The sequence below is a fragment of the Microlunatus phosphovorus NM-1 genome (assembly GCF_000270245.1).
Taxonomy (GTDB): Bacteria; Actinomycetota; Actinomycetes; order Propionibacteriales; family Propionibacteriaceae; genus Microlunatus; species Microlunatus phosphovorus.
Genome location: NC_015635.1, coordinates 4944050 through 5174735, shown reverse-complemented (window position 1 = coordinate 5174735; position 230686 = coordinate 4944050). Strand labels below are relative to the sequence as shown.

Below are 230686 nucleotides of genomic sequence, written 5' to 3'. Positions count from 1 at the left end.
CCGATAGTCGGTAAGTAGGCCGAACTGGTTGTTCTTGGTGTAGCCGCCATTCCAGAGTAGACCAGAGACGTTCACGCCGACCCGAACTGTAGATGCTGGTGGTAGCGGGTAGAGGCTTCGATCAAAGGGGAGTGCAAGCGCCACATCGGTGGCCACCACGACCTCGCGACGGGTTACAGCGGCCGCGGCGTCGCGAGACAACTCATCGCGGGCGAATACTAATGCCGAATTGTTGAGGACATGACGCACCACCGGACGAGTCAATCGACTACGAAACGGCCCGATCGTCTGAGGGGCGATTACCAGCGGTGTTCCCGACAAGAGAACCATCTCTTTATCGGCAAGATTGACCATGAGCCGACGTAAACCATAAATGTCGGAGAAGCTGTCACCTCCGGTGAGATCAATGATCAGGTCACATGACCTCATCGCTTTGTGCAACTTCCAGATGTGACGGTGTCGAATCGTTGCAGCCACAAGTCGCTTGCCATCCAAACTCAGGGTCCGGCCCACTCGATCCAGTGCCGACTGAGTGTCAGGCGAGAACAGGACAAACTCCGCGGCGTCAGGTAGGAGCTGGTGCATGATCCTCAGGACCGAGTATCCGAGCGCGGCGACACCCAAGTTGGGGTTGCCGCACTGGACGCCTAGAAATCCGACCCTCATCGCCACCTCGCTGGAATCTGATGACCGGGCGGGATCTCGGGGGCCGCCTGGCGTTCACTGAACCGTACCGAGCGAAGCCTACCCACAAATGGGAGGCTTCGCCTTGGTGGATTCAGCGTGGTGAGGTCCAGGCCGACCCAGGACGGCTGGATGCAAATGCGCTCTAACAGTATCGCTGTCCCATTCCTGTGCTTGCGCAGGCAGCCGTCCACAGAGCCCGTTCCCCAGGCATGAAGGTCCCGACGGCGCGCTAGGCAATGAAACGATGTCAGGATCGGAGCGCATCTCGGCGGCCAGCCGCTTGTACATCTCCAGCCGCTGAGCTTGGTGTGGGTCGGTTGGGCGAGATCTGCGACCCGCAGTTCCGGCTCCCTCGCCCTCGGTCGACCGTGCGAGAGTGCCTGGAGGGAGGGCCTAGGCTTGTGGGAACGTCACTCCTTGTTGCTGGCAGCTGCGCGGCGAGTGGATTCGTCGCGCCCCCACCCCAACCGAGTTTTGTCTGGTCGACGGGCAAGGAAGGCAGCGACGAGGGAAACCGCGGCATAGGTGACGCCCGCGAACACTAGCCGAGGCTCAGGCAATACCACATCTCGGAGCCACGCCAACCGATCTGGCGCGCGAACCGCGGCGAAGACCTCACCTGTGGCCGCGAGCCGGCGTAGTTGTGCGTTCCCCCGCCGCACTCGAACCAGTCGCCGCAATAGGTCGGCGGTCGCGTAAGGAGCTTCAACCAAAACCTCCACTTCGTCGACCTGCACCTTCTCGTCGTCTGAGAACTGACCGTCGAGGAAGAGATCGTCGGCAATGAGTTCAGGAAAGCGCTCGAACCGAGCGCGGCCAGCTTCAGAGATCATGACCATCCCGCGGCCAAAGAGTCCGGTGCGGAAGGTGGGCAGTCTCTCATGGATGGCGCTGTAACCCCGCACTGGCCATGGCCGGCCCGCGACATTGAGTCTTCTTCGTGGCATGACGGCCGCAGCCTTCGGATCGGACTCGAGTACCTTGAGCATAGCTGCAATTCCGCCCGTCGGCACCACAATGTCTGCATCGAGATAGAGGCGTGGAAAACCAGTTGCCAGTGCCTCGGCAGCATTTAGCGCGCCCGCCTTCCCGGGAGCCTCGCGATTGATCACGCGCACCATCGGGCGGGAGGCGACCGCCACCGTTCGATCGGTACAACCGTTCGCGCTGACGATGATCTCCAATGGCGAATCAACATCTTGAGCAAGCAGTGAATCGAGGGTTGCCCCAATCACGTGCTCTTCATCATGCGCGGCGATGATGACACTGATCTGCCCGTGCGCGGCGGAGCCTGCAGACATTCAACCCCCTTTCGCGATAGCTGGTTTAGAAGATCATGAGATTAAGAGGAGCCCAGCGCGCGGTGCTACTCCACGAGCTTCCCGGTTTGCGCCATCTTATTGTCACGCCACTCTATTTCAGCAGGCATGCTCGAGCGAACTCCGTATCGGGCGTGAGGACCAAATACATTGCCCACAAAAGACCCGCTCTCCACGGCTTTCCCGCCGTTGATCGTATAGTTCCCACCATCCATAAAGTTCTGCTCAACGACCAGGTTGACTAATGGTCCTTTGGCCAGCGAGCCGATCTGGATGGCGGCGTTCATCGGATCATTTGTGCCGGCGACATAAGGTAGCAGGGTATTTCCCCTGATCGTGGTATTCGTGCCCGATCGAATTTGGATCGAGTCGTGATGACCACCTTCACTGCGGCGTAGGTCGTGAACATAGGAGTACTCAATTGTGACGTTATCTGCCTGCACTCGGATGCCGTCGGTGGCGGTGTGGATATTGGCGTGACGGACCGTCCCGGTGCCACCGTTGAAGAAGATTCCGATACCACCACCTGGATCATTGTGCACCTCAACGTGCTCGATCAGCGCGTTTTTGACACCCTTCGCAATGCGGATCGGATAGTGCGTGCCGCCGCCCTCTACGAGAGTGTCGCGAATAGTCACATTGTCAGCTTCGACCACTATACGGCCTTTGACGCGAAGGCCCTCTATCACGGTGCCGGCCTTGTCGACCACGATGGAATCCGAATTGGTCAAGGTGACCCCGGGACGCACGCCCGTTGTATCCTCACTCGGAAACCCTTTCGACGATGGCCGAGCCGGTGTCGACGGATCTGACCTTGGGGTGGTGGTCGACGGGTCTGATGTCGGGGTGACTGACGATCGATCTGACGTCGGAGTTGCGATTGACGGCTCTGGCGTCGGGGTGGCGGCTATTGGCGATGGTTCCACCGCGGGTTGCCTGAGCGATTGCCAACTGAGCCCGATCCCCGCTGTGACCAGCGCTCCGACGAGGGCTGCGCCAACCGCTAGGCTGACGCTGCCCTTGGACACCTTCACCATATGGTCCCTTCACTCGGGTGAGGAGGCTCGGGTTAACCGAGACCGCCATTCTCCCACTTGCATGATGTCATTCTTGCGATTCTGATCAGGAAGCCGGTGCTGGTCGGGAGCCGGTCGAGCTTGTGATCGACGTTGGTAGCTGTCGCCGGTCAGGCCCGTCCGCCACGCTGAGCAGCACGGCCAGCCAACGTACCTACCAAGAACATCCACGACGTCATGCACGTCCTTGAAGATCCCGGCGGGCCGGATCAGACAGTGAATTGTCAACACCTAAACGCGTAGACGTAGTTCGAAGTTCCAGCCCAGCAGCAGACCGGCCTCGGCACACACGATCCAGAAAGGCGTGTGGCCACATTAGCATCTCGGGCCCGCCCACACCCAGGCCAGAACCGGGCGTCCGCCGGGTTTGTGAGCCGTGGGCGACTGGCCGGAGGATGCGGTCTCGGCGGATCGATGGGGGCAGTGCTGGTCGAGCCTTGCGATGGTCGAGTGGACACCGACCTGGACCATGGCGCTTCTGGCGTGTCTGGCGTGGTGCTGGACGAAGGTGTTGCGACCGGACCGATTCAAGGTGCTCCGGCCCATGGACCTGAATCTCTCCCGGCAGGTTCCTTAGTAGGTAGCCGTCTGGCCAGGGATAGATCTCGGATGGCACGGAGGAGTCCTTGGCCGTTGCCATATATACGGGGGCGGCTGGAACGGATCCGCCGAACCGACCATCAGATCGTCGTCGGCGTGGCGGTCCATGTTTGAGTTGAGGTGAGGACTGCGATCGCGGTCCAGATCAGGCGCCCAGACCGGGCGTTGTATGGCAACGTCGAGCAGCTTGGTTTGCGCTGGCCTCGACTCAGGTGCAGGAGGAATGCCGTCGCGAACCGGTAGTTGCATGCCGAACCCGAGAACTCTCTCGAGCGCTTCGATGAAGGGCACCACGACGATACTGAGACGGCTCCTGGGCGCACTCGCCAGCCTCCTCGCGTTTTCCCAAGTCAGAGCACTATTCCGGCCCGATCGATCGACTAGATTGGTCGAATCTCAGCGCCGCGGCTACCCCAGCTAGGACGCCGCGCACAGCACCGTGTCGAGGTCGAGCGCGTGACCATGGTGGGCACTCGAAAGTTGACGAGGACTTCAGCCGTCCCATAGCTTCTCGGAAGGTTCCCCCCGATCTGATCCCCAGAACAAGGACTTTTTATGCCATGCACTCCGCGCCCATCCGACCAGCGCGCCCTGACCCCAGCGCGTCTTGTGCGATGGTCCACCGCGACGATTGTGGCACTGCTGGCAGCAGCAGTCGTCGGGATGCCCGCACAGGCCGACGAGCCAGCTGAGGGACTCTTCAGCAATGCGGTGGTGCCCGAAGTGTCTGCAGTCGGCCACTCTACTTCAGCTGAGGTTGGAGTGAGGATCTATCCGACGACTGACGGCACGGTCAACGCTGTGCAGTTCTATCGTGGAGCGAAGCAGAGGGATAGGGCATTCAGCGGCTCGGTCTGGTCGGCGTCAGGCACCCGACTTGCGCGAGTCACCTTCGCCGCCACCTCTGAAACTGGGTGGCAGGTCGCGACTCTCGCGTCTCCAGTGTCGGTTAAGGCGGGCGAGCCGTTCAGTGTTTCCTACTTCGCAGAGGGAGGGCGCTACCCCGTATCAAGGACGTTCACCAGGGAGTATGGCCAGTCGGGTCTGACGGTGCCTGTCAACGGCGGGATACGGAGATTCACGAACACGTCCCAATGGCCCTCAAGTGGTGTCAACCACGGCATGAACTTCTTGGTAGATGTCTCGTTCATCCCACAGGGTGGCCACGAACCCACGTCGACCGCCACGACGCGCCCCCCGACTACCGTGCCGACTTCGACCACGGGGCCTGTGTCAAGCACGTCGCCAACAGTTGTGCCAGCTCCTTCGTCGGCTTCCCCAGCTCCTTCGTCGGCTTCCCCAGCTCCTTCGTCGACGACTCCAACTCCTTCAGCGACAACCACCCGCGCTCCAGAGCCAACACCAGGACCCGGCAACGTCCCTGGAATTCCTCCGGGTTTCCCGAATGCATCCAACACCGGCGTGCGCTCAGGTGTGACTCTGCGTGATTCCGGTTCGATCACGGTGACCACCCCGGGTGCAGTGATTCAAGGCCTGCGCGTTAACGGCACGATCACCGTGAGCGCTAACGACGTGGTGATTCGGGACACCCTCATCCGAGGTGGCGGCAATGGTTATCCCATTCGGGTTGCCCCGGGTGTGCGTAACGCGTTGATTGAGTACGTTGACATAGACAATCTCAACTCCACCGGGATTGGCATCTTTTTCAACCGCGGTTCAGGGACGGTCCGATACGCCGATATACACTCGGCTGAGGATGGGGTTCGAGTTGGCGCCGACAACGTGACCATCGAACAGTCCTATATTCATGATCTACATCGGATGCCCGGCGGTCATCATGACGTCATTCAAATCCGTTCGGGTAACAACGTCACAATTCGTGGGAATTCCTTGCTTGCTTATGTCAGAAGCACGGACGACCCGATGAACGCCGCGATTCAGATTGGCTCACTGACCAGCAGTCCACTACAGAACCTGCGGGTCATCAATAACTACATGAACGGCGGCAACTACACGATCAACGGTGGCGAGTCTGGGAACATCGCCAGTGGTCAGTTCGCCGGGAACGTATTCGGAAGGGACTACCGCTACGGAGTGCGGACCGGCATCGGTTCCAACGTTTCGTGGTCCGGCAACACCGAGGTCAACCTCGGTTAGGCTCGGGTATTGCCGGTTCGGCCACCAACGGAATCATCGAGGTGTAGACTCGGAGCGCATGAACCGGGATATGAGGTAGGCAGCGTAATGAAGAGACTCGCTCCAATGGTCCGACGGCTGCTGAAGCCTCGACCCTCGGGTCTGCCGCCTGCACAGCGGCTCGACCGTCGCAAGGATCTCAAGCAGTTCGCGATTGGACGTTATGCCTGGGGTCACTTAACAGTGTCGAATCGGACGCCTGGATCGCGACTGGAGGTGGGTCAGTTCTGCTCCTTTGCGTACGGAGTGCACATTCTCCTGGGTGGCGAGCATCGAACTGATTTCGTGTCAACATACCGTTTCCCCGCGTATGAGGAATTTCGAGGTGACGCCGGCCATCTCGCGGCGAGGTCCAGTGTCAGTCGCGGAAGTGTCAAGGTTGGCAACGATGTCTGGATCGGCAACGAGGCGCTCATCCTGTCGGGGGTTACCATCGGGGATGGTGCGGTGATCGGAGCCAGAAGCGTGGTGCGTCAGGACGTTCCTGCCTACGCTATCGTCGCTGGTAACCCTGGCCGCGTGGCCGGCTACCGCTTCTCGCGGGAGCAGATCGAGGCGCTGCTGAGGATCAAGTGGTGGGATTGGCCGGTCGCAAAGATTTCGGATGCGCTCGAACTGATGATGTCGGATGACATCCAAGGGTTTATCGACGCTCACAGTTCGACATCTCAGGACGGAGGATGAGTCTGTCGCAGCGACGCCGACGGCGATCCCCGGCAGTATCTACTGCACTTGGTCAGGTGTGCCGAGGCGTCTGGAGCAACGTCGCACTCACGCCTATCGAAGTGGACGAGTTCGTCGATGCTGCGCGACTACACCGGATTGCGCCACTTGCGCATGTGGTGACCCGCGAGGTGGCGCCGAGCGTTTCGCAGTTGCTGAAGCCGGACCGAGATCGGGCCTTCGCCAAGAATCTCGCCGCATGCGCCCTGCTGGCCGAGCTCACCCGCCTGCTAGGAGATATTCCCTGGGTGACCTTTAAGGGCGCATCCCTGTCGATGGCTTCACACCCAGTCCCAGGGCTGCGCTCCTTCAATGACATTGATGTACTGACTTCACCGGTGCATCTACGCCACGCCTGCGAGCGGCTCGCGGCGGCAGGATGGACGTTGTTGGATCGCGAGGATATGCTCGCCGCTCGTCCGGCTCCAGGTGAGATGCACTGGATAAGCCCGAACGGCTTCTTGGTCGATCTTCACTGGTCTATGATCAACCGCGAGCCGCGCCGAGTCCGCTTCCGCATACCCGACGCAAAGCTCATCGATCGACGAAGAAATCAGACGCTGGGTTTCGTTGACGTGCCAGTGCTGGACCACTGCGATGCGTTGATCCATACCTGCGTACACGCGGCGCTCGACGGAGCCAACCGGTTGCTACAGTTGGTGGACGCTGATGGCTTGGTGCGTGAGACTACCGATTGGGCAACGGTCACCACTCGTGCGCGGGAATGGCGAGCGAGCGCGCAGGTCTGGCTAGTGTTGAGTCGGTGCCGTGGTGTACTTGGGACTCCGTTGCCGTCCAATTTGGCCGAAGCGCTCGGTGTGCCCACCACATTGCAAAGATTCTTGACGGCGGTGGATCGCGTGGCGCCTATCACATCAATCCGATCGGAGCACGGTCTGGCCCGATTGGTGGCACGCGCACTTCGCCCCGCGCTCGGCGCGACAGCTATTGCTCTAGTGCATAATGTTGCACTGGGTGTCCGGGATCGAATCAAGCGTCCGGCCTTGCGGAAGAACCGTGTCCCCGCTTCCGCAGAGACATTACAAGCATTCCTGACAGACGTTGAGATGACAAATGCGAATGTTCGAGTCTAGTGCCGTGAATTCGAAGCCTTCGGGTCTTGATACGATCCGGGATGTTGTAGATGCGCATTTGTGTTGCGGATGCGGAGCCTGCGCATATCTAGAGCCGGACCAATTTCGTATGGACGAGGTCCCTGGTGTGGGCCGACGCCCTCTTCAGATCGTCGGAGTAACCGGGGGCCCAACACCCGAAGCGGTGGCGGCTTGCCCGGGACGGAGGCTCGCCCACCCACCAGAAGTCTTGGTTGATTCCCCCTTCGGAGGCGCATGGGGGCCGGTGTTGGGCGTATATGAATGTTGGGCCACGGATGATGAGTTGCGATATCGAGGATCCTCTGGGGGAGTGATCAGTGCTCTTGCTGTCCACGCACTCGAATCTGGCTCCGCTGTCGGGACGCTGGGCGTGAGGGCTCGCCGAGACGCCCCGCTTCTAAATGAGACAGTTCTGAATCGATCTCGCGAAGATGTCTTGAACTCGGCTGGATCCAGATATGCGCCGGCGAGCCCTTGCCAGCGATTGGATCTTGTGGAGAACGCTGAAGGGCCATGCGTCGTTGTTGGGAAACCGTGCGACATTGCCGCAACCCGATCGGCGGCCACTCTCCGGCCGGCGCTGGGGGACAAGGTCGCGTTGACTATTGGCATCTTCTGCGCGGGGACTCCTTCAACCCAGGCCACCGAACAGGTCATTGCATCCCTAGGACTCGATCCAGCCAGCACCGTGCGCGTGGACTACCGAGGAGAGGGTTGGCCTGGCAGTTTTCGAGTCGAAACGAGCGATGGACGTCGTGGTGAGACTACCTATGCTGAGGCGTGGGGCGGGACGTTGGCGAAGCACCGTCAGTGGCGCTGCCAGATCTGTCCCGACCACACCGGAGAGTTCGCCGACCTATCGGTCGGTGACCCCTGGTACCGCGAGGTCGCCGAGGACGAGCCAGGCCGATCGCTAGTCGTTGTCCGTACCTCTAGGGGCCAAGCGGCGCTTGATCGGGCACTACGTGATGGAGCATTGCAGGGCGGTCCGATCGCCACCCAGTACCTACCAGAAGCTCAGCCCCACCTGCAGATGGCCCGTGGCGCCGTATGGGCGCGTGTCCTCACCATGCGACTGGCCGGGTTACGGACCCCGTTGTACGAGAACCTGCCGTCGGCACGGTTGTGGTGGGCGCTGTCGTTCAAGCGTAAGCGCAGTTCCGTGCTGGGGACGGTGCGGCGAATCGTCAGCAGGGGCTTGCGTCGTCCGGAGCCCGGACGAGGGGACCTTGAACAGCCCTGAGTCGGCGCTAACATTTCTCTTTGCAGGACCGGTGATGTGTTTCTGCGGGTAGAGTGTCGCGTCGGTGGTGGATGCACACTGCCACCACGCTTTTTGGAGGCTCGATGGACGTCTGGGGAATCACGCTTGCGACCCTGAGGCGCTGGTATGTTTGCTTGCCGATCGTGGCAGTGGCGGTCTTGATGGCGCTTCTGGCCGGTCGTACCGCCAGTCCGGAATATGACGCTACTGGCACTGTGATGCTCACGCCCCCCAGGGTGAGTTCGGAGATCGCTAACCCCTTCATCAACGTACAGGGCGCAAGCGAGGCCCTAACGGTGATCTTGAACGGCCCCGAAACCGCAGCTCAACTCGATGAGCGAGGGCTGACCGGCGGTGTGATCGTCACTTCTGGCTCGCGTACTTCTGTCATCGTGATGCGATCGACAGCTGGCGATCAAGCAAATGCTTTGGGTTTGATCGACGCCGCAATCGAGATCGGCGAGCACGAATTGGAGACCCGGCAGGATGAAGCGGGGATCGCAAAAAGCTCCTACATTGGAATGGAGGTGCTAGCGGCACCCTCCATCACGGGAATAGCTAACGATACGGCGGTCCGAGTGCAGGCCGTGATTCTTGGTCTGGGAGCAGTTGTTGGTGTTACGCTGGCCGTGTTGTTTGACGATATCATGGGTTTCATCAGAAGGCGCCGCGGAGAGCGCCAGGGCGGCGTTCCAGGCGGAAAGCGAGGAAAGAAGCGTAAGGGTCTTGAAGACAAGGTAGAGGCTGGAACTGGCGACGGTGAAGAATCGGATTCCAAGCCACCCAATCAGTCGGAAGACTCGATCAATGAAGAGCAATCCCCAACTGGGACTGTGCCAGTTGCCGATTTGGAGTCGTCCAATGAGGCGGGCGTATCGTCCGACTCTCCGGGTGCAAAACAAGTCGATACGGGCCCGGATTCACAGCCCGCTGCGTCCGAGGATGTAGCTGTTGAGGTGGAGCTGCACGAGAATGAGGATTCTGGTACCCAGGGCAGCGGCGCGACTGATGGCCCAGATTCGGTCGATGTAGACGAATCTGAAGCCGCTTCTGCTTCGCTCGAGGTGAACGGACAGGACTCAGCGGCAGACTCCGATTATGTGAGCACGTCGCAGCCCCAACGCGGCCAGTGAGCAAAGTCCGACCCGTGAGAAGTCCGGCTGGGCATGCCGACTGGCGGCCCTTGCTCCTCAGGCGATGGTGGACGCGACGGGACGATGTCACCCCTGTGATCTTGCGGCCGCACCGGATTACGGCGACCGGACTCGCCATAGCCTTCCTTGTGCTGCAATTCATGATTCCCGCTCGGCTTGTGATCGGGGGCATGGGCGCGGTGGGTCGCCCTTCGGTGGCGATGGGCCTACTATTCGCATTCCTGTGGTTCCTCAGCATGCTACAACCTGGTGGCCTTCCGGCCGGTCGGCAACCGGTCCGGTGGCTAATCGGTGGCTTTGTTGGAGTGCAAATGGTCGGATACGCGGTGGGGATGGCTCGACTGCCAGTGGAGGTCGAGGCCAGCGCGGGCGATAGGTACATGATTTTGATAGTTTCGATGGCTGGCGTGGTGCTCCTGCTGGCCGATGGTGTGCGTACTCGCGAACACTTGAATACTATCCTTCGTGTATTGGTCGGTCTCACAGCCGTCATGGCCTTCACGGGGATATTGCAGTATTTCCGGATCGTCGATGTCACGCGATATATCCGGATTCCGGGTTTGACGGCCAATCGCGACCTCTTTGGTGCTGGTGTCCGGGGGGCGACTGATCTGACCAGAGTCGCGGGCACCGCGAACCACTACATCGAGTTCGGTGTCGTGCTTGCCGTGGTTTTGCCGTTAGCGCTGCACTTCGCGCTATTCGCCCCCACCGGCCGCAAGTTGATCGCTTGGTGTCAGGTTGGCCTGATCGGTGCTGCGATCCCGATGTCGATCTCGCGCTCGGCCATTCTGACCACGGTTGTGGCCATAGCACTCTTGTTCATGGTGTGGAAGTGGAGACTTCGATACAACGCTGCAGTGATCGGGCTGGTCGCGCTCACCGCCCTCCACTTCCTGACTCGCGGCCTATTCGGGACAATTATCTCGCTCTTCCGCCACGCGGACGACGATCCAAGCATCCAGAACCGGATATCAGACCAGGCCTTTGTATATGAAATGTGGTCGCAGCGACCCATACTGGGCCGCGGTGCCGGGATGATCCTTCCAGACCGGTACCTACTACTCGACAATCAGATTTTCGTCACGCTTATTGGTGGCGGCATTCTTGGGGTGGTCGCACTGATCAGCCTCTTCATCGTGCCATACATGATGGCCCGCAGCGTTCGGCTGAGGGCAGTAACAGAAGAGGGAAGGCACCTCGGCCAGGCATTGGCCGCGGCTCTTCCGGCCGCGCTAATGGCTTCCTTCACGTTCGATGCGCTGAGTTTTGCCACCTTCACCGGTCTAGTGTTCGTGCTGGTCGGCGTGGTCGGAGCTTTGTGGCGATTGCAAGGGGATCGGGGTGAACGCACTCTGGAATGGTCGCCGGATGACCGCTGTGTGGCGCCGCCAGCGTTCGCTCCTGGTCATCCGCGGTGGAGTACTCGCTTCCTGGCGAAGCGCTCCTCACCAGCCTCTTGATTGATGTCGATCAAGGACTCGGACCCAGTCTTGTTGCCTGGCAGTGGCGTTGGGGCCGGCGCGGCTGTCGTTGGCTACCCGGGATGCGCCGGACGTGGGTCGGCTGGGCCGTCGATGGCGTCGAGAGCCGCCCTGGTCCGTGGCGAACGGCGTGCCTGGTTTCGTGCCTGATCCGGATCCGAACCACGCGGAAGGTAGCAATCTGTACGGTCTGGGCGGTGGCGCCTGCGCACCGGCCCGGCCGCCGGATCGGCCACCGGTATCGACAACTCAGGAGTCTTGCTGCCTGGCAGTGACGTTGGGGCCCGCCCGGGTGGGTTGTAGGGCGACCTTCGTTAGGGTAGGAGTTCTGGTGGAATCGAGTAGCTCATCATTCCCCCGGTGTCATAGTCACGAGTGATCACGCGACCAGGATTGCCACCGACCAACGATCCTGGGGGAACGTCTTTCGACAAGACTGTTCCGGCAGAGATCACCGCTCCATCGCCAACGACTATCGCACCTGTGATGATCGCACCCGGGCCGATCCAGACGTTGTCCCCGATGACGGGCACACCTTGGTCTCCAGCGGCAATGCGTTGCCCGATGGTCACGTTCTGATGGATGAGGCAGTTGCTACCAATCTGAGATGGACCCAACACGATGCCGTGGCGGTGCATGATCAAGAGCCCTGGGCCGATCTTGGCCTTCCTGCTGATATCGACGTGATGGAGATTCGTCACCCACCGGTTCCAGGTCCGGTGGGTGACCACGGCGAGCGTGCCGAGGAATCTATTTCGGGCGCGGAGCGCATCAGCGAACTGACCGTATCGGTAGCACGCCAGGCAATGAAGCTCCGAGTTGAGCAGCAGAAGACCAAGCCGAGCCTGCAGGCTCGGATGATGGGTCTTGAGCTTGACTGTGTAGATCTTGTCAAGATCAACCGCGAAGTTGCCCATTCGGTCACTCGCCTTCCTTGCCCCGCGGAACTTGCCCTGGTGGCCACGCCCGACACCGAACGCGGTAGTAACGCAGGCTACCGCGGGCAGTTACCTGGCTCCGCGCTTGGCGAGTACCGCGGACGCTGTCTTCCAGAGGATGAGGATGTCGAGAGTGAAAGTCCAGTTTTCGACGTACCGGAGATCGAGGCGGACGGCCTCGTCGCCTTCGAGGTCAGACCGCCCGCTGACCTGCCAGAGCCCGGTCAAGCCGGGCGTGACGAGGGCACGTCGTGTCGCCTCGCTTGGCATTTGGGCGATCTCATTTGCGAGATGAGGCCGTGGACCAACCAGAGACATCGAGCCGTTCAAGACGTTGAACAACTGCGGCAGCTCATCCAGCGAGAAGTCCCGAAGGAACTTGCCCAGCGGGGTGATTCGCGGGTCTTCGGTCAGCTTGAAGAGTCCACCCTTGCCTTCGTTGTGGGCCATCAGCGCTGCCTTGCGAGCCTCGGCGTCAATGACCATCGACCGGAACTTGTACATCCAGAACTCTTCGCCGTCCCGGCCGACCCGCTTCTGCCTGAAGAGGATGGGGCCACCGTCCTGCAGCTTGATCAGGAGAGCGATGACGAGTATTACCGGGGAGATCAGGACCAGTCCGAGCGACGTGATCACCAAGTCGCTGCCGCGCTTGATCACCCTTCGCCAACCGCTGAAGTGCGGTTGCTCGATGTGCAGGAGCGGAGCACCCATCAAGGGTCGAATGTGCATTCGAGGACCGGCGACCTCGACCAGGCCGGGGTCAACGAGCATCTCGACTCCGGTGCCTTCAAGGGACCAGGCCAGCTTTCTGAGGTACGTGTCCCGGGTTGAGTCATCGCTGGTGACAGCGACGGCGTCGCAATCGAGTCGGCGGACTATCCGCGCCACGCTGCTCAGGTCGCCCAGGACCGGGATCCCGAAGTCGCTCACGTCTCCGACCTCGTGGCTCGGGAGGCACGCACCAACCACCTTCATCCCGCATTGCTTCTCACGGTTGAGCCGATCTGTCAGTTCTCGTACCGCTCGCGATGAGCCGACCACCACGACATGGCGCACATCGAATCCAGTCCGCTGTCGACGATGAAGTGCTTTACGTGCAAAGTATCGAATCGAAGTACTCAGCAGCACCGCGAATGGCACGCCGACCACGACGAGCGTGAGAAGGGTCTGCTGCCCAAGCAAGCCTGCTGGAAATGCACCGGCAACGACGAGAGCGACCCCGGCACGTGGGACCGCTCGAAGTTCCTCGGAGCCCACGCCAACACGGTTGCGCACATAGCCACGGGCAAGGCTGATGGACGTCGGCCACGCGATTGCCCCGAGAATCGCGAGGACGGCTACCAGCGCGAACTCACCGTCGAGGCTGTTGCTGAAGCGACTTGGTACAACAGCCGCGGCGGCTCCGATGAGTCCATCGGCAAGGACCAAGGTCAGGACGTACCGGCGGCTCCAAGCGATGAAGTTGCGTCGTCGTAGGCTTGCCGACGGCGGAGCCGATGTGTGCCCTACCGGCATCGGTGTGTCGACACCGCTCAGGGTTGGTGCCGTGATGGGGCTGTGCGGGTGACCCACAAGGTGTGGGCTAGACCGCTGAACCTGTGGTGCCGGAATCTCCTCGGCGGTGACTGTCGCAGGAAACCCGCCGTGAACGGTGTGAGCACCTGCCACATCTAGATCGAGTGTCTTGAGTTGCCCTCTGCTTGAGGGCGCGACTAGTCCGCTAGCGCGCTGTGCCATCCCCACGTCTCCCCCGGAATCGAACCTGCCGCCCCCCGGCAGGTCGCATAACTAGCTGAACGGGCCTACAGTGCGAGTCCGTCCTTGAGACCAAGAGCGAACCGTTCCCCGCCTGATACGCAACCCGTTGCAACCAGCTAATCGGAGATTAGCGTGAGGCTCCGATCCTTATTCCATCGTGACCGAATCGTAACCCTTATCACCGACCAGTTCGCTCGAGACCGCGAAGCAAGCCAGCTTGCGATGTGGAGAGCGTCGGTACGTGGAGGGCAGCGGGGGACAAGCGGCGACGAACATCCGCGACCGGTCGAACGAACCTACTCGAGCCGGACGCACCTGAAGGTAGACGGCTCGCGACGACTTCACGCCACGATGGGGACGACTCACGCGGCGAGTGAGGCGGAAGACGTCATCCAGCCGGACGACGCTCCGCTGGCCCAGTTACAGCCTTTCACGTACGACGGTTCTGAGGTGCCACGTCGTTGCTGTTTCAAGCCCTTTCCGATTCCTCGCCACCCTCCCGAGCTCGGAGGGGTTGCGGTGGCGACCGGAGTCGCGGGCAGGCTGGAATGTCGCCGACCACGTGGGGTTGGTGGCTTACAGTGCGAGTCGTGGTTCTGCGCAGCGATCTCGTTCTTCCCAGCTTCGATCAGGCTCGCGTGGTGGTTCCGGCGCCGGACTCGGGTGCCGGCAACTGGGCGGGAGCGGCGAGTGCGGTCTTGCATGAGGGCACCTTCTGGCTGACCTACCGTGTCCGGCGACCGATCATGGCCGGTCGCGGCGTGAGTGTGGTGGTCGCGCGCTCGGCGGACGGAGTGAGCTTCGATACAGTGTGCGAGATCCAACGCGAGGTCTTCAGCGCCGACTCGTTCGAGCGGCCCGTGCTGGTGCCGTTGCCGACGGGTGGTTGGCGGCTCTATCTCAGCTGCGCGACACCGAACTCCAAACACTGGTGGATCGAGGCGATCGAGGCAGCGAGGCCAGATGCTCTCCCCGACGGCCAACGGACAGTCGTGCTGCCGGGTGATGAGACCGTCGCAGTGAAGGATCCGGTCATCACCGTCGACGAGACGCATGGTTGGCGGATGTGGGTGTGCTGCCACCCGCTGGATGTCCGTGGCGCGGAGGACCGGATGTGGACCTCCTACGCAACGAGCTCTGATGGTCTGGCCTGGACCGTGGAGAGCGATGTGCTCCGGCCTTCCAGTTCTTGGGATGCCCGGGGTGCGAGGGTTACCGCGGTCGTAGCTGAGGAGCCGCTGGCGGTGTTCTATGACGGCCGCGCCACCGCGGAGGACAACTGGTTCGAGACGACCGGGATCGCGGTCGATCGTGACGGCGTGCTCGTGCCAATCGGCGACGGGCCGGTTTTGGTTTCCCCAGAAGGTGACGGCGCCTTCCGCTATGTCAGTGCCGTGCCGCTGTCCGACGGACGGACCAGGTTCTATTTCGAGGCGGCTCGGGCAGACGGATCGCACGACCTCATGACGTCGATCGGCTAAGCGGTTCGCTCTCGAAAGGACCCGCGTCCGGTCGTGGATCGCCAGTCGTCGAAGGACTCGTGAAGCACGTCCTCCAGCAGCGCGATGTCGTCGAGACAGTCGGTGACCAGTTCGGCGCGTACCTCGGGTGCGAGCTTCGGTCGCTGTCGCGGGCCGTTGTGCTGCAGGGCCCAGTAGAAGGGCTTCACCGCCTGGCGCCAGATCTCAGGCCGTGCGTAGGCTCCGGCGCGGGCCCCGAGCCGTACCGCTCGACCGAGCGCCGCTGACCGGAGCCCGGGGCGGACGAACGGCCGCAAGTTGTCCGGCGGGACCACGGCGATCTGACCGGTCGAGATGCCGAGGAAGTCCGACACCCGGTCCAAGGTTCGGGTCGCCTCCGACACCAGTTCGCGATAGCGCAGCACCAGGACGCGGTCACGGTCGATGCGGGTGAAGAGATCGGCGAACTGCTCGCCGTAGCGGCCCATGCGTTGGTAGTGCCAAAAGGGCGCCCAGCCGGCGTCGACCCGCGCGTCCTCGGCCCGCCAAGCAGCGGCGAAGTCGGCTTCCGGTTCGAGTCCGTCGACCCAGAGGTGCATCCAATTGGAATAGGCCCGGTCGACCGGATCTCGGACGACCGCCACCAGCTTGGCGTTCGGCAGGTCCTCGGCGATCCGGCGACGGGCGTCGGGGAGATAGAGATAGAAGGGCGTGCTCTCCAGACGCACCGATCCCGCCGGCGCCGCGGCGAACAGCGCGCGGTAGTCCGCACGTCGCCAGATCCACTCCTGTTGCGAGTGGGCGTCGCCCGGACCGCAGTACGCCGGTGGGGGAGCGTCGCCGCACAGGTAGTACTTGGGCTCCTTGACCGGCGAGGCATACACCTCCGGGTGACCGGCCAGTGCCACATGCAGGGCGCTGGTGCCGGCCTTGGGCGCCCCGATGAGCAAGGCGTCAGGGAACAATTCCCGAGTAGACATGTGGGAATAGTAGGTTACTTGGGCCGAGCAGGCTATTTGGCGCCGAACTGGGTCGACTGAGCGACGGACAGTTGTCGATCGAACTCGACACCGCAACGGCGGCAACCAGTGTGCCGAGGGACTTGGTCAGACGGCTTCCAGCGAGATGGCATACCTGTCGTGATCCTCGGGAGGCTGAACTTGAACCGCTTGACCCACGCGCAGCGTGGTGTAGCCCTTGTTGAGGAGCTTCGTTCGGCTCAGGTCGACGCTGATCATGTCACCGTTGACCCCGACCAGGCCCTTGCCAGTCACTGGGTCGAAGGCGAGAACTTTACCGTCGAGGGCCGGTCCCGCACTGCCGGAGGCGCTCTCAGGCGTGGGCTGCTTGCGACGCAAACCCGGATTCCTCGCCGAGGACGGCTTGCGAGCAGCTAGTCGAGCAGCGACTTCGTACGTGACTTCATCGACGTCGAACGTGAGATCATCGTCATGGATCGTCATGATCGCCTCCTCCCGGCACATCTCATGGTACTCCGCCGCGGATCCATGTCGCCTGCATCGCTCGCAGGGCATCGACGAGCCCAGAGCCCTGGAAATCGGGCAGTCGTCCCAGGTCAGACGCCGAGGACATCAAGATCTGCTTCACCCGCTCGGGCTGCCCGATGAGCTCGGGAAATCGGGCCAGCAGTCGTGACGCCACGCCGCTGACATGCGCGGCCGCTTGGCTGGTGCCGCTGGCGATCACCCAGCCACCGCCTGGCGCCGGCCCGACGACCTGCCGTCCAGGCGCCAGCAGGTCCGGCTTGTGCCGACCATCAGCCGTGGGTCCGCGGCTCGACAATCCGATCGGCCCGTGGCGATAGGGCGACGTGGAGTCGGTGGCACCAACCGTGATGGCGCTCTCGGTGTTGCCGGGATCGGTGATGGACACCATCCGGTAGCCGACCCCCGGGCTCGACCGATAGCGAGCGTCCCAACCTGCGTTGCCGGCAGCCGCTACGACCACAACACCCGACTTCACGAGTCGGTCGACCTCCTGACACAGCGGCGTCCAGCCGCACGCGTCCTTGTTCGCGTCGAAGGGCGCCGACAGGGAGAGATTCACTCCATTGATACGTCCACGGGCGCCCGAGATCTGCTGGTAGCGATCACCGTCATTGAGCCAACGGATGAGAGCGAGCGCGACGATGACCGAGAACTCGTCTGTGACACCTCCGTCGCCGAACACCTTGATGTCGACCAGGTTGACGGTGGGGTGCATGCCGCGGATCCGCTCCGGCAGCTGTGCCGTGTTGTCCAGTGGGTCGATCTGGCGGACACCGATTGCATCGGCCCCGATGATCCCGGCGACATGGGTGCCGTGGTCGTCGTGTGGACCCCCTGGCGGGTTCACGGTGCCGAATGACGTCTCTCCATACCGGGGCTGTCCCGGTGACTGCGAGCCCGAGTCCATGGCACTCAGCAGGAAACGGGTCCATGACTCATCTCCCACGAGCCGCTGAAAGGTCTCGGCCGGATCGCCCTGCGCCGTCAGACCTTTCCGAATGTCAATGGTCAGCACGACGCGGCTCGCGTTCGGGTCGTCGCTGGAATGGTTGCGGAACGCCGGGTGGCGACTGTCGATCCCGGTGTCGACGACCGCCCAGGTGATCGGCGCCAGGTCATCCGGAAAGAGTTGGTCAACCGCGTCGATCTTGACGATCGAACGACTCCTGATCATGTGCTGTCCACGCGCCGGTTGAGGGAGACGCCCGCGATCGGTTGCTCGTGATTCGTTGGCACTCGCTGTCGACAGGTCGCCACGAGCTCGTCGAACGTATGCCGTGTCGTGCCCTTCTCGCGGGCACTGGCCACCAGCAGTTCGAGCCAATCCTTACGTCGCTCATCATGCGTGCTCCACGGCACGCGGCGTAGTTCGCTTGTCGTCGCAGACTCCCCGGGATCGCCAACGTCCGTTGAATCGCTCGTTGGCGGAACGCCTGGCACACGGAGGAGGAAGTCACCCCACCTGGTCAGTGGCAGGAGCACGACGAGGGCATCATCGAGACTGACCACGCTAAGAATGAATCGGTCCAGCACGATCGGTACTGTGTCGAGTTCCCCGCTGAGCTCTGCGGCCAGGAACGCGAGGCTCGCTCCTGCCTGTACCTCGATGACCACCTCGGCCTCGCCGAACTCGGCCGTTTCGAGCCAGACAGCCGGATCGATGGGACAGTCCAGCAAGTGGGCCTGCTCCGAGATACGCAGAACGGACATGGGTCAGCTCGCGACCAGCCGACGGGCATCGCCGCTGTGGTCGACCGCTGCCCACATCATCCATCCCACCAGTGCCAGAGCTATCGCGCCGACGATGACGCCGCCGGGGACGCCGACCACCTGTACGCCGATCAGTGCCGGTGCCAGGTAGCGGTAGACCCAGACGCCCCGGTCCGACCAGGTCAGCAGTCGTAGCTTCGTGGATTCGAGTTCTCTGACTCGCGGGATCAGCGAGGCGACGTCGGTGCCTTTGTCGGCCGCTGAGCGCCAGGCCTGCTCCGTTGCAGGGACGCCAGCGGCGGCGGCCACCAACTGTGTCGGCAACTCGTCCAGCCGTCCGTCGATCCACTCCTGGAGGGCCTTACCGACCTTCTCGCCGAAGAGTTCGGTGACCTTCGCCAGGCCCTTCTTGAGGAGTTCGACAGCCTTCTCCTTGATCAGGGTGAATTTCTCCTTCACGGCATCGAGGAGATCACCGAGCGCACCGCTCAAGACGCGGGCCAGCGAATCCACGAGTGCGCCGGCGACAGCCGCAGTCACGGTATCGGTACCGACCTTGACGATTCCGTCTGCGGAACGCTCAACGACTTTGTCCAACGAGTCCGACAGCGACGTCAGCCATTCAGGGTCGGGCTGGCTGCCGGCGCCCTGGCCGCCGCGCAAAACCTGGGCTAGGTCCGCGGCGATGCCGGTCTGCGATCCGACCTCCGGTGATTCACCGGCACTGGCGACCACGGTGCCACCGTCCTCGAACTCCCGGGAGAGTTCGAGCGCGACGTAGGCCGCCTCGATATCGCCCATCGCCAGGGTCGACATCACCCTGGAGCGCTCGTCACGATCGGAGATCTCCCGCGCGGCGGCCTCAGCCACGCTGGACTGCTCGGCGAACCGGTCCAGCACCGGAATCACCGCGTCTGCCACCTCGACCTCGCCTGCGCTCGCGGGACTCAGGCCCGGCGTCGTGGCCCAGCTGTCGAAATCGAGGAGGCCTTCGACCTGCTCGAGAGCGGCCTGCCATGCGTCGACAGCGGTCGACTGCTCAAATGCCATGGCACATCAAAGCGGCGGCCAGCCGGAGGTGTCAATGGGATGCCGAGGTATCAACAACCGGTGGGATGCGTCGTTCCCTCAGAAGTCGTGCGCCTTGGCGCGCTCGAAGCTCGCCCGGACCTCTGTCTCTGCCTCGTCGACTCCGGTCCAGGTGGCGCCCTCGACCGATTTGCCGGGCTCCAGGTCCTTGTAGACGGTGAAGAAGTGCTCGATCTCGAGCCGGAGGTATTTGCGTACGTCGTCGATGTCGCGCAGGTGGCTGCGACGGACATCGTTGGCCGGCACGCAGAGCACCTTGTCGTCGCCGCCGGCCTCGTCGCGCATCCGGAACATGCCGATGGCACGGCAGTTGATCAGGCAGCCCGGGAAGGTCGGCTCGGAGACCAGCACCAGTGCGTCGAGCGGATCGCCGTCCTGCCCGAGGGTGCCCTCGATGAAGCCGTAGTCGGCCGGATAGGCCGTGGAGGTGAACAAGGTGCGGTCGAGCCGGATCCGGCCCGTCTCGTGGTCCACCTCGTACTTGTTCTTGTTGCCCTTGGGAATCTCGACCGTCACGTCGAACGTCAAGCCACTCAGTGGGTGTCGGGTGTCGTCGCTGCTCGGCGAGGTCATCGCGGCTCCTTAGGATGGGCGCAACCCCGGATAGCTCGGTTGCCGACGGTTCGGTCGCCGATGACAGTTGGCCCGGGGTTCGGTGGGTGGGCTCCGGCTGAGCCTAACGTGGGAAGAAGGTGCGGACGTACGTGGGTCTCAAGCGACTGGCGATCGGGATCGCGGCGTTCGTCGTCGTTTCGGCGCTGGCTCTGGGTCTGATCACTGGCACCTTCGGGCGTCTCTTCGGCCACAACTCGGCGGTCGCCGGGGAGAGCGCGGGCGGCTCGTCGCCGGCCGGCCCTGCCAGTTCCTCCGGCCCTTCGGAGGCCGCCGGCGAGTCCGCTCCATCTGGCAGCACCGCAGGGAGCGCGGGCAGCGACGTGCCGACGACTGGGCCGACGGACGGAGCCGGGACGAACGGTGCCACTGCTTCGGCTGAACTCCCCGGCGCTGTGCTGCTGGCTGCCAGACCGGGCGACAAGCCGGACGCGGCCACGGTCGCGGCGCGGATCGAGGCAGTCAGCCGCAAGGGGGTCGGTGGCGTCTATTCCGGGTCGGCCGTCGACGTGGGCACCGGAAAGAAGCTGTTCTCCCATCGCGCTGGCGTGGGTGAGATCCCGGCCTCGGTGACCAAGATCCTCACCTCGTCGGCCGTGTTGTCCGAACTCGGTCCCGAGCACCGTTTCACCACCTCGGTGGTGCGCTCTGGGAAGCAGATCATCCTGGTCGGTGGCGGCGACCCGTACCTGGCCAGCAAGACCACGGCCAAGACCTATCCGGCGCGCGCCTCGGTCGCCGACCTCGCCAAACTGACCGCAGCCGCCTTGAAGAAGTCCAAGGTCACCACTGTCAAGCTCGGCTACGACGCCTCGTTGTTCAGCGGCCCCAGTTGGAATCCGAGCTGGCCGAGCGGATACGGCGACCAGACCACGAGGACCTCCGCCCTGTGGGTCGATGAGGGCCGGCTGGCGGGATATTCACCGGGTCCGCGGACCATTGATCCGGCTGGGCAGGCCGCCCGTACGTTTGCGGCTGCGCTCGAGAAGAAGGGGATCAAGGTCACCGGCGTCGGCCAGGCGAAGGCCAGCAAGAAGTACGCGAAGGTGGCCGCGGTGCGATCGATGCCCCTGGAGCGCATCGTGGAGCGAGTCTTGATGGTCAGCGACAATGACGGCGCCGAGGTGCTGTTCCGTCAGGTCGCGATCGCGGCCGGCCGGCCTGGCTCCATCAAGGAGGCCCAGCGAGCGATGAAGGCCACGCTGACCAGGCTCGGAGCATGGCAGGACGGAACCGTCATCCATGACGGCAGCGGGCTCTCCCGCGACAACCGGATCAGTGGCTCGACGCTGACCCGGCTGCTTCGGCTGGCCGCCCAGGACTCACATCCCGAGCTGCGCGGAGTCATCACCGGTCTGCCCGTCGCCGGGGTGGAGGGCAGCCTGGAGCACCGGTTCGACGGCCAGGACTCCTCTGCGGCACGGGGCATGGTGCGCGGCAAGACGGGCACCTTGCGACAGGTCTATTCACTTGCCGGCTTCGTCCGCACCGCCGACGGGACCCTGGTGGTGTACGCCTTCATCGCCAACGGCGCCACCAGCGAGTACGCCGCCAAGAACTGGCTCGACAACGTTTCTACCGCCGTCGCTACCTGTGGGTGCACCGGCTGAGGCTTGCGGCACTCTTACTTACAACACAGCTGGACAACCTGATCTGTCCACCCTCTCCAGCGCGGCCGGTTTGAATTACCGGACAACGAGGACCTATCTCAACCTGCTTGATGACCTGTGTGTCATCGACCGAGTTCCCGCCTGGAGCAGCAATCGACTCAGCCGACTGGTGAAGCTGGCCTGGTTTGGCGTACGTTTCGCGCCGGCGGGCCAAAGATGCACGCGGGTCGGGCGGGCGGGATGGTCGTCTTGCGCCGCGGGGCCAAGGACGTACGCGGGCCGGGCGGGATGTGGGTACGTTTCGCGCCGCGGGGCCAAAGGCGACCGGGGATCGGGCGGGATGTGGGTACGTTTCGCGCCGCGGGGCCAGGGACGTACGCGGGTCGGGCGGGCGTACGTACGTCTGGGGCCGCGGGCCAAAGACGATCGTGCGGGTGGCGCAGGCAAGCGGGCTCGTCGCGTAGCCAGGGAGCGATCTGGGGGAGCGGGGCAGGGGTAAGGCGCATAAGGTCGAGCCATGTCAACGTCCATGGTCGACTGGACCGTCGCTCTCAGTACGGCCAGCAGACTGGTGAAGCCGGGGCCCGAGATCTCCCGCGAGGGTGCGGCCACTGCCGTCGCCGATCTGCGCAGCTACGCAGTTCGTGCGGAGGAATACGTTCAGCAGGTCACCGGGCTGACCGTTCCTCGCGGTACGGCGCCCGTGCTGGTGGTGGACCGGCCTCGGTGGATCGAAGCGAATATCGAGGGATTCCGGCAGGTTCTGGCGCCGCTCAGCGCCAAGCTGGCCGAAACCAAGACTTCGAATGCCGTCTTGGCGAACCTCGGGGCTCGGGTGACGGGAGTAGAGGTCGGGGCTCTGCTCAGCTATCTGGCCCCCAAGGTGCTGGGCCAGTTCGACCCCTTCTATCCCGAGCTCGCGGTCGGCACGAATAGCACTGGCGCAGCCGACTCCGATGGCAACGCCGGTGCGGCGGAGCTGCCGCCGGGTGGCCGACTGCTGCTGGTGGCGCCCAACATCGTTGCCGTGGAGCGCGAGCTCGAGCTCGTACCGGCCGATTTCCGGCTCTGGGTCTGCCTGCACGAGGAGACCCATCGGGTGCAGTTCACCGCCGTGCCGTGGCTGCGTGGCTATCTGAACTCTCAGATCGCCGAGGTCGTCGCCACCGCCGAGGTCGACGCGAGCGCGTTGGCGTCCATGCTGCGTGAGGCCGTCAAGCGGATCGCCGATGCCGCCCGTGGAGACTCGGAGGTGTCGATCGTCGATCTCGTCCAGACGCCCGAGCAGCGGGAGATCATCGACCGGATCACCGCCGTGATGTCGCTGCTGGAAGGCCACGCGGACGTGGTGATGGACGGGGTCGGACCGGAGGTGATCGGAACGATCGCCGAGATCCGCCGCCGTTTCACCGTGCGCAGCCAGGGACAGGGCTTCGACAAGATCATCCGCCGGCTGCTGGGCTTGGACGCGAAGATGCGGCAGTACCGCGACGGCGCCGCCTTCTGCAAGGCCGTGATCGCCGAGGTGGGGATGGACGGGCTGAACCGGGTCTGGACGTCGCCGGCGACCCTGCCGACGAAGGACGAGATCGCAGACCCGAAGCTGTGGCTGGCGCGGATGGACTCGGACGGCTCCAATGAGGCAATCGAGGGCCGGAGCAACGCCGATGAACCAGGCGTCACGCCCGCCGGACCCGGTGTCGACCCCGGAGGCCCCGACGGATCTGGTGTCTGAGGACGGATTCCGGTGGCACGGCGGGCGCTCGGCCACGCGACGCTGACCCTGGTCCAAGCGGTCGAGACCGCCTTGGCCGACAGCGACCGCTGTCTGCTGGTCGCCTGTTCAGGTGGGCCTGATTCCCTCGCGCTGGCCCAGGCAGTTGTGCATGTCGGCCGGCGTCGACAACTGCCGATTGCCGCCGTCGTCGTCGATCACGGGCTGCAGGCAGGGTCCGCCGAGCAGGCCGCTGCCGCGTCATCGTCCCTGGCCAGGATGGGATTCACCCAGGTTTCCGTACGCCCTGTCGAGGTCATTGACTCGGGAGCCGGGCCCGAGGGCGATGCGCGGACGGCACGTTATCGCGCGCTGGAACTGGAGGCGGGAGAGCGCGGCGGGGCGACCGTGCTGCTCGGGCATACCCGTGACGATCAGGCAGAGACGGTGCTGCTCGGTCTCGCCCGTGGCTCGGGTATCAGGTCGCTCGCCGGCATGGCCGTCCGGAACGGTCCGGATGGCCGCTGGCTGCGGCCCTTGCTGGGCATCGGCCGGAAGGTCACCGAACAGGCGTGCCGGGAGAACGGACTGAAGCCCTGGCAGGACCCGCACAATCTCGACCCGGCCTATGCCCGCGTCCGCGTACGGCGCACGGTCTTGCCCATGCTGGAAGCTGAGCTCGGGCCTGGGGTCGCCGACGCCCTGGCCCGGACCGCGATGCTGGCCAGGGACGACGCCGACCTGTTGGATGCGCTCGCGGCGGAGGCCGATCCAGGGACCGCGGCCCTGGACTGCCTACAGCTGGAGAGCCTGCCGCCGGCGTTGCGGCGTCGGATGCTGGCCCGCTGGCTCCGGCTGGAGCATGGTCTCGGCGACCTTTCGGCGGGACATCTGTTCGCCGTCGATGCATTGCTGACCGACTGGCACGGCCAGTCGGGTGTCGATCTGCCCGGCGGAGTACGCGTTCGCCGCGCCAATGGCGGCCTCCACCTCGGGTAGAGGTAGGGCGGGTCGGGTCAGATGGTCAGGGCAACCAGCCACCCGAGGCTGTGGGAGGCTAGCCACTGTGGATGACGCGCAGATCAGCGGGGACCTCTCTCGGGTGCTGTTCACCAAGGACCAGATCGCCAAGCGGATCGCTGAGCTGGCCGCCGAGATCGATACCGACTACGAAGGCAAGGAGCTGCTCCTGGTGGGGGTGCTCAACGGCGCCGTGATGGTGATGGGCGACCTCTCCCGAGCGCTCAAGAGCCACTGCCAGATGGACTGGATGGCCATCTCCTCCTACGGCTCCGGTACGCAGTCCTCCGGAGTGGTGCGGATCCTGAAGGACCTCAACACCGACATCAGCGGCATGCACGTGTTGGTGGTCGAGGACATCATCGACACCGGCCTCACGTTGTCGTACCTGGTCGGCAACCTGATGTCTCGCAACCCGGCCAGCCTCAAGATCATGACCGCGTTCCGCAAGCCCGATGCGGCCAAGAACGCGGTCGACGTCGCGTACGTGGGCTTTGACATCCCCAATGACTTCGTCGTCGGCTACGGCCTGGACTACAACGGCCGCTACCGAAACCTGACCTCGGTCGCGACCCTGGCGCCCCACGTCTACAGCTGAGACTCCACCTTCTGCTGGGGTCCGCTTCGGCTCTGTCATGGGCGAAAAGTGGGGTCGTTTCGGTTCGGACGATAGCCTTGCCGAATACGGGGTCGCCACGGCCCCTCCGACTAGGTAGGACATGAACGTCAAGCGCATCTTCCGCGGCCCGATCCTGTGGATCGTCCTTGCCGTCATCGCCATCGGACTGCTGATCGATCTCACCGGCAATCTGACCGGCGGCTACACCGAGGAGCCCACGTCCAAGGTCGTCCAGATCATCAACGGTGACGAGCCGCTCAAGGAAGTCATCCTCAAGGATGGCGAGCAGGAGATCCAGGTCACCACCGCCGGCGACAAGCCCGCCAAGTACAAGGCGGTCTGGGTTGGCAACCAGAGCCAAGACCTGGTCAAGCGGCTGAACGAGCGAGTGGCCGCCGGCACCCTGGAGAGTTGGCAGGGCCTGAACCCGACCCCGGGCTTCTTCCAGACGCTGCTGGGCACCCTGATCCCGTTCATCATCATCGGCGTGCTCTTCTTCTTCCTGCTCAACTCTGTGCAGGGCGGTGGCAGCCGGGTGATGCAGTTCGGCAAGTCCAAGGCCAAGGTCGCCAACAAGGACACCCCGAAGACCACCTTCGCCGATGTCGCCGGTTGTGAGGAGGCGATCGAGGAGCTCGAGGAGATCAAGGAGTTCCTGGCCGAGCCCGCGAAGTTCCAGGCCGTCGGTGCGAAGATCCCCAAGGGCGTCTTGTTGTATGGCCCGCCTGGCACCGGCAAGACCTTGCTGGCGCGGGCGGTCGCCGGCGAGGCGGGGGTGCCGTTCTATTCGATCTCCGGCTCCGACTTCGTCGAGATGTTCGTCGGTGTGGGCGCTTCACGCGTACGTGACCTGTTCGAGCAGGCCAAGGAGAACGCCCCGGCCATCGTCTTCATCGACGAGATCGACGCGGTCGGCCGGCACCGTGGCGCCGGCATGGGCGGCGGTCACGACGAGCGTGAGCAGACGCTGAACCAACTGCTGGTCGAGATGGACGGTTTCGACGTACGCGGTGGAGTCATCCTGATCGCCGCCACTAACCGGCCCGACGTGCTGGACCCGGCGCTGCTGCGCCCGGGGCGTTTCGATCGGCAGATCGCCGTCGAGGCCCCGGATCTGAAGGGGCGTTTCCAGATCCTCAAGGTGCATGCCGAGGGCAAGCCGATGGGTCCCGACATCGATCTCGAAGGCGTGGCGCGGCGTACTCCTGGTTTCACCGGCGCCGACCTGGCCAACGTGCTCAACGAGGCCGCACTGCTGACCGCCCGCAAGAACGAGCGGATGATCACCAACGCCGATCTGGACGAAGCGATCGACCGGGTCATCGCCGGGCCGCAGAAGCGCAGCCGGCTGATGAACGAGCACGAGAAGCTGATCACCGCCTATCACGAGGGCGGCCATGCTCTGGTCGCTGCGGCGCTGCCGGGCACCGATCCCGTGCAGAAGGTGACGATCCTGCCGCGTGGCCGGGCGCTCGGCTACACGATGGTGCTGCCGGAACAGGACAAGTACGCCAACACGCGTGCGGAACTGCTCGATCAGCTGGCCTACATGATGGGTGGCCGGGCCGCCGAGGAACTGGTCTTCCACGACCCGACGACCGGTGCCAGCAACGACATCGAAAAGGCCACCAATGTGGCCCGGGCGATGGTGACGCAATACGGCATGACTGAGCGACTGGGCGCCATCAAGCTCGGCTCCAGTGGCTCCGAGCCGTTCCTCGGTCGCGACTTCGGGCATCAGAAGGACTACTCCGAGGACATCGCCGCGGTGGTGGACCAGGAGGTGTCGAAGCTGATCAGCAATGCCCATCAGGAGGCGTTCGACATCCTGACCGAGAACCGGGACGTGCTGGATGACCTGGTCAGGGCGCTGTTCGAGAAGGAGACCCTGGATCGGGCCGAGGTTGCCGCGGTCTTCCAGCCGCTGCGGCTGCGGCCGAAGCGGCCGGCGTGGACGGGCTCGGACACCCGGGTGCCCTCCAGCATTCCGCCGGTGATGCCGCCGCCTCCGGCGATTCCGGTCAACGGTCAAAACGGTCATCACACCAACGGTCACGCTCAGATCGGTGCCGGCGCCCCGGCCGGTGGTGGTCAGGCCGGGCAGAGCGGTCAGGGCGGAACCGGTCATGGTGGGAGCGGGCAGAGCGGCTATGGGCCGGTCGGTGGTCCGTCGGTGCCGCCGAATCAGCCGGGGCCGCAGCAGCCTGGTCCCACTCAAGGTGGTCCCGCTCAAGGTGGTCCCGCTCAAGGTGAGCCCGGTCAGAGTTGGCCGCCGGCGGGGCCGGACTTCCGGTGACTCTGTCGAACCGGACGCAGGTTGACCGTACGGCTTCCGATCGTGCGCACGTGGACGGTCAAGGTGAGAGCGCGGTGGCGGCTGGAACGGCACGGTCGTACGACCATCCGCGGGTTGTCGCAGCCGTCCGCGAGATCCTGGCCGGGATCGGCGAAGACCCGGATCGGGACGGACTTCGGGACACTCCGGAGCGGGTTGCGCGGGCGTACGCAGAGATGTTCGCGGGACTCTCTCAGGAGCCTGAAGACGTCCTCACCACCACCTTCGACCTGGGGCATGACGAATTCGTCCTGGTCAAGGACATGGAGGTCTGGTCGTGCTGTGAGCACCACCTGGTGCCGTTCACCGGAGTCGCGCACGTGGGTTACATTCCCAGCGCGGACGGCCGGATCACCGGGCTGAGCAAGTTGGCCCGGCTGGTCGACGTCTACGCCAAGCGGCCCCAGGTGCAGGAGCGGCTGACCACCCAGGTCGCCGATGCCCTGCAGCGCATCCTGCAACCTCGCGGGGTGATCGTGGTGCTCGAGTGCGAGCACCTCTGCATGACGATGCGGGGCGTCCGCAAGCCCGGATCGCGGACCGTGACGAGCGCCGTCCGTGGCCAGTTGCGCAATGCCGCCACCCGGGCCGAGGCGCTCAGCCTGATCATGGCGCAGCGTTGATAGCGGACCCCAGCTATGACGGCTGAGCTGCGGGTGGACGGGCTGCCCCATCCCGGGCGGACTCTGGTGGTGGGCGTCGTCAATGTCACTCCGGATTCGTTCTCCGATGGGGGCGAGTGGCTGGACCCCGACGACGCGATCGTGCACGGCCTCGAACTTCTCGCCGAGGGGGCCGATCTCGTCGATGTGGGAGGCGAGTCCACGCGACCGGGCGCGGTCAGGCCGACACAGGAGGTCGAGTTGGCGAGGGTCATCCCGGTGATCCAGGCACTGTCTGCGGCCGGTGGCATCGTCAGTGTCGACACGATGCGCTCCGAGGTCGCAGAGCAGGCGGTGGCGGCTGGTGCTCGGGCGATCAATGACGTCTCGGGCGGCCAGGCTGATCCGCGGATGCTGGCGACCGTGGCGCGGCTCGAAGTCCCGTACGTCTGCATGCACTGGCGTGGGCACTCGGCCGACATGCAGAGCCGGGCGGTGTACGCCGACCTGGCCGCCGAGGTGACGGCCGAGCTCAGCAAGCAGATCGAGCAGGTGCTGGCCGCCGGCATCCGACGGGACCGGCTGATCCTGGACCCTGGCTTCGGCTTCGCCAAGACGGGTGAGCACAACTGGGAGCTGTTGAACCATCTGGACGACCTCGACGCCCTCGGCTATCCGATCCTCTACGGGCTGTCCCGCAAGACCTTCCTCGGCACGCTGCTCGCCACACCCGACGGCCGGCCCCGTCCGGCAAGGGAACGGGATGACGCCTCACTGGCCTTGACCACGTTGCTCGCGCAACGGCGGGTCTGGGCGGTCCGCGTCCATCGCGTACGCTCCACCTGTGACGCAATTGCAGTGGTCGAACGAATGCGTCGAGGCTGAATCAGCTCGCGCCCGGGTCGGTGCCTGTCAGCGACGTGATAACACGCTGTGGGTCTGCTGGGAACCTCGTCCAGCCCTCTCAGCGACGGATCTCATCTCTTGGCAAGTCCGATAGGGTCGTAGGCGGAGGTGATGATGACGGCTGACCTGATTGTGCTCACCGGCATCGTCGGACGCGGGCACCACGGCGTGTATGCGTTCGAGCGAGACGAGGGGCAGGATTTCGTCGTCGATGTCGTCGCCACGATGGACCTCAGCGTGGCCGCCGAGAGCGACGACCTCGCCGAGACCATCGACTACTCGGCGTTGGCCACCGCCGTGGTGGCTGACATCGAGCGCGACCCGGTCAACCTGATCGAAAAGTTGGCCGACCGGATAGCCAGGACCTGCCTGCGCGACCCGCGGATCACGACCGTCACGGTCACGGTCCACAAGCCACAGGCGCCCATGCCCGTACGGGTCGGCGATGTCGCCGTCACCCTGACCAGGAGTAACGCCATATGAGCAGTCCCAATCCCTATGCCATTGACGCGGACACCCTGAGCGGAATGAAGCCGCTCCGTAAAGTCGTCTACTCGCTTGGCTCCAATCTCGGCGACCGGCTGAACAACCTGCAGGGCGCGGTCGATGCCATTCGGGACACCCCGGATGTGATCGTGGTCGATGTCTCCTCGGTGTACGAGACCGAGCCGGTGGGCGGTCCGGCGGACAGCCCGTCTTTCCTGAACCTGGTGGTGGTGGCCGAGTCGACCCTGGAACCGCGGACCTTGCTGGAGCGTGCCCAGGCGATCGAGGACGCGTTCGGCCGGGAGCGGGAGGAGAAGTGGGCCCCCCGAACCCTCGATGTGGACCTGATCATGGTCGGCAACTCGACCGCCGAGACCGACGACATGCGCCTGCCGCATCCGCTGGCCGGCGAGCGTGCCTTCGTGCTGCTGCCCTGGTTGGAGGTCGATGCCCGCGGTGAAATCCCCGGTGTCGGTCGGATCTCTGAACTGGCCGCCGCTGTTTCGGGCACCGATGGTGTCGTACGGCGCACCGATCTCGAGATCGAAGTCGACTGACCCGGATCAGATGACTGGTTTGCCCTGGTGACCGGGCCGCTGTGATGACCGAGCGCGGCCCGAGCCGACCGGCTGGAGACCCGAGCAGTGGCTCGGTGAGATCGACCTCGTGGACGACCCTGCTCATCGCTGCCATCTTCGGTGCCCTCGGCGGGTGGTTGATCGTGGTCATCGCCGGCGCCCTCGATGTGGTCCCGCCGTATGTGCCCTGGACCGCGCCGGGTGCGCTGGCGGTGATCGCGGCGCTGGTCGGCGCGCTGGCGTGGTCGACCCATCAGCGGATCCAGGTGCGTCATGAACGCATCGAGCCGGAGCGTGGAGTGGCGTTCCTGGTGCTGGGCAAGGCATCCGCGCTGGCCGGCGCCCTGGTCGCCGGCGGCTATCTGAGCTTTGCGCTGCTCTTCCTCGGCCGCTGGGATGCCGAGGGGCCGAGGGAGCGAGTGATCCGGTCCCTGGTCGCCGTCGCAGTTGCGGCCGGTCTGTGCATCGCCGGCCTGCTGCTGGAACGGGCCTGCAAAGTGCCGGGTGGCGACGATGAGGACGATCTGGAGGACGAGGACCCGTACGAGTCCCACAGCTGACCCCATCGGCGGTTTGTTCCATGGTCCCCGTGAGCGGTGACCATGGAACAAAACCCGCAGTGAGGAAGCGGCGCGCCATCAGAGGTATCATTCAAAGTGAATGGAGGAGGCTGAGATGGTAGCGAGGAAACGGCGTTCTGGACGCGCACTTGCCTCAAGCGCGGTGCCCAGTGGAAGGAGGAACGTCGGCGTCATCGCCCAGTCCGACGCGGCGGCCTTCTTGCCGGTTATCGAGATCGTCGGTCCCGCCGCGTTCGCGGCGGGTATCAAGGGGGGGGCGCCGTCGAAGGACGCCGTCAGGGACGCTGCCAGAGTCCTTCGAGCACAGAGGGAGTTGAATCAACTGGCCGAGCGCCGGCTGATCTACCAGGCTGGTAGGGCGAAGACGTCGCAGTCCGCAATCGCAGCTCTGCTCGGGACCTCGCAACCAACGGTGTCGCGGATTGTGAGGCAGATAGAGCAGGATCCCTCACTGCTGGCACCGAGTCCCAACGAGTTGATCTATCGTCGTGCGGTCGGCCAGATCGACACGGCCACGATGATGAAGGGATTGGTGTCGTACGAATATCGCTCTGGTCAGTACGACCCCTCTGGCGGCGACGCCTACCTCCGTGGGGACTGGCGTCAGATCGAGAACGGACTTGCTGGCGGCCTCATCACTGATGAGGAGTACGAGGAGATAGCACGCGAGGCGCCGAGCGCGAAGTCTGCGAGTGCTGATCACTGATCTTCGGGCGGCGGTCGCAGCTGGGCTGGAGGCACTGTGCGCTCCAGGTGCTCCGCTAAATATGGACGCCGTTGGCGCCACGTGGCGCAGACATGCGGTCGGTGGCACCGACCCACACGTAGGCCGCTACCTGCCGAGCCGGCTGCGGACGCACCGAGAACTGATTGATGCGTTCTTGGACGTCAGCACCCGGATTGCGGTCGACGGTCTTGCAGCGGTCGCTACGGCTGGCCCGCCGGCAGCCGGAAAGTCGACCCAACTCACTGAGCTTGGCTACGACGACACCTGGCGACGGATAGACCCGGATGACTTCAAGGTCTTGCTCATCGAGCACGATCTCCGCAGTGGGAACCTGGCCGTTCCTGACGAGGTTGCCGACTTGGCGCTGGCTGACTGCGAAGGGATCATGCCGATGGAGCTTTCCGGGATCTATCATCGCGAGTCGACTGTCGTTGCCGACAAAGTGCAGCAGATATGCATGGCTGCACGCGAGAATGTGGTTATCGAGGGCACGATGTCTTGGAGTGGGTTGGCGCCGCAACTGGTGGGCGATTTGGCGACCTACGGCTACCAAAGGCTCGAGGTGGTCCTTGTTGAAGTGCCGCTGACGATCGCGCTCGAGCGGTCCATGGCGCGTTGGTGGCCCGATCGTCAGGTCGGAGGTATGGGCGGTCGCTTCACCCCTGCGGCCGCGATTCGCAGCCTGTATCGGACTGAAACGGAAACGGTCTGCGCGGCGCATGCTCGTGACTTGGTCGAGATGGCTACTGCGGCGAGCATCTCCGCCGCACTCAAGGTCTGAGCATCCGGAAGATTCACCACACCGGTGATCACGCCGTTGCCTGATGGCACGGCCCGGGTCGAGTGGTCGACCGACGAGCCTACGAAGGGGTCGGTGAGCGTTGGACGCTCGGCGGGCAAGCTGGTGATCTCAGCTGTCGATTCGGAAGCCACTCGGGCACACAGCCTGGTGGTGGTCGGGCTCGATCCCGATGCCACGTACTGGTTCCGGACGAGCTCGGCCGATCGCGCCGGTAACGCGGTGCTGGGCAAAGCCGTCCGGGTGGCGACACCTGCCGCTGGGGTCGGGGAGCAGTATGCGGCCTCCTTCCGGCGAGGGAAGCTCGCTGGTCAGGCCACGATCGACGCCGCCGACCTGCGTGGAGTCACCCTGGCCGGCGATCGTGCCGAGAAGCGACAGGGAACCTTCACCTCAGGGGTGCTGGACGCCCAGGCGATGGTCGATTGGGATCAGGCGGTGACGCGGATGGTTGTTCCCAAGGGCAGCTCGGCGGTCATCAAGGTGCGTACGGGGAGCACCGTGACGCCAGACGGCAGCTGGACGGCGTGGAAGGCCGTGTCCAAGGCAGGGCGGATCACCGGCAGTTCGCGGCTCATCCAATATCAGGTGACGCTGACCAGCGCAGCCAAGGCGGATGCACCGGCCGTGCTCGCCGTCGGCTTCACCGGCAACGGAGAGCGTCCCGAGCATGAGGGCGAGATCCACTAGGAAGGGCGGTGTCGGTGGGAGCGCCATGTCGTTCGGCATAGGCCGGGGAGTGGTGGCCTTGATGTCGTTCGGCACCGCGCTCCCTGCGAGGGTCTACGCACCCGGTGCGGCGATGCCGGAGGTCAAGGTGCGGGTGAGCAGGCTGGCTGCTTCGTGCCAGGTGCGCGACCCCGAGGCGACCACCAGATGCGCGGCGAACAGGGTGGTCCAGACGACGGTGCCAACCCAGTCTCCGGGCAGATCCTGGGCCAGCGACCCGTCCTGGTAACCCCTGCTGATGGCCGAGCCCAGCGGATCGTCCTCGTCGTCGTACCACGTGTCGGGGTCGACCAGCGCGTTGTCGGCGAACACCAGGCCGAGCACTGATCCGAGCTGGATCAGCTCGGTGCACATCCGCAGCAGCGCTTCCAGGCCGGTGCCTTCGGTCGGTCTCGACTGGGCGACCGCGCTGGCATATCGGGCCCGACACTCCTCGTCGACGGCGGCGATCAGCTGCGCCCGATCGGCGAAATACCGGTTCACCGTGGTCCGCCCAACCCCTGCTCGATCAGCCACGGTGCCGAGTGAGGCGCTGTTGTCGGCTGCCCAGACATCGACGGCGGCGGCGACGATGTCGCGTCGGGTGCGGTCTGCCTTGGTCGATCGGGCCAGGATCACGGCGACAATCATAGCGAACGTCTCTTGCCTATTACGGAACATCAATGCACCATTATGGTTATGGAGGAATCCGCAACGACGTCACAACCTCCTCGGCGCCGTACGTGGTGGCTGGCGCTGAGTCTGCTCGTCCTGTCACCGATCTGTGCCGAGTACCTGTCGGCGTACGACGACTCGACCGGGCATCCGGCCGCGCTGCTCGGGAACTTGCTGATCTTCGTCCCGCTGTATGGGTGCGCGGCCTTGCTGATCCGCGAGATCGCCCGTCGAGCGCGACTGGGATGGGTCGGGATCCTCGCTTTCAGCGCGGCCTTCGGGGTGATCGAGGCCGGTCTGGTCGATCAGTCTCTGTTCAGTCCCGACTATCGAGGCCTCAGCGGCTGGGACGAGATGTTCACCGTCACCTTGATCGGTCCACTGGGTCTCAGTGCCTACAACCTGCTCAGCTTCGTCGGCGGTCATGTGATGCTGAGCATCTGCGGTCCGATCGCGCTGGTGGAGGCGTGGCGGCCGGATCGGACGCACCAGCCGTGGCTGCGGGTGCCGGGTCTGGTGATTGCCGGGCTGGCCTATGCCGTCGCCTCGGTGCTGGTGCTGTACTGGCATCTGCAGACCGAGCACTGGCACGCCGCGCCGGGTCAGCTGATCGGTGCCGGTCTGGTGGTTCTTGCGTTGATCGCCGGCGGAGTGGTGGTCGGGCGGCGACCCCGGCTGGCCACCAGTGTTTCTGGCCCCCAGCTGGGACGCACGGCCGTGGTCTCCCTGGTCCTGGCGACCGCCTACCATCTGCTCCCGCAGTCCTGGCCCGGCGTCGCGGGAGCGGTTGTCCTGCTGGCACTGGCCGGATTCCTGCTGCATCGCGCGTCGCGGGCGCGGTCCTGGAGTCCGACGCATATCGCCGTCGTAGGCGCCGCCCCATTGCTGCTGACGGGTCTTCTCGCCTTCACCTACGACCCGATGATCGGGGAGGTCTCGCAGCAGGCGAAATATGTCCACAACGTCGCGATGCTGGTGATCGTGCTGCTGGCATTGACCATTGCGTTGATGAGGCGGGAGACACGGCGCAGCCTCCTCCAGGAGGAGTCCATCGCTACATAGGGTGGGCGCCGTGACCACTGCCCCGGTGTCGGCCCCTGCCCAACTCGCGCGTACGGGCACGGCCACGCGGAAGCAGACGGCCCCGGCGCGGCAGCGGATCTCCACCGCGGTGCTGGTCGTGGGCACGGTGTTGTCGCTCGGCTCGCTGGCCGGGCCGGATTGGATGCTGCGGGCCGGCGTGGTGATCGCGCTGGCTTCGGCGGTGGCCTCGTGCGCGCTGGCTTGGCGGGAGCTCTATCTGACCAAGCGAAAGCATGCCCAGGAGCTGATCACGGTCGGGCGGCGGCACAGCGCTGACCTGCGGGCGGAGCGCCAGCACAACGCTGATGTCTTGAGCACCGTGAGCGAGCGCGCCAAGCGTTGGCGGAGTGAGGTCGATCGTCAACAGACCCAGATCGCCGGGCTCCGGGTCGAGGTGGCCGCGCTGAGCAGCGATCTCGGCTCGGTACGGCGCCAGCTGGTGCATGCCAACAAGACCGTCAGCGGGCTCCGCGAGGCCGTTCGGGATCGCGATGTCGAGCTCTCCCTGATGCGGTCGGTGCCGCTGTCTTCAGCTGCTCCTGGTGCCGTGGAGACGGCGGCAGGGGTGCATGCGCTGCCGCGGCGCGTACGTGTCGAACGGGCTGACCGGCCTGCTGCGGCCGAAGCTGTCACGCCGTCGGTCGGCGAGGCACGCCTGGTCATCAGCCAGCATCCCGTCGAGCCGGCCATGCCGAACTTCGAAGCAGACCGCCGCCCCGCCTGACGCTGGTTGTCGCTCGGACCTCCCGGTCTGCCGACCTGCCGCGGAAGTCGCTCGGGATTCTGGTTGTCGCTCCATCTGCAGATCGAGCGACAACCAGCAACCCGAGCGACTTCGTGTGAGAGGGGGTGAGAGGGCTCTCATTGCTGGCTCCTGGTCACCTCATCTCGGGTTGGTTGATTTGGTCTCGTCAGTGGGGAGCTGACCCGATGAGATCACCCGAGAGGAATGAGCACGATGCTCGACAAGACCAAGTGGATTCTGGCTGGCGGTGCAGCTGCGGTGGCGCTGACTCCGGTGGCGGCCTTTGCCGCGGGGTATGGACCGTTCGGCTTCAACGCAAGCTCGGAGGTCGTGGCGGAGTCGGTGCAGCAGTCCGACGCAGTGGCGCTGACCGCGGTGGATGACGCGATGAATGTCGTCGATCCGACGCCGGTCACGCCCAACACCGCGATGTCGCCGAAGACTGCGAATACGCCGGCGACACCGGCGACCGCGATCACTCCGAATACCGCGAACACTCCCAACACACCGAAGACGGCGCTGACGCCCAACACACCCAACACTGCAAACACGCCTGTTTCGCCGGCGACCCCGAAGAGCCCGTTGAGCCCGCGGTCTGCGGTGAGCCCGAAGAGCCCCGGATCGCCGAAGAGCCCCGCTTCAGCTTGATTCTGCGCGGTTGCTGCGATATCGGGCCGGCCGACAGGATCAGACATCAACAATCCCTGAACAATCACCCCACATCAGATTGTCGTTTCTGTTTCGTGATCGAGTGACTCTGAGGTAACGTGAAGCACGTCGGTCCCCATTCCTATACCGGAGGCAGAAGTGGCGCAGCGCGTCCAGATTATTTTGGAAGACGATTACGACGGCAGCCAAGCGGACGAGACTGTCTCGTTCGCACTCGATGGCGCAGAGTACGAGATCGATCTCTCGTCTGCGAATGCGGCGGACTTGCGGGGCGCGTTGGCGCCTTGGTTGGCACATGCGCGAAAGGTGGGCGGTCGAAAGCGGACCCGCTCTGCCGGTCGTGCCGCAAGCAGCGAAAGCAGCGGCGGTTCCACCAGTGAAATCCGCGCTTGGGCGGTCGAGAACGGCATGGAGGTGTCCAGCCGGGGTCGGATCTCCGCCGACGTTCGCCAGGCGTACGAGAAGGCACACGCCTGATCTGAACTGAATCTCAGCAGGTTGCAGTTGCGCCCTGGGCGAACATGGTTCGTCCGGGGCGCAGTGCGTTCAGGTGCTTCCGTGGTCGGTCGCAATCTTCGAGGCCGCGCCGTGCACGGTCTGGTGCGCGCCGGCGCGAGGTGCTGGAACTGACGAGATTCCTGGTGTGACGTGCCCTGAGACCCGCTGACGACGTTGCCGTGTGGTTGGCGGTGGCGAAGTGGGAACAGACGGACCGCCTACCGGCGTTGACGAGTAGGCAACCCGTCCGCCTGGGCGTACATCCCTCGATCCCGAGGACCTGCGCCGAACGGTCCGAAGCGGCCGGGGTCGCGGACTAGAGTTGGGTTCCAGCAGGTGCTGCGGGCCCGCAAGGGTTCACTGCGCAGGCACCGTCAACGAGGAGAAGTCATGTTTGAGCGTTTTACCGATCGGGCCCGACGCGTCGTCGTGTTGGCGCAAGAAGAGGCTCGCATGCTGAACCACAACTACATCGGCACCGAGCACATCCTGCTCGGGTTGATCCATGAGGGTGAAGGCGTCGCGGCCAAGGCTTTGGAGTCATTGGGTATTTCGCTTGAGGCTGTTCGGCAGAAGGTCGAGGAGATCATCGGCCACGGTCAGCAGTCACCCAGTGGACATATTCCATTCACACCGCGAGCGAAGAAAGTCTTGGAGCTCTCGCTGCGCGAGGCGTTGCAGATCAACCATTCCTACATCGGCACTGAGCACATCTTGTTGGGGCTCATTCGCGAGGGAGAAGGCGTCGCCGCGCAGGTGCTGGTGAAACTCGGCGCCGATTTGAATCGGGTACGCAGCCAGGTTCTCCAACTGCTCAGCGGATTCCAGGGCAAAGAGGCGGCGACCGCCGGCGCGCCGGAGCAGGGCAACGCGCCATCCTCGTCGATGGTGCTCGACCAGTTCGGCCGCAATCTGACCCAGGCTGCTCGGGAGAACAAGCTCGACCCGGTCATCGGCCGGGAAACCGAGATCGAGCGCGTGATGACGGTGCTCTCCCGACGTACGAAGAACAACCCTGTGCTGATCGGTGAGCCCGGTGTCGGTAAGACCGCGGTGGTGGAGGGGTTGTCGCAGGCGATTGTGCGTGGCGATGTTCCCGAGACGCTGCGGGACAAGCAGATCTACACCCTCGACCTGGGTGCTCTGGTGGCCGGCAGCCGTTACCGCGGTGATTTCGAAGAGCGCCTGAAGAAGGTGCTCAAGGAGATTCGTACGCGCGGTGACGTCGTGCTGTTCATCGACGAGATCCACACCCTGGTCGGTGCCGGTGCGGCCGAGGGCGCGATCGACGCGGCGAGCATCTTGAAGCCGATGCTGGCTCGCGGGGAATTGCAGACCATCGGTGCGACCACGCTCGACGAATACCGCAAGTACGTTGAGAAGGACGCCGCGCTGGAACGCCGGTTCCAGCCGATCCAGGTGGCCGAGCCGTCGATCGCCCATACCATCGACATCCTGCGCGGGCTGCGGGACCGGTACGAGGCGCACCACCGGATCACCATCACCGACGAGGCCTTGGTGGCTGCGGCGCAGATGGCCGATCGCTATATCTCCGACCGGTTCCTGCCGGACAAGGCGATCGACCTGATCGACGAGGCCGGTGCCCGGCTCCGGATCCGCCGGATGACCGCGCCACCGGATCTGCGCGAGTTCGACGAGAAGATCGCCGCCGTACGGCTGGAGAAGGAAGCCGCGATCGACGCTCAGGATTTCGAGCGTGCCGCCAGTCTCCGCGACGACGAGAAGAAGCTGCTCGCCTCACGCTCCGAGCGGGAGGCACAGTGGAAGTCCGGCGATCTGGACGTGGTGGCCGAGGTGGACGAGGAGATCATCGCCGAGGTGCTCTCCACCGCCACCGGCATCCCGGTGTTCAAGCTCACCGAGGAGGAGTCGGCTCGACTGCTCCGGATGGAGGACGAGCTGGGCAAGCGCTACATCGGTCAGCACGACGCGGTGCGGGCGCTGTCGCGGTCGATCCGGCGTACCCGGGCCGGTCTGAAGGACCCGAAGCGGCCCAGCGGCTCGTTCATCTTCGCCGGCCCCTCCGGCGTCGGCAAGACCGAGCTGACCAAGGCGCTGACCGAGTTCCTGTTCGGCGACGAGGACGCGCTGATCCAGCTGGACATGAGCGAGTTCTCCGAGAAGCACACCGCCTCGCGGCTGTTCGGCTCGCCGCCGGGGTATGTGGGCTACGAAGAGGGCGGTCAGCTCACCGAGAAGGTGCGCCGCAAGCCGTTCAGCGTGGTCCTCTTCGACGAGGTCGAGAAGGCACACCCGGACATCTTCAACTCGCTGCTGCAGATCCTGGACGAAGGTCGGCTGACCGATGCGCAGGGCCGGGTGGTCGACTTCAAGAACACCGTCATCGTGATGACCACCAACCTGGGCACCCGGGACATCGCCAAGAGCGTGTCGCTGGGCTTCAGCCAGGCCGGTGACGCCGAGGGCAGCTACGAGAAGATGAAGGCCAAGGTCGCCGACGAGCTCAAGCAGCACTTCCGGCCCGAGTTCCTCAACCGTGTCGACGAGATCGTGGTGTTCCGCCAGCTGACCCAGGCCGACATCGAGCGGATCGTCGACCTGATGGTGGCCCAGATCGAGATCCGGCTGAAGGACAAGGACATGGGCATCGAGCTCACGCCCGCGGCCAAGACCTTGATCGCGAAGCGCGGTTTCGATCCGGTGCTGGGTGCACGGCCGCTGCGTCGGGCACTGCAGCGCGACATCGAGGACATGCTGGCCGAGAAGATCTTGTTCTCCGAGGTGAAGTCGGGTCAGATCGTGGTCGTGGATGTGGCCGATCCTGGGTCGGAAAACGCGTTTACGTTCATGGGTGTCGAACGCTCGACCGCGCCGGACACGCCGCCGGTGGAGTTCGGTGGTGTGATCGAGGGCTTGGCCGAGCCCGGCGAGCATGGTGAGGCGACCAGCGATCGCTGAGTCTGTCTCGTCTGATCTGGACCTGAGGGTCCTGTAGTTCAGCGTTATCGAAGGGTCGTCCCGTGATTCGGGGCGGCCCTTCGCCGTCTCTCCAGTCTCGCGTTCCGAACCCCTTGATTCGACTTTCCCCGGGGGATTTCGGCCTGCTTCGACTTCGCACCAGCTGCTGCTACTTCGCACTACGTGTACCCAGTGCGGAGTCGCATTAGTTGGTGCGAAGTCGAATTGGGGGAAGCGGGAAGTGGTGCGCAGTTGCAGAGAGAGTCGGTGCGAAGTGGAATCAGGGGAAGTGGGAAGTGACTACGGGAGGTCGCGCGGGGACTCGCTGGCCTCGGCGATTGCCTGGGCCTGAGCGGTCTTGCCTTCGGCGATCTTCTCGTCGTCATCGGTGAGGATGCCAGCCAGCTCGGTGAGCTGACCGGTGAACTCGGCCAGCCCATCCGGACTGGCATCGCCGTCATCACTGTCGCCGTCATTACTGTCGCCGTCATTACTGTCGCCGTCATTACTGTCGCCGTGAGCGCCGTTGGCAGCCCGATCGGCCGCCTGCGTCGGGAGTGGGCCCGTGCCGGGATGGCGTACGTGGGCAACCGCCAGCTCGGCGACCGTGTCCGCGTGCGCATGCATGATCGAGTGTGCAGCGTCCTCGATGATCTCGACCCGGCCGCTGGGCAGCAGCTCCATCACCTGGTCGATCCACTCCGGCGGACATAACGTATCCAGCGCGCCGCTGATCACGAGGGTGTTGGAGCGCACTTTCGGCAGTGTCTCCTCCAGCGGATAGTGCATCATCTCCGGCAGCACCCGGGAGAACCATCGGACCCCACACAGCGCGTACGCCTGCATCGCCAGCACCGCCACCCGCGGTGGCTCCTCTCGAGCGGCCGCGAGGAAACGACTGACGGCCCGGGACAGGGTCCGCTCGTCAGGGCTGAGCACCGGGCCGAGCAGGACGATCGAGCTGAGCGGGCCCCGGCCCATGGCTTCTCCTGCCAAGCCCTGCGGATAACGAGCGGCAAGATCGGCGACCACCTGGGTACCCATCGAGTGCCCTACCAGCACAGGGTCCACCAGGTTCAGGTCGTCGACGACCTTTCCGACCAGGTCGGCGTAGTCGGCGATGGTCATCCTTCTGCTCTTCGGATGAGGTACGCCGCCGAAGCCGGGCAGGTCGAGCGCATGCACCGGCCCGTACCCGTTCAACTGCGCCGCGAGGCGTTCGAAGTAGTTCGAGGAGACTCCGATACCCGGCACGAGGACGAAGGCCCGGTCACCGTCGCGGCCGACCGTGCTCACACGGGCGTAGGTGGACTGCCAGGGGATCCGTTGGACCACGACCTCGGTAGTGCTGCGTCTGCGTCCACTCACATCGGTGGTACGCACGGATAACAGTCGTCGAGTGGGACCTCTGCGCACTTCAGTTGCCGGATCGATCGGAGTCGGTGATGTGGCCATCGCCTCGATCAAGGGCGGAGATGGCTGCGAGATCGTCGTCGGCGAGGGCGAAGTCGAAGATGGCGGCGTTCTCCGCGATCCGATGCGGGTTTGCCGACTTGGGAATGACGATCAGGCCCAGCTGAAGGTGCCAGCGCAACACGACTTGAACTGGTGACCTGCCGTATTTCTCGGCGATGCCAGCGATCACCGGGTCCGTACGCAATCGTGCTGCTTTCGAACCACCGATCGGGCTCCAGGACTCGGTCGCGATGCCGTGCTCGGCGTTGAACCTGCGCAGGTCATCGCGGGTGCTGTAGGGGCTGACCTGGATCTGATTCACATCGGGTGTCACGCCCGTTTCCAGGAGAACCTGACGCAGATGCCAAGCCTTGAAGTTCGACACCCCGATCGCCCTGATCGCCCCCTCCTCCAGCAGCGCATCGAGCCCACGGACGGCATCGGCGAACCGGCACTGGTCCGGATTGGGCCAATGCACCATGAGCAGATCGAGATAGTCAACACCAAGCCGCTCGAGACTGGCCAGGTACGCCTGGAGTACGCCTTCGACGCTGTGCCACTCACGGTTGAACTTGGTGGCGATGAACACCTGCGACCGATCGATCCCGGAGTCGCGGATGCCCTGCCCGACGCCCACTTCGTTCCGGTAGTTCTCCGCGGTGTCGATCAGCCGATAGCCGGACTCGATAGCAGTGCGTACGGCCGCGGCTGCCTCGGCATCGGCCAAGGGCCAGGTGCCGAGACCGAGCACCGGAATCGAGGCGCCGTGCAGCAGGGCCCGAGTCGGGTCGAGTGCAGTGCTCATGATGGCCGACCCTAGTCCGCCGGGGCCCGCGATTCCCATCCATGGTTGAGTCGTGGCGATGGCTTGCCCAGGGTTGGGGCGGGTTGGGGCGTCAATTTCCATCCGTGGATGGAAATTGCGCGGCCGGTGCCGCGGATCCAGCGTCAATTCCGATCCGTGGTTGAGTATCGCGATCCGAAGCTGGGCGACACCGGCCCTCGGTGTCAGCATGCTGTCAGCCAGGCAGGGCGTATCCCGTTGTGTCGTCGCCGACCATCAATCCGTCGGCAAGCAGCGAAGCCAGGGCCCGTTCGCGCTGCGGCGCGGCCGGCCAGCAGGCGTCCAGTTCGATCCGGTCGACGCGGATGTCGCTCGACCGCAGCACGGCCAGCAGGGCGCCGCGGCATTGCCGGTCGGTGCCCTCGTACGTCTGCCGTCGCCGCCCCGGTCCTGTACTCGTCGGGCACCCCGCCGTATGCCAGGTGCAGAGATCGACCACCGGGCAGCGTTCGCATGCCGGTGTGCGAGCAGTACAGACCAATGCCCCGAGCTCCATCGATGCGACCGCCCACACCGCGGCGCGGGTCGGCTCCTCCGGCAGGAACTCCGTCGCCATCCGGGTCTCGGCGACGGTTGCCGACACCGGCGGGTAGGCCTCGCCGGAGGCTATTCGAGCCAGCACCCGCCGGACGTTCGTGTCAAGGACGACGTGCCGCTGCCGGTGTGCGAACGACGCGATCGCTGCTGCCGTATAGCTGCCCACGCCGGGCAGTCGGAGCAGCTCAGCATGGCTGGTGGGTACGTGGCCGCCGTGCAGGTCGGTGATCGCCTCCGCCGCCCGGTGCAACCGCAGCGCGCGGCGCGGATAGCCCAACCGGCCCCAGGCGCGGACCGCCTCGCCAGCCGGCGCGGCGGCCAGATCCGGCGGTGTCGGCCAGCGATCGACCCATTGCCGCCACGGTTCCAGCACCCGCGCAACGGGGGTCTGCTGCAGCATGAACTCGCTGACCATGATCTCCCACGCCGTCGCCTCCGGCCGGCGCCAGGGCAGGTCGCGGGCATGGTCGGCGTACCAGTCCAGCACCCTGCCCACCACGCGGTGCGGGTCCGTCTGGGGCATGGCTGCCACCGTACCCAGGCCAGGCAATCCCCACTTCGCACCAGCTGATGCAACTGCGCACCCCGCGTACGTGGTGCGCAGTCGCAGGAAATGGTGCGAAGTCGATGCGGGATCTCGGCGGTCGGCGGTGGAGGCGGGTGCAGGCAAGTCCCCTTCGGCCTACCTTCGGCGCAGGTCCTCGCGAGAAGGAGTTTTTTTGGCACCTGTTTCGGCCGTGAACAGGTGCCTTGCCCCCTTCTCGATCAGCGATCCCACCCGACAGCGCCAGAAGTCGCCGCTTCGGCGCTGATCTGTGGCGGCGCGAGATGTGCGTCGTGTGCGCTCGGTCGCGATCGTTCGTGGCCCGGCGGCGCGAGACGTATGCCACGCACGCCCGGTCGAGGGTCGTTTGTGGCCCGGTGGCGCGAGATGTGCGTCGTGTGCGCTCGGTCGCGATCGTTCGTGGCCCGGCGGCGCGAGACGTATGCCACGCACGCCCGGTTGACGGTTGTTTGTGGCCCGGCGGCGCGAGACGTACGCCACGCACGCCCGGTCGTCGGTTGTTAGTGGCCCGGCGGCGCGAGATGTACGCCGTACACGCCCGCTCAACGACCGTCCGCGGCCCGGCGGCGCCAGCCGGACCGGCGACCGCAGGTCAGCCACCCCAATCCCCACTTCGCACCAGTTGATGCGACTGCGCACCCCGCGTACGTGGTGCGCAGTGATAGCAGTTGGTGCGAAGTGCCAATTGGGGTTGGGCGCAGGTTGTCGAGCAGGTGAGTAACCGGGAGCCGCGGGAGAGCATCGAATGGTGCGAAGTGCGAAATGGGGCGCGGCGGCTACTGGTCGGCGTGTTATCCCCAGTGGGATGGCCTGGGCTCCGTAGCCTGGCCCGTATGAGTGGCCTGCTCCACCCGCAGGGTCCGGAGCCGGCCCGCACGTACTGGATCCGACGCGGCATCCTGCTTGCGGTCGTGCTGATTCTCGTGATCATGATCGTGATCGGGGTCAAGAGTCTGACCAAGTCGGTGGTTGCCACGCCGCCTGCGCCTACGATCACCCCTCCTGCGGCCGCGGACAGTCCGACGCCGGTGAGCGTGAGTCCTTCAGTGAGTTCGACCCCCAGCGTCAGCACTCCGACACCGAGTGCCAGCCAATCGGCGAGCGCCGAGTCGTCGGCATCGGCGGCCGCAAAGGCGAGCGCGGCTGCCAAGGCGAGTGCCGCCGCGAAAGCCAGTGCCGCTGCCGAAGCAAGCGCGGCCGCGAAGGCGAGCGCGGCTGCCAAGGCAAAGGCAGCGGCGAAAGCAAGTGCAGCCGCCAAAGCGAGCGCGTCGGCGAAAGCGAGCGCGGACGCCAATCAGATGCCGGACTGCTCACCCGATGACCTTCGGGTCACACTGGATGGCGGCAGCATCCTCTCACCGGGCGAGGCGAACACCTTCAAGCTCGCGGCGATCAACACCACGAAGGTGACCTGCGTCGCGACGGTGACCGACAAGAACTTCGAGCTGAAGATCACCACCGGCAAGGGCCGGGTCTGGAGCAGCAAGGACTGCAGGAAGCTGCTCGCCGACTTCCGCAAGCCGCTCGCACCCGGCGCCCGCGCGGGCTGGCAGCTGACTTGGAACGGGAAGCGCTCGGTCAAGGGGAAGAAGTGCAAGGTCGGCAAGGCGGCCGTGCATCCGGGCAGCTACTGGGCGACTGCGAAGCTCACGGGCTCCAAGGCGGTCCAGCTGCCGATGCTGATCACCTGAGATCTGCGTACGAAAGGCGCGGCGCGAGTCAGTGATCAGCGCAGCGGGTCGGCGTAGGCGGACTCAGCTACGCGAACGAGGCCGTCGCGGATGGCCCTGGCTCGTTGCTCACCGACCCCCTCGACCGCCTGCAACTCGCTACGGCTGGCCGCGAAGAGGGCCTGCAGACTTCCGAAATGCTCGATCAGCCGCTCGCCCAGCGCTCCCGGCAGCCGGTTGATCTGCGCCACCTGACGGTAGCCGCGGGTGCTCACCTTCGTATCCAGCTGATCCGATGCCGGGAAGCCGATCGTGCGCGCGACCAACAGCAGATTCAAGAGCTGATCCACATCCAGTGCGGTCAGCTGAGCCAGTCCGAAGCTCACCTCGCCGCCGTTGCTGTTTGCGGCCGGATCCGGGCGATAGTCCTTCTCCAGCAACCCGCCCAGTTCGGTCAAACCAGAGGTCAGCTCGTGCAGTTGCAGGACCAGCAATCGGCCTTCGGTGCCGAGCTCGGCAGCGTACTCACTCAACTCCTGATTCAACCGCCGGACCATCTCCAACCGCTGGGCCACGGCGGCGACATCGCGTACCGTCACCTGGTCCTCGACCTCGACCGCGGACAGTCGGGCGGTCGCCTCGGCGAGTCGGGCACGATAGCGCTCCAGGGTCTGCAACGCCTGATTCGACCGGGCCAGGATCTGGTCCGGGTGCTCGACGAACTGACGATAGCCACCGACGTAGAGCGAGATTGTGGCCATCGAGGCCGAGACCGCGATCACGGGTACGCCGGTCTGCCGGGCGACCCGCTCGGCGGTCCGATGTCTGGTGCCGGTCTCAGAGGTGGGGACCTTGGCGTCGGGCACGAGGTGTACGCCGGCCCGCATGATCCGGCTCGCCTCCTCGTTCAGGACGATCGCACCATCCATCTTGGCCAGTTCGCGCAACGCGGATGCGGTGAACGGCACGTCCATCTGGAATCCGCCAGTGCAGAGGTCCTGCACCTCGCGACTGTGCCCGAGCACGACCAGAGCACCGGTACGTCCGCGCAGGATACGCTCGAAGCCCTCACGCAGCGGCGTCCCCGGAGCAACCAGCGCCAGGTAGCCGAGCACCTTGCCCCGGTCGATCCCATCTTGTGTCCCGCTCGACATACGTCTCCCACCCAGGATCGGCTGGTCGGTCCGATCCGGTCGCCATCTTAGGTGGACCTCGGGGCACGACGGATCCTCCGATCTGGGTGAGTAGCTGCCGAAACCGGCCTAGTTGGGGCGGTTTCGAGATGTCATGTTGAGGGCGCATAGGGCGTCGGCGAGCGTCGGCACAGCGCGGATCAGCATGCCGCTGCGGTTCATGCTGAGCTGTTCGGCGGCATGGGAATCGGACGGCACGACGGCCTCGGTGAAGCCGAGTCGCGCTGCCTCGGCCAGCCGCCGATGCAAACCGGGGACCCGGCGCAGCTCGCCGGCCAGTCCGACCTCGCCGATGGCGATGCAGCGCTCAGTCATCGAGATGTTCAGCGCGCTGGAGGCGACTGCGATCGCGGCCGCGAGGTCGGCCGACGGGTCGGCGACGCGTGCGCCGCCGACCGTCGAGACGTACACGTCCTTGTCGGAAAGCTTCACCTTCGCCCGTCGGTCGAGCACGGCGAGCACCATCGCGAGCCTCCCCGGATCGACGCCATGCATCGTCCGGCGCGGCAACTGCAAACTGGAACTGCCGACCAACGCCTGCAGTTCGGCCAGCAATGGGCGGCGGCCTTCCATGGTCACCGTGACACAGGTCCCCGGGACCTGCTCCTCATGTCGGGAGGTGAACAGCCCGGAGGGGTCCGGGACCTCGACGATGCCCTCCTCGGCCATCTCGAAGCAGCCGACCTCGTCGGATGGTCCGAACCGGTTCTTCGTGCCACGGACCATGCGGAAACCGGAGTGCCGATCACCTTCGAAGGCCAGCACGACGTCGACCAGATGCTCCAGCAGCCGAGGTCCGGCGATGTTTCCGTCCTTGGTGACGTGGCCGATGATGATCACCGCCATGCCGCGTTGCTTGGCGACGCGGACCAGTGCTCCGGTGACCTCGCGGACCTGGGTGACGCCGCCGGGCGATCCGTCCGCCTCGGCCGTGCCGACGGTCTGCACCGAGTCGACCACCAGGAGTGAGGGCCGGATGTCCTCGATATGGCCCAGCACGGTGCCGAGATCGGTCTCGGCGGCCAGATACAGATCATCGGCCAGCGCGTTCGTGCGGCCTGCACGCAGCCGTACCTGAGCTGCAGACTCCTCGCCGGTCACGTACAGCGTCGTACGGCCGGCCTTCGCCCACTGCGCGGCGACCTCGAGCAAGAGCGTCGACTTGCCGACTCCGGGCTCGCCGGCGAGCAGCACAACGGCACCTGGCACCAGGCCGTCGCCGAGCACACGGTCCAGTTCACTCACACCGGTCTTCACGCGGGCGGCAGCCTGCGCGTCAACGTCCTTGATCCGGGTGGCTCGTTTGGTCGGAGCCGAGGCCCTCACCTCGGCCAGCCTCGGTGCCCCGACCTCGACCACGCTGCCCCAGGCCTGACACTCCCCGCACCGGCCCACCCAGCGCACGGTCGTCCAGCCGCACTCGGTGCAGCGATGGGATGGTCGGGTCTGCGTCTTGGCCATGACTCAGACCGTAGATGGTGCCACTGACAGCGTGAGTTGTTCGACTCGCTGCTCGGCTGCGCCCGCTTCGACTTCGCACCATTTCCCTCTACTGCGCACCCCGCGTACGTGGTGCGGAGTCGCAGTAGGTGGTGCGAAGTCGGAATCAGGCTGCGGTAGATGGTGCGAAGTCGGAATCAGGCTGCGCGAGATGGTGTGAAGCTGGCCAGGAGAGGTACAGCAGGAACCGGGTCCAATAGGGAGTTGGGGCTCAGGTGCCGCCGGGAGGCAGTGCGTCAGGGCAAGCGGGCGGCGATTTCCAGGGCCAGGTCGTTGGCGGCAGGCTCGCCGATCGTGATCCGGATACCGTCGAACGGGCTGCCGGAGGCGTAGGGGCGGACCGTCACGCCGGCGTCGGCGAAGGCCTCCGCCCACTGCTGGGTCCGAGGACCGGCCGGTAGCCAGACGAAATTGCCCTGCGTATCGGGTACGGGGAGGCCCAACTCGCGCAGACCCTTGAGCAAGGCGGTCCGTCGTACCACCAGCTCAGCCACTCGCTCCCTCAGTGCAGCCTCGGCCTCCAGCGAGGCCAGCGCAGCGGCCTGGGCGATCGTCGTCACACCGAAGGGGTTCGCGGACGCCCGGACCACGGCCGTCAGCTCCGGCGGGCCTACGCAATAGCCGATCCGCAGTCCGGCGAGCCCGTACGCCTTCGAGAAGGTACGCAGCACGACGACATTGGGCCGTTCGAGCAAGGTGAGACCGTTCACCGCATCGGGGGCGTCGACGAACTCGACGTACGCCTCATCGATCAGCACCGCGACATCGGGCGGCACCTGATCGAGGAAGATCTCGACGTCGGACTGCCGCAAGGCTGGACCGGTGGGGTTGTTCGGCGTGCACAACAGCACCGCGACAGTTGCCGGGGTGATCGCGGCGAGCATCGCATCCAGATCATGCTCGTACGCGGCCGTCAGCGGCACCGGTACGCCGGTCGCGCCGCTCAGCTGGGTAGCGATCGGATAGGCCTCGAAGCTGCGGAACGGATAGACGATCTCGGCGCCGCGGCGGCCGAGCACATTGAGGAGATGGAACAGCACGGCGACCGACCCGGTGCCGAAGGCGAGCCGCGCCGGATCTACCCCTAAACGACCCGCGAGCACCTCGGTCAATCGTGGCACTGCGAGATCCGGATAGCGGTTCAACTCCTCGCAAGCGGCTGTCGCTGCAGCCAGTACGCCCGGCAGCGGGGGATAGGGGTTCTCGTTGCTGGACAGCTTGTACGCCGGGCGGCCATCGATCTCCGCGGGCCGGCGACCCGGCTGGTAGACCGGCAGCCCAGCAGCCTCGGGACGGATCTGGAGCGCCATGGCGCCAGGGTAGGAGCCTGTTGGCTTTGGCGCTCCTGAGCGCGTTCGGCCCGCGCACCCTGTCCAGCAGCGTCCGTCGCCGCCGATCGTGCGCCCGACAGATTGTCCGGCGGCGGGCCGCCCCGAACTTTTGCCGCAAGAACCACGTGAGATGTGGATACCGGACCAGAATCCGGCTGTCCCGAGGGTCAGATCCGGACGACGCCGTTGGCGGTGCCGAAGGTGGCGGCGATCAGTCCGGGTTGACCGCGCGGCGCGACCCATTCGATCGGGATGTCGGACAAGACCCGATCGGCGGCCCCGCCGAGCCAGTCCTCGACCCGGGCCCTCGAACCGGCGATCTCGACGCCGAGCAGATCGATCTGTCCGCCACCGGAGGATGGGTGAATCGACGGGTGCGAGCGCCACTGGATGAAGAAGGGCAGCTGTGGATCACTCTGCAGACCACGTACCCCAAGTTGCAGCCACTCCAGCTCGGTCCCGTCGGGCCGGTGCCGATGGCCCTCGATCGCCTGCCGGCCGATCCGCAGCTCGATCTCGCTCATGTCCGCGACCGCCACGACCCAGCCGAGCCAGCCGCCGCCCTCGGCCGACCGGGCGCGTACCACCTGGCCGAACACCGCCTTGTCGGCAGCAGGATGGTCCAGCACCTCGACCACCTCGAGATAGCGGCCGGCCGAGTGCGCCAGGGTGAAGTTGCGAGTCCCGAACCGCGGATGGATACCGCCGTCGATGAACTCTGTCCCCAGCAGGCGCCCCAACTCCGCCGCAGTGGATCGGGCGCCCTCCGGACCGGCTGCATACGACAGGTGGTCCAAGCGCATGCCCCCATTGTGGTGCCCAGGCCTGGCAACCGATCAGCGGGGTCGCGAGGGCACGATCCCGCGAGCAGCATTGGGCGCGATCCTCGCCCGGGTTGTCGGGTTCACCGAGCGATCAGGGTCGCGGGATGTCGCATCAGGTCACCCGGCATCGCTTCGAACTCGGTGCACAGCCCCGCCAGCACCGCGTACGCCTGTTTGCCCATCAGCTCGACCAGCTCGTCGCGGTTCGATCGATAGACCGGCTCGGATCCGATATGTGCCTCGGAGTTGGAGGTGCAGTACCAGTCGAGGTCATGTCCGCCCGGCCCCCACCCCTCCCGCACATACTCGCCCAGCGTCACCTCGGTGTAGGTGGTGTCGTCGCCGCGGGTCACCTCCCGGAACTGGCGGCGCAGCGGCAGCTGCCAGCAGACGTCCGGCTTGGTCGCGACGAAGCTGCGACCCTGCTGGAGGGCCAGCAGATGCAGCGCGCATCCTTCTCCGGCAGGAAATCCTGGCCGATTCAGGAAGATGCAGGCGCCGTCGACGACCCGCGTCTTGCGTTCGCCCTCCCTGATCCCGGTCTCGTCCCCGGTGTCGGATTCACTGGCGTCGGCCTCGAGATCTTCCAGTTCGACCCAGCCCTGCTTCGTGGCAGCGTCCTTGTACTGCCATTGCTCGGCGGTCAGCTGCGAGACATACCGGCCGACCCGCTGCTCGTCGTCTGCATCGGCGAAATGTGCGCCGAGGGTGCAACAGCCGTCATGCGGCCGATCGGCGTAGATCCCCTGGCAGCCACGGCCGAAGATGCAGGTCCAGCGCGAGGTCAACCAGGTGAGGTCGCAGCGATAGACCGTATCGGCGTCATCGGGATCGGCGAACTCCACGTACGCGCGTGGAAACGACGCCTTGACCTCGGGCACGCGCGAAGCCTACGCGGCTCGAGTCTGGTCCGAGGGCTGCCACCGGGCGCTACGCTGTTGAACGTGATCGAAGCCGACGACGGTGCTGTGACGACTTCGGCAGCGAAGGTCGGGCTGTCGACCTCGTCGGTCTATCCCGAGACCACCTCCAGCGCGTTCGAGCTCGCCCGCCGACTCGGGTATGACGGTGTCGAGTTGATGGTCGGGATCGACCCGGTCGCGGCCGATATCGACGCAGTGGAGAAGCTGCGCGACTATCACCAGGTGCCTGTGTTGTCGGTGCACTCGCCGTGTCTGCTGATCACCCAGCGGGTCTGGGGCAACGATCCGTGGTCCAAGCTGGAGCGCTCCGCCGAGGCGGCCCGCCGGCTCGATGCCGACACGGTGGTGGTGCATCCGCCGTTCCGCTGGCAGCGGGAGTACGCCCGGGGGTTCGTCGAGGGCGTCCGGCGGCTCACCGAGGAGACCGGGATCATCTTCGCGGTCGAGAACATGTATCCGTGGCGCACCCCCGGCGGTGAGCTCAAGGCATACCTGCCCGGCTGGGACCCGACCGAGCGGGACTACGACCACCTGACGCTGGACTTCTCGCATGCCTCCACGGCCAACCAGCAGTCGTTGGACCTGGCCAAGGCTTGGGGGTCCAGGTTGCGGCACATCCACCTGACCGACGGCAGCGGGTCGGCGAAGGACGAGCACATGGTGCCGGGCCGTGGTGACCAGCAGGCGGCGAAGGTGCTGCAGCATCTGGCTCAGATCGACTTCGCCGGTCACGTCGTGCTCGAGGTCAACACGCGCAAGGCGGACAGTCGGGCGAAGCGGGAGCAGGACTTGGCGGAGTCCCTGGCCTTCAGCCGGCAGCACCTGGCGACACCGGTCCGCCCCGGCTATGCCCTAGATTCCTCCTAACCGGCTCGGTGTGTCGCTTCGGAGAGGTCTGACCCATGACTGAGTTGAATGGTCGCGCTCCGCGGTCATGGACTCCGCAAAGTCTGGCTCGTTCGTCGCAGTTTCGGACGACGCTCGGCCGCATCTGCTCGCTTCCCTCGCGGGGCGTGTCGCCCCAAACTGCTCCTGCACTCCCGAGAGGCTCCGTCCATGACCGTCGTACGCGAGGCGTTGCTCAAGCTCTCCCGCAGCGGTGCGATGAAGTCGACGATCACCCGGGCACCGTTGACCCGTGACGTGGTGAACCGCTACGTCGCCGGCGAGACCACCGACGATGTGCTCCGGATCACCCGGACGTTGGCCGACGCGAACCTCTCGATCACCATCGACCGGTTGGGTGAGGACACCACCAAGGTCGAGCAGGCCGCAGAGACGACTCGTGCCTATCTGGAGCTGTTGCGTCTGCTGGACGATGCCGGGCTAGCCGACATCGCCGAGGTGTCGATCAAGCTGTCCGCCGTGGGTCAGTTCCTCGGCCGCGACGGTGAGCGAATCGCGACCGAGCACGCCCGGTCGATCTGCGAGGCGGCCGGCGCGGTCGGCACGACGGTCACCATCGACATGGAGGACCACACGACCACCGACTCGACGCTGTCGGTGGTCCGGGCGCTGCGAGCGGACTTCCCGTGGCTGGGCACGGTGCTGCAGGCCTATCTGCACCGCTCCGAGGCGGACTGTCGTGATCTCGCCTACCAGGGTTCGCGGATCCGGCTGTGCAAGGGCGCGTACGCGGAGCCGGAGTCGGTGGCGTATGCGGAGCCGGCCGAGATCGACAAGGCGTACGTGCGTTGCCTGCGGATCCTGATGGCCGGCGACGGCTATCCGATGGTCGCCACCCACGACCCGCGACTGGTCGAGATCGCGCTGACGCTGGCCGATCGGCAGCATCGCAGCAAGGACTCGTTCGAGTTGCAGATGCTGTACGGAATTCGGCCGGCCGAGCAGGCCAGGCTGGCGGCGCTCGGGCGCCGGATGCGGGTCTATGTGCCGTACGGCACGGACTGGTACGGCTATCTCGTCCGACGACTCGCGGAGAAGCCGGCCAACCTGCGGTTCTTCGCTCGCAGCCTGGTGTCGCGGAGGTAGTTGGGTCGCCTGACGGCGGGCGGTTGACGGCCACTTCGGGAGCCAAGCGGCCAGCGACGTGTGAGTTGGTGTGTTGTCTACGACCCACAAACTCACACGTTGTCCTGGCCGAAGCCAGCTGATGTCGGGTCAAGCCTCGCCACGGACCGCAGTTCGCCGCTCGGGAGATGCACCACCACCGACAATTCCACCGGAACCGGCTGATGCACGAGCGTCCAGACGGTCGGATCCGGTCCACCCGATGGTGGCACGTCCGGATCGAAGGCGAGCTGGATCGGTGTCTCCAACCACCGGTCCTCGTCTGGCGCCAACTGCGTGCTGACCGGCTGCGCGCCGATATCGAAGATCGGCCGGACGATCGGCACGGTCCCGTCGGCGGCGCTCGCGGTGAGATCGAAGCCCAGGAAGGGTTCCCACCAGGTCAGCGTGACCGGCGTCGAGCCGTGGTTGCGAATCCCGAACCGCAGGCCATGTCGGCCGGGACCGGCCGATGTCGGTTCGAGCGAGCAGGTCAGGCTGGGCACCGCTGTCTCCTCTTGAGAGTTGTCCACCGCGATCCAACGCTGATCACGGAGCCCGCATCTTGCGGAGCCTCGTGCTTCCGTCCAGCTTCAGGATCCGCCGCACGATGAACCTGGCTAACGGCACCCCGGGCACCACCTCGTAGATCTGTGGCAGGTCGACCGTGATCTCTTTCATCGTGGTCAGAGCCTGGATGAACATCGCCTGACTCTGCATTCCGGTGTGCTGATCGTATACACGGTCGTGCGCATCGACGGTGAAGGTGCCGTTGTTGCTGGAGCTGCCGAAGAAGTGCGCGGTGACATCGGCCTGAGTCGTCAAGCTGTTGGCGGCGGCGTACCCGGGCTTCAGGTCCGCCAGCGTGATGTTGCAGGTCCGACCCCCGAAACGCTCCAGGATCGTCTGGTGTTCGTAGTCCGGTTGACCGGGAGAGCCGATGTCCGGGCCCAGCTGATAGGTGTAGGCGCTGGGAAGTGGTCGCTCGCCCTCGGTCTCCAGCTGCACCATCGTCGTCGGCGTAGCGCCGGACTTGAAGCCAAAGGTCCAGTTCTCGGTGCTGACCACAGTGCCGTCTGTCAGCTGGACCTGCAGTTGCACCGTCGTCGCCGTCGCTCCGGTCCACGTCGAGTTGATAAGGAAATCCACATTCCCACTGGTCAGACCCGGAATGGTCTGGGTCGCCGGGCCACCGGGAGAGCCGAAGCCGCCGCCGGCACTGCTGAAGACAAGCTGGAACTGGGCCGGCGCAGCGTGGGCGTACCGACCATTGAAGATGATCCGTTCTCCGGCAGCGGCCAGCGGAGCCCGGTCGAAGGGGACCAGGTAGCTGCGCGTCGGCCGGCCGATCAGCGCAATCCGGATCCGGCTGAATGGCGGCGTACATGCCGCGAGCATCGAGCTCCGCTGGGCCGGGGTCAGCGCCGCGATCCGGGTGGCGATGTCGGCGTCCGAGAAGCCGTTCAGGTGGATGACCGCCCGTGCCCAGTCCGACTTGCGGAGGTCGCCCTGAAATGCCGAGCTCAGGTCGGCCGCAGCGATGATGTCGCCGATCCGGACGTTCGCCGCGACGTAGAGCTCGATCCGCTGGGCTGGTGGCAAGGCTCGTACGCGGGTGGTGATGTCGGGGTCGTTGAAGGCGTTGAGCAGATTGGCGGCGTTCGGCCAGTCGCCGGCGGCGACGGCTGCCTTGAAGTCCAGATCGAGCAGGGGACGTCGGACCCGGTGGTTGTCGGGTGCACACGCGGCGCGCATCGAGGCGCGTTGTGCTGGGGTCAAGGCCGCGACGCGGGTGGCGATCTCGGCATCGCTGAAGCCCGCCAGATGGAGTGCCGCTCGAGTCCAGTCCGGTTTACGGAGATCGCCCTGGTAAGCCGACTCGCGGTCGATGCCGGCGATGATGTCGCCGATCCGGATGTTCGCCGCGACGTAGAGGCTGATCCGTTGGGCCGACGGCAAGGCCTGTACGCGGGTGGTGATGTCGGGGTCGTTGAAGGCGTTGAGCAGATTGGCGGCGTTCGGCCAGTCGCCGGCGGCGACGGCTGCCTTGAAGTCCAAATCGAGCAGGGGACGTCGGACCCGGTGGTTGTCGGGTGCACACGCCGCTCGCATCGAGGCTCGCTGCGCTGGGGTCAGGGCTGCTGCGCGGGTGGCGATCTCGGCGTCGGTGAAAGTCGCGAGGTGCACCGCAGCGGTAGGCCAGTCGGCCTTGCGTACATCACCTTGATAGGCGGCTTCCGGGTCTGCCGTGGTGATGATGGCCGTGATTCGCGCCGGGGCAGTGACGTACAGGCTGATCCGTTGCGGGCGGCTCAACCCGTTCACCCGGGCGGTGATGTCGGAGTCGTTGAAGGCGTTGAGCAGATTGGCGGCGTTCGGCCAGTCACCGGCGGCAACCGCCGCTTTGAAGTCGAGGTCGAGCAGCGCCCTACGGACCCGGTGATTCCATTCCTGGCAGGCGGCTCGCATCGAGGACCGCTGGGCTGGTGACAAGGCCGCCGCACGCGACTGGATGTCTGCATCGCTGCAGCCGTTCAGCAGCTCGGCCGCATGCGCCCAGCGGCCCGCGGCGACGTCCTGCTCATACTGTTCCAGCAACTCGGCTCGGGTCGGCTGGCGTTGGATGTGAACCGGTTGGATCGGCGCAGGTTGGCGGTGCGCCGGGCTGCTGCTTGCCAGCAGTTGGGCTACGGCGGCGTTGCCGGCGGTACGCTGCAGCGCCAACAGCCGATCCGTTGCTGCGGGCAGCACCGGGCCGGTCGAGGTGCCAGCACTCGACTGCGACGCGGAATCGCCGGCGCTCCGAGAAGACCGGTCGGCACGGCCCCCCGCGACGTTCGCGTGGTCACCCCTTGGAGCGGACGGTTCGGGCCCGTGCGCCTTCTCCATACCTGAAAGGGTGACTGACCTGGCAAGGTCTGATCGGAAAGTGTGCCCCTGAGGTCGCTCCTCCTGCCCGAAAGGGCATCTGGCCCGGCGACCAGGCTAGACGGCTACAACCCACCTGAGAGATGACTACAACCAGCTGAGGTGGGGAGCCAGCAGCGTGTAGCCGACGAATGCTCCGACATCGAGCAGGGTGTGCGCGACGACCAGCGGCATCACCCGCTTCCAGCGCAGGTAGATCAATCCGAACACCAGCCCCATGATCAGGTTGCCGGCGAAGCCGCCCCAACCCTGGTAGAGGTGGTAGGAGCCTCGGATCACCGCGCTGGTGATCAGGATCGCCGGCACCCGCCAGCCCAGTTGACCGAGTCTGGTGAGCAGATAGCCGATCATCACGACCTCTTCGAGCACCGCGTTCTGTGCGGCGGCGAGGATCAGCACCGGGATGGTCCACCAGTGGTCGGTGAGGCCGGATGCCTGTACCTGGGTGTTGACGCCGAGGGCCTTGGCTGCCAGGTAGAGGCCGAGACCGGGGATGCCTATGCAGGCGGCGATCACGGTGCCGAACCAGGCATCGAAGCCGGGTCTGCTGAGGTCGAACCCGATCCGCTTGGTTGCGGGACGGTCGGTGAGGTTCAGCAGATAGAGGGCGAGCAGTGCCGGCACGACGGCGAAGGCGATGCCGATCAGCTGATAGGTCAGATCGAGCCAGGGCCGATCCGGGGTGACGGAGGCGTTCAGGGTCGAGGTCTGCTGGTTGAGCTGAACCCCGCGGGTCATCCGCTCGATGATCCGCAACACCGAATAGACCCCGGACTGGCCCAGCGAGATCGCCAGCACGATCAGAACCTCGACACCGAGTCTCGGACTGCCGGCGCGCACCACGTCGGGACCGCTGATCGTCGTCACGGCTCAAGTGTCGCGCGACCGAAGTTGCTCGGGTTTGTCGGTCTTGCTCGATCTGTAGACCGAGCAAGACCGACAAACCCGAGCAGATCGGGCTGGCGCGAGGTAGGGGGTAGGGGCGAGGCGACCCGAGCACGCCCAGACGACGGAAGTCGAGCCGACACTCCTTGTCAGGGCCGTAGCATGCACCCATGCGCGTAGGAGTTTTCGGAGCAACCGGGCAGGTCGGCGGCGTCATGCGTACGCTGCTCGCCGAGCGGTCGTTCCCTGTCAGTGAGATCAGGTTCTTCGCCTCGGCCCGCTCGGCCGGCACGACGCTGGACTTCCAGGGCACCCCGGTCGTGGTGGAGGACACCGATACCGCGGACTTCGCCGGCCTCGACATCGCCCTGTTCTCCAGCGGCAAGACCGCCTCACTGGCCGCCGCGCCGAAGGTGGCTGCGGCCGGCGCGATCGTGATCGACAACTCCTCGGCCTGGCGGATGGATCCTGAGGTGCCGCTGGTCGTCAGCGAGGTCAATCCCGCCGACGCCATCCGGCCGCCGAAGGGCATCATCGCGAATCCCAACTGCACCACCATGGCCGCGATGCCGGTGCTCAAGCCGCTGCACGATCGAGCGGGCCTGACCCGGCTGATCGTGGCGACCTATCAGGCCGTGTCCGGTTCGGGCGGGGCCGGGGTCGCTGAGCTCGACAGCCAGGTGAAGGCGGTCGTCGACGATGCGGCCGGACTGGCGTTCGACGGGCGGGCGGCGAGCTTCCCCGAGCCGGTCAAGTACGTCAAGACCATCGCTTACAACGTGTTGCCGATGGCCGGTTCGATCGTCGCCGACGGCAGCGAGGAGACCGACGAGGAGCAGAAGCTCCGCAACGAGTCCCGCAAGATCCTGCATCTTCCCGACCTGCTGGTGGCCGGCACCTGCGTACGCGTGCCGGTTTTCACCGGCCACTCGCTGGCCATCCATGCGGAGTTCGCCAACCCGATCAGCCCCGAGGAAGCCACCGAGGCGCTCGCCGCGGCGCCCGGCGTTGCGCTGATGGACGTACCCACTCCGCTCGATGCGGCGGGGCAGGATCCCAGCTATGTCGGTCGGATCCGGGTCGACCAGTCGGTGCCGGACGGCCGAGGGCTGGTGCTGTTCGTCAGCAATGACAACCTGCGTAAGGGCGCGGCACTGAACGCGGTCCAGATCGCGGAGCTCGTCGCGCACTCCTCGTTGAGCTCGATCGCATGAGTGGAGATCAGGCCCCCAGCCTGGCCATTCTCGGTGCCGGGGTGATGGGTGAGACAGTGCTGTCCGGCCTGATTCGTGCAGGTTGGAACGCCGACCGGATCGTGGCGACTGATCGTCGGCCCGAGCGCCAGCGCGATCTGACAGAGCGCTACCACATCACGATGCTGGATAACACCGAGGCCGCCGCTCAGGCCGACACGGTGATCGTGGTGGTGAAGCCACAGGACATGGCCGAGTTGCTGGACGAGATCGCGCCCGTGCTGCGGCCGGGCACATTGGTGGTGTCGCTGGCGGCGGGGGTGGACACCGCATTCATGGAGGCGCGCCTCGGCGAGGGGATCCCGGTGATCCGGGTGATGCCCAACACACCGGCCCTGGTGGATGAGGGGATGTTCGCCATCTCCGGTGGCACCCATAGCGGTCAGGAGCACCTCGACCACGTGACCGAGATCCTCGCGTCCACGGGCCGCGTGGTCACCGTGCCGGAGCGCTATCAGGACGCGGTGACGGCCATTTCCGGCACGGGTCCGGCGTACCTCTTCTTCGTCGTCGAGGCCATGATCGAGGCCGGGGTCCACATGGGTCTGCCGCGCGATGTCGCCACCGAACTCGTGGTGCAGACCATGCTGGGCTCGGCGAAGATGATCCGCGAGACCGGCGAGCATCCGACCGTGCTGCGGGAGCGCGTCACCTCTCCGGGTGGCACGACCGCCGCAGCCGTCAAGGTGCTCGAAGACCACAAGGTACGGGCCGCGTTCCTGGGTGCCATCGAGGCGGCCCGGGATCGCAGCCGTGATCTCGCGACAGCTGCCCGGGCAGCGGCAGCCGAGGCTGCGGCGGCTGAGTCGTCTCCAGGCGAGGGCGCCGGACGATGACCGCCCGGTTGGTCTACTCCGAGGAACTGTCCAAGTACGACTTCGGGTATGACCATCCGATGGCTCCAGGCCGGGTCCGGCACACGATCGAGCTTGCTCGGCAGCTCGGGGTGCTCGACCGGCTCGAGGTGGTGCAGCCGCCGGCGATCGACGATGACCTGCTGGCCAGCGTGCACGATGCCGACTACATCGCAGCCGTGCAGGCCAACGTCGAGAATCTCGCGTACGGGCTGGGCACCACCGACAACCCGCTCTTCCCCCGGATGCATGAGATCACCGCCTCCGTCGTGATGGCGACCGTCGAAGCGGCCCGCTCGGTGTGGCAGGGCGAGGTGAAGCGCGCCTGCAACATCAGTGGCGGCCTGCACCATGCGATGCCGCGGGCGACCAGTGGATTCTGCATCTACAACGACGTCGCGGTGGCGATCAGCTGGCTACTGGCGAACGGTGCGGAGCGGGTCGCGTACGTCGATGTCGACGTCCACCATGGCGACGGCGTGCAGCAGATCTTCTATCACGACCCACGGGTGCTGACGATCAGCGTGCACGAGACGCCGGCAGTGCTGTTCCCGGGGACCGGGTTCCCGTACGAGATCGGCGGGCCGAACGCGCGCGGATCTGCGGTGAACGTCGCGCTCCCGACGGCGACAGGTGATGCCGGTTGGCTGCGGGCGTTTCATGCGATCGTGCCGCCGGCGCTGCGTGCCTTCGAGCCGCAGATCTTGATCACCCAGCACGGCTGCGACTCCCATCGGCACGATCCGCTGGCGGATCTGGAGCTCACCGTGGATGGGCAGCGGGCCTCCTATCAGGCGTTGGCCTGCTTGGCCGAGGAACTCTGCGATGGCCGCTGGGTGTCCACCGGTGGCGGCGGCTACGCGGTGGCGGATGTGGTGCCGCGGGCCTGGACCCATCTGCTGGGCATCGTGAGCGGCGAGCCGCTGGACCCACAGATCGCCACGCCGGTGGCTTGGCGGGAGCAGCTCGGCCCGTACGCGCCGATCGCGATGACTGACGGTGGTGATGCGACCTACCAGGACTTCAGCTCCGGCTACAGCCCTTCGAGTCGGATCGATCAGGCCATCCTCGCAACGCGGAACGCTGTCTTCCCCGACCTCGGACTGGATCCGAGCTACTAGACCCGTTCTGCTGCTCGCAGGTTCGGTGGCCTCCTGGCCCGCCGCCCCTCCCCGCTCTTCTCGGCTCCACGGGCTAACGGACTCCGCTCGACGCTCGACCACCGCCCCCGATTGCGACTTCGCACCAACTGCTGCTACTGCGCACCAGGTCGACCTGGTGCGAAGACGCATCGGCTGGTGCGAAGTCGGGATTGGGTCACCCGAAATGGTGCGAAGTCGGGATTGGGTCACGCGGGGGAAATGGCGCGAAGTCGGGATTGGGTGGCGCGGGGGAAATGGTGCGAAGTGGGTTGGTGGCCCGTCCCTGTTGGGCCGGGGGTCGGTGGTCCCGATGCCCTCGACAGTCCGGTGCTGGTCACGTGCTGGCGTGGGCCGCTATCCACTGAGTTGGTCGGCGGAGCGGCGTAGTGTGCGGCGGCGATTCGGGTACGTCAACTAGGCGCGCCGGTCCACCTGGCGATGAATTTCCTGTGAGATCTACCCAGGAGCCTCATCTGCCACTACTCTCACACCATCACGCGCCTGACCCGTGTCGGCGCCGACCAGACGGATGGGGGCCGGCATGGCTGACAAGGGAAGTTCCGACCGCGGCAAGTCCGAGGAAGTCACCTCCCTGCAGGGGCGGCTGACGTCGGTGCGCTTCTACACCGTGGCCGAGGTGGCATCGGTGATGCGGGTGTCGAAGATGTCGGTCTATCGGCTGATCCACTCCGGCGAGCTGGAGGCGGTCCGGTTCGGCCGGAGCTTCCGGGTGCCCGAGTCAGCGGTGAAGGCGTTTCTGAATGACGCCTACTTCGAGACCGGCTAGGGAGGTCTTGATCGCGGTCCTAGCGCGGGTCGCTGAACACCAGGTCGAAGCGGAATGCGGCCGGCCAGAGAGCATGCTGAGGCAGCACGTCGATGCCGCAGGCGCGAGAGCCGATGCCGTGCACGGCCGCGTCCACGAACAGGTAGCTGCGGCTGGGCTCAGGCAGTTCGTACGGGTGTGCGGCCCGGTCCAGTTCTTGCGGCGTATGCCTGGTCAAGGTGAAACCAGGACGATAACCTCCCCGACCGGCGAGTGACCGCAGCCGGACGACGGGTCCCGCAGCAGCGGCAAGCTCCAGTTCGCGGAATGCGGCACGATGACCGGTTTCCTGAGGCCGGGAGTAGGTGACATTGAGTTCGTCGATCCCAGCGGCGAACCGGCCGACCTGGGCGGCGTAGTCGGTGTCGGGATAGGACTCGAGCGGCCCCGTGCCGAACCAGGCCGCTCGATCGACCTCAGCCGGGAGATCGAACCGTACGCCGGCTCGTGGCCAGGTGCAGTCCCAGGCCGGTGAGGGATTGATCTCGACTCGCAGACGGACTTCGTCGACGCTGCCCTCGGCGCCGTCGTCGACGACCCAGGTGTAGGTCGTGTCGACGAACAGCGCGCTGGCCGCGGCCGCGCTGCGTACTCGGCACACAAGCAGTCGAAGAGCACCGCTGGTTGCCGAGGTATCAATCGACAGCACCCGATGGGTCAGCCGGTCCAGTCCGCGGTCCCGCCAGCGCTGCTCCGATGAGGGCCCCGATGTCCCGTGGCCACCAGTCTGGTCTGGATCGCCCAGCTCGTACGAGCCGCCGGACGACGAGCGGTCGTTGTCCGTCGGACCGCGCCATAACTCGAGGCGCGGGCCGTCGATGGGGAGCCCGAACAGGCTGGTCAGCCGCCCGGATGCCAGGTCGAAGACTGCTGAGGAAGACTCGGCTGTGAAGGATTTGGTGCGAGGACGCGCCGAATCCTTCACGCGAACAGGCGCACTCGCCGCAGGACCAGGCCACCCGGCGCCGCCGGCGAGTGGAGCGCTGGGGCCACTGCGATCGAATTGCGCTCTGGCCACCACGTGGCCGGCGGGTGCCCAGGCGGTGGCGTCGGCAAGCTCGGCGGTCAGGGTCAGCCAGGTCTCCCCATCCCCGGCAGACGCGAGGAGTTCGGCCGGCAACTCGATCTCCACGGTTTCGCCGGCCGGCACCGCCGACACGACCAGCACGCTGTCCTCGACCATCCGACCGTCCAGCTCACGTCGTGCGACGAAGCGCAGCCAGCCGGTATCGAGGCTGTGATAGCGGTTCCGGATCGACAGCGTGGAGCCCGCCAGGGTCATGATCAACGGCTGGGAGACCGCCGCGAACTCCGCCAGGCCGGGGGTCGGCTGATCGTTGGGGAGTACCAGACCGTCCATCACGAAGTTGCCGTCGTGGATGACCTCACCGAAGTCGCCGCCGTAGCCGTAGTAGGGCGTACCGTCGGCCGTCCGGGTCAGCAGACCATGATCGCGCCACTCCCAGACGAACCCGCCGTGCAGCCGGGGGTAGGCCTCGGTGATGGCTTCGTACTCGGCTATTGCTCCGGGCCCGTTGCCCATCGCGTGCACGTACTCGCACATCAGGAACGGCTTGCTGCGTACTCGACGGGACTCTGCCGGACCACACGACAGCAGTGGTCCGTGCTCCCCGCCGATCGCCTCCAACTCGACCAGGTTGGGATACATCCGCGAGTAGATGTCGGTGTAGGCGCAGGTGTAGTCGCCCTCGTAGTGCACCGGCCGCTCCGGGTCCCGAGCGCGCACCCACTGGGCCATCGCGGCCAGGTTGGTGCCGGTGCCGGACTCGTTGCCGAGCGACCAGATCACGATGCAGGGATGGTTCTTGTCGCGTTCGACGGTGCGCTCGATCCGATCGAGGTACGCATCCCGCCACACCGGATCGTCGCTGGGATTGTCTGTCCAGTTGGAGAAGGCGAACCCATGGGTTTCCAGGTCGCATTCGTCGATCAGCCAGAAGCCGAGCTCGTCGGCCAGTTCGAGCACCTCGGGATGCGGCGGGTAGTGGCTGGTGCGGATGGCGTTGACGTTGTGCCGCTTCATCATGATCATGTCGGCGCGCGCATGCTCGCGATCGAAGACCCGGCCTCGCTCGGGATGGGTCTCATGTCGGTTCACGCCGTGGAAGATCACCTGGCGGCCGTTGACCAGGAGACGATCGCCCTCGATCCGTACGGTCCGGAAGCCGGTCCGCAGGGTCACGGTCTCGCTGGTCGAGGAGATCTCGACGTCGTACAGCCGGGGCGACTCGGCGCTCCACGGCGCCACGCTCCCGATGGTGAGCGGGGCGTCGAGGTCGGCCGCGGAGCCGTAGGTGTGCTCGACGGACAGCTCCGGGATCCGCACGGTGACGGGGAAAGCGTCGTCTGCAGCCGTCAGCTGCAGGCGGCAGGAGCCGACCCCGTCCGCGTACGCGGTCTGCAGCCAGACGTCGTCCAGACAGCCGGCCGGACGGCCCAGCAGCGTGACCGAGCGGAAGATGCCGGGCAGCCACCACTGATCCTGGTCCTCCAGATAGCTCATCGAGGACCATTGGTGGACTCGGACGACGAGCACGTTCTCGCCATCGATCAGGAGGTCGCCGATGTCGAACTCCTGCACCAGGCGACTGCCCTTGCCGACCCCTACCTCGACACCGTTCAACCAGACCCGGTAAACGGACTCCACGCCGTCGAAGCGCAGCAGCACGGTTCCGACCGCTGGGCCAACCGCCCACTCCGGGCGGGCGAAGCGACGCCGATACTCACCGGTCGGGTTCTCGTCGGGGATGGACGGCGGATCGACGGGGAACGGATAGACGACGTTGGTGTAGATCGGCTGCCCGTAGGTCCCGCCGGCCCCGTCGTTGGCGAGCGCCCAGTGGGACGGGACAGCGATGGTGTCCCAATCGGCATCGTTGAGCGCCGGATCGGCGACCGAGGAATCCAACCCGCGGTGCGTCGGCAGCAGCCGGAAGCGCCAGTCGCCGTCCAGGCTCAGGGTCGGCGCGTCGCTGTGCACCCAGGCGCGGGCGGGCGTGCGACGGCCGGAGCCGGGGGAAAGGTCCTCGACGTAGCTGCTCACCGGCCAACGCTATCCCGCATCGCGGTGCGTTTCGCGGTGGACAGATCTGAAGGGGCCTGAGTAGACGGGGTTCAGGCGGCGACGCGTGCGTCGAGCCGGTCGGCCAGGGCGCGGCCGGCCTCGACGGCGGCCTGCTCAGCCTGCTGCTTCGTGATCGCAGCCAGGTCGGCGAGCCCATCCAGGGCGGGGTTCAGCCCGAACAGGGTCAGCTCGCGCTCGATGACGGTCAACTCGGCACCCCAGACGTCGGCGAGGATGCGACGCAGATAGCCGATGCTGTGGTCCCAGCCCTCCTTCGGAGTGCCCGGACCGTACGCGCCGCCGCGGGTGGTGACCAGCACGACCGGCGTACCATCCAGCAGCCGGCTGCCCGGAGCCGCGCCGGCGATCGCGAGGTCGATCCAGGTCTTGACGTGCTGGGATACGCCCCAGTTGTAGAGCGGCAGTGCCAGCACGGCGGCGTCGGCCTCGGTGAGTTCGCGGGTCAGGGTCTGAGCCAGGGCGACCGCGCTGCGCTGAGACTGCGTACGTGCTGCCGGGTCGGTGAAGTTCGCGAGGATCGCCGTCTGCCACGCATCCGCAGGCAGCGGCTCATTGCCCAGGTGGCGGGTGATCACTGGCTCGTCGGGATGGGCGGCCGTGACCTCGTGTTGCACCAGGTCGGCCAAGGCGCTGCTGAACGAGCGGTCGCCCTGGATGCTGGCGTCGATCCGGAATAGGGACATGAACGTCTCCTTGTCGGTTTCTTCCCCGCGACGGACTGGGTGTCGAACGCGAGAGGTCTGTGCTTGAATGTTCAAATTCATCCTAAAGGGTCCGGTTTGAACATTCAAATCGGTACGCTGGCTGGATGGCGGAGCAGGTGGGCGGGGAACAGAACCCGCAGATGGGTCAGCTGGCTGACCCTCCATGGCTCACGTCCGACCAGCAATGCCACTGGCGCTCGGTGATGGCGCTGCTGATGACCCTGCCCAGTGCCTTGGATGCCCAGCTCAAGCAGGAGTCGGGGATCAACACCTTCGAGTACCACGTGCTGGTCAGGCTGGGGGACCGGCCCGACGGCTCGATGGCGATGGGCGAGTTGGCGCAGCTCACCCAGGGTTCGCCGTCCCGCTTGTCGCATGCGGTCACGCGACTCGAGCGGGCGGGCTGGATCGAACGGCAGGGTGGCGCGTCGCGTTGCGTCAATGCACGGCTCACCCCGGCCGGTCGGGAGAAGCTCGTCGAGTCAGCCCCCGGTCATGTACGCGAGGTTCGTCGGCTGGTCATCGATCAGCTCACCGCAGAGCAGTTGGCCAGCTTGGGCACCGCCGCCCGAATCGTCGCCGAGACTGCCGAGCCGCACCTCGCCTCGACGCTGGGCCGACGCTCCGACGCTCCGGTCAGTTCGGGTGGCCTGGTCAGTTCGGGTGGGTCCGGCTGCGTCGAGGAGCCGGGTTGTACTGAGCTGCCAGGCGGCCCCGAGATCGCGCCCCATGCCGAAGTCCCCGCCCAGGCCGAGGTCTGACCCGGAAGGGTTCCGGAGATCGAGACGCTGACGCGTGGCGCGCGAGCCTTCCTCGGGGCGGTAGCATGCGGGGGTTGCTCGGCCAGCCGGGCAGCGCATAGTCAGATCACGCATAGTCAGATCAATTGAGTCAAGGACGTCCGCGGTTGCCATCCGGTGATGCGCGGACGCAGCGAGAGGTACACCGTGGGTTCGGTCATCAAGAAGCGTCGCAAGCGGATGGCGAAGAAGAAGCACCGCAAGCTGCTGAAGCGCACGCGCATTCAGCGCCGCCGCGCCGGCAAGTAAGCGGCGTAAGCGCGAGCTAGGGGATCGGCTCGATGGCGCGGGTCATCCTGGTGACCGGGGTCGCGCGAGACCTCGGTGCCAGATTCGCTCGCGCTCTCGCCGAGGATGAGACGCTCGACGTGATCGGCGTCGACGTCACCCCGCCCAGACATGACCTGGGCCAGGTCTCGTTCGTCCGGGCCGACATTCGCAATCCAGTGATCGCGAAGGTGATCAAGGCGCGCGCGGTCGAGACGGTCGTACACATGGCCATCGTGGCCAGTCCTGGCCGAGCCGGACGTTCCTCCATGAAGGAGATCAACGTCATCGGCACGATGCAGTTGCTGGCTGCGTGCCAGAAGGCGGATTCGTTCCGCAAGCTGGTCGTGCAGAGCTCGGTCTCGGTGTACGGGGCGTCGCCCCGCGACCCGGCCAAGTTCACCGAGGACATGTCACCGCGGGCGCAACCGCGTACCGGGTTCGCCAAGGACGCGCTGGAGATCGAGTCGTACGTTCGTGGTCTCGGTCGCCGCCGGCCGGACGTCGCGGTGACCACGCTGCGGTTGGCCAACCTGATGGGTGCCGGCGTCGACAGCCAGCTGAGCAGGTTCTTGTCCTTGCCCGTGGTGCCCCGGGTGATGGGCTACGACGCCCGCCTGCAGTTCCTGCACCCCAGCGATGCGATCGCCGCGCTGCTCGAGGTCACTCGGCACACCTATCGTGGCACCTACAACGTCGCGGCGCCCGACGTCGTCTCCCTCACCCAGGCGTTGCGGCTGATGGGCCGGCCCGCGGTCGGGCTTCCGCAGCAGTGCGGCCCGATGATCGCGGGAATGCTGCGGCAGGCGCGACTTGGGGATTGGTCGTCGGACCAGATCGCCGCGCTCACCTATGGCCGGGCGATGGACACCACCCGGTTCGTGACGACGACCGGACTTGCGCCCCGGTTCACCAGTCGGGAGGCGCTGGAGGAGTTCGTCTCGGTGTCGGCGCCGGGCCTGCTCAGTGCGCAGCGGGTCGACCAGGCGCTGACCAGCGTGAGCAGCCTGCTCGAGGGGGTACGCCGTGGCTGATGCAGAGATCATCCAGCTGGGCAGTTCCGGAAGGGCTGGCCGCGGTTCGGGTACGACGCCCTCGGCCGCCGCTCGTGGGTTGGCACCGGGCAAGCGTTCTGCCGGAGGAGGCTCGGCTGGCCGCTCGAAGAGTGGCAATCGCTCGCGTCCGCGGGGATCCGCCGCCGTTCGCCAGGCCGAACCGGTCGAACCGATCGAACCGGTCGATGCATCCGATCCTGGCGGCGTGGCCGACCCCGACGAGGAGTTCGGCCCTGGTCAGGAGTCCGATCTGACTCAGGAAGCGGACCCGGCTCAGGAAGCCGGGCCTGAGCAGCCGGCGACAGTCATCGAGGACCCGATCGAGGCGGCCGAGCTGGGGACCGACCCCGCGATCGAATCGGACCCGCCAGCGGATCAATCGGAGGATCGAGCCGAGAACCAGGCCGAGGATCATCCGGAGGACCAGGACCAGGGTGCCGCCACCGAGCCCCCGGACAACCCTGGCGGAGCGCTGAACGAGCTTGCCGCGCTGCTGCGTACCGCTCTCGCGCAACTGCAGAACCTCCCGGTCGATCAGTTCAAGGACCTCGGACGTGACCCGCTCAAGACGGTGCTGCAGTTGGCCGCGACTCTCGGCGTTGACTGGCAGGAGTCGATCGAGGAGATCGTCGAGTTCACCCGATCCCGGCTGAGCGGTCAGTATGCGATCGACGAGTTCGGCTTCGACCCGGAGTTCACCACCAAGGTCTTCCTGCCGATCATGCGGCCGCTCGCCCAGCATTGGTTCCGAGTCGAGGTCCGCGGCATCGAGAATGTGCCGACCACCGGCTCCGCGCTGCTGGTCTCCAACCACGCGGGCACGCTGCCGATCGACGGCCTGGTGCTGCATTCGGTGGTCTACGACGAGATCGGCAGACACGTCCGGATGCTCGGCGCCGATCTGATCTTCAAGACCCCGTACTCCCATGACTTCGCCCGCCGCACCGGCACGACGCTGGCCTGCCAGGAGGACGCGGAGCGGCTGCTTGCCTCAGACCACCTGGTCGCGGTGTTCCCGGAAGGCTTCAAGGGGCTCGGCAAGCCGTACGCCGACCGGTACAAGCTGCAGCGCTTCGGTCGCGGGGGCTTTGTCTCGGCGGCCGTCCGGGCCCAGGTCCCGCTGGTCCCGATCTCGATCGTCGGGTCGGAGGAGATCTATCCGCTGATCGCCAGCGCACCGACCCTGGCTCGTGCCCTGGGCGCGCCGTACTTCCCGATCACGCCGCTGTTCCCCTGGTTCGGCCTTCTCGGGCTGGTGCCGCTGCCCAGCAAGTGGATCATCCAGTTCGGCGAGGCGATCACCACCGACGAACTGCCGCCCGGGGCCGCGGACGACCCGATGGTGGTGTTCAACGTGACCGACCAGGTGCGCGAGACGATCCAGCAGAGCCTGTACGCCATGCTGATGCAACGCCGCAGCGCCTTCTTCTGAGCTGGTCGGACCCACTGGCGAAGTTCTGGCGATTGGTCCACGTGAGACGTGGACAGGGAACCAGAATTTCCGCTGGGCGGGCGGGCTATTTGCGCTGGCGGCGGATGGCGAGGCCGATCAGCAGGGCGCCGAGGCTGGCGCCGCCGATGCCGGCCCCGAGGGCGCTGGCCTTGGCCACCTTCCGGCCGGTCCGGTAGTCGCGGATCTGCCAGTCCTGCTCTTCGGCATGTTCGAGCAGTTCGGCGTCGGGGTTGACCGCGCAGGGGTGACCGACCAGGGAGAGCAGCGGCAGGTCGTTGTGTGAGTCGGAGTAGGCGAAGCTCCGGGCCAGGTCGAAGCCGTACTGCTCGGCGAGATCGCGTACCGCCTCCGCCTTGGCCGGCCCGTGCAGCAACCCGCGCTCGAGATGGCCGGTGTAGCAGCCGTCCACCACAGCGGCCCGGGTGCCCAGCGCGCCGGTGATGCCAAGCCGGGACGCGATCAGCTCGGCGATCTCCTTGGGTGCGGCGGTCACCAGCCACACCTGGTGACCGGCGTCGAGGTGCAGTTGCGCGATGGCGCGGGTGCCCGGCCAGATCCGTGGCGCGATGGTGTCCTCGTAGATCTCCTCGCAGACGCTGGTGATCTGTTCGACGGAGAGGCCGGTGATCAGACTCAGACTGGCGGCCTGGGCCTCGGCAATGTGGTCGGGGTTCTCACCGCCGATGAAGCGGAATTGGAGCTGCAGCCACAGCGCCCGAAGGATCGCCTTCCGGGGGAAGATGTCGCGGGCGTAGAGGCCCTTGGCCAGATAGAACATCGACGCGCCCTGGATCATCGTGTTGTCCAGGTCGAAGAATGCGGCGGCCTGCGGATCCGGCCCGATCCGCGGCTCGTTGACTACCTTGGCCGCAGCTTTCCGGCGCCCGGTGGATTGGGTGGCTTGGTCTGGAGTCAGCCTCTGCTGAGTCTCCTCGTCGGCCGTGCCGCCACCGGTCGTGTCCATCGCCCCAACAGTAATCTGTGCCGCCACTGCCTCACCGGGATTCTCCGACGGCCGGGCGGTCGGTCATCGATGACGCTGACCCGCGATTCTGTCTCATGGTCCACCGGAGAGGACCGTTGAACAAAACGCTGGCCACGGGCGGTCGGTCATCTCCGACATCGGGGATGACGTCAGCCATATGAGGGTGGTGTCCGCGTCCGGTAGCTTGGCAGCGTGGGCAACCTGGGCAATGTGTCTGAGCTGGTGGCCGTGCAGGCCGAGCGGCAGCCAGATCGGGTGGCGCTGATCGAGCCGGGCGTCGAGGCCCGCACCTGGGCCCAGCTGGATGCCGAGGTCGGCCAGGTCAGCGCCGGTTTGGCAGCTCGCGGCCTGGTGGCCGGACAACGGATCGGGCTGGACGGGCCCAACTCGATCGCCTGGGTGGTGGCCTACCTCGCCGCGCTGCGGGCCGGACTCGTTGTCGTGCCGACCGATCCCGAGGATCCAGTCACGGATCGTGACGACCTGCTGGCCGAGTGCCGGATCCGGGCGCTGTTCACGACACGTACGCCCTTGAGCTCGGATCGGGTCACTTCCTGGGAGTTGAGCGAGGAGGGGCTGGCGAGCCTCGCCGCGACGGATGTGCCGGTCGCGACGCCGCGAGACCCGGAGTCGCTCGCGGTCCTGGCCTGCACGCTCGGCACCAGCGGTGATCGGAAGATCGTGATGCTCAGCCACCGCGCCCTGCTGGCCAATCTGGAGCAGGTGAGTGGTCACGAGATCGTCAGCGCGGACAGCGTGATCTTGGGAGTGCTGCCGTTCTTCCATGTCTACGGGCTGAATGCGGTGCTCGGCAGCAGCCTGGCGGCGGGCGCGCAGCTGGTCATTCCGGATCCGGCGACCTGGGATCTGGCAGCCATCATCGAGTCCGAACAGGTCGATCAGCTGCCGATCACGCCGGGCCTGCTCTATCGCCTGGTCCACGACAAGACGGCGATCGAGCGGCTGGGCGGCGTACGCCGGGTGATCGTTGCCGGGGCCGCGCTACCCACCCAACTCAGTGCCCGATTCACTGAACTGACCGGAGTCCAGGTCGAGCGTGCGTACGGATTGACCGAGGCGGCTCCCGGGGTGAGCAGCACCGTCGGCAGCAAGGCCCTCGGCCCGTTCCATGTCGGTCATCCGCTGCCCGGGGTCGAGGTGCGGATCGCTGCCAAGAAGGGTGCCGATCCGGACGACCCGAGCGAGCCGGGCGAGATCATGATCCGCGGCGCCAACCTGTTCAGCGGCTACTGGCCGGATGGACGCGGCGGACCCGATGCGGACGGCTGGTTCGACACCGGCGACCTCGGCTATCTGAGCGATGGCGAGCTGTTCCTGGTCGACCGCTCCCGTGAGGTGCTCACGGTTCGGGGCTTCCGGGTCTATCCCAGCGAGCTGGAACAGCTGATCCGCCAGCTGCCGGGCGTCGAGGCGGCAGCGGTGGTGAGTCGGCAGGTCACGGCCGGAGAGTCAGGAAGCGGCGGGGGTGGGCTGGTGGCTTTCGTGACCGGCCCCTCGGTCACCCAGGAACAGGTCACCGAGTTCATCCAGACCCGGCTGCCGGTGTTCAAGCGACCTCAGGAGGTACGCATCGTCGATCAACTGCCTCGCGGGGTGACCGGCGTGATCAAACGCGTGCAGCTGCGCCGCCAGCTGGAACGGGAGCTGGCTCCGTGAGATGGGGGAGCGCGCAGGGTTCGCCGAAGCCAGACGGATCCGGCCCAGCTGCGGCAGGTTCGGAGCAGGCAGCCCGGGTGGTGGTGCTGACCCGCGCTGGTTGCCATTTGTGCGACGACGCGATCGCGATCGTCCAGGCGGTGTGCGCCGAGACCGGCGACACCTGGGCCACCCGCGATATCGACGCCGACCCGGAGCTGCGGCGACGCTACACCGACGAGGTGCCGGTGACCTTCGTCGACGGCGCCCAGCACGACTACTGGCGGGTCGACCCCAGCCGGCTGCGGACGGCGCTGACCGCTCGACGCCGCTGATGTTGTTCACCAAGGCCGCCCTCGACGGATTGGCCGGCGGCTCGGTCACCGCGACGTATCGACGGTGGACCGTCGTGCGGCCCAGGGTCGGCTCCCGGTTCACCACCCGGATCGGCATGGTCGAGGTGCGTGGCATCACTCCTGTGGACGCCGATGGGCTGACCGAAGCCGACGCCCGGGCGGCCGGTTTCGCCGATCTGAAGGCGCTGCGGCGCTGGCTCGACCGCGTACCACGGGGTCCGCGGGACACCCGCACAACAGCAGGGGCGGCCGCAGTCAGCGAGCTCAGCCAGCCGGCGGACAGGCAGGCCGAGCCCAGCGCGACCGAGGGTCAGCTCTATCGGATCGATCTCGCGTTGGCCGGACCTGACCCGCGGGTCGCCTTGCGAGCCGACGATGATCTCGATCCGGCGACACTGGCCACGCTGCGGAAGAAGCTCGACCGGATGGACGCCGCAGCCGAGGACGGTCCGTGGACGCGGTCCGTTCTCCGCCAGATCGCCGCGCAGCCAGGGGTGGTGTCGACCGTGCTCGCGGACGAGGCCGGTGAGGAACGCTTCTACTACAAGTCCCGGGTCCGGCGGCTGAAGGCGCTCGGACTGACCGAGAGTCTGACGGTCGGCTATCGGCTGTCTCCCCGCGGCCACGCATTCTTGGCCGCGGAGGAATAGATCCACGGTGGCGTAGCCGGCGCCGAGCTTCAGCCGAGACTGTGTGGTGCACCACCCGTGAGTGCTTGGCCTAGGGAACTGTTCGGCTCAGGGGAGATAGTGTGGGCCTGTTCGGCGACCCCCCGCCGAACCATTGTCCGCAGGAGAACCGTGCCCCAGACCGCTCGCCGCGCGTCGCCCCGGCCGGATTCGGGCGTCTCCGGGGCTGTTGACGATCTTCAGCTCACCATGGGTCTGTCGCCGACGACGGTCTCCCGGCTTCCGGTCTATCTGCGCGAGCTGGAGTTGTTGTCCCAAGCCGGAGTCGAGACCATCAGTTCCACCGGCCTGGCCGAGGTGGTCGGGGTCACGCCGTCGCAGCTGCGCAAGGATCTGTCCCACCTGGGCTCCTACGGCACCCGCGGGGTCGGCTATCACATCGCTGGTTTGCAGGCACAGATCGGCCGCGAGCTCGGCACCGCCCGTGGGTGGCCGGTCGTCATCATCGGCGTCGGGAACCTGGGCCGGGCGTTGGCCGGCTATGCGGGCTTCTCCAGCCGCGGCTTCCGGATCGCGGCCCTGGTCGATCCCGACCCGGCAGTGATCGGCACCGTCGTCCACGGCGTGGAGGTCAGCGACCTGGCCGAGCTGGAGGCGGTGATCACCCGTACCAAGGCGACGATCGCCGTGCTGGCGACGCCTCCGGCAGCCGCCCAGAGCGTGGTCGATCGCGTCGTGCACCAGGGCGTGACCAGCATCTTGACCTTCGCCGCTACGGTTCTCGCGGTGCCCGATGGCGTCATCGTGCGGAAGGTCGACCTGGGCCAGGAGCTGCAGATCCTGGCCTACTACGAGCAGCGCAAGTCTGAGGAGGTAGTCCGGTGAGCATCCTGGCGGTCAGCATCTCGCACAAGACCACCAGCGTGGACATCCTCGCCAAGGTGGCGATGGACAGCTCGACGTCCACCAAGCTGGCCGAGGCGATGATCGCCAGCGAGCACGTCGACGAGGCCGTCGTGCTCTCCACCTGCAACCGCACCGAGATGTATGCCTCGGTCTCCCGCTTCCACGGTGGTCTGGACGACGTCACGGTCGCCCTGGCCCAGCTGTCCGGTGTCGGTGTCGGCGAGCTCCGGCAGCTGTGCGCGGTCTACTTCGACGAGGGCGCGGTGGCGCACACCTTCGCCGTTTCCTCCGGCCTCGACTCGATGGTGGTGGGGGAGAACCAGATCCTCGGTCAGGTGAAGTCGGCGCTGACCGCCTGTCAGGCGCACGGCACGGTGGGCACTGGGCTCAATGCACTGTTCCAGCAGGCCCTGCGCGTGGGCAAGCGGGTCCACACCGAGACCGAGGTGGGCTCGGCCGGTCGCTCGCTGGTGACCGCCGCGTACGAGGTGCTGCGAAACGATGTCGGCCCGATCGGAGGCCGTCGGCTGCTGGTCGTCGGTGCCGGGTCGATGGCGAGCCTGGCCGCTCGGACCGCGGCCGCCGCAGGCGCTCAGGTGACCTGCGTGAACCGGACCTACGACCGGGCCCGCCGGCTGGCTGAGGCGATCGGTGCTCAGGCCCGGCCGCTGGCCGAGCTGGAGGCGGCGCTCCAGCAGACGGATCTGATCGTCACCTGTACCGGCGCCCGAGACGTCTTCCTCGATGCCGAGCACCTGCTGGGCACCCCGGTCGTCGGGGTCGTCGACCTGGCCCTGCCGGCAGACGTGTCCGAGGACGTCACCAACGCCGGCGTGGTGCTGGTCAACCTGGCGCGCCTGGTTGCCGATCAGCCCGATCACGCCAGCCGTGCCGAGGTCGAGGCGGCCCGTGCGCTGGTCTCCGGTGAGGTCAACGACTTCCTCGGGGTACGCCGCGCCGCGCAGGTGGCACCGACCGTGGTCGCGCTGCGCAGCATGGCCTCGGAGGTGGTCAGCGCCGAGCTGGCCCGGCTCGACGGCCGAGCCCCCGATCTGACCGAGCGGGAGCGCCAAGAGGTCCACCGGACCGTACGCCGGGTGGTGGACAAGCTGTTGCATCAGCCGACCGTACGCGTGCAGGAACTGTCGGCGAACCCGGAGTCGGTGGACTATGCGGCCGCCCTGCGGGAGCTGTTCGCGCTCGATCCGCAGACCATCGCCGCCGTGATGTCGCCTGAGGTGATGACGACCAAGTGACCCGTTTGGCAAGTGACCGCTGAGCAAGGGAATACTGCGCAGGTGAACGTCGAGCAGGTGAATGCTGAGCCCGTGACAACTGAGCAGACGATCACTGGCGAGACAGTGCGGATCGGCGCCCGGACCTCGCCGCTGGCCCGCGCCCAGGCAGATCAGGTCGCGGCCCTGCTGCAGGCCCGAGGCTTCGCGACCGAGTTCGTCGGCATCACCACCACCGGGGATGTCGATCTGCGCAGCCTGACCCAGATCGGCGGCACCGGCGTGTTCGTCAGCGCGGTCCGCGAGGCTCTCTACGAGCGGCGGATCGACGTGGCCGTGCACTCCCTGAAGGATCTGCCCACCGCACCCGCCGCCGGACTCGAGGTAGTCGCGACACCGCCGCGTGAGGACCCCCGCGACGTCCTGGTCGGGCGCACTCTCGACACCCTTCGCGACGGCGACCGGATCGGTACGGGAGCGCCGCGCCGTGCCATCCAGCTGGCCGAGCTCGGCGCCCGGCTCGGCATCAGACTGGAGGCCGTGGAGATCCGCGGCAACGTGGACACCCGGATCGGCCGGGCGGCGGCCGGCGAGGTGGATGCGGTGATCCTGGCCGCGGCCGGACTGCGTCGGCTGGGCCGGCTGGAGGCGCCCGAGTTGTCGGAATGCGACAAATGCGCTAACGATGGGTTAACGGTCGTAAAGGGACTCCCGGCACAGATACTGAGCGTCGACGACCTCATTCCAGCACCCGGACAAGCGGTCCTCGCGTTGGAGATTCATGAATCTCTCAGCCATGCCAAAAAGGCCGCGATGCGCACCCTCGACGACCTGGCCGCACGAGCGGAATCCCTTGCAGAGCGAGCTTTTCTAGCGACTCTCGAAGCGGGTTGCACGGCTCCGGTAGGGGCCCGTGCGGTGCTGGAGGGTGTCCATGGTACAAGTCTCGATTTGACTCTTCGCGTCGTAATTGGGAGAACGGTGCTGAACAACTTGTCGGAATCGATCAAGACAGCTCCTCCCCTGCGGCGCAGATTGTCGGGAACCACGACGGATGCCAGTCAGTTCGGGGCGGAAGCTGCCAAGGCGATCCTCGACGAGCTGCGTACGCCACAACGCCCTCGCCAGCCGTAAGGCTGGGGAGGCCGAACAGAACGCGAGACTGCCTGTGTCCCCAACGACGGCCCACAAGCCGAGTTCATCCTCGACGGTCACGACGACCCCCACCTCGCCGCACACGCGCGGTCGCGTCATCTACGTGGGCACCGGCCCAGGTGACCCGGACCTGCTGACCTTGGGCGCGATCGCCGCCCTGGCAGACGCCTCGGTGGTGATACTGGACGACGATCGGCAGCGGGAGCTCTTGGCGCACCCGGCCATCACCTTGGGCCCCGATGCGCAGATCGCCACTCTCGGTCTGACCGAGGCCAGCAAGCCGCTCAGCCCCTCGGCCCGCGCCCGGCTGATCCTCAAGCACACCGAGGCCGGCGTCCGGGTGGTCCGGCTGGTGTCCGGCGATCCGTTCCTGGACAACGCCATCGCCGATGAGGCCGCCGCCTGCGTCCGCGGTGGTGCCGACTTCGAGGTGGTGCCTGGTGTCTCCAGCCTGACCGCGGTCCCGGAGTACGCCGGCATCGACCTCAGCCACACCGGCGGCGTGCATTTCGCCTCCATCTGCGACGGTCGCTTCACCAAGGCCATCACCGCACAGTGGGGCTCGACCCCGACGCTGGTGGTGAGCACCAAGATCGCGCACCTCCCGGCGTTGATCGCCGCAGCCAAGGCCGCGGGGCGCGCCGAGGATGACCACGTGCTGGCGACTCTGCACGGGGGCAGCACCGAGCAGGTGACGATCGCCACCTGTCTGGCCGGTCTGGCGGCGCAGGTGGAGCAGGTGGCGGCGCCTGCCGGGGATCCCATCCACGTGATCATGGGCACGGCGGCGGAGCAGCGCGCCGAACTCGCCTGGTACGAGACCAAGCCGCTGTTCGGGTGGCGGGTGCTGGTGCCGCGCACCAAGGACCAGGCCGCGCCGCTGATCGCCCGGCTGCGGACGTACGGGGCGCACAGCGACGAGGTGCCGACCATCGCGGTCGAGCCGCCGCGCAGCCCGCAGCAGATGGACAAGGCCATCCGGGGCCTGGTCGAGGGCCGCTACGAGTGGGTCGCGTTCACCTCGGTGAACGCAGTCAAGGCGGTCCGGGAGAAGTTCGACGAGTACGGCCTGGACGCCCGGTCCTTCTCCGGTCTCAAGGTCGCCGCGGTCGGTGACATCACCGGTCGGGCGCTGCGCGATTGGGGTATCGAGCCGGATCTGATCCCGGAGACCGAGCAGTCGGCGGCCGGACTGGCGGCGGAGTTCCCGCCGTACGACGAACTGCTGGATCCGATCAACCGGGTCTTCCTGCCGCGCGCGGACATCGCCACCGAGACACTGGCCGCTGGTCTGGTCGGACTCGGCTGGGAGGTGGAGGACGTCACCGCTTACCGCACCGTCCGGGCCGCGCCGCCGCCCGCCGAGGTGCGCGAGGCGATCAAGTCCGGCAAATTCGATGCGGTGGTGTTCACCTCGTCCTCGACCGTGCGCAACCTGGTCGGGATCGCCGGCAAGCCGCATCCGAGCACGGTGCTGGCCGCCATCGGTCCGCAGACGGCGAAGACCTGTGAGGAGCACGGACTGCGGGTCGACGTGGTCGCCGGCAAGCCGTCCGCGGTGGATCTGGCCGATGCGCTGGCCAGCTTTGCCGCCGAGCGTCGGGATGCCCTGGTGGCAGCCGGCGAGCCGGTCGTCAAGCCGTCTCAGCGCAAGACGAGCTCGCGACGGAGGGTGTGACCTTCGAGTCTGATGGCTGCTGTGGTTGAGCTGAATCTGTCTGAGTCGAGCCTCTCCGGTTCGACCCCCTCAGGGTCGAGCCGGTCCGGGTCGAATCTGTCCGGGTCGGCGGGCGGTGCGGCGGGCCTGACCCACCGTCCACGCCGGCTCCGGGTGAATTCGACGATGCGGGCGATGGTCGCCGAGACCTCGGTCGCGCCACGGCAGCTGATCCTGCCGGTCTTCGTCGCCGAAGGACTGGGCGAGCCGCGGCCGATCTCGTCCATGCCGGGCGTGGTGCAGCATCCGCTGGACGCGATGGGCTCGGTCGCGACGCAGGCCGCCGAGGCTGGGCTGGGCGGGATCATGCTGTTCGGCGTGCCTCGGGAGGATCGCAAAGACGCGCTCGGCTCGGCGGCGCTGGCCGACGACGGGATCCTCAATCTTGCGCTTCGCGCCGTACGCGACGAGATCGGCGACGCGCTCCTGGTGATGTCGGATGTCTGCCTGGACGAGTTCACCGACCATGGGCACTGTGGCGTGCTGACCGCGAACGGTGTGGTCGACAACGACGCCACGGTGGAGATCTATGCGGCGATGGCGCAGGTCCATGCCGCGGCCGGCGCGCACGTGGTCGCGCCCAGCGGGATGATGGACGGCCAGGTCGGCGCGATCCGGTCGGCGCTGGACACCGCCGGCGCGACCGATGTGGCGATCATGGCGTACGGCGCGAAGTATGCGTCGGCGTTCTACGGGCCGTTCCGCGAGGCGGTCGGGTCGTCTCTGCAGGGCGACCGCCGGACCTATCAGCAAGATCCTGCCAATGTCCGGGAGGCGCTGCGCGAGGTGCTGCTCGATGTCGAGCAGGGCGCCGACGTGGTGATGGTCAAGCCGGCACTGGCCTATCTCGACGTGGTGCGTGCGGTCCGTGAGCTGGTGAGCGTGCCCGTGGCCGCGTACAACATCTCCGGCGAGTACGCGATGGTGGAGGCCGCGGCGGCGCAGGGCTGGATCGATCGGGAGGCGGCTATCGACGAGACGCTGACCTCGATCCGGCGGGCCGGCGCGGATCTGGTGCTGACCTATTGGGCCCAAGAATGGGCACAGAAGTGGCGCGCAGGAGCGGGCCGTGGCTGATGCGCAACGGGGGAGAGTGCGTCGATGAGTGACCAGCTGGTGAGTGAGCAGCTAACCGGTCAACTGCTGAGTGATCGGCTGTCCAGGGAGGCGTTCGAGCGGGCGCGGGCCGTCATCCCCGGCGGGGTCAACTCGCCGGTACGAGCGTTCCTGGCTGTCGGTGGCGCGCCGCGCTTCATCGCCCGGGCGTCCGGGCCCTATCTCTACGACATCGACGGCAACGAACTGGTCGACTTGATCTGCTCCTGGGGACCGATGCTGCTCGGCCACGCGCACCCGGAGGTGCTCGCTGCGGTCGGCGCGGCCGCCGAGCATGGGACGTCGTACGGGGCGCCGACCCTGGCCGAGGTCGAGTTGGCCGAGGCGATCATCGAGCGGGCCCCGGTCGAGCAGGTCCGGCTGGTCAACAGCGGCACCGAGGCCACCATGTCGGTGCTGCGGCTGGCGCGGGGGATCACCGGCCGGGACATGATCGTGAAATTCGCCGGCTGCTATCACGGCCATGTCGACTCACTGCTCGCCTCGGCCGGCTCCGGGGTGGCGACGCTGGCCATTCCGGGCACGCCCGGCGTCACGGCGGCGACGACCGCCGACACGATCGTGCTGTCCTACAACGACCGGACGGGGGTTCGGGAGGCGTTCGCCCGTTATGGCGACCGGATCGCCGCGGTGATCACCGAGGCTGCGGCCGGCAACATGGGTGTCATCCCGCCGGGGGTCGAGGACGGGATCGGTTTCAACGCTTTTCTGGCCGATATCTGCCGGGAGCATGGCGCGCTGTTCATCTCCGACGAGGTGATGACCGGCTTCCGGGTCACCCGAACCGGTCAGTACGGCATCGACGGCGTGCAGCCGGACCTGATGACCTTCGGCAAGGTGATGGGCGGCGGCTTCCCGGCTGCGGCGTTCGGCGGGCGGGCCGAGCTGATGCAGCAGTTGGCACCGGTCGGCGGCATCTATCAGGCCGGCACCCTGTCCGGGAATCCGGTCGCCACGGCAGCCGGGCTGGCCACGCTGCGACTGGCCACGCCGGAGGTGTATGCCCATGTCGATGCGATCTCGGCTCAGCTGCAGGCCGAGGTCGGGGCGGCGCTGTCGGCCGCAGGCGTACCGCATGTCATCCAAGCCGCCGGGAACTTGTTCAGCGTCTTCTTCGTAGCCGGAGTGACTGCGGTGCCCGACTACGCCACCGCAGCCACGCAGTCCACGCAGGCGTACGCGGCGTTCTTCCACTCCATGCTCGAGCAGGGGGTGTACCTGCCGCCCAGCGCGTACGAGGGTTGGTTTTTGTCCGCTGCCCACGATGATGGAGCCATGAACCGGATCGTCAGCGCGCTGCCGGCTGCGGCCCGGGCCGCAGCCCAGGCCTTGTCCGGGTCCGCGCTGTCTGCTGGGGCGCCGTCTGCTGGGGCGCTGTCTGAGTCTGCTTCGTCGAGCCCCGCCGAGGAGAGTGCCTGATGACCATCGATGAGTCCGGTGCCGAGCAGGATCAGACTGCCGCTCCTTCCGACAGCGATGACAGCAGCGATGACAACGTCGTCCGGAGCATCGCAGACTGGGTGCGGCGCGGCCGGGGCCGTGCCGACCGGGATGACATCGAACGGGAGAGCGATGATCAAGGCGACACCAGCCAGGAGGCCGGCGAACGGAGTCCGGCGATGACCGCGCCGCCGTACGGGGCGCCAGGGCGTACCGTCGTGCACCTGGTCCGGCACGGTGAGGTGCACAACCCGCAGGGTGTGCTGTACGGGAGGTTGCCGGCCTACCACCTGTCGGACCGGGGTCGGGAGATGGCCGTGATGGCTGCCGAGGCACTGGCCGGCCATGACATCAGGCACCTGCGTTGTTCGCCGCTGGAGCGGGCCCAGGAGACGATGGCCCCGATCGCGGTCGAGTTCCAGGGTCTCAAGATCGTCATCGACGGTCGGGTGATCGAGGCGGAGAACCAACTCGAGGGCCAGCAGGTGCGGTTTCCGCAGGCGTTGCGCCGGCCGGCGAACCTCTGGCTGTTGCGCAATCCGCTGCGGCCGAGTTGGGGAGAGAGCTATACCGAGATCGTGGCCCGGATGCGGCTGGCGATCGCCGATGCCGCGGTGGCTGCCCATGGTCACGAGGCGGTCATCGTCTCGCATCAGTTGCCGATCTGGATGGCCCGCTGCGATGTCGAGGGTCGTCGGCTGGTCCATGACCCACGTCGCCGGGAGTGCTCCCTGGCGAGCGTGACGAGTCTGACCCTGATCGACGGCCGGGTGACCTCGGTGGTCTACTCCGAGCCCGCCGTCCACCTGCTCGCCGGGCGTACCAGCAAGAAGTTCGTCGCCGGTGCCTGAGTCGCCTGCCTCTCTTGATTCGCGCGCAGCCCAGCCGGATCTGCTCGATCTTGTCGGATCTGCTCGATCTATAGACCGAGCAGATCCGACAAACCCGAGCAGATCTGTGGGCGGGCGGCGGCGTACGGGGGTGCCGACGCGAGGGGTCTGGCGGGCCGCGATGGCGTCGCTGGTCATGCTCGGGATCGTGCTGGTCGCCGGCTGCTCGGCGACCGGGGCCGATGAGCCGACCCGGTCGGCCAATCAGGAGGGGTACGTCGGTGCGGAACGGTCGGTGACGATCATCCCGCCGGAGAAGCGGGTCGCCGCGCCTGAGATCAAGGGTGCCGTGCTGGGCGAGGACAAGAAGGAGATCTCCACCGCCGAGCTCACCGGCAAGGTGGTCGTGCTGAACGTCTGGGGCTCCTGGTGCCCCCCTTGCCGCAAGGAGGCGCCGGATCTGCAGGCGGCCAGTGAGAAGACCGCCAAGGTCGCGCAGTTCATCGGGCTCAACACTCGCGACTTCGACCAGGCCGCGCCGATCGCCTTCAACCGCGCGCACGACATCACCATCCCGAGCATCTGGGATCCGACCGGCAAGGCGCTCGTGGCACTGGCGGACACGCTGCCACCCACGGCGATCCCGTCGACCCTGGTGATCGACAAGGAAGGGCGGGTCGCGGCGCGGATCGTCGGTCCGGTGACCAAGACGACCCTGGTCGACATGGTCACCGACATCGCCGACGGCAAGTGATCGGGCCGGCGACGACCGCGGGGCGCTGCTGATCATGGATCTGACCAGCTGGGCGACGGCGGCGATGGGCGGCTCGATGGCGCTTGCCATCCCGGTCGCGCTGCTCGCCGGGATCGTCTCCTTCTTCTCGCCCTGCGTGGTGCCACTGCTGCCGGGCTATCTGTCGTACATGACCGGGGTCGGGGCCGCCGACCTGGCCGCCGGCCACCGCCGCGGCCGGATGCTGCTCGGCACCGCGTTGTTCATGCTCGGCCTGGCGGTGGTGTTCGTGGCCACCGGGGTGGTGTTCGGCACCGTCGGTCAGCTCCTGCTCGCCTACAAGTCCGTGATCTCCCGCGTGCTCGGGGTGGTGATCATCGCGCTCGGCCTGGCCTTCGCCGGGGTGCTCAGTCTCGGCAATGCCGAGTTGCGGATCCGGCGACTGCCCGCCGCCGGACTGGCCGCGGCCCCGGTGCTCGGTGTGGTCTTCGCGCTCGGTTGGACGCCGTGCATCGGCCCGGCGCTGGCGGTGGTGGTCAATCTGGGTCTCAACGAGGGGACGGCGCTGCGGGGTGGCCTGCTGGGCTTCGTGTATGCGCTGGGCCTCGGCATCCCCTTCATGATCGCCGGCGTGGCATTCACAGCCATGAACCGTACGGTCGGTGTCTTGCGGCGGCACCAGGTGGCCGTGATGCGGATCGGCGGACTGATGATGGTGGCGGTCGGCGTGCTCTTGGTCACCGGACTCTGGGACCAGTTGATGGCGCGGCTGACGGTGTGGATCGGCAACTTCGGGACGGTGATCTGAGTGAGCGTGGAGAGCGCGGACACCGCTGCCGAGACCCTGCCTGACGACGTCGACGGTGTGCATCCGGACAGCTCTGGTGCCGAGGGTGGTGGCGGTGCCTCGAACGGCGGCGGGGGCGCGGCCGGTGGCCACGGTCCCGGCGCTCGCGGACCAGGCAAGCGCGGCGGAGAACTGGCGCCGGCCCTGGGGTTCGTCGGGCTACTGCGCTGGCTATGGACCCAGCTCACCTCGATGCGTACCGCGCTCGTGCTGCTGTTCGCCCTGGCGGTCGCGGCCGTGCCCGGCTCGCTGATCCCGCAGCGCAACGTCAGCCCGATCAGAGTCAGCGACTTCATCGAGCAGCATCCGACGCTGGGCCCGATCTATGACCAGCTCGGCCTGTTCGCCGTCTTCTCCTCGGCGTGGTTCTCCGCCATCTATCTGCTGCTGTTCGTCTCCTTGGTCGGCTGCATCGTGCCTCGGGTCGCGGTCTATGCCCGAGCACTGCGTACCCCGCCGCCGCGGACCCCGCGCAATCTCGCCCGGCTGCCCGCGTACGCGACCGCCTCCCTGATTGATGACGAGACCGCGGACGAGGTGCTCGACCGGGCCGCAGAAGCTTTGCAGGGGCGGCGCTATCGGGTGCTGCGCCAGGAGGGCTCGGTGGCTGCGGAGCGCGGCTATCTGCGGGAGGCCGGCAACCTGGTCTTTCACCTGAGCCTGCTCAGCCTGCTCGTCGGGGTGGCGATCGGCGGCCTCTATGGGTTCCGCGGCACCAGTGTGGTGATCGTGGGTCAGGGTTTCGCGAACAACATCACCCAGTACGACGACCTGTCCGCCGGTGGCTGGTTCGCCGAGGACCGTCTGCAGCCGTTCACCATCGGGGTCAAGCAGTTCCGGGTGGCCTTCGAGACCGGGCCGGTGCAGACCGGGGCCGCGCGGCTGTTCGAGCTCGACACCGAGGTCACCGAACGGCCGGGAGCAACGCCGTACGAGGAGACCATCGAGGTGAACCATCCGCTGCGGGTGGACGGGACCACCGTGCACCTGATCGGGCACGGCTATGCGCCGGTGGTGAAGGTGACCGATGGGGACGGGAATGTCGCCTTTTCGGGGCCGGTGGTGTTCTTGCCGCAGGACGGGAACTTCAGCTCCGCCGGCGTGATCAAGGTGCCCGATGGCCGGCCTGAGCGGCTCGCCTTCGAAGGTATCTTCGCGCCGACTGCCAAGGTCGACAAGCAGGGCCCCCGGTCGCTGTTCCCCGACCTGGTGGACCCGGCGCTCTATATCAATGCCTGGTACGGGGCGCCGAAGACCGAGACAGGGCAGCCGGAGAACGTCTACTCGCTGGACAGCACCGGACTCACCCAGCTGAAGGATCCGAAGGGCGAGCCGCTGCGGATCCTGCTGCGGCCCGGCACCAGCTATCAGCTGCCGGACGGCAAGGGCACCATCGAAATGGTGGGGGTCACCCGCTGGGTGAAACTGCAGATGAGTTCGACACCGGGGATCGCGGTGGTGCTCGGCTCCATCGGGGCCGCCGTACTGGGCCTGTGTCTGTCGCTGTTCGTTCGGCCGCGTCGGGTCTGGGTGCGCGTCCGTGAGGGTGGTGTCGGTGAGAGTGGCGGGGGATCTAGGCTGATCGAGGTCGGTGGGCTGGACCGGGCCGATGCGCGCGCCGGGTTGAGCGAAGATGTTGCCGAGTTGGCCGATGAACTCGGTGTGTCGGAGAATCCTGGCGTGTCGGACGAACCGGGCGCCTCGCCGGGATCCGCCGTGCCGAAGGTGTCTGGCGTGTCGGAAATGTCTGGCGTGTCGGAGCAATCCGGGGACGAGACGGAGGAGAAGCAGTGAACCTCGAGTACTACTCCAACGCTGCCTTGGTCGCAGCGGTGGTGATCTATCTGCTGGCGATGACGGCTCACGCTGCCGAGTGGGCCGCCGCACGTCGGTCGCCGGTCGAAGAGCCGACCAGCGACCGTGAGCTGGCCGGGGTCGGTGCTGCGGTGAGTGCTTCGGCTGCCGGGGCTGGATCTGTCGGATCGGCCGGTGCGGCGGGTGCGGGTTCGTCGGCGGGGCGAGTCGCAGACGGGATCGCTGCCGGTGGTGCGGGCGGGTTGCCGAACGCGGCCACTCTCGATGCCGACCTGGACCGGCGGGTGCGCGAGATGCGCGTCGAGCTCTGGGGACGGATCGGCGTCGCGCTGACCCTGATCGGCTTCCTGCTCAGCCTGACCGGTACCGTGCTTCGCGGTGTTGCGGCCGGTCGCCCGCCGTGGGGCAACATGTATGAGTTCACCATCACCGCGATGACGCTGGTGGTCGGGGTCTATCTGGTGATGCTCTGGCGGGCGGGCGCTCGTTGGCTCGGACTGCCGGTGACTTTGTTGGCCGCGGTCGGCAATGGGCTGGCGGTGACCGTCTTCTATGTGGCCGTCGCGCCCTTGGTGCCGGCTCTGCACTCTGTCTGGTTCATCATCCACATCGTCGCCGCGGCCGTCGCCGGTGCCGCGTTCAATGTCGGTGCACTGCTGACCGTCGTGTTCCTGGTGCGGCAGCGGGCAGAGAAGCGGGGCAAGGTCGGCGGCTACCTCGCCCGGATCCCGAACGCCCGGAAGCTCGACCTGCTCGCGTACCGGTTCCATGCGTTCGCCTTCCCGCTGTGGACGTTCACCGTGGCTGCCGGGGCGATCTGGGCCGAGTATGCCTGGGGCCGCTATTGGGGCTGGGATCCCAAGGAAACCTGGGCGCTGGTCACCTGGGTGATCTACGCCTGCTATCTGCATGCGCGGTCGACCGCTGGCTGGCGTGGCACCCGGGCCGCCGTGATCGCGCTGATCGGCGTCGCGTCCTTCTGGTTCAACTTCGTGGGGATCAACCTGCTGGTCTCCGGCCTGCATTCCTACGCCGGCATCTGAGCCCTATTCGGGAAAGAGCTCGGCTTGCCCGTGACTTATGGATGACGTTTATCCCCGATGTCGGGGATAACCTCATCCACAGTTTGGCGCGGGCGCACAGTAAGCGGGCGCCGAGGAACCGACCACGGATGACCGCCGGTCTCGCGGGTGCCGGAGACGTTTTGCGCCTGCGGGCCACGGATGACCGCCGGTCTCGGGGAGTGCTGGGACGTTTCGCGCCTGCGGGTCACGGATGGCCACCGGTCTCGGGGAGTGCCGGGACGTCTTGCGCCTGCGGGTCACGGATGACCACGGGCCTCGGGGAGTGCCGGAACGTCTTGCGCCCGCGGGCCACAGGCGACCGCTGGTCCCGTAGGGCGGTCGAACGTTTTGTGCTCGCGGGCCACAGATCGCCGGTACCTGGACGCTCAACCATGATCGGGACCTGTCGAGCATCGCGTCCGACGTGACGGGCGTAACCCGACCACGCGCCGACACCATTTCGCACGGACTGATTCCGACTTCGCACCACCTGCTGCTACTGCGCATCAAACACGCCTGGTGCGCAGTGCCAGCAAATGGTGCGAAGTCGATGCGGGATCTGGGCGGTCGGCGGTAGAGGCGGGTGCAGGCAAGTCCCCTTCGGCGCCGGTGGTCGCGAGAAGGAGTTCTGGCACCTGTTTCGGCCGTGAACAGGTGCCTTTCCTCCTTCTCGATCAGCGATCCCACCCGACAGAGCCAGAGGTCACCGCTCCGGCGCTGATTTGTGGCCCGGCGGCGCGAGAGGTACGCCTCGCACGCGCGGTCAGCGATCGTTGGTGGCCCGGCGGCGCGAGAGGTACGCCGTGCACGCGCGGTCGACGGCCGTCCGTGGCCCCGCGGCGCAAACCGTACGCCGTGCACGCGTAAATGGTGGTCGTCGGTGGCCCGGCGGCGCGAGAGGTACGCCGTGCACGCGGTCAACGATCGTTGGTGGCCCGGCGGCGCGAGACGTATGCCGTGCACGCGCGGTCAGCGGCCGTTTGTGGCCCGGCGGCGCGAGACGTACGCCACGCACGCGCAACTGGTGGTCGTCGATGGCCCGGCGGCGCAAACCGACTCAGCATCCCGTCAGAGCCGCGTACATCTTTGGCTCGGCGGCGCCAGCCGGACCGGCGACCGCAGGTCACACCACCCCGATCCCCACTTCGCACCAACTAGTGCGACTGCGCACCACGCGTACCTGATGCGCAGTTGACCTAATTGGTGCGAAGTCGCTCGACCCCCTCGAACTGGTGCGAGGTCGCTGAACCCCTCGAACTGGTGCGAGGTCGCTGGACCCCTCGAACTGGTGCGAGGTCGCTCGATCCCCTCGAACTGGTGCGAGGTCGCTCGACCCCCTCGAACTGGTGCGGAGTCGCAGGAAACAGAGCGAAGTGGATGTCGGCAGCGCCCACAGATACCGCACGCATACCGGACAGGGACTTTCATGGGCGCCTAGTGTCGAGAACTGCGGATCGGTACCGACTACAGGTCGAGCGCGCCGAACCGCGGCGAGCCCGACGAGACGGAGTTGTCATGAAGTACCTGATCCTCATTCACCAGAGGCGCGACGCCCGGCAGCAGTTCCGTACGATGCCCGCCGAGGTGCAGGCCGCTGGACTACAGGCGTACCTCGACCTCAACGCGTCGCTGGTCGCGTCCGGAGAGTTCGTCTCTGCCGAGGCACTCGCGGACGACTCGACATCGACGGTTGTCACGTTGTCCGCGGACGGGTTCGTCACCTCGGACGGGCCGTTCGCCGAGACCAAAGAGCTGCTGGCCGGCTACTACCTGGTCGATGTCGAGTCTCGCGAGCGTGCGATCGAGATTGCCACGCAGATCCCCGAGGTAGCCGCCGGAGCGGGCGCGGTCGAGATACGTCCGGTGATGGACTACTCGACCGACGGCGAGTGATCCTCCGCGACGACGGGCGGATCGAGGGCCTGCTGCGCGAGCTGGCGCCGCGGGCCCTCGGTGCGCTCGTGCGCCGGTACCACGACTTCGACGATGCCGAGGACGCGCTGCAGGAGGCGCTGCTCCAGGCTGCAGAGCAATGGCCGGCCGACGGCATCCCGGACAATCCGTACGGCTGGCTGGTCGCTGTCGCCAGTCGGCGCCTTGTGGACGCTTGGCGCAGCGACTCAGCCCGCCGGCGACGCGAGACCAACGTCCTCATCTCAGAGCAGCCGCTCGCAGCCGAACCGGCCGAGCCCGAATCGGTCGAGGTCGATGACTCGCTCGAGCTGTTCCTGCTGTGCTGCCATCCGGCACTGACCCGGCCGTCGCAGTTGGCGTTGACGCTGCGTGCGGTGGCCGGGCTGACGACCGCGGAGATCGCGCGAGCTCTGCTCGTCCCGGAAGGGACTGTCGCGCAACGGATCAGTCGTGCCAAGGCGCGTATCCGAGCAGCTGGTGCACGATTCGGCGAACCCACAGATGACCTTGGCGGACGGGTGGCGACCGTCGCTGCAGTGCTCTATCTGATCTTCACCGAGGGGCATACGGCCAGCTCAGGAGACGCGCTGCATCGGGTCGATCTGGCCCTCGAGGCGATCCAGCTGACTCGGCTACTGCGGGCCAGATCGTCCTCCGAGCCTGCTCTCGCCGACTATCGGAGCGAGATCGACGGGCTGCTGGCCCTGATGCTGCTCACCCAGGCTCGGGCGTCCGCGCGAGTTGCGGCGGACGGAGCGCTGGTGCCGCTGGCCGAGCAGGATCGTTCACGCTGGGACCCGGGTGCGACCGCCGAGGGAATCGAGTTGGTGACGGACGCACTGGTCTCCGGTGTGCGGGGCGAGCAGGTGCTGGGGCCGTACCAGGTGCAAGCCGCGATCGCTGCGGTGCACGCGGAGGCGCCGACCGCGGACGCGACCGACTGGCCGCAGATCCTCGGGCTCTATGACGTACTGGCCGAGCTGGCTCCCGGCCCGATGGTGACCCTCAATCGGATCGTTGCCGTCGCCATGGTGCGCGGCGAACGGGCCGCTCTGCTCGAACTCGATGTGGCGGCGGCAGCACCGGCCCTGGCCGGGCACCATCGCGTCCATGCCGTACGAGCCCATCTGCTGGAACGTATCGGCGAGCGGGCGGCGGCTGCTGCCGAGTTCCGCGAGGCGGCGCGCGGCACCTTGAGCCTTCCGGAGCAGCGCTACCTCACCGGTCGGGCAGCCGCCCTCAACTGACGGAATCGTTCTGCCTGGATGCGCCGCCCCGAACTTGGCCGTGCATCTTGCGCGTACGGATCCACAAGTGGCGTCGGCGTCTCAATGCGGCGGATGCAGCTCGCTGTGGGGGGCTCCGAGGTGGTGCAACAGGGCGTGAGCTGCTGCATCCGACACATGCCAACGGCTCAGCCGGCCGTCTCGTTCGTTGGTCACCAGTCCGGCGTCGCGCAACGCGACCAGCGCCTGACTGACCGTGTTCGGGGTCAAACCGGTGGCTGCGGCCAGGGTCTTCACCGGGGCGCCGGGTGCCGCATGGATGGCGATCAGCAGCCCGAGCCGGGTTGGATCGGAGAAGGCGGCCAACCGATCCACCACGTCGGGCAACTCCGAGCCGGCGAGCGCGACCGCCGCTCGGGCGACCTGCTCGGCGTTCACCTCGCTCATCGCACGGTCCCTTTCGTTGTCTGGCGGCACCTTTCGCCACCTGTCGAGGCTTTCCATCCTTCCGGATCGTGACAAACGTGTGTTCAACCAGACACACATTGTCGTATCGTCGCCGTATGCGCGCTTCCCATGAGCAGCGACTCCTGTGACCAAGGCTGCCACGCCCACCGAACCGGCGCCACCAGCGGCGTCGAGCACTGCGCCATTGAGCACTGCGCCATTGAGCACTGCGCCATCGAGAACCATGCCGGCGACCGGATGGCGTTCGTTGCTCACCACCGAGGGGCGAGCCGCCCGCTCGTTTCGGTTTCGAGTCGGGGCGGCCTTCGCAGTGATCATCGCCCTGCACCTGATCGGACTGGGGTTGCTCAGCGTCGGCGTCATGTCCGGGGCCGCCGGCGCAGTGTCGGTCGGCGTCGCCGCGGTGGCGTACTTTCGTGGCCTCGTGCACTCCTACGACTTCGACCACGTGTCGATGATCGACAACTCAACGCGCAAATTCGTCGCCGAGGGACGCAACCCGGCCTCCGTCGGGCTGGCGTTCTCGGCCGGGCATTCCACGGTGGTGATTCTGAGCGGGATCCTGGTCGTCGCCGGGGCGGGGATCGTCCGGACCGCCCTGGACGAGAGCTCCGGCGTCGCCCGAGTGCTCGGCATCATCGGGCTCAGCGTGTCCGGTCTGTACCTGGTCCTGGTCGCCATCGCGAATCTGGCCACTTTCCTTCAGGCTCTTCGGCTCAAGCGAGCGTTGGCGGTCGATCCTGGTCTGGAGATCCCGCCGGATGCGCTCACCCCGCGTGGGCCCGCCGCGCGGGTGATGACCGCGCCGCTGAAGCGGATCCGCCATCCCCGCCACGTGTACGTGATCGGCTTCTTGTTTTCGCTCGGCTTCGACACCAGCAGCCAGATCGGCCTGCTGATCCTCACTGCCGGTGCCGCGTTGGCCGGCGCGCCGGCGATCTCGATGCTCTGCCTGCCGTTTCTGTTCGCAGCGGCCATGACGCTGGGCGACACTCTCAACGGGCTGATGATGTTGAGGATGTACGCCGCCGCGCACGAGGACCCCAAACGCAAGATCAACTACAACCTGCTGGTCACCGGCGTCGGGATCGTCTCCGGCCTCATCGTCGGGGCGATCGCGGCCGCAACCTTGCTGCACGACCAGGGTGGGGTCGACCTCGGCGTCATCGTGTCGGTCGCCGAGGCCAACACCGAGTACGCAGGCTTCCTGCTGGCGGCTCTGTTCGCGGTGATCGGCATTGCCGCCTGGCTGCTGTGGCGTCGAGCCCGCCCCGCGGTCCGCTGATTCGGTTCGACCCAACGTGCCGGCGATGCGTCAGCGGATCCCTAGCCGAGTCCAGCCGCCTGCCATGCCTCGTACCCGCCGATCACATCGGTTGCGCGCCAGATGCCCAATTGCTGCAGGGTGGCGGCGGCCAGGCTGGAGGAGTATCCCTGCTGACAGATGACGATCACCGGCAGGTCGTACGCGGCGAACGGCAGCCTGGCCTCAGAACTGGGATCGAGCCGCCACTCGAGCACGTTGCGGTCGATGACGACGGCCTCGGACAACCCTCCCTCCGCTCGTTGCGCGACCGGTCGGATGTCGACCAGCACAGCCCCCTGCTCGAGACAGGCCCGGCGTGCCTGCTGGGGAGTCACTCGAACCAGCGTGGAGCGGGCCTCGGCCAGCAACTCGTCGATCGACCGAGCCGACCCGGCGGCCCGTCGGTGCTCATCGAGAGCGCTCACCAGTTGACTCCGGCCAGTTGGGAACTCAGCTTCCGCAGCCGGGAACCTTCTTCGGCGTAGGTGGTCATCTCGACCAGCGCAGGGGAATAGACATGCACGCTGACGGCCGGCTCCCATCCGTTGTTGGTGACCTCATGGATGTGTTTGGTGCCGAACGCGCGCAGCGCACCTTCGCTGAGCTCGCGCAGCTCGGGCTCGATTCTAGGGTGAGCTAGCGGATTGACCGAAGCGTGACGTTCGGTCAAGGTGCCCCGCACGACGACGAATGCGCCGGCACTGCCGCCGTGGTCGTGCCAGTTGGTGCCTTGACCCGGCAGCCAGGTGAGCAGCCAGGCTTCGAAGTCTGGTTCCTTGGCCAGACGCGCGTAGTAGCGGGAGACCGGGTCGTACTCGACCAAGGGCTGCCAAAGCTCGGTCAGGTCGGCCAGGTGGGTCGCGATCTCGGTGAGATTGCGATGGGGACGGGTCTGCTTGCGTGGACGGGTGCGAATGCTGTGGTCGCTGGGCATGTGGGTTCGACTCTCCGGGTGGACGGCCGGCGATGACGCGGCCGTGGAATGGGCGTACGGGTTGGGATCAGGCAGGGCGTGTACGCCGACAGACCGCACTGCTCACCCGGTGCAGGTCAACGTGTCGTCGAGAGTGCAGACCCGCAGAGCGCGGATCGCGATTGTTGAACTTCGTCATGGCTTCCTCGGTTCGACGCTTGCCGGTCGACTGCCGACCGGCCAGGTCCTCACCCGGAGCACCCCGCCGTCGCAGGAGGGTTGCCGACCAGCGAGCCGGGGCTTGGCACTGGCACTCATGACCTGTGCTGGAGGCTAGCTCACGAGGGTCGCCCACACAATCCACTGTCTCACAATAGGGAATATCGGTAATTATTCGCGCGCCGACTACCAGGCGGCCGGCACGGCGCCGTTCCGAGGCGGACGAGGCGGCCCGAGGCGGACGATGCGGCCCAATTGGCACTTCGCACCAACTGCTGCGACTGCGCACTAGGTAGACGGGGTGCGCAGTAGACGTAGCTGGTGCGGAGTCGGGATGGTGCGGAGTCGGGATTGGTGCGAAGTCGGGATGGGGCGGAGTCGGGCGGAAGGAATGGGACGGCAGGCTGAGGACGCGAAGTGGATGGGGGATTGGCGGTTGACGACTGGAGTGGCGCGAGTGGGGCGACATGGGTGTCGGCTGGCACGATGGGCCCGTGCCAGAAACCCACCACGTCGACCTCTGCATCATTGGCAGCGGGTCGGGCAACTCCATCCCTGATGAGCGCTTCGACGATTGGCGCATCGCGCTGGTCGACGACGGTCCCCATTTCGGCGGTACCTGCCTGAACGTCGGTTGCATCCCGACGAAGATGTACGTCCATCCGGCGGACCTCGCCCGTATGCCCGAGCATGCCGCACCGCTCGGTGTCGACCTCACACTCGACCAGGTGCACTGGGATGCCATCCGCGACCGCATCTTCGGCCGGATCGACCCGATCTCGGCTGCCGGGGAGCGCTATCGCGCGGAGAGCCCCAACATCATGCTGTTCCGGCAGCATGCCCGTTTCGTCTCCGACAAGACGCTGGAACTCGCCGATGGCACCCAGATCACCGCCGACCGCTTCGTTCTCGCCGCCGGCAGCCGGATCCGGATCCCCGACGTCCCTGGGTTGGCCGAGACGCCGTACGAGACCTCGGACACCGTCATGCGGCTGGCCGAGCTGCCCAGGGAGATGATCATCGCCGGAGGCGGCTACGTGGCGGCGGAGTTCGCGCACGTCTTCTCGGCGTACGGCACCAAGGTCACGGTGGTGGTTCGCGGCGATCGGCTGCTGCGGCACGAGGACGACGACATCTCCTACCGATTCACCCGCCTGCTGGGTGAGCGCGTGGACCTGCGACTGCAGCACACGCTCTGCTCGGTACGTCCGACTGCCACCGAAGCCGGTCCCGGAGTCAGCGTCGAGATCGCCGGGCCGGACGGGACTCGATCATGTCTCACCGCAGACGTGCTGCTGGTTGCCACCGGCCGGATTCCCAATGGCGACCTGCTCGACCTGGACCGCACCGGAGTCGCCGTCGGCGAGAACGGCTACGTCGAGGTCGACGACTATCAGCGGACGACCGCCGACGGCATCTTCGCGCTCGGCGACGTGAGCTCCCACTGCCAGCTCAAGCACGTGGCCAATCACGAGGCCAGGGTCGTCCAGTACAACCTGCTGCACCCCGAGGCGATGATGAAAGCGGACCATCGCTTCATCCCGCACGCGGTCTTCTCCTCACCCCAGGTCGCTGCCGTGGGGCTGACCGAGACCGAGGCGATGGATCGCGGCTTGGACTATGTCGTCGGGCTCAAGCCGTATGCCGACACCGCGTACGGCTGGGCCATGGGTGAGACCGGCGATCACATCGTCAAGCTGCTGGCGGACCCGCAGACCGCCCAGTTGATCGGCGCCCATCTGATCGGACCGGAGGCATCGTCGTTGATCCAGCCGCTGATCCAGGCGATGAGCTTCGGGCTGCGCGCCGACGAGTTGGCTCGCGGCCAGTACTGGATCCATCCGGCGATGGCCGAGGTGATCGAGAACGCGGTGCTGGCCTTGCCGCTGGACCACCGGAGTCCTGGAAACCCGGCATGAGGCGTCGAGGGCTGGCGGGTGTCGTGATCGGAGTTGTCTGCGGTCTGACCCTGGTGGCCTGCGGCAACAGTCCTGGTGCCGTGCCGAGTCCAGGAGCGGCATCGACCTCAGGGACCGCCGAGACGCCGAGCCAGGTGGCCTCGGGGCTACCATCGACCTCAGCCAGCCCCGGTGCGCCGGCCAACCCCACCTCGACCAGCACGGCAACCTCGACCAGCACCGTGAAACCGACCACTATGCCCACGCCCAGCAGTACGCAGAGTGAGAATCCGACGGCCCAGTGCAAGGCCTTGGCCGCCTCGCTCAGCCTGCGCGATCAGGTCGGCCAGTTGCTGATGGTCGCCGTGCCCTCGACCGGGGTCGGATCCTCCGCGGCCAAGGCGGTCCACGACAGTCGCACCGGGGCAGTCATCCTGCTCGGCAACACCACCGCGGGACAGAGCCGGATCCTCGCCGTGACCAAGCAGGCTCGGGATGCGGCGCGGACGCCCAAGGGGATCAAGATCTTGCTGGCCGCCGACCAGGAGGGCGGCATGGTGCAACGACTGCAAGGCAAAGGCTTCGACCGCATTCCCTCTGCCCAGGAACAGGCCCAGGAGTCGGCAGCCGAGCTGAGGCGCGATGCAACTCGCTGGGGTAAGCAGCTCGGGCGGGCCGGCATCAATGCCAACCTGGCTCCGGTCGCCGATGTCGTACCCAAGGACATGCAGAGCGTCAACCAGCCGATCGGTCTACTGCGCCGTGGCTATGGCTCGAATCCGACCAAGGTCGCCGCTCATGTAGCCGCCTTCGTCGAGGGCATGGACGCGGCGGGGATCGCTACCTCGGTCAAGCACTTCCCGGGCCTCGGTCGGGTCCGCGGCAACACCGATTTCGTCGCCCGGGTGGTCGACGACACGACGACTCGGCACGACAAGGCGCTGAAGCCCTTCGCGGCGGGGGTCGACGCCGGTACGGACATGGTGATGGTGTCGTCGGCCTACTACAGCGAGATCGATGCCAAGCGGCGCGCGGCGTTCTCGCCGATCGTGGTCAAGGGCATGATCCGCGACGATCTGGGGTTCGAGGGCGTGGTCATCTCCGACGATCTGGCAGCCGCGGCGATGCGGGACCTGGCGCCCGGAACCCGGCTGCTGCGCTTCCTGAAGGCCGGTGGCGACCTCGCGATCGTGGGTGATCCGAGCATCGTCGCGTCGATGGCGGACGCGGTGGTCGCCGAGGCGAAGAAGGACGATGCGTTGGCTGCCGCGATCGAGACCGCCGCAGCCCGGGTGCTGCAACTCAAGGACCGGCGCGGCCTGGCCTCCTGCTAGCGCTCGCAGTCGAGGTGTCGGTCAGCAGGCACTCGTCCGGAGCACGTTTCGCGCCGCGGGGCCAAGGACGTACGCAGGTGCTGCGGCAGGTCGCGCGTCTTGCGCCGCCGGGCCAAGGATGACCGCGGGTCGAGCGTGCGGCACGTACGTTTGGCGCCGCGGGGCCAAGGACGTACGCGGGTCGGGCGTGCGGCTCGTACGTTTCGCGCCGCGGGGCCAGGGACGTACGCAGGTGCTGCGGCCGGTCGGGACGTTTCGCGCCCGCGGGCCAAGGACGATCGCGGGTCGGGCGTGCGGCTCGTACGTTTCGCGCCGCGGGGCCAGGGACGTACGCAGGTGCTGCGGCAGGTCGGGACGTTTCGCGCCCGCGGGCCAAGGACGATCGTGGGTCGGGCCTGCGGCACGTACGTTTCGCGCCGTGGGGCCAGGGACGTACGCAGGTGCTGCGGCAGGTCGGGACGTCTCGCGCCGCGGGGCCAAGGACGACCGCGGATCGAGGTGTGCGTCACGTACGTTTACCGCTCAGCACTCGCTCGGTCGCCCAGCACTGGCTCAGCCGTCGACCCGGAGGTCGGCCAGCGCCTGGCGAGCGGGCTTGACGAGTTCCGGCTGGGTGTTCGGGATCGAGGCGTAGTAGAGGCCGGCTGTGGCACCGGTCGCGACGACCGCCACGATCAGCAGTTCTCCCTTGGTGATCAGACCGGGGATGTCGAACGACAGCTTGGACTCGATCAGCCAGGCGTCGTGGCCGTCGATCTTGGTGGCCTTGTCTACCGTGACGTTGCTCTCGACCGGGTTGTCGGCGTAGAAGGACCCCAGAATGCAGCGGACCACGATGTGGGCGCCCTGTTCGGGAGTGAAGAACCCGTCCCCGGCCATCAGCTCGGCGACCAGCACCGAAGCGACCCAGCTGCTGCCGGCGCCGTCGAAGTCCTGCTGGTCCAAGACGTCCTGCTTCTTGACGTCCCGACCGAATGGCACGCGGTCCTCGTTGGTGTACGGGGGTGACCACGGGTCGCCGAGTCGCGGATAGGAGACGGGTCCGCCGTGCACCCGACCGTCATTGGGATCGGGCTGAGCGGCGCTCGGCGCGGTGCTGCTCTGCGGGCAGACGTCTTGGGAGGGCTGGCTCGTGGTGCCGTCCGGCAGAGTCCCGCCGCCGCGGGCGATCGCGCGAACCCCGATCACCCCGATGATCACGATCACCACCAGCAGCACGCCCCCGACGACCCACCAACCGACCGGCGACTTGCGCTGCACGGTGGTCTGGTAGCTGGCGTACGCGCCCGACTGACCCGGTGCATAGCCGGACGCCGCAGATCCGTAGGTGTAGGGACCCTGGCCTTGATGCCCTGGCTCTTGCTGCGACGTGTCCGGGATGAGGCCACGGGACGGGGCCGGCGACTGCGGGTTGGCAGAGGTGGCCGCCGACCAGGTCCGGCCGTCCCAATATCGGTACAGGTTCGGGACACCGCCGGGATCGGGATACCAGCCAGCCTGCGCACTCACGCGATCGAGTCTAGGAGGGCGGTGTCAAACGCCGACCTACTGCGCGGCACCCAGGCACGCGCCAGGCTGCGTTGTCGTCGTCGCGGATAGAACCCGCTATCCGACTCCTCCTCCGCCTTGCCTGCCACGCACCCGGGCACCTGCTCGCGACGGCCGCCGTTCGACACCACCCTCCTGGAGGGTGGCGTACCAGCCCGCCGAACTCAGCCGAAGCGGCCGCTGATGTAGTCCTCGGTGGCCTTCTGATCAGGATTGGAGAAGATCTTGTCCGTGGTGCCGATCTCGATCAGTCGGCCGGGCTTGCCCTGGGCGGCCAGGTTGAAGAAGGCGGTCATATCGGACACCCGGGCGGCCTGCTGCATGTTGTGGGTGACGATCGCCACGGTGTAGTGCTCCTTGAGCTCACCGATCAGGTCCTCGATAGCCAGCGTGGAGATCGGATCGAGGGCCGAGCAGGGCTCGTCCATCAAGATCACCTCCGGTTGCACCGCGATCGCGCGGGCGATGCAGAGCCGCTGCTGTTGACCGCCGGACAGGCTCGAGCCCGGCTTGTCGAGTCGATCCTTGACCTCGTTCCACAGGTTGGCTCCGCGCAGCGAGCTCTCCAGCAGTTCCTTGTTCTTCGCCGTGGACAGGCGCCTGTTGTTCAGTTTCACCCCGGCCAGCACATTGTCGGCGATCGACATGGTGGGGAAGGGGTTCGGCCGCTGGAACACCATGCCGACCTGCCGGCGAACCCGGACCGGATCGACGCCCGGTCCGTAGAGGTCGTCGCCGTCGAGCTTGACCGACCCCTCCACGTATGCCCTCGGGATCACCTCATGCATACGGTTGAGGGTCCGCAAGAGGGTCGACTTGCCGCAGCCCGACGGCCCGATGAAGGCCATCACCGTCCGTGGCTCGACGGTCAATGTCACGTCCTCGACGGCCTTGAAATCGCCGTAGAAGACGTTGAGGTTCTCCACCTCGATGCGCTTGGACATGACTGCCTTTCTGCTACCGGGTCAGTGCCTGGTCTTGGGAGCGAACTTGTAGGCGATCAGGCGCCCGGTCAGGTTCAGGATCATGACGATCAGGATCAGCGTCAAGGCACCCGCCCACGCCCGATCCAGGTACGCCTGCGCCGGGATGCCCTGGTCGACATAGGAGCGGTAGACGAACACCGGCAGGGTCATCATCGGACCCTCGAGCGGGCGATTGTTCATGCTCTGGGTGAAGCCGGCGGCGATCAGCAACGGAGCAGTCTCCCCGATCACCCGAGCGACCGCCAGCATGACGCCGGTGACGATGCCGGCGAGCGCGGTCGGCAGCACGACCTTGAGGATGGTCAGCCACTTCGGCACGCCCAGCGCGTACGCCGCTTCCCGCAACTCATTCGGCACGATCCGGAGCAGTTCCTCGATGGAGCGCACCACGACCGGGATCATCAACACACACAACGCGACCGCGCCGGCGACGCCGGACTTGGTGCCCGGTCCGAAGATCAGCACGAACAGCGCGTACGCGAACAAGCCGGCCACGATCGAGGGAATGCCGGTCATCACGTCGACGAAGAAGGTGATGGAGCGGGCCAAGGCTCCGCTGCCGTATTCCACCAGATAGATGGCGGCGAGCACGCCGATCGGTACCGAGATCACGGTGGCGATGCCGGTGACCCACAGGGTGCCGACGATGGCATGCACCGCGCCGCCGCCCTCGCCGACGACGTTGCGCATGGAATAGGTGAAGAACTGCAGGTCGAATCGCGTGGCGCCCTTTTCGATCACCGAGAGGACCAGGGAGACCAGCGGCAGCAGAGCCAGGCCGAACGCGCTGGTGACCACGATCCGTGCGAGCCGGTCGGTGGCCTTGCGGCGGCCCTCGACCAGCGACGAGAGGACCATCATCGCCGCGGTGAAGATCAGCACCGAGACCAGCAGGATGCGAATCAGGCCGAGTGATCCGCTCGCGAGGAAGAGCGATGCCGACGCCAGCACCGCGACGGTCAGCACCACACCGGTGGTCCAGGACGGCAGCCGACCGGCGGTCAGGCTGGCCGGTCGGGCGGCAGAGGTGAGGGTGGTCATCAGTTGGCTCCGGAGAAATCTCGGCGGCGGTTCACGATGCCCCGGGCGATCATGTTGACCGCCAGCGTGATCACGAACAGCACCAGCCCGGTCGCGATCAGCTGGTTGATGCCCAGGCCGTAGGCCTCGGGGAAGCTGAGCGCGATGTTCGCCGCGATCGTGTTCGGGTTCTGCGAGGTGAGCAGGGCGAACGAGATGATCATGGACGGGGACAACACCATGGCCACGGCCATGGTCTCGCCCAACGCGCGGCCCAGCCCCAGCATGGCGGCGGAGACGATGCCGGGCCGAGCGAACGGGAAGACCGCCATCCGGATCATCTCCCAGCGCGTCGCACCCAGCGCCAGCGCCGCCTCCTCATGCAGCTTCGGCGTCTGCAGGAAGACCTCCCGAGACAGTGCGGTGACGATCGGCAAGATCATCACCGCCAGCACCATGGCGGCGGTGAGCACCGTACGTCCGGTGCCCGACGCTGGGCCGGCGAACAGCGGGATGAACGCCAGTCGCTCGGTCAGCCAGACGAAGGTGGGCTGCAAGACCGGCGCGAGCACGCCGATGCCCCACAAGCCGTAGACCACCGAGGGGACGGCAGCGAGCAGGTCGACCACATAGCCCAGCCCGGCGGCGAGTCGGCGGGGGGCGTAGTGCGAGATGAACAGCGCGATCGCCACCGCCACCGGCACACCCATCAGCAGCGCCAGCAGCGCAGCCCAGACGGTGCCGAAGACCAGCGGGATGACGAACTGGGGGAACGGCCCGTAGGGCAGGTCCGCCGCCGGCGAGGTCAGCGCGGGCAGACCCTGCCAGAGCAGGAAGGCGGCGACCAGGGCAAGGATGATCAGGATCGCCGCGCCGGACCAGGTGGACAGCCCTTGGAAGACCCGGTCACCGAGTCGTCTGACGGCGCCCTTGGCGATCGTGCCCCCTCCTCCACCCGTGTCACGCTGCGTCTCGCGCAGATCGTGCGGCTCCACGTCAGAGGGTACGGCCTCGCCTGACCCGCCCGTCTTGACGGGCGGGTCAGGCCTTACTTGAGTCATCGGACCAGGGCTTTCACGGGTGTGCAGAACTCAAGAGATGGTTGCGGCCGCAGCCTCGACATCGGTCGACAGCTTGGCGGAGAGCGGGGCCATCTTGGCGGTCTTCACGGCATCCTGCTGACCCGCCTCGGAGGCGACATAGCTGAGATAGGCCTTGACCCGCTCAGCCGTGCCGGCATCGGAGTACTTCTGGCAGGCGATCGCGTACGAGAGCAGCACGATCGGGTAGACGTCTCCAGTCGCTTTGCGGTCCAGTTCGATCGACCAGTCGTTGGCCGAACGCCCCTCGCCGGTGAGCCGCTTCGACTTGTCCACGATGGCAGCCGCAGACTCGGCGGTCGGGTCGGCGAAGGTATCGCCGACCTTGATCTTGGCGACCGAGAGCTCGCCGGCCTTCGACGCGTCGGCGTAGCCGATGGTGCCGGTGCCGTTCGTGACGGTGTCGACCATGCCCGAGGTCTGCGGGGCCGCCTCGCCGCCCTTGACCGGCCATTCACCGCTCGGCTCGTAGCTCCATATCGAGGGGGCGACCGCCTGCAGATACTCGGTCAGATTCTGCGTCGTGCCGGAGTCATCGGCGCGGTGCACCGGGGTGATGGCTTGTGCGGGAAGCTTCGCATCCGGATTGAGCGCGGCGATCTTCGCATCGTTCCACTTGGTGATCTTGCCGGCGAAGATGCCGGCGAGGGTATCGGCGTCCAACTGGAGGTCCGTCACGCCCTCGACGTGATAGATGATCGCGATCGGGCTGATGTAGATGGGCAGGTTGAGCGCGCCCTGGCTGGCGTCGCAGCGTGACTTGGCCAGGGCCTCGGCGGTCAGTTCCTCCGGCTTCATGGCCCGGTCGGACCCGGCGAAGTCGGCGCCGCCCCCGGCGAACGCCTCCCGGCCCGCGCCGGAGCCGTCGGGTGAGTAGTTGACGGTGACGCCCGGATTCTTGGTCTGGAAGGCCGCGACCCAGGTCTCTTGGGCCGTGGCCGCCGAAGAGGCGCCGATGCCGGTGAGCGTCCCGGAAAGGCTGCTTTCGGATGCTGTGCTCGTGCTGCCTGGCGTGGCCGACTCGTTGGCGGCGCAGGATGACATCGCCAAGACAGCGGCGGTGGCGAGCGCCGCAATGGCGCCCGTACGAGAGATCTTCACTCGTTCCCCTTGTCGGAGTGTGACTCGTGCAATGAACGTAAGGAGCGACACTGGCTCCGGTCCAGACGCTAGGCAGCCATTCTGACGACTCGAGGGCCCGCCGGTGAACGCCGAGCGAACGACGGGCGGGGACTGTGTTGCGGCGCCGATGCGAAGTCGGTGCACGGCAGCACTCGTCTCGACGGCGTCTCAGGCCTGAGGGCGGTGCCGCTCGATCGCGTGCACCCCGCCGTCCGGGGTCAGATGAGCGATCAGCATCTCCCCGGTGGCCAGTGTGGCCGGCGCCAGATCGAGCGCCTCGAGGATGGTCGGCAGGACCGGACGATGAATGCAGATCGCGGTCGGCGTCTGGTTGGCGAGCGCGTCGCGGCGAAGCTTCTGCACCAGCCTGATGACCGCGTCCGGACTCTTGCTCGCGACTTCCTCGGTCAACGTGTCGTAGGTGTCGATCCGAGTCTTGCTGGCGGCCGCGTACGGATCGAAGGTGGTCACGCACCGGGTTGCGGTCGAGCTGATCAGCGTCTTGATGCCGTACGCACTCAGGTACGGGATCAGCTGCTTGGCCTGTTTGCGGCCACGCGCCCCGAGCGGGCGCAAGGTGTCCTTCTTCGACCAGTCCTTGCGATCCATCGCCTTGCCGTGCCGGACCAGTGCGAGCGTCGTGGTGTCCGGCTGCTTCTCGAACTGGCGCACCAGGTCCTTGTCGAAGTCATAGCTGAGGCGCTGCAGTGCCGCCTTCAACGGCAGCCAGGACACCACGTCGACCTCGTCGTCGGGCGCCCTCTTGACGACATCCAACGGTGCCCCAGACCAATAGCGGACCTCCTTGGTGGCCCCGGAGCTGAGTTTGTAGAGAGTGGTGTCCAGGGGCGTGCTGAGCCGGATGGTGACTCCGGTCTCCTCCTGCACCTCACGCGCGGCTGCTGCCACCACCGACTCGCCGGCCTCGACCTTGCCCTTGGGCAGCGTCCAGTCCGAGTACCGGCTGCGGTGGATGATCAAGATCTCCGGCGGCTTGCCGGGACGGACGCGCTGGACGACGGCGCCGCCCGCGAGCACGGTCTTGGGACGGCGTTTGCTCACCGGTGGCCTACTTCGCTGCCCGGCGGCGGCTCTTGACGCTGATCAGGTGTGCCTGCATGTCCAGCAGCGGCTCTCCGTCTTCGTCGGTGGTCCGCTGGGTCCAGGTGCCATCGGCATTCAGCAGCCAGGCGGCTGTGCCGGGGTCGAAGGCCAGGTCGAACAGTCCCTCGATCTCGGCGACGTGTGCCGGGTTGGTGATCGAGGCGAGCGTCTCCACCCGGCGGTCGAGGTTGCGGTGCATCAGATCCGCCGACCCGATCCCGACCGAGGCCTGGCCACCGTTGGCGAACCAGAACAGTCGGCTGTGCTCCAGGAACCGGCCCAGGATGCTGCGTACCCGGATGTTCTCGCTCAGCCCCGGGACTCCCGGCCGGATGGTGCAGATGCCACGCACCCACAGGTCTACCGGCACCCCGGCCTGGGAGGCACGATACAAAGCGTCGGTGACGGTCTCGTCGACCAGCGAGTTGACCTTGATCTTGATCCCGGCCGGCTTGCCGTCCTCGTGGTTGGCGATCTCGTTGTTGATCCGGTCGATCAGGCCGGTCCGGATGCCGTGCGGCGCGACCAGCAGCCGCCGATACTGGGTCTCCTGGCTCATCCCGGACATGTGGTTGAACAGCCGGCCGATGTCGTCGGTGATGATCGGGTTGGCGGTGAGCAGACCCATGTCCTCATACAGCCGGGCGGTCTTCGGGTTGTAGTTGCCGGTGCCGATGTGGGCATAGCGGCGCAAGCCGTCGGGCTCGTCGCGGACCACCATGGACAGCTTGCAGTGCGTCTTCAGCCCGAGCAGCCCGTAGACCACGTGGCAGCCGTGCTGCTCCAGCCGGCGCGCCCAGGCGATATTGGCCTGCTCGTCGAAGCGGGCCTTGATCTCCACCAGCGCCAGCACCTGCTTGCCGGCCTCGGCTGCCTCGATCAAGGCGTCGATGATCGGGGAGTCGCCGGAGGTGCGATAGAGGGTCTGCTTGATCGCCAGCACCTGCGGATCGTCGGCGGCCTGCTCGATGAAGCGCTGCACCGAGGTGGCGAACGAGTCGTACGGGTGGTGCAGCAGCACGTCGCGCTGCTTGAGCGCGGCAAACAGGTCGGCCGGCTTGGCGGTCTCCACCTCGGCCAGGTGCGGGTGGGTCGACGGCAGGAAGGCCGGGTACTTCAACTCGGCCCGGTCCAGGTCGGCCAGCGAGAACAGCCCGCGCAGATCCAGCGGGCCGGGCAGCGCGAACACCTCCTTCTCGCTGATGTCGAGCTCGGAGATGAGCAGTTCCAACATCTTCGAGTCGATGTCGTCCTCGACCTCCAGCCGGACCGGGGGTCGGCCGACCTTGCGACGCAGCAGCTCCCGCTCCAAGGCGACGAGCAGGTTCTCCGCGTCGTCCTCCTCGACCTCGACGTCCTCGTTGCGGGTCACCCGGAACACGTGGTGCTGCACCACCTGCATACCGGTGAACAGCTGATCCAGGTGCCGGGCGATCACGTCTTCCAGGGCGACGAACCGGCCCTCGGCCAGCCGCACGAACCGGGGAAGCACGCTCGGCACCTTGACCCGGGCGAACTGGCGTACGCCGGTGCTGGGGTTCTTGACCAGCACGGCGAGGTTGATCGACAGGCCGGAGATGTAGGGGAACGGGTGCGACGGATCGACCGCCAGCGGGGTGAGCACCGGGAAGATGCGCTCGGCGAACAGCACTCGCATTCGCTCCATCTCATCCGGAGTCAGCTCGTGCCAGTGCAGGATCTCGATGCCGTGCGCGGCGAGCTCGGGCCGGATCTCCTCCTCGAACACCCGGGAGTGCTCGGTGACCAGTTCCCGGGTCCGGGTCAGGATCGTCTCGTGCACCTCGCGCGGCATCAGCCCGGCGACGGTCCGCACCGCGACGCCGGCGGCGATCCGGCGTTTCAGACCGGCGACCCGGACCATGAAGAATTCGTCCAGATTGTTGGCGAAGATGGCCAAGAACTTGGCCCGCTCCAGCAGTGGCACCCGCTGAGCGTCCTTGGCCAGGTCGAGCACCCGGGAGTTGAACGCCAGCCAGGACAGCTCCCGGTCCAGGAAGCGGCCGTCGGGCAGGCCGTCACTCTCGCCGTCGTTGACAGTCTGCGTGCCGGTGGGCTCGAGGAGGTCTCCTGCCAGATCGGGTGCGTTCATCTCTTCTCCTGTGCTTGCCAACTGGTTCAGCATCGTAGTCAGCCGAGTCCGTCTGCTTGTCTCGCCGGTGCTGCGTACATGACGTCGCTGGTGAGGGGGCTGAAGCCGTACCGGCGATACAGCGACAGGGCCCGTACGTTGTCCGCCTCGACGTAGAGGTCGACGGTGGTCGCGCCGGTGCTGCGCAGGTGGCGCAGGCCGGCACCGAGCAGGGGAGTGCCGAGACCCCGAACGCCGGCTGTCGGATCGACGCCGATCACATACACCTCGCCGCCGGCCGCCCCGGGCTCTCGCTTGGTCCAGTGGAAGCCGATGATCTCTTCTTGTTGGTCCGACTGCTCGTCGGCCCGGGCTGCGGACTGGGCAGGACGGACTGCCAGGAACAGCCCGGCCGGGTCGAACCAGGGCTCGGCCATCCGCTGCTCGAAGTCGGCGCGGGTCATCGAGCCCTGCTCGGGATGGCTGGCGAAGGCCCGCGAGTTCACCCGCAGCCAACCGTCGATGTCGCCGGGTCGATCGGGGTCGAACGCACGGATGCTGGTGCCGGCGGGCGGCGCGACCGGCGGCAGGTCGCCGTCGAGCGAGCGTCCGAGGACCAGCAGCGTACGGATGGCGCGGAGCCCTTGCGAGGCGGCCAAAGCCTGGGCGGCCGGGGTATTGCCGGTGGCCCAGACCCTGAGTGCTCCGGGTGCGTCAGAGCCAGCTGCGCGCGCGGTGGTCTCGGTGGCGAGGGCTTGCCAGAGTGCCGATCCGATTCCTTGTCGGCGGTAATCGGGATCGACGACCAAAGCGGCCACCGGCCCATCGTCCTCCCAGACGGCCTGGGCATAGCCGACCGACGGGGCCTCAGAACCGTGGCCGGGGTGGTGAGCCAGCACATGGACCGGCGCGGGTCGCGATGCATTGCCGGTCGAGTCGCTGCGCAGCGCGAGCAACCCGGCATCGTTGACAGCCCGGTGCCCGTCGAGTGTGGCGGCGCGCTCGACCAACGCCATGACCTCGTCCTGCTGGGCAGGGGTCAGGTGCGTCGTGACGGTGAGGGTGGCCGGAGCGGGGTCAGCCATCTGGACAACCTATCGTCCACACCACACGAGATAGCCGAGTTGGTCAGGTATTGATGCGAGTTGGGGTCGAACGTCCCGTCAGATCCGGTTCGAACGCATCACCTTTGAGTGAAGGCTCATCCGACAACGGGGATCAGCACACTCCTAGACGCGCGAGGGAGTGTTCGAGGAGCGGGCATCCTCACCCTGGGCGACAAATCGGTAGCCGACGTTGCGGACGGTGCCGATCACGGACTCGTGCTCGGGTCCGAGCTTGGCCCGGAGGCGCCGGACATGGACGTCGACCGTACGCGTACCGCCGAAATAGTCGTATCCCCACACATCGCTCAGCAGTTGCTGGCGGCTGAAGACCCGGCCCGGGTGCTGCGCGAGATACTTCAGCAACTCGAACTCGGTGTAGGTCAGGTCGAGTTGGACTCCGTTGACCTTCGCCGAATAGCCGGCCTCGTCAATGACGATGTTCCCCGACTGGATCACGGGCTCCCCGGCCGTGCTGGTGGCCGGAGCCATCGCCAGCCGGATCCGGATGTCGACTTCGGCCGGACCGGCGGTGTTGAGCAGGATGTCGTCGAAGCCCCAGTCCCTGGAGAGCGCTGCCAGACCACCTTCACTGACCACGACCAGCAACGGGGACTCCTTGCCGGTGGTCTCCATCAGTCGGCACAGCGAGCGCGCGCCGACCAGGTCTCGCCGGGCATCCAACAAGATGACATCGGCAGACGGGGCATCGAGCAGCGCGGTGGCTTCGGCCTGGGCGACGCGGACCTGGTGGGGGAGGAGCTCGAGCGCGGGCAGGATCTCGGACGAGACGTGCATATCGTTGGTCAACAGCAGCAAGGTGGCCATCGTGGTCTCCTCTGGCTCCTTCTGGAAGGCGGCATGACGACACATCCACCCCGAAGCGGTCGGGGCGCGTGCAAACCGCCTGGGGCCTCGTCGCATTCTGAGGATACGCCAAGTGTTCAGGTTGAGCTTGTCTTCTGGGCCGGCGCCAAGACGGTGGCCGGAGTTGCGTCGGAGATCTGGCCGGTCGACACGCTGGGAGCGGCACTGCGCGCCGCTGCGGAGCGACGTCGTCAGGAGCGGTTCGACCGTCTCCTGCAGGTGTGCACCGTGCTCATCGACGGTGTCGTGGTGCACCCGGCGGACTATGACAAGGTGCGGCACAGTCCGGTGCGAGCCGAGATCCTGCCGCCGTTCGCCGGCGGCGAGTCTCGCTGGTCGGACGCTTTGAGGCCGTCGACGCTCTGGCGGAGAGGTGGGGGCGGTGTCGTCCGCTATATGGATATCTGTCTCACTAATAGAGACGAACCTGGCGGGGCTGCCGGTCTCGCCCTAGCCTCGTCGACATGACCCCGACGACTGCGTGGGCGTATCCGCTCACCCGCCGCCTGGCCGTGGATCATGGCCGGATGCGCTCGTCGCTCTGTCTCTGCATGTGATGCCCGGTTGATCCGGGCCCCTTCGCCGAATCTCTGTGCGCCAGCGGTGTGTCACCGCCTGGTGCGTACTCCCAGAAGCAACGAATCCACAGACGCAACAAAGCAACTGCCACCCACCTAACAGGAGACTGACAACACATGAGCAGGCAAGAGGTACTCGTCGACGCCGATTGGGTGGTCGAGCATGGGGCCGACTCGAACGTCGTGCTGGTCGAGGTCGATGAGGACACCACCGCATACGACGGCGGCCACATCGCCGGAGCGGTCAAGATCGACTGGAAGCTGGATCTGCAGGACCCGGTCCGGCGCGATTTCGTCAACAAGGAGCAGTTCGAGGCGCTGCTGTCCGCACGGGGCATCGGCAACGATGACATCGTCGTGCTCTACGGCGGCAACAACAACTGGTTCGCGTCGTACGCGTACTGGTACTTCAAGCTGTACGGCCACAACGATGTCCGGCTGCTCGACGGCGGGCGCAAGAAGTGGGAGCTCGAGGCGCGTGAGCTGACCCCGGAGACGGTGACCCGGCCGGCGACGGAATACAAGGCCGGCGAGCCGGATCTCGCGATTCGCGCGTTCCGGGACGAGGTCGTGGCCTCCATCGGCGCCGACAGCCTGGTCGACGTCCGCAGCCCTGACGAGTACGCCGGCCGGCTGCTGGCTCCCGCCCACCTCCCGCAGGAGCAGGCGCAGCGTGGCGGGCACGTGCCGACCGCGATCAACGTGCCGTGGAGCAAGGCAGCCAACGACGACGGCACCTTCAAGTCCGACGAGCAGCTTCGCGAGCTCTACGAGAACGCGGGTCTGGACTTCGATCGCGACATCATCGCCTACTGCCGGATCGGCGAGCGCAGCGCGCACACCTGGTTCGTGCTGCACGAGCTGCTGGGCAAGGAGAACGTCAAGAACTACGACGGCTCCTGGACCGAGTACGGCTCGCTGGTGGGCGTGCCGGTCGCTCTCGGCGACGAGCCCGGCGAGGCCTGAGCAAGCTTTTCGCTGGTCGGACCGGGCTTCCGCCCGGACCGCGCCGGCTCCCGACCAGGCACGTCGCCGCGTGCCTGGTCATCGCAAGACAATCCCCGACCCCCAAGCAGTGAGGACAGAACAATGTGCGGAGCCACCCAGGGCGGACTCAGCGTGCAGGGCATCAACGTGACCAAGGAGGCCGTGATCCAGGGCCGCGTGCTGCGCAGCGGTGAGCCGGTCTCCAACGCCTACGTGCGACTGCTCGACGCGACCGGCGAGTTCACCGCCGAGGTGCCCACCTCGGCGACCGGTCATTTCCGATTCTTCGCCGGTGACGGGGTGTGGACCCTGCGTACCCTGGCACCGGGTGCCCAGACCGACCGTCAGGTGATCGCCTCCCGGGGTAATGTCTCGGAGGTCGACGTCCTGCTCGACGCGGTAGCTGTCTGAGGTCTGATCGTCGATCACGATCAGTTTGGCGTAGCGCGAGGCGCCGTCCCCCTGCGGTGGACGGCGCCTCTGTGTTTGTCGTCGACTCGCTGTTCGGCTGCGCTCCCAGGACTCCGTCTTCGCTCCTCGTTCGCAAACGGAAAGACGTGTTCGCTCTCTCGTCGTTCCAGACGGGGGCCGTCACTCGCTGTGAGGCGGAGCATCCGGGTCACAGCAATGCTGGTCGCCGTGGATGTGGGGTTGTTGCTCGATCTTGTGGGATCTGCTCGATCTGCAGATAGTGCAGATCCGACAAACCCGAGCACATCTGACTGGCGTACGGCACGAGGCGGGTGCTCGCCTCACGGTCAGTCGGCGTCGAGGATGAGGGTGATCGGGCCGTCGTTGACCAGGCTGACCTGCATGACGGCGCCGAAGACGCCGGTCGACACTTCCGCACCCAGCTCGCGCAGGGCGGCCACGAAGCTGTCCACCAGCGGTTCACTGACTGCCCGAGGCGCCGCCGCACTCCAGGAGGGCCGCCGGCCCTTGGCCGTGTCGGCGTACAGGGTGAACTGGCTGACCACCAGCAGTGGCGCGCCGAGATCGGCGGCGGACCGCTCGTCGGCGAGGATCCGGAGCGTCCAGATCTTCTGCGCCAGCCTGGCGGCGACCTCTGCGGTGTCGGTGTGGGTGGCGCCGACCAGGATCATCAGACCCGGCCGCTCGAGCGCGCCGACCACCTCGCCGGCGACACTGACCGATGCGGCTGCGGCGCGCTGGATGACGGCCCGCATCAGCGGCGGCCGATCGGGGTGCGCGGGGGCGGGCTGGTCGACTCGCCGGGCACCAGGATGGAAGGCAATAGCACCGGATCGGGTCGCTGGCCGGTCGTCATCTGCCGCACGAGATGCTCGACGGCGAGTTCGCCCAACTCGGTGCCGGGGGACCGCATGATCGTCAAGGTGGGTTCGGCCAGCGAGGCCATCTCGTCCGAGGTCACCATGGACACGATAGAGAGATCGTCCGGCACGCGCAGCTGTTGGTGGTGCAGTCCGATCAGCAGCCCGATCGCCGCGAACTCGTTCAACAGCACCACCGCTGTCGCGTCCGGCTGCTCGGTACGCAGTCGCTGGGCGAGCTCGCGTCCGGCACCGGCGTCGTGTCCGGAGGCGACGATCACTGGCTCCAGGCCGAGCCGGGCGGTCACGTCCACGAATGCGCGCTCGGTGCGCACGTACGGGCCGTAGTTGTAGTAGCTCTCGCTGACCTGGGTCCCGGTGACGAGCACGATCCGTCGGTGGCCGAGGTCGTACAGGTGCCGGACCGCGTCGGTCACGGTCTGCTCGAAGTCGATGTCGACATGCAGGCTGTCCGACGGATCGGCGGTCCGCCCGATCAGCGCGTACGGCGTCTTGGACGCCTGCAAGGGCCGGACCCGTGGGTCGTCGAGCTGCACCTCCATCAAGATCACCCCGTCGACCATCCGCTGGCCGAGCAGGTCGGTCATCTCCCGTCCGTCGTTCGTGCCCGGCCACATCATCAGGTGGTAGCCGTGCTCGCCGGCCCTCCGCGCGGCCGCGATCATGAACTCCATCCCGGATCCGCCGAGCCGGTGATCAAGGGCCGGGTACGCCAGTGCGAGGACCCGGGTCCGACGGCTGGCGAGCGCCCGGGCGACCGCGTTGGGCCGGTAGCCGAGCGCCTCCATCGAGGCTTCGATCCTGGCTCGGGTGGCTTGTGTGACCGGCTTGGTGTTGTTGATCACGAAGGAGACCGTGGCGATGGAGACGCCGGCATGCTCGGCGACGTCGCGCATGGTGGTCATCGGGTTCCTCCGGGTCGGCCGGTGCGGTCGGCGTAGTTCACCCAGTGATTCTCCGCCAAGCCCTTGACACCGGCTCGAAGTAGACAGCAGAATCCTCGTCCAAGCGATAGTTAATCGCTTTACCGCATCCACTACCAGACCCCGTCGTTCCTGGTCACCTATCGGTTAACCGCTTTGAGCCCGGCTTCGGACGACACCTTCCAGCAAAGGAGCTGATCGCGCGATGATCCCCAAGAAGGTCGCCGCTGGCATCGCCCTCGCGGCGGCGCTGCCCCTCACTCTCACCGCGTGCGGCGGTGGTGGTGGATCCGAGGAGGGCTCCGGCTCGGCAGCGACCGAGCAGGTCAGCAGCCTGTCGATCCTCGACTACTACAACAACGACCCGGACAAGCATCTGGTGCAGAAGGGTCTCGACGTTTGCGCGAAGCAGCTCAGCATCACGATCAACCGGGAGACCGTGCCCGGTGACACGCTGATCGCCAAGGTGCTGCAGCAGGCATCGTCCAAGACCTTGCCCGACGTGTTGATGCTCGACAATCCCGACATCCAGCAGATCGCCGCGACCGGAGCACTGGCGCCACTGGGCGAGTACGGCATCACCGGCGAAGGCATCCAGGAGGGCGTGGTGCAAGCCGCCACGTACGAGGGTGGGCTCTACGGTCTGCAGCCGGTCACCAACACCATCGCGATCTTCTATAACAAGAAGATCCTCGACGAGGCGGGCATCAAGCCGCCGACCACCTGGGCCGAACTCAAGGACAGCGCGAAGAAGCTGACCAAGGGTCAGCAGTACGGCTTCGCCTTCGACGCCACCGCCGACTACGAGGGTGCCTGGCAGTTCCTGCCCGCGATGTGGACCAACGGGGGCGACGAGACCGCTCTGACGACCCCAGAGGTCGCCGAGGCACTGCAGCTGTGGAAGGACCTGGTGGACTCGGGCGCATCCTCCAAGAGTGTCGTGACCTGGAGTCAAGGCGACGTCGCGGACCAGTTCAAGGCCGGCCGCGCCGCGATGATGCTGAACGGCCCGTGGAACATTCCCTCGCTGTCGGAGGAGAAGAGCCTCGAGTGGGGCGTTGTCACCTTCCCGGTGAACAAGGACGGTCAGCAGTCGGTGGCCCCGCTCGGCGGTGAGGCCTGGACCGTCCCGCTGACCGGGGACGAGGCCAAGCAGGCGAAGGCGGCGGAGTTCGTCAAGTGTCTGAACTCCGACGAGGTCGCGCTGCAGTTCGCCAAGGACCGCTACGTCGTCCCGACCAACCTCGAGCTGGCCAAGACGTACGCCCAGGAGGTGCCCGAGATGGCCGCCTTCGCGCAGCAGGTCGCGACCGCTCGCTCCCGCACCGGCCAGCTCGGCGACAAGTGGCCGGACACCGCGAAGGTCATCTACACCGGTGTGCAGCTCACCCTGACCGGTCAGGCGGCCCCGGCTGACGCGATGGCCAAGGCCGGCGCGCAGTAGTCGCCCTGGGATGAGGGCCCGCCGATCCTTGGCGGGCCCGCCCCGCCCAACCACGCTGCCCCACCCAACCACCCTTCCCCCAACCACCCTGCCCAGCCCAACCACGGAAGGACGGCTCGATGACGAGGACCGATACTCCGACGGTCACCGCTGCCGCTGACAGCAGCAGCACCCAGGCGCTCCGCCGACGTCACCGGCGCGCCGAGCAGCTCGCCAAGCTCGGCTTCGTGATCCCCGCCGGCATCGTGTTGGTGCTGTTGTTCGGCTACCCGGTGGTCAAGAACTTCACCATGAGTTTCCAGGACTACGGCCTGAAGACCTTCTTCACCGGCAAGGCACCTTTTGTCGGGTTCGAGAACTACGGCACGGTGGTGAGCGATCCGATCTTCACCAAGGCCCTGGCCAACACCGCGCTGTTCACCATCGGGTCAATCATCTTCCAGTTCACCATCGGCATGCTGCTGGCCCTGTACTTCCACAAGAACTTCCCGCTCAGCGGGGTGCTCCGCGGGTTGCTGCTGATGCCCTGGCTGATCCCGATGATCGTCGCCAGCGCGACCTGGAAGTCCATGCTCGACCAGGACTCGGGGATCGTGAACCGATTCCTGATGGGCATCGGACTGTCCGACTCACCGATCCCGTGGCTCAGCTCGACCGAATTCGCCCTGGTCGCGGTGATCATGGTGAACATCTGGATCGGCATCCCGTTCAATGTGACGCTGCTCTACAGCGGGCTGCAGGACATCCCGGACGACCTGTACGAGGCGGGCGCCCTCGACGGGGCCACCGGCTGGAAGGCGTTCTGGCACATCACCTGGCCCAACCTGCGCGCGGTCGTCGGTGTCGTGGTCATGCTCGGGGTGATCTACACCCTGAAGGCGCTGGACATCATCCTCGGTCTGACCCGAGGCGGTCCGGCGAATGCGACCCAGACCATCGCCACGATGTCCTACCAGCGCTCGTTCGTGGAGTTCAAGTTCGGCCAGGGTGCCGCCTTGAGCAACATCTTGATCTTGATCTCGCTCGTGTTCGCGATCGTCTACCTGCGGCTCACCCGTCGCCAGGTCGACGAGTGAGGAGCTGACCCTTGTCCAAGTCCACCAGGCGCTCCTACCTGCGCACCGCGATCGCGATCGTCCTGCTGGCGATCATGCTGTTCCCGCTGTACTGGATGGTGAACGCCTCTCTCCAGGCCTCCGGCAACACGTTGAACGCGACCTTGTTCCCCACGGACGTGAGTCTGGACGGCTACCGGGTCGCGATCCAGGACCAGGGCCGGAACCTGGTCACCAGCCTGATCATCGCCGCCGGCACCGTGATCATGACCTTGGCCGTCGCCACGCCCGCCGCGTACGCGCTCGCGCAGTTCCGTTTCCGGTGGGTCGGGATCGCGTTGCTGCTGATCTTGATCACCCAGATGATCCCGGGCATCGTGATCGCCAACGGGCTGTACTCCGTCTACGAGAGCCTCGGACTGCTCAACTCGATCCCGGGCCTGATCATCGCGAACAGCACCGCAGCGATCCCGTTCGCGATCTTGATCATGCGATCGTTCATGATCGGAGTGCCGCCGTCCATCGTGGAGGCGGCCCGAGTCGACGGTGCTGGCCTGTTCCGCTCGTTCATCTCGATCGTGGTGCCGATCGCGCGCAACTCCTTGATCACGGCTGGGTTGTTCACCTTCCTGTTCGCCTGGAGCGACTTCCTGTTCGCGCTGACCCTGACCACCAAGGGTGATGTCCGACCGGTCACCTTGGGCATCTATACCTATCTCGGTTCGCAGGTGCAGAACTGGGGTCCGGTGATGGCGACCGCCACCTTGTCCGCGATCCCGGCCATCATCCTGCTCGTGATCGCCCAGAAGTACATTGCCGCCGGTGCCACCGGCGGGGCTGTCAAATAGCAGCCACGCGATTCACTCACACTCACTCAACGCCATAGTTCACGACCCACGACTCAGTTGAAGGACTTCCATGACCAGCACGGATAGCTCGACCCTGCGCGTTCTCGTCTGGGGTGAGAACCGGCACGAGCAGATCCAGCCACACGTCCGCAAGATCTACCCCGACGGCATGCACACCACCATTGCGGAGGGCATCACCGAGCAGCTCGGGGAGAGTGCGACGGTGTCCACCACCACCCTCGACGAACCCGAGCACGGGCTCACCGAGGACGTGCTGGCCAGCACCGACGTACTCGTCTGGTGGGGGCACGCCGCGCACGCCGAGGTGGCCGACGACGTGGTGGACCGGGTGCACCAGCACATCTTGTCCGGGATGGGTCTGGTGGTGCTGCACTCGGGGCATTGGTCGAAGATCTTCGGCCGGCTGATGGGCACCACCTGCACGTTGCGCTGGCGCAGCGAGCAGGACCGGGAGCTGGTGTGGACGGTGAATCCCACGCATCCGATCGCCCAGGGTGTGCCGAACCCGATCATCATCGATCAGCAGGAGATGTACGGGGAGTTCTTCGACATCCCCGCCCCGGACGAGCTGATCTTCATCTCCTCCTTCACCGGGGGCGAGGTATTCCGGTCGGGCTGCACCTTCCGTCGTGGCCACGGGAAGATCTTCTTCTTCTCACCCGGCGACCAGGACTACCCGGTCTACTACCACTCAGACGTGCGCAAGGTGATCGCCAACGGCGTGCAGTGGGTGCGCAGCGAACTGCCGGAGCGGACGATCCCGACCCTGTTGCGCTACAACACCGACGACTTCTTCAGTGGCCACGACTACACCGGTCCGATCGAGGACCACGGGGATGAGTGAGCGGCCACTACGCCTGATCCAGGTCGGCGCCGGTGGCATGGGTCGTGCCTGGCTGGCCGCCATCGGGGCCGACCCGGAAGTCGAACTGGTCGGGCTGATCGACCTGGACACCGCGGTCGCCGAGAGTGCCGCCGGGGCGGCAGGCTTCGGCGGTGTGCCGATCGCGACGGCGGTGTCGGAGTTGCTCGCCGCCGGTGTCGCCGCCGACGCGGTGGTCAACGTGACCGTCCCGCGGGCTCATCACCCGGTGAACACGGCCGTGCTGGCCGCCGGGCTGCCCGTCCTGTGCGAGAAGCCATTGGCCGACTCGGTGGCGGAGTGCCTGTCGATGGTGGCTGCTGCGGAACAGTCGGGTGAGCTGTTGATGGTGTCGCAGTCGCGCCGCTATTGGCGTGCGGTCGGTGCGCTGCGCCGCCAACTGGCTGCGCTGGGCCCAATCGCCTCCGCGTCCTGCCAGTTCTCCAAGGCCCCGCATTTCGGCGGCTTCCGGGCGGAGATGCCGTACCCGCTGCTGGTCGACATGGCCATCCACCAGTTCGACCTGGCCCGGCACCTGATCGGTCGCGAGCCAACCGCGGTGTTCGCCCGGTCCTACAATCCGTCCTGGAGCTGGTACGCCGGCGACGCTTCCGCGGCGGTGATCTTCGAGTTCGGTGATGGCGTCACCTTCACCTATGACGGGTCGTGGTGCACGCCGGGACTCGAGACCTCGTGGAACGGGGCCTGGCGATTCGGTGCGGCCCGCGGGTCGGCGGTCTGGGACGGCGACAACGTGCCGCAGGCCGAAACCGACGACGGGATGGCGGTGCCCGGTGACCTGCCCGACGTGCCGGAACAGATCGCGGGGTCCTTGGCGGAGTTCGCCGACGCGGTGCGATCCCGGGCGGCCGGCGAGGCGGTGACCCCGAACGGCGAGGTGCACACCAACGTGCTCAGCGTCGCGATGGTGGAGGCGGCCGTGCGATCGGCCGAGACCGGAGTCCGGGTGGAGCTGGCCACCATCATCGAGGACGCGTACGCCAAGGCTCTGGACGACGAACGGAATCCGGCGGTCCGTGCGGTGCTGGCCTCCTGGACCTCGGTCCAGGAGGTCGTGGGTCTGGTCTAGCTCGCCGTATCGCTCCCGGCCCCATTCCCACTTCGCACCAACTGGATCAACCGCGCACCATGGGTGGGTATACGGGGTGCGAAGTCGCGGCAGTTGGTGCGAAGTGGGGATTGGGGTGGTGTGACCTGCGGTCGCCGGTCTGGCTGGCGCCGCCAAAGATGTACGCGGCTCTGACGGGATGCTGAGTCGTTTTGCGCCGCCGGGCCACGAACGACCGCCAGTTGCGCGTGCGCGGCGTGCCTCTCGCGCCGCCGGGCCACCGACGATCACCAGTTGCGCGTGCGCGGCGTACGTCTCGCGCCGCCGGGCCACCGACGATCACCAGTTGCGCGTGCGCGGCGTACGTCTCGCGCCGCCGGGCCACAAACGATCGTCGACCAGGCGTGCGCGGCGCACCTCTCGCGCCACGGGACCACAGATCAGCGCCGGAGCGGTGACTTCTGGCTCTGTCAGGTGGGATCGCTGATCGAGAAGGAGGCAAGGCACCTGTTCACGGCCGAAACAGGTGCCAAAAGTCCTTCTCGCGGGGACCTGCGCCGAAGGGTAGGCCGAAGGGGACGTGCCTGCACCCGCCTCCACCGCCGAAGTCCCGCATCGACTTCGCACCAATTACGTCTTCTTCGCACCAGGCGTGCCCGCGCGGTTGCATCAGCTGGTGCGCAGCCGGGACTTGAGATGGCGCCACACGGCGGGTGTACGGCAGGATCACGGTCGTGGCGATCGAGGTCGTGTTCCGAAATCTGGAGCCGTCGGACCTGTCCGACCTGGACTGGAGCGGGGGTGCGGAGCACCTGACAGCGATCGCCGAGGTCTTGCCGTTGATGGTTGCCGACGAGGCGGACTATCTGGTCAGCGAGTTGCCGAACGGTCGGCTGGTCGCCGCTGGTGGTGCGGATCTGAGACCGGTTCCGGGAGTCGGTGTGTTGTGGCAGCTGTCCGTGCACCCGCTGTTGCGAGGCCTGGGCATCGGTACGGGACTGATCGTAGCATTGGAAGAACGGCTGCGTGCTCGCGGGCTCGCCGAGGCACGGCTCAGCGTGGAGCACGACAATCCGGACGCGGCTCGGCTCTATCGGCGGTTGGGCTACCGCGACTGTGGCTCGGCCGTCGAGTCCTGGCCAGTGGCGGGCGGCCGTCGCTATGTCACCGTCACGACCGTGCTGCGCAAGGACCTGTGACCTGCGCCCGGCAGCAGCGAAGCTAGACTCGCCGACATGTCACTGGTCAGCGTGTTCGCGATCTTGCTGGTGGTCGGCGTCGTCGCACTCGGGATAGCGGCGCTGGTCGGCTTGATCGTGTTGCTTGCCCGGGGCCGCGGCGCGGTTGGCACGGGCGTGGAATCCTAGACGTCGTGCCTTTCGAGATTCCATCTGACCTGAACCCCGCCCTCACCCCGTTGGCCTGGCTGCTGGGCCGCTGGGAGGGCACTGGCCGTGCCTCCTACCCTGACACCGATGACCTCGAGTTCGGTCAGCAGATCGACTTCGCCGACAACGGCGGGGACTATTTGCACTACCTCTCCCAGACCTATCTGCTCGACGACGAAGGCCAGCCCAGCAAGCCGCTGTCCATGGAGACCGGCTTCTGGCGCCCACAGTCGGACGGAAACCTCGAGGTCGTGCTCTGCCAGCCAGGTGGCTACGCCGAGGTCTGGTACGGCAAAATCGCCGGTGCAAAGATCGAACTGGCCACCGACGCCATCCTGCGCAGCGTGACGGCCGACGAGTACAGCGCCGGCCAGCGCCTCTACGGCTACGTCGAGGGCGACCTGCTGTGGACCTTCGACAAGGCCGCCGGCGGTCACCCGCTGCAGAACCACCAATGGGGACGGCTGCAACGCGCCTGACCTCGGGGCTTTCGCACAGCGATCCACCGCTGAGGTGGGTTTGCTCCGAACCTCAGGTCTGCGCCGGCCTCCGCTGCTCCCAGGCGCGCCGCAACTCAGCAGCCACTCGCCCCCGATCCGACACCACCAGGCCAGGTCTCGCGCGTCTTCACCACGATCCCGTCGACTCCCAGTGGTATCCGCACGAGGTAGGGCAACGTCGAATCCGATTCCGGGTTGCGCGCCATCAACAGGTCGTCCGGCACATGACCAGCCTGACACGACATCCTCGGTCGTCGTGATCGGACATAGTCTCGACGCGTGGTGAACTCATCTTCTCCTGTGCTGATCGAGAGCGGTGTCGATGCCGGGCAGCCCTGGCACTATGGCGATCCGATGCGCGAGCAACGCCTGCTGGATGCCGGTGAGGGCGCGGTCGACCTGTCGCATCGCGGCGTGATCACGATCACTGGTCCGGATCGGCTGAGCTGGCTGCACTCGCTCACCACCCAGCACCTGAGCGACCTCGCGCCCGGGGTAGGGGTGACCACCTTGGTGCTGTCTCCGCAGGGTCACATCGAACATGCGCTGTACGGGGTCGATGACGGCGAGACCTTCTGGGCGCATACCGAGCCGGGAGCCGCGGCAGCGGCCGCGCAGTGGCTGGACCGGATGCGTTTCATGATGCGGGTCGAGGTCGCCGATCGCTCGGCGGGGTACGCGGTCGTCTGGGTCGCCGGAGCTGCCGATCCGGCGGACGGATTGGCTCGGACCGGGCCTGACTCGTTGGGTGGGCACGAGGTTTTCGTACCTCGCGCCGACCTGCCGGCCATGCTCGCGGCGTACCCCGCTGCCGGGCTGTGGGCGTACGAGGCTCGGCGGATCGCCGCCGGTGTACCTCGGATCGGTGTCGACACCGATCATCGCTCGATCCCCAACGAGCTGGGGCTGCTGGGGCCGGCGGTGCATCTGGACAAGGGGTGCTATCGCGGTCAGGAGACCATCGCCCGGGTGCACAATCTCGGCCGTCCGCCGCGTCGGCTGGTCCGGCTGCACCTCGACGGCTCGGTCGATACCCTGCCGCCGGTCGGAGCGACGCTGACCCTCGACGGTCGTCCGGTCGGGTTCGTCGGCGGTTCCGCCAGGCACTACGAGCTGGGCCCGATCGCGCTGGGTCTGGTCAAGCGGAACACCGACCCCGGACGCGATCTGATCGCCGCCGGCCCCGGCGAGGACGGCGAGCCGGCCATCGCTGCCGGCCAAGAGGTGCTGGTCGACCCCGAAGTTGGCTTGCACGTTCGTCCCCGGCTCTGACGCGGCCCCGGATCCTGCGATTTTGTTCAAGGGTCCCCCTCAGGAGTGGCCCATTGAACAAAATCGGGGACTGGGGTGGGGAGTAGCCTCGCCAGGGTGACCGACATCGCCTCTGTGACTCCGGCCCTGGCGTCAGGAACCCATCAGCCGCACGATGCCGACGACCCGTTTGCCATCGATCCGATTCTGGTCGAGGTGGTCCGCAACGGGACGATCGAGAGCGTGCACCACGGCCGCGTTGCGGTCACCGCGCCCGATGGCAGTCTGGTCCGGGAACTCGGGGCCGTGTTCGCCCCGATGTATCCCCGCAGCTCCAGCAAGCCGATGCAGGCCGTGGGCATGGTGCGGGGAGGACTCGACCTGCCGCCGGACCTGCTAGCCCTGGTTTGTGCGTCTCATTCCGGCGAACCGTTCCACGTCGAGGGGGTACGTCGGATTCTCGCCGGCGCGGGGTTGTCCGAAACCGATCTGCAGACCCCGCCGGACTGGCCGATCGACGATGAAGCGGCCGAGGGTGTGATCCGGGCCGGCGGCGAGAAGGCGTCCATCACCATGAACTGTTCCGGCAAACACGCCGGAATGCTGGTCACCGCCAAGCTCAACGGCTGGCCCACCGACACCTATCGTGACCCGGATCATCCGGTCCAGTTGGCGATCCTGCAGACCATCGACGACCTGGCCGGCGAGCAGGCCAGCCTGCCGGCGATCGACGGGTGTGGGGCACCGCTGTACGCGGTCAGCTTGTACGGACTGGCGCGGGCCTTCGGCCGGATTGCCGCCGCCACAGACGGGGCCGAGGTCAAGATCGCCGAGGCCATCCGGGCCCATCCCGAGAACGTCTCCGGCACCCACCGCGATGAACTTGCCCTGCATCGGGCGATCCCGGGACTGATCGGCAAGGCGGGAGCGGAGGCCGTTTATGCGGTCGGTTTGCCTGATGGCACCGGCATTGCGATCAAGATCAGCGACGGATCACCTCGCGCTCGGGCCGCCGCGATGGCGGCCACGCTGCGGCGACTCGGCTACGAGCATCCGACCCTCGACGACCAGGCCGCTACGCCGGTGCTCGGCCATGGTCAGCCGGTCGGCGCCATCAGGCCGGTCGCCGCCGCCTTCGAGAGACTGTAAGCGGCGTCCGTCAGACATAGCGGTCGACCAAACAAGGGACAGACGTGAGGCTCAGTCCGTGTCACCCGGCGTGTCGCGGCCTGGCGAGCGGTTGAGCCACGTGTTTGTCACACCTTCGGCCGACAACCCCTCCTATGAACGCACCCGCTCCTGGTAGAGCTTCTCCAGCTCACCAGCGAGCGCCGCGAACATTCCGGCGCCGGTTAGCGTTACCCGGACCTGCTCGTTCAGCCCGCCCGGGGTCTCGTGCTCCACGACCGCGTCCGCCAACTCGGACGGGTCCATCGCGATCGATTCGGTGGCCAGGCCGTGGAGTTGCGAGGTCACATAGCCTGCCGCCTGCGCGCGATCGAAACCATGACTGGCGATCCAGTCGATGGCCGCGTTCTGGAAGGCGAAGAAGCTCGACATGATCGAGGAACCGGCGCTCAACACGCCGACCTGTTCCTCCCGCTCCAGCACCACCACGTTGCCGCAACCGGCCAGCAGCGTCTCGACCTCCGGAATGCTCGGATACAGCACCACCGGCCCGACGCCCAGCGCGATCATCGGCAATGGGATCAGCTGACCCACCGTCTCCGCCGGGGCGACCAGGGGCCGAAGTTGTGCGGGTGGCCAGGCTGCAGCGACCCCCACGATGATCTGGTCGGGCCGGAACTCCAGGGCGGCGCAGGTCTCCGCGACCTGGTCAGGCAGCACCGCGATCATCACGATGTCACTGCCGTCCACCACGGCTTGGTTGTTCGGGAGGACGCGCGCCTGTGGGAACCGAGCGGCCAGCGCTTCGCTGCGTGCCGCCGAGCGAGGAGACAGCAGCACCTCGACCGCGGCCGGCTCCGGACGGTTCAAGACGGCGGTGACGATGGCTGCGGCGATGGCGCCGACCCCGATGAACCCGACGCAGAGTTGACTCACCCCTGCACCCTAGAGGCCCTCGTCCCGGCCCCCACTCCCAGTCCCACGCGAGCAGGATCTGAGTGGGGCGCTGGGAGCGCAGCTGAGCAGCGAGTCGACGACCAGCACTGGTCGCGAGCGGCCGTGAGGCGGAGCGTGGGCTGCGTCTGGACCGACGAACGAGCAGACGCGCTTTATGTCTGTGAGTGAGAAGGGAAGACGGAGTCCTGGGAGCGCAGCTGAGCAGCGAGTCGACGACCAGCACCGGTCGCGAGCGGCCGTGAGGCGGAGCGAGGGCTCCGTCTGGACCGACGAACGAGCAGATGCGCTTTATGTCTGTGAGTGAGAAGGGAAGACGGAGTCCTGGGAGCGTAGCCGAGCAGCGAGTCGACGACCAGCACCGTAACCGGGCCACCATGTGCGAGGCATAGCATGCCGATCGTGGACCTTGACGAATTCGACACTGTGCTCTTTGACCTCGACGGCGTGCTGACGCCGACGGCCGAGGTGCACATGCGGGCCTGGGAGAAGATGTTCTCCGACTACCTGGCGGATCACGGGATCGCAGAGCCCTATCAGGAGAGCGACTACTTCGACTACATCGACGGCAAACCCCGGTACGACGGCGTGCGGTCGTTCCTCGCCTCCCGAGGCATCACCCTGCCTGAGGGGTCGCCGGACGATGCACCCGATGCGGAGACGGTCTGCGGGCTCGGCAACCGGAAGAACGCTGCCTTCGCGTCGGTGCTGGCCACCGAAGGAGTCCAGCCCTACCCGGGTTCGGTGGCGTACCTCGATCATCTCGCCGCCGTCGGGACCAAGGTGGCGGTCGTCTCTTCCTCCCGCAACGCCCCGGCGGTGCTGGCCGCCGCCGGACTGGCGGACCGGTTCGAGGTGGTCGTCGACGGTGTGGTGGCCGCCCGCGAGAGACTGGCCGGCAAACCCTCCGCCGCGACCTTCCGGTATGCCACCCAGCAGCTCGGCGCAACGGTCGCGCGCGCGGTGGTGGTCGAAGACGCGCTCTCCGGAGTCGAGGCCGGGCAGGCCGGCGGCTTCGGGCTGGTGATCGGCGTCGACCGGGGTGTCGGGGCTGACCGGCTGCTCCAGGCCGGAGCGGACGTGGTCGTCAGCGATCTCGCTGAGCTGCTGCCGGTCGACTCGACGGACTCTGACGGCTCGCAACCAGCCGACTCATGAGAGGGTCACGCGGCGACGATCCGCTCGAGGTCATGGATCCGTTGGATCGCCATCGATTCCCGGCCGATCCGTGGCGGCTGGTGGAGACCAGCTACAGCAATCTCGATCACGGGGTCACCGAGACGCTGTTCGCGGTGGGCAACGGCTATCTCGGGCTGCGCGGCAACGTCGAAGAGGGCCGGGAGACCTACGCGCACGGCAGCTTCATCAACGGCTTCCACGAGACCTGGCCGATCCGCCATGCCGAGGAGGCGTTCGGCTTCGCCCGCGTCGGCCAGACCATCGTCAACGTCCCCGACAACAAGACGATCAAGCTGTACGTCGACGACGAGCCGCTGCTGTTGGCTGTCGCCGATCTGATCTCGTACGAGCGGGTGCTGGACTTCCGCTCCGGGCAGCTGATCCGGGACCTCACCTGGCGTACGCCGGGTGGCAAGCGGGTCCATCTGCGTTCCACCAGGATGGTCTCCTTCGCCCAGCGGCATCTGGCGATCATGACCTTCGAGGTCACCATGCTCGATCACGGGGCGCCGGTGGTGATCTCGTCGCAGACCCTGAACCGGCAGGACGGCAGGGACGAATATCACGTCAGATCTGCCGCGATGGGCGCCGGAGTGGACCCGCGCAAGGCGGAGACATTCGAGGATCGGGTGCTTGATCCGCAGATGTCGCGGGCCGAGGACGACCGGCTGCTGCTGGGCTATCGCTGTCATAACTCGACGATGACCCTGGCCGTCGGCGTCGACCATCACATCGAAACCGAGAACGAATACACCAAGCACATCAGCGCCGACGAGGACACCGGCAAGATGGTCTACCGGATCGACGCCGAGCCCGGCCGCTCGATCAAGATCACCAAGGTGGTCAGCTATCACAGCTCGCGGGGGGTCCCCGTGCGCGAGCTGGCCGACCGGTGTCGCCGTACCTTGGACCGGGTCAAGCGGCACGGTGTCGCGCAGCAGTTCGCGGACCAGCGACAGTGGCTGGACGACTACTGGGCTCGCTCCGATGTGGAGATCAACGGGCAGCCGATCGTGCAGCAGGCAGTGCGCTGGAACCTCTTCCAGCTGGCGCAGGCCGCCGGACGGTCGGAGCAGGCAGGCGTACCGGCCAAAGGAGTGTCCGGCTCCGGCTACGGCGGGCACTACTTCTGGGACACCGAGATCTACGTGCTGCCGTTCCTCACCTACACCTCGCCGTGGATGGCGCACAGCGCGCTGCGTTTTCGCTACAACATGCTGGCGGCCGCCCGGCGCCGAGCCGCTGATCTCGCCCAGCACGGTGCGCTCTTTCCCTGGCGGACGATCAACGGCGAGGAGGCGAGCGCCTACTACGCGGCCGGCACTGCGCAGTACCACATCGACGCCGACATCAGCTATGCCCTGATGAAGTACATCAATGCCAGCGGCGACGACGACTTCCTGTGGCGCGAGGGCGTCGACATCCTGGTCGAGACGGCGCGACTGTGGGCTGACCTGGGTTTCTGGCGCGAGCGCAGCGTGTACACGGGCGCGGCGCGTTCCTTCCACATCCACGGGGTGACCGGCCCGGACGAGTACACCACCGTGGTCAACGACAACCTCTTCACCAACGTGATGGCGCGCTACAACCTGGCCAAGGCGGCCGAGGTCGTCCGGCAGTTGGCCGAACGCGACGGGATCATGTTCCAGCAGACCATCGCTCGGCTGGAGTTGGATCCGCAAGAGGTGGACGAGTGGGCCGCCGCGGCGGAGGCGATGGCGATCCCCTACGACGAGGGGACCGGGATCCATCCGCAGGACTCGCACTTCCTCGATCGCGAGGTGTGGGATCTCTCCGCGACGCCGGCCGATCTGCGGCCGCTGCTGCTGCACTATCACCCGCTGGTGATCTATCGGTTCCAGGTGATCAAGCAGGCCGATGTGGTGCTGGCGCTGTTCCTGCAGGGCGATCACTTCTCTTTGGAGGAGAAGCGGGCCGACTTCGACTACTACGACCCGATCACGACCGGTGACTCGACCTTGTCCGGGGTGGTGCAGTCGATCATCGCGGCGGAGGTGGGCTACCGGAGTCTGGCGCTGCGCTACTTCTACAGCTCGCTGTTCGTCGATCTCGCCAATCTGCACGGGAACACCAGCGACGGCGTACACGTCGCGTCCACCGGTGGGGTCTGGAATGCCTTGGTGTACGGGTTCGGCGGAATGCGGGACTACAACGGCGTGATCGCCTTCGATCCACGGCTGCCTGTCGACTGGGAGCGGCTGGCCTTCCGGATCACCCTGCACGGGGTGCGGCTGCGGGTCGAAGTCGTCCACGGTGCGATCAGTTTCGAGGTCGAGGACGGGAAATCGGCGGTGGTGTCGGTACGCGATCAGCCGGTCACGGTGATGGCGGGGGAGCCGATAACTGTGCCGCTGCTAGGCCAAGGGCCCCAGCTGGACGGCGAACCGGCTCTGCACTCGGGCGATCGTCGCCAAGATGGCACCTTGATCATCGCGACCGTGCCGAATGCGCGTACGGGTCGGCGTTGATCGGCGCGTCGCTCAGTCCCAGGTCGATGTGAGCGGCCTCACGCTAACTGAATCACGCATCTGCTTGCAATTGCAAGCAGATGCATGCACCATGGATCCATGGCACGGATCAAGACCCCGAATCTGGGAGAGCAGTTGGGCACGCTGGGCGAGTTCATCGCCTCGCAGCGGCGGGCCGCAGAGCTGTCGCTGCGCCAGCTGGCGGAGCAGACCGGGGTGTCCAACCCCTACCTGAGCCAGATCGAGCGCGGACTGCGCAAGCCGTCCGCCGAGGTGTTGCAGCAGCTGTCCAAGGCGCTCCGGGTCTCGGCCGAGACCCTCTACGTCAAGGCCGGCATCTTGGATCCGGACGACCATCCGGCAACCACGGTGGAGACCGCGGTGCTGGCTGACCTCGCCATCACCGAGCGTCAGAAGCGTGTGCTCATCGACGTTTACCAGTCCTTCGTCAAGGAGAACGAGAAGGACGGTGCTCCGGCTCAGACCGAGAGCGGATCCGATGAGCCCCAGCCCGCACCGGGCGAACCCACCTCGGGTGACATTTACCCACCCACCACGGGTAACACTTACCCACCCACCACCCACGACCACATCCCGAACGAAGGAGAACAGAAATGACCACCACGACCACCCGCAGGCCGACGCCGGCACAGGACCGCAAGGCCGCCATCGAGTCGGAGTATGCCCCGCTCTACGCGGCCGCCGGGCTCACCGACCTGGCCGTCGAGTCGATCAAGAACCTCGTCCTGGCCACCCAGGAGAAGGCCACCAAGCAGCTGACCGAGTGGCAGGGCAGCTTCGCTGGGCTGCAGAGCAAGGGCAGCGAGCAGGCCAAGCACGCCGGCGAGTTCGTCCGTGCTCTCCCTGAGCAGGTCAAGGCCCTGCCGGAGCAGTTGAAGACCCTGCCGGAGACCACCAAGGCCCGGATCGAGGAGCTGGACAAGCAGCGCAAGGAGTTCCTGGCCGAGGCAACCGTCACCTACGGCGATCTGGCCGGCCGGGGCAAGAAGGTCATTGACGACAGCGTGATCGCGGTGCGCAAGACCAGCGCCGACGTGCAATCCGATGTCGAGGAGAAGGTCGACGAGGTCCGCGAGGATGTCGCTGCCGCTGTCGATCCGGAGATGGCCGAAGCCGCCCGCGAGGCCGAGAGCGCCAAGCGGTCGGCCGCTGCCAAGAAGGCCGCCGCCACCCGCAAGGCCAACAAGGCCGCCGCCGCGAAGAAGGCCGCCGGCAGCGCTGACACCGAAACCGCGGCCTGATTCACGGCGCCAGATCGCGCGGCGCTTGATCCCTGGGCGATCCTGCCGGGTGTTCCCGGCAGGATCGCACAGTCTGCGGGCGGCTCGCCCCGGGTCACCGCTGCGGCCGGTAGATCAGGGTCTCACCATGAACCCGATCGATGGACTCAGCCACCCGATAGTTGGCTCGGATGGTGGCCAACATCTCGGGCGCGAGGGACGTTGCGGACGGCGGCCAGCAGGAAGCCACCTGCCAGGCTCAGGGCGGTGCCCAGCTCCAGCAGGTAGTTCACACTGGACCCAACTTTGCCCGCAGTCAGCATGACCGCGAACGCACCGAGTGCGTACGGGAGGAGGAACTGTGCCGACTCCTGTCGATGACGCACGGCGATGACCAGCAACCTGGAAGCCCGCCCCTACGCACCCGAGACAGGGCTCGCCAACGCCCCCTCGGCCGTGGTCGGAGTCTAGCGACGCAGTGTCGGAAAGGTCAGCCGTGCTTGGCGCGGGAGCGGACCTTGCTCCGGTCGTTGGCGGAGAGGATCACTTTGCGGATCCGGACCGCATTCGGAGTGACCTCGATGCACTCGTCGCCGCGGCAGAACTCCAGCGCCTGCTCCATGCTCATCAGCTTCGGCGGGATCAGCCGCTCCAGCTCGTCACCGGTGGAGGAGCGTACGTTGGTGAGCTTCTTCTCCCGGGTCGGGTTGACGTCCATGTCATCGGCGCGAGCGTTCTCGCCGACGATCATGCCCTCGTACACCTCGGTGCCGGGGCCGACGAACAGGGTGCCGCGCTCCTGCAGGCTGAACGACGCGTACGAGGTCACCGCGCCCTTGCGATCGGCGACCAGGGAGCCGGTCGGCCGGGTACGCAGGTCGCCGTGCCACGGTTCGTAGGCCTCGAAGACGTGGTGCATCAGACCGGTGCCGCGGGTCTCGGTGAGGAACTCGGTCCGGAATCCGATCAGGCCGCGGGCGGGCACCACATACTCGATCCGGACCCAGCCGGTGCCGTGGTTGACCATCTGCTCCAGCCGGCCCTTGCGCAGACCCATCAGCTGAGTGACCACGCCGACGAAGTCCTCGGGCACGTCGATCGTCAGCCGCTCGACCGGCTCATGGATTTTGCCGTCGATCTCCCGGGTCACCACCTGCGGCTTGCCGACGGTCAGCTCGAAGCTCTCCCGACGCATCATCTCCACCAGAATCGCCAACTGCAGTTCACCACGACCCTGGACCTCCCAGGTATCGGGCCGATCGGTGTTGAGCACCCGAATCGACACGTTGCCGATCAGCTCCTGATCGAGCCGGGCCTTCACCAGCCGTGCGGTCAGGTTCTTGCCGGACTTGCCGGACAGCGGCGAGGTGTTGATGCCGATGGTCATCGAGATCGACGGCTCGTCGACGGTGATCAGCGGCAGCGGCTTGGGGTTCTCGGGATCGGACAGGGTCTCGCCGATGGTGATGTCCGGAATACCGGCAATGGCGACGATGTCGCCCGGCCCGGCGGACTCGGCCGGCTCCCGCTCCAGGGCGTTGGTCATCAACAGCTCGGACAGCTTCACCGTCCGGATCGAGCCGTCGGCCCGGCACCAGGCGACCGCCTGGTTGCGCTTCAGATTTCCTTCGATGATCCGGCACAACGCCAGTCGACCGAGATAGGGCGACGCGTCGAGGTTGGTGACATGCGCCTGCAGCACCGCGCCCTCGGTGTAGGAGGGCGCCGGGATGTGGTCGTAGATCGCCGCGAACAGCGGTTCCAGGTCCGGTGAGTCCGGCATGGTGCCGTTCTCCGGCTGCTCCATGGAGGCGCGACCGGCCTTGGCCGAGGCATAGATGACCGGGAAGTCGAGCACATCGGTCTCGTCGTCCTCGAGCAGATCGAGGAACAGTTCGTACGTCTCCTCGACCACCTCGGCGATCCGGGCGTCGGAGCGGTCGACCTTGTTGACCACGACGATGATCGGTAGCTTCTTGGCCAGCGCCTTGCGCAGCACGAACCGGGTCTGGGGGAGCGGACCCTCCGAGGCATCGACCAGCAGCAGCACCCCGTCGACCATCTCCAGGCCGCGCTCCACCTCGCCGCCGAAGTCGGCGTGACCAGGGGTGTCGATGATGTTGACGGTGACGGTGGAGCCGTCCGGGGCGGTGTGCTTGACGGCGGTGTTCTTGGCGAGGATCGTGATGCCCTTCTCCCGCTCCAGGTCCATCGAGTCCATCACCCGCTTCTCGACGTCCTGTCCGACGCGGAAAGCTCCGGACTGCCAGAGCATGGCGTCCACCAAGGTGGTCTTGCCGTGGTCGACGTGGGCGACGATCGCGACATTACGCAGATCGTGACGAATGGGCATCGTGAAACTCTCTGATGGACGTGCTGGGTCGTTCCTGCGAAGCGCAGTGGTGCCGGACTGGTGGGACTGCGGCCGACCGATGGGCAACCCTGCGATTCTACGGGCAGGTCACCGGCGACACCCAAACTCGCGTGCGCAAGGACGTGGTCGAGAATGCCGAGAGAGGAGGCGCTCGCCCTGGCCGGTCGGTCCGACCACGCGATCCGGGGACTGGTACCCGGCTATTTCGCGCTGGTGATGGCCACCGGGATCGTGTCGGTGGCGGTGAACGACGCCGGGCAGCACACGCTCTCCGCAGGTCTGCTGTTGATCGCCGTCGGCGCCTACCTCGTGTTGATCACTCTCGATCTCATCCGTGTCTGGCGGCACCGCGATGCGATGGCCGACGACTTCGGTGACCCGGCGCGGTGTCTTCCGCAAAACAGTGTGACGGTCGGGGATCTACCTGAGCTGTGCGGTCTGGACCCACCCGTACGCTGGCTGCGGGTCCAGCACACCGGCCCGGGTCCCGAACGAGAGTGGGAAGCATGGCTGTCGAAGACGCGTTCAACGAGTCGTTCCGCGGCGAGTACGAACGGCAGAACGAGTCGCTGGGGCGGTTCAACCTGGTTCTGTTCGGCAAGACCGGCGTCGGCAAGTCGACGCTGGTCAACGCGATCTTCGGCGAGGAGGTCGCGCGCACCGGGATCGGCGAGCCGGTGACCAAGGGCAGCCATCTCTATCTGGACAAGATCGGTCACCTCGGTCTGGTCGACACTCAGGGCCTGGAGATCGGCAAGGACGACCGGGAGATCCTGCGCGACCTGGACAAGGTGATCAAAGAGAGCCGTAAGCTGCCGTTGTCGGAGCAGATCCATGTCGCCTGGTACTGCGTTCGTGGCATGGATCGGCGGTTCGAGGAGTCCGAGGCAGAGTTCGTCCGCCGGCTCGATGAGTTCGGGTTGCCGGTGATCATGGTGTTCACCCAGGTGCCGTTCCGTAACGGGCAGTACCACCCGGACGCGATCGCGTTGGCGCAACAGGTAATCGCCAAGAACCTGCCGATCGAGAATGGTCGGCCCTACTTCACCTTCGCCAAGGCGGACGAGTTCGCGGGCCAGGCGGCGTACGGCCTGCAGGAAGTCCTCGATGCCACCTTTCGTTGCGCGCCGGAAGGCGTGCACGGAGCCCTCACCGCGGCGCAGGAGATCGATCTTTCCCGCAAGACCAGCGAAGCGCAGAAGGTGATCGGGGCCGCCGTCGCCAGTGCCGGCGCGGCCGCTGCCATCCCGATCCCGTTCTCGGACGCCACCCTGCTGGTGCCGATCCAGCTCGGCATGATGGCCAAGATCGCGCATCTCTACAAGATCAAGTTCGACCGGGCGGCCCTGATGGCCATCGTCTCCACGACCGCCGCCACTCAGGTCGGCCGGGCCACCTTCACCGGACTGTTGAAGCTCGTGCCGGGTGCGGGCACCGTGATCGGTGGAGCGATCGGCGCCGGGGTGGCCAGCACCTTCACGTACGCGATGGGTCAGGCCTGGCTGAAGGTGTGCCAGCAGGTCCATGCCGGCAAGCTCGGTGGGCTGGATGGAGCCTTGGACAACGAGCAACTGCGTGAGGCGTTCCTGGCCGAGTTCAAGAAGCGGCTCGGCAAAGGCGCGGGCTCGAAGGCCTCGACCGGCGCGGCTCAGCGATAGCGCTCCGCGCGGGGCACCAGCGGAACACGGTGCTCCTGCAGCCAGGCTGCGGTCTGAAGATGCTGGCGGTGCGCAGCCCAGCTGAGCAGGGAGTCGTCGAAGGAGAAGTAGTAATCCTGGAACGTGTTGCCGGCGACGTTGCGGGCCGTCGGATCGGCACCGAGTTCGAGCAGTCGCAACACCAGCGCACCGGTGCCGGCGCGGGCACAGATGTGCAGGGCACGGTCACCTGCGCGGTCCCTCGCCTCGACGTCGGCCCCACCCGCGACCAGGGCCTCGAACGTCGCTGCGTGCGCCGCCAGGCACGCCTCGCGCAGTGCGGTGGTATCGGAGTACGCCACCCGGACGTCCGGGTCGGCCCCGGCTGTCAGCAGGATCCGGGCATACCGCGGATCGGATTGGCGTGCGGCGTCGTGCAGGGGCGCGCGCCCGGCCCGGCCCAGCCGGTCGCGCAACGCGCCCGCTTCGAGCAGCGCCTCGAGACCGTCGGGACTGCCGGACTCGATGGCCCACTGGGCCATGGTGATGTAGTCCGTTCCCACTGCATCGGGATCGGCCCCGGCCTCGACCAGCTCGACGATCCGGTCATGGTCTCCGGCGGTGACGGCCGTGGCCAGTGCCAGCGCCGTCGGATCCGTGCCGTAGTAGTGCTCGGCGTCCGCGCGGGAGCCGGCAGTCAGGGACGGGATTCCGGCGGTGCCGAGGATCGCGACGATGACGAGCGCGACGATGGTGGGGATCCCGACGAACACGATCAGGGCGCGGGCGTGGTGGGGTCGGCGTGCTGACCGTCTCACATCCGCAGCCTGCGCTGGCACCGTCTCGATCCGGCTCATGGCGTACCCCGATGGTCACGCAACGGTCACTATGATCGGGCCGGACTTCCGCCCGCGCCAGTCCTGCCCATAGATTGCCAGTCCTGCCCATGAATGCGACCCAGAGAGTAACCGTCCCACTAGGGTGAATCGCAATGACAATTCCTGATGCCGCCGGGCTGCTCGACGGAGAGCCGGCCCACGACCAGGTGGTGTTCGCCGCCAGGCTGCAGCGCTACTGGCCGGACCTGCTTGCGGGTCTCACAGGCGCCTATCCGGAGCACGCGGTCGAGATGGCCCAGCGGGCCGTCGAGATCGCCGCCAGCAGCTTCCGACGACGGCCCGAGGATCTGCGGCTGCTCGACCTGCGTCGACATGCCGACCCGCAGTGGTATCAGCATCCGCGGATGCTCGGCTATGCCGCGTACGCCGATCTGTTCGCCGGTGGGCTGCGCGGGGTGATCGACAAGGTCGACTACCTGGCTGAGCTCGGCGTCACCTATCTGCATCTGATGCCCCTGCTGAAACCCCGTCCCGGTCCCAATGACGGCGGGTATGCGGTGATGGACTATCGGGCCGTCCGCGAGGATCTCGGGAGCATCGACGACCTGCGTGAGCTGGCGACCGCGCTGCGTCGGGTCGGCATCTCGCTGACCGTCGACCTGGTCTTGAACCACGTTGCCATGGAGCACGATTGGGCGCGGGCGGCAGCCGGCGGTGATCACTACTATCGCGACTACTTCTTCATGTTCGCCGATCGGGATATCCCCAACGCGTACGAGCGCACGCTGCCGGAGGTCTTTCCTGACTTCGCACCCGGCAATTTCACCTTCGACGACGAATCGCAGTCCTGGGTGTGGACGACGTTCAACACCTGGCAGTGGGACCTCAACTGGCGCAATCCCGAGGTGTTCTTCGAGTTCGCCGACATCATCTGCTGGTTGGCGAACCTCGGGGTGGAATGCATCCGGCTGGATGCCATCGCCTTCATCGTCAAACGGCTCGGCACCAGCTGCCAGAACCAGCCGGAGGTGCACGCGATCACCCAGGCATTGCGCGCGATCGCTCGGATTGCGGCGCCCGCCCTGATCTTCAAGGCCGAGGCGATCGTCGGTCCGACCGATCTGCCGGCGTACCTCGGCGTCGGCAAGCATGCCGGACGGGTCTGCGATCTGGCGTACCAGAACTCGTTGATGGTGCAGATCTGGTCCACCTTGGCGGCCAAGGACACCCGACTGCTGTGTACCGCGCTCAATCGGTTCCCGGCCAAGCCGCCGAGCACGGTGTGGGGCACCTATCTGCGCTGTCACGACGACATCGGCTGGGCGATCGATGACGACGATGCCGCCGCGGTCGGGCTGGACGGCTTCGAGCATCGCCGGTTCCTGTCGGATTTCTATGCCGGCAGCTATCCGATGAGCGACGCGCGCGGTCTGGTGTTCCAAGAGAACCTCGCCACCGGTGATCGGCGGATCAGTGGCACTGCGGCATCGCTGATCGGCATCGAGGCGGCACTGGCCAGCGGTGACGAGACCCACCTCGACCTGGCGATCCGGCGACTGCTGCTCGCGTACCAGATCGTGTACGGGTTCGGCGGGCTGCCGCTGGTCTACATGGGTGACGAACTGGCGCTGCGCAACGACTACGACTATGTCGACGACCCCGCGCATGCCGATGACAACCGCTGGGTCCATCGGCCGCCGATGGACTGGACAGCGGCTGAGCGCCGGCACGTCGAAGGAACCGTGGAGCATCGGGTCTGGCACGGGCTGCGGCATGCGGCGTCGGTCCGGTCGGGGCTGGCGAGCATGGATGCCGCAGTGGAGACCGAGGTGATGGACCCGGTCAATCCGGCGGTGCTGGTGTTCCAGCGTCGTGCGGCCACCCAGAACATGGTGGGCATCTACAACGTGACCCCGGAACCACAGCGGCTGCCGCGATGGGTGGTCTCGCTGGGCAACTGGGCGGTCGATGCGCTCACCGGCGAGAGCCCACTGACCGACCGCGAGATCATCCTCAAGCCCTATCAAGCGCGCTGGCTGGTTCAACCGGCCTGACAGGAACGAGCCCAAGTCGCCGGTGCCTGATTCAACTAACCCCGACTTTTACACCGCCATCGACATCTCACGTGGGTCTTGCTCCAGAACTTGGGCAGTGCGCCACTAGAGTGCGGAACGTGTCTGCAACCTTGATCCTGCTTCGCCACGGCGAGAGCGAATGGAACGCCACCAACCAGTTCACCGGCTGGGTGGACGTCGACCTCACCGCGAAGGGCGAGGCCGAGGCCAAGCATGGCGGTGAGCTGCTGGTCGAGAACGACCTGCTCCCCGACGTGCTGCACACCTCGCTGCTCAAGCGCGCCATCCGTACCTCCCAGATCTCTCTCGAGGTCGCCGACCGGCACTGGATCCCGACCAAGCGGCACTGGCGGCTGAACGAGCGGCATTACGGTGCGCTGCAGGGCAAGGACAAGGCCGCGACGCTTGCCGAGTTCGGTGAGGAGCAGTTCATGCTCTGGCGCCGCTCGTACGACACCCCGCCGCCCGCTATCGACAACGACAGCGAGTTCTCCAACTTTCACGACCCGCGGTACGCCGGCATGCCGCCGGAGCTGCGGCCACAGACCGAGTGCCTGAAGGACGTGCTGGAGCGGGCGCTGCCGTACTGGTACGACGAGATCGTCCCGGACCTGGCCGCCGGCAAGGTCGTGTTGGTCGTGGCGCACGGCAACTCGCTCCGGGCGATCGTCAAGCACCTCGACAAGATGGGCGACGCCGAGGTCGTCGGGCTCAACATCCCCACCGGCATCCCGCTGCTCTACGAGCTGAACGACGACTTCACCCCGGTCACCGTCGGTGGGCGTTACCTCGACCCGAACGCCGCCGCAGCGGCTATCGAAGCGGTCAAGAACCAAGGTAAGAAGAAGTAGGAGTGATCCTGACCCGACTTCGCATCAGCTGACCTGCCCCGATTCCGACTTCGCACCAGCTGGTGCGACTGCGCCCCAAGCACGCCTGGTGCGAAGAAGACGTAATTGGTGCGAAGTCGATGCGGGATTTCGGCGGTGGAGGCGGGTGCATGTAGGTCCCTTTCGGCCCACGCCTTCGGCGCAGGTCCTCGCGAGAAGGAGGTTTGGCACCTGTTTCGGCCGTGAACAGGTGCCTTGCCTCCTTCTCGATCAGCGATCCCACCTGACAGAGCCAGAAGTCGCCGCTCCGGCGCTGATCTGTGGCCCGGCGGCGCGAGAGGTGCGTCGTGCGCGCCTGGTCGACGGTCGTCCGTGGCCCGGCGGCACGAGAGGTACGCCGTGCGCGCCTGGTCGACGGTCGTTTGTGGCCCGGTGGCGCGAGAGGTACGCCGTGCGCGCCTGGTCGACGGTCGTTTGTGGCCCGGTGGCGCGAGAGGTACGCCGTGCAGGCCCGGTCAGCGGTCGTCCGTGGCCCCGCGGCGCAAAACGTACGGCCGCGTACGCGCAACTGCTGGTCGTCGGTGGCCCCGCGGCGCGAAACGACTCAGCATCCCGTCAGAGCCGCGTACATCTCTGGCCCGGCGGCGCCAGCCGGACCGGCGACCTCAGGTCACACCACCCCGATCCCCACTTCGCACCAGCTGGTGGGACTGCGCACCAAGCACGCCTGGTGCGAAGAAGACGGAATTGGTGCGAAGTCGAGGTTGGGACGCCGAGCCACGGCTGGTCGTGCCCAGCGGGACTCCGCCAGAACTCGGGGCGACCAGCATGCGTCAGGGTTGCGGCCAGTATTCGGTCTCGGGGAACTCGCCGGTCACCACATAGATGATCCGGCGGCCCATCGAGGCCGCGTGATCGGCGATCCGCTCGTAGTAGCGGCCGAGCAGGGCCACGTCGACGGCGGCCTCCACGCCGTATTCCCAGCCGTCTCCCAGCATCACTCGGAACTGGCTGGAACGCAGGTCGTCCATCTCCTCGTCGCGTGAGCGCAGGTCCTCGGCGCTCTCGATGCTGCGACTGCTGAGGGTGTGGCCGGCGGTCACCACCATCTTCTCAGCGACATCGCCCATTCGGACGAAGTTGGGCCGCAACAACTCCGGCACGGCGACCTCCGGATAACGCAGCCGCGCGATCTTGGCCACGTGGGCGGCCAGGTCTCCCATCCGTTCGAGCTCGGTGACCATCCGCAACGACGCCACCACCGTACGGAGTTCGCCGGCGACCGGGGACTGCCGAGCCAGCAAGGTGAAGGCGCGCTCCTCGATGTCGGCCTGCATCCGATCGAGCTCGGTGTCGTCGCCGATGACCTGCTCGGCGAGATGGATATCGGCGTCCAGCAGAGCGCTGGTGCTCGATCGGACGGCGATCGCCACCTTCTGACACATGTGCACCAGATCCGCCAGGATGTCGTCGAGCTGGTCGTGGTAGCTGTCGCGCATGGGGATTCCTCGGGATTGATCAGAAAAGCTCGACTTCGAGCCTATGCCCGAAATGGACCGGCTGGCGAAGTTCGGATGTGAACGAGGGGTGAACTCAGCCCGAACCCTCCCTGTAGCTGCGTGTGGCGACCCCATGAGCGGCAACTTGAGGCGGGCTTACGACCTAGTATCGCGACTGTGAACTGGGTTGCTGGGCTGCTCGGCGCTGCCTGCCTGCTCCTGGGCGTGCTGCTCGGGCTGCTGATCTCGGCGCACCGGCGGCGAGACCGGCAGGTTGACCAGTTGGTCGCGCCCCAGCATCGCCCGGCCGTCGTCGTGCCTGAGGGCACCAGCCAGGTGCTGGCGGTGATCCGCTCGGCAGGGGTCGTCGTCGGCCCGCACGACGAAGTGCTGGAGTCGACTCCGTTGGCGCTCAAGCTGGGCCTGACCCGGGGCTCCCGGGTCGTCATCGCCCAAGTGCTGGAGATGGTCCGGCTGTGCCGGCGCGAGGACCGGATGCTGAGCGAAGAGGTGAACGTCAGCCGCGGCGGTTCCGGTCGAAGCGATGCGGACCTGCTGCTCGGGGTCCGAGTGGCTCCGATGTCTGGTGGCCTGGTCGTGGTGCTCGCCGACGACCTGACCGACGCGCGTCGGGTGGAAGCTATCCGTCGGGACTTCGTCGCGAACGTGAGCCATGAACTGAAGACGCCGATCGGAGCCGTCTCGCTGCTGGCCGAAGCAGTCGAGGAGGCTGCCGATGACCCCGAGGCGGTACGCCGGTTCGCGGCTCGGATGGGCATCGAGTCGACCCGGCTTGCCGATCTGGTGAGCCAGATCATCGACCTTTCCCGACTGCAGGCGACCGACCCGATGGGCCGCGCAGACACGGTGGAGATCGATGACGTGCTGATCGAGGCCGTCGACCGATGTCGGGTTGACGCCGAGGAGCGCGAGGTCACGATCACCGTCGCCGGGGAGAACGGCCTGCAGGTGATGGGCGATCAGCAGCAACTCACCACAGCGATCGGCAATTTGGTCGAGAACGCCCTGGTCTACTCCGACCCCGGTGCCCGGGTGGTCGTCGCTGCTCGCCGTCAGGTACGCGACGACGACTATGTCGCCATCACTGTGTCTGACAATGGCATCGGCATCCCGACCGACCAACTCGAGCGGATCTTCGAGCGTTTCTACCGCGTCGACTACGCCCGGAGCCGCGCCAACGGGGGCAGCGGGCTCGGCCTGTCGATCGTCAAGCACATTGCCGCAGTCCATCACGGCGACGTTGCCGTCTGGAGCCAGCTGGGACAGGGTTCCACCTTCACCCTGCGATTGCCTGCCCAGCACGACCACGATTCCGAACAAGACCATGACCAGGACCCCGACCGCGATGGCGCTGCTGTCACCTCGCTGTCGGCCCGAGCTAAGACCAGGAGCTGATCCAGATGACCCGCGTACTTGTCGTCGAGGACGAAGAGTCCTATCGCGATGCGCTGGCCTACATGCTGCGCAAGGAGGGTTTCGATGTCGTCACAGCCGCAGACGGCACTGAGGGCCTGGCTGCGTACGACCAGGGCGGTGCCGACATCGTGCTGCTTGACTTGATGATGCCCGGCGTGCCGGGCACCGAGGTGTGCCGACAGTTGCGGCAGCGCGGATCCGTGCCGGTGATCATGGTCACCGCGCGGGACAGCGAGATCGACAAGGTCGTGGGCCTGGAGTTGGGCGCCGACGACTACGTCACCAAGCCGTTCAGCCAGCGTGAACTGGTCGCCCGGATCCGGGCGGTGCTGCGCCGCGGGCAGGAGACCGAGCTGATGCCTGATGTGGTGGAGGCACACGGCGTCCGGATGGACATCGAGCGGCATCAGGTCTCGGTCAACGGCACTCCCGTGCGGCTGGCACTCAAGGAGTTCGAGCTGCTGGAGCTGCTGCTCCGCAATGCCGGCCGGGTGATGACCCGCGGCCAGCTGATCGATCGGGTCTGGGGCCTGGACTACGTGGGCGACACCAAGACCCTCGACGTGCACGTCAAGCGGCTGCGGGCCAAGATCGAGGAGGACCCGGCTCGGCCTCAACTGCTGCAGACGGTCCGGGGACTCGGCTACAAGTTCGAGAACTGAGCTGTGTCAATGGTCGTGCTCGCTGGCCGCCCTGTAGGAGGGCGGTGTCAAACGCCGGCCTACTGCGCGGCACCCGGGCACGCACCGGGCTGCGTTGTCGTCGTCGCGGATAGAACCCCGCTATCCGACTCCTCCTCCGCCTTGCCCGGTACGCACCCGGGCACCTGCTCGCTACGGCCGCCGCTCGACACCACCCTCCTGCCCGGCTGCTTCGTCGTCGTGAGGAGAGGAAGAACGGCTCTCCGCACTTCCTCCTCAGCGCACCGGCGGGCGGCCTGTCGCTCGCACTCCGTGTTGAATGGTCGTGCTCGCTGGCCGCCCTGGAGCCGGCTACTTCGTCGTCGTGAGGAGAGGAAAGACGCCTCTCCTCACTCCTCCTCAGCACACCGGCGGGCGGCCTGTCGCTCGCACTCCGTGTCAATGGTCGTGCTCGCTGGCCGCCCTGGAGCCGGCTACTTCGTCGTCGTGAGGAGAGGAAGAACGCCTCTCCTCACTCCTCCTCAGCACACCGGCGGGCGGCCTGTCGCTCGCACTCTTAGCTGCTGGGGCTGGGGCTAGCAGCTGACGGGCGGGGCGAGATGGTCTTGTAGTCCGGCTGGTTGGCGTCGACCACCGGCACCTTCAAGGTCTGGTCGCCGACGTTGGCGAACGACAGGGTCAGCTCGGCCTCGCCGCCGACCATCAGGTCGGAGCTCTGGACGGTGATCAGCTCTGCCTCGTCGGTCAACACGACCAGCTTGCCTGGAGTGAGCTCGAGCGGCTTCGCGAGGGTGGCGGTGAACTCCGCGCCCGGGTCGCCGCTGGTCTTGATCGGGTGGCCGGTGACTCCGGTCAGGGTGTCGCTCTGATCTGCCACGATGCTGGCCGACAGGAAACCCTCGCCATTGCCGCGGCTCAGCACCATCAGGTTGCGCACCTGCACCCACTCACCGGTCGGGCCGATGTTGGTGTTCACACCTTCGGCCGGGGTGTACGGCTGCGTGGTCTGGGCCTTCATGCCGCAGGCTGACATGAACACCAGAAGGGCGAGACCGATCAGGGTCGCGGCCAGGGAACGATGAACTCGGGTTCGCGCGAGGTGGGCCACGATCTCGACTCCTGTGGGCTTGCGTAGGTGGGACGTGCGGGGCAGGTGGGGGTCAGCCTAGCGATCACTTGCATGGCGGCACAGCCGCGCCACCCGCCGCGTTGCTGTGAAGTCTGTCGCCGGGGCAGAATGTACCGCTTCGGTCAGGGCGGTGGGACCCCGGGGTGTGGTGTCTCTCACCTGCCGAGGCACAGCCACACTGGTTTGTCAACCCCTCTCTGCCGATAAATCTGGCCTCTGGCTAGCGCAAACGCTGCTTTGAGCAGTTTCTCAGCGTGGTAGACTTGGAAACCGCGAAAGGGGTACAAGATAATATGACCTTCACAGTCGGCGAAACGGTGGTCTACCCCAATCATGGGGCCGCCGTCATCGAGGACATCGAAACCCGTCAGATCAAAGGTGAAGACAAGCTCTACCTCGTCCTGAGAATCGTTGGGCAGACCGATCTGGTCGTCCGGGTTCCTGCCTGCAACCTCGACCTGGTCGGGGTACGGGACGTGGTCGACGCTGACGGTCTCGAACGAGTGTTCAGTGTGCTGCGAGCACCACATACGGAGGAGCCGACCAACTGGTCTCGCCGGTACAAGGCGAACCTGGAGAAGCTGCACTCGGGCAACGTCATGAAGGTCGCCGAGGTCGTGCGCGACCTGTGGCGGCGGGAGCGGGAGCGCGGCCTCTCCGCGGGTGAGAAGCGGATGCTCGCCAAGGCCCGCCAGATCCTGGTCTCCGAGCTCGCTCTTGCCGAGCGCGTGGAAGAGGACAAGGCCGAGATCCTGCTCGATGAGGTCCTCGCCTCCTGAGCCGGTCCACCTCGACGCCGTTCCGGACCGGCATCGGCGTCGACGTACATCAGCTGACACCCGGCCACCCCATGTGGGTGGCCGGGCTGCTGTTCCCGGACGAGCCGTTCGGATTGCACGGGCATTCCGACGGTGACGTAGTCGCCCATGCCGCCTGTGACGCATTGCTGTCGGCTTCCGGCCTCGGTGACATGGGCAGCAACTTCGGCACCGATCGTCCCGAGTGGCGTGGCGCCAGCGGGCTCGCGTTCCTGGCCGAGACCGCCGTACGGGTCCGCGCGGCGGGCTTCGAGGTCGGCAACATCGCGGTTCAGCTGATCGGGAACAGGCCCCGGTTCGCCGGCCGTCGAGCCGAAGCGGAACAACTGCTCTCGGCGACCGTGGGAGCCCCGGTGACCGTCTCGGCGACCACCACCGACGGGCTCGGCCTTACTGGCCGCGGCGAAGGCGTCGCCGCCATCGCCACGGCGTTAGTCGTGCTGTCTTAGTCGTCTCGCTGTGAGGCTGCGCTCCCAAGACTCCGTCTTCCTCCCTCACTCACAAGACGAAGAACGTGTCTTGTTCGCTCAGTCGTCCAGACGGAGCCGGCGCTCCGCCTCACGGCCGCTCGCGACGGGCTCGCTCGCGCGGTCGTTCAACGTGGTGTCCGCGCTCTAACGCACCTGGTTGGCCGGGGCGGTGAAGGTGTTGCACTTGCCGATGTCGCCGGTGGACAGGCCGGTCAGGCCCCAGAAGACTCTGCTCCGGGCCAGCCCGTGATCGCCCACGATGTTCGCGTCCTTGGACAAGGTGTCGTCGCCGACCGCCTGGTAGGTGCGCTCGATGCCGTCCAGATCTGACTGCTGGATGCCCATCGAACGCGACACCGAGCGCATGTACATCCCGGAGAAGCAGTCCGCCTGAGTCTCGAGGCGGCGCAGGAACTGGCTCGACTGTGCCTCGGAGTCGGCGTTCTGGGCGAGCGCATGGGTGCTGATCAAGATGCCGGTCCGCCCCTGGATCGCATGCCCGAACTCGTGGGCCATCACGACCTCGGCCGCCCACTTGTTGGTGCGGATGATCGGCACCGCCTGCGGCAGCAGGTTCGAGAAGTAGATCTGCTGGTCAGCACTGCAGTAGAAGGCGTTGACCCCTGACGTACCGCATTTGGTCGTGATCTTCTCGCCGTAGATGGTCACTGACGGACGGGGGAGGACGAAGCCGGCGCCGGTGACCGGAGGATTCCAGACCCGCATCAGGCACTCGACCTGATTGCTGAAATGCGTCTCCAGCGCGCTGTCCGAGGCGTTCGAGATGTTGATCGGTGGATTGTCACACCGCACCGGGGCCGGCGTCGTCTGGGCGTAGAGGCGGTTGTTGACCAGCCAGCCCTCGGCCTCGGCATAGGTCGTCGGAACTGGCAGCGCCGGCGGAGCGCTGTCGGCGGGCGGGACCTGGTAGTCGTCGTTCTGGTACGCGGCGTCCGAGGAACCGGTGAAGACGTTGACCATCACCAGCCCGATGATCGCCAGTACGCTCATCGCCACCAGACCCAGCAGCAGCGCCATCAGCGGGCTGCGCTTGCGGGGCGGCTGCGACGGCGGTCCGTAATACGGCACGCCCGGCTGCGGTCCACCGAATCCGCCCGGCGGGTTGGTTGCCCACTGACCCTGCTGGCCCGGGGCGGGCAGCTGACCGGGGGCCAACCGCTGGCCCTGGGGAAATCGCTGACCCGGGGAGAACTGACCGGGGACGCCAGCGCTGGGTCGGCCGAAGCCCTGGCTGCCCCATGGAGCAGGCGGCTGGTTGCCGTACGGGTTCTGGCGACCGTACGGAGCGCCGCCCCACTGCTGCTGTGTCACGTGCGGAAGCCTAGTGGGCAGCTGGTGTCATCCGACTGCGCCGTTTGAACCGGCCGGGCGACACGCGGCTGTGGGAGGCTAAGCCCGTGCCGGAGATCATCACCTCAGACCGCGTACCAGCTCGTGGCGTTGCGCGTCCGACTCGCGCGCTGCCCGCCCTCGCCCGAGCGATCGTGCTGCCTATCGTTGCCGTGCTCGTGCTGGCGGGTCTGCTCATCGGGCCCGGTACGCCGACCGCGCGTGCCGACGGCACCGCTGCCGATTTCACCGTGACAGCCAACCTCGGTCTGGACGGCACCTTGACGGTGCGCCAGGACATCACCTTCAGCACCGTGCCGGCCGAGGCTCAGCAGACCTTCGAGACCCAGCAGGACGTGCTGGGCGACCGGCGATACACCTACGACGTCAGCGGGTTTCAGGCCACGGCCGGTAGACAGCCGGTCGAGCCGACGGTGAAGGTCTCCGGGGGGCGTCTCACCACCGTGAGCTTTCCCACCAACGGATCGAAGCAGGTGAGCCTGGAGTACACGGTCGTCGGCGCGGTGATCGCCACGCCGGAGGGCACCGCCTTGGCCTGGCCGCTGCTGCAGGGCTTCGACTCGACGGTCTCGGAGTTCAGCGCAACCGTGGCGATTCCGGTGCCCTTCTCGTTCGTCGAATGCAACGCCGGCTCGCCGAGTTCTGAGGTTCCGTGCACCTTCGCGGCCGCGGGCACCGAGGACGCGCGCCAGCCCACCTTCCGGGACGGACCCCGCGGTCCGGGTGAATTCGTCCAGGTCAGGATCGGCTTCCCAGCGGGCGCGCTCGAGTCCAACCAGCAACTCGAGGACGTCTGGACCCTGGCCCGTGCCTTCTCCGCCAAGCCGTTGCCACTGGCGCTCGCCTTGGGGCTGCTCGTGCTCGGCGCAGCTGCCTTGTTCGCGTTGCATCGCCGCGCCGGGGTGGATGCCGGCGCCGGTACGGAGGTCAGCAAGGCGGCCGAGTTCGTGCCGGTCGGGCCGGGCCAGACCGAGTTCCGCGTGCTCGGCAATGTCCGGCCGGGTCATGTCGGTACGGTTGCGGACGAGCGTGTCGATCCGATCGATGTGACCGCGACCTTGATCGACCTGGCCGTGCACGGGCACCTGCTGATCACCGAACTGCCCCGGGCCAATGAGTTCGCCCCGACCGACTGGACCCTGACCCGTACCGATTCCGATGTGTCGAATCTGCACCCGTTCGAGCTCGCCCTGTTGGCGGGAGTCACTGGGCCGCTCGATGGCGCTGGGTCCGGTGGTGCTGGTGGTGCGGCCGCTGGTGTGGCCGGGGTCAAGGTCTCGGAGTTGCCCTCCCGGGTCTACGAGTCGGTCAACGCGGTCCAGGACAGCCTGTACGACGAGGTGGTGGCGTACGGCTGGTTCGAGCGCCGGCCCGACGCCACCCGCAACCGGTGGACCCAACTCGCGATCGGCGGGCTGGTCGGCTCCGTTGTGATCACCGCGCTGCTGGCTGCCTTCACCACATTCGGCCTGATCGGTCTCGCCCTGATCGTGCTGGCGCTCGGCCTGATGTTCGTGGCACAGGAGATGCCGGCCAGGACCAAGTCCGGAGCAGCGCTGCTGGCGGGGCTGGGCGTGCTGCGCTCGGATCTGATGTCACACCCCACCAACCAGCTGCCGCCCGGCCGCGAACTGAGCGAGATCTCCGAGCTGCTGCCGTACGCGGTCGTGTTGGGCGGCCACCAGCGTTGGCTGGATGCCATCGTGGCCAGTGACGAGGACGAGCACGAGGACCGTTTCGACCTCGGCTGGTACCACGGCCCCGAAGGCTGGCACCTGCACCACCTGCCCGACTCCCTGAAGAACTTCATCACCACCGTCTCGGGCGAACTCTTCGCGCGCTAGTGGTCACAAGCGCGCTAGCGCGCAGTGACACCCGTCGCGAGCGACCGCGCGGGCGGAGCGCCTCTGTCTGGACTGACGAACGAGCGAACGCGCTTTTTGTTCGCTCGTGAGGAGGGAAGGCAGAGGCTGAGCGCAGCCCTGCGCAGCGAGTGACGACTAATCAGTGCCGAATTCCATGGCGGCGCGGTCGAGGGCTTCCTGCTCGTCGTCGGGGCCGGCGCCGCGGGCGATCGCCTTGGCAGCGCCCTGTTCGAGACCGCCGACCAGTTCGGCGGTCGCGCCGCCGACGATGCCCTGGGACGCGTACAGCTCCAGCCGGGAACGAGAGTCGGCGATGTCCAGGTTGCGCATGGTCAGCTGACCGATCCGCTCGATCGGGCCGAAGGCCGCGTCCTCGACCCGCTCCATGGAGAGCCGATCCGGGTGGTAGGAGAGGTTCTGCCCCGTGGTGTCCAGGATCGAATAGTCCTCGCCCCGCCGCAGCTTGATCGTCACCTCGCCGGTCACCGCCGAGCCGACCCAGCGGACGAGTGACTCACGCAGCATCAGCGACTGCGGATCCAACCAGCGGCCCTCGTACATCAACCGGCCCAGCCGCCGTCCCTCGGCGTGGTAGTTGGCGAGGGTGTCCTCGTTGTGGATGCCGTTCAGCAGCCGCTCGTAGCCGATGTGCAACAGCGCCATGCCCGGCGCCTCGTAGATGCCGCGTGACTTGGCCTCGATGATCCGGTTCTCGATCTGGTCGCTCATGCCCAGTCCGTGCCGGCCACCGATCGCGTTGGCCTCCAGCACCAGGTCCACCGCGCTGTCGAAGGTACGCCCGTTGATGGCCACCGGCCGGCCCTGCTCGAAGCTCAGCGTGACGATCTCCGGCGCGATCTCGATGTCGTCGCGCCAGTAGGCGACGCCCATGATCGGCTCGACGATCTCCATCCCGGTGTCCAGGTGCTCCAGCCGCTTGGCCTCGTGGGTGGCACCCCAGATGTTGGCGTCGGTGCTGTACGCCTTCTCCTTCGACGCCCGGTACGGCAGGTCGCGTTCGGTCAGCCAGGCCGACATCTCTGCCCGGCCACCGAGTTCGTTGACGAAGGCCGCATCCAGCCACGGCTTGTAGATCCGCAGTTGGGGGTTGGCCAGCAGACCGTACCGGTAGAAGCGCTCGATGTCGTTGCCCTTATAGGTCGACCCATCCCCCCAGATACCGACGCCGTCCGACTTCATCGCCCGCACCAGCAGGGTGCCGGTGACGGCTCGACCCAGCGGCGTGGTGTTGAAGTAGGTCCGCCCGGCGGTACGGATGTGGAACGCGCCGCACTGCAGCGCGATCAGCCCCTCCTCGACCAGGGCCTCCTTGCAGTCGACCAAGCGCGAGATCTCAGCCCCGTACTGCAGAGCTCGTTCGGGGATCGAGGCGATGTCATCCTCGTCGTACTGGCCGAGGTCGGCCGCGTACGTGCAGGGGACCGCGCCCTTCTCGCGCATCCAGGCAACGGCGACGGAGGTGTCGAGCCCTCCGGAGAAGGCGATGCCGACGCGCTCGCCGACCGGGAGAGAGTTCAAGACCTTGGACACGAGATCCGAGCCTAGAGCATATTCATGCCATATGTCGAATATTCATGCAGAGCGGAAGGGTCTGTGCAACACGGCTCACTTGAGGTTCTGCAGGGTATATCCGTGCTCGGCGCAGCCGTCGATGAGCAGCTTCTTGGCCTCGGCGGAGATGTTGCCCGAATCGGGTGAATTGAGGACGTTGATCGCCGCGTCGACCCACTTCGTCGGCTCCGGGTCGAGCTGGCCCGAGTCGCGGGCGGCCTCCAGCGCCTTCACTGCTGCCTGGTTGAGCGTCGACCCACCTGCGGCAGCCGCATCCAACGCCGGGCAACCGATCTTGTACGCGTCATCGGCGGACTGGTTCTCGGTCGAGCAGGCGGCTAGCGAAGTGGCGGCAAGGCCAGCGGCGAGCAGCAGTCCGAGACGGTGACGGGTTCGGTGGCGCGAGGCGGTGCGTACGGCGGGCATGCAGCAAGGGTAGGTGCCCTGACACAAAGCGATTTCGGTCTCGTCGGGTGCGTATACTGACCGCCGAATCGTGCTCCGGGGTCGGTGCAAGTCCGAGCCGGCGGTGACAGTCCGCGACCCGCTGCAGTTGCAGCGGTTGATCTGGTGAAACTCCAGAACCGACGGTGAAAGTCCGGATGGGAGGCAGCACGGACGGTGGACGCCTATGGCGCCCGCCGTCGTTGGCGCGTTCTCCCGCGCCATCCCCCGGACGTACGGCAGTGCCATACGACAGCGGGGGACGGGAGGAGACCATGACCAGGCTGAGCCCTCAGCGGCGGCGCGTGCTCGCGCCCGCGCTGCTCGGTCTGATCCTGCTCGGGCTCTGGTCGCTGGCAGCCTCGACCATGTCGCCGGTGCTGTTGCCGAAGCCGCTGGCCGTGATCGACCGAGCCTGGCAGGACGCGGTCGATGGCGTGCTCTGGCCCTATCTGGCGGTCACGTTCGTCGAAGCGTTGGGCGGCTGTCTGTTGGGCGCGACGGTAGCCATCCCGCTCTCGATAGCGATCCATCGCCTCACCTGGTTCGCCGATGCCGTGCAGCCGTTCCTCGGTGCCACACAGGCGATCCCGGCGATCGCCCTGGCCCCCTTGCTGGTGTTGTGGGTCGGCTATGGGCTGTTGCCGATCGTGCTGCTGTGCGCGCTGATCGTCTTCTTCCCGATCCTGGTCTCGGCCGTGGTGGGACTGCGGATGGTCGACCAGGAGGTGGTGGACGCGGCTCGGCTGGACGGTGCCGGCAGTCTCGAGTTGCTGCGGCACGTGGAGATGCCGCTGGCCCTGCCTTCACTGCTGGGCGGCCTCAAGAACGGTTTCGCGCTCAGCGTCACCGGAGCCGTGGTCGGCGAGATGGTGATGGGCGGCAGCGGCCTCGGCACCGTGCTCACCGTGCAGCGCGATGCGGTGGACACCACCGGCATGTTCGCCAGCATCGGCTGGCTGTGCCTGCTCGCTGCCGGTGCCTATCTGTTGATCAGTTGGTGGGAGCGCCGCTCCGCCATCATCGAGTCCCTGAGATAGCCCCTTGAGATCTGAGATGAACCCCTGAGATGAGCCCTACCGAATTGAGGAAGTCAGCCATGAAGAGACGTACGTTCCTGACCGCCGCACTCGCCCTCGGCGTCGCCGGCTGTGCCCCCGCGGCGACCGGTGGCAGCCCATCGCCGTCGGCCTCCGGCCCGGCGCCATCGGCGTCGAATGCGCGAGCGACCATCGGGCTGAGCTACATCCCGAATGTCCAGTTCGCACCCTTCTATGTCGGCCAGTCCCAGTCGCTGTTCGACGGCGTCGACGCGGCAGTCAGCGTGCGCCACCACGGCTCCAACGAGGGTCTGTTCAACGCGCTCACCGCCGGCTCCGAGGACTTCCTGGTGGCGGCGGGCAGCGAGGCGATGCAGGCCCGCGCTCAGGGCGTCGATGTGATCGCGGTGGGCTCCTACTACAAGACCTTCCCGGTCGAGGTGATCGTCCTGGGCTCCTCGCCGATCCAGCAGTTGAGCGATCTCAAGGGCCGCAAGCTCGGCGTGCCAGGGCGGTACGGAGAGTCGTGGCTGGCCGTCCAGGTGGCGTTGGCCACCGCCGGGTTGAGTGAGGACGACGTCAAGATCGTCGAGGTCGGCTACACCCAGGTAGCGGCACTCAGTGGCAAGAAGGTGGACGCCGTCACCGGATTCCGGACCAACGAGCTGGTCCAGCTGCAGGCCGCCGGGGCCGAGCCTCGGTCACTCCCGGTGGCTCCGGGCACGGTACCGCTGGTCAGCACCAGTCTGCTGACGACAGCCGCGTACGCCAAGGCGCATCCCGAGGTGGTCCGTCAGGTGATCGCAGCAGTGACCAAGGCGATCGAGGCGACCGCCGCCGACCAGAAGGCCGCGATCGACATCTCGGCCAAGCAGATCCCCGGCTGGACAGAGGCCGCCAGGCCCAATGCCGAGGCCGTGCTGGCTGCCACCGTGGACGTGATGGCGCTTCAGGACGGCAAGTTCCTGCCCGCGCTGGACCCGGCCCAGTGGGACGCGATGAGCGCCTTCCTGGAGAAGTCCAAGCTGATCGAGAAGCCCGTTGCCGCAGCCGATGCCTTCACCAACGAGTACAGCGGGTAGTCAGGTTCTGGCCGGATGCCTCAGGAGTCGATCGAGGACATGTCTGGGTATCGCTCGCCCTGCACAGCTTCGATCGGTACGGCGGCGGCGAGTGCGGCGAGATCGTCAGCGGTCAGCGTGACGGAGGCGGCCGCGGCGTTCTCCTCGAGGTAGCGCACCCGCTTGGTGCCGGGGATCGGCACGATGTCATCGCCCTGTGCCAGCACCCAGGCCAGAGCCAACTGGCCGGCGGTCACCCCCTTCGCCGTCGCAAGCTGACGTACGGCATCGACCAGCGCGAGGTTAACGGCGAGGGCATCACCGGTGAACCGCGGGTTGAAGCGGCGGAAGTCGCCGGCCTCCAGGTCGTCCGGCGAGGTGATGGTGCCGGTCAGGAAGCCGCGGCCAAGCGGCGAGTACGGCACCAGACCGATGCCCAGCTCACGCAGCGTGGGCAGAATCTCGCTCTCGATGTGTCTGGTCCACAGTGAGTACTCGGTCTGCAGCGCCGTGATCGGGTGCACCGCCTGGGCTCGGCGGATCGTGGCGGACGACGCCTCACTCAGACCGAGGAAGCGGACCTTGCCGGCTTCGACGAGTCCGGCCATGGCTCCGACGGTGTCTTCGATCGGCACCGTGGAATCCACTCGGTGTTGGTAATAGAGGTCGATGTGGTCGACGCCGAGGCGCTGCAGGCTGGCGTCGCACGCCTGGCGTACGTAGTCAGGTGAACCGTCGATCCGGCGCAACATCGGGTTGTCCGGGTCGCGCACATTGCCGAACTTCGTGGCAAGCACCACGCCGTCGCGACGACCGGCAATCGCACGCCCAACGAGCTTCTCGTTGGTGAACGGTCCGTACATGTCGGCGGTGTCCAGCAGAGTGACGCCGAGGTCGAGGGCGCGATGGATCGTGGCGATGGCCTCGCTTTCGTCACTGGTGCCGTAGAACTCCGACATCCCCATGCAGCCGAGGCCCAGGGCCGACACTTCGAGGGCGGTGTTGCCGACGCCGAGAGTCCGGTGCGGGGGAGTGGTCGTGTCGTTTGATGTGGTCATGCCCATCAGCCTTCTCCTTCGAGTGCGCTCGAAGTCAAGACTTCCTCATCGTGCTCGACGGCAGTCACCCCACCAGTGTCATCCTTCGAGCGCACTCGAAGTCGACCAGGGAGGTCCTCCGTCTTGTTGATCGATGTTGATACTCAGTATATAGTCTCCTGCATACTCAGTATGTAAGGAGGTGTCGTGTCCATTCCGAACAGTTTGCTGGCGTTGCTGGCCGAGGGTCCGCGGTACGGCGCGCAGCTCAAGAGCGACTTCGAGACGCGTACCGGCGGGACCTGGCCGCTGAATGTCGGTCAGGTCTACACCACTCTCAGTCGGTTGGAGCGGGACGGTCTGGTCACGGCCGACGGTCCGCCCGATGACGAGGGGAAGATCCGCTATCGGCTGACCGACCGTGGTGTCGAGGCGGCCACGGCTTGGTGGGCGACCCCCGTGATGCGCGAGCCCGCCCCCCGCTCGGAGCTGGCGATCAAACTCGCCCTCGCGGTCACCAGCCCCGGTGTGGATGTGACCTCGGTCGTCCAGGTGCAGCGCCGCTCGGCGCTGACCCACCTGCAGGATCTGACCCGCCTGAAACGGGCACCGGCCCGCGACGACAACGACCTCGCCTGGTATCTCGTCCTGGAGCACCTGATCTTCGCCACCGAGAGCGAGGTGCGCTGGCTCGATCACGTCGAGTCGACCTTGGCTCGGACGAGGGCCAGCATCCGCGAATCGGCCGACCAACCCACCGTGAAGCACAGCGACCAGTCCTTGCAGGAGCAGCGATGAGCCAGCCCTATCTCGTCCTCGACGATGTCAGCCGGATCCACGGATCGGGCGACCTGGCCGTACCCGCACTGATCGGCGCGAACCTGACCGTGCAGCGTGGTGAGCTGGTCGCGGTGATGGGTCCCTCCGGGTCCGGCAAGTCCACGCTGCTCAACCTGGCTGGTGCCCTCGATCGACCCAGCAGCGGTCGGGTGCTGATCGATGCCGTCGACCTGAGCGCGCTGTCGGCCAGACAGCTGGCGGGCATCCGGCGGAGGAAGGTCGGCTTCGTCTTCCAGGACTTCAACCTCGTCCCGTCGCTGACCGCGGCAGAGAACGTGTTCCTGCCGCTGGAACTGGACGGGCTCCCGCTCAGCGACTGCCGGCTGCAGGCGGACCAGGCGCTGGCCGAGGTGGATCTCGACGGCGTGGGGGATCGCTTCCCCGATGAGCTGTCCGGCGGTGAGCGGCAGCGGGTCGCGATCGCCCGGGCGCTGATCGGAGAGAGATCGCTGGTGCTGGCCGACGAGCCGACCGGAGCGCTCGACACGCATACCGGCGACTTGGTGCTGCGGCTGTTGCGCGATCGCTGCGACACAGGTGCGGCGGGACTGCTGGTCACTCATGATGCGCGGCTGGCCGCATGGGCCGACCGGGTGGTGTTCCTGCGCGACGGTCGGGTGGTCGACACCGCGGTCGCCAGCGACAGCGACCTGCCGCTGTTCCAGGTGACCCCATGAACGCCGTGGAAGCCGAGCAGAGGTCCCCAGGGCGTCGGCCGTGGTTCACCTCCTGGCGCTCGGCGATCCGGTTGGCCTGGCAAGATGCCCGCAAGCACAAGGCCGGCAGTCTGCTGATCATGGCCATGATCGGGCTGCCGGTGATGATCATCTGTGCGGGTGCCGCCGTGCTGGCCACCGTGGATGTGACTGTTCGTGAGGCCCTGCCTGCCACGGTGGGCAACGCTCAGGCCCTGATCAAGACGGGGTACGGGGTGATCGAACAAGGTGTTGACGGCTATCCGATCACCGAGTCCGAGGAACCCGCGCCGCTGGTGGCCGGCCGGCCGCCGGGAGAGCCATGGACCGCCGATCAGCTTGCACAGGTGACCGGGGGCCAGGTCGGTGTCTCGGCGAGTGCGGAGGCGCTCGCTCGCTGGTCGACCGGCTCGGAACGCGCAGCGGTGCGGATCATCGGTCGTGAGGTGCTGTCCGGGTCGGGTCTGGTGAGGCTGGTCGAGGGTCGGCTGCCCGATCAGCCCGGACAAGTGCTGGTCACCGAGGACGGCGTCGCGGCCGGGATGCCGAGATCGGGTCGCATCGAGATCAACACCGGACAGCGCGACACCGCCGCGGAGATCGTGGGGGTCGTCCAGGCCACCGGGCCGGCCTTCGAGTCGATTGCCCTGGTAGTGGGCGAGGAGTGGCGGGACCCCGCGAAGGACGCCTCCTATCTGCTGGTCCGCGATCGGCCGGTCACCTGGTCCGATGTGGTCGCCTGGAACAAGCTCGGTCTGTCGGTGGTCAGTCCCACCGTGATCGAGAAGCCTCCCGCGGGTGCATCCGTCACGGGGGTGCCCAGGTCGGGCGCCAATATCGCTCTGGTCGTGGTGCTCATGTTCGGTCTGGTGCTGGAGACCGCGCTGCTCGCTGGTCCCGCCTTCGCGGTCAGCGCTGCCCGACGGCGGCGTACGTTGGCGCTGGTCGCCAGCAACGGCGCGGACCACGATCAGATCGCCCGCTATGTGATGGCGCAGGGCGTCTTCCTCGGCGCGGTCGCGACGGTGCTGGGCGCAGGCCTGGGCACGATCGCGGGGTGGGCAAGCGCGCGTGGCATCGGATCTGTCTTCGACCCGTCGCGGACTACGACGATCGGTACGCCGCCGCTGGACACGTACGGCTGGGCGGTCGCGATGATCATGATCGTGGCCTTCATCGCGGCCGCGGTGTCTGCCCTCGTCCCCGGTCTGAAGATCGCAGGGCTGGATGTCGCCGGTGCGCTCGCCGGTCGGGTCGAGCGGGGTCGACCCAGCCGCGGCTTCCCGATCGCCGGAGCCGTGATCATGGGCACGGGCGCGCTGCTGATGGTGCTGTCGATGGCCTACGGAGGATCGTTCAGCAGCCTGGTCGGCATCGGCTCCGGTGGCGGTCTGCTGATCATCGGTGCGTTGTTCATCATCCCGATGATCATCGAGCGGCTTGGTGGCTTGTCCTCGGCCACCCCGGTGGCCATCCGGATGGGCGTACGCGACGCCAGCCGGTCCCGATCCCGGACCACCCCTGCCGTCGCCGCGATCACCGTCGTGGTGGCCGTGTTGACGATGATCTCGATCAGCTCGCTCAGCGACGACGAGCAGTCGCGTCGCGACTATCTGCCGTCCACGCTGCCGGGTGCGGCAATCGTGGATTCGGACGGGGCGGTGCAGGCGACCCTGGGCGAGATCCGGGCTCAACATCCGACCTGGATCACGGAGCCGGCCGGCTGGAGCTGGATCGACGAGGCAGACGGAACTACGCGTGCCGTCAGTGCGGTGCCGGCGGGCTGCACCCCTGCGCAGGCGGCAGCGCCGTTGGACGACAGCCAGGAACCGAACCACTGCCAGATCACCAGCAGCGAGGTCGGCTGGCAGGTCAGCATCGTGGCTGCGAACACCATCAATCCCGCTGCCGCGCTGAGCTCCGAGCAGCGCGCTGCACTCGACCAGGGGAGCCTGCTGGTGAGCGACCCGGAGCTGATCAGCGACGGTCACGTGCTGCTGGCGTACGTCTCCCACAAGGCAGGCTCGACGGAGTCGGGGATGCTGCTGCGGACCGTCAAGGCGCCCGCGATGTTGATCACCACTGAGCAATACCGGGCTCTCAGCTTCAGGAATGGGAGTTTTGGCCCGAGCGCGGCAGTCATCAGCGCGGCTGGCGCTGACAAGCTCGCGATGCCCTGGACCACGTACCGGTTCGAGGTCGTCGACCCCGCCGGACCGATCAGTCCAGCCGCTGAGCGCGCGATCAACGACCGAGTGGCGGTGCCGTTGACCGTGGAGCGTGGCTATCAGTCGGCCAGCTCGTGGATCACAGTCATCCTGTTCAGCATCGCCGTCGCGCTGGTGCTGGTGGGCTCGCTGATCTCGACCGCGCTGACCCAGGTGGAGGCCCGCGGCGCGTCGACCACGCTGGCCGCGCTGGGCGCCACCCGAGGACTGCGGCGGCGAGCCGCGGCCGCCCAGGCGATCATGATCGCTCTGCTCGGCGCCGTGCTCGGGGTCGCGTTGGGCATTGCACCGGGACTGGGGCTCGCGGCCGGCCTGACCACCGATGCCGACCCGGGCGTGCTCGCGCCGGTCTTCGTGATCCCGTACGCCGAACTGTCCCTGGTGATCATCGGCGTTCCGCTGCTGGCCGCCGCGCTCGCGACGGCCATGGTGCGGCCCAATCCCGTACTGACCCGCCGCCCCACCTGAGGAGCGGCGGCCTAGAGCTCCAGGCCCGGGTAGAGGGGGTTGGCGTCCAGCAGTTCGGCCGAGGCGGCCTTGGTGGCCTCTGGCAGACCGTCGGCGATCATGTACTTCGCCTTGCCCGGCTTGCCGGTGGAGGCGGTGACCGGGCTGGTGCCCTTGAGCACATTGACGATCAGGTCGGCGACCGTGTCGAACTCGGCGGCGCCGAAGCCGCGGGAGGTCAGGGCGGGAGTGCCGATCCGGACACCGGAGGTGTACCAGGCGCCGTTCGGGTCGTTCGGGACCGCGTTGCGGTTGGTGACGATGCCCGAGTCCAGCAATGCGGACTCGGCCTGACGGCCGGTCAGCCCGAAGTTGGACACGTCGATCAGCACCAGGTGGTTGTCGGTGCCGTCGGTGACCAGCTTGGCGCCGCGCTTCTTCAGACCCTCGGCCAACGTCTGGGCGTTTTCGGCCACCGCCTGCGCGTAGGTCTGGAACGACGGCGTACGGGCCTCGGCCAGGGCAACCGCCTTGGCCGCCATCACGTGACTGAGCGGGCCGCCGAGCACGAGCGGGCAGCCACGGTCGACGCTCGGCGCGTACTCCTCGGTGGCCAGCACCAGGCCACCACGTGGGCCGCGCAACGACTTGTGCGTGGTGGTGGTGACGATGTGGGCGTGCGGCACCGGATCCTCGTTGCCGGTGAACACCTTGCCGGCGACCAGCCCGGCGAAGTGCGCCATATCGACCATCAGCGTGGCACCCACCTCGTCGGCGATCTCGCGCATCCTGGCGAAGTCGATCCGTCGCGGGTAGGCGGAATAGCCGGCGATCAGGATCAGTGGCTTGAACTCCCGCGCCGCGGCCGCGACCTGGTCGTAGTCGAGCAGTTGGCTGGTCGGATCCGTCCCGTACGAGCGCTGGTGGAACATCTTGCCGGAGATGTTCGGCCGGAACCCGTGGGTGAGGTGGCCGCCGGCGTCCAGCGACATACCCAGCGCCCGCTGATTGCCGAACTTGTGTCGCAGCGTCTCCCACTGCTCCTCGGTCAGCTCGTTGACGTTCTTCTTGCCCAGCTCTGCCAGTTCGGGCTGCTCAACGCGGTGAGCCAGAATCGACCAGAAGGCGACCAGGTTGGCGTCGATGCCGGAGTGCGGCTGCGCGTACGCATACTCGGCGCCGAACAGCTCGCGGGCGTGCTCGGCCGCGAGCGCCTCGACGGTGTCGACGTTCTGGCAGCCGGCGTAGAAGCGATGACCGACGGTGCCCTCGGCGTACTTGTCGGAGAACCAAGTGCCCATGGTGAGCAGCACGGCGGGGGAGGCGTAGTTCTCCGAGGCGATCAGCTTGAGGGATGCCCGCTGGTCGGCCAGCTCGGCCCGGGTCGCGACGGCGATCCGCGGCTCGATGGTCTCGATCACGGACAACGCGGCCTGATAGGCCTGCGATGCCTGGGCGGCGTAGGCCGCAGAATCCACGGAGGTGGGGAGGTCACTGGCGATCGTGTCGGTCACCGGGTGAACTTTACCCTCGGCCCCCGGCTGGCGAATTTCTGGTTACTGGTCACCGTGAAGCGTGGACAGATCGCCAGAATTTCGGGATGGGGGGTGGGCAGCACGGCCGGCTCAGCGGCGGCGGGAGATCTCGTACAGGGCGATGCCGGCGGCGACCCCGGCATTGAGGGACTCCACCGCACCGCTCATCGGGATGGCGGCGACGGTGTCGCAGGTCTCACGGACCAGCCGGGACAGCCCGGCGCCCTCGCTGCCGACCACCAGCACCAGCGGCCCGGATGCCTCCCCGATCTCGGCGATGTCGGTATCGCTCTCGCCGTCCAGTCCGACCAGGAACAGCCCCGCGCTGGCGTACGCCTTCAGAGTCCGGGTCAGATTGGTCGCGCGCGCCACCGGGATCCGGGCCGCCGCGCCGGCAGAGGTCTTCCAGGCCGCTGCGGTCATCCCGGCGGAGCGTCGCTCCGGGATCAGTACGCCGTGCGCTCCGAACGCTGCTGCCGAGCGGATGATCGCACCCAGGTTGCGTGGGTCGGTCACCGAGTCCAGGGCCACGATCAGCGGGTCCGTGTCGGCCTCGATCGCCGCGGCCAGCAGATCGTCCGGATGGGCGTACTCGAACGCCGGCAGCTGCAGCGCCACGCCCTGATGCACCGCCCCGCCGGTCATCTTGTCCAGCTCGTTCCTGGTCACCTGCAGCAGCGGCAGGCTGCGCTCGGCGGCCAGCTTGAGGATGTCGCGCAGCCGGTCGTCCCGCTCGGCCCCCTCGGCGACGTACGCGCTCTTGGTCGGGATCTCGGCTTCGAGCGCCTCCAGCACGGCATTGCGACCGATCACCCACTCGGGTCCGCTGCCCGGACGACCGGTCCGTGACCGGTCGCTGCTCGACCGGCTGCCCGACCCGGATCGATTGCCCGGGCCGCCGGCCGGTTTCCGGGCCGCAGCCTGCTTCGCCTTGTGTGCAGCGTGATACGGCCGGTCCTCGGCCTTCGGGGTCGGCCCCTTGCCCTCCAAGCCGCGGCGGACCCGGCCGCCGGAGCCGGCAGTGTTTCCCTTGCCGCGCTTGCGTACCGCGCCCTTGCGCTGGCTGTTGCCTGCCATATTTGTCGTTTCCTCTGGTTCCTGCGACCTGGTTCCCGCGACCTTGGTTCCTGGGACTCAGCCCAGCGACCAGCGCGGTCCGGCCGGGGTGTCGGTGACGGTGATGCCGAGGGAGGTCAGCGAATCCCGCAATGCGTCGGCGGCTGCGAAATCCTTACGTGCTCGGGCGGCAGCCCGCTGCTCGAGCAGGGCTCCGACCAGGCCGTCGACCACTGCAGTCAGCTGCTTCTCGTCGGCGGCATCGGCGGACAGCCAGATCGGGTCGGCGGCGTCCAGCCCGAGCACGCCGAGCATCCCCAGCACCTCGGCCAGCCGCGCCTCGACAACCCCGGAATCCTCGGCGGCGAGCGCGGTATTGCCCTCGCGCACCGCCTGATAGAGCACGGCGACGGCACCCGGTGTCCCCAGGTCGTCGTCCATCGCCGCGGCGAATGCCTCCGGGATCACCCCGTCCGGACGTCCCACCAGCTCGACCGCGCGGTCGACGAAGCTGTCGATCCGGGCCAGGGCTGCAGTTGCCTCGTCCAGCGAGGTATCGGAGAACTCGACCGCTGAGCGATAGTGCGGCTGCGCCAGGTAGAAGCGGACCGCGCGCGCCGGATACCGCTGCACGACCTCGCTGACCAGCGCGCCGTTGCCCAGCGACTTGCTCATCTTCTCGCCGGCCGCGGTGACCCAGGCGTTGTGCATCCAGTAGCGCGCGAACCGCTGCCCGGCCGCGGTCGATTGGGCCAGCTCGTTCTCGTGGTGCGGGAAGCGCAGATCCAGCCCGCCGCCGTGGATGTCGAACTCGTCGCCGAGGTACTTCCAGGCCATCGCGGAGCACTCCAGATGCCAGCCGGGCCGGCCCCGTCCCCACGGTGTCGGCCAGGAGGCCGTTCGCGGCTCGCCCTCCTTGTGCCCCTTCCACAGGGCGAAGTCACGCGGGTCGCGCTTGCCGCGCGGGTCGGCGTCGGCGGCCGGCTCCATGTCCTCGACCTTCTGGCGGGACAGGGATCCGTATGCCGGCCAGGAGCGCACATCGAAGTAGATGTCCCCCGAACCGTCCTCGGCGACGTAGGCGTGACCGCGCTCCAGCAGGACCTCGATCAGCTCGAGCATCTCCGGGATGTGCCCGGTGGCCCGCGGCTCGTAGGTAGGCGGCAGGCAGCCGACGGCCGCGTACGCGCGGTGCAGCTCCCGCTCGAAGTGGTACGCGTGCGCCCACCACGGCACCCCGAGCTGGGCCGACTTGAGCAAGATCTTGTCGTCGATGTCGGTCACATTGACGATCGAGGTGACTTTCAGACCCTGCCAGGTCAGCCAGCGACGCAGCACGTCGTAGACGACCTCGGCGCGGATGTGGCCGACATGTGGCGCGGACTGGACCGTCAGACCGCAGTGGTAGATGGAGACTTCGCCTGGGACCAATGGCTCGAAGTCGCGGACCTCGCGGGTCGCGGTGTCGTACAGGCGCAGGCTCACCGGGGCAGCCTACCGAGTTGAGACGGCACATTCCCACCGAAAAGGCACGGTGCCCTCGCGGAAGGAACGAGCCGATCCGCTCGGCGATCGGCCTTATCGCAGGGCGATCAGGCGCTGCATGACCTCCAGCCCGTTCCGCAAGGCCCGTCGTTCCCGGGCATTCAGCTTGGCCAGCATGGGCTCGACATTGGTGCCCATCTGCCGGCGAAGCTCAGTGAGCCGCTGCTGGCCGAGCGGGCTGAGCTCGATCAGCCAGGCGCGGGCGTCGCTGGGATCCATCGCCCGCTCGACGAGCCCGGCGGCTTCCAGGCGTTTGACGTGGTTGGTGATGGTCGGCTGTGAGGACCGCTCCTGGATGGCGAGATCACTGATCCGGCATGGTCCATTGTCCTTGATCCGTGCGAGGACGCGGGCCGCAGCGAGGCTGAGCTCCATGCCGTCGCTGGGCAGTCGGCGTACCAGGCCGGTCGAGACGCTGACCAGCAGCTCGCCCAGCTCGTGGAGATCACCGGTCATGGGCGGAGCCTCTCGCGAGTGCAGGAGCGATTCTGTGCGGCACGTCCCGCGAGCGAAGGGAGCAGATGCGGCAGAGCGCCGCACGGAATCATGACGAACGAGCGAGATCTCGCGGAGCTCAGGACCGCGGAGCGCGGAGCGCGGAGATGCAACACGTTCACGAGGGCAGCGTATCGGCTCGGCCTTGGTTGTCGCGCGGGTTCAGCGACTGATCGCGGCGACCACGAGCTTGGCCAGCTCCGCGTACGCCTGCGCATCGTCGAGCTCGGTCGCCTGACCGAGTTCCCCGGAGGTGATCCGCCGCATGGTCGCGGTCACCACCTCACCGACGAACACGGCCGACACCTGGCGGAACGCGCCCGTCCTGATCCCCTCGTCGATCAACTCACGAACCCGTACGGCGGCCGCTGCCGTGTTCTGTTCGTAGACCTCGCGAGTGGCCGCCTGCCGATCCACGTCGCGCAGGAACTGGGTGCCGGCCGGTCGGAGAGCCGCTGCCACCGCTTCCAGATAGCGGGTGACCCGGGCGGCCGGCGAGCGGGTCCGGGCGATCGCGGTCTCGACCTGCTCGGTGGCCTGTTTGAAGAAATACCGCACCGTCCGGACGGCGAGCTGTTCCTTGCTGTCCGCGAGGGCATACAGCGTGCGCTTGGAGCAACCGAGCCGGGCGGCGATGTCATCGAGGGTCAGGTCGGCGAATCCCTCGGCCAAGAAGAGTTCCAGCAGCTCGCCAACCAGCTGCCGCTGGCGAGTCGTGAGTCGGCCGGTGGTGACGAAAGTGGATTCCATATCGGGGGTGGGTCGGTGGGTAGATACAAGAAGGCGGGGTGGGTCGGTGGGTAGATACAAGAACGGTACCAACGTACCCTGTTCAGTACCGCTCAGCTCAGAAGGGAGTCGTTGTCTCGTGAAGATGGACCGCATGAAGGTGGACCGCGTGCTGCCGACGGCGGAGGCTGCGGAACTGGTGGAGTTGGTGCGCGAGATCGCCGCCACCGAGCTGGCGCCGCACGCAGCGGAAGCGGAAGCGGCCAGTCGCTTCCCCCGTGAGGTGTTCGCGCTGCTCGGCGAGATCGGCATGCTCGGCATGCCCTACCCGGAGGAGCTGGGTGGGTTCGGGCAGCCGTACGAGGTCTATCTGCAGGCACTGGAGGAGATCGCGGCCGCCTGGATGAGTGTCGGCGTCGGCGTCTCGGTGCACGTCTTGAGCTGCCACGCGCTGGCGCGGTTCGGCACCCCGGAACAACAGCGAGAGCTGCTGGCGCCGTTGCTGGCCGGTGATCTGCTGGGTGCATACGCGTTGTCGGAGGCGCAGGCCGGCTCCGACATCACCGGGATCACGACGCGGGCGAAACCGGCCGACGACGGCTATGCCTTGGGAGGGGCCAAGGCGTGGATCACCCACGGTGCGCAGGCCGACTCCTACACCACCTTCGCGCGGACCAGTGACGACCGGACCAAGGGCATCAGCTGCTTCGTGATCCCGGCGACCGCTGCCGGGCTGAGCTTCGGGCCGCCCGAGAAGAAGATGGGGTTGACCGGTTCCACGACCGCCGCCGTCTACTTCGACGCGGTGCAGGTCGACGAGGCTCGTCGCATCGGTGCGGAAGGTCAGGGGATGGCCATCGCCCTCGACGCCTTGGACTCGGGCCGGCTCGGGATCGCGGCGTGCGCCACCGGACTGGCGCAGGCCGCGCTCAATGCCGCGATCGAGTACGCCAAGGAACGGGAGCAATTCGGCACGGCGATAGCCGAGTTCCAGGGGATGCAGTTCTTGTTGGCGGACATGGCCGCGGCGGTCGACAGTGCCCGGGCCATGTATCTGCTCGCGGCCCGGCGGAAGGATGCCGGCCGATCGTTCACCCGTGAGGCCGCGGCGGCGAAGATGCTCGCCAGTGACGTCGCGATGCGGGTGACCACCGATGCAGTGCAGGTGCTGGGCGGTTATGGGTACACCAAGGACTATCCGGTGGAGCGCTACTTCCGCGAAGCAAAGGTGACCCAGATCTTCGAGGGCACCAATCAGATCCAGAAGCTGGTGATTGCGCGTCAGCTGCTGCGGTGAGCGGGCTTCTTGACCGCCCACGTACGCGGCGGCCGTAGAGAATCTGTCCGCGCTGGTCCCGTGGTTCGGTCCGCGGAGGGTCCTCAGGGGGCGTCTCGGACAGCCATCCGCGCCTTCGCAGGCTCCGGCGCTCCCGCCAGACCCATCCACGTCCTTCGATCGCCCCCTGAGGGCCCACAGCTCGTCGGTTGGGCGCCGGACCTGCCGCTCCGCGGTTGGCTGTCGGATCCCACCGCTCGGTTGGCCGCCGGACACACTGCTTGGGCGTCAGGGGGAGCCCGCTCACCGCAGCAGCTGACCCACGTCTCTGTGCTGTTGGATCTGGTTGGTGCCCGCGGGGATCTGGCTCGGAGGGTTGAGGGCTCTGACGAGCGCATTCGGGGGTCGGTGCCTGCTCGTTTTGGCGAGGTGGGCGAGGTTCGTTATCCTTTCGTGATCAATGGTGATCGTTCATCGCCAATTTGTCACAGCAGGTCTGCCGAGTGGGGCGGATCCAGGAGCCCAGACTCATCGTGCGCAAGATCTTTCCTGCCATTGCGGCGGGCGCAGCCGTGCTGACGTTCGCGGGGGCGACCTTCGGGTATGCCGTCGTGCGCAAGGACATCCAGCTCACCGTGGACGGCGCCAGCCGGGACGTCAGCACCGTGGCCGGCACGGTCGGCCAGGTGTTGGCGGCCGAGGACATCGAGATCGGCCAGCACGACGTGGTCGTGCCGAGTCCGGATGCCGAGGTGGACGCAGGGACCTCGATCGCCGTCCAGCACGGTCGGCAGGTCACCGTCACTGTCGATGGCACTCCTCGGACCTTCTGGACGACCGCCACCACGGTGGACCAAGCACTTGAAGCACACCGGATCGAGATCGACGGTGCCGACTATCTCTCCACCAGCCGGAGCTCCGCCATCGGGCGCGACGGGCTCTCGATCACCGTGTCGACGCCGAAGACGGTGACGCTCAACGACGCCGGCAAGAAGCGGAAGCTGACCACCACCGCGCCGACCGTCGGCGCCGCACTCCTGGCGGCGAAGGTCGTGGTCGACGCCGACGATGAGGTCAGCCCGGACCTGGCCACCCCGCTGACCGACGGGGCCACCATCCGCTACACCCGAGTCGACACGAAGGTCGTGACGGAACGGTCGAAGGTCGGCTTCGAGAGCACGTACCAGAACTCCAAGAAGCTCGACCAGGGCCAGACCAAGGTCATTCGCAAGGGGGTGCCCGGTGTGCGGACCGCGGTGTTCTTGGAGGATCGGCGCAACGGCGAACTCGACAGCCGAGAGAAGTTCCTCTCCAAGCTGACCACCAAGCCGCGGGACCAGATCGTGGTGCGCGGGACCAAGCCGGTCAGATCGGTGCTCGATGGCGGCAAGCCGGCGAAGGTCGGCAATGGCGGCGGCAAGCGGTCGCGCATCTTCGTGACCGGCTACACCTACTGGGACAACGATCCGCCCGGATCAGCCCAGATCGCCCGGCCGGTGCTCCATGACCGCGCCGGCGGAACCGGGACCTGGAAGGACCCGATCACTGTCGCCGTCCGTGCCGGCCGATTCGACTTCGGCACCCGGTTCTATCTGCCGGAGCTCAAGAAGTACTTCATCGTCGAGGACCTGTGTGGCGCCTGCAGTGACGGCCGGAACGGTGGCGCGTACACCCTCGACATCTGGGTCGACGGCAGCCAGCTGAGCAGCGGAGGAGCTGCGAACTGCGCCTCGCGGATCACCCGTCTCCAGCCGGCGATCGAGGGCCCCAAGTCGAGCCTGCCGGTCGCCACCGGGCCGATCTGCTGATGTGGGGTTGGTCGTCACTCGCTGTTCACGACGGGAATGCCCGTGCGGGAGACTGGGGTCCATGCAGCTGAGTGAGAACGACGTTGTTCTGGTCACCGGCGGTGCCTCGGGTTTGGGCGCTGCCACGGTGCAGTTGGTCTTGGCTACCGGAGCCAAGGCGGTGGTCATCGACCTGCCCGACGCGGTCGCCGCAACGCCCGCGGACGAGCGGATCATCGGGGTCGCCGCCGACGTACGCGACGAGGACCAGGTGCAGGCCGCTGTCGACCGAGCTTGTGAGGCCGGCACGCTCCGGGTGGTGGTCAACTGCGCCGGCGTGGCCACACCGGGCCGGATCATCGGCAAACACGGGTTGCTCGGGCTCGCGGACTTCCAGCGGGTGATCGACATCAACCTGGTCGGCACCTTCAATGTGCTTCGGCTGGCCGCGGCCGCGATGCTCGACAACGAGCCGGTGGACGGCGACCGGGGCCTGATCGTGATGACGGCCAGCGTGGCAGCGTACGACGGACAGATCGGTCAGGCGGCGTACGCGGCCAGCAAGGGCGGCATCGCTGCGCTGACCATCTCCGCCGCGCGAGATCTCGCCGACAAGCAGATCCGGGTGATGACCATCGCGCCCGGTGTGATGGAGACCCCGATGATGGCCGGATTGCCGGAGAAGGCGCGGACGACCCTTGAAACGCTGGTGCCTCATCCGGCCCGTCTCGGCCGCCCGAGTGAGTATGCGCTGCTGGTCGGACAGCTGATCGCCAACCCGCTGCTCAACGGTGAGGTGATCCGGCTGGACGGGGCGCTGCGGATGCCGCCTCGCTGAGCCTCGTCAGGGTCTCTCCGCCCGGGACATTCTGGCCATCCCGGTCAGCGGCGCAGCAGCCGGACGGTGATCCAGGTCAGCGCCGCGGTGCTGGCGGTCATGAAGGCGGTGCGTACGGCATTGGCCTGCAGCAGGCTGTCCACGGTGGCGGCGTCCTGCCCGATCCGGTCCAGTCGATCGTGCATCGGGATCGCCCACAGCACGGTGGCCAGCAGCGACCCGAGTCCGGTCAGGGCCACGATCGCCGTCGCCAGCTTGGGCACCCCGGCTGGTTTGAGGAGCGGGAATGCCGCGCAGGCCAGGAAGGACAAGAAGCCGGGCACGATGACCACACCGGGGATGGCGGCGTTGTAGGCCAGATGATAGGCGGGGAACTCTGCCGCGCTGATCGCCTTGAACAGCGGGTAGGAGACGAACTGTGCCTGCCAGGCGATGCCGGTGCCGTACGCGGTCAGCACGGTGAGTCCGGCGAGGGCGGCGAGTCGCCAGGTGCTCAGGGTGCGGGTGGCGCTCGTCTTCGCGGTGGTGAGGGTGGAGGCAGTCATCTGGAGACCTTTCGTGGGAGAGTTGACTAGAACTATTCTCAATCTAATTTAGAGAGAGTCAAGTGAATTCTGGGAAGAGGTCATACGAGAGCCCGGCCCGGGCCCGTCAAGCACGGGAGACCCGAGCGGCGATCCTGCGTGCCGCGGCGGACCTGTTCACCGAACAGGGGTACGCGCGGACCAGTGTCGCGGCGGTGGCCGAGCGGGCGGGTGTCACCGCGCAGACCATCTACAACGCGGTCGGGTCGAAGCCGGCGCTGCTCAAGGCCGCCTACGACCAAGCGCTGGCCGGCGACGACGAGCCGTTGTCACTGGCGGAGCGACCGCAGGTGAAGGCCATGCGCGCGTTGGAAGACCCGGTGGCCTTCCTGCACGCCTACGCCGAGCTGGGCCGAGAGCTGCTCGAGCGGATGGGTGGTCTTGCTCTGCAGATCGCTGCCGGAGCCGCCGCCGGCGAGGAGGACCTGGTAGCCCACGAGCGGGTCACCGACGCCGAACGGCTGGCCGGCACCGGGATGGTGGTGCAGCGGGTCGCGGAGCTGGGTGCGCTGGCGCCGGGACTGGACCCCGACGTCGCCCGCGACCGGGTGTGGACGCTGAACAGCATCCAGGTTTGGGCCTTGCTCACCCGCTCGCGGGAATGGAGCGGCGCGGCGTACGCGCAGTGGATCGGCGACCAACTGTGCGCGGCGATCCTGGATCCGCGGCTCTGGCCGGTGGACGCTTAGGCGCGCAGTGTGGGTTTGCCCTGCCGCGCCCGTAGCGCATTGATATCGAGGTATTCGACCGCGGGCTCGTCGTCCGCGAGCGCCTCGTCACCGTCCTCCCACGGGTCGTACGGCTTCTCGTCATTGTCGTCGGCGAAGCCCATCGACGGGTCGAACGGATTCGCCAGCCCCGAAAGGGTCTCCTCGGAGCTGACCGAGAGCGCCTCGTCCGGGAGGCTGTGCAGGACGGTCTGGATATAGGCCTCGGCGGCGGTGGCGATGTCGACCTCGTAGCCGGCCTGTTCGCTCAGATACCACCGATGCTCGAGCACTTCGTGGTAGAACTCGGCGGGCTCGAGCTTGTCGCGCATCCCCGGCGGGACCAGGCTGACCACGGGCTCGAACTGCTCCGATAGCCACTCATGGGCCACGATGGCCTCGTCGGCGTTCTGCTGATCGGTCCGGGCCCGGTAGTAGTCGAGGTCGTTCAGCAGCCGGCGAGCCTGGTTCTCCTCGGTGTCGAGCCCGGTGAGCCGCAGCAGTCGCCGGGAGTGGTGCCCGGCGTCGACGACCTTCGGCTGGATCCGGATGGTGGAGCCGGCGAAATCGGTGGTGATGTCGAGCTCGGCGACGTCGAAGCCGAGTGCGTTGAGCCGGCGTACCCGGGACTCGATCCGATGCATCTCGCTGCCGTCGAACTCCTCCACACCGGTCAGTTCGCTCCACAGCTCGCGGTAGCGGTTCTCGATCGCCTCGACCAGCTGGAGCGGATCCAGCGAGGAGTCCAGCATCCCGCCGGCCTCCAGGTCGCAGAACTCCCCGTACAGATTGGTGCGGGCGATGGACAGGTCGTGCTCGCGCTGGCCGTCGCTGAGCTCGTCGTGCAGCTCGCCGGTCTCGGCGTCGACCAGGTACGCCGCGAAGGCGCCCGCGTCGCGCCGGAACAAGGTATTGGACAGCGACACGTCGCCCCACAAGAAACCGGACAGGTGCAGCCGCGCGAGCAGCACCACCATGGCGTCGAGCAGTCGGTTGACGGTGTCCTGGCGGACTCCACGGGAGAACAACGACCGGTACGGCAGCGAGAACTGCAGATGCTTGGTGATCAACACCGGGTCCAGCGGCTCGCCGTCGGGATCGAATCGGTTGAGCACCACGCCGTCGGCGTGCACGGAGGGGATGTCGATCCGGACCAGATCACGGAGCAGTCGGTATTCATGCAGGGCGAGGTGCTCCAACACCTCCTTCAGCGCATACACCTCCTTGCCGACCCGGACGAACCGCACGACATGGCGGGAGATGCCGCGGGGGAGTGCCACCAGTCGGTCGGCCGGCCACTCGGCCAGCGGGGTGTCCCACGGCAGGGTGATCAGGCGGGAGTCCGGCTGCGCTGACAAGAACCTCGGCACCGACCCATCCTCCCATCAGAACGTGACAATCCCGTGACGCCAACGAGCCCCCCGCTGTAAGCGGAGGGCTCGTCAGATCGATCAGTTGTGCAGGTCGATCAGCTGGGCGGGGCGCTCAGGAGAGGCGCTCGCCCGACTTCTGGGAGAAGACGTGCACGCTGCGCGCGTCGGCGGCCAGACGGATCGAGGAGCCACGCTGCGGAGGTGTCCGCGACGAGATGCGGCCGACGATCTGCTGGGCGGTCAGCTGCGCCTCGGTGGAGAGACCCGACAGGGTGCCGTAGACATAGGCGTCGGCGCCGAGCTCCTCGACCACGGCGACATCGATGGCGATGCCGTCCTTGGTGTCGGACAGCTCGAAGGCCTCCGGTCGGATGCCGAGGGTGAGAGACTGCTCCCCAGGCGCCTTGGCCAGGGTCTCGCGGGGCACCGGCACGACATAGTCGCCGATGGCGACGCCGCCCTCGGTGACCTTGCCCTCCATCAGGTTCATCGCAGGAGAGCCGATGAAGCCGGCGACGAAGAGGTTGACCGGCTTGTCGTACAGGTTGAGCGGGCTGTCGACCTGCTGCAGAATGCCGGCCTTCATCACCGCAACGCGGTCGCCCATCGTCATGGCCTCGACCTGGTCGTGGGTGACATAGACCGTGGTGACGCCGAGTCGGGTCTGCAGGGCGGCGATCTGGGTACGGGTCGACACCCGGAGCTTGGCATCCAGGTTGGACAGCGGCTCGTCCATCAAGAAGACCTGCGGCGAGCGGACGATCGCGCGACCCATGGCGACGCGCTGACGCTGACCACCGGAGAGGGCCTTCGGCTTGCGGTTGAGGAAGTCCTCCAGGCCCAGCAGGTGGGCGGCTTCCTGAACACGCTGCTGACGCTCGGTCTTGGGTACGCCGGCCATCTTCAGGGCGAAGCCCATGTTGTCGCCGACGGTCATGTGCGGGTAGAGCGCGTAGTTCTGGAACACCATCGCGATGTCCCGGTCCTTCGGCGGCAGATCGGTCACGTCGCGGTCACCGATGTAGATGCTGCCGGCGTTGACCTCCTCCAGGCCCGCGAGCATGCGGAGCGAGGTGGACTTGCCGCAACCGGACGGTCCGACCAGGACCATGAACTCGCCGTCGCCGATCTCCAGGTTGAACCTGTCGACGGAGGGGTGATCTGCACCCGGGTAGATGCGGGTCGCATCCTTGAAACTAACTGTGGCCACGCCACACTTCCTTTCCACGGGCAGGTACGTGCCCGACGATCCGTAGTGGAAACAACGTCACCGAGGATCCCATGGGTCTTGTTGCGGCCACAAGGGCCCGTCCACGAGAGATTCTGTGATCCTGTTGAATCTAACACGTGTCAGGATTGTTGAATAGACCCGGATTTGCTATGGCGTCGCCCGAACCGGGCTGTTGAGCGCTCAGCGGAGCTGGGTCAGGGCATCGGTGTCGTCGGTGTGGAAAACGTCGACGACGGCGCTGACCTCGAGCCGTGTCATGGTCGCGCCGGCGCCAAAGCAGGTCAGGAATGCGGTGTCGGCGGCGTCCCGGCCGGTGGCCACCCGCAGCAGACTCTGCCGAGGTGCCAGCTCGGTGGCATCGACCACCCACCAGCGGTCGTCGACGAGAGCCTCGGCAACAGCATGGAACTCCATCGGGCTCAGCCCTGGCGCGTACACCGCCGCCACGCGCGCCGGGACGTTCAGGGAGCGCAGCAAGGCGACGGAGAGATGGGCGAAGTCGCGGCAGACGCCCTGGCGGGCAAGAAGCGTGCGTACCGCTCCGTCGGTCGGTCGGCTGGAACCGGCGACATAGGTGAGCTTCTCGTGCACCCAGGAGGTGACCGCCTGCAGCAGGGGGATCCCCTCCAGGCCCAAGAACTCGCTGGCGGCGGTCGGGCCGAGGGTGTCGGACTCGCAGTATCGGCTCGGGCGCAGATAGACGATCTCGTCGATGTCGGCGACCGGCGGTTCGGCGGCGATCCCGTCGACAACCACCGTGTAGCGCAGGGTCGCGTTCGAGCCTTGGGTGTGTACGGAGTGGAGCCGAGTGCCGTGGGCATCGATGATCTCGGTCGGCTGCACCTCGTTGTCGTCGACGGTGATCACCAATGACTCGGAGCCGATCGGAAGCCCTTGCGCCGCGGCGACGGCGAAGATCAGCTGGGTGGGTCCGGACAGGTCGAGGTCGATCGAGGTCGAGGCGGTGCGCTGCATGACATCGATGATCACACCCTCGCGGGAGCTTTCCAGCCCTCGGCGCGTCCCAGAGCCGACCAGCTCGGTCGCGAGTCTCAGTAGCGCCGAGTTTCAGTAGCGCGTGGTGACGATCTGCTTGCCCAGCGGCAGCAGAGCGACCGGGATCAGCTTGAAGTTGGCGACCGCCATCGGGATGCCGATGATCGTGACGCACAGTGCGATGCCGGTGGCGATGTGAGTGAGGGCGATCCACCAGCCGGCGACGAGGACCCAGATGATGTTGCCGAGCAGGGAGAACACGCCGGAGGTCGGCTTGTCGACGACCTCGCGACCGAACGGCCAGGCGGCGTAGTTGGCCAGCCGGAAGGATGCGATGCCCCATGGGATGGTCACGATCAGCAGGCAGCAGATCAGGCCGGCGAGCGCGTACGCGAGCCAGAGCCACAGGCCGGAGAAGATGAACCAGATGATGTTGAGCAGGGTCCGCATGAGTTCAATTGTCGTGGCGTGAGGGTGCTGGACAACCCGGTGATTCCCCTGGCCGGCGCCGGAGGAGCCCTGACCTCGCGCGGTATCTGGTCGGGCGTATGACGAGCCAACTGGGTGGCTTGTCGGAGCAGGGCGTGGGCGAGGATCATCTGCTCCGTGCTCGACGTGGTGGGTGACCTGATTCCGTTCGCAGTGGGAGTCGCGCTGAGCCCGTTGCCGTTGATCGCCGTGCTGTTGGTGCTGGGCTCATCGTCGCCGCGGGCGGCGTCGGCGTTCTTCATGGTGGGTCGATACGTCACTGTCGCTGCGGTGGCGCTGCTCGCGGCGTTCGCCGCTGAGTTGCTGCCGGAGCAGGGCGATACGCCGTTCGTCGGGGCGGTGCTGCGGATCGTGCTCGGTGCGGTGCTGATCGGCTGGGCCGTGCACAAGACCGTGCACTGGGCCGGCGGTCGGGACCGGGAACCTGAGTTGCCCGGGTGGATGGCATCGATCCAGGGGACGACCCCACCGGGCGCCGCCCGGCTCGCGATCATCCTCTCAGCTGTGAATGTGAAGGAGGTCGCCTTCGGGGTCGGTGCCGGGCTCACCATTGCGGCTGGTCGTCCCGGCCCGGGTGCCGCGGTCGTCGTGGCACTGTGCTATGCGGTGCTCGCCTGCGTCGGGGTGATCGCCGTCGCTGTCTGCTACCTGGTCGCGGCCGATCGCGTCGGCCCGGCGCTGGAGCGGGTCCGGGACTGGTTGGTCGCCAACAACAAGATCATCATCGCCGGCGTGCTGCTGGTGATCGGCGCGATCTTGATGGGGGAGGGCTTGCGGGCGCTGTGAGTGCGAAAGGTGCGCAGATGTAGCTTCAGCGAGCTGAAAGTGCATCTACGCACCTTTCAAACCTGGATCCCAGTGAGCGAACTACGGGAGCGCCACCACGAAATCGAGGACTTCGCTCAAGAAGATGTCCGGCGCCTCGATCGGCAGCCAGTGACCACATTGACTGACCAGCACGAGCTCGGCGCGCGGCATCACCTCGACCGCGGCGATGGAGTTGGCAGGGTCGACCAGCCGATCGTCGGCACCGTGCAGGAACAACGTCGGCGTGGTGATCCGGTAGGCGTTCGGCAACAGGTTGTTGCGCATCTTGAACGGCCCGAGACTCGCCTGGTTGTAACGGCCGTAGCCGACCCCGGCGTCCTTGCGCTCCGCCTCGCGGGCGAACTCCGCCCGCACGGAGTCGTCGATGGTGCTCGGGTCGTACACCATCCGGTCGAGGTAAGAGTCGACGAACCTGGCCGTACGCCGGCTGAGTCCGTACAGGATCGGGTCGGGCAGTTGGGCTGCCAGCCAAGCCCCGAACTGCGCCGTCCGGCTCTTGAGGCGCTCGGCCAGACCTCCGGGGGCGATGAGGATGAGGCCGGCCACGGCCACGGCATGACGCAGCGCGACGTGCATCGCGATGTCGCCACCCATCGAGATGCCGGCGACGGCGAACCGGGTGAGTCCGTACGAGCGCGCGACAGCGAGGATCAGGTCGGCCAGCTGGTCGACATCGCCGGTGACCGGGATCCCTTCGGTATAGCCGAATCCGGGCAGATCGGGAGCCAGCACCAGGCGGTCCTGGGACAACGGCTCGAAGATCTTGAACCAGGAGATGGCGGCGTTGTCGTAGCCGCCGCCGTGGATCAGCAGGATGGGGTGCTTGTCGGTACGAGGGTCCGGGTCGAGCGGTCCGCCACGCAGGATCCGGATGCGTCCGCCGCCGTGTTCCAGCCAGGTTTCGGTGGCACCTGGAGGGAGCAACCGGTTGGCCATCGGCACACCATATCGGCAGCCCAGTGGTGCCCGCACCATGATCATCTTCGCGGTGCTTTCGAGGGCTGATCTCAGGCGCTCGGATCGGGCCGGATCGGGCCAGGCTGAGGTCAGCCGTCGGTCTCGGCGAGCACCCATTCCAGATAGGCCGGGTTGCCATCGAGGACCGGCAGTGTCAGCACGCATGGCACGTCGTACGGATGTGCCTCGCGAGCCCGATCGATGATCTGGTCGACCAACGACCTCCTGGTGTGCAACGCGACGCGGGTCTCGCGCTCCTCCTGGATCGCGCCCTGCCACCGATACACCGCGCGGATCGGCTGATGATGTCCGCACGCGGCCAGTCGGTCGGTCACCAAGGAGCGGGTGAAATCGACCAACCAGCCCTCGTCATTGGCGGTGATGATCACTTCACAGACGGTCGCGTCAGAGGCATCGTCGCTCATGGGATGACGCTACGCGCTCAGCGCCTGCGGGTGGTGTGCCCGACGGTCGCCGAGTTTGTTACGCGTTTCGACAAATCATCAGTTCGGAGTATGTATTTTTTGAGGATCAGGGCTCTCTGAGGTCGATGCGTCCGTCGGAGGAGACGTACGTCAATCGAAGGAGAACTGTGACCATGCGCTTCGTCGTGCCGCCGAACTGGCCGCCGCCACCACAAGGCTGGCAGCCACCGCTCGGTTGGCGACCCGATCCGCGTTGGGGTCCTGCTCCGCCTGATTGGCAGTTCTGGCAGGAGGACCGGCGCAGACGGAGCTGGTTCGCCAGACACAAGGTCGCCACTGCGGTGTTGGCGACACCGGTCGCGCTGATGGTCCTCATGGTCGGAGCGGCTGGTTTGGGCTCGGGTGCTGGTTCCACTTCGACGGCATTCGCGGATCCGGCGTCCGGTGGGCCGACACCGGTGACCTCCAATCCAGCCAGCGCTCCGCCGTCGACCTCACCCACTGCTTCGCCCGATGCTGCCGTCGCGAGCGCGTCCGCCCGCGCGGAAGCTGAGGCCCGCCAAGCCGCGGCACTGGCCGCGCAACAGCAGGCCGAGAAGGCCCGCGCGAGAGCCGAGAAGGCCGCGCGGAAGGCTGCCAAGGTCAAGGCGGAGAAGCGGAAGGCCGCCGCGCAGAAGAAGGCTGCAGCGCAACGGGCCGCCAAAGCGAAGGCTGCGGCCAAGGCCCGGGCTGCACGGCTGGCGCGCGAGAAGGCTGCGCGGGAGAAGCGCCAGCGCTCGTCGAAGAACTGCACGCCCGGCTACTCACCATGCCTCCCGCCGGCGTCCGACTACGACTGCGCTGGCGGATCAGGCAACGGGCCGATGTACGTCCAAGGCCCGGTCCAGGTCACCGGCACTGACCCCTACGACCTTGACTATGACGGCGACGGTGTGGGGTGCGATTCATAGGTATGAGAGCTGGCGAGGGGACTCGAACCCCTAACCACCTGTTTACAAGACAGGTGCGCTACCGATTGCGCCACGCCAGCAGGATGCCCGACAACGCTACCTGACCAGGGTCGGTGCTCGCGGAGCTTTCCCGGCACCTGGCGCGAGGACCGGCGGGGGCCACAAGGGCGCACTTCAGCGATCAGTCGACCAACTCCGGGTCGAGTGGCGGGAAGATCGACAGCAGCCAGCGGTCGAGTGTCCGGGCGACGGCAAGGGTGTCACGCCACGGCACCAGCGGTGATTCCAACTCGCCGGCGCGCAGGCAGCGGTTCACCTCCCCGATCTCGAAGGTGTAGCCGCCACCCGGCCACTGGGTGACCAAGGTCTCCTTGTTCGCGTCAGGCCCGATGCCTCGGGTCAAAGTCAGCTCCGAGGGCAGCAGGAAGTTGTCGAACCGGAGCGAGCCGTCTGTGCAGAGGACCTCGAGCCGGAAGGGGAGGTCGGCTTCCAGACTGCACGCGATGCTGGCGGTTGCGGGCGGACGCGACTCGGTGGCCGCGAAGGTCAGCAGCGCCGCCGCATGTGCTTCGACACCGGTCGGGGCAAGGGTGCCGAAGCCGTACAGCTCACTTGGCTCGCCCAGGAACAGATTGACGCCATGCACCGGGTAGACGCCCAGATCGAAAATGGCGCCGCCGGCTTGATCGGGGTCGAGTAGTCGGTGGGATTCGTCACCGCGGAAGGCGAAGCCGAAGGACGCGTTCACATGCCGGATCGCGCCGAGTTCACCGGACTGGACGATCTGGGCTGCTTGCCGGAGCAGGGGATTGGTCCGACTCCAGAGGGCTTCCATCAAGAAGAGACCCTGCTCGCCAGCCAACTCGATGAGTTCCTCGGTCTCAGTTGCGCTCACGGTGAGAGGCTTCTCGACCAGCACGGCCTTGCCGGCCTCCAGACACAGCCGGGCAGACCCGAGATGGTCGTTGTGGGTCGAGGCCACATAGATCACATCGACCTCGGGGTCGGCAGCCAACTCGGCGTACGAACCGTAGGCGCGAGGGATCTGATGTTCGGCTGCGAACCGCTGCGCCTTGTCGAGGCTGCGGCTGCCTACTGCGACGACCTCGGCCTCATCGGGGAGGAGCGCGAGATCTCGGGTGAGGACCGAGGCGATATGGCCAGTGCTGAGGATGCCCCAGCGGATACGGGCGTCATGTCTGCTCACTCACACAGTCAACCTCACGGCACGCCACCCGTGCGAATGACACTTATGTCATTCCCGCGTAGCATGGCGCCATGGTCGCAGCCTCCAACCCTGAGCATGTCGTTTCGCCAGGCATGGGCGAGTTGAGTGCCCGCGATGCCGACATCTTGGCCTTCGAGCGCCAGTGGTGGAAGTTTGCCGGCGCCAAGGAGCAGGCCATCCGCGACCAGTTCCAGATGTCGGCCACTCGCTACTACCAGCTGCTGAACAACCTCATCGACCAGCCCGCGGCTCTTGCCCATGACCCGCTGCTGGTCAAGCGTCTGCGCCGCCTGCGTGCCACCCGGCAGCGCAACCGGTCCGCCAAGCGCCTCGGGATCGACCTCACGATCGACCGCTGACCGCCGGGTCAGGCGGTCCCGCAGATTCTGGGGGAGATTTGGTGCGAGGTCGCACCGTAACTTTCACAAGTCCGGCAGATTTCGACACCAGGAGCAACGTACCGGCATGCCCTGCCAGCCGCAGCGAGTCAGCAATGCGGCCACTTGCCAGGCGACCTCGCAGGGCCGCTCGGTGACGTCAGACCAGCCGTAGCGCAGGGTCACCTCGCCGCCGAGCAGCGCCGCGTTGTCTCTGCGCATGTCGCGGAATCTCTTGGGTAGATGGGTTCGTCCGTCGAGCTCGATCAAGACGCCGAACTCGTCGTAGCGAAGATCCCTGACTGCACGGTGCTTCGCGCTGCGGTGCTGACGCTGGGCAGGCGGCAGTTGGTGGCGACGCTCGACATCGCGCAAGTATGCGAGTTCCAGAGCCGACTCGGAGCCTGCAGCTACATCGCCGAGTAGGTTGATGAGCAGTTCCCGATTCGGTAGTCGCGAGCGATTGTCAGCGCAGGCGAGGAGCCTTGACGCAGTGGTCTTCTGAGACTGGATCGCCGCCGTAGTGAGGTCGATCAGAGCAGCTGGCCCGACATCGGCGCAGAGGTCCAGGACTGTGTCTTCGATGGTGGTGCGCGAGGGATAGCCGGGGCTGCGCTGCTCACGGACGCCTGAGCGCTCCCGAAGGAAGACCCATGATCCGCGTGGCTTGAGCATCGATGCGTGCGGCACCAAGACATGGATAGTCCTCGGTGGTTCAGGGACGATTCCCCACAAATGGCCGGCGGCGGCAAACCCAATCCGCGAATGTGCGCCGCCGAGCAGGGTGCCGGCCCAGGCCAGTCCGAGCCAGGGCGGTTCGCCAACGCCGAGCAAGAACACTCCGCGAGTTAGCCGTTGCCAAGCCTTCTGATCAACGAATCGTTTGATGCTGGCGCGGCTCAGCCCGAAGCTGAGCGCCTGTTCGGCGCTGATGACGCCCGCTTGTGTCGCAGCGAGGGCGAGAAGGTCGTCTGGTGGGTCGATTCGAGGGTGCATGTAGGGAATATGTGGACGTTGGGGCCGATTCGACCGGGTCGTTTCCAAGTCTGTGGATGAGTCACGGGCACGTCCCCGCCCTGTGGGTAACTTTTGGTGCGAGGTCGCACCGAAGCTCACTCCGTGGATTTCGGACGACAGATCGGGACTGCAGGCCGCCGCCTCTGGGTGAGTATTGGTGCGAGGTCGCACCGAAACTCGCCCAAGGACCGCCGATCAGTCGGATCTGCGGCCTGAGCGTGGCCAGTTGCGCAGACGGGCTGCTGCACGGCGGGCCTGAGCGGCCAAGGGGATGACCGGAAGGTCCGGGTAGCCGCCGTCGGCGAGTCCGGCGTGACGCTCGAAGATGTTCCGGGCAGCGCGATCGCCGGTCCGCAGCATCGACCAGCCCATGGCCGCGGTGTAGGGGAGGAAGAACGGCAGCCCGAGGCACCAGAAGTACTGCCAGCTGTGCCGTTCCTCATGCTCCAGCAACCGCGGCATCCGCTGCTGCAAGGCCGCGAAGGTGTGGGCCGTGATCACCACGTCGCCGATGGTGAAGGCACTTGCTACCGGAAAGCGGAAACGATAGCCCTCCGCCAGAGTCAACCCGTAAGGTCCGCGCTGCCGTGTGCAGCCGCCGAGCCGGGCCACCAGGAGCCCGGCGAGCGTGCTCAGGTTCACCAGATTGCCGGCAGCTCGCACCCGTTGGGCCCGACTCTGTTGGCCGAACTGCGAGATGTCGTCTGGACCCGGCTTCATTCCGTTGCCCCCAGCAGCCCTCGCCCGCCCTGAGTCTGCCGCCATCAGCATGAAGAGATCGTCCCACTCCACGTTCCCCGGCGCACTCCTTGCTGTTTGTCAGCGGCCACGAGAAACTGAACGGAGACGGCCAAGAAGTTGATCGTTGGCGGCCATGAGAACTGAACGCTGACGGTCATGGGATCTGCCCGACACGATGTCGTCTGCCTGCCCGGGTTGCCGGGTTTGGGCTCCTTCCTCGGGTGCGATGAGCGGTGCTGATGCGCCCGATCGCTACCCGAGGAAGGGATGAGTTGAAGTCTGCCGAGGAGATCATGAAGATTTTGGATGCCTACGACCTGACCAGGTCGTTGCGTGATGCCGCCGAGCTGGCGGGGTGTTCGCCGAACACGGTGAAACGCTATGTGGAGGCCCGCGCCGCGGGTGGTGCGGTCGCCGACGGTGTGGTTCGGCCGCAGCTGATTGATGAGTTTTTGCCGAAGCTGGAGGAGCTGGTCGAGCGTTCCCGCGGGAAGGTCCGCGCGGATGTGGCCCATGACAAGCTGGTCGCGATGGGCTATGCCGGGTCGGAACGGACCACCCGACGCGCGGTCGCGGAGGCGAAGCAGGCCTACCGTGATGGCCGGTTACGGGTCCACCGGCCATGGGTCCCGGAGCCGGGGATGTGGCTGCAGTACGACTATGGGCAGGGCCCGATGGTCGCCGGGGTCGCCACGGTGTTGTTCTGCGCGTGGCTGGCCTGGTCCCGTTTCCGGGTCGTGCTGGCGTTGCGGGACAAGACGCTGCCGAGCGTGTTCGCCGCGTTGGACCAGACGTTCCGGCTGGTGGGTGGGGTGCCGACCTATGTGCTGACCGACAATGAGAAGACCGTCACCACCGACCACATCGCCGGGATCCCGGTCCGTAACGCGCAGCTGGTCGCGTGGGCGGCTCATTACGCGGTGACCGTGCACACCTGTGTGCCGGCGGATCCGGCGTCGAAGGGTGGCAGCGAGGCCAGTGTGCGGGTCAGCAAGGCTGATCTGGTGCCGACGGAGGCGAACCTGCTGCCCGAGTACGCCTCGTTCGCTGAGCTGCGGAAGGCCTGTGGAGTGTTCCAGACCGGAGTCAACGCCCGCCCGCACCGGATCACCCGGCGGCCACCGGTGGAGATGTTGGCCGAGGAACGGGCCCGGCTGCATCCGGTCGCCGCTGTCCCTTACACGGTGGCGTTCGGCACGACCCGGATCGTGCCGGCGAACACGCCGATGGTCACTTTCGAGGGCGGCCAGTACTCGGTGCCTTACCGGCTGGCCGGCCCCGATGGGGAGCCTTTCGGCGGGACCAGCCTGCTGGGCAAGACGGTGTGGGTCCGCGGCTATGGGGTCGGCGGAGTCGATGAGCAGGTCGTGATCACCTATGTCGACCCGGCCCGGGGGCCGGTCGAGATCGCCCGGCACGACCGCACCCGTCCCGGCAGCCCCCGGGTCGACGACAGCCATTTCCCGCCCGCCCCGGCCGGGCCGCTGGACCGGGCCCCGAAAGCGAAGAACCCGGCGGAGTCAGCGTTCCTCGCCCTCGGCGACGGGGCGGTGCTGTGGCTGCGCGAGGCAGCAGCTGCCGGCACGGGCAAGATGCGGGTCAAGATGGCCCAGGCCGTCGATCTGTCCCGCCTGTTCGACGCCCGCGACGTGGACTGGGCACTCGGCCACGCCGCCGTCCACGGCCGGTTCGCCGAGGCCGACCTGGCCTCCATCCTCGACCACCACGCCCGCCACCCCCGACCCGACCAGCCGTCGGCGGCGCGTCGTGCCGGCGACCAGCACTCCCTGGCCCAGGGCACCCTCAGCTGGGCACAACTCGGCCAACCCGTCACCAACAGCCAGGTGATGACCAGCAGCCCGGTGACCAGCAGTCAGGGGGTTGGCCGATGACCGCCACCACCACTGCCGCGGTCCCGAAAGCCGGGGCACCGCTACCGCCGCCGCTGCCGGCCGATGTCGAGCAGCTGCTGCGGCGGATGCGGCTGCCCCATATCCGCCGCGCCGCGCCGGAGGTGATCGCCACCGCCCGAGCACAACGCTGGGAACCGGTCGAGGTGCTGCGGATCCTGCTCGCCGAGGAAGTCGCCGGCCGGGAACGCTCCGCCCTGGCCACCCGCCGCACCGCGGCCGGGTTCCCCACCGGCAAGACCTTCGGCGGCTGGGACCCCCAGTTGTCGTCGATCCCAGCACCAACCCAGCAAGCGCTACGCACCCTGGAATGGATCGGCCGCCGCGAGAACCTCGTCGTCTGCGGACCGTCGGGCACCGGGAAGACGTTCCTGCTCGAAGCACTCGGCCAGCACGCCGTCGAACAAGGACTACGAGTCGCCTGGTTCACCCTGGAAGACCTCGGGGTGCTGCTGCGCCGGCACCGCGCCGACGACACCGTCACCAAAGCGATCGCCCGGGTGCTACGGGCCGACCTGATCGTGGTCGACGACATCGGGCTGCTCCCGGTCGCCGCCGACGCCACCGAGGGCCTCTACCGGCTGGTCGACGCCGGCTACGAGAAACGCTCCATCGCGATCTCGTCGAACCTGCACCCAGCAGCCTTCGACGAGCTCATGCCCAAGACCCTGGCCACCGCCACCGTCGACCGGCTCCTCCACCACGCCCACATCTGCCAGACCACCGGCGACTCGGTCCGCCTCACCCAAGCACTCGCCGGCCAGGGGGTGAACCCCTTGAGCAGCTGAACCAAGGCCGGACGGTGGCCAACCCCGGGCAGAACCCATGGCCACCACCGTGCACTTCTCGTGACCGCCACCGGTCAGCCATCAAGACCGCCAGTGGTCAAGTTCTGCTGGCCCTTGACAGCTGTTGCTCGGGTTCGTCGGCTTTGCTCGGGCTGCAGATCGAGCAAAGCCGACAAACCCGAGCAGATCTGAGCGGTCGGCAGGCGGCTTCCTAGACTGGTCGGATGCGAGCAGTCGACGCATGCCTGCGTATGTGGAGGTCTTGATGGAGGTGCTGGTCCGAGCCGCTGCCGCTGAGGACTCGGAGCAGGTCTGGCCGTTGGCACACGACTTGGCGACGTCCTACGTGGTCGATCCAGGTGCATTCACAGCGACCTTCGAGCGATTGGTCGAGAGATCGGACGCACTGCTGCTGGTGGCCGTGGCGGATGGTCAGGTCGTCGGCTACCTGCTGGCGCAGCAGCACCACACCTTCCATGCCAACAGATCGGTTGTTCGGGTCGAGGAGGTGATGGTGAGTGAGGTGCGTCGAGGCCGTGGTGTTGGTCGAGCGCTGATGACGAAGGTCGAGGGGTGGGCTCGCGATCGGGAAGCTGCCTACATCGCCTTGGCGACCCGTCGCGCCGCCGATTTCTACGCCACGCTCGGATATGAAGCCTCGGCGACGTACTTCAAGCTCGCGCTGTGAGCGGGCGCCCCGGCCTGAGTGATATATCAGCCTCGACCTCGACGGATTGCGGGGGTTTGCCCTGGTCCGGAGCTGGTCGGTGCGCGTATCAATCAACTTCCGTCCGGATCGGTCGAGCCGGCGCTGGATGACTCACCTGCTGGACCGCGCGACCGCCCGGAGAGCACCATCGGCAGCTCTGGAGGACCGGCGGAGCGGAGCTTCCTGGAAGTGCAGCGACTCATCGAAGATCTCGATCGATGGACGCTATTCCCATCATGCAAGACGCCGGTGTGCTTCGGTTCGGGTCGGCCGCATACGCTGACCACTAGTTCATCCAGAGGGGACGAGGGAACGGCCCTACGACTCCCCGGCAACCGGCCGACCGATCGGACACGGTGCCAACTCCGACCAGGTCGAAAGCCGATCTGGTGCAGATGATGAAGGACTGAATGATGACCGCGGTCTTCTCGGCCGACCCCGCCACCGGCTGTCGTCCTGGTGCTTTCGGCAACGCTACCCACCTGATCTGTCGCGCCTGTGGTGCACATAGCCCGCTCGGCCCGTTCTATGCCTGCATGGAGTGTTTCGGCCCGCTCGAGGTCGGCTACGCCTTCCCGACCATCACCCATGCCGAGATCGAGGCCGGGCCCAAGTCGATCTGGCGGTACGCGCCGCTGCTCCCGGTGCCGGCCGACATTTCAACCTTCCGCTCCACCGACCCGGGCTTCACCAGGCTGGTCGATGCTCGGCAGTTGGCCGACGACATCGGCTTGCGTCAGCTGTGGGTCAAGGACGACACCGGCAACCCGACCCACTCGTTCAAGGATCGGGTCGTCGCCGTCGCATTGTCGGCGGCCCGCGAGCTCGGCCTGCAGGTGCTGGCCTGTCCCTCCACGGGAAACCTCGCCAACGCCGTCGCCGCGGCAGCTGCCCGGGCGGGTATCAAGAGTGTGGTTCTGGTGCCGGAGAACCTCGAGAAGCAGAAGATCCTCGCCTCGGCTGTCTACGACACCACGCTGATCGCCGTCCACGGCAGCTACGACGACGTGAACAAGCTGGCCAGCGAGATCGCCGCCGAGGAGGAGGGCTGGGCATTCGTCAACGTCAACGTCCGCCCCTACTACGCCGAGGGCTCCAAGACCTTGGCGTTCGAGATCGCCGAGCAGCTCGGCTGGCGGCTGCCCGACCAGGTGGTGATCCCAGTTGCCTCCGGTTCTCAGCTGACCAAGATCGACAAGGGCTTCGCGGAGTTGATCAAGCTCGGGCTGGTCGAGGAGAAGCCGTACAAGATCTACGGCGCTCAGGCCACCGGCTGTTCCCCGGTCGCCCATGCCTATCGCGAGGGCTGGGACATCGTGCAGCCGGTCAAGCCCAACACGATCGCCAAGTCGCTGGCCATCGGCAACCCGGCCGACGGACCGTACGTGCTGGATGTCGTCCGCCGCACCGGTGGTGCGATCGCCGACATCGATGACGACACCGTCGTAGCCAACATTCAGCGGCTCGCCCGGACCGAGGGCATCTTCGCCGAGACCGCCGGCGGAGTGACTGTTGGTGTCACCGCCAAGCTGGTTGCCGACGGGTTGCTCGATCCGGACCAGGAGACGGTGCTGATCAACTCCGGCGACGGTTTGAAGACCCTCGATGCAGTGGCCGATAGAGTCGGTCCGAAGACCACGATCCCGCCTCGCTACGAGGCGTTCACCGAATTCTGGAAGGCACGAGGCTGATGACCGCCAGCGTCCGCATCCCCACGATCCTGCGCAGCTACACCGGCGGGGTGAGCGAGGTCCCGGCCGAGGGCAGCACCCTGGCCGAGGTGCTGGACTCCCTGGAGTCCAACCATCCGGGCATCCGGACCCGGGTGCTCGACGACGCCGGCGCGCTGCGTCGCTTCGTCAACGTGTACGTGGGCGACGACGACGTACGGTTCATCGGCGGGCTGGAGGCCACGGTGGCCGACGGGGCCAAGGTCTCGATCATCCCGGCCGTCGCCGGCGGCTGAGCGCTTGAGTTCCGCTGGCCCGTGTTGAGCGGGCCCAGCGACTGCCGCGCCCGGGGCTGATGGCCCTGTGGTCCGGGCACTGTCGCTCCTACGTTGAATCTGAAGGCGTCCTTGACCAGGCGCCTGCCCATCAGATCAGCGAGGAGAACTTTCATGAAGGCGCTGCGCTACAGCACGGTCGGACAGCCTCCGACCATCGAGAACATCCCGGTTCCCGAACCGGTCGGCGGACAGGTCCTGCTGAAGGTCCTGGCCGCGGGAGCGTGCCATTCCGACGAGTTCGTGATGAGCCAGCCGGTCGAGGTGCTCGGGGCACTGGGCATCGGGTTGCCACTGACGCTGGGCCACGAGGGTGTCGGCGAGGTCGCCGCACTCGGACCGGCCGCGACCGGGGTCGAGATCGGCGATCAGCTGGCGGTCTTCGGCGGCTGGGGATGCGGGCGCTGCCACACCTGCGCCACCGGTGCCGAGCAGTATTGCGAGCGGGCCGCGACGCTAGGCATTCGGCCGCCCGGGCTCGGCAACCAAGGATCGATGGCGGAGTACCTGCTGGTGGACGACGCCCGCCACCTGGTTCCGCTCGACGGGCTCGATCCGGTGATCGCGGCTCCGCTGACCGATGCTGCGCTGACCCCGTACCACGCGATCAAGCCGGTATTGCCCAAGCTGGTGCCCGGCAGCACGGCAGTGGTGATTGGTGTCGGCGGACTGGGGCACCTGGCGATCCAGTTGCTCCGGGCCCTCTCGGACTGCCAGGTGGTCGCGCTCGACATCGGCGCCGACAAACTGGCCTTCGCCAAAGAGATGGGCGCGCACCATGCGTTCACCTCCGACGACAGCGCGATCGAGGCCGTCCGCGAGGTCACGGGCGGGAAGATGGCGACCGCGGTGTTCGACATCGTCGGGATTCAGCCGACCTGCACACTGGCGTCGAGGATGGTCCACTTCCAGAGTGAGATCGTCGTCGTCGGGGTGGGGGACGGCGCGGTGCCCGTGGGGTTCTTCACGCTGCCGTACAACACCGTCGTCCGAGCTCCCTACTGGGGCACGATTCCCGAGCTGCACGAAGTGCTGGCCCTGGCTCGCTCGGGGACGATCTCGGTCGAGACGGAGACGTTCGCCCTCGACGACGCGGCGACGGTGTACGAGCGGATGCACGCCCGTACGCTCCGTGGCCGCGCCGTCGTGGTGCCTGCGTGAGCAGCGTGATTCGTCACTCGCTGTTCCGCTGCGCGCCGTCTGAATCGATCTTCCCTCCTCACTCGCGACGAAAAGCGTGTCGCTCGTTCGTCAGTCCAGATCGATTCGGGCGCTCCGCTGCACGGCCGCTCGCGACGGGCTCCTCCTCGCTGCGCTCGTCGTCGGGGTGGGGCGACGTTTGACCGCCATCTCGCACTGTCGGTAGTAGCAGGCACGATGGTGGGCATGGCAGCAGACAGCACGCTCGCACTGTCCAGTGAGGATGCACTTCGTCGGGTCATCGCCGCGATGGCGGGCCCCGAGGCGAGGCCCCGTGACGACCAGCTCCGCGCAGTCGCGGAGCTGGTCGACCATCGGCGCCGGGTGCTGGTGGTGCAGGCGACCGGTTGGGGCAAGTCGGCGGTCTACTGGGCCGCGACCACCGCGCTGCGTTCGCAGGGTGCGGGCCCGACCTTGGTGGTGTCACCGCTGCTCGCGCTGATGCGCGACCAGATCGCCGCCGCTGAGCGGGCGGGATTGCGTGCGGCCACAGTCAACTCGACCAACATCGACGAGTGGGACGTCGTGCTGGCCAACCTGTCGGCCGGGATGATCGATGTGCTGCTGATCTCGCCGGAGCGGTTGGCCAACCCTGGCTTCGCTCGGCGGCTGCCCGAGCTGCTGGGCTCCTGTGGCCTGCTGGTGATCGACGAGGCCCATTGCGTCTCGGACTGGGGCTTCGACTTCCGGCCGGACTACCAGCGACTGACCCGTACGCTGCTGGCGCTGGCGCCCGACACCCCGGTGCTGGCTACCACAGCTACTGCGAACCAGCGGGTCACTGTCGACGTCGCTGCTCAGCTCGGCGATGACACGGTCACGTTGCGCGGCTCGCTGGCTCGTGCGTCGCTGCGGCTCGCGGTGGTGCCCGGGCTGGAGCCACTGGAGAGGTACGCCTGGGTTGCCGACGCGCTCGCGCAACTCCCAGGTTCGGGAATCATCTACGTCCTCACCGTCGCTGAGTCCGAGCGGGTCGCCGGCTTCCTGCAGAGTCTGGGTCACGATGTCGCCGCCTACTCCGGCCAGACGCAGAACCGCGCCGAACTGGAGGATCGGCTGCGCCGTAACGAGGTCAAGGCGCTGGTCGCGACCTCGGCGCTGGGCATGGGCTATGACAAGCCGGACCTGGCGTTCTGCCTGCACCTGGGGTCGCCATCGTCGCCGGTGGCCTACTACCAGCAGGTCGGTCGCGCCGGTCGTGCGCTGGCTGACGCAACGGCCGTGCTGGTGCCCAGCGAGGCCGATGAGCGTATCTGGGACTACTTCGCGACCGCGGGCATCCCCGTCGAGGCCCAGGTGGAGCGGATCCTCGAGGTGCTGTCGGAAGAGCCTCAGTCGCTGCCGGCGATCGAGACCGCCACCGGGATCCGGCGTGGCCGGCTGGAGACCGTGCTGAAGATCCTGGCTGTCGACGACGCCGTGGTGCGGCAAGGCTCCGGTTGGGTCGCGACCGGTAATCGCTGGTGGTTCGACGAGGCCAAGTGGTCAGCGCTACGGCAGGTTCGGGCAGCCGAGGCCGATCTGATGCGGCGCTATGCGCACGGCGAAGGCTGTCTGATGCAGTTCCTGCAGCAGGCGCTGGACGACCCTGACCCAGCACCGTGCGGGCGGTGCTCGGTCTGCGACGGTCAGCTGCCGCCGCCAGGAACTCGTCCCGATCCGGGCACCGTCGAAGCGGCTCGTCGCTGGTTCCGCGTCCAGGATGTGGTCATCGAGCCGCGGAAGATGTGGGTCAGCGGGCTGCCCGGCAAGCGAGGCAAGATCAACTTCCTGGGCGAGGGTCGGGCGATGGCGTACGCCGACGATCCCGCCTGGTCGACGGTTCTGGCCGAGCTGTGGCGACAGGACACGCCGGCGCCACCTGAAGTGCTGGACGCCGTGGTCGAGGTGCTCAAGCGATGGTCGCGAAGTTGGCAGCGACCGACCGCGGTGGTGCCGATGCCGTCCCGCCGCTATCCGACGCTGGTTCGGTCGGTGGCCGAGCACCTCGCGACCATCGGGAGGTTGCCGCTGGTCGAGGCGCTGGCGGTGTCGGGCCCGCCGCCGACGGAGGATGCCGCGTCCAGCGTCCGGGCCAAAGACCTGCTGGCGCGTACGTCGCTGGTGCCGGGAGTGGCGCTGTCCGGGCCGGTCTTGTTGGTGGACGACCGGATCCGGACTCGGTGGACGGTGACCGTCGCCGGATCCTTGCTGGCTGGCGCCGGTGCTGACACTGTCCTGCCGCTGGTGCTGCATCAGCTCCCGTGACGCGGTTTCGTGTCTCGGAGGAATGATCATTGGCGAATGCTGACTGCCACTCCGCTAACCTGGGCCATCTGGGGGTAATGAGTCGGTCGATGGGGTCCTTGGAGCGGCAATGACGAGAAGTCGTGGTCAACGGGCCGCCGGTGAGATCACGGCGAGCAACCCGATCCGGCTCGGTGTCATCGACGATCACGAAGCCATCCGGATCGGTGTCATCGGTGCTGCCCAGCTGGAAGCCAAAGCGAAGGCGGCGCCGATCCGAGTCACCTGCCAGGCCGCCACCGTCGACGAGCTGATCGCCGCTGGTCGCGACGCGTGCGAGATCGTCGCGCTGGATCTCGGGCTGGCCGACGGGTCGAGCCCGGCGAGCAACATCGGTCGTCTGCTCGGACACAGCTGTGATGTCGTCGTCTACTCCCTCGCCGACGACCGGGCGGTGCTGCGGGAGGCGATGTCGGCCGGTGCTGCTGGGTATGTCCGGAAGAGTGAGCGAGTGGGCAGGCTGCTGGAGATGGTTCGTGATGTGCACGCCGGACGACCGGTGATCTGTCGCGAGTTCGCGGCTGTGGTGGATGACGACCCGCAGTTCGCTCGTGCCGAGCTCACCGACAAGGAGCGGGAAGCCGTTGGTCTCTATGCCTCGGGCTTGAGTGTCGAGGCAACCGCGCAGCGGATGCAGTGCACGGCCGCGACGGCCAAGACCTACGTCGATCGGGCTCGAGCGAAGTACCAGGCTCAGAACCGGCCGGCCGGCCAGAAGGTGCAACTGTTCGTCAACGCCGTCGAGGACGGCATCCTCCCGCCGGTGCTTCCCCGATCGAGGCGATGAGCCCGACCACCAGCCGCCGCAGCCATCGAGACGCCGCAGACTCGTTCATCGCCCGTGCTGTGGCGATCTTCGTCATCGCGATGTCCGCGCAATCGATGGGTGGAGTGATCGCGCAGTCACCGCGGGTGGCGCTCTGGTGGCTGATCGTCATCGGCTCGTTGATGGCGTGGTCGGGCTGCTGGGTGACCGTCTCGGGCCTGTTCGGTCGGAGTCCTCGGCTCGCACTGACGATCTTCGCGCTCGCAGCGATCGTCGGGCTGGCGCTGTGGCCGGTCGCGCACCCGACCGCCGACTCCGGTCCGCCATGGGTCTGGAACGTACTCGGGCTGTCCGTCGCCTGCGTCGCCGCGGCCTGGGGTCAACGGTTCGCGCTGATATACACGGGAGTGACGGCGGTGATCCTGGCTGTCGTTCGGCTCCTGCCGTCCGGTGGTGCGGCTAGTTGGGCTGCGTCGCTGCAGGACACAGCCTTCCTGGTGGCGGCCGGACTCGCGTTGACGGCGGCGATTCAAGCTGTCCGGGTGGGCGCTGAACGAGCCGACGCCAGTGCGCTGGCGGCAGCGAACGCACACCACACGTCGGCGGTGGCGCGGGCGCGACTGATCGAGCGACACCGGCTGGGCGCGATCCTGCATGACTCGGTCCTGAGTGCGCTGGTCTCGGCAGCGCGCGCCAGGACTCCAACGCAGCGGCAGTCTGCCGCGGAGCTGGCGGCGGCCAGTCTGCGTCGGCTCGAGGACTACGGTCGAGCCCGGACGGCGCCGACCACTCGGATCTCGCAACTCCCGGATCGCCTGCAGTCCACCGTCGAGGCGGCAGCGCTGCTACCGGTCGACATCTACGCCAGCCTGCCGGTTGGCGTCGACGCCGAGCTCCCCGGCGATACCGCGGAGGCGCTCTTGGCTGCAGTCCACGCGGCCGTGGACAACGCGAGCCGGCACTCGGGAGCCGCGCGGATCACGGTCCGGATGATCGTCGACCTGTCGATGATCGGAGACTCGCCGTCTCGCCGACTGCGCGTCGAGATCTCCGACGACGGCCGGGGGTTCGACCCGTTGGCGGTCTCGTCACGCTGCCTCGGCGTCCGGCTCTCCATCATCCAGCGGATGCTCGATGCCGGCGGTACTGCCGTCGTCGACTCCGCCCCCGGACAGGGGACCCGAGTGATCCTGGAGTGCGAGGTGGTCGGATGAGGAGGGCGATCCCTACCGCGTACCTGATTGCGCTGGCAGCGGTCTTCGCGGGCGTCCAGGTCATGCTCGGGATCGCGTCTCACTCGCTCTCCTCGAGTCCCGGAGCCAGCGCGATCGCGATGATCGTCTACGTGGGGTTGATGGTGATCGTCCTGGCCCCACGCCCGGATGGGCTCCCACGACCGGTCGCGATGCTGCTGGTGACCGGCGTGGTCGTCATCACAGTGCTGGTTCAGTCCGGTCTGTCGCGCATCGCCTGGCCCGGGTACGCGGCCTGGCACCTGGCGGCCTTGCAGTGCCTGTTCGTCGTCATCGCCGTACGCCGCAGCCCGATCGCCGCATTGCTCGGGTGCGGACTGTTCACTGCGCTCACGCTCTGGTGGTCGCTGCACACGGTCGGCGGAATCGCCATCGGGTTGCGGATGGTGCTGGCGCCGGTGCTGTTCACACTGGTCGCTGTCGCGCTGATGCGCTTCCTGTCCGTCAATGACCGGAGGGCAGCCGACCAGACCCGGCAGGCGCTCGCGCTGCTCGACCAGGCGGCGCTCGCCGACGCCCACCGCGTTCAGGCCGAGTCGTGGGCCAGAGATGTCGCCGAGATCGCGGGTCCCCCGCTCCGGCTGGCAGCTGATCCCGAGGCTGTGCTCACCGAGGACGATCGGGCCCGGATGCTCGTCGCGGAGGCATCACTTCGTGACCGGATCCGAGGCGGTGTCTTGGCGACTCCGGCGATGCTCGCGGCGATCGCCGCGGCCCGCAGTCGGGGTGTCCAGGTCAGCCTGCTCGATGATCGTGGTGAGGATCTGGAGGAGCGTGCGATCGCCGACGTCAGCCAGGCGATCGCCGCGCTCGGTCCGCGTCTGCACGGTGGCCGGTTGACGATCCGCGCGCGGCCGGTGCAGTCCTGCCCGCCGCAGGTGACGATTGCGTACGCCTCGGACGATCCAGAGGGGGAGGCCGAGTACCTGGAGTTCTGAGCAGCGTGGGACGCATCCCTCGTACACGGTTTGCGCGATCTTGTCGGCCTCGCTCGATCTATAGGTAGTGCGGAGCCGACAAGATCGAGCAGCTTTGGGTCCACGTGAACGAAAGGAGCGCACCCGTGGTGGGCGCGCTCCCGTCGCGTTCAGGGGCGGCCGGTCCTTCAGGTCCCCAACCTCGGAGGACTGCCCTCCCTGCGGAATGGCCCATGGCGACGGACGCGGAGGCGATGTGTCCCCAGCACACCGTTCGCTGAAGGTCCCCAGGGGGACTCCCGTCGCACGTGGATCATTCCCTAGTTGAATTTTGTTGTAGCCCGCCTGCTGGTGCCAAACCGTTGTCCACCGTTTGGTGGACAAGACCTCCGATGTCGACCCGTCGGATCGTCAGACGAGCGGAATCCCGTAGACCACCACGGCCGCCAACAAGACGCCGCTGACCGCCAGGTTGACCCATCTGCCCTTGATCTGGCAGCCGTCCATGGACGCAACGGCTGTCAGCAGCACCACCGTGGCGAGGCCCGGCTGGAGAAGTGCCTCCCGGCCCACCAGCACGATGATGCTCAGGGCGATGGCGAGCCATGCGGCCACTGGTATTCGTGCCCATGCTCGACGCTGACGCCGTTCCAGCAACCAGTCCGAGAACCTGCCGCCCACCACCTCGTTTGCGATCAGACCCACGATGCGGATGACGAGGAGGCCGATGGGATGACCCAGAGCGCAATCCGTCGTGCCACGTCATTCCTCCGGAATAGCTGGTAAGCGGTTGGTTCCTACCTTCGAACCGATCCACGCTGAGATGACGTCACTGTCCTTGGGCGAACGGATTCCTCTGCGGGTGCCGGACACTGGCATTTCGTGCGAGCCGATGCGCCTGACTATGAGATCCTTCCTGACGGAAAATTACTGTCAGGATGGTCCTGCTTGCCAGTTGCTGTAGGCCGTTCGGTGGACATGGCAGGCGGGGGATTCCCGGCCTGGACGCAGGGCGCAGGTGGTCTCGGGCGATCCCCGGGGGGAATCACTTGCACTCATCTGTCAGGTTTGGTCCATGAATGTGTTTGGTGACCGCGATCCGCACTCCGTCTCCTGCTGGCTGACCGACATGGACGGAGTGCTCGTCCGTGAGGAACGAGCCATTCCGGGAGCCGCGGACTTCATCGAGACGCTCGAGCGGTACGGACGCCGCTTCCTGGTGCTCACCAACAACTCGATCTTCACTGCCCGTGATCTGCGGGCGCGGCTGCTGGCCAGCGGCATCGACATCCCCGAGGAATCGATCTGGACCTCGGCGCTGGCCACCGCGCAGTTTCTCGCCGACCAGGCACAGGGCGGCTCCGCGTACGTGATCGGAGAGGCCGGCCTGACCTCGGCATTGCACAATGCCGGCTTCATCCTGACTGAGACCGATCCCGACTACGTGGTGCTGGGGGAGACCCGCACCTATTCCTTCGAGGCGATCACCAGGGCGATCAGGCTGGTCGAGAGGGGTGCCAGGTTCATCGCCACCAACCCGGATGTGACCGGTCCGTCACCGGAAGGCTCGCTGCCGGCCACCGGCTCGGTGGCGGCGCTCATCTCCCGGGCGACCGGCGTGCAGCCGTACTTCGTGGGGAAGCCCAATCCCTTGATGATGCGATCGGCGCTCAATCGGATTGACGCCCACTCCGAGTCGACTGTGATGGTGGGCGACCGGATGGACACAGACGTCATCGCCGGCATCGAGGCCGGACTGCGTACGGTCCTGGTGCTCACCGGCTCCACCCGGGCCGAGCAGGTCGCCGGCTTCCCCTACCGGCCGACCCGGGTGGTCGACTCGATCGCCGACGTGGTCCCGTTGATCGCCGAACTGGCGCCTCACGAGGACGAGGAGCTGTCCGCCGACTGAGCTGTCGGCGCACCGGTGAGTCCGGCCGGCGAGCTCAGTCCGCAAGCAGCGGCGCGCACACCTCGAGATCGCTCGCCCGGTCGAGATCGGGCAGCGCCAGGAAGATCGTCTCGACCCCGAGCCCGGCCAGCTCGGCGTAGCGGCGGCGGTGAGCCTGCGCGGTGCCGACCGGGTGACGGGCCGCGTATGCCTGCGCGCTCAGCCGGCCTCGGACCCGCTCGACCCGGCGGGCGACGTCGTCTCGGTCACGACCGATCAGCGGTAGATCGAGCACCGTGATCGCCGACTCCCGGCCGGCCGCCTCGCGGTAGCCGGTGAACACCTCGATCTTGCGGGGCAGCGCGTCGTCGGTCCGCAGGTTGCAGCCGTCGGCCAGCTCGGCGGCGATCCGCAGCGTACGGCGTTCGCCGCCTCCGCCGACGATGATCGGCAGCGGGCCGACCGGTCGGGGATAGCAGGTCGTCTCCGGCAGGCCGACACCTCGACCCTGGTAGGGCTTGGTGCCGGCCGCCCACAGGGCGCGCAGGGTCTCCACCGTCGCCGCCAGCCGATCGAGGCGCTGCCTCGCGGCCGGGAACTCGATCCCGTACGCGGCATGCTCCCGCTGCCACCAGCCCGCGCCCAGCCCGCAGAACGCCCGGCCGCCGCTGAGCGCATCAAGGGTGGCGGCGGCCTTGGCGATCACCCCGGCGGGCCGGAGCGTGACCGGTGAGACGAGCGTGCCGAGCCGCAACGCGGTGTCCAGGCCGGCCAACAGCCCAAGGCTGACCCACGGCTCCGGAATAGCCTCCCAGGCCCGGTCGACCTGCGGGATCTGGATCAGGTGGTCCATCAGGGCGATCCCGGCGAACCCGACCTGGTCGGCGGTCTCGGCGACCTGCCGCAGCCAGCGGGCCGGGTCCTTGCCCCAAGGGAAGCGGGAGAGCTGGAGGATCACGTGTGTTCGACCCTGCTCGGCGGCGGAGATGGAGACCGGGGCGGTCCGCGGCGCGGCCGGCGCGTCGGCGGCGGTCAGCACGACGACCCGGTCCCAACCTTCGGAGTTGGCTTGGGCCCTGAGCTCGCGGACCCGGCGAAGCTGGCCGGTGAGCGCCTCCGCCGGCACGGGCCGGTCGCGTTCGGCGTTGCGGATCCGGCACAGCCGGGCCGGGGCGTCGAGGATGACCAGGGCCGTGGCCAGCCCGGCGGCTCGGGCTCGATCGAGATAGTCGACCCGGCGGCCCGGCTCCAGGCCGAGGGTGTCGATCACCGTGGTCAGGCCGCGGCGGAGTCGGGCGTCGATCACCAGGTCGGCGACCGCGAATGCGTCGGCGGAGGCATCGAGGTCGGCCGGCCCGGTGCCGACGGCCGCCCGCAGCGCATCGGTGGAGACGATCTCGCCCCGGGCGTAGTGGGCCGCTGCCCAGGTCGACTTGCCCGACCCGGCGGCACCGGCCAGCACCACCACGCAGGGGTCTGGCAGTGGCTGCGAGCTGTCGACCCAGGTCACCCGCTCATCTTGCCCGCCGGCCGGTGGAGAGCTGGTGCGGGGTCAGCGCCGCGGCAGCAGTTGATGCTCGGTGGGCTTGCGTGGCATCAGCGCGATGCCGATGAGCATGACCACGGCGACGACGGCCGAGGCGATGAACACCTGATGCAGGGCGTCGAACAGCTGACCGGCAGCGACCCCGTCGATGCTGATCCCGCCGTGGTCACCGGATCCACCGGCTCCGCCGGCGCCGACCAGGGCGGCATTGGCGAGTGCGCCGAAGACAGCGATCCCGACTGCCGACCCCATCGAGCGGGCGAACATGTTCGTCCCCGTCACCACGCCGCGGACCTGCCACTCCGCCTCCGACTGGGCCGCGATCAGGGTTGGGCTCGCGATCCAGCCCATGCCCAGCCCGATGACGAAACAGGTCGTCGCGACCAACCAGACAGATGAGTCGACGGCCAGCGTCGCGAGCAGACCGAGACCTACCAGAGCCACCACGGCGCCGATCAGCCCGGTCGAGCGAAAACCGATCCGCAGATAGACCCGGCCTGCGGTCGACGCGGCGATCGGCCATCCGATCGTCAGAGCCGCGACGGCGAAGCCGCCGACCAGCGCGTTGTGGCCGAGCACGCCCTGGACATAAAGCGGGACATACGAGGTGAGGCCGACGACGATCGCCCCGACGGCGAGGCTGACCAGGTTGGTGGTGTTGAACAGCCGGGACCGGAAGACCCAGCCGGGGATGATCGGTTCGCTGGCCCGCCGCTCGATGAGCGCGAACGTGATCAGCAGCAGGGTGCCTCCGCCGAGTACGACGACGCTCGCAAGTGAGCGCCACGGCCAGAGCACGCCACCCTCCAGTAGGCCGAGGATGAGCAACGATGATCCGGCGGTCAGCACGATCGCGCCGGCGAAGTCGATGCGGTGGCGTACGTGCTCGATGTCCTCGTGGAAGCGCCGCAGCAGGGTCCAGCCGGCGAACAGCGCCAGGGGGATGTTGACGAAGAAGATCCAGCGCCAGTTCAGTGTCTCGACGAAGATGCCGCCGAGTGCCGGACCGACGACCGCGGAGATGGCCCACACACTGGCCACGTAGCCCTGGACGGTCGCCCGCTCGGCGAGTGTGTAGAGGTCGCCGACGATGGTCATCGAGGTGGGCATGATCGCACCGGCGCCGAGTCCCTGGATGCCGCGGAAGGCGATCAGGGCCGGCATGCTCCAGGCCAGACCGGACAGGATGGATCCGAGCAGGAACAGCCCGACGCCGATCAGCATGATCGGCTTGCGGCCGTACTGGTCGGAGAACTTGGCATAGATCGGCACGGAGACCGCCTGTGCCAGCAGGAAGATCGAGAACAGCCAGGGGAACTGGTGGAAGCCGCCGAGGTCGCGGACGATCGAGGGAACGGCCGTCGCGAGGATGGTCGAGTCGATCGCCACCAGCCCGACGCTGAGCATCATCGACAACAGGATCGGGCCACGGGTGGACCGTAATCCGACCTCGGCCCGGCTCACCCGGCTCGCCTGCTGTTGCGCCATGACTGATGCCAACCCGCGGCCGGTCGATTGCATTCCCGAACTATGGACCCAATCAATGCCACTCGGTCGGCTGAGCTGCTGGGGCTACTGACTGGGCCTACTCCCACTGGGCCTACTCCCACTTCGCACCAGCTGGATGTACTGCGCCCCACGTGTACGGGGTGCGAAGAGGGCAGTTGGTGCGAAGTGGGGATTGGGGTGGTGTGACCTGCGGTCGCCGGTCCGGCTGGCGCCGCCGGGTCAGAGATGTACGCGGCTCTGACGGGATGCTGAGTCGTTTTGCGCCGCCGGGCCACCGACGATCACCAGTTGCGCGTGCGTGGCGTACGTTTTGCGCCGCGGGGCCATGGACGCTCGTTGAGCGGGTGTGTGCGGCGTACGTCTTGCGCCGCGGGGCCATGGACGGTCGCTGACCGGGTGTGTGCGGCGTACGTCTTGCGCCGCGGGGCTACGGACGGTCGTTGAGCGGGCGTGTGCGGCGTACGGTTCGCGCCGCGGGGCCAGAGATAGGCGCCGGAGCGGCGACTTCTGGCTCTGTCGGGTGGGATCGTTGATCGAGAAGGAGGCAAGGCACCTGTTCACGGCCGAATCAGGTGCCAAACCTCCTTCTCGCGGGGACCTGCGCCGAGGGCGTGGGCCGAAAGGGACCTACCTGCACCCGCCTCCACCACCGACCGCCGAGATCCCGCATCGACCTCGCACCATTTATCGACTTCCCCGGCTTCGCACCATTTGCTGTCGCGGCGCACCATGCGTGCCTGGTGCGCAGTCGCATCAGGTGGTGCGAAGTGGGAAAGAGAGGTGGGGAGCTGACCCGAACCGGCCGGGAATCGATCCGAACCGGCCGGGAATCGACCCGAACCGGCCGGGAATCGACCCGAACCGGCCCGGAACCGGCCCGAACCGGCCCGGAAGTGATCCCGGACCGGTCCAGAGCAGGATCGATCAGTACGCCGGCGGGGTGTGCCAGATGCGGTCGATGTAGTCGCGCATCGAGCGATCGGAGGAGAAGAACCCGCAACGAGCCACGTTCAAGATCGCGGCCCGGGTCCACCACTCGGTGTCGGCGTACGCGGCAGCGACCTTGTCCTGCGCCTCGATGTAGGACTCGTAGTCGGCCAGGGCCATGAAGCGGTCCTCGTGCAGCAGATTGCCGACCACCGACGCGTACATGTCCCGGTCACCGTTGGAGAAGGCACCCTCGGCGATCAGGTCGATCGCCCGCTTCAGGCTCTCGTTCTTCTCGTAGTACGAACTGGGCACGTAGCCCCGCGCGTACAGGTCCTCGACCTCCGGTTCGAGCAGCCCGAACAGGAAGAAGTTGTCGTCCTTGACCAGCCGGCGGATCTCGACGTTCGCGCCGTCGTCGGTGCCGATGGTGAGCGCGCCGTTCAGGGCGAACTTCATGTTGCCGGTGCCGGAGGCCTCCTTGCCGGCCAGCGAGATCTGCTCGGACAGGTCGGCCGCCGGGATGACCTTCTCGGCCAGCGTCACGTTGTAGTTCGGCGGGAACAGCACCTTGAGCCGACCCTCGACTCGGGGGTCGCTGTTCACGACCGAACCCACCCCGTTGATCAGGTGGATGATGTCCTTCGCGATCTTGTAGCCAGGCGCTGCCTTGGCACCGAAGATGAAGGTGCGGGGCGTGATGTCGGCCGCGGCCACCTCGCCGGAGATGATCCGGTCGTACTCGGTGACGATGTGCAGCAGCTTCAGGGTCTGCCGCTTGTACTCGTGGAGCCGCTTCACCATCACGTCCAGCATGTGGGTGTCGTCCACCGAGGTGCCGTCCCGCTGCTCCAGCACCCGGTTCAGCCGGCGCTTGTTGTGCGCCTTGACCTCGCGGAACCGCTCGCGGAACTCCTCGTCGGTCGCGTACGGCTCCAGTTCCCGCAGCCGCTCCAGGTCGGTCAGCCAGCCCACCCCGATGGCGTCGGTGATCAGTTCGGACAGCGCTGGGTTGGCGAGCTTGACGAAGCGCCGCGGGGTGACGCCGTTGGTGACATTGGTGAACTTGCCGGGATAGAACTCGTCGAAGTCGGGCAGCACCTTGTCGCGCAGCAATTGCGAGTGCAGTTCGGCGACACCGTTGACCTTGGCGCCGGCGACGGTGGCCAGGTACGCCATCCGGACCGCCCGCTCGGGGAACTCGGCGATGATCGACATCCGGGAGATCCGCAGGTGATCACCGGGGAACCGCTCGGCGACCTGCTCCAAGAACTCCTCGTTGATCCGGTAGATGATCTCCAGGTGACGGGGCAGCAGCCGTCCGAGCAGCTCGACCGGCCAGACCTCCAACGCCTCCGGCAGCAGAGTGTGACAGGTGTAGGCGAAACACTGCTGGGTGATCGCCCAGGCCTCGTCCCAGTCCATCTTCTTCTCGTCGACCAGCACCCGCATCAGCTCGGGCACGCCGATCACCGGGTGGGTGTCGTTGAGCTGGAAGATCACCCGGTTGGGCAGGTTGTGCAGGTCGTAGTCCTTCGGCAGCAGATAGCGCAGCAGGTCGGCGATCGAGGCGGCGACGAAGAAGTACTGCTGCTGCAGCCGCAGCTCCTTGCCCTGCGGCGTGGAGTCCTCCGGATAGAGCACCTTGGAGATGTTCTCCGCGTACGTCTGTGCGCGGACCGCCTCCTCGTAGTCACCGGAGTTGAAGATCCGCAGGTCGAAGGCATCGGTGGCCACCGAGCGCCACAGCCGCAGCGTGTTCACCCGGCCGTTCTGGTAGCCGGGGACCATGTAGTTGTACGGGACCGCCTTGACCTTCCAGCCCGGCACCCAGCGGCTGCGCTCGACCCCGTCGGTGTCGGTGTAGTGCTCCGTGTGGCCGCCGAAGTTGATGGTCTGGGCAGCCTCCGGATGCGGGAACTCCCACGGGGCGCCGAGGGTCAGCCACGAGTCGGGCTGCTCGACCTGCCGGCCGTCGACGAAGGTCTGGCGGAAGATGCCGTACTGATACCGGATCCCATAGCCGACACACGGCACGTTCATGGTGGCCAGCGAGTCGATGAAGCAGGCGGCCAGACGACCCAGGCCACCGTTGCCGAGTCCGGGCTCGACCTCCTGGGCGCGCAGATCGGCGAGGTCGATGCCGCACTGGTCCAGGCCCTCTTCGACGATCTCGGTGAGACCGGTAGCGAGCAGGGCGTTGCCCAGCTGGCGACCCAGCAGATACTCCGCAGACAGATACGCCACGCCCTTGGCCTGGCTCTGGAACTGGCGACGCAGGGTCTCCAGCCAGCGGGCCATCAGATAGTGGCGGACGGTCTTGGCGAGCGCCATGTACTGGTCGTTCACCGTCGAGGTGGACAGGGCTACACCCTGGCCGAAGTTGAGCTCACGGAGGAACTCCTTGACGAACCCGTCCACCGAGCTGGGCGGCGACCCGACGGGCGCGAGCGCGAGCGCATGGGTCGGCTTTCGCTTCGTCGGCCGGCTTTCCGCGGTTGCGGTATCGGTGTCGTCAGTAGATGCGGGCGCAGGATCAATATCGGTGACGACCTCCAGCTCGAGGTCGTCGTTCAAGGTAGTGGCGTTGTCGGACACGGGGTAACGGTAGCGTCGTCCGGCCTCTCTCGTGTCATCCGGCACTCGATATGTTTGCACTCGCCATGCCAGAGTGCTAAACATGGTGTTAGCACTCTCGCATTGAGAGTGCTACCTCACCAAGCGGTGAGCCCACGCGTCGCGGCCACCCGGCAGCGGCGTACGGGCGTCCGTCGCGGGCATCGCTCGGGGAGACCCAGAAACCTATCCATACCACCGTGCGGGGACATACCCCGCTCGCGGGAGGACTCGCGGAGAACATGCCGAAACTGATTCAGTTCAACACCGAGGCGCGACGCGGCCTCGAGCGGGGGATGAACATCCTCGCGGACGCCGTCAAGGTCACCCTGGGCCCCAAGGGCCGCAACGTCGTGCTGGAGAAGAAGTGGGGTGCCCCGACCATCACCAATGATGGCGTGAGCATCGCCAAGGAGATCGAGCTCGAGGACCCGTACGAGAAGATCGGCGCCGAGCTGGTCAAGGAGGTCGCCAAGAAGACCGACGACGTCGCGGGCGACGGAACCACCACCGCCACCGTGCTGGCCCAGGCCATGGTGCGCGAGGGTCTGCGCAACGTGACCGCCGGCGCGAACCCGATGGCCCTCAAGCGGGGCATCGAGGCCGCCGTGGCCGCCCTGGTCGCAGAGCTCGCAGCGACCGCCAAGGACGTGGAGACCAAGGAGCAGATCGCTGCCACCGCCTCCATCTCCGCCGCTGACACCCAGGTCGGTGCGATCATCGCCGAGGCCATGGACAAGGTCGGCAAGGAAGGCGTCATCACCGTCGACGAGTCGAACACCTTCGGCCTGGAGCTCGAGCTCACCGAGGGCATGCGGTTCGACAAGGGCTACATCTCGCCCTACTTCGTCACCGACACCGAGCGCATGGAGACCGTGCTCGACGATCCGTACGTGCTGATCGTCAACTCCAAGATCAGCAACCTCAAGGAGCTGCTGCCGGTCCTGGAGAAGGTCATGCAGAGCGGCAAGCCGCTCGTCGTGATCGCCGAGGACGTCGACGGCGAGGCTCTGGCCGCGCTGATCGTGAACAAGATCCGTGGCACCTTCAAGTCCGTCGCCGTCAAGGCTCCGGGCTTCGGTGATCGTCGCAAGGCCATGCTGACCGACATCGCGATCCTGACCGGTGGCCAGGTCATCTCCGAGGAGGTCGGCCTCAAGCTCGACGGCGTCGAGCTGGAGCTGCTGGGCCAGGCTCGTCAGGTCGTGGTGACCAAGGACGAGACCACCATCATCGAGGGCGCGGGCGACTCCGAGCAGATCGCCGGCCGGGTCAACCAGATCCGTAACGAGATCGACAACTCCGACTCCGACTACGACCGCGAGAAGCTGCAGGAGCGGCTGGCCAAGCTGGCCGGCGGCGTGGCCGTGATCAAGGTCGGCGCGGCCACCGAGGTCGAGCTGAAGGAGCGCAAGCACCGGATCGAGGACGCCGTCCGCAACGCCAAGGCTGCGGTCGAGGAGGGCATCGTCGCCGGCGGCGGCGTGGCTCTGCTGCAGGCTGCGCAGCACGCCAAGGTCGACCTGGACGGTGACGAGGCCATCGGTGCACAGATCGTGTTCACGGCGGCTGAGGCGCCGCTGCGGCAGATCGCCTTCAACGCCGGTCTGGAGCCGGGCGTGGTGGCCGAGAAGGTCCGCGGACTGGCTGCCGGTCACGGTCTGAACGCGGCCACCGGTGAGTACGTCGACCTGGTGCCGGCCGGCATCATCGACCCGGCCAAGGTGACCCGGTCCGCGCTGCAGAACGCGGCGTCGATCGCGGCCCTGTTCCTCACCACCGAGGCCGTCATCGCCGACAAGCCGGAGAAGGCTGCGCCTGCTCCGGGTGGCGACATGGGTGGCGGCATGGGCGGCATGGACTTCTGATCTGAGGTTCTGACCCGCTCGGCTATCGAGCAACAACCGGAGGCGGTCCCCAGCTGGGGGCCGCCTCTGTGTTTGTCGTCGCTCGCTGTTCGACTGCGCTCCCAGGGCTCTGTCTTCCTTCGTCGTTCGCAAACGAACAGCGTGTTTGCTCGCTCCTCAGTCCAGACAGAGCCCTCGCTCCGCCTCACGGCCGCTCGCGACGGGAGTCGTCGCTCGCTGTTCGACTGCGCTCCCAGGACTCCGCCTTCCTTCCTCGCTCGCACGACGAAGAGCGTGTCTTGCTCCCTCGTCGGTCCAGACGGAGCCCTCGCTCCGTCTCACGGCCGCTCGCGACGGGAGTCGTCGACTCGCTGTTCGGGTGCGCTCCCAGGGCTCTGTCTTCCTTCGTCGTTCGCAAACGAAGAGCGTGTTTGCTCGCTCCTCAGTCCAGACAGAGCCCCCGCTCCGCCTCACGGCCGCTCGCGATGGGAGTCGTCAGGGGACGAGGTAACCATGGCGTCGTCCGACCTCGATCGCCTTGCGTCGCGAGTCGACGCTGAGTTTCGCGTAGATCGCCTTGAGATGAGTCTTGACCGTGTTGACCGAAACGGACAGATCGGCAGCGATGTCGGACACGGAACACAGGTTCGGCAGCATGGTCAGCACTTCGAGCTCCCGCGGGGTGAGGGGAAGCCCGCCGCGCTGCCGCTCCGCCGGTCGCAGTCCCAGTACGGTCCTGATCAGCTCGGCGTGCTCGGATCCGAGGAGCTGGGAGTCGCCGGCGAGCAGCTCGATCACCGGTTCGGGCGCGATGATCAAGGGACGTAGCGCTCCCTGGCCGGCTGCCAGCTCGAGCGCTTCTCTCAGCAGGACGCGCGCTTCGGCCCGGCGTCGCAGCCGCAGACCCAAGGACGCCAGCTGGACCCGGCAGGCGACCTCGACCCACTCGGCCAGGGGCGCGTGTCGACCGTCGATGATCGAGTCGAGCAACTCCCGCCCGGCATCGTGGCGACCTCGGGCGATTGCGGCGCAGGCACGCAGATAGGCCACATCACCGGTCGATCCCAGTGTCGACCGCATGGCCTGCAGCACTTCTCGGGCCCGTTCAGCCTGGCCGAGTGCCAGGGAGATCTCCTGCTCCCACAGAGATCCGACAGCGAGAACCTTGCGACTGAGCGGATCGGAGGGAATTCTCGCCCGGATCTCGCGAAGCGCGGCGAGGGCCGAGTCGTCATGGTCGCCGAGGTCGTGCCGCGCCACCGCCACGACCATCGTGGCCAGCGCGGCCGTCGGCTGCTGGGCGGCGAGCTCGCCGGCGTGGAAACGGATCGACGGAGCGGCCAGGGAGATGGCTTGGACCGGATCGCCGGCCATCAGTGCGCTGTAGCAGCGGATGCCCGAGGTCACCGACTGCTCGGCCGTGCCGGACCACTGCGACTCGGGTGCCGACGCGTCGGCGCGGGCGGCGAGTGCGCCGGCTTCCTGCAACTCGCCGCGAGCCACAGCGACCACGGCCAAGATCACCGTTGCCTGGGCTGCCACGTACGGCTGGTCGCCGAGCTCGGCGGCCCGCAGGGACGAGGTCGCATGGCGGCGCGCCTCGTCGAGATCGCCGCCAGCGGCGCTGGCGAGAGCTGTGGTGAGGCGGCTGAGAGCGAGCTCCGACGGCAGGTTGAGGTCAAGCGGCAGATCCTGAGTGTCGGGTTCAGGCATCGGGACGTGGTCCAGCTCGCCCGACAGCCACGTGAGGCGGACCCGCACCAGAGCGCGAAGCCAACGGTGGGTAGCGGCGACGCGCTCGTCGTCGTCCGTGCGCCGAGCCAGCCGGCGGTCGGCGCGCTTGGCCAGCTCTGCCGCGATGGTCGCCTCGCCGGCGTCGAGGAAGGCCAGAGCGAGGACGAGCGCCACGGTGGGCTCGGCGTCCAGCGCCTCGGTCGGATACCGTCGCCAGGCGTCCCGAAGGACGTCGAACTGGCCCTCACCGAGCAGGGTCAACGCGTGCTCGTGCACGATGGCCGAGCTGACCGCTGGATCGCTGACGTGCGCGGCGCAGCGCAGCCCTGCAGCGGGGTCGCCGTCGGCGGCGTACCACCGGGCTGCAACGGCGTACAGCTGCTCCTTCAAGCGGGGATCGCAGCGGTGCAGGTCAGCCTTCAGGTGCGCCCGGAGCAGCGGATGAATGCGGAACCACTGCCGTCCCGAGCCATGGCTGACCACGAGCGAGGATTCCCGTTCGAGTGCGGTCAGCAGCTCGACGGCTTCCGAGGTGCCGGTCAGTGCCTCGGCCAGCGAGGCAGAGAGCTGGTCACAGATACTCAGTCGGCGCAGCATCGACCCGGCCTCGGTGGGCAGCCGGGAGAGCACCTCGCTGACCAGATAGTCGGCGATCGCCCGGTCGTTGCCGGCCAGATCGGTGAGGAAACCGTCAGGGTCATCGGTCGACGCGAGCGACATGGTGGCCAGCCGCAGGCCGGCCGCCCAGCCGCCGGTCTGTTCCACCAGGGTGGTGAGCTGATCGTCTCGTAGCCGCAGACCGCTCCGCTCGACGAGGTCACGGGCCTCGGCCTTCGTGAAAGCCAGCCGGTCGCTGCGCACCTCCACCAGCCGACCGGACACTCGCCAGCGCGCCAACGGCAACCTGGGATCGCTACGGGTTGCCAGGATGATCTGCAGTCCGTTCGGCAGGTAGCTCAGCAGCGACTCCACGACATTCATCGCCTCGCTCCCGGCCAACACGTGCAGGTCGTCGAGTACGAGTCGGACCGGGGCCTGCAGCCGGGCGAGACCCCCGGTCAGCCGCTCCGCGAACGCGAGTACGGCGGCGGCGTCGCCGGGCGGGTCGAGGAGGCGCACCGGGCTGTCTGCCGACACCGCGGCGCACGCACCGAGCGAGGCGAGGATCGTTGCCCACAGGGCAGTCTCGGATCTGTCGGCTCGATCGAGCGACACCCACGCCGTCCGCTCCGGGGTGCGGTTGCACCACTCGGCCACCAGGCTCGTCTTGCCGTGCCCCGCCGGTGCACTGAGCAGCAGGACCTGATCAACGGTGGCGGCGTCGAGGACCCCGAGCAGCCTGTCGCGCCGGACCCCACGATCCAAGGGCCGAGGAATGGCCAACTTGGCCGTCGGCACCGGGACCCGGGACGGCGCCCTGCCGTCCAGAGCAGACATGCGATTCACTGTAGTTGGCGACCCTGGGCTGCCAGGTAGGCCAAAAGTCCTCTGCTAGTCGTCCCGGGCGATCTGCTCGATCTTGTTGGATCTGCTCGATCTGTAGATAGCGCGAGACCGACAAGATCGAGCGGATGTGGGACGTCAGGTGGCGCGACGGGGGACGGCGCTCTTGAGTTCGTCGGCGGCGTGGTTCAGGTCGCCGTCGGTGGTGCCGGCCTCGAAGCTGAAGCGCAGTGCGGTCTGGGCGATCTCGGCCGGAATGCCCAGCGCCGTGAGCACGTGCGATGGCTCGTCGCTGCCGGCGGCGCAGGCCGACCCGCTGGAGCAGACCACGCCGTGGCGTTCGAGATCGAGCAACACCGACTCGCCGCTGATCCCCGGCAGCACGAAGGAGGCGTGGCCGGGCAGTCGCTGCGTACGGTGGCCGGTGAGCCGGGCATCAGGGACCCCGGCCTCCACCCGGGTGATGAAGCGATCACGCGTCGCCGCAAGCAGTGCCGGGTCGGCGGCGCGGGCGAGCCGCAGGGCGGTGGCCATCCCGACCGCGCCGGCGACGTCCTCGGTGCCCGACCGCAGACCGCGCTGCTGTCCGCCGCCATGGATCAGCGGCTCGATCGGGGTCCGGCGGCGTAGATAGAGCACGCCGATGCCCTTGGGTGCCCCGAGCTTGTGGCCGGAGATGCTGAGCGCTTGGACTCCTAGGTGGTCGACATTCAGCTCGAGCCAACCGGCGGCTTGCACCGCGTCGGTGTGGAACGGAATGTCGTGAGTACGCGTGATGGCAGTCAGCTCGGCGATCGGCTGGATGGTGCCGATCTCGTTGTTGGCGTACTGGATGCTGACCAGCGTGGTGTCGGGGCGGACTGCCGCAGCAAGTGCCTCGGGGGAGACCAGACCATCGGCATCGACACCCAGCTCCGTGACCTCGTAGCCGAGTCTGCCCAGCCAGCGCGCGGATTCCAGGACGGCCGGATGCTCGATCGCGGAGACGATCACGTGCCGGCCCCGGGGCGCCGCGAGCGCGATGCCCTTGATCGCCGTGTTGGCGCCTTCGGTGCCACCGGAGGTGAACGTGACCTCGGCCGGCCGGGCGCCGAGCACCTGGGCGACGGCGCGACGCGCTGCGTCGAGCCCCCGAGCCGCAGCCTCACCGACCTCGTGATGACTGGCCGGGTTGCCGTACGTCGTGGTCAGGTAGGGCCACATCGCCTCGAGCACCTGACGGCGTACGGGGGTGGTGGCTGCGGCATCCAGATAGGTCATCCGGAGTGGACCGTGATCATGAATGGTCGTCCACGACGACATCCAGACCGAGATCGAGCGCGCGGACGCTGTGGGTCAAGGCTCCGACGCTGATCACGTCGACACCGGTCTGGGCAATCGGGCCGATGGCGTCCAGGGTGATGCCGCCCGAGGCTTCGACGATGGCCCTTCCGTCGATCCGGCGGACACCCTCGACCAGGTCGTCGACGGAGAAGTTGTCCAGCATGATCGTGTCCGGTCCGGCGGCCAGCACCGTATCCAGCTGGTCCAGCCGGTCGATCTCCACCTCGATGTGCATGGTGTGCGGCAGCTCGGCCCGCGCTCGCCGTACCGCGGCAGCGATGTCGCCGACCACGGCGAGGTGGTTGTCCTTGGCCATCACCGCGTCGGACAACGAATAGCGGTGATTGTGGCCGCCCCCGCAGCGCACCGCGTGCCGCTCCAGCGCCCGCAGACCAGGGGTGGTCTTGCGGGTGTCGACGACGCGCGCCTTCGTGCCGGCCACCGCTTGGACATAGCGGGCGGTCTGCGTGGCGATGCCGGACATTCGTTGCACCAGGTTGAGCGCCACCCTTTCCGCCTGCAGCACGGCGCGAGCCGGCCCTTCCACCCGGGCCAGCACCTGTCCTGCGTCGAAGTGGTCGCCGTCTGTGGCCAGCAGGGTGACCTTCACGTTCGGGTCCAGTGTGGTCATGGCCACCTCGAAGACCTCGGCCCCGGCCAACACCCCCGGCTCGCGGGCGACCAATTCGGCGGTCGCCGTCGTCGTCGCCGGGATCAGGGTCTGGCTGGTGACATCGCCGTACGGCGCGTCCTCGGCGAGCGCCATCGTGACGACGGCCTCGATCTGTCGGCGTTGCAGGCTCATCGTGCTGCTCCCATTCCGGAGCTGCTCGGGTTGGTCGGCCTTGCTCGGTCTGCAGACCGAGCAGAGCCGACAAGATCGAGCAGACCAGTTGGGGTGGGGGTGAGGATGAGGCCGGAGTGCGCGACCTGGGTGGGATCGGTGGCGGGGAAGTCGGCGCGGTAGTGGCCGCCGCGAGACTCGGTACGCCGCAGCGCGCTCGCCGTGACTGCGCGAGCCACCAGCAGCAGGTTGGCGTCCTCGGCCGACTTGGCATCCGTGACATCCGGGGTACGCCAGCTGCGCAAGGTGGCCAGCGCTTCGGTCAGTCCCGTCGCCGTCCGGCTCAGCCCGACCGCCTCCCACATCAGCGCCTGCAGATCGCTGCGGGTGTACGGCTCCGCCTCTGGAGCATCGCCGAGCTCGACGGTCTGGGGTTGCGACCAGGTCTGGTCGAAACCGTCCTGCTGGCCCGTCAGCCCGTTGGCGACGCGGCCGCCGTACACCATGCCCTCCAGCAACGAGTTCGACGCGAGCCGGTTGGCGCCGTGCAGACCGGTACAGGCGACCTCGCCGACGGCGTACAGGCCCGGCACCGAGGTGCGGCCCCAGGTGTCGGTGCGCACGCCGCCCATCCAGTAGTGGGCCGCAGGGGTCACCGGGATCGGCTCGCGAGCCCAGTCGAATCCCCGCGCTCGGCAGTTCGCATCGATAGTGGGGAAGCGGCGGGCGAGGAACTCGGCGCCGAACTGGGTGGCATCGAGACACACCGGTACGCCGTGCTGACGTGCCATCTGGTCGGCGATGCCGCGTGCCACGACATCGCGCGGGGCGAGCTCGGCGGCGGGGTGGACCTCGAGCATGAACCGGCGCCCGTCGGTGTCGATCAGGGTCGCGCCCTCACCGCGGACGGCCTCGGAGATCAAGAAGTTGCCCGGCGCCGCGAGCGACGTCGGATGGAACTGGTAGAACTCCAGATCCGCCACCGCTGCACCGGCACGCAGGGCCAGCGCGACCCCATCGCCGGTGGCGACCTCGGGGTTGGTGGTGTAGCGGTAGAGCTGACCGGCGCCACCGGTGGCCAGGATCACCGCGTCGGCGGCCAGTGTGGTGCCGTCCAGCAGACGTACGCCCACAGCCCGCCCGGCGACCACCTCGATGTCGACCACGGTCGTATTCGTCAGTAGGGGAATGCCGGCCTCGGCCACCCGGTCCAGCAGCGCCGCCGAGATCGCCGCCCCGGTGGCATCGCCATCGACATGCAAGATCCGCGGGTGCTCGTGTGCAGCTTCCAGCCCGAGAGCCAGGCTGCCGTCGCGGCGACGATCGAAGCCCACGCCACGCTCGATGAGCTCGCCGACGGCGGCTGGACCGCCTTCGCACAGCACCGACGCGGCGGTCTGATCGCTCAGTCCGGCACCGGCGACCAGAGTGTCGGCGACGTGGCTGGCCGGGGAGTCCGGGGGAGCGACGACGACCGCGACGCCACCTTGGGCATAGCGGGTGTTGCTCTCTTCGGCGTCCGCCTTGGTGACCACGACCACGTCGTGCTCCCGAGCAAGATCGAGAGCAGCCGTGAGCCCGGCCACACCGGAGCCGATGATGCTTACACGCATGAGTGTCTCCTAGTCACCGGGTTAGCGAGGGAGCGCTGCGAGCATCCGCTCCAGCGCTACCTTGGCGTCGCGGGCCACCTCGTCGGCGACCACGATCTCGTTGCGGATCTCGCCTTCGACCAGGCCGTCCAGGGTCCAGGCGAGGTAGCCGGGGTGGATCCGATACATGGTCGAGCAGGGGCAGATCACCGGATCGAGGCAGAAGATCGTCTTGTCCGGGTTCTCGGCGGCGAGCCGGTTGACCAGGTTGATCTCGGTGCCGATGGCGATCACGTCGCCCGGACTGGCGGCGGCGACGAACTTGCGGATCGCATCCGTGGAGCCCGAGGCATCGGCGGCGTCCACCACCGGCATCGGGGACTCCGGGTGCACGATCACCTTGCAGCCCGGATACTGCGCCCGAGCCTGATCGATCTGCGCCACCGTGAATCGCTTGTGCACCGAGCAGAACCCGTGCCACAAGATCACCTTCGCGTCGATCAGATCGGCCTCGGTGTTGCCACCCAGCGGCTTGCGGGGATTCCACATCGGCATCTGCTCCAGCGGTACGCCCATCGCCTTGGCGGTGTTGCGGCCCAGGTGCTGATCGGGGAAGAACAGCACCCGGCGACCCCGGGCGAAGGCCCACTCCAGCACGGTTGCGGCATTCGACGACGTGCAGACGATGCCGCCATTCCGGCCGCAGAAGGCCTTCAGTGCAGCCGAGGAGTTCATGTAGGTGACCGGGATGACCGAGGCGAGCCCATCGGCGTCGGCTTCGTCGGCGTACACCTCCATCAGCTCTTCCCAGGCGGTCTCCACCGAGTCCTCGTCGGCCATGTCGGCCATCGAGCAGCCGGCAGCCAGATTCGGCAGGATCACGTGCTGCTCGGGGCGTGCCAGGATGTCGGCGGTCTCGGCCATGAAGTGCACCCCGCAGAACACGATGGTGCTGGCTTCCGGCCGGGTCAGCGCGGCGTTGGCCAGCTGGAAGGAGTCGCCGACGAAGTCGGCATACTGCACCACCTCGTCGCGCTGGTAGAAGTGACCCAGGATCACCAGATCGCTGCCCAGCTTCTCCTTGGCGGCACGGATCCGGGCGTGCAGCTCGTCGTCGCTCATCCGCTGGTACGCCGTCGGTAGCTGGCCGGGCCGGGTCACCGGGGTCGGGATGACGTCGAACTCGGAGGCGCCCGGCCCATAGCCGGGCGCCAGGTCGAAGTCCCACGGTCCCCGCGCCAGCTCGGCATCACAGCTGGAGCTCGGCGCAGCAGTGATCACATCATTGACGGAGAGCAGCGCGCGACTGTCGAGTGTCTGGGTCATGGACGGAGCCTCTCGGGAGTGGGATTGACCTGGAAGCGATAGAGGGCGGGGGGTCGGTGGCTGGTGCCGGTCAGGACCGTGCCGGTCGGGACGAGGGTCTTGGTTGCCAGAGCCTGGCGGCGGAAGTTGGCGGGGTCGATCTTCTTGCGCAGCACGGCTTCGTGCACCGCGCGGAGCTCGGCGAGGGTGAACTCAGGGCTGAGGAAGAACCGGGCGATCGGTGAGTAGGTGATCTTGCCGCGCAGCCGGTTGAGGGCATAGGTCACGATCGTGTTGTGGTCGAAGGCGAGCTCAGGGACCTCGTCGGCCAGGAACCACTCGACGTTCTCGCCGTCGATGGCCCGGGCCGCCTCGTCGGCTCGGACCAGCGCCCAGTAGACGATCGAGACGACTCGCTGCGGGGAGCGATCCGGCGCACCGAAGGAGTAGAGCTGCTCGAGGTAGTTCGAGGTGAGTCCGGTCGTCCGCTCCAGGGTGTGACGGGCGCTCGCCGACAGCTCCTCGTCGCATTGCAGCGGTCCGCCGGGCAACGCCCAGCGCCCGACGTGCGGCTCCCGGATCCGGCGCACCAGCGGCAGCCAGAGCGCGGTCTCGCCGCTCCGGGGGTGAGGGCGCAGAGCAAAGATCACCGTCGAGACGGCGAGCTCGATGCCCTGTTCCTTCATGACCCGGACCTTTTGGTAGATATGACTATAAGTCGTGGTGATCACGAGATTACGCCGCGACTTATGGTCAGGTCAACTTTTAGCCTCGTGATCCGGGCCACCTGTCGGCAAGGCCAATGGCACCCGCCCATCGGCCTGCACTCAACGGCCCCCAGCCTGGCGGCTCCGGCCTACCATCGACCTTGTGCGCACCGTGGCGCTCATGCTCGCTCTTGCCCTGCTCGTCCTGACCGGCTGCACCTGGTCCGGCAGCGAGCCGGGGCTGTTCGGCAAGCACGTGCGCGCCGAGTCGCCCAGCCCGCCTGCGCCGGAAAGGGCCAATCCGAGTCTGCCGGTGGCAGGCGAGACCACCTGGACCAGCGCGGAAGGTCAGCAGGTGACGATCCGGTTCGCCGTCCACGCGGTTAGGCGGGCGGCCGACGTGACCGTGCTCGATTGGTCGATCACTCCGCTGAGCGCGCCAGGCCGACAGCAGGGCGATGAACTGCCGACCGGCCTCGATCTCGGTCTGGACCGGGTCGATGACGGCGGTATCGGCATCGTGCTGCTCGATCCGGGGACCCAGCGGGTGTATCGGCCGCTCGTCTCCAAGGCACAGCGAGCCCGTCACTGTCTGTGTACGCCGCTCTGGGCAGTCTCGAGGATGCTCCGGCTCGGTGAGACCCGGCTCCTGCAGGTGGCCTTTCCGCCGCTGCCGGCTCGGACCCGAAGCGTCGATGTGATCGCGGCGACCTTGCCACCCTTCAGTCACGTCCTGGTCAGCGCGGCTGGTCAGGTGCCGACGGCTACCTACCCCGCCGAGCTGAGCCGACCAGCGGAGCCGATCCGGCCGCTGGTGGCGCCACAGTTCTTCCAGACCGCCGAGGACGAAGCGAGCCGACGGACCGCCACCCTGCGAGTGGACCTGGTGCTGGCCAGCACCACCTCGACCACGGTCCGGTGGACCTTGCGGTCGATGAGCCCCCAGCGAGCCTTCCTCGCCCGGCCGCTCGGTCCACCGCTGGTCGCTCCTGCTCGCTCCGATGGGAAGGAGATCAGCACGAACGCGGCCAGCGGGCCGACCCTGGCCGCCGCCGGGCGACAGCCGACGGGCGTTCGCTGGATGACCGGGGAGATCGACGGTCAGCCAATCCTTGAATGTCTGTGCACCAATCTCGACTTCTGGGCGATCGGATTGCGGGAGGCAGGGAGTGCGGCGCAGCTGGTCAGCGTCTACCCGCCGCTGCCGCGGGGCACCGACCAGGTGGACATCGCGTTGCCCGGCGTGGCGAACTTGATCCGGTTGTCCGTCACGCCGGCGCCGGACGGGGCGACCCGGGTCGGTCCGGCAACGCAGGTCACGAAGCGGACCTGGCGCTACGACTCGGGGCAACCGCAACCCGGCTGGTCCAGCGTTGACTGGCCGACCCCGGTCCCGGAGTCCGGCCAGGTCTCGGCTTATCAGCGCCGCGTCGACCGGTTGGCGACTCATGGATGACGAAGTCCCCGACATCGCCGGGCCGCAGCTGACCGCGGGCCAGGTGGGACGTATGTACCGCCGCGGGCCACACCTGACCTCGGGCCAGGTGGGATGTATGTACGTTTCGCGCTGCGGGGCCACACCTGACCGCGGATCGTGCGTGGACCTCCGTAGCTGAGGTGATCGAAAGGTGCGTGGATGCTGTTTCATCTCCGGCGAAACAGCATCTGCGCACCTTTCGATGGCGATTTGCGGCCGCGACGGAGTCGAGTGGCGACTTCTGGTGCCGAGAACCAAAATCCGGGACTAACGTCGATGGGTGCACCCGGTGGACTTCGCCGAGCTCGGTCTGCGGGTCGGACCGATCTTGCTCTTCGTGGTGGCGATCACCGTGGTGGCCGAACTGTCCGACGCGATCGGACTGTTCGTGCTGGTCGCCCGATGGGCGGCCGTGCTGGGCCGCGGCTCGGTGCTGGGACTGTGGCTCCTGATCGTGCTGCTGGCCAGTGTGGCAACGGCTGTGCTCTCGCTGGACACCACCGCCGTGCTGCTCACCCCGGTGGTGCTCGTGCTCGCTCGACGGCTGGCGCTCAGCGAAGAGCTCTTTGCCTTCACGGCAGTGTGGCTGGCCAATACCGCCTCGCTGATCCTGCCGGTATCCAACCTGACCAACTTGCTGGCTGCCGGCCGGTTCCGCGCAGGGGGCGTGTCCTTCACGGCGACGATGTGGGCACCGGCGCTGGCGATCTGGGCCGTGACGGTGGCGGTGCTCGCGCTCGTGTTCCGGGCGCGGCTGCGGGGGCGCTATCAAGTGCCCACCTCGTTCCCGTCCGAGGACCGGGTGCTGCTGATCATTGCGGGAATGGTGTGCGCCGGCCTTGGGCTGGCCTTCTCCCTTGGTGTGAACGTGGCCGTGGCCGCTGTGATCGGTGCGCTGGTGCTGGTCGTCGCCTGCCTGCTGCGGCGACCGCGACTGGTGGGTTGGCGACTGGTGCCCTGGCAGCTGGTGTCGGGTGTGAGCGTGCTGTTCGTGATCGTCGAGATCGCGCATGCCAACGGGCTCGGCACCTGGCTGATGAGCCTGGTAGGCCAGGGGACGACCTGGACAGACCTGGTGCGGCTCGCCGGGATCTCCGCGGTGGGAGCGAATCTGGTCAACAACCTGCCCGCCTACTTGATGTTGGAGCCGACGGCCGTGGACGCGCCGGAGCGGATCGCTGCCTTACTGATCGGGGTCAACGCCGGACCGCTGATCACACCGTGGGCGAGCCTGGCGACCCTGCTGTGGGCAGCTCGCTGCCGCGCCGCCGGGCTGAACCTGTCCTGGGCGCGTTTTGCGCTGCTCGGGCTGCTCCTCGTGCCGCTCTGCCTGATGGCCGGGACCGCAGCACTCTGGGCTTAGGAAGGCGGCCCTCGGCATCGCCCGCCCTCTTATGGATGATGAAATCCCCGGCATCGGAGGTCTCGTCCACAGGCTCAGCGCGACCTCGAGCGTCATCCACAGATTGCCGATGACCCCGTACGAAACCGGCCTGACGTGCACATTGTCTGGGCATGCATGCACGCATCGACCCATCAGACCGGCTCCTTGCGACGGCGGCCCATCAGGGCGGCGTCGTCAGCGCCGAGCAGCTGGCCCTCTTCGGCTTCAACCTTCGGTCCGTTGATCGCCTGGTCAGCCAACAAAGCTGGCAGCGATTGACTCCTGGCCTCTATCCGCTGGGTGTCGGGCAGCCCTCTTGGGAAGGACTCGCCTGGGGAGGTGTGCTCCTTGGCGGTTCCGAGTCCCGGTTGGGATTCGAGGCGGCGGGACATCTGTGGGAGCTGGTGGCAGACCCGCCGCGGACGATCACGGTGCTGACTCCGCACGGCCGGTATATCGCCCCACGCGGTTGCTGGGACTTCCGACAAGAGCGACCAGGCAGCCGCTCGACCAAGAGTCCCGGGTCGCCTCCCCGGACCACGGTCGAGGACACCGTGCTCGATCTCTGCAGCCGGTCGAGCGCGCGGGAGGCGATCGGTATCCTCACGGCCGCGGTCCAGTGTGGTCGAACAACGAGCGGCCGGATTCTGAGGTGCCTCGATGGTCGCCAACGGGTGCGCCATCGGAAGCTGTTGCACGAGTTGCTCAGCGATGTCGCGGAGGGCGCCGAGTCACCTCTGGAGATGCGCTACCTACGGGATGTCGAACGTGCCCACGGATTGCCCCGGGCCATCCGTCAGGCGCGCAGCAGAAATGGCCGAGCGTTCCGCGACCTGCTCTATGAGGAGTTCGCCACGATCATCGAGCTGGATGGAAGGATCCACATCGCCGGGCGATTTCGGGACATGCAGCGCGACAACCTTGCCCTACTGGGTGGACGGGTCACTCTCCGTTACGGCTGGCACGACGTTGCCGACCGCCCGTGCGAGGTGGCCTGGCAGGTCGCCGCGCTGCTTGTCGACCGCGGGTGGGCCGGATTGCCGACCCGCTGCGCCCATTGTGAGCACGCCAGCGATGCTGATCTGAGCGGCGACCTGTCAGGTTGGAGCTGAGGGTGCCCTCCGCGCAACTCTATGGATAGTTTCGTCACCGACATCGGTGACGAAACTATCCGTTAGTGAGCCGAGCCCTGCTTCTTCTTGATGCCGAAGGTCGTGTAGGCCAGGGTGATCAGGGCGGTGATACAGAGCAGGATCAGCCCGATGGTGTAGCTGTGGGTCGCCTCGTTGTAGGTCGCGCCCATCACGAGCGGCGGGAAGTAGCCGCCGAGCCCGCCGGCGGCGCCGACGATGCCGGTCACCGTGCCGACCTTCTCCGCCGGCGCCAGTTGGGCCACCCAGGCGAAGACGCCACCGGTGCCCAGCCCGAGGAAGACGGCCATCAGGACGAACGCACTGCCGGCGAGGAGTTCCGGCGGGAGCTTGAGCGAGATCACGATCGCCATCACCGCGGCACCGGTGAGCGAGATCATCAGCACCGCCTTCGGACCGATCCTGTCCGAGAGGATGCCACCGACCGGCCGGGCGATCACGGCCGCGATCGCGAAACCGGCGGTCCGGGTGCCGGCGCCGGTCAGGTCGAACTCGTAGACGTCCTTCAGGTACGTCGGCAGATAGGTCGAGAACGCGACGAAGCCGCCGAAGGTCACCGCATACAGGAAGGCCATCTGCCAGGTGACGCCGAGCTTGGCGGCGGCAGCCAGCTTCGGCAGCACCGGCGCGGTGTTCGGCGACCAGAGCGGCGAGTCGCGCATCATCGTCCAGATGATCACGCCGACCACCGCCAAGGCGACGGCGATGATCAGGTGCGTGGTGACGTAGCCGAAGGTGTTGACCATCCGGGGAGTGAAGAATGCCGACAGCGCGGTGCCGCCCATGCCGGCACCGAAGACGCCGGTGGCGAAGCCACGGCGCGGCTTCTCGAACCAGGCGTTGACGAAGGGGATGCCGATCGCGAACGTGGTGCCGGCGATGCCGAGCAGGAAGCTGAACACCATCAGCAGCACGAAGGACTGCATGGTTCCCGCCAGGCAGACCAGCAGGACCGGCACGATCGAGGCGAACAGCATGACGGTGAACATCACCCGGCCGCCGAAACGGTCGGTGAGGGCACCGATCGGGATTCGGCCCAGAGAGCCGACGAGCACGGGCGTGGCGATCAGCAACGAGCGCTGGTTGGCGTCCAGCCCCAGTTCCTGCATGTAGCGGACGCCGAGCGGCGCGATCAGGTTCCACGCCCAGAAGGTGATGGTGAAGGCGAGCAGGGCCAGCAGCAGATTGCGGGTCTGGCTCGATTTGTCGATCATCGCGGCGCCGGAGGCGGTGTGGGACTGTGACATGGTCTCTCTTGTTTCCGGGGAAGGGCGCTTCGTCCAGGACGAACGGCGCTCAGCGGTTGCTGGACGATCGGTCTCGGGTGCCGACCGGATCCCAGCCACGGTGGCCAGGAGTGGCTCCCGGGCGCGTCTGGTCATCGCGACTGCGATAGACGATGTACGGCCGGAAGAGGTAGTGGAGCGGTGCGGAGAAGACGTGCACCAGACGGGTGAACGGCCAGAGGGCGAACAACGCCATCCCGACCAGGGTGTGCAGCTTGAACGCGAACGACGACTCGCTCATCGAGGCGATATCCGGTTGCAGGATGAACACCGAACGGAACCACGGTGCGACCGTCTCGCGGTAGGAGGGTCCGTGATCGGGAGCAACCACACTGAGCACGGTGGTGGCCAGCCCGGCGAGAATCGCCGCGACCAGAACGACGTACATCAGCTTGTCGTTCTTCGTGGTGGCCATGAACACCGGGCCGGTGGTGCGGCGGCGGTAGATCAGAATCGACACTCCGACCAGGGTCGCGAAGCCCGCCACCGAGCCGAGCGCGAGGGCGTTGATGTGGTAGAGGTGCTCGCTGATCCCGACCCGGTCGGTCCAGGACTTGGGGATCACCAGACCGATGAAATGCCCGCCGACCACCACCAGGATGCCGAAGTGGAACAACGGCGACCCGATCCGCAGCAGCCGCGACTCGTACAGCTGGGAAGACCGGGTGGTCCAGCCGAACTGGTCGTAGCGATAGCGCCAGATGGTGCCGCCCACCAAGGTGGCGAGCATCAGATAGGGGAGTACGCCCCACAGCAAGACGTCCATCAGGCACTCACCGTTCCCAGGTCGAGCTGCCTCAGATTCGAACTGAGGGGCAGCAGTCGTGGATCGCCGGCGTCCAGCCCGACGGTCTCGGTCGGCGGTCCGGCAGCAGCCATCGCGAGCACGGACTGTCGGTCCTTGGGTGAGGCGCCGGGCAGGGTGGCGCACACGGCGGTGATCACCCCGGCGTACGGGGTGCGCCGGTCGAGCAGCGCCAGCCGCAGCAGTTCGAGACTGCGCCGGAACTCCTGCAGCAGCGCCGCACCGTCGACCGGATCGACCCGCGCGGCGTACTCGAGGATCAACGGCAGATAGTCCGGCAGCTCACCGTGGGTGTTGACCAGGAAGTTCGACCGGCGATAACGCTGCTTGACCGCGGCCAATGTCTCGCCGCGCCGGCGGGTATCGCCGTCGGTGTAGTACGACAGATACAGCGTGTGCTTGCGGGACAGATCGAAGGTCTCGACGTAGTGATTCTGCAAGGTCCGCTCCGGCGTACTGGCCCACAGGTCCAGCACACCGACGAAGTCGCTCAGCCGACCGGGCGCGGCATCGGCGAGCGCGGCGCGTACCAACTCGGCCTGCTCGATGAGCTCGGGGTCGGGATAGCCGAGCACGACCGAGGCGGCCTGCCAGACGACCCGATCTGCGTGCCGGGGGTGGGTGGGATGGCCTGAGCGAGATGGATGCATCACGGGCCCTACTTCTTCCCGACACTGGAGTGTTCGGGGAACAGCCCTTCGGGTGAGCCGTTGCCGTCCCAGTTGAGCAGGTTGACCCGGCCCTTCAGGTTGGATCCAGAGGCCGAGCTGTCCGAGGTCTGTCGCTGCTTGAGCGCCTGGAAGGTCTCCACCGCCACCGGAGTCGGCCGGCCACTGGCCTCGCCGAACGGTCCCGACTCACCGATCATCTCGTATGGCCCGCCGTCGAAGTCGAGCGAGCAGCCCATCTCCTCCAGATCGTGCGCCTGCTCCACGTGGGCCTTGGGGATGACATAGCGCTCGTCGTATTTGGCAATGGCGAGCAGCCGGTACATCTCGCGGATCTCGGTGCCGGTCATGCCAACCGCGGTGGCGATCGACTCGTCGGCCGGCCGGCCCAGGGTGACATTGCGCATGTACGCCCGCATCGCCGCCAGGATGGACAGCACCCGATCGATCTGCGCGGTGTCGCCGGCGGTGAACAGTTCCGCCAGATATTCCACCGGGATCCGCAGCTCGCGGAGGGCCCCGAACAGCACCCCGGCTTCCTCCGCGTCGTGGCCCTGGTCGCGCAGCAGATCGACGATCGGCGACAGCGGCGGGATGTACCAGACCATCGGCATGGTCCGGTATTCCGGATGCAGCGGCAGCGCCACCTTGTATTTCTTGGCCAGCGCGTAGACCGGGGACCGCCGGGCGGCATCCAGCCAGTCGGCCGGGATGCCCTGCTGCCGGGCGTTGGCGATCACCTCGGGATCGTTCGGATCCAAGATCACGTCCAGGTGCGCCTGGTAGAGCTGCTTCTCGTCCTTGGTGGCGGCGGCTGCGGTGACCGCGTCGGCGTCATAGAGGAACAGACCGAGATAGCGCAGCCGGCCAACGCAGGTCTCCGAACAGACCGTCGGCAGTCCGACCTCCACCCGCGGGTAGCAGAAGGTGCACTTCTCGGCCTTGCCGGTCTTGTGGTTGAAGTAGATCTTCTTGTACGGGCAGCCGGTCATGCACTGCCGCCAGCCGCGGCACTTGTCCTGGTCGACCAGCACGATCCCGTCTTCGGACCGCTTGTAGATCGCACCGGACGGGCAGGAGGCCATGCAGGCCGGGTTGAGGCAGTGCTCGCAGATCCGCGGCAGATAGAACATGAAGGTCTTCTCGAACTCGAATTTGATCTTCTCGTTCGACTCCTGCCGGACCTTCGCCACGATCGGGTCCAGGTGACCCATTTCGGTCGTGCCGCCGAGATCGTCGTCCCAGTTGGCCGACCAGGTGACCTTCATGTCCTCGCCGGTGATCAGCGATTTGGGCCGCGCGACCGGGAAGTCGTCACCCAGCGGCGCATCGATCAAAGCGTGATAGTCGTACGTCCAGGGCTCGTAGTAGTCCTTCAGCTCCGGCTGGATCGGGGAGGCGAAGATGCCTAGCAGTCGCTTCCAGCGCGGACCGGTACGCAGCTGCAACCGGCCGCGCCGGTTGAGGGTCCAGCCGCCCTTCCATTTGTCCTGGTCCTCATAACGTCGCGGATAGCCCTGGCCGGGCCGGGTCTCGACGTTGTTGAACCAGACGTACTCGGTGCCAGACCGGTTCGTCCAGGCCTGCTTGCAGGTCACCGAGCAGGTGTGGCACCCGATGCATTTGTCCAGGTTCATCACCATGCCCATCTGGGCCATGACTCTCATCGGTCGCTGCTCCCCATCAGACGCTCCCTCATCAGTACTGGACCTCCTGTGAGCGGCGACGAATCGTGGCCACGTGGTCACGCTGGTTCCCGGTCGGGCCGAGGTAGTTGAACGTGTACGACAGCTGGGCGTAGCCGCCGATCAGGTGCGTCGGCTTGACCAGCAGCCGGGTGACGGAGTTGTGGATGCCGCCGCGGCGTCCGGTCTTCTCCGACTTCGGCACGTCGATGGTCCGTTCCTGGGCGTGGTGCACATAGACCACACCGACCGGCATCCGGTGCGACACGATCGCCCGCCCGACCAGCACACCGTTGGCGTTGTCGCATTCGACCCAGTCGTTGTCGGCGACCCCGATCGACTCCGCGTCCGCCGGGCTCATCCAGACCGTGGGGCCACCCCGGGACAGCGACAGCATGAACAGGTTGTCCTGGTATTCGGAGTGGATCGACCACTTCGAGTGCGGCGTCAGATAGCGGACCACCACCTGCTTGGCACCGTCCGGGCCGATCTGCGGTTCACCGAACAGCTTGTGCATGTCCAACGGCGGCCGGTACGTCGGCATCGTCTCGCCGAGATCGCGCATCCAGTCGTGGTCGAGGAAGAAGTGCATCCGGCCGGTCAACGTGTGCCACGGTTTCAGCCGCTCCACGTTGACGGTGAAGGGCGCATAGCGGCGACCGCCGGTCTCCGACCCCGACCATTCCGGCGAGGTGATCACCGGCTGCGGCGAGCTCTGGGTCATCGGGAAGGTGATCCGCTTCTCCTCCGACCCTTCGGACAGGTCGTGCAGGTGCTTGCCGACCCGCTTCTCCAAGGCCTTGAAACCCGCGGTGGCCAGCTCGCCGTTGGTGGTGCCGGAGAAGGCGAGGATGGCCTCGGCCAGCTTGACGTCGGTGTCGATCGCCGGGCGACCGTCGCCGGCGCCGCCGAGCATCACCCCGTTGGTCCGGCCGAGCCGATCGACCTCGTCGGCCATCGGGAAGGTGACGTTCTTGACCGTGAACCCGAGCTTGTCGGCCAGCGGGCCGACGGTGGCCAGCTTGTCGGCGATCGCGGTGTAGTCGCGCTCGACGATCTGCAGCACCGGCATGGTCTTGCCCGGGATCGGCGCGACGTCCCCGCGCGCCCAGTCCCGGACCACACCGCCCGGCTGGGCGGTCTCGCCCGGGGTGTCGTGCTGGACCGGCACGGCCACCAGGTCGTGCCGGGTGCCGAGGTGGGTCTTGGCCTGCCGGGACAGCTCCTGGGCGATCAGGTGGAACGCGTCGAAGTCGCTCTTGGCCTCCCACGGCGGGTCGATGGCCGGCGAGAACGCGTGCACGAACGGGTGCATGTCGGTCGAGGAGAGGTCGTTCTTCTCATACCAGGTGGCGGCCGGCAGCACGATGTCGGACAGCAGCGTGGTCGAGGTCATCCGGAAGTCGGCCGACAACAGCAGATCGAGCTTGCCCTCGGGCGCGTCCTCGCGCCAGGTGACGTCCTTGGGCCGGATATCCGCGGCGCCCTCCTCGGCCGCCAGGTTGCTGTGCGTGCCGAGCAGATACTTGAGGAAGTATTCGTTGCCCTTGGCCGAGGAGCCCATCAGATTGGACCGCCACAGCACCAGGGTCCGGGGCCAGTTCTCCGGTGCGTCGATGTCGGCGATCGAGGGTTTGATCTTGCCGTCCGCGAGTTGCTGCGCCACGTACGCCGACGGTGTCTCCGCGGTGCCGGCATCGACCGCCGCCCGCGCGTCGTCGGCCAGGTCCAGCGGATTGACGTCGAACTGGGGATAGAAGGGCATCCAGCCCAGCCGGGTCGACTGGGCGATCGTGTCGGCGGTGTGCATCCCGGTCAGATTGCCCTCGGCCAGCGGCGAGGCCAGGGCGTCCGCGGCGTACCCGTCGAACCGCCACTGGTCGGTGTGCATGTACCAGTACGCAGTGCCGATCATGGTCCGCGGCGGCCGCGACCAGTCGAGCCCGTTGGCGAGCGAGATCCAGCCGGTGATCGGTCGACACTTCTCCTGGCCGACATAGTGCGCCCAGCCGCCGCCGTTGCGGCCCATCGCCCCGGTCAGGATCAACATGGAGAGGATGGCGCGGTAGGTGGCGTCGGCATGGAACCACTGGCAGATCCCGGCCCCCATGATGATCATGGACCGGCCCTCGGAGTCCTCGGAGTTGGTGGCGAACTCGCGGGCGATCCGGATGCAGGCCTCGGCCGGCACGCTGGTGATCTCTGCTTGCCAGGCCGGGGTGTACGGGCTGCTGGCGTCGTCGTAGCCGGTGGGCCATTCCCCGGGCAGACCGGGGCGGCCGACACCATGCTGGGCGAGCATCAGGTCGAACACCGTGGTGACCAGCTTGCCGTTGATCCGGGTGACCGGGACACCGCGGCGCAGCACCCCGCCCTCGCCTTCCTCGTCGGCGAAGTGCGGCAGCAGCACCTCCGCGGTCTCCTCGGCGACCTTGGCGTCCCGCAAGGACAGCGCCGGCACCACGTCGCCGAGATCGAGGTTCCATTGGCCCTCGCCGGACTCGGCGTAGCGGAAGCCCATCGAGCCGTTCGGCACCTTCGGCTGACCGGTGGCCGCATCCAGCAGCACGGTCTTCCAGGCGTCCTCGGGAGCGGCCTGGCTCGGATCGGCGGCCAGATCTGCGGCGGTGAGGAATTTGCCCGGCACCAAGCCGCCGTGCGGGGCGGCGTCGCTGACCGGGGCCTCGGTCAGGGTGATCAGGAACGGCAGATCGGTGTACTGCCGGACGTAGTCGACGAAGAACGGCACCCGCCGGTCGACGAAGTACTCCTTCAAGATCACGTGCGTCATGGCCATGGCCAGGGCGGCGTCGGTGCCGGCCTGGGCGGGCAGCCATTCGTCGGCGAATTTGGTGTTGTCGGCGTAGTCCGGGCTGACGGTGACCACCTTGGTGCCGCGATAGCGGACCTCGGCCATCCAGTGGGCGTCCGGGGTGCGGGTGACCGGGACGTTGGAGCCCCACATCATCAGATAGGTGGCATCCCACCAGTCGCCGGACTCCGGGACGTCGGTCTGATCGCCGAACACCTGCGGGCTGGCCACCGGCAGATCGGCGTACCAGTCGTAGAAGGAGGTCATCACCCCGCCGATCAGCTGGGTGAATCGGGTGCCGACGCAGTGCGACACCATCGACATCGCCGGGATCGGGGAGAAGCCGCTGCAGCGGTCAGGGCCGTAGGTCTTGATCGTGTGCACGTGAGCGGCGGCGATCATCTCCACCGCCTCCTGCCAACTGACCCGGACCAGGCCGCCCTTGCCGCGGGCCTGCTGATAGCGCCGGCGCCGTTCAGGATCGGTGACCACATCGGCCCATGCCAACACCGGGTCCTTCAGCCGCTGCTTGGCCTCGCGATACATCTCGAGCAGCACTCCGCGGGCGTACGGGTAGCGCACTCGGGTGGGGGAGTAGGTGTACCAGGAGAAGGCGGCGCCGCGCGGGCAGCCGCGCGGCTCGTAGTCGGGCCGGTCCGAGCCAGGGGACGGATAGTCGGTCTGCTGGGACTCCCAGGTGATGATCCCGTCGCGGACGTAGACCTTCCACGAGCACGACCCGGTGCAGTTCACCCCGTGAGTGGAGCGGACGACCTTGTCATGGCTCCAGCGATCGCGGTAGAACACGTCGCCGGCGCGTCCACCCTTCCGGAAGACCAGTCGGCCGTCGTCGGACTCCTCCCAGCGGGAGAAGAACTTCCCGATGGACAGGAGCGCATCGGAAGCAGGGCCGTCGACCCCAGCGGTGGGTGAGGAAGCCATGAAGGGACCGTAATCGTGGCCCCCTCGGGTAAGGCCAGCCTCACTCCTGCATCTCAGGACGTTGGTCCTGAGTGTGAGGTTGTGTTCACTTTCGGGTCTGTAGTGATGATCGTAGACATGCTGCGAAGATGGACAGCATGGCGATCCGGCCCGTGGTGGACGGGCACAACGACCTTCCCTGGGCGATGCGTGCCGTGCGCTACGACTTCGCCGAGCGCGACATTGCCGAGCCGCAGCACGCGATGCACACCGATCTCGGCCGGTTGCGAGCCGGTGGAGTGGCCGGCCAGTTCTGGTCGGTCTATGTGCCCTGCTCCTATCGGGGTGCCGACGCCGTCACGGCCACGCTGGAGCAGATCGATGCCGTCCATGCGATGGTCGGCCACTATCGGCACTCGCTTGCTCTGGTCACCACCGCAGAGGGACTGCAGCTGACCGTACGCGACGGTGGGCCGATCGCCAGCCTGCTCGGGGCCGAGGGCGGGCACAGCATCGACAACTCGCTGGGGGTGCTGCGCTGCCTGTATCGACTCGGGGTGCGCTATCTGACCCTGACCCACAACGAGAACACCGACTGGGCCGACTCGGCCACCGACGAGCCGCGGCACGGCGGACTGACCGAGTTCGGCCGCGAGGTGGTCGCGGAGATGAACCGGCTCGGCATGATGGTGGATCTGTCGCACGTCTCGCCGGACACGATGCGGGATGCGCTGGCGATCACCGCCGCGCCGGTGATCTTCTCCCACTCCTCGGCACGCGCAGTGTGCGATCACCCGCGGAACGTGCCGGACGACGTCTTGGCCCAGCTGTCGGACAACGGCGGAGTCTGCATGGTCACCTTCGTGCCCGAGTTCGTCTCCCCGGCCGTGCGGTCCTGGCAGGTCGAGGTCCAGGAGGACGCGCGTGCCTCCGGGGTCGACATCCGCGACCTGGCGGCGATGGAAGCGTTCGTACAGCCCTATCTCGGGTCTCGGCCCATCGCGACCCTGGCCGATGTGGTCGCCCACTGCGAGTACGTACGCGAGATCGCGGGCGTCGACCACGTCGGCCTAGGCGGCGACTACGACGGAGTGACTTCGCTGCCCGCGGGACTGGAGGATGTCGCCGGCTATCCGCGGCTGCTGGATGCTTTGGCCGAGCGTGGCTGGTCGGAGGGCGATCTGGCCAAGCTGGGGTGGCAGAACGTGACGCGAGTGCTGGCCGAGACCGAGTTGGTGGCCAGTGAGTTGCGGGATGCCTGTGGTCCGTCGCTGGCCACCATCGACCAACTCGATGGCTGATGGACGGGTCGGTGCTGGGCCGGGTCTGGGGGATCATCCGCTCAGTGGCGATGTATCACGCGATTCCCGGCCGGCACCGTCGGATGGCCCGCTTCTACGCAGAGTTCCTCGGTCCTGGGGACCTGGGGTTCGACATCGGGGCCCACGTCGGCAGCCGGGTCCGGTCCTGGCGTCGGTTGGGCGCCCGGGTGATCGCGGTCGAGCCGCAGCCCGACTGTCTGCGGGTGCTGCGGTTGCTGTACGGCCGGAATCGGGCTGTCGAGATCGTGGCGGCTGCCGTGGGCGCCGTGCCAGGGACCGCGACCTTGTCGGTTTCCAGTCGGACGCCCACGGTGTCGACGCTGTCGGACGAGTGGATCGATGAGGTCAGTGCCGACCGGCGGTTTGCCCGCGTGCACTGGGATCGCGGCGTCGAGGTCCCGGTGACGACGCTGGACGCGCTGATCGCGACGTACGGCGAGCCGGCCTTCTGCAAGATCGACGTGGAGGGATTCGAGCGAAAGGTATTGGCAGGTCTGAGCCGACCGCTGCGAGCGTTGTCGTTCGAATACTTGCCGGCCGCGCATGGCGAGGCGTTGGACGCGCTCGCGCAAGTGGAGGCACTGGGTGACTACCGCTACAACTACTCACCGATCGAGACCATGCGCTGGGCCAGCGAGTCCTGGCTGGACGGCAGCGAGCTGCGGCAGTTGCTGGAACGGTTCAGACCGTCCGGCCGCTCCGGGGATGTCTACGCCCGGCTTCCCACTCTCGCCTGAACACGCCCGAACTCGGCCGCCTATGGTCAGCCGGACAGGACCACGCGGTCAGCAGCGGAGTGACGGCGACGGACCAATCGGCCACCGGTCAGCCCGATGGCGACGCCGAGGATGCCGGAGCCGAGCGCGGTCAGTCCGAGGGGCGCGGCCGGCGTGCCGGCGATCGGTGCGGCCGCCTGATCGGTCGCGACCGATCCGTTGCCGGCTTCGGCAGGCTGCGACAAGACGCCGCTCTCGCGCAGCAGGGCGAGTAGAGCCTCCGGGTCACTCGGTCGCTGCCAGTGGGCCGGCCGATCCAGGAGGTTGCCGCCGCCGGCCTCGGTGGACACCGACTGCAGCCAGAGGCCGTCGTCGGCAGTCAGGTAGACGCGGTCGATCCGCCAGACGGTCATGTCGTGGATCATCCAAGTGAGACGGATCTGGCAGTCGCTGCAGTCCTGCATCACACTGGCCGGGCTGTCAGTCGGGCCGGCGGGTGCCTGATAGGCCCCGACGGCATCGACCAGACGCTGGTAGCGCGCCCCGTTGGTGTGCAGCCCCGTTGCCTCGCCCGTGCCCGGGCTCACGATGAGCACGCTGGTCGGTCCGCCTGCCCACGCCTGGCCGGCCGCGTACCAGCTCCCGGTCACGATCAACAGCAATCCGGCGAGCACGGCCGCACTGCGCTTCAGCACGATTCTCATACTGGGTCTACACCGCCGATGCAGGAACGGTTCGACGCAGGTCCGGGTCGGGCTGGTGGTCAGGGGTCCAACCGATAGAGCACGTCGTCGTTGGAGGCGGTCGCCCAGATCGAGCCGTGGGCAGCGCGTACGTCGCCGCAACTGCTGGTGTCAGTGGTGACTGCCTCTGAGACCGTCCTGGACGCGGGATCGATCTGGCGCAGGAATGGAACGGTGTCGCTGACCCACACCGCATCGGGTGTGGCCGCCACGCCGCAGGTCGTCGCACCGGTGGGAACCACCCCGGTCTGGCGCAGGCCATCGCGGTCCAAGGCGACCAGACCGGCCCGGGTGAGGACCCAGATCTGGTCGCCGATCGCCAACTCCCGAGGCCCGTCCAGGCCGGTGGCGCGGGCGACGACCGAACGTGCTGTCACATCGACCTGGACCACGGTGCCGTCGGCGAGGCTGGAGACCCAGACCGTGTCGTCCTCGGCGACGAGTGCGGTCCCGGAAACGCCCAGCTCGAGCGGCGGGTCGGACTTGTTCGTGGCCGGGTCGATCCCGACGAGCCCCGCGTCGGTGATGACCCAGAGCCGGCCGGCCGCCGCCTCGAGGTGGCCTTGGTCCGGTCTCTTGGCCACGGACAGGCGGGCGAGAACCTTGCCGGAACGCGGATTCAGTCGTACGACCTCATCGCTTGCTCCGCTCGCGTCCGGACTGCAGGTCCACACCGAGCCGAACGCGACGCCCAGGCCTTGGCACAGGCCAGACGCGCCGGTGGGAAGAGTGCGAACCACCCGGTTGCTGGCCGGGTCGACGACCACCACTGAGCCGCTGTCGGTCTTCACATACAGCGAGGTGTCGTCGGACGCGAGCCAATCCGGGTTGCCGGTGATCGCGATCTCGGCCCGCTGGCGCTCGGCCATGGACACCGCTGATGGCTCAGGGGCCGCGGAGGTCGGTGGGGTCGCGGAGGTCGGAGACGGTCCAACTCCGTCGGTGCCACCGCAGGCAGCCAGGGCGACCAGAAGCAAGCACCCCGCTATCCGGGGCACTACTGGGCGAACTCTCCCACGGGCACCGATGAGCCGATCCTAGAACGAAGTTCCTGGCCAGGGGGCGAATCAATTGGTTTGAGTTGGCCGGAGAGTCGCCAGCCTCGGTTGTTGAGCGACGGAGATGGCGGCGGCTCGCGTCTACCGGCCAGCGAGGGCAAGACCTCACTGGTCAGCCCTGCGAGAAGTGCGATGACAAGGAAGGAACGGACGATTCCTGGGCTGCTAGTTTGGTGACCGTGTCGCGTGTTGTAGTCCCGGGACACGGTGGGCCGGATGGTTCACGAACACATCACGCTCGGGCTGGTGAGACATGGCGATCTGCTTCGAACTCGTGCTGAACTTCGGCGACAACGTTGAGGCGGCGCAGGCCGCCGCCCGGACCGACACGAAGCCATGGGTGCTCAATGCAGGAGGTCATCGCATTCCTCTTCACCGGCCGCTGCTGTCAACCCTGGGCTCGAACATCGAGCTCACGATTCTGCCCGTGGCCGTCGGCTGGGGTGTTGGCCTCGACGGCAGTCTGCCCAGGTTCCCTCTCACCGCAGCCGAGTTCACCGAGTTGGGTCATCACCTCTACGATCTGCTTGCGCAGCTCGACGGGTATGTCACTGCCAAGGTCGGGTGGGATGTGGAAGCCCTGCTAGACCCCGCGGAGCTCAAAGCCGAATGGTCGCAGGAGTTGGCCGACGGCAGCCTCGACGGGCTCGTGATCTCCGACAGCCTTCGCGGCGAGCTTGAGCTCAGCGACAACTACGTCCCGTTTCAGCCGGGGTATTGCTGGATCCCCTATCGAGGCGAGGTCCCGAGCAGCCTCACGGCTGACTAGGTGTGTTGCTGAACACGCTCAGATCAACTAGCGCAGCGACTCGGCGATCGTTCGAGCCTGCTCCAGCCGGCTGATGCCCTCCAGCCGGACGGTGAGCTCGCGGCCGTCGAGCGTCGGCTGCCAAATCAGGCTGGGACCGGAGACGCGCGCCGTCTCGCGGTGCTCGATGCCCTCGCGGTCGACGTAGACGATCTCGTGCGGGTCGGCCAGCCAGGCGGCGTCGGCACCGGCGACATCGGTCGGGGTCACGGTCGACCAGTTCTGTTTGAGGAAGACCCAGGAGATCGTGCCGTCGAACTGATCGAGGTGCACCGGCTGCCCGTCGATGCTCCAGTCCATCCCCACCACTCGTCGGTCGCTGGTCACGGTGACCTGATCCGGTTTGCCCAGCGCGCTCGGCAGTCCGATCGGGAAGTCCACCGCGGCCCGCGCCTGCTCCAGGCTCATCACCGTGCGACCCTCGACCAGTGGCGTTGGGGTCGATGGTGGCGCAGATGTCGGTGGCGGACCGGTCCGGATCAGTACGCCGCCGATCCGCAGCCATTCGCCGACGGCAGCCCGGACCGGCGGGCTGAGGGCGCCCACCAGCAGCACGATCGCGATCACCACCGCGATCAGCCGTCGCCGTCGGTTCCGCAGCCAGCGCCACCAGCCGAGCCAACGGCGCCGATTCTTGCTCGGCGCCGAGCGAATGGCCGTCAAGACGTTGCCGACCAGTTCGTCGGGCACCGGGTCGATCGTGATCGAATGCCCGGCACGGACGAGCTCGGCCGCCAGCGTCTCGTCGGTGGGTTCGATCGACTCACGGTCGGTCATCGGCCACCTCCGTCCGTAGCCGGTGGAGTGCGCGATGCAGCCGGGATTTCACCGTGCCCGGTCGCAGGCCGAGTGTGGCAGCCGTCTCCGCCTCGGTCAGCTCCAGCAGATAGCGGCAGGTGACCACCTCGCGCAGCCCTTCCGGCAATCGCCGGACCCGCGCCAGCAGTTGGTCGCGGCGGACCTCCTCGATCGCACTGTCTGCCGGGTCTGCCGTGCTCAGGTCTGTGACCGGCCAGGTTGCTGCCGCGTACGCCTCGCGTGCCGCCCGGCGTCCCCGCGCTCGGAGGCTGTTGCGGGTCACGTTGCGAACGATGGTCAGCAGCCACGGCCGAAACTCCTCCCCCTCTCGGAACCGGGACAGCGCGGCATGAGCGCGGACGAACGCTTCCTGGACGACGTCGTCGGCATCCGTTCCGGCTCCCCACAGCACGGCCATCCGCTTCGCCATCGGGGCATGCCGACGTACCAGGTGGCCGTACGCCGCCGGGTCGCCACCCAGCGCCGCCGCCACCAGGGTCGTGTCTGCGGTCTCGCCGATGTCGGGGTCCCTCATATCGGATCGCTCACCCGTCCTACACCGTCGGGGCCCGGGAGGTTCGCGCGGCATCCCAGTCCGGAGGTATCGGGGCTGCCAAGATGGGTCCACGGTGCGAAAGGAGACTCTGGCTATGACCGGGCTGCTCGAGGTGATCGCCCTGCACGCGGCGGACGCGGAACGGGCCGAGGCCGGCGGTGCGGACCGGATCGAACTGGTCGGCACGATGGCTGGCGATGGGCTGTCCCCCGAGCCGGCCCTGGTCGGCCAGGTGCGGCGGGCCACGAGCCTGCCGATCCGAGTGATGCTGCGGCTGCGGGAGGGCTTCGGCACCGACGGCGGTGAGGTGACGCGGCTGCAGGGGCTGCTGTCGAGCTATCGGTCGGTCGGCGCCGACGGGGTGGTGCTCGGCTTCCTCAATGCCCACACCGAGATCGACGTCGGCGTGGTGCTGGAGATCATCGGGGAGTCACCGGACTTCGGCTGGACCTTCCATCGTGCGGTGGATTCCTGCTTCGACACCGACACGGCCTGGTGGGTGCTGCGCCAGCTCCCAGGGCTGGACCAGGTGCTGACGGCGGGCTCGGCGCGTGGGGTGTCGGAAGGTCTTGACGACCTGGTCGCTCGGGCGCAGGCGGACGAGTTCGCGCGATCGGCGATCATGGCCGGCGGCGGGCTGCTGCCCGAGCATGTGCCGTGGCTGGCCCGGTCGGGGGTGCGCTCCTTCCACATCGGCTCGTCGGCGCGCCCGCTGGGATCATGGAAGGCGTACGTGGATCCCGACCTGGTCGGCACCTGGCGTCGGCTGGTCGATGACGCCGTGCACCGGAGCGAGCCCGCGTGATCTTCATCGACCCGCCGACCTGGCCGGGTCACGGTCGACTCTGGTCGCATCTGATCAGCTCCACGTCCTATGAGGAGTTGCACGACTTCGCCGCCTCGGTGGGGATTCCGCGGCGGGCGTTCGAGCGGGATCACTATGACGTGATCGCGGAGCGGTACGAGTCGGTGGTGGCCGCCGGCGCGCGCCCGGCCCGTTCCCGAGAGCTGGTGGCCATGTTGCAGGCGGCCGGTCTGCGACGTCGGCATCGGTCGGCGCTGGCGCCCGCCATAGGGCGGCGCTGGCCGCAGCCGTTGCGGCCGGGAGATCTGGTAGCGGTGGTGGCGCCGTCGGGCCCGGTGTCGTCGGATCGGCTCGCGCATGGGGTGGCGCTGCTGGATTCGTGGGGCCTGCGGGTACGGATTCAGCCACACCTGCTGGGCAGGGACTCGGCGTTGCCCTATCTGGCGGCGGGCGATCGTCAGCGGGCCGCCGATCTGAGCAATGCCTGGGCCGACCCCGAGGTGGCCGCGGTGTGGGCCGCCCGGGGTGGCTATGGCGCGCAGCGGATGATCGATCTGCTGGATTGGCCGACGGTTCGGGCCGCGGAGCCGAAGTGGTTGGTCGGATTCAGCGATATCACCGCGCTGCACACGCGACTGAGTCGCGAACTGGACCTGGTGACCGTGCACGGACCGTCCTTGGCGTCGGCCGGTCAGCTGGACGACGAGTTATCCGTGGCTGCCCTGCGCTCGTTGCTGATGGGACCGCAACCAATCGCAGGGGCGACGCTGGTCGAGGGCCGCAGCCTCGTCCCGGGTGTGGCCCATGGGCGGCTGGTGGGTGGGAACCTCTCCCTGATCGCCGCCGATATCGGGGTGGAACCGGCGCCGGAGACCTCCGCGATCGCGGTCTTCGAGGACGTCGGCGAGGATGCGTACCGGGTCGACCGGATGCTCACCCAGCTGCTCCGATCGCGCTGGTTCGAACAGATCAGGGGAGTGGCGGTCGGGGAGTTCAGTCCGGGACGGAACGCTGGCCCAGAGGCAGCTGACCTGATCGTGGCCGTGATCGCCGACCGACTCGAGCGACTGCGGATCCCGATCATCGCCGACGTACCGGTCGGTCATGGGCCTCGCAACCTGGCGTTGCCGCTGGGCGCCGCCGTCACCCTGTCCGCCCCGGCCCCGGCCGGCTCTCCGGCCACGCTCGCCCTCGCCTGATCTCACCGAACTTCCGGTTATTGGTCCACCTGTGGCGTGGACAGGTAACCGGAAATCGCCGGGGACTGCCGGGGGCACCGAACTTTCGGTTGTTGGTCCACCTGTGGCGTGGACAGGTAACCGGAAATCGCAGGGAGTCAGGCGGCGGCATCGTGGAGCGCGGCGGGCAAGGGGGCGGAGTGCACGACAACCAAGCTGGTCACGGCACGGGTCAAGCAGACGTAGAGGCGGCGTAGGCCCGTGATCTCGTCAGGCTCGCCCGCCACGAGGTCGGCCGGCTCGCTGAGCACGACGTGGTCGAACTCGAGACCTTTGGCCAAGGAGGCCGGGACGAGGTCGACGCGGGCGTCGAAGATCTGGGCGTCCTCGCCGAGCAGGTCGTAGCGGATGCCGGCCTTCTCGAGGGCCTTCCGAACAGTCGCCACGGCAGCGTCGGGCACGATCACACCGACAGTGCCTTCTCGCCCCAGCGCCTCGGTGGTGGCGGTGATCAGGTCTGCTGTGGTGCCACCACGCAGGTCCAGGGCACCGCGATTGCGCCGGACCGAGTGTGGCGGAGTGAGCTGGGGCGCAATGCGTGGCAGCAGTCGGGCGGCGAAATCGATCACCGCGCCAGGCACTCGGAAGCCGGCGACCAGTTCTTCGACCGCTGCGCCGGGATGCCCGAGGTGGGTCATCGACTCCGTCCACGACGAGGTGGCCCACGGGGTGGTCGCCTGCGCGAGATCGCCGAGCACGGTCACCGAGCCGGTGGATGCACGGCGGCCGACGGCCCGCAACTGCATGGGGGAGAGGTCCTGTGCCTCGTCCACGATCACGTGGCCCAGGCTCGGCGTCCGATTGATCAGGTCCGCCGCCTCGTCGATCAAGACCACGTCGGCCAGCGACCAGCGGGCGGAGCCGACGCTGCGGGCCGGCTTCCGCATCATGATCAACTGCTGCTCTTCGGGAGACAGGATTCCCTCGGCGGAGGCGGCCAGGAACTCGGCATCGGTGAGCAGCCGCAGCACGAGTTTGACGGGATCGACCTTGGGCCACAGCGCATCGGCGTACGTCTTCACCGGCCGGGACCGGGCGACGGCGTTCTGTACGCGATCGTCGGGTGAGTCGCCGGAGGCCTCCATCCGCAGCAGCACCTGGTGTGCGAGCCGTTGCGGCAGCATCGTCCGGCCGGCTTCGTAGCGCACGCCACGCGTCCTCAGCTCGTCGAGGATCTCCTCGACGAGATAGGTGGCTACTCGCCACTGATAGGCGCCACGCGGCACCACCAGCGTCTCGCTCGGTCGGCTGACGCCGCCCCAGACTGCACGGCGCAGCACCTCGGCCATCCGGGCGTCACCCTTGATCAGGGCCGCCGGCACCGGATCAAGTCCGCGGATTGCTGCTCTGGTGGCATCGGTCACCAGCGAGGAGACGGTCGCTTGCTTCGCGTCGATCTCGCCGAGGGCCGGCAGCACGTCGCCGATGTAGGACAGGAAGCTGTCGTTGGGGCCGACCACCAGCACGCCGGACCGAGCGAGCTGGTCCCGGTAGGCATAGAGCAGGTACGCCGCTCGGTGCAGCCCGACGGCTGTCTTACCGGTGCCGGGGGCTCCTTGGATGCAGAGCGAGTCGGCGAGTTCGGCGCGGACGATCCGGTCCTGCTCGGGTTGGATGGTGGCCACGATGTCGCGCATCGGCCCGGTCCGCGGACGCTCGATCTCGGACTCGAGGATCTCCGATTCCAACCCGGAGACTCCGCCGACGGAGGTCAGGTCCTCGTCCTCGTATGCGGTCAGCTGCCCGTGAGAGAACCCGAACCGACGACGCATCCGTACCCCCATCGGCTCGCCAGGGCGGGCCTGATAGAAGGGCAGCGACATCTGGGCACGCCAGTCGATCACCATCGGCTCGCCGCCGATCTCACCCGTGACGTGCCGACGGCCGATGTAGAGCGTCTCGTCGAGCTCGCCGCCCAGAGTCGTGTCGTAGTCCAGCCGGCCGAAGAACAGCGGCACCGTCGGATCGTCTTCCAGCGCCTTCATCCGTCGATAGAGCACCTGCTTGAGATGCTCGGTGGACACATGGTTGGCGCCGCTGCCGACTGCGGTCAGTCCGGCCGTGTGCTCGCGCATCCGCTGCAGGGCGGCGCGGGAGTCGGCGAGATGTTGTCGCTCGTGGTCCAGGGTCGTCTCAGTCTCGCGAGGGTTGGTCGAGAGGGCCGGTTCGGATGCAGGCATGGCAAAGCCTCCGATCGCCAGGGGTGGGCCGGCGGGGAATCAAGCGCGCGGGTGGAGGAGCCGGGCGACTCTACCAGCCGCGTAGGCGGTAGTCATCCGATTTTCCTCCACCCGCCGGCCCGGACTCAGGCGCGGAGCGTCACATCCTCCTGGGTGAGCGTGCCCTGACTCTGTGTCTCGGCGCAGGTGGGCACCTGGATCGGTCCGCTCTCAGATTCGGGAACGGTGACCGGTGGGTACAGGTCCCGCTCCGAATTCCGGGCGACGAGACCGTAGTGCCGGACCCGCTCCTCGGCCTGGAATCGCAGCCACGCGCTGATGGTGGCCCACAGTGTGGTCTTCATCGTCTCCTCCTTAATGTTAGTGACCTATCACATAGTAAGAGGGCTGTAACATAGAATCAAGAGGGTTTGCCGGACGATCCGATGGAGCCGGTACGCCGGTGGTTGGTGAGGGAGGGCGAAGTGGGCTATCACCACGGTGATCTGCGGGCGGCGCTGATTCTGGCGGGCATCGAGCTGATCGCTGAGAAGGGCATTGCCGGTCTCTCGGTGGCGGAGGCTGCCCGGCGAACCGGGGTGAGCACGGCGGCGCCGTACCGGCATTTCGCCAATCGCAACGCGTTCCTGCTGGCCGTGGCGACCGAGGCCGGGCGGATCATGGGCGATCAGCTGGAGGCTGCATTGGAGGCCGTACGAGAACGATCAGCCGACCCGCTCGATCAGCTCGAGGCCATCGCCGAGACGTACGTGCGGTTCATGATCACGCATCGAGCCGGCTTCGATCTCGTCTTCGTCCGGGAACTCCAGGAGTCCGAGGATCAGGCTCTGCGGGACGCCGGACGACGGGTGATCGACCTGATGCTGGCGCCGACGATCGAGGTCAGCCCGGACATGCTGCGAGCCCTCGAGCTCAACGAGGAGATCTGGACCAGTGCGCACGGCTATGCGGCGCTCTGTCTGACCGGGCTGTTCCGGGCGGAGGACGTCCTTGCATCGGCCCCGCGGGCGGCGCGCCGACTCGGGCAGGCGGCCTCAGGTCGCCTCTGATGGTCCCGGTCCGTACGCTGACCGTTGTGAGCACCGAGACCGGCCGCACCTTCGCGATTCCCCAGGACCCGGCAGATCGGCCGGTCCGCCGCCGACGGGCGGTGCGGGTGATCGCGGTCGGGCCGGATGACCGAGTGCTCCTGTTCGAGGACAGCGACCCAGGCATTCCGGGACTCACCTGGTGGGTCACCCCTGGGGGCGGCATAGATCCTGGCGAGACCGAGCGACAGGCTGCCGTACGGGAGATGGCCGAGGAGACCGGCTATGTCTTGGCCGAGGACGCGCTGATCGGTCCACTGGCAACGCGGTATGTGGTGCACGGCTACACCGATCAAGTGCTCGAGCAGCACGAGTCCTTCTATCTCGTGAGGGTGCAGGCGTTCGAGGTGGACGTCGCCGGGCACACCGTGGACGAGCAGGTCACTCTGCAGGGTCATCGCTGGTGGAGCCCTGAGGAGCTCGCGAGCAAGACGGCCTGGATCTGGCCCGCAGAACTCCTCGGGATCTGGGACCGGGCCGCCGATCTTTCGCTGCCGGTGCTGGAACTGGGTCGGCAGGAGGAGTCCACGATCCCGGTGTGACCGCGGCTCGAGCAGGGTGAGGTGCGGTTAGTCGGCGGTTTCCCAGAGCCGGGTGGCCCAGGTGGTGTGGCCCGGGGGCGCGAGACGTTCCCGTGGTTCGCGTGGCTGGCGGTCGTGTGTGGCCCTGGGGCGCAAGATGTCCCGGCACTGCGTCTGGCTCGTGGTCGTGTGTGGCCCGGCGGCGCGAAACGTTGCTGCGGCTCGTCTGGCTCGCGGTCATGTGTGGCCCCGGGGCGCAAGATGTACCGGCACTTCGCCTGATTCGTGGTCGTGTGTGGCCCGCCGGCGCGAAACGTTCCCGCGTCCGTCTGCTCGCGGTCGTTTGTGGCCCCGGGGCGCGAGACGTTCCCGCATCCCGTCTGCCTCCCGGGCGTGTGTGGCCCGGGGGCGCGAGACGTACCGGCCATCCGCGCACCCAGCGGTCATGAACCGGCCCCCGAGTGCGAAAGGTGCCGGCGGACCCGCAGAATGAGTCCACCGGCACCCGGATTCAGCGTCGACCGCCACCTCCGCCGCCCATCCCACCGGCCGCGGCCTCGCCGGCGGTGACGGTCGCGGACGAGGTTGCCGACCCCAACTCGCCGGCAGTAGACAGTCCGCCGACCGAGTCGCCGCTCGCCGTGCCGCCGAGGTAGACGGAGTATTCGTCACCGTCGGTGATGTCAGCGGTGGAGACCACCACGTTCTGCACCGACTTCCCCGCGGTGTAGGTGGCGATCACCTTCTTGTCGGCATCCACGATCTGGATCACCGTGCCCGCCTCGACGGCGCGGTCCAACGTCGCCGAGACCCAGCCCTGCTTGGAACCCGTGCCAGGCGAGACGACCATGCCGGCGCTGCCGGCGGCGACCAGAGTGCCGCCGTCGACAGTGAATTCCCCGTTGACGTCGAGCGCTCCGTTCCCGTTGCCCGCGGGCCCGTTGACGACCACGGTGCCGCCCGCGATCGAGGCAGAGCCGTTGGAATCCAGTCCGTCGCCCTCGGCGTTGATGACCAGAGTTCCGGCGGTGATGGTCACCGAGTAGTCGCCGACCTCCTCGCCACCCCCGCCAGCGCCACCCCCGCCGCCGGGACCAGCGCCTTGCTGGTCACCTGCGGCTGAGTCCTCGGTCCCGCTGCTGCCGCCGGCGGCGTTCACGCCGTCATCGCTCGAGGTCACCGTGGTGTCCCCGCCGCTGACGGTGATGTGCGCTGCCTCCAACCCCTCGTTCGAGGTCGACACTTCGACGGTGCCCTTGCTGATCAGCAGCTCGTCCTCGGCATGCACCGCGTCATCACCGCTGGCCAGAGTCACGGTGGCGCCGCTCAAGGCTGCGGACCCGTCGCTGTGCAGCGCATCATCACTGGCGTCGACGGTGATCGTGCCGCCCTCATAGACACTGAGCACGCCGGATTTCAAGCCCTTGGTCGAGTCGTCGTCGCCGGCCTGGGACTCATGGCCACCGCCGGTCGTGGCGCTGACCGCGCCACCGGTGACCACCAGGTCGGTGGCCGCATCGACGCCATCGCCGGCGGTCGTCGTCACAGTGACTTTGCCGCCCTGGATGTCGACGTACCCGGCTGTCTCGTCCTCGTCGTTATCGGACTTGATGCCGTCTCCGCCGGAGGTGATCGTGATGGTGCCGTCGGCGACCACGACGTAGTCCTTGCCTCGGATGCCGTCGTCCTTCGCCTGCACGGTGATCGTGCCCGAGGTGATCAGCAGCCCGTCGGTGGTGGCGATACCGTCGTTGCCGTTGCCCTTGACCGTCAGCTTCCCGGTCCCGGCCAGGGTCAGATCGGCGGTGCTGTAGAGAGCAGCGTTGACCTCGGCGTCGGTGGCATAGCTGTCGGTGTCGCTGAGCGTGTTCTCACTGCCGTCAGCGGTGATGACGGTCACCTCGTCGGCGTCGGTGGCGGCGATCGCCGCGCCGCTGCTGCTGGCGATGTCGACCCCGTTCAGGACGAGGACGACATGTGCGTCGGCGGCATCGATGGTCACCTGGCCGTCGGTCAGTGAACCGGACAAGACGTACGTGCCCGCTGCCGTGATCGTCACCGAGGAGCCGTCGATGGTGACGTTCTCGCTGCCGTCACCGGAAGCGGTGGCAGAGCTGCCGGTCAAGGTGATGGTGGTGGCGGTCGAGGCGTCGTAGCTGGTGGCGTCGGCGGAATGCGCTTCCTTGTTGGCGGCGAGCACCTCCGCAGCGGTCTGCGCTGCGGAGACGGACACGGTCGAACCTGCGGAGGTCGTCGAATCGGTGGCGGAGTTGCCGGAGGCGCCGACTCCGCAGCCGGCCAATGCCCCGACGCTGAAGACGGAGAGTGCTGCCAGACCTGCGAGTCGGCGGCGTACGGTCGTGGTTCTTTTCAGGGCGTTCATGAGGTGAGCTCCTCGGCTCTCAGCTGTCGATGCAGGACGGGACGCCAGCGATGGGCCGGCAGTTCGGGATGTAGGGCCGCAAGACCGGTGCCGAACTTGGAGATGGAGCAGGGGCGGTGTTGGAGTGCCCACAGCGCGCGGTCCATCTCCGCAGCGCTGCCGGCGCATTTGGTCTCGACGATCGCGTGGCTGTCGACTCGCCGCCGCCGGCTGCCGTCGGGCAGCATCCAGCACAGGTCGGTATCGATCGTCACCCGACTGCGGCTGGCCGGCAGGAAGAGCGTCACTCGGTGATAGGTGGTGATCAGGACCGGTCGCAGTTCGGTCGAGTCAGGTGGCCTGGCACCGGTCTGCGCGACGGCGTGGCACGCTTCGGTACGGTCCTGGCTGAGCAGGTGCTCGCCGTCGCCCGCGTACGGCAGCTGTTGCTTGACCGTGGCGCCACGCGGCCCTCGGGTCTTGACCTCGAGCAGGTGTTGGCCGCCGTCGAGATAGCTACGCGTCCTGATCTTGAACCGTCGCCGGCGACGCAGCGCGGTCAGCCGGTACGCGAGCAGGTCGGCCGTGTCGAAGTACACCGAGCGATAGCAGAACTGCCGGCGAGCCTCGATCTGCAGTACGCGAGTCGTGCTGGGCAGTGTCGCCAAGACGTCGTCCAGCCGATCGACCTCGACCAGGTATTTGCGGTCGATTCGGGTCAGCAGACCGGCCTGCTCGCTGAGCTCGGTCAGCCCGATCGGGGCCATGGTGGCGATCATCGGACGACCTCGTGAGTGCGAGTGTTGTGGATACGGGCGGTCAGCGCCGACTCGTGCGGCACCGGATGGCGCGGGACCCGATAGCGGACATCGACCATGGTGGTGTCGTTGACCAGGTCCAGCCTGATCACCGAGAGATTGACCAGCTTGGCGCCGAGCAGCATCTCCAGATGCGAGCGCAGCACCTCCTCGTCGCGGTGCGCGACATCGACCACGATCGTCTGTTGCCGATAGCCGCCCAGCAGCCGAGGGTGGTCGGCGATAGCGAGTACGGCGATGATCAGCACCATCAGGCCGCCTACCAGCAGGCTCGGCGTGCTGGTCAGCCCGGCCAACAGACCCAGCGCCAGCGAGGCGAAGTAGTAGGCCACCTCGTGCTGGGCGATCTCGCTGGATCGCAGCCGGATGATCGACAAGACCCCGAACAGACCGAGGCCGAGCCCGGCACTCACCGTGCTGGACCCGAGCACCATGGCCACCGCGAGGACGCCCACGTTGACGCCCAGGAAGGCGGCGACGAGGTCCTTGCGGTGGTGCCGAGGAAAGTAGACGGCAAAGGTCAAGACGGCGATGGCGATCAGGTCGATGCCGATCATGATCAGGGAGGTCATGGGAGTTCCTTCATCAGTGGTTCACGATGCATTCATCCTGGTGAACCGACCTTTGAGGTTTCTGTGAAGAAACGGTGCCTGACCGATGAGGTCCGACCCGGGGGGTCAGCCGCCGCCCCGACGGACGGTGATCCCGCCGCCACCGCCACTGAAGCCGCCACCGCCGCCGGTCAGGCTGCTACCGGTACGCCGACGGTTCGTCGTGGTGCCGGTGGTCGGCAGCGCCTCGGTGGTGTCAGCGAGCGACACGGTCGTACCGGCTGTCACACCGTCGGCGAGCTGGACACGAGTCCCGTCCATCACCCCGAGCTGGACCCGCTGGGTGGTGGTGCT

The 230686-nt window shown here is 67.1% G+C and carries 204 protein-coding genes, 1 tRNA gene, 2 pseudogenes and 3 riboswitches (2 of these 210 cut by a window edge); of the genes and pseudogenes, 114 read left to right on the top strand and 93 right to left on the bottom strand.

From position 1 onward, the window contains the following. The 3 genes from MLP_RS23470 to MLP_RS23460 all read right to left on the bottom strand — a co-directional run. Positions 1-666: the 5' portion of a polysaccharide pyruvyl transferase family protein gene (locus MLP_RS23470; protein ID WP_269453408.1), read on the bottom strand. The gene continues 510 nt to the left of window position 1, outside the view; only the first 666 of its 1176 coding nucleotides appear in the window; it begins with the start codon at positions 664-666; the stop codon falls past the left edge of the window. A 431-nt stretch (positions 667-1097) separates the two neighbouring features. Continuing rightward, positions 1098-1988, bottom strand: coding sequence for a glycosyltransferase family 2 protein (locus MLP_RS23465; protein ID WP_013865710.1), 891 nt, complete (start codon positions 1986-1988; stop codon positions 1098-1100). 65 nt (positions 1989-2053) lie between these two features. Next, entirely contained in the window at positions 2054-2716 is a 663-nt protein-coding gene (locus MLP_RS23460; RefSeq protein ID WP_172641624.1) for a right-handed parallel beta-helix repeat-containing protein, read from the bottom strand. Positions 2717-4237: 1521 nt separating this feature from the next. Here MLP_RS23460 and MLP_RS29600 point away from each other — a divergent pair. Further along, a pseudogene (locus MLP_RS29600) lies at positions 4238-4759 on the top strand (DUF4082 domain-containing protein); the annotation flags it as partial. Here MLP_RS29600 and MLP_RS29110 read toward each other — a convergent pair. After that, positions 4681-5025: a hypothetical protein gene (locus MLP_RS29110; protein WP_231851383.1), complete on the bottom strand. Its 345-nt coding sequence runs from the start codon at positions 5023-5025 to the stop codon at positions 4681-4683. The pseudogene MLP_RS29600 and the gene MLP_RS29110 overlap by 79 nt on opposite strands. A gap of 91 nt (positions 5026-5116) precedes the next feature. On the opposite strand from MLP_RS29110, the gene MLP_RS29105 reads away from it, so the two are divergent. The 6 genes from MLP_RS29105 (at position 5117) to MLP_RS23430 (ending at position 11558) form a co-directional block, all read left to right on the top strand. After that, positions 5117-5800: a right-handed parallel beta-helix repeat-containing protein gene (locus MLP_RS29105; protein ID WP_231851382.1), complete on the top strand. Its 684-nt coding sequence runs from the start codon at positions 5117-5119 to the stop codon at positions 5798-5800. 105 nt (positions 5801-5905) lie between these two features. Next, the gene (locus MLP_RS29300) at positions 5906-6523 is read left to right on the top strand and encodes an acetyltransferase (protein ID WP_070100495.1); all 618 of its coding nucleotides are present in this window, start codon (positions 5906-5908) and stop codon (positions 6521-6523) included. 101 nt (positions 6524-6624) lie between these two features. After that, positions 6625-7656 (top strand): nucleotidyltransferase domain-containing protein, encoded by a 1032-nt coding sequence (locus MLP_RS27660; RefSeq protein WP_013865704.1) that lies wholly within the window; start codon positions 6625-6627, stop codon positions 7654-7656. Beyond that, positions 7637-8920, top strand: coding sequence for a Coenzyme F420 hydrogenase/dehydrogenase, beta subunit C-terminal domain (locus MLP_RS29595; RefSeq protein WP_407938974.1), 1284 nt, complete (start codon positions 7637-7639; stop codon positions 8918-8920). The genes MLP_RS27660 and MLP_RS29595 overlap by 20 nt, the downstream gene beginning before the upstream one ends. A 104-nt stretch (positions 8921-9024) precedes the next feature. Then, positions 9025-10074 carry a hypothetical protein gene (locus MLP_RS23435; protein ID WP_013865702.1) on the top strand — a complete coding sequence of 350 codons (1050 nt, stop codon included), beginning with the start codon at positions 9025-9027 and terminating at the stop codon, positions 10072-10074. Between the two features lie 419 nt (positions 10075-10493). After that, entirely contained in the window at positions 10494-11558 is a 1065-nt protein-coding gene (locus tag MLP_RS23430) for an O-antigen ligase family protein (protein WP_197536463.1), read from the top strand. 335 nt (positions 11559-11893) lie between these two features. Here the strand turns inward: MLP_RS23430 and MLP_RS23425 are convergent, their stop codons facing one another. Then, on the bottom strand, positions 11894-12496 hold the full coding sequence (locus MLP_RS23425; protein ID WP_013865699.1) for a serine O-acetyltransferase: 603 nt from the start codon (positions 12494-12496) through the stop codon (positions 11894-11896). Positions 12497-12586: 90 nt separating this feature from the next. After that, positions 12587-14035 (bottom strand): sugar transferase, encoded by a 1449-nt coding sequence (locus MLP_RS23420; protein ID WP_231851503.1) that lies wholly within the window; start codon positions 14033-14035, stop codon positions 12587-12589. An 833-nt stretch (positions 14036-14868) separates the two neighbouring features. On the opposite strand from MLP_RS23420, the gene MLP_RS23415 reads away from it, so the two are divergent. Beyond that, on the top strand, positions 14869-15759 hold the full coding sequence (locus MLP_RS23415) for a hypothetical protein (RefSeq protein WP_172641621.1): 891 nt from the start codon (positions 14869-14871) through the stop codon (positions 15757-15759). Here MLP_RS23415 and MLP_RS23410 read toward each other — a convergent pair. The 6 genes from MLP_RS23410 to MLP_RS23385 form a co-directional block, all read right to left on the bottom strand. After that, positions 15756-16718 (bottom strand): sulfotransferase family protein, encoded by a 963-nt coding sequence (locus MLP_RS23410; RefSeq protein WP_013865696.1) that lies wholly within the window; start codon positions 16716-16718, stop codon positions 15756-15758. The two genes, MLP_RS23415 and MLP_RS23410, sit on opposite strands and share 4 nt — an antisense overlap. A gap of 126 nt (positions 16719-16844) precedes the next feature. After that, a complete protein-coding gene (locus tag MLP_RS23405; protein WP_156821273.1) occupies positions 16845-17201 on the bottom strand; it encodes a hypothetical protein in 357 nt (118 codons plus the stop codon). Between the two features lie 22 nt (positions 17202-17223). Further along, the gene (locus MLP_RS26820) at positions 17224-18420 is read right to left on the bottom strand and encodes a S8 family serine peptidase (protein ID WP_013865694.1); all 1197 of its coding nucleotides are present in this window, start codon (positions 18418-18420) and stop codon (positions 17224-17226) included. Continuing rightward, positions 18417-18956 carry a hypothetical protein gene (locus tag MLP_RS23395; protein WP_013865693.1) on the bottom strand — a complete coding sequence of 180 codons (540 nt, stop codon included), beginning with the start codon at positions 18954-18956 and terminating at the stop codon, positions 18417-18419. Before MLP_RS23395 ends, MLP_RS26820 begins: the two co-directional genes overlap by 4 nt. 3 nt (positions 18957-18959) lie before the next feature. Further along, a complete protein-coding gene (locus MLP_RS23390) occupies positions 18960-20006 on the bottom strand; it encodes a hypothetical protein (protein WP_013865692.1) in 1047 nt (348 codons plus the stop codon). Between the two features lie 78 nt (positions 20007-20084). After that, a complete protein-coding gene (locus tag MLP_RS23385; protein ID WP_013865691.1) occupies positions 20085-20618 on the bottom strand; it encodes an inorganic diphosphatase in 534 nt (177 codons plus the stop codon). A gap of 131 nt (positions 20619-20749) precedes the next feature. On the opposite strand from MLP_RS23385, the gene dacB reads away from it, so the two are divergent. From dacB to MLP_RS23320, 13 genes are all read left to right on the top strand, one after another. Beyond that, positions 20750-22267: a D-alanyl-D-alanine carboxypeptidase/D-alanyl-D-alanine endopeptidase gene (dacB, locus tag MLP_RS23380; protein ID WP_049804655.1), complete on the top strand. Its 1518-nt coding sequence runs from the start codon at positions 20750-20752 to the stop codon at positions 22265-22267. Between the two features lie 517 nt (positions 22268-22784). Further along, positions 22785-24002, top strand: coding sequence for a zinc-dependent metalloprotease (locus MLP_RS23375; protein ID WP_083843928.1), 1218 nt, complete (start codon positions 22785-22787; stop codon positions 24000-24002). Positions 24003-24014: 12 nt separating this feature from the next. Further along, positions 24015-24980 (top strand): tRNA lysidine(34) synthetase TilS, encoded by a 966-nt coding sequence (tilS, locus tag MLP_RS23370; RefSeq protein ID WP_013865687.1) that lies wholly within the window; start codon positions 24015-24017, stop codon positions 24978-24980. A gap of 67 nt (positions 24981-25047) precedes the next feature. Continuing rightward, complete coding sequence (hpt, locus tag MLP_RS23365) at positions 25048-25599, top strand: hypoxanthine phosphoribosyltransferase (RefSeq protein WP_013865686.1); 552 nt, start codon at positions 25048-25050, stop codon at positions 25597-25599. Between the two features lie 121 nt (positions 25600-25720). Further along, on the top strand, positions 25721-27916 hold the full coding sequence (gene ftsH / locus MLP_RS23360; protein WP_013865685.1) for an ATP-dependent zinc metalloprotease FtsH: 2196 nt from the start codon (positions 25721-25723) through the stop codon (positions 27914-27916). 74 nt (positions 27917-27990) lie between these two features. Next, positions 27991-28578, top strand: coding sequence for a GTP cyclohydrolase I FolE (gene folE / locus MLP_RS23355; protein ID WP_013865684.1), 588 nt, complete (start codon positions 27991-27993; stop codon positions 28576-28578). Between the two features lie 15 nt (positions 28579-28593). Next, positions 28594-29442 carry a dihydropteroate synthase gene (gene folP, locus MLP_RS23350; RefSeq protein ID WP_013865683.1) on the top strand — a complete coding sequence of 283 codons (849 nt, stop codon included), beginning with the start codon at positions 28594-28596 and terminating at the stop codon, positions 29440-29442. 132 nt (positions 29443-29574) lie between these two features. Beyond that, the gene (folB, locus tag MLP_RS23345; protein WP_013865682.1) at positions 29575-29946 is read left to right on the top strand and encodes a dihydroneopterin aldolase; all 372 of its coding nucleotides are present in this window, start codon (positions 29575-29577) and stop codon (positions 29944-29946) included. Beyond that, positions 29943-30506 carry a 2-amino-4-hydroxy-6-hydroxymethyldihydropteridine diphosphokinase gene (gene folK / locus MLP_RS23340; protein WP_013865681.1) on the top strand — a complete coding sequence of 188 codons (564 nt, stop codon included), beginning with the start codon at positions 29943-29945 and terminating at the stop codon, positions 30504-30506. Before folB ends, folK begins: the two co-directional genes overlap by 4 nt. 95 nt (positions 30507-30601) lie before the next feature. Further along, a complete protein-coding gene (locus tag MLP_RS23335) occupies positions 30602-31087 on the top strand; it encodes a DUF3180 domain-containing protein (protein ID WP_172641620.1) in 486 nt (161 codons plus the stop codon). Between the two features lie 100 nt (positions 31088-31187). Next, positions 31188-31814, top strand: a complete 627-nt coding sequence (locus MLP_RS23330; RefSeq protein WP_013865679.1) for a helix-turn-helix domain-containing protein — start codon at positions 31188-31190, stop codon at positions 31812-31814. A 61-nt stretch (positions 31815-31875) separates the two neighbouring features. Beyond that, on the top strand, positions 31876-32616 hold the full coding sequence (locus tag MLP_RS26815) for a zeta toxin family protein (RefSeq protein ID WP_049804652.1): 741 nt from the start codon (positions 31876-31878) through the stop codon (positions 32614-32616). Between the two features lie 93 nt (positions 32617-32709). After that, a complete protein-coding gene (locus tag MLP_RS23320) occupies positions 32710-33324 on the top strand; it encodes a hypothetical protein (RefSeq protein WP_156821272.1) in 615 nt (204 codons plus the stop codon). A gap of 93 nt (positions 33325-33417) precedes the next feature. Here MLP_RS23320 and MLP_RS23315 read toward each other — a convergent pair whose 3' ends face one another. Beyond that, on the bottom strand, positions 33418-33981 hold the full coding sequence (locus tag MLP_RS23315) for a TetR/AcrR family transcriptional regulator (RefSeq protein ID WP_172641619.1): 564 nt from the start codon (positions 33979-33981) through the stop codon (positions 33418-33420). Positions 33982-34041: 60 nt separating this feature from the next. On the opposite strand from MLP_RS23315, the gene MLP_RS23310 reads away from it, so the two are divergent. Both MLP_RS23310 and MLP_RS23305 read left to right on the top strand, forming a co-directional pair. Further along, entirely contained in the window at positions 34042-35079 is a 1038-nt protein-coding gene (locus tag MLP_RS23310; protein WP_013865674.1) for a hypothetical protein, read from the top strand. A 10-nt stretch (positions 35080-35089) separates the two neighbouring features. Next, positions 35090-35824 (top strand): hypothetical protein, encoded by a 735-nt coding sequence (locus MLP_RS23305; RefSeq protein WP_156821271.1) that lies wholly within the window; start codon positions 35090-35092, stop codon positions 35822-35824. A gap of 212 nt (positions 35825-36036) precedes the next feature. Here the strand turns inward: MLP_RS23305 and MLP_RS23300 are convergent, their stop codons facing one another. Continuing rightward, positions 36037-36540 carry a hypothetical protein gene (locus MLP_RS23300; RefSeq protein ID WP_013865672.1) on the bottom strand — a complete coding sequence of 168 codons (504 nt, stop codon included), beginning with the start codon at positions 36538-36540 and terminating at the stop codon, positions 36037-36039. Positions 36541-36652: 112 nt separating this feature from the next. On the opposite strand from MLP_RS23300, the gene MLP_RS23295 reads away from it, so the two are divergent. Further along, positions 36653-36991 carry a histone-like nucleoid-structuring protein Lsr2 gene (locus MLP_RS23295; RefSeq protein WP_013865671.1) on the top strand — a complete coding sequence of 113 codons (339 nt, stop codon included), beginning with the start codon at positions 36653-36655 and terminating at the stop codon, positions 36989-36991. A gap of 411 nt (positions 36992-37402) precedes the next feature. After that, on the top strand, positions 37403-39952 hold the full coding sequence (locus tag MLP_RS23290) for an ATP-dependent Clp protease ATP-binding subunit (protein ID WP_013865670.1): 2550 nt from the start codon (positions 37403-37405) through the stop codon (positions 39950-39952). A 300-nt stretch (positions 39953-40252) separates the two neighbouring features. On the opposite strand, the gene MLP_RS23285 is transcribed toward MLP_RS23290, so the two are convergent. From MLP_RS23285 to MLP_RS23275, 3 genes are all read right to left on the bottom strand, one after another. Beyond that, positions 40253-41335 (bottom strand): alpha/beta fold hydrolase, encoded by a 1083-nt coding sequence (locus MLP_RS23285; protein WP_172641618.1) that lies wholly within the window; start codon positions 41333-41335, stop codon positions 40253-40255. A 34-nt stretch (positions 41336-41369) separates the two neighbouring features. After that, entirely contained in the window at positions 41370-42212 is an 843-nt protein-coding gene (locus tag MLP_RS23280; RefSeq protein WP_013865668.1) for an aldo/keto reductase, read from the bottom strand. A gap of 214 nt (positions 42213-42426) precedes the next feature. After that, positions 42427-43311, bottom strand: a complete 885-nt coding sequence (locus tag MLP_RS23275) for an HhH-GPD family protein (RefSeq protein ID WP_049804651.1) — start codon at positions 43309-43311, stop codon at positions 42427-42429. An 875-nt stretch (positions 43312-44186) separates the two neighbouring features. Here MLP_RS23275 and MLP_RS23270 point away from each other — a divergent pair. Next, a complete protein-coding gene (locus tag MLP_RS23270) occupies positions 44187-45044 on the top strand; it encodes a hypothetical protein (RefSeq protein ID WP_013865665.1) in 858 nt (285 codons plus the stop codon). Positions 45045-45079: 35 nt separating this feature from the next. Here MLP_RS23270 and disA read toward each other — a convergent pair whose 3' ends face one another. From disA to MLP_RS23245, 5 genes are all read right to left on the bottom strand, one after another. Then, on the bottom strand, positions 45080-46177 hold the full coding sequence (gene disA, locus MLP_RS23265) for a DNA integrity scanning diadenylate cyclase DisA (protein WP_013865664.1): 1098 nt from the start codon (positions 46175-46177) through the stop codon (positions 45080-45082). A 108-nt stretch (positions 46178-46285) separates the two neighbouring features. Continuing rightward, a complete protein-coding gene (radA, locus tag MLP_RS23260) occupies positions 46286-47677 on the bottom strand; it encodes a DNA repair protein RadA (RefSeq protein ID WP_013865663.1) in 1392 nt (463 codons plus the stop codon). A 275-nt stretch (positions 47678-47952) separates the two neighbouring features. Continuing rightward, positions 47953-49026 (bottom strand): histidinol-phosphate transaminase, encoded by a 1074-nt coding sequence (locus tag MLP_RS23255; RefSeq protein ID WP_013865662.1) that lies wholly within the window; start codon positions 49024-49026, stop codon positions 47953-47955. A gap of 188 nt (positions 49027-49214) precedes the next feature. Beyond that, on the bottom strand, positions 49215-49850 hold the full coding sequence (locus tag MLP_RS23250) for a VOC family protein (protein ID WP_013865661.1): 636 nt from the start codon (positions 49848-49850) through the stop codon (positions 49215-49217). Between the two features lie 101 nt (positions 49851-49951). Continuing rightward, positions 49952-50752 (bottom strand): hypothetical protein, encoded by an 801-nt coding sequence (locus MLP_RS23245; RefSeq protein WP_013865660.1) that lies wholly within the window; start codon positions 50750-50752, stop codon positions 49952-49954. A gap of 63 nt (positions 50753-50815) precedes the next feature. On the opposite strand from MLP_RS23245, the gene MLP_RS23240 reads away from it, so the two are divergent. Continuing rightward, on the top strand, positions 50816-51661 hold the full coding sequence (locus tag MLP_RS23240; RefSeq protein ID WP_013865659.1) for a sugar phosphate isomerase/epimerase family protein: 846 nt from the start codon (positions 50816-50818) through the stop codon (positions 51659-51661). 189 nt (positions 51662-51850) lie between these two features. Continuing rightward, positions 51851-52786, top strand: a complete 936-nt coding sequence (locus MLP_RS23235) for a proline dehydrogenase family protein (protein ID WP_013865658.1) — start codon at positions 51851-51853, stop codon at positions 52784-52786. Between the two features lie 92 nt (positions 52787-52878). Here MLP_RS23235 and MLP_RS23230 read toward each other — a convergent pair whose 3' ends face one another. From MLP_RS23230 to MLP_RS23220, 3 genes are all read right to left on the bottom strand, one after another. Next, positions 52879-53310, bottom strand: coding sequence for a hypothetical protein (locus MLP_RS23230; protein WP_156821270.1), 432 nt, complete (start codon positions 53308-53310; stop codon positions 52879-52881). A 43-nt stretch (positions 53311-53353) separates the two neighbouring features. Further along, entirely contained in the window at positions 53354-55555 is a 2202-nt protein-coding gene (locus MLP_RS23225; RefSeq protein WP_013865656.1) for a hypothetical protein, read from the bottom strand. 264 nt (positions 55556-55819) lie between these two features. Further along, on the bottom strand, positions 55820-56599 hold the full coding sequence (locus tag MLP_RS23220) for a CPBP family intramembrane glutamic endopeptidase (protein WP_013865654.1): 780 nt from the start codon (positions 56597-56599) through the stop codon (positions 55820-55822). Between the two features lie 188 nt (positions 56600-56787). Here MLP_RS23220 and MLP_RS23215 point away from each other — a divergent pair, with 188 nt between their 5' ends. The 4 genes from MLP_RS23215 to MLP_RS29295 all read left to right on the top strand — a co-directional run bounded on the left by MLP_RS23215 (position 56788) and on the right by MLP_RS29295 (position 60653). Then, positions 56788-57831, top strand: a complete 1044-nt coding sequence (locus tag MLP_RS23215; protein ID WP_013865653.1) for an aspartate-semialdehyde dehydrogenase — start codon at positions 56788-56790, stop codon at positions 57829-57831. Continuing rightward, positions 57828-58706: a pyrroline-5-carboxylate reductase gene (gene proC, locus MLP_RS23210; protein ID WP_013865652.1), complete on the top strand. Its 879-nt coding sequence runs from the start codon at positions 57828-57830 to the stop codon at positions 58704-58706. Before MLP_RS23215 ends, proC begins: the two co-directional genes overlap by 4 nt. After that, entirely contained in the window at positions 58703-59845 is a 1143-nt protein-coding gene (locus tag MLP_RS23205; RefSeq protein WP_013865651.1) for an acetoin utilization protein AcuC, read from the top strand. Before proC ends, MLP_RS23205 begins: the two co-directional genes overlap by 4 nt. Positions 59846-60407: 562 nt before the next feature. Beyond that, positions 60408-60653: a helix-turn-helix domain-containing protein gene (locus tag MLP_RS29295; RefSeq protein WP_013865650.1), complete on the top strand. Its 246-nt coding sequence runs from the start codon at positions 60408-60410 to the stop codon at positions 60651-60653. 19 nt (positions 60654-60672) lie between these two features. On the opposite strand, the gene MLP_RS23195 is transcribed toward MLP_RS29295, so the two are convergent. Then, positions 60673-63756 carry a glycoside hydrolase family 2 TIM barrel-domain containing protein gene (locus MLP_RS23195; protein ID WP_013865649.1) on the bottom strand — a complete coding sequence of 1028 codons (3084 nt, stop codon included), beginning with the start codon at positions 63754-63756 and terminating at the stop codon, positions 60673-60675. A 71-nt stretch (positions 63757-63827) separates the two neighbouring features. Continuing rightward, positions 63828-64481 (bottom strand): FMN-dependent NADH-azoreductase, encoded by a 654-nt coding sequence (locus MLP_RS23190; RefSeq protein ID WP_013865648.1) that lies wholly within the window; start codon positions 64479-64481, stop codon positions 63828-63830. Positions 64482-64606: 125 nt separating this feature from the next. On the opposite strand from MLP_RS23190, the gene MLP_RS23185 reads away from it, so the two are divergent. The 4 genes from MLP_RS23185 to MLP_RS23175 all read left to right on the top strand — a co-directional run bounded on the left by MLP_RS23185 (position 64607) and on the right by MLP_RS23175 (position 68056). Next, positions 64607-65263 carry a MarR family winged helix-turn-helix transcriptional regulator gene (locus MLP_RS23185; RefSeq protein WP_070100491.1) on the top strand — a complete coding sequence of 219 codons (657 nt, stop codon included), beginning with the start codon at positions 64607-64609 and terminating at the stop codon, positions 65261-65263. A 186-nt stretch (positions 65264-65449) separates the two neighbouring features. Further along, positions 65450-65551, top strand: a complete 102-nt coding sequence (locus tag MLP_RS27650) for a 30S ribosomal protein bS22 (protein ID WP_042842924.1) — start codon at positions 65450-65452, stop codon at positions 65549-65551. A gap of 32 nt (positions 65552-65583) precedes the next feature. Then, positions 65584-66603 carry an NAD-dependent epimerase/dehydratase family protein gene (locus tag MLP_RS23180; RefSeq protein ID WP_013865645.1) on the top strand — a complete coding sequence of 340 codons (1020 nt, stop codon included), beginning with the start codon at positions 65584-65586 and terminating at the stop codon, positions 66601-66603. 226 nt (positions 66604-66829) lie between these two features. Further along, positions 66830-68056: a 1-acyl-sn-glycerol-3-phosphate acyltransferase gene (locus MLP_RS23175; protein WP_013865644.1), complete on the top strand. Its 1227-nt coding sequence runs from the start codon at positions 66830-66832 to the stop codon at positions 68054-68056. An 85-nt stretch (positions 68057-68141) separates the two neighbouring features. Here MLP_RS23175 and MLP_RS23170 read toward each other — a convergent pair whose 3' ends face one another. Then, the gene (locus tag MLP_RS23170; protein WP_013865643.1) at positions 68142-69041 is read right to left on the bottom strand and encodes an HAD family hydrolase; all 900 of its coding nucleotides are present in this window, start codon (positions 69039-69041) and stop codon (positions 68142-68144) included. Positions 69042-69272: 231 nt separating this feature from the next. On the opposite strand from MLP_RS23170, the gene MLP_RS23165 reads away from it, so the two are divergent. The 16 genes from MLP_RS23165 to MLP_RS23090 all read left to right on the top strand — a co-directional run bounded on the left by MLP_RS23165 (position 69273) and on the right by MLP_RS23090 (position 87722). Beyond that, positions 69273-70739 carry a class I adenylate-forming enzyme family protein gene (locus MLP_RS23165; RefSeq protein WP_172641617.1) on the top strand — a complete coding sequence of 489 codons (1467 nt, stop codon included), beginning with the start codon at positions 69273-69275 and terminating at the stop codon, positions 70737-70739. Continuing rightward, on the top strand, positions 70736-71053 hold the full coding sequence (locus MLP_RS23160; RefSeq protein ID WP_172641616.1) for a glutaredoxin family protein: 318 nt from the start codon (positions 70736-70738) through the stop codon (positions 71051-71053). Before MLP_RS23165 ends, MLP_RS23160 begins: the two co-directional genes overlap by 4 nt. Then, entirely contained in the window at positions 71053-71724 is a 672-nt protein-coding gene (locus tag MLP_RS23155) for an ASCH domain-containing protein (RefSeq protein ID WP_013865640.1), read from the top strand. Before MLP_RS23160 ends, MLP_RS23155 begins: the two co-directional genes overlap by 1 nt. A 150-nt stretch (positions 71725-71874) precedes the next feature. Continuing rightward, positions 71875-72588, top strand: coding sequence for a redox-sensing transcriptional repressor Rex (locus MLP_RS23150; RefSeq protein ID WP_231851381.1), 714 nt, complete (start codon positions 71875-71877; stop codon positions 72586-72588). After that, positions 72585-73865 (top strand): glutamyl-tRNA reductase, encoded by a 1281-nt coding sequence (locus tag MLP_RS23145; protein ID WP_013865638.1) that lies wholly within the window; start codon positions 72585-72587, stop codon positions 73863-73865. The genes MLP_RS23150 and MLP_RS23145 overlap by 4 nt, the downstream gene beginning before the upstream one ends. A 72-nt stretch (positions 73866-73937) precedes the next feature. Further along, positions 73938-74978: a hydroxymethylbilane synthase gene (gene hemC / locus MLP_RS23140; RefSeq protein ID WP_197536462.1), complete on the top strand. Its 1041-nt coding sequence runs from the start codon at positions 73938-73940 to the stop codon at positions 74976-74978. Between the two features lie 34 nt (positions 74979-75012). Further along, entirely contained in the window at positions 75013-76677 is a 1665-nt protein-coding gene (locus tag MLP_RS23135) for a bifunctional uroporphyrinogen-III C-methyltransferase/uroporphyrinogen-III synthase (protein WP_013865636.1), read from the top strand. Positions 76678-76689: 12 nt separating this feature from the next. Next, positions 76690-77793: a porphobilinogen synthase gene (gene hemB, locus MLP_RS23130; protein ID WP_013865635.1), complete on the top strand. Its 1104-nt coding sequence runs from the start codon at positions 76690-76692 to the stop codon at positions 77791-77793. 24 nt (positions 77794-77817) lie between these two features. Next, complete coding sequence (gene hemL / locus MLP_RS23125) at positions 77818-79251, top strand: glutamate-1-semialdehyde 2,1-aminomutase (RefSeq protein ID WP_013865634.1); 1434 nt, start codon at positions 77818-77820, stop codon at positions 79249-79251. Positions 79252-79451: 200 nt separating this feature from the next. Continuing rightward, positions 79452-80123, top strand: coding sequence for a histidine phosphatase family protein (locus MLP_RS23120; RefSeq protein WP_013865633.1), 672 nt, complete (start codon positions 79452-79454; stop codon positions 80121-80123). Positions 80124-80253: 130 nt separating this feature from the next. Then, positions 80254-80856 carry a TlpA family protein disulfide reductase gene (locus MLP_RS23115; RefSeq protein WP_041790511.1) on the top strand — a complete coding sequence of 201 codons (603 nt, stop codon included), beginning with the start codon at positions 80254-80256 and terminating at the stop codon, positions 80854-80856. A 76-nt stretch (positions 80857-80932) separates the two neighbouring features. Then, the gene (locus MLP_RS23110; RefSeq protein ID WP_041793294.1) at positions 80933-81643 is read left to right on the top strand and encodes a cytochrome c biogenesis CcdA family protein; all 711 of its coding nucleotides are present in this window, start codon (positions 80933-80935) and stop codon (positions 81641-81643) included. Between the two features lie 231 nt (positions 81644-81874). After that, the gene (gene resB / locus MLP_RS23105; protein WP_156821486.1) at positions 81875-83476 is read left to right on the top strand and encodes a cytochrome c biogenesis protein ResB; all 1602 of its coding nucleotides are present in this window, start codon (positions 81875-81877) and stop codon (positions 83474-83476) included. Beyond that, positions 83473-84540, top strand: a complete 1068-nt coding sequence (ccsB, locus tag MLP_RS23100) for a c-type cytochrome biogenesis protein CcsB (RefSeq protein ID WP_013865629.1) — start codon at positions 83473-83475, stop codon at positions 84538-84540. Before resB ends, ccsB begins: the two co-directional genes overlap by 4 nt. A gap of 1536 nt (positions 84541-86076) precedes the next feature. Beyond that, the gene (locus tag MLP_RS23095) at positions 86077-86454 is read left to right on the top strand and encodes a YciI family protein (RefSeq protein ID WP_013865625.1); all 378 of its coding nucleotides are present in this window, start codon (positions 86077-86079) and stop codon (positions 86452-86454) included. Beyond that, positions 86451-87722, top strand: a complete 1272-nt coding sequence (locus MLP_RS23090; RefSeq protein ID WP_013865624.1) for an RNA polymerase sigma factor — start codon at positions 86451-86453, stop codon at positions 87720-87722. The genes MLP_RS23095 and MLP_RS23090 overlap by 4 nt, the downstream gene beginning before the upstream one ends. Before the next feature lie 81 nt (positions 87723-87803). Here MLP_RS23090 and MLP_RS23085 read toward each other — a convergent pair whose 3' ends face one another. Then, a complete protein-coding gene (locus MLP_RS23085) occupies positions 87804-88148 on the bottom strand; it encodes an ArsR/SmtB family transcription factor (protein WP_013865623.1) in 345 nt (114 codons plus the stop codon). A gap of 244 nt (positions 88149-88392) precedes the next feature. Between MLP_RS23085 and MLP_RS23080 the strand changes: the two genes are divergently transcribed. After that, a complete protein-coding gene (locus tag MLP_RS23080) occupies positions 88393-89454 on the top strand; it encodes a HoxN/HupN/NixA family nickel/cobalt transporter (RefSeq protein WP_049804650.1) in 1062 nt (353 codons plus the stop codon). A gap of 41 nt (positions 89455-89495) precedes the next feature. Here the strand turns inward: MLP_RS23080 and MLP_RS23075 are convergent, their stop codons facing one another. Both MLP_RS23075 and MLP_RS29090 read right to left on the bottom strand, forming a co-directional pair. Continuing rightward, a complete protein-coding gene (locus MLP_RS23075; protein WP_013865621.1) occupies positions 89496-89900 on the bottom strand; it encodes a rhodanese-like domain-containing protein in 405 nt (134 codons plus the stop codon). Further along, the gene (locus tag MLP_RS29090; protein WP_013865620.1) at positions 89897-90409 is read right to left on the bottom strand and encodes a cysteine dioxygenase; all 513 of its coding nucleotides are present in this window, start codon (positions 90407-90409) and stop codon (positions 89897-89899) included. The genes MLP_RS23075 and MLP_RS29090 overlap by 4 nt, the downstream gene beginning before the upstream one ends. Positions 90410-90597: 188 nt before the next feature. Next, positions 90598-90710, bottom strand: a riboswitch (SAM riboswitch). Positions 90711-91074: 364 nt separating this feature from the next. Here MLP_RS29090 and MLP_RS23065 point away from each other — a divergent pair. Both MLP_RS23065 and MLP_RS23060 read left to right on the top strand, forming a co-directional pair. Then, on the top strand, positions 91075-92526 hold the full coding sequence (locus tag MLP_RS23065) for a mycothione reductase (protein ID WP_013865618.1): 1452 nt from the start codon (positions 91075-91077) through the stop codon (positions 92524-92526). Then, complete coding sequence (locus MLP_RS23060; protein WP_013865617.1) at positions 92523-93839, top strand: glycoside hydrolase family 3 N-terminal domain-containing protein; 1317 nt, start codon at positions 92523-92525, stop codon at positions 93837-93839. The genes MLP_RS23065 and MLP_RS23060 overlap by 4 nt, the downstream gene beginning before the upstream one ends. Before the next feature lie 552 nt (positions 93840-94391). On the opposite strand, the gene MLP_RS23055 is transcribed toward MLP_RS23060, so the two are convergent. The 9 genes from MLP_RS23055 to MLP_RS23015 all read right to left on the bottom strand — a co-directional run bounded on the left by MLP_RS23055 (position 94392) and on the right by MLP_RS23015 (position 104739). Beyond that, the gene (locus MLP_RS23055; RefSeq protein WP_013865615.1) at positions 94392-95348 is read right to left on the bottom strand and encodes a DUF2510 domain-containing protein; all 957 of its coding nucleotides are present in this window, start codon (positions 95346-95348) and stop codon (positions 94392-94394) included. 203 nt (positions 95349-95551) lie between these two features. Then, complete coding sequence (gene pstB / locus MLP_RS23050) at positions 95552-96331, bottom strand: phosphate ABC transporter ATP-binding protein PstB (protein ID WP_013865613.1); 780 nt, start codon at positions 96329-96331, stop codon at positions 95552-95554. A gap of 21 nt (positions 96332-96352) precedes the next feature. Then, complete coding sequence (gene pstA / locus MLP_RS23045) at positions 96353-97414, bottom strand: phosphate ABC transporter permease PstA (protein WP_013865612.1); 1062 nt, start codon at positions 97412-97414, stop codon at positions 96353-96355. Next, positions 97414-98388, bottom strand: a complete 975-nt coding sequence (gene pstC / locus MLP_RS23040) for a phosphate ABC transporter permease subunit PstC (protein WP_013865611.1) — start codon at positions 98386-98388, stop codon at positions 97414-97416. The genes pstA and pstC overlap by 1 nt, the downstream gene beginning before the upstream one ends. A 96-nt stretch (positions 98389-98484) precedes the next feature. Next, positions 98485-99594, bottom strand: coding sequence for a phosphate ABC transporter substrate-binding protein PstS (gene pstS, locus MLP_RS23035; protein ID WP_013865610.1), 1110 nt, complete (start codon positions 99592-99594; stop codon positions 98485-98487). A 189-nt stretch (positions 99595-99783) separates the two neighbouring features. Then, positions 99784-100677 (bottom strand): NUDIX hydrolase, encoded by an 894-nt coding sequence (locus MLP_RS23030; protein ID WP_013865609.1) that lies wholly within the window; start codon positions 100675-100677, stop codon positions 99784-99786. Positions 100678-100684: 7 nt separating this feature from the next. Beyond that, positions 100685-102829 (bottom strand): RNA degradosome polyphosphate kinase, encoded by a 2145-nt coding sequence (locus MLP_RS23025; RefSeq protein WP_013865608.1) that lies wholly within the window; start codon positions 102827-102829, stop codon positions 100685-100687. Between the two features lie 38 nt (positions 102830-102867). Beyond that, positions 102868-103893 carry a mycothiol synthase gene (mshD, locus tag MLP_RS23020; protein WP_013865607.1) on the bottom strand — a complete coding sequence of 342 codons (1026 nt, stop codon included), beginning with the start codon at positions 103891-103893 and terminating at the stop codon, positions 102868-102870. Positions 103894-104037: 144 nt separating this feature from the next. After that, positions 104038-104739, bottom strand: coding sequence for a winged helix-turn-helix transcriptional regulator (locus MLP_RS23015; RefSeq protein ID WP_013865606.1), 702 nt, complete (start codon positions 104737-104739; stop codon positions 104038-104040). Positions 104740-105473: 734 nt separating this feature from the next. Here MLP_RS23015 and MLP_RS23005 point away from each other — a divergent pair. Together MLP_RS23005 and MLP_RS23000 are read left to right on the top strand one after the other, a co-directional pair. Next, entirely contained in the window at positions 105474-106322 is an 849-nt protein-coding gene (locus tag MLP_RS23005; protein WP_013865604.1) for a sulfurtransferase, read from the top strand. Positions 106323-106445: 123 nt separating this feature from the next. Beyond that, the gene (locus MLP_RS23000) at positions 106446-106754 is read left to right on the top strand and encodes a DUF1416 domain-containing protein (protein WP_013865603.1); all 309 of its coding nucleotides are present in this window, start codon (positions 106446-106448) and stop codon (positions 106752-106754) included. Positions 106755-107101: 347 nt separating this feature from the next. Here the strand turns inward: MLP_RS23000 and dtd are convergent, their stop codons facing one another. Both dtd and MLP_RS22990 read right to left on the bottom strand, forming a co-directional pair. Beyond that, on the bottom strand, positions 107102-107530 hold the full coding sequence (gene dtd / locus MLP_RS22995) for a D-aminoacyl-tRNA deacylase (RefSeq protein WP_013865602.1): 429 nt from the start codon (positions 107528-107530) through the stop codon (positions 107102-107104). Further along, positions 107530-108561: a LacI family DNA-binding transcriptional regulator gene (locus tag MLP_RS22990; RefSeq protein WP_013865601.1), complete on the bottom strand. Its 1032-nt coding sequence runs from the start codon at positions 108559-108561 to the stop codon at positions 107530-107532. The genes dtd and MLP_RS22990 overlap by 1 nt, the downstream gene beginning before the upstream one ends. A gap of 223 nt (positions 108562-108784) precedes the next feature. On the opposite strand from MLP_RS22990, the gene MLP_RS22985 reads away from it, so the two are divergent. The 10 genes from MLP_RS22985 to MLP_RS22945 all read left to right on the top strand — a co-directional run bounded on the left by MLP_RS22985 (position 108785) and on the right by MLP_RS22945 (position 118166). After that, on the top strand, positions 108785-110023 hold the full coding sequence (locus tag MLP_RS22985) for an ABC transporter substrate-binding protein (protein WP_013865600.1): 1239 nt from the start codon (positions 108785-108787) through the stop codon (positions 110021-110023). 119 nt (positions 110024-110142) lie between these two features. Further along, a complete protein-coding gene (locus MLP_RS22980) occupies positions 110143-111099 on the top strand; it encodes a carbohydrate ABC transporter permease (protein WP_013865599.1) in 957 nt (318 codons plus the stop codon). Positions 111100-111110: 11 nt separating this feature from the next. After that, positions 111111-111926, top strand: a complete 816-nt coding sequence (locus MLP_RS22975) for a carbohydrate ABC transporter permease (protein WP_013865598.1) — start codon at positions 111111-111113, stop codon at positions 111924-111926. A 70-nt stretch (positions 111927-111996) separates the two neighbouring features. Beyond that, positions 111997-112791 carry a ThuA domain-containing protein gene (locus MLP_RS22970; RefSeq protein WP_013865597.1) on the top strand — a complete coding sequence of 265 codons (795 nt, stop codon included), beginning with the start codon at positions 111997-111999 and terminating at the stop codon, positions 112789-112791. Continuing rightward, positions 112784-113899: a Gfo/Idh/MocA family protein gene (locus MLP_RS22965; RefSeq protein WP_013865596.1), complete on the top strand. Its 1116-nt coding sequence runs from the start codon at positions 112784-112786 to the stop codon at positions 113897-113899. The genes MLP_RS22970 and MLP_RS22965 overlap by 8 nt, the downstream gene beginning before the upstream one ends. 713 nt (positions 113900-114612) lie before the next feature. Beyond that, positions 114613-115077: a GNAT family N-acetyltransferase gene (locus MLP_RS22960; protein WP_156821268.1), complete on the top strand. Its 465-nt coding sequence runs from the start codon at positions 114613-114615 to the stop codon at positions 115075-115077. Positions 115078-115113: 36 nt separating this feature from the next. Continuing rightward, positions 115114-115245 (top strand): hypothetical protein, encoded by a 132-nt coding sequence (locus MLP_RS29290; protein ID WP_269453371.1) that lies wholly within the window; start codon positions 115114-115116, stop codon positions 115243-115245. A 5-nt stretch (positions 115246-115250) separates the two neighbouring features. Continuing rightward, complete coding sequence (locus tag MLP_RS22955) at positions 115251-115745, top strand: FABP family protein (protein WP_013865593.1); 495 nt, start codon at positions 115251-115253, stop codon at positions 115743-115745. Positions 115746-116045: 300 nt separating this feature from the next. Then, positions 116046-117038: a CAF17-like 4Fe-4S cluster assembly/insertion protein YgfZ gene (ygfZ, locus tag MLP_RS22950; protein ID WP_013865591.1), complete on the top strand. Its 993-nt coding sequence runs from the start codon at positions 116046-116048 to the stop codon at positions 117036-117038. 96 nt (positions 117039-117134) lie between these two features. Further along, positions 117135-118166 carry an asparaginase gene (locus MLP_RS22945; protein ID WP_231851379.1) on the top strand — a complete coding sequence of 344 codons (1032 nt, stop codon included), beginning with the start codon at positions 117135-117137 and terminating at the stop codon, positions 118164-118166. A 132-nt stretch (positions 118167-118298) separates the two neighbouring features. On the opposite strand, the gene MLP_RS22940 is transcribed toward MLP_RS22945, so the two are convergent. Then, a complete protein-coding gene (locus tag MLP_RS22940; RefSeq protein ID WP_013865589.1) occupies positions 118299-119081 on the bottom strand; it encodes an NAD(P)-binding domain-containing protein in 783 nt (260 codons plus the stop codon). A 411-nt stretch (positions 119082-119492) separates the two neighbouring features. Between MLP_RS22940 and MLP_RS22935 the strand changes: the two genes are divergently transcribed. The 4 genes from MLP_RS22935 (at position 119493) to MLP_RS22920 (ending at position 124029) form a co-directional block, all read left to right on the top strand. Further along, entirely contained in the window at positions 119493-120257 is a 765-nt protein-coding gene (locus MLP_RS22935; protein WP_013865588.1) for an HAD family hydrolase, read from the top strand. After that, the gene (locus MLP_RS22930) at positions 120254-122767 is read left to right on the top strand and encodes a glycoside hydrolase family 65 protein (protein WP_013865587.1); all 2514 of its coding nucleotides are present in this window, start codon (positions 120254-120256) and stop codon (positions 122765-122767) included. The genes MLP_RS22935 and MLP_RS22930 overlap by 4 nt, the downstream gene beginning before the upstream one ends. Before the next feature lie 99 nt (positions 122768-122866). Beyond that, positions 122867-123385, top strand: coding sequence for a helix-turn-helix domain-containing protein (locus tag MLP_RS22925; protein ID WP_013865586.1), 519 nt, complete (start codon positions 122867-122869; stop codon positions 123383-123385). Then, positions 123382-124029, top strand: coding sequence for an MbeD/MobD family mobilization/exclusion protein (locus MLP_RS22920; protein ID WP_013865585.1), 648 nt, complete (start codon positions 123382-123384; stop codon positions 124027-124029). Before MLP_RS22925 ends, MLP_RS22920 begins: the two co-directional genes overlap by 4 nt. A gap of 146 nt (positions 124030-124175) precedes the next feature. Here the strand turns inward: MLP_RS22920 and MLP_RS22915 are convergent, their stop codons facing one another. Both MLP_RS22915 and typA read right to left on the bottom strand, forming a co-directional pair. Continuing rightward, positions 124176-124394, bottom strand: coding sequence for a hypothetical protein (locus MLP_RS22915; protein ID WP_156821266.1), 219 nt, complete (start codon positions 124392-124394; stop codon positions 124176-124178). Between the two features lie 104 nt (positions 124395-124498). Next, on the bottom strand, positions 124499-126361 hold the full coding sequence (gene typA / locus MLP_RS22910; RefSeq protein WP_013865583.1) for a translational GTPase TypA: 1863 nt from the start codon (positions 126359-126361) through the stop codon (positions 124499-124501). Positions 126362-126514: 153 nt separating this feature from the next. Between typA and MLP_RS29590 the strand changes: the two are divergent. Both MLP_RS29590 and MLP_RS22905 read left to right on the top strand, forming a co-directional pair. After that, positions 126515-126760 (top strand): annotated as a pseudogene (locus tag MLP_RS29590) (SLAC1 family transporter); the annotation flags it as partial. Between the two features lie 128 nt (positions 126761-126888). Further along, positions 126889-128040, top strand: coding sequence for a GTPase family protein (locus MLP_RS22905; protein ID WP_013865581.1), 1152 nt, complete (start codon positions 126889-126891; stop codon positions 128038-128040). On the opposite strand, the gene MLP_RS26805 is transcribed toward MLP_RS22905, so the two are convergent. Continuing rightward, the gene (locus MLP_RS26805; RefSeq protein ID WP_172641615.1) at positions 128031-128837 is read right to left on the bottom strand and encodes an ankyrin repeat domain-containing protein; all 807 of its coding nucleotides are present in this window, start codon (positions 128835-128837) and stop codon (positions 128031-128033) included. The two genes, MLP_RS22905 and MLP_RS26805, sit on opposite strands and share 10 nt — an antisense overlap. Positions 128838-129010: 173 nt before the next feature. On the opposite strand from MLP_RS26805, the gene MLP_RS22895 reads away from it, so the two are divergent. Next, a complete protein-coding gene (locus tag MLP_RS22895) occupies positions 129011-130912 on the top strand; it encodes an alpha-amylase family protein (RefSeq protein WP_013865579.1) in 1902 nt (633 codons plus the stop codon). Positions 130913-131031: 119 nt separating this feature from the next. Further along, entirely contained in the window at positions 131032-131784 is a 753-nt protein-coding gene (locus MLP_RS22890) for a phosphoglyceromutase (RefSeq protein WP_231851378.1), read from the top strand. Between the two features lie 812 nt (positions 131785-132596). On the opposite strand, the gene phoU is transcribed toward MLP_RS22890, so the two are convergent. Further along, entirely contained in the window at positions 132597-133262 is a 666-nt protein-coding gene (gene phoU / locus MLP_RS22885; protein WP_013865576.1) for a phosphate signaling complex protein PhoU, read from the bottom strand. A gap of 168 nt (positions 133263-133430) precedes the next feature. Between phoU and MLP_RS22880 the strand changes: the two genes are divergently transcribed. Both MLP_RS22880 and MLP_RS22875 read left to right on the top strand, forming a co-directional pair. Continuing rightward, entirely contained in the window at positions 133431-134678 is a 1248-nt protein-coding gene (locus MLP_RS22880; RefSeq protein ID WP_197536668.1) for a sensor histidine kinase, read from the top strand. Between the two features lie 5 nt (positions 134679-134683). Continuing rightward, the gene (locus tag MLP_RS22875; RefSeq protein ID WP_013865574.1) at positions 134684-135361 is read left to right on the top strand and encodes a response regulator transcription factor; all 678 of its coding nucleotides are present in this window, start codon (positions 134684-134686) and stop codon (positions 135359-135361) included. Between the two features lie 535 nt (positions 135362-135896). Here the strand turns inward: MLP_RS22875 and MLP_RS22870 are convergent. Continuing rightward, a complete protein-coding gene (locus MLP_RS22870; protein ID WP_013865573.1) occupies positions 135897-136448 on the bottom strand; it encodes a hypothetical protein in 552 nt (183 codons plus the stop codon). A gap of 314 nt (positions 136449-136762) precedes the next feature. Here MLP_RS22870 and MLP_RS22865 point away from each other — a divergent pair, with 314 nt between their 5' ends. Then, positions 136763-137248, top strand: coding sequence for a CarD family transcriptional regulator (locus tag MLP_RS22865; RefSeq protein WP_013865572.1), 486 nt, complete (start codon positions 136763-136765; stop codon positions 137246-137248). Between the two features lie 32 nt (positions 137249-137280). After that, complete coding sequence (gene ispF, locus MLP_RS22860; protein ID WP_407939019.1) at positions 137281-137736, top strand: 2-C-methyl-D-erythritol 2,4-cyclodiphosphate synthase; 456 nt, start codon at positions 137281-137283, stop codon at positions 137734-137736. 165 nt (positions 137737-137901) lie between these two features. Here ispF and MLP_RS22855 read toward each other — a convergent pair whose 3' ends face one another. After that, positions 137902-139089, bottom strand: a complete 1188-nt coding sequence (locus tag MLP_RS22855) for a neutral zinc metallopeptidase (RefSeq protein WP_013865570.1) — start codon at positions 139087-139089, stop codon at positions 137902-137904. An 86-nt stretch (positions 139090-139175) separates the two neighbouring features. On the opposite strand from MLP_RS22855, the gene MLP_RS22850 reads away from it, so the two are divergent. Continuing rightward, positions 139176-140972 carry a DUF2207 domain-containing protein gene (locus tag MLP_RS22850; protein ID WP_013865569.1) on the top strand — a complete coding sequence of 599 codons (1797 nt, stop codon included), beginning with the start codon at positions 139176-139178 and terminating at the stop codon, positions 140970-140972. A gap of 156 nt (positions 140973-141128) precedes the next feature. On the opposite strand, the gene argG is transcribed toward MLP_RS22850, so the two are convergent. Next, positions 141129-142544: an argininosuccinate synthase gene (argG, locus tag MLP_RS22845; protein ID WP_013865568.1), complete on the bottom strand. Its 1416-nt coding sequence runs from the start codon at positions 142542-142544 to the stop codon at positions 141129-141131. Positions 142545-142619: 75 nt separating this feature from the next. Then, the gene (locus MLP_RS22840; protein WP_013865567.1) at positions 142620-142991 is read right to left on the bottom strand and encodes a hypothetical protein; all 372 of its coding nucleotides are present in this window, start codon (positions 142989-142991) and stop codon (positions 142620-142622) included. A 66-nt stretch (positions 142992-143057) separates the two neighbouring features. After that, positions 143058-143185: riboswitch (FMN riboswitch) on the top strand. A gap of 99 nt (positions 143186-143284) precedes the next feature. On the opposite strand from MLP_RS22840, the gene MLP_RS22835 reads away from it, so the two are divergent. Then, complete coding sequence (locus tag MLP_RS22835; protein ID WP_013865566.1) at positions 143285-144049, top strand: ABC transporter permease; 765 nt, start codon at positions 143285-143287, stop codon at positions 144047-144049. Between the two features lie 59 nt (positions 144050-144108). Beyond that, a complete protein-coding gene (locus MLP_RS22830; protein WP_013865565.1) occupies positions 144109-145131 on the top strand; it encodes an ABC transporter substrate-binding protein in 1023 nt (340 codons plus the stop codon). A gap of 20 nt (positions 145132-145151) precedes the next feature. Here the strand turns inward: MLP_RS22830 and MLP_RS22825 are convergent, their stop codons facing one another. After that, positions 145152-146174, bottom strand: a complete 1023-nt coding sequence (locus tag MLP_RS22825) for an aldo/keto reductase (RefSeq protein ID WP_013865564.1) — start codon at positions 146172-146174, stop codon at positions 145152-145154. Between the two features lie 180 nt (positions 146175-146354). On the opposite strand from MLP_RS22825, the gene MLP_RS22820 reads away from it, so the two are divergent. From MLP_RS22820 to MLP_RS22810, 3 genes are read left to right on the top strand one after another with little or no spacing between them, the layout of a single operon-like run. Next, positions 146355-146945, top strand: a complete 591-nt coding sequence (locus tag MLP_RS22820; protein WP_013865563.1) for a PadR family transcriptional regulator — start codon at positions 146355-146357, stop codon at positions 146943-146945. Next, positions 146942-147664, top strand: coding sequence for an ABC transporter ATP-binding protein (locus MLP_RS22815; RefSeq protein ID WP_013865562.1), 723 nt, complete (start codon positions 146942-146944; stop codon positions 147662-147664). Before MLP_RS22820 ends, MLP_RS22815 begins: the two co-directional genes overlap by 4 nt. Beyond that, on the top strand, positions 147661-150378 hold the full coding sequence (locus tag MLP_RS22810) for an FtsX-like permease family protein (protein WP_013865561.1): 2718 nt from the start codon (positions 147661-147663) through the stop codon (positions 150376-150378). The genes MLP_RS22815 and MLP_RS22810 overlap by 4 nt, the downstream gene beginning before the upstream one ends. 11 nt (positions 150379-150389) lie before the next feature. Here MLP_RS22810 and MLP_RS22805 read toward each other — a convergent pair whose 3' ends face one another. The 5 genes from MLP_RS22805 to MLP_RS22785 all read right to left on the bottom strand — a co-directional run bounded on the left by MLP_RS22805 (position 150390) and on the right by MLP_RS22785 (position 155738). Then, positions 150390-151871, bottom strand: a complete 1482-nt coding sequence (locus MLP_RS22805; RefSeq protein WP_013865560.1) for a glycine hydroxymethyltransferase — start codon at positions 151869-151871, stop codon at positions 150390-150392. A 111-nt stretch (positions 151872-151982) separates the two neighbouring features. Further along, positions 151983-152969 carry a 23S rRNA (guanosine(2251)-2'-O)-methyltransferase RlmB gene (gene rlmB / locus MLP_RS22800; protein WP_013865559.1) on the bottom strand — a complete coding sequence of 329 codons (987 nt, stop codon included), beginning with the start codon at positions 152967-152969 and terminating at the stop codon, positions 151983-151985. Between the two features lie 57 nt (positions 152970-153026). Continuing rightward, complete coding sequence (cysS, locus tag MLP_RS22795; RefSeq protein ID WP_013865558.1) at positions 153027-154433, bottom strand: cysteine--tRNA ligase; 1407 nt, start codon at positions 154431-154433, stop codon at positions 153027-153029. Positions 154434-154526: 93 nt separating this feature from the next. Next, a complete protein-coding gene (locus tag MLP_RS22790) occupies positions 154527-154949 on the bottom strand; it encodes a MarR family winged helix-turn-helix transcriptional regulator (RefSeq protein ID WP_013865557.1) in 423 nt (140 codons plus the stop codon). Between the two features lie 201 nt (positions 154950-155150). Next, on the bottom strand, positions 155151-155738 hold the full coding sequence (locus MLP_RS22785) for a TetR/AcrR family transcriptional regulator (RefSeq protein ID WP_013865556.1): 588 nt from the start codon (positions 155736-155738) through the stop codon (positions 155151-155153). A gap of 133 nt (positions 155739-155871) precedes the next feature. Between MLP_RS22785 and MLP_RS22780 the strand changes: the two genes are divergently transcribed. The 3 genes from MLP_RS22780 (at position 155872) to MLP_RS22770 (ending at position 159618) form a co-directional block, all read left to right on the top strand. Next, a complete protein-coding gene (locus MLP_RS22780; RefSeq protein ID WP_041790500.1) occupies positions 155872-157014 on the top strand; it encodes an acyl-CoA dehydrogenase family protein in 1143 nt (380 codons plus the stop codon). A 512-nt stretch (positions 157015-157526) separates the two neighbouring features. Next, complete coding sequence (locus MLP_RS22775) at positions 157527-158801, top strand: ubiquitin-like domain-containing protein (RefSeq protein WP_049804646.1); 1275 nt, start codon at positions 157527-157529, stop codon at positions 158799-158801. Between the two features lie 61 nt (positions 158802-158862). Next, positions 158863-159618, top strand: a complete 756-nt coding sequence (locus MLP_RS22770; RefSeq protein ID WP_013865553.1) for an SDR family NAD(P)-dependent oxidoreductase — start codon at positions 158863-158865, stop codon at positions 159616-159618. A gap of 44 nt (positions 159619-159662) precedes the next feature. Here MLP_RS22770 and MLP_RS26800 read toward each other — a convergent pair whose 3' ends face one another. Continuing rightward, positions 159663-160163, bottom strand: a complete 501-nt coding sequence (locus tag MLP_RS26800; protein ID WP_013865552.1) for a hypothetical protein — start codon at positions 160161-160163, stop codon at positions 159663-159665. Positions 160164-160225: 62 nt separating this feature from the next. On the opposite strand from MLP_RS26800, the gene MLP_RS22760 reads away from it, so the two are divergent. Beyond that, entirely contained in the window at positions 160226-160891 is a 666-nt protein-coding gene (locus MLP_RS22760) for a TetR/AcrR family transcriptional regulator (RefSeq protein ID WP_013865551.1), read from the top strand. Here MLP_RS22760 and MLP_RS22755 read toward each other — a convergent pair. The 4 genes from MLP_RS22755 to MLP_RS22740 all read right to left on the bottom strand — a co-directional run bounded on the left by MLP_RS22755 (position 160888) and on the right by MLP_RS22740 (position 164959). Next, positions 160888-162279: a DUF4032 domain-containing protein gene (locus MLP_RS22755; protein WP_013865550.1), complete on the bottom strand. Its 1392-nt coding sequence runs from the start codon at positions 162277-162279 to the stop codon at positions 160888-160890. The genes MLP_RS22760 and MLP_RS22755 overlap by 4 nt on opposite strands. Before the next feature lie 115 nt (positions 162280-162394). Continuing rightward, on the bottom strand, positions 162395-163492 hold the full coding sequence (locus tag MLP_RS22750; RefSeq protein ID WP_013865549.1) for an ABC transporter ATP-binding protein: 1098 nt from the start codon (positions 163490-163492) through the stop codon (positions 162395-162397). Between the two features lie 201 nt (positions 163493-163693). After that, the gene (locus tag MLP_RS22745) at positions 163694-164488 is read right to left on the bottom strand and encodes a transglutaminase-like domain-containing protein (protein WP_041793262.1); all 795 of its coding nucleotides are present in this window, start codon (positions 164486-164488) and stop codon (positions 163694-163696) included. A gap of 93 nt (positions 164489-164581) precedes the next feature. Then, on the bottom strand, positions 164582-164959 hold the full coding sequence (locus MLP_RS22740) for a YccF domain-containing protein (RefSeq protein ID WP_013865547.1): 378 nt from the start codon (positions 164957-164959) through the stop codon (positions 164582-164584). 156 nt (positions 164960-165115) lie between these two features. On the opposite strand from MLP_RS22740, the gene MLP_RS22735 reads away from it, so the two are divergent. Further along, positions 165116-165784 (top strand): GAP family protein, encoded by a 669-nt coding sequence (locus MLP_RS22735; RefSeq protein ID WP_013865546.1) that lies wholly within the window; start codon positions 165116-165118, stop codon positions 165782-165784. Positions 165785-165865: 81 nt separating this feature from the next. Here MLP_RS22735 and MLP_RS22730 read toward each other — a convergent pair whose 3' ends face one another. Continuing rightward, the gene (locus MLP_RS22730; RefSeq protein ID WP_041793261.1) at positions 165866-166762 is read right to left on the bottom strand and encodes an alpha/beta fold hydrolase; all 897 of its coding nucleotides are present in this window, start codon (positions 166760-166762) and stop codon (positions 165866-165868) included. Positions 166763-166872: 110 nt separating this feature from the next. Beyond that, the gene (gene cutA / locus MLP_RS22725; protein WP_013865544.1) at positions 166873-167208 is read right to left on the bottom strand and encodes a divalent-cation tolerance protein CutA; all 336 of its coding nucleotides are present in this window, start codon (positions 167206-167208) and stop codon (positions 166873-166875) included. Between the two features lie 167 nt (positions 167209-167375). Here cutA and MLP_RS22720 point away from each other — a divergent pair, with 167 nt between their 5' ends. Further along, positions 167376-168158 carry a hypothetical protein gene (locus tag MLP_RS22720; protein WP_013865543.1) on the top strand — a complete coding sequence of 261 codons (783 nt, stop codon included), beginning with the start codon at positions 167376-167378 and terminating at the stop codon, positions 168156-168158. Positions 168159-168165: 7 nt separating this feature from the next. On the opposite strand, the gene MLP_RS22715 is transcribed toward MLP_RS22720, so the two are convergent. Continuing rightward, positions 168166-168238 (bottom strand) — tRNA-Thr (locus MLP_RS22715). A gap of 101 nt (positions 168239-168339) precedes the next feature. Beyond that, complete coding sequence (locus tag MLP_RS22710) at positions 168340-169365, bottom strand: Gfo/Idh/MocA family protein (RefSeq protein WP_013865542.1); 1026 nt, start codon at positions 169363-169365, stop codon at positions 168340-168342. Between the two features lie 71 nt (positions 169366-169436). On the opposite strand from MLP_RS22710, the gene MLP_RS22705 reads away from it, so the two are divergent. Beyond that, entirely contained in the window at positions 169437-169745 is a 309-nt protein-coding gene (locus tag MLP_RS22705) for a DUF3263 domain-containing protein (RefSeq protein WP_013865541.1), read from the top strand. Positions 169746-169808: 63 nt separating this feature from the next. On the opposite strand, the gene MLP_RS26795 is transcribed toward MLP_RS22705, so the two are convergent. After that, positions 169809-170879 carry a type IV toxin-antitoxin system AbiEi family antitoxin domain-containing protein gene (locus MLP_RS26795; protein WP_231851377.1) on the bottom strand — a complete coding sequence of 357 codons (1071 nt, stop codon included), beginning with the start codon at positions 170877-170879 and terminating at the stop codon, positions 169809-169811. 96 nt (positions 170880-170975) lie between these two features. After that, positions 170976-171572, bottom strand: coding sequence for a hypothetical protein (locus MLP_RS22695; RefSeq protein ID WP_013865539.1), 597 nt, complete (start codon positions 171570-171572; stop codon positions 170976-170978). 221 nt (positions 171573-171793) lie between these two features. On the opposite strand from MLP_RS22695, the gene istA reads away from it, so the two are divergent. From istA to MLP_RS22645, 10 genes are all read left to right on the top strand, one after another. Further along, the gene (gene istA / locus MLP_RS22690; protein WP_041791596.1) at positions 171794-173413 is read left to right on the top strand and encodes an IS21 family transposase; all 1620 of its coding nucleotides are present in this window, start codon (positions 171794-171796) and stop codon (positions 173411-173413) included. Continuing rightward, positions 173410-174219: an IS21-like element helper ATPase IstB gene (gene istB / locus MLP_RS22685; RefSeq protein WP_013862440.1), complete on the top strand. Its 810-nt coding sequence runs from the start codon at positions 173410-173412 to the stop codon at positions 174217-174219. The genes istA and istB overlap by 4 nt, the downstream gene beginning before the upstream one ends. Positions 174220-174460: 241 nt before the next feature. After that, the gene (locus MLP_RS22680; RefSeq protein WP_013865538.1) at positions 174461-174907 is read left to right on the top strand and encodes a GNAT family N-acetyltransferase; all 447 of its coding nucleotides are present in this window, start codon (positions 174461-174463) and stop codon (positions 174905-174907) included. A 309-nt stretch (positions 174908-175216) separates the two neighbouring features. After that, a riboswitch (SAM riboswitch) is annotated at positions 175217-175330 on the top strand. Between the two features lie 8 nt (positions 175331-175338). Continuing rightward, the gene (thrC, locus tag MLP_RS22675) at positions 175339-176619 is read left to right on the top strand and encodes a threonine synthase (RefSeq protein ID WP_013865536.1); all 1281 of its coding nucleotides are present in this window, start codon (positions 175339-175341) and stop codon (positions 176617-176619) included. Further along, positions 176619-176894 (top strand): MoaD/ThiS family protein, encoded by a 276-nt coding sequence (locus MLP_RS22670; RefSeq protein ID WP_013865535.1) that lies wholly within the window; start codon positions 176619-176621, stop codon positions 176892-176894. Before thrC ends, MLP_RS22670 begins: the two co-directional genes overlap by 1 nt. Positions 176895-177047: 153 nt before the next feature. Then, on the top strand, positions 177048-178094 hold the full coding sequence (locus MLP_RS22665; RefSeq protein WP_013865534.1) for an NAD(P)-dependent alcohol dehydrogenase: 1047 nt from the start codon (positions 177048-177050) through the stop codon (positions 178092-178094). Between the two features lie 225 nt (positions 178095-178319). Then, positions 178320-180380: a RecQ family ATP-dependent DNA helicase gene (locus MLP_RS22660; RefSeq protein ID WP_156821264.1), complete on the top strand. Its 2061-nt coding sequence runs from the start codon at positions 178320-178322 to the stop codon at positions 180378-180380. Positions 180381-180489: 109 nt separating this feature from the next. Next, entirely contained in the window at positions 180490-181206 is a 717-nt protein-coding gene (locus tag MLP_RS22655) for a response regulator transcription factor (RefSeq protein ID WP_013865532.1), read from the top strand. Then, on the top strand, positions 181203-182399 hold the full coding sequence (locus MLP_RS22650) for a sensor histidine kinase (protein WP_013865531.1): 1197 nt from the start codon (positions 181203-181205) through the stop codon (positions 182397-182399). The genes MLP_RS22655 and MLP_RS22650 overlap by 4 nt, the downstream gene beginning before the upstream one ends. Beyond that, positions 182396-183376 (top strand): hypothetical protein, encoded by a 981-nt coding sequence (locus MLP_RS22645; protein ID WP_041790495.1) that lies wholly within the window; start codon positions 182396-182398, stop codon positions 183374-183376. The genes MLP_RS22650 and MLP_RS22645 overlap by 4 nt, the downstream gene beginning before the upstream one ends. 390 nt (positions 183377-183766) lie before the next feature. Here MLP_RS22645 and MLP_RS22640 read toward each other — a convergent pair whose 3' ends face one another. Then, positions 183767-183970, bottom strand: coding sequence for a hypothetical protein (locus MLP_RS22640; protein ID WP_013865529.1), 204 nt, complete (start codon positions 183968-183970; stop codon positions 183767-183769). Between the two features lie 460 nt (positions 183971-184430). Between MLP_RS22640 and MLP_RS22635 the strand changes: the two genes are divergently transcribed. Further along, positions 184431-185267, top strand: a complete 837-nt coding sequence (locus MLP_RS22635; protein WP_013865528.1) for an HAD-IIA family hydrolase — start codon at positions 184431-184433, stop codon at positions 185265-185267. Between the two features lie 34 nt (positions 185268-185301). Here MLP_RS22635 and MLP_RS22630 read toward each other — a convergent pair whose 3' ends face one another. From MLP_RS22630 to MLP_RS22620, 3 genes are all read right to left on the bottom strand, one after another. Continuing rightward, on the bottom strand, positions 185302-186756 hold the full coding sequence (locus MLP_RS22630) for an LLM class flavin-dependent oxidoreductase (RefSeq protein WP_013865527.1): 1455 nt from the start codon (positions 186754-186756) through the stop codon (positions 185302-185304). 42 nt (positions 186757-186798) lie between these two features. Then, the gene (locus MLP_RS22625) at positions 186799-188280 is read right to left on the bottom strand and encodes an MDR family MFS transporter (RefSeq protein WP_041793254.1); all 1482 of its coding nucleotides are present in this window, start codon (positions 188278-188280) and stop codon (positions 186799-186801) included. A 945-nt stretch (positions 188281-189225) separates the two neighbouring features. After that, on the bottom strand, positions 189226-191826 hold the full coding sequence (locus MLP_RS22620) for a glycogen/starch/alpha-glucan phosphorylase (RefSeq protein ID WP_013865523.1): 2601 nt from the start codon (positions 191824-191826) through the stop codon (positions 189226-189228). 260 nt (positions 191827-192086) lie between these two features. Here MLP_RS22620 and groL point away from each other — a divergent pair, with 260 nt between their 5' ends. Next, positions 192087-193712 carry a chaperonin GroEL gene (gene groL, locus MLP_RS22615; RefSeq protein WP_013865521.1) on the top strand — a complete coding sequence of 542 codons (1626 nt, stop codon included), beginning with the start codon at positions 192087-192089 and terminating at the stop codon, positions 193710-193712. 474 nt (positions 193713-194186) lie between these two features. Here the strand turns inward: groL and MLP_RS22610 are convergent, their stop codons facing one another. From MLP_RS22610 to MLP_RS22585, 6 genes are all read right to left on the bottom strand, one after another. Continuing rightward, entirely contained in the window at positions 194187-196862 is a 2676-nt protein-coding gene (locus MLP_RS22610) for a LuxR C-terminal-related transcriptional regulator (RefSeq protein ID WP_083843916.1), read from the bottom strand. A gap of 144 nt (positions 196863-197006) precedes the next feature. Beyond that, positions 197007-198128, bottom strand: coding sequence for a cysteine desulfurase family protein (locus MLP_RS22605; RefSeq protein WP_013865519.1), 1122 nt, complete (start codon positions 198126-198128; stop codon positions 197007-197009). Positions 198129-198144: 16 nt separating this feature from the next. Then, entirely contained in the window at positions 198145-198996 is an 852-nt protein-coding gene (gene nadC / locus MLP_RS22600) for a carboxylating nicotinate-nucleotide diphosphorylase (protein ID WP_013865518.1), read from the bottom strand. Continuing rightward, positions 198993-200588: an L-aspartate oxidase gene (gene nadB / locus MLP_RS22595; protein ID WP_013865517.1), complete on the bottom strand. Its 1596-nt coding sequence runs from the start codon at positions 200586-200588 to the stop codon at positions 198993-198995. The genes nadC and nadB overlap by 4 nt, the downstream gene beginning before the upstream one ends. Before the next feature lie 21 nt (positions 200589-200609). Continuing rightward, complete coding sequence (gene nadA, locus MLP_RS22590; protein ID WP_013865516.1) at positions 200610-201893, bottom strand: quinolinate synthase NadA; 1284 nt, start codon at positions 201891-201893, stop codon at positions 200610-200612. Further along, positions 201890-202558: an NUDIX hydrolase gene (locus MLP_RS22585; RefSeq protein ID WP_013865515.1), complete on the bottom strand. Its 669-nt coding sequence runs from the start codon at positions 202556-202558 to the stop codon at positions 201890-201892. Before MLP_RS22585 ends, nadA begins: the two co-directional genes overlap by 4 nt. Positions 202559-202742: 184 nt before the next feature. On the opposite strand from MLP_RS22585, the gene MLP_RS22580 reads away from it, so the two are divergent. From MLP_RS22580 to MLP_RS26790, 3 genes are all read left to right on the top strand, one after another. Continuing rightward, complete coding sequence (locus tag MLP_RS22580; RefSeq protein WP_013865514.1) at positions 202743-204035, top strand: hypothetical protein; 1293 nt, start codon at positions 202743-202745, stop codon at positions 204033-204035. Between the two features lie 301 nt (positions 204036-204336). Further along, a complete protein-coding gene (locus MLP_RS22575) occupies positions 204337-205419 on the top strand; it encodes an SLC13 family permease (RefSeq protein ID WP_013865513.1) in 1083 nt (360 codons plus the stop codon). 152 nt (positions 205420-205571) lie between these two features. After that, positions 205572-206552, top strand: coding sequence for a type IV toxin-antitoxin system AbiEi family antitoxin domain-containing protein (locus MLP_RS26790; protein ID WP_013865512.1), 981 nt, complete (start codon positions 205572-205574; stop codon positions 206550-206552). Positions 206553-206614: 62 nt separating this feature from the next. Here MLP_RS26790 and MLP_RS22565 read toward each other — a convergent pair whose 3' ends face one another. The 5 genes from MLP_RS22565 to MLP_RS22545 are packed head-to-tail and all read right to left on the bottom strand — an operon-like array spanning position 206615 to position 214789. After that, positions 206615-207838: an MFS transporter gene (locus MLP_RS22565; RefSeq protein WP_013865511.1), complete on the bottom strand. Its 1224-nt coding sequence runs from the start codon at positions 207836-207838 to the stop codon at positions 206615-206617. A gap of 49 nt (positions 207839-207887) precedes the next feature. Further along, a complete protein-coding gene (gene narI / locus MLP_RS22560; RefSeq protein ID WP_013865510.1) occupies positions 207888-208643 on the bottom strand; it encodes a respiratory nitrate reductase subunit gamma in 756 nt (251 codons plus the stop codon). Then, positions 208643-209332 (bottom strand): nitrate reductase molybdenum cofactor assembly chaperone, encoded by a 690-nt coding sequence (gene narJ, locus MLP_RS22555; RefSeq protein WP_049804643.1) that lies wholly within the window; start codon positions 209330-209332, stop codon positions 208643-208645. Before narJ ends, narI begins: the two co-directional genes overlap by 1 nt. An 8-nt stretch (positions 209333-209340) precedes the next feature. Continuing rightward, positions 209341-211017, bottom strand: a complete 1677-nt coding sequence (gene narH / locus MLP_RS22550) for a nitrate reductase subunit beta (protein WP_041790489.1) — start codon at positions 211015-211017, stop codon at positions 209341-209343. A 31-nt stretch (positions 211018-211048) separates the two neighbouring features. Beyond that, positions 211049-214789, bottom strand: a complete 3741-nt coding sequence (locus tag MLP_RS22545; RefSeq protein ID WP_013865507.1) for a nitrate reductase subunit alpha — start codon at positions 214787-214789, stop codon at positions 211049-211051. A 128-nt stretch (positions 214790-214917) separates the two neighbouring features. On the opposite strand from MLP_RS22545, the gene MLP_RS22540 reads away from it, so the two are divergent. Together MLP_RS22540 and MLP_RS22535 are read left to right on the top strand one after the other, a co-directional pair. Beyond that, on the top strand, positions 214918-216069 hold the full coding sequence (locus tag MLP_RS22540) for a dipeptidase (protein WP_013865506.1): 1152 nt from the start codon (positions 214918-214920) through the stop codon (positions 216067-216069). Then, positions 216069-216827, top strand: a complete 759-nt coding sequence (locus MLP_RS22535; protein WP_013865505.1) for an FkbM family methyltransferase — start codon at positions 216069-216071, stop codon at positions 216825-216827. Before MLP_RS22540 ends, MLP_RS22535 begins: the two co-directional genes overlap by 1 nt. 26 nt (positions 216828-216853) lie before the next feature. On the opposite strand, the gene MLP_RS26785 is transcribed toward MLP_RS22535, so the two are convergent. Together MLP_RS26785 and MLP_RS22525 are read right to left on the bottom strand one after the other, a co-directional pair. Next, complete coding sequence (locus MLP_RS26785) at positions 216854-217501, bottom strand: hypothetical protein (RefSeq protein WP_013865504.1); 648 nt, start codon at positions 217499-217501, stop codon at positions 216854-216856. 68 nt (positions 217502-217569) lie between these two features. Next, positions 217570-218418, bottom strand: coding sequence for an NHL repeat-containing protein (locus MLP_RS22525; protein WP_049804642.1), 849 nt, complete (start codon positions 218416-218418; stop codon positions 217570-217572). Between the two features lie 442 nt (positions 218419-218860). Between MLP_RS22525 and MLP_RS22520 the strand changes: the two genes are divergently transcribed. Further along, on the top strand, positions 218861-219376 hold the full coding sequence (locus MLP_RS22520; protein ID WP_013865502.1) for a hypothetical protein: 516 nt from the start codon (positions 218861-218863) through the stop codon (positions 219374-219376). Between the two features lie 27 nt (positions 219377-219403). Here MLP_RS22520 and MLP_RS22515 read toward each other — a convergent pair whose 3' ends face one another. Together MLP_RS22515 and MLP_RS22510 are read right to left on the bottom strand one after the other, a co-directional pair. Continuing rightward, the gene (locus MLP_RS22515) at positions 219404-220192 is read right to left on the bottom strand and encodes a hypothetical protein (RefSeq protein ID WP_013865501.1); all 789 of its coding nucleotides are present in this window, start codon (positions 220190-220192) and stop codon (positions 219404-219406) included. After that, positions 220179-220748 carry an RNA polymerase sigma factor gene (locus MLP_RS22510; protein ID WP_013865500.1) on the bottom strand — a complete coding sequence of 190 codons (570 nt, stop codon included), beginning with the start codon at positions 220746-220748 and terminating at the stop codon, positions 220179-220181. Before MLP_RS22510 ends, MLP_RS22515 begins: the two co-directional genes overlap by 14 nt. Positions 220749-220863: 115 nt before the next feature. Here MLP_RS22510 and MLP_RS22505 point away from each other — a divergent pair, with 115 nt between their 5' ends. Further along, on the top strand, positions 220864-221574 hold the full coding sequence (locus MLP_RS22505; protein WP_013865499.1) for a copper homeostasis protein CutC: 711 nt from the start codon (positions 220864-220866) through the stop codon (positions 221572-221574). After that, positions 221571-222773, top strand: coding sequence for a DUF4031 domain-containing protein (locus tag MLP_RS22500; RefSeq protein ID WP_049804641.1), 1203 nt, complete (start codon positions 221571-221573; stop codon positions 222771-222773). The genes MLP_RS22505 and MLP_RS22500 overlap by 4 nt, the downstream gene beginning before the upstream one ends. Positions 222774-222910: 137 nt before the next feature. On the opposite strand, the gene MLP_RS22495 is transcribed toward MLP_RS22500, so the two are convergent. Then, entirely contained in the window at positions 222911-224992 is a 2082-nt protein-coding gene (locus tag MLP_RS22495; protein ID WP_013865497.1) for a HelD family protein, read from the bottom strand. A 125-nt stretch (positions 224993-225117) separates the two neighbouring features. Beyond that, on the bottom strand, positions 225118-225336 hold the full coding sequence (locus MLP_RS22490) for a hypothetical protein (protein ID WP_013865496.1): 219 nt from the start codon (positions 225334-225336) through the stop codon (positions 225118-225120). A 66-nt stretch (positions 225337-225402) separates the two neighbouring features. Here MLP_RS22490 and MLP_RS22485 point away from each other — a divergent pair, with 66 nt between their 5' ends. Together MLP_RS22485 and MLP_RS22480 are read left to right on the top strand one after the other, a co-directional pair. Next, positions 225403-226041, top strand: coding sequence for a TetR/AcrR family transcriptional regulator (locus tag MLP_RS22485; RefSeq protein WP_156821263.1), 639 nt, complete (start codon positions 225403-225405; stop codon positions 226039-226041). A gap of 26 nt (positions 226042-226067) precedes the next feature. Beyond that, complete coding sequence (locus MLP_RS22480; protein ID WP_231851376.1) at positions 226068-226622, top strand: NUDIX hydrolase; 555 nt, start codon at positions 226068-226070, stop codon at positions 226620-226622. Positions 226623-227112: 490 nt separating this feature from the next. Here MLP_RS22480 and MLP_RS22475 read toward each other — a convergent pair whose 3' ends face one another. The 4 genes from MLP_RS22475 to MLP_RS27640 form a co-directional block, all read right to left on the bottom strand. After that, positions 227113-228984, bottom strand: a complete 1872-nt coding sequence (locus MLP_RS22475; protein ID WP_013865493.1) for a carbohydrate-binding domain-containing protein — start codon at positions 228982-228984, stop codon at positions 227113-227115. Continuing rightward, positions 228981-229742: a polyphosphate polymerase domain-containing protein gene (locus tag MLP_RS22470; RefSeq protein ID WP_013865492.1), complete on the bottom strand. Its 762-nt coding sequence runs from the start codon at positions 229740-229742 to the stop codon at positions 228981-228983. Before MLP_RS22470 ends, MLP_RS22475 begins: the two co-directional genes overlap by 4 nt. Next, positions 229739-230353 carry a DUF4956 domain-containing protein gene (locus MLP_RS22465; protein ID WP_013865491.1) on the bottom strand — a complete coding sequence of 205 codons (615 nt, stop codon included), beginning with the start codon at positions 230351-230353 and terminating at the stop codon, positions 229739-229741. The genes MLP_RS22470 and MLP_RS22465 overlap by 4 nt, the downstream gene beginning before the upstream one ends. Before the next feature lie 105 nt (positions 230354-230458). After that, a protein-coding gene (locus MLP_RS27640; protein ID WP_231851375.1) for an HlyD family efflux transporter periplasmic adaptor subunit crosses the window boundary here: on the bottom strand, positions 230459-230686 show its end. The gene runs 1884 nt beyond the window's last position; only the last 228 of its 2112 coding nucleotides appear in the window; its start codon lies beyond the right edge, outside the window; the stop codon is at positions 230459-230461.

Excerpts from the sequence above, each read along its gene's own strand:
- MLP_RS23465 (WP_013865710.1), bottom strand. The coding sequence starts at position 1,988 with ATGTCTGCAGGCTCCGCCGCGCACGGGCAGATCAGTGTCATCATCGCC.
- MLP_RS29300 (WP_070100495.1), top strand. The coding sequence starts at position 5,906 with ATGGTCCGACGGCTGCTGAAGCCTCGACCCTCGGGTCTGCCGCCTGCA.
- MLP_RS29595 (WP_407938974.1), top strand. The coding sequence starts at position 7,637 with ATGCGAATGTTCGAGTCTAGTGCCGTGAATTCGAAGCCTTCGGGTCTT.
- MLP_RS23435 (WP_013865702.1), top strand. The coding sequence starts at position 9,025 with ATGGACGTCTGGGGAATCACGCTTGCGACCCTGAGGCGCTGGTATGTT.
- MLP_RS23430 (WP_197536463.1), top strand. The coding sequence starts at position 10,494 with ATGGCTGGCGTGGTGCTCCTGCTGGCCGATGGTGTGCGTACTCGCGAA.
- MLP_RS23425 (WP_013865699.1), bottom strand. The coding sequence starts at position 12,496 with ATGGGCAACTTCGCGGTTGATCTTGACAAGATCTACACAGTCAAGCTC.
- MLP_RS23420 (WP_231851503.1), bottom strand. The coding sequence starts at position 14,035 with ATGCCGGTAGGGCACACATCGGCTCCGCCGTCGGCAAGCCTACGACGA.
- MLP_RS23410 (WP_013865696.1), bottom strand. The coding sequence starts at position 16,718 with ATGTCTACTCGGGAATTGTTCCCTGACGCCTTGCTCATCGGGGCGCCC.
- MLP_RS23405 (WP_156821273.1), bottom strand. The coding sequence starts at position 17,201 with ATGACGATCCATGACGATGATCTCACGTTCGACGTCGATGAAGTCACG.
- MLP_RS26820 (WP_013865694.1), bottom strand. The coding sequence starts at position 18,420 with ATGATCAGGAGTCGTTCGATCGTCAAGATCGACGCGGTTGACCAACTC.
- MLP_RS23395 (WP_013865693.1), bottom strand. The coding sequence starts at position 18,956 with ATGTCCGTTCTGCGTATCTCGGAGCAGGCCCACTTGCTGGACTGTCCC.
- MLP_RS23390 (WP_013865692.1), bottom strand. The coding sequence starts at position 20,006 with ATGGCATTTGAGCAGTCGACCGCTGTCGACGCATGGCAGGCCGCTCTC.
- MLP_RS23385 (WP_013865691.1), bottom strand. The coding sequence starts at position 20,618 with ATGACCTCGCCGAGCAGCGACGACACCCGACACCCACTGAGTGGCTTG.
- MLP_RS23375 (WP_083843928.1), top strand. The coding sequence starts at position 22,785 with ATGTCAACGTCCATGGTCGACTGGACCGTCGCTCTCAGTACGGCCAGC.
- ftsH (WP_013865685.1), top strand. The coding sequence starts at position 25,721 with ATGAACGTCAAGCGCATCTTCCGCGGCCCGATCCTGTGGATCGTCCTT.
- folP (WP_013865683.1), top strand. The coding sequence starts at position 28,594 with ATGACGGCTGAGCTGCGGGTGGACGGGCTGCCCCATCCCGGGCGGACT.
- folB (WP_013865682.1), top strand. The coding sequence starts at position 29,575 with ATGATGACGGCTGACCTGATTGTGCTCACCGGCATCGTCGGACGCGGG.
- folK (WP_013865681.1), top strand. The coding sequence starts at position 29,943 with ATGAGCAGTCCCAATCCCTATGCCATTGACGCGGACACCCTGAGCGGA.
- MLP_RS23330 (WP_013865679.1), top strand. The coding sequence starts at position 31,188 with ATGGAGGAGGCTGAGATGGTAGCGAGGAAACGGCGTTCTGGACGCGCA.
- MLP_RS26815 (WP_049804652.1), top strand. The coding sequence starts at position 31,876 with ATGGACGCCGTTGGCGCCACGTGGCGCAGACATGCGGTCGGTGGCACC.
- MLP_RS23310 (WP_013865674.1), top strand. The coding sequence starts at position 34,042 with ATGGAGGAATCCGCAACGACGTCACAACCTCCTCGGCGCCGTACGTGG.
- MLP_RS23300 (WP_013865672.1), bottom strand. The coding sequence starts at position 36,540 with ATGTCTGATCCTGTCGGCCGGCCCGATATCGCAGCAACCGCGCAGAAT.
- MLP_RS23290 (WP_013865670.1), top strand. The coding sequence starts at position 37,403 with ATGTTTGAGCGTTTTACCGATCGGGCCCGACGCGTCGTCGTGTTGGCG.
- MLP_RS23280 (WP_013865668.1), bottom strand. The coding sequence starts at position 42,212 with ATGAGCACTGCACTCGACCCGACTCGGGCCCTGCTGCACGGCGCCTCG.
- MLP_RS23275 (WP_049804651.1), bottom strand. The coding sequence starts at position 43,311 with ATGCCCCAGACGGACCCGCACCGCGTGGTGGGCAGGGTGCTGGACTGG.
- MLP_RS23270 (WP_013865665.1), top strand. The coding sequence starts at position 44,187 with ATGAGTGGCCTGCTCCACCCGCAGGGTCCGGAGCCGGCCCGCACGTAC.
- disA (WP_013865664.1), bottom strand. The coding sequence starts at position 46,177 with ATGTCGAGCGGGACACAAGATGGGATCGACCGGGGCAAGGTGCTCGGC.
- radA (WP_013865663.1), bottom strand. The coding sequence starts at position 47,677 with ATGGCCAAGACGCAGACCCGACCATCCCATCGCTGCACCGAGTGCGGC.
- MLP_RS23255 (WP_013865662.1), bottom strand. The coding sequence starts at position 49,026 with ATGGCGCTCCAGATCCGTCCCGAGGCTGCTGGGCTGCCGGTCTACCAG.
- MLP_RS23250 (WP_013865661.1), bottom strand. The coding sequence starts at position 49,850 with ATGCGCTTGGACCACCTGTCGTATGCAGCCGGTCCGGAGGGCGCCCGA.
- MLP_RS23235 (WP_013865658.1), top strand. The coding sequence starts at position 51,851 with ATGACCGTCGTACGCGAGGCGTTGCTCAAGCTCTCCCGCAGCGGTGCG.
- MLP_RS23215 (WP_013865653.1), top strand. The coding sequence starts at position 56,788 with ATGCGCGTAGGAGTTTTCGGAGCAACCGGGCAGGTCGGCGGCGTCATG.
- proC (WP_013865652.1), top strand. The coding sequence starts at position 57,828 with ATGAGTGGAGATCAGGCCCCCAGCCTGGCCATTCTCGGTGCCGGGGTG.
- MLP_RS23205 (WP_013865651.1), top strand. The coding sequence starts at position 58,703 with ATGACCGCCCGGTTGGTCTACTCCGAGGAACTGTCCAAGTACGACTTC.
- MLP_RS29295 (WP_013865650.1), top strand. The coding sequence starts at position 60,408 with ATGGCTGACAAGGGAAGTTCCGACCGCGGCAAGTCCGAGGAAGTCACC.
- MLP_RS23190 (WP_013865648.1), bottom strand. The coding sequence starts at position 64,481 with ATGTCCCTATTCCGGATCGACGCCAGCATCCAGGGCGACCGCTCGTTC.
- MLP_RS23185 (WP_070100491.1), top strand. The coding sequence starts at position 64,607 with ATGGCGGAGCAGGTGGGCGGGGAACAGAACCCGCAGATGGGTCAGCTG.
- MLP_RS23180 (WP_013865645.1), top strand. The coding sequence starts at position 65,584 with ATGGCGCGGGTCATCCTGGTGACCGGGGTCGCGCGAGACCTCGGTGCC.
- MLP_RS23170 (WP_013865643.1), bottom strand. The coding sequence starts at position 69,041 with ATGGACACGACCGGTGGCGGCACGGCCGACGAGGAGACTCAGCAGAGG.
- MLP_RS23155 (WP_013865640.1), top strand. The coding sequence starts at position 71,053 with ATGTTGTTCACCAAGGCCGCCCTCGACGGATTGGCCGGCGGCTCGGTC.
- hemB (WP_013865635.1), top strand. The coding sequence starts at position 76,690 with ATGGCTGCTGTGGTTGAGCTGAATCTGTCTGAGTCGAGCCTCTCCGGT.
- hemL (WP_013865634.1), top strand. The coding sequence starts at position 77,818 with ATGAGTGACCAGCTGGTGAGTGAGCAGCTAACCGGTCAACTGCTGAGT.
- MLP_RS23120 (WP_013865633.1), top strand. The coding sequence starts at position 79,452 with ATGACCGCGCCGCCGTACGGGGCGCCAGGGCGTACCGTCGTGCACCTG.
- MLP_RS23110 (WP_041793294.1), top strand. The coding sequence starts at position 80,933 with ATGGCGCTTGCCATCCCGGTCGCGCTGCTCGCCGGGATCGTCTCCTTC.
- resB (WP_156821486.1), top strand. The coding sequence starts at position 81,875 with ATGCGTACCGCGCTCGTGCTGCTGTTCGCCCTGGCGGTCGCGGCCGTG.
- MLP_RS23095 (WP_013865625.1), top strand. The coding sequence starts at position 86,077 with ATGAAGTACCTGATCCTCATTCACCAGAGGCGCGACGCCCGGCAGCAG.
- MLP_RS23085 (WP_013865623.1), bottom strand. The coding sequence starts at position 88,148 with ATGAGCGAGGTGAACGCCGAGCAGGTCGCCCGAGCGGCGGTCGCGCTC.
- MLP_RS23080 (WP_049804650.1), top strand. The coding sequence starts at position 88,393 with ATGCCGGCGACCGGATGGCGTTCGTTGCTCACCACCGAGGGGCGAGCC.
- MLP_RS29090 (WP_013865620.1), bottom strand. The coding sequence starts at position 90,409 with ATGCCCAGCGACCACAGCATTCGCACCCGTCCACGCAAGCAGACCCGT.
- MLP_RS23065 (WP_013865618.1), top strand. The coding sequence starts at position 91,075 with ATGGGTGTCGGCTGGCACGATGGGCCCGTGCCAGAAACCCACCACGTC.
- MLP_RS23060 (WP_013865617.1), top strand. The coding sequence starts at position 92,523 with ATGAGGCGTCGAGGGCTGGCGGGTGTCGTGATCGGAGTTGTCTGCGGT.
- pstB (WP_013865613.1), bottom strand. The coding sequence starts at position 96,331 with ATGTCCAAGCGCATCGAGGTGGAGAACCTCAACGTCTTCTACGGCGAT.
- pstA (WP_013865612.1), bottom strand. The coding sequence starts at position 97,414 with ATGACCACCCTCACCTCTGCCGCCCGACCGGCCAGCCTGACCGCCGGT.
- MLP_RS23025 (WP_013865608.1), bottom strand. The coding sequence starts at position 102,829 with ATGAACGCACCCGATCTGGCAGGAGACCTCCTCGAGCCCACCGGCACG.
- mshD (WP_013865607.1), bottom strand. The coding sequence starts at position 103,893 with ATGGCTGACCCCGCTCCGGCCACCCTCACCGTCACGACGCACCTGACC.
- MLP_RS23015 (WP_013865606.1), bottom strand. The coding sequence starts at position 104,739 with ATGGCCACCTTGCTGCTGTTGACCAACGATATGCACGTCTCGTCCGAG.
- MLP_RS23005 (WP_013865604.1), top strand. The coding sequence starts at position 105,474 with ATGAGCAGGCAAGAGGTACTCGTCGACGCCGATTGGGTGGTCGAGCAT.
- MLP_RS23000 (WP_013865603.1), top strand. The coding sequence starts at position 106,446 with ATGTGCGGAGCCACCCAGGGCGGACTCAGCGTGCAGGGCATCAACGTG.
- dtd (WP_013865602.1), bottom strand. The coding sequence starts at position 107,530 with ATGCGGGCCGTCATCCAGCGCGCCGCAGCCGCATCGGTCAGTGTCGCC.
- MLP_RS22990 (WP_013865601.1), bottom strand. The coding sequence starts at position 108,561 with ATGACCACCATGCGCGACGTCGCCGAGCATGCCGGCGTCTCCATCGCC.
- MLP_RS22985 (WP_013865600.1), top strand. The coding sequence starts at position 108,785 with ATGATCCCCAAGAAGGTCGCCGCTGGCATCGCCCTCGCGGCGGCGCTG.
- MLP_RS22980 (WP_013865599.1), top strand. The coding sequence starts at position 110,143 with ATGACGAGGACCGATACTCCGACGGTCACCGCTGCCGCTGACAGCAGC.
- MLP_RS22970 (WP_013865597.1), top strand. The coding sequence starts at position 111,997 with ATGACCAGCACGGATAGCTCGACCCTGCGCGTTCTCGTCTGGGGTGAG.
- MLP_RS22965 (WP_013865596.1), top strand. The coding sequence starts at position 112,784 with ATGAGTGAGCGGCCACTACGCCTGATCCAGGTCGGCGCCGGTGGCATG.
- MLP_RS29290 (WP_269453371.1), top strand. The coding sequence starts at position 115,114 with ATGTCACTGGTCAGCGTGTTCGCGATCTTGCTGGTGGTCGGCGTCGTC.
- MLP_RS22935 (WP_013865588.1), top strand. The coding sequence starts at position 119,493 with ATGCCGATCGTGGACCTTGACGAATTCGACACTGTGCTCTTTGACCTC.
- MLP_RS22930 (WP_013865587.1), top strand. The coding sequence starts at position 120,254 with ATGAGAGGGTCACGCGGCGACGATCCGCTCGAGGTCATGGATCCGTTG.
- MLP_RS22925 (WP_013865586.1), top strand. The coding sequence starts at position 122,867 with ATGGCACGGATCAAGACCCCGAATCTGGGAGAGCAGTTGGGCACGCTG.
- MLP_RS22920 (WP_013865585.1), top strand. The coding sequence starts at position 123,382 with ATGACCACCACGACCACCCGCAGGCCGACGCCGGCACAGGACCGCAAG.
- typA (WP_013865583.1), bottom strand. The coding sequence starts at position 126,361 with ATGCCCATTCGTCACGATCTGCGTAATGTCGCGATCGTCGCCCACGTC.
- MLP_RS22905 (WP_013865581.1), top strand. The coding sequence starts at position 126,889 with ATGGCTGTCGAAGACGCGTTCAACGAGTCGTTCCGCGGCGAGTACGAA.
- MLP_RS22895 (WP_013865579.1), top strand. The coding sequence starts at position 129,011 with ATGACAATTCCTGATGCCGCCGGGCTGCTCGACGGAGAGCCGGCCCAC.
- phoU (WP_013865576.1), bottom strand. The coding sequence starts at position 133,262 with ATGCGCGACAGCTACCACGACCAGCTCGACGACATCCTGGCGGATCTG.
- MLP_RS22875 (WP_013865574.1), top strand. The coding sequence starts at position 134,684 with ATGACCCGCGTACTTGTCGTCGAGGACGAAGAGTCCTATCGCGATGCG.
- MLP_RS22865 (WP_013865572.1), top strand. The coding sequence starts at position 136,763 with ATGACCTTCACAGTCGGCGAAACGGTGGTCTACCCCAATCATGGGGCC.
- MLP_RS22840 (WP_013865567.1), bottom strand. The coding sequence starts at position 142,991 with ATGCCCGCCGTACGCACCGCCTCGCGCCACCGAACCCGTCACCGTCTC.
- MLP_RS22835 (WP_013865566.1), top strand. The coding sequence starts at position 143,285 with ATGACCAGGCTGAGCCCTCAGCGGCGGCGCGTGCTCGCGCCCGCGCTG.
- MLP_RS22830 (WP_013865565.1), top strand. The coding sequence starts at position 144,109 with ATGAAGAGACGTACGTTCCTGACCGCCGCACTCGCCCTCGGCGTCGCC.
- MLP_RS22825 (WP_013865564.1), bottom strand. The coding sequence starts at position 146,174 with ATGGGCATGACCACATCAAACGACACGACCACTCCCCCGCACCGGACT.
- MLP_RS22815 (WP_013865562.1), top strand. The coding sequence starts at position 146,942 with ATGAGCCAGCCCTATCTCGTCCTCGACGATGTCAGCCGGATCCACGGA.
- MLP_RS22810 (WP_013865561.1), top strand. The coding sequence starts at position 147,661 with ATGAACGCCGTGGAAGCCGAGCAGAGGTCCCCAGGGCGTCGGCCGTGG.
- rlmB (WP_013865559.1), bottom strand. The coding sequence starts at position 152,969 with ATGGCAGGCAACAGCCAGCGCAAGGGCGCGGTACGCAAGCGCGGCAAG.
- MLP_RS22790 (WP_013865557.1), bottom strand. The coding sequence starts at position 154,949 with ATGACCGGTGATCTCCACGAGCTGGGCGAGCTGCTGGTCAGCGTCTCG.
- MLP_RS22785 (WP_013865556.1), bottom strand. The coding sequence starts at position 155,738 with ATGGAATCCACTTTCGTCACCACCGGCCGACTCACGACTCGCCAGCGG.
- MLP_RS22780 (WP_041790500.1), top strand. The coding sequence starts at position 155,872 with ATGAAGGTGGACCGCGTGCTGCCGACGGCGGAGGCTGCGGAACTGGTG.
- MLP_RS22770 (WP_013865553.1), top strand. The coding sequence starts at position 158,863 with ATGCAGCTGAGTGAGAACGACGTTGTTCTGGTCACCGGCGGTGCCTCG.
- MLP_RS26800 (WP_013865552.1), bottom strand. The coding sequence starts at position 160,163 with ATGACTGCCTCCACCCTCACCACCGCGAAGACGAGCGCCACCCGCACC.
- MLP_RS22745 (WP_041793262.1), bottom strand. The coding sequence starts at position 164,488 with ATGCAGCGCACCGCCTCGACCTCGATCGACCTCGACCTGTCCGGACCC.
- MLP_RS22740 (WP_013865547.1), bottom strand. The coding sequence starts at position 164,959 with ATGCGGACCCTGCTCAACATCATCTGGTTCATCTTCTCCGGCCTGTGG.
- MLP_RS22730 (WP_041793261.1), bottom strand. The coding sequence starts at position 166,762 with ATGGCCAACCGGTTGCTCCCTCCAGGTGCCACCGAAACCTGGCTGGAA.
- cutA (WP_013865544.1), bottom strand. The coding sequence starts at position 167,208 with ATGAGCGACGATGCCTCTGACGCGACCGTCTGTGAAGTGATCATCACC.
- MLP_RS22705 (WP_013865541.1), top strand. The coding sequence starts at position 169,437 with ATGGTCGCAGCCTCCAACCCTGAGCATGTCGTTTCGCCAGGCATGGGC.
- istB (WP_013862440.1), top strand. The coding sequence starts at position 173,410 with ATGACCGCCACCACCACTGCCGCGGTCCCGAAAGCCGGGGCACCGCTA.
- MLP_RS22680 (WP_013865538.1), top strand. The coding sequence starts at position 174,461 with ATGCCTGCGTATGTGGAGGTCTTGATGGAGGTGCTGGTCCGAGCCGCT.
- thrC (WP_013865536.1), top strand. The coding sequence starts at position 175,339 with ATGATGACCGCGGTCTTCTCGGCCGACCCCGCCACCGGCTGTCGTCCT.
- MLP_RS22670 (WP_013865535.1), top strand. The coding sequence starts at position 176,619 with ATGACCGCCAGCGTCCGCATCCCCACGATCCTGCGCAGCTACACCGGC.
- MLP_RS22665 (WP_013865534.1), top strand. The coding sequence starts at position 177,048 with ATGAAGGCGCTGCGCTACAGCACGGTCGGACAGCCTCCGACCATCGAG.
- MLP_RS22660 (WP_156821264.1), top strand. The coding sequence starts at position 178,320 with ATGGCAGCAGACAGCACGCTCGCACTGTCCAGTGAGGATGCACTTCGT.
- MLP_RS22655 (WP_013865532.1), top strand. The coding sequence starts at position 180,490 with ATGACGAGAAGTCGTGGTCAACGGGCCGCCGGTGAGATCACGGCGAGC.
- MLP_RS22650 (WP_013865531.1), top strand. The coding sequence starts at position 181,203 with ATGAGCCCGACCACCAGCCGCCGCAGCCATCGAGACGCCGCAGACTCG.
- MLP_RS22645 (WP_041790495.1), top strand. The coding sequence starts at position 182,396 with ATGAGGAGGGCGATCCCTACCGCGTACCTGATTGCGCTGGCAGCGGTC.
- MLP_RS22635 (WP_013865528.1), top strand. The coding sequence starts at position 184,431 with ATGAATGTGTTTGGTGACCGCGATCCGCACTCCGTCTCCTGCTGGCTG.
- MLP_RS22625 (WP_041793254.1), bottom strand. The coding sequence starts at position 188,280 with ATGGCGCAACAGCAGGCGAGCCGGGTGAGCCGGGCCGAGGTCGGATTA.
- groL (WP_013865521.1), top strand. The coding sequence starts at position 192,087 with ATGCCGAAACTGATTCAGTTCAACACCGAGGCGCGACGCGGCCTCGAG.
- MLP_RS22610 (WP_083843916.1), bottom strand. The coding sequence starts at position 196,862 with ATGTCTGCTCTGGACGGCAGGGCGCCGTCCCGGGTCCCGGTGCCGACG.
- MLP_RS22605 (WP_013865519.1), bottom strand. The coding sequence starts at position 198,128 with ATGACCTATCTGGATGCCGCAGCCACCACCCCCGTACGCCGTCAGGTG.
- nadC (WP_013865518.1), bottom strand. The coding sequence starts at position 198,996 with ATGAGCCTGCAACGCCGACAGATCGAGGCCGTCGTCACGATGGCGCTC.
- nadB (WP_013865517.1), bottom strand. The coding sequence starts at position 200,588 with ATGCGTGTAAGCATCATCGGCTCCGGTGTGGCCGGGCTCACGGCTGCT.
- nadA (WP_013865516.1), bottom strand. The coding sequence starts at position 201,893 with ATGACCCAGACACTCGACAGTCGCGCGCTGCTCTCCGTCAATGATGTG.
- MLP_RS22585 (WP_013865515.1), bottom strand. The coding sequence starts at position 202,558 with ATGAAGGAACAGGGCATCGAGCTCGCCGTCTCGACGGTGATCTTTGCT.
- MLP_RS26790 (WP_013865512.1), top strand. The coding sequence starts at position 205,572 with ATGCATGCACGCATCGACCCATCAGACCGGCTCCTTGCGACGGCGGCC.
- MLP_RS22565 (WP_013865511.1), bottom strand. The coding sequence starts at position 207,838 with ATGTCACAGTCCCACACCGCCTCCGGCGCCGCGATGATCGACAAATCG.
- narI (WP_013865510.1), bottom strand. The coding sequence starts at position 208,643 with ATGGACGTCTTGCTGTGGGGCGTACTCCCCTATCTGATGCTCGCCACC.
- narJ (WP_049804643.1), bottom strand. The coding sequence starts at position 209,332 with ATGCATCCATCTCGCTCAGGCCATCCCACCCACCCCCGGCACGCAGAT.
- narH (WP_041790489.1), bottom strand. The coding sequence starts at position 211,017 with ATGAGAGTCATGGCCCAGATGGGCATGGTGATGAACCTGGACAAATGC.
- MLP_RS22545 (WP_013865507.1), bottom strand. The coding sequence starts at position 214,789 with ATGGCTTCCTCACCCACCGCTGGGGTCGACGGCCCTGCTTCCGATGCG.
- MLP_RS22540 (WP_013865506.1), top strand. The coding sequence starts at position 214,918 with ATGGACAGCATGGCGATCCGGCCCGTGGTGGACGGGCACAACGACCTT.
- MLP_RS22535 (WP_013865505.1), top strand. The coding sequence starts at position 216,069 with ATGGACGGGTCGGTGCTGGGCCGGGTCTGGGGGATCATCCGCTCAGTG.
- MLP_RS22525 (WP_049804642.1), bottom strand. The coding sequence starts at position 218,418 with ATGGCCGAGCGCCAGCGGGCCGAGATCGCGATCACCGGCAACCCGGAT.
- MLP_RS22520 (WP_013865502.1), top strand. The coding sequence starts at position 218,861 with ATGGCGATCTGCTTCGAACTCGTGCTGAACTTCGGCGACAACGTTGAG.
- MLP_RS22515 (WP_013865501.1), bottom strand. The coding sequence starts at position 220,192 with ATGACCGACCGTGAGTCGATCGAACCCACCGACGAGACGCTGGCGGCC.
- MLP_RS22510 (WP_013865500.1), bottom strand. The coding sequence starts at position 220,748 with ATGAGGGACCCCGACATCGGCGAGACCGCAGACACGACCCTGGTGGCG.
- MLP_RS22505 (WP_013865499.1), top strand. The coding sequence starts at position 220,864 with ATGACCGGGCTGCTCGAGGTGATCGCCCTGCACGCGGCGGACGCGGAA.
- MLP_RS22495 (WP_013865497.1), bottom strand. The coding sequence starts at position 224,992 with ATGCCTGCATCCGAACCGGCCCTCTCGACCAACCCTCGCGAGACTGAG.
- MLP_RS22490 (WP_013865496.1), bottom strand. The coding sequence starts at position 225,336 with ATGAAGACCACACTGTGGGCCACCATCAGCGCGTGGCTGCGATTCCAG.
- MLP_RS22475 (WP_013865493.1), bottom strand. The coding sequence starts at position 228,984 with ATGAACGCCCTGAAAAGAACCACGACCGTACGCCGCCGACTCGCAGGT.
- MLP_RS22470 (WP_013865492.1), bottom strand. The coding sequence starts at position 229,742 with ATGATCGCCACCATGGCCCCGATCGGGCTGACCGAGCTCAGCGAGCAG.
- MLP_RS22465 (WP_013865491.1), bottom strand. The coding sequence starts at position 230,353 with ATGACCTCCCTGATCATGATCGGCATCGACCTGATCGCCATCGCCGTC.